Annotated in this window: 216 protein-coding genes, 2 tRNA genes, 1 other RNA gene and 3 pseudogenes (1 of these 222 running past the window's edge); 154 read left to right on the top strand and 68 right to left on the bottom strand. The window is 61.0% G+C overall.

Going from position 1 to position 224,993, the window contains the following annotated elements; translation table 11 throughout:
* The 9 genes from murA to AB6Q56_RS12705 form a co-directional block, all read left to right on the top strand.
* Positions 1-263, top strand: partial view of a UDP-N-acetylglucosamine 1-carboxyvinyltransferase gene (murA, locus tag AB6Q56_RS12745; protein ID WP_434513543.1) — the 3' portion only. Its footprint begins 991 nt before the window's first position; the window shows 263 of its 1,254 coding nt (coding positions 992-1,254); its start codon lies off the left edge, out of view; it ends in the stop codon at positions 261-263.
* A 219-nt stretch (positions 264-482) separates the two neighbouring features.
* Positions 483-689, top strand: coding sequence for a cold-shock protein (locus AB6Q56_RS12740; RefSeq protein WP_027457731.1), 207 nt, complete (start codon positions 483-485; stop codon positions 687-689).
* A 122-nt stretch (positions 690-811) separates the two neighbouring features.
* Entirely contained in the window at positions 812-1,834 is a 1,023-nt protein-coding gene (locus AB6Q56_RS12735) for a DctP family TRAP transporter solute-binding subunit (RefSeq protein WP_434513542.1), read from the top strand.
* 66 nt (positions 1,835-1,900) lie between these two features.
* Entirely contained in the window at positions 1,901-2,383 is a 483-nt protein-coding gene (locus tag AB6Q56_RS12730) for a TRAP transporter small permease (RefSeq protein ID WP_434513541.1), read from the top strand.
* Positions 2,383-3,663, top strand: coding sequence for a TRAP transporter large permease (locus AB6Q56_RS12725; protein ID WP_434513540.1), 1,281 nt, complete (start codon positions 2,383-2,385; stop codon positions 3,661-3,663). Before AB6Q56_RS12730 ends, AB6Q56_RS12725 begins: the two co-directional genes overlap by 1 nt.
* Positions 3,664-3,709: 46 nt before the next feature.
* Complete coding sequence (gene hisG, locus AB6Q56_RS12720) at positions 3,710-4,354, top strand: ATP phosphoribosyltransferase (RefSeq protein WP_434513539.1); 645 nt, start codon at positions 3,710-3,712, stop codon at positions 4,352-4,354.
* Positions 4,355-4,357: 3 nt separating this feature from the next.
* The gene (gene hisD / locus AB6Q56_RS12715) at positions 4,358-5,659 is read left to right on the top strand and encodes a histidinol dehydrogenase (RefSeq protein ID WP_434513538.1); all 1,302 of its coding nucleotides are present in this window, start codon (positions 4,358-4,360) and stop codon (positions 5,657-5,659) included.
* A gap of 65 nt (positions 5,660-5,724) precedes the next feature.
* Entirely contained in the window at positions 5,725-6,234 is a 510-nt protein-coding gene (locus AB6Q56_RS12710; protein ID WP_434513537.1) for a chromate transporter, read from the top strand.
* Complete coding sequence (locus AB6Q56_RS12705; protein ID WP_434513536.1) at positions 6,231-6,749, top strand: chromate transporter; 519 nt, start codon at positions 6,231-6,233, stop codon at positions 6,747-6,749. Before AB6Q56_RS12710 ends, AB6Q56_RS12705 begins: the two co-directional genes overlap by 4 nt.
* Here AB6Q56_RS12705 and AB6Q56_RS12700 read toward each other — a convergent pair.
* Entirely contained in the window at positions 6,732-7,238 is a 507-nt protein-coding gene (locus AB6Q56_RS12700) for an RrF2 family transcriptional regulator (RefSeq protein WP_434513535.1), read from the bottom strand. The genes AB6Q56_RS12705 and AB6Q56_RS12700 overlap by 18 nt on opposite strands.
* A 167-nt stretch (positions 7,239-7,405) precedes the next feature.
* Between AB6Q56_RS12700 and ccoG the strand changes: the two genes are divergently transcribed.
* Entirely contained in the window at positions 7,406-8,785 is a 1,380-nt protein-coding gene (gene ccoG, locus AB6Q56_RS12695; RefSeq protein ID WP_434513534.1) for a cytochrome c oxidase accessory protein CcoG, read from the top strand.
* A gap of 164 nt (positions 8,786-8,949) precedes the next feature.
* On the opposite strand, the gene AB6Q56_RS12690 is transcribed toward ccoG, so the two are convergent.
* The 3 genes from AB6Q56_RS12690 to hisC form a co-directional block, all read right to left on the bottom strand.
* Positions 8,950-10,079, bottom strand: a protein-coding gene (locus AB6Q56_RS12690; protein ID WP_434513533.1) for an IS3 family transposase whose coding sequence is annotated in 2 segments (ribosomal slippage) — positions 8,950-9,830 and positions 9,830-10,079 — 1,131 coding nt in all. Because the reading frame shifts where the segments join, the coding sequence is not laid out codon by codon here.
* 137 nt (positions 10,080-10,216) lie between these two features.
* Positions 10,217-10,426: a hypothetical protein gene (locus tag AB6Q56_RS12685; RefSeq protein WP_434513532.1), complete on the bottom strand. Its 210-nt coding sequence runs from the start codon at positions 10,424-10,426 to the stop codon at positions 10,217-10,219.
* 5 nt (positions 10,427-10,431) lie between these two features.
* Positions 10,432-11,529, bottom strand: a complete 1,098-nt coding sequence (gene hisC, locus AB6Q56_RS12680) for a histidinol-phosphate transaminase (RefSeq protein WP_434513531.1) — start codon at positions 11,527-11,529, stop codon at positions 10,432-10,434.
* Between the two features lie 78 nt (positions 11,530-11,607).
* On the opposite strand from hisC, the gene hisB reads away from it, so the two are divergent.
* The 10 genes from hisB to tatC are packed head-to-tail and all read left to right on the top strand — an operon-like array spanning position 11,608 to position 16,935.
* The gene (gene hisB / locus AB6Q56_RS12675; protein ID WP_434517159.1) at positions 11,608-12,195 is read left to right on the top strand and encodes an imidazoleglycerol-phosphate dehydratase HisB; all 588 of its coding nucleotides are present in this window, start codon (positions 11,608-11,610) and stop codon (positions 12,193-12,195) included.
* A 47-nt stretch (positions 12,196-12,242) separates the two neighbouring features.
* Positions 12,243-12,848, top strand: coding sequence for an imidazole glycerol phosphate synthase subunit HisH (gene hisH / locus AB6Q56_RS12670; RefSeq protein ID WP_434517158.1), 606 nt, complete (start codon positions 12,243-12,245; stop codon positions 12,846-12,848).
* Between the two features lie 34 nt (positions 12,849-12,882).
* Entirely contained in the window at positions 12,883-13,635 is a 753-nt protein-coding gene (hisA, locus tag AB6Q56_RS12665) for a 1-(5-phosphoribosyl)-5-[(5-phosphoribosylamino)methylideneamino]imidazole-4-carboxamide isomerase (protein ID WP_434513530.1), read from the top strand.
* On the top strand, positions 13,635-14,393 hold the full coding sequence (gene hisF, locus AB6Q56_RS12660) for an imidazole glycerol phosphate synthase subunit HisF (RefSeq protein ID WP_434513529.1): 759 nt from the start codon (positions 13,635-13,637) through the stop codon (positions 14,391-14,393). The genes hisA and hisF overlap by 1 nt, the downstream gene beginning before the upstream one ends.
* Before the next feature lie 56 nt (positions 14,394-14,449).
* Positions 14,450-14,788: a phosphoribosyl-AMP cyclohydrolase gene (hisI, locus tag AB6Q56_RS12655; protein ID WP_434513528.1), complete on the top strand. Its 339-nt coding sequence runs from the start codon at positions 14,450-14,452 to the stop codon at positions 14,786-14,788.
* Positions 14,785-15,111 carry a phosphoribosyl-ATP diphosphatase gene (locus tag AB6Q56_RS12650; protein WP_150427337.1) on the top strand — a complete coding sequence of 109 codons (327 nt, stop codon included), beginning with the start codon at positions 14,785-14,787 and terminating at the stop codon, positions 15,109-15,111. The genes hisI and AB6Q56_RS12650 overlap by 4 nt, the downstream gene beginning before the upstream one ends.
* Positions 15,108-15,458, top strand: a complete 351-nt coding sequence (locus AB6Q56_RS12645; protein WP_434513527.1) for a histidine triad nucleotide-binding protein — start codon at positions 15,108-15,110, stop codon at positions 15,456-15,458. Before AB6Q56_RS12650 ends, AB6Q56_RS12645 begins: the two co-directional genes overlap by 4 nt.
* A gap of 10 nt (positions 15,459-15,468) precedes the next feature.
* A complete protein-coding gene (tatA, locus tag AB6Q56_RS12640; protein ID WP_434513526.1) occupies positions 15,469-15,699 on the top strand; it encodes a Sec-independent protein translocase subunit TatA in 231 nt (76 codons plus the stop codon).
* A 58-nt stretch (positions 15,700-15,757) separates the two neighbouring features.
* Positions 15,758-16,123 (top strand): Sec-independent protein translocase protein TatB, encoded by a 366-nt coding sequence (gene tatB, locus AB6Q56_RS12635; protein ID WP_434513525.1) that lies wholly within the window; start codon positions 15,758-15,760, stop codon positions 16,121-16,123.
* Positions 16,120-16,935, top strand: coding sequence for a twin-arginine translocase subunit TatC (tatC, locus tag AB6Q56_RS12630; protein WP_434513524.1), 816 nt, complete (start codon positions 16,120-16,122; stop codon positions 16,933-16,935). Before tatB ends, tatC begins: the two co-directional genes overlap by 4 nt.
* 43 nt (positions 16,936-16,978) lie before the next feature.
* On the opposite strand, the gene AB6Q56_RS12625 is transcribed toward tatC, so the two are convergent.
* On the bottom strand, positions 16,979-17,785 hold the full coding sequence (locus AB6Q56_RS12625; protein ID WP_434513523.1) for a class II glutamine amidotransferase: 807 nt from the start codon (positions 17,783-17,785) through the stop codon (positions 16,979-16,981).
* A gap of 8 nt (positions 17,786-17,793) precedes the next feature.
* A complete protein-coding gene (locus AB6Q56_RS12620) occupies positions 17,794-18,948 on the bottom strand; it encodes a Do family serine endopeptidase (RefSeq protein WP_434513522.1) in 1,155 nt (384 codons plus the stop codon).
* Between the two features lie 13 nt (positions 18,949-18,961).
* Here AB6Q56_RS12620 and AB6Q56_RS12615 point away from each other — a divergent pair, with 13 nt between their 5' ends.
* Positions 18,962-19,708, top strand: coding sequence for a Nif3-like dinuclear metal center hexameric protein (locus AB6Q56_RS12615; protein WP_434513521.1), 747 nt, complete (start codon positions 18,962-18,964; stop codon positions 19,706-19,708).
* Between the two features lie 3 nt (positions 19,709-19,711).
* Here AB6Q56_RS12615 and AB6Q56_RS12610 read toward each other — a convergent pair whose 3' ends face one another.
* Positions 19,712-21,478, bottom strand: a complete 1,767-nt coding sequence (locus AB6Q56_RS12610; RefSeq protein WP_434513520.1) for a type IV pilus assembly protein FimV — start codon at positions 21,476-21,478, stop codon at positions 19,712-19,714.
* 106 nt (positions 21,479-21,584) lie between these two features.
* Here AB6Q56_RS12610 and AB6Q56_RS12605 point away from each other — a divergent pair, with 106 nt between their 5' ends.
* From AB6Q56_RS12605 to AB6Q56_RS12555, 11 genes are all read left to right on the top strand, one after another.
* The gene (locus AB6Q56_RS12605; RefSeq protein WP_434513519.1) at positions 21,585-22,286 is read left to right on the top strand and encodes a fumarylacetoacetate hydrolase family protein; all 702 of its coding nucleotides are present in this window, start codon (positions 21,585-21,587) and stop codon (positions 22,284-22,286) included.
* 156 nt (positions 22,287-22,442) lie between these two features.
* Complete coding sequence (locus AB6Q56_RS12600; protein WP_434513518.1) at positions 22,443-23,771, top strand: MATE family efflux transporter; 1,329 nt, start codon at positions 22,443-22,445, stop codon at positions 23,769-23,771.
* A 148-nt stretch (positions 23,772-23,919) separates the two neighbouring features.
* Complete coding sequence (sucC, locus tag AB6Q56_RS12595) at positions 23,920-25,080, top strand: ADP-forming succinate--CoA ligase subunit beta (protein WP_434513517.1); 1,161 nt, start codon at positions 23,920-23,922, stop codon at positions 25,078-25,080.
* Positions 25,081-25,093: 13 nt separating this feature from the next.
* Positions 25,094-25,987, top strand: coding sequence for a succinate--CoA ligase subunit alpha (sucD, locus tag AB6Q56_RS12590; protein WP_434513516.1), 894 nt, complete (start codon positions 25,094-25,096; stop codon positions 25,985-25,987).
* A 66-nt stretch (positions 25,988-26,053) separates the two neighbouring features.
* Positions 26,054-26,755 (top strand): TerC family protein, encoded by a 702-nt coding sequence (locus AB6Q56_RS12585; protein WP_434513515.1) that lies wholly within the window; start codon positions 26,054-26,056, stop codon positions 26,753-26,755.
* 12 nt (positions 26,756-26,767) lie between these two features.
* Positions 26,768-27,721, top strand: coding sequence for an ornithine cyclodeaminase family protein (locus tag AB6Q56_RS12580; protein ID WP_434513514.1), 954 nt, complete (start codon positions 26,768-26,770; stop codon positions 27,719-27,721).
* A gap of 177 nt (positions 27,722-27,898) precedes the next feature.
* Complete coding sequence (locus AB6Q56_RS12575; RefSeq protein ID WP_434513513.1) at positions 27,899-28,756, top strand: Stp1/IreP family PP2C-type Ser/Thr phosphatase; 858 nt, start codon at positions 27,899-27,901, stop codon at positions 28,754-28,756.
* 15 nt (positions 28,757-28,771) lie between these two features.
* Positions 28,772-29,476: an FHA domain-containing protein gene (locus AB6Q56_RS12570; RefSeq protein ID WP_434513512.1), complete on the top strand. Its 705-nt coding sequence runs from the start codon at positions 28,772-28,774 to the stop codon at positions 29,474-29,476.
* Positions 29,477-29,655: 179 nt separating this feature from the next.
* Positions 29,656-30,423 (top strand): 3',5'-cyclic-nucleotide phosphodiesterase, encoded by a 768-nt coding sequence (locus AB6Q56_RS12565; RefSeq protein WP_434513511.1) that lies wholly within the window; start codon positions 29,656-29,658, stop codon positions 30,421-30,423.
* A gap of 299 nt (positions 30,424-30,722) precedes the next feature.
* Complete coding sequence (locus tag AB6Q56_RS12560; RefSeq protein ID WP_434513510.1) at positions 30,723-31,187, top strand: pilin; 465 nt, start codon at positions 30,723-30,725, stop codon at positions 31,185-31,187.
* A 66-nt stretch (positions 31,188-31,253) separates the two neighbouring features.
* A complete protein-coding gene (locus tag AB6Q56_RS12555) occupies positions 31,254-32,942 on the top strand; it encodes a Wzy polymerase domain-containing protein (RefSeq protein ID WP_434513509.1) in 1,689 nt (562 codons plus the stop codon).
* Here the strand turns inward: AB6Q56_RS12555 and AB6Q56_RS12550 are convergent.
* From AB6Q56_RS12550 to AB6Q56_RS12535, 4 genes are all read right to left on the bottom strand, one after another.
* Positions 32,916-34,394, bottom strand: a complete 1,479-nt coding sequence (locus tag AB6Q56_RS12550; protein ID WP_434513508.1) for a CHAD domain-containing protein — start codon at positions 34,392-34,394, stop codon at positions 32,916-32,918. The genes AB6Q56_RS12555 and AB6Q56_RS12550 overlap by 27 nt on opposite strands.
* A 3-nt stretch (positions 34,395-34,397) precedes the next feature.
* On the bottom strand, positions 34,398-36,311 hold the full coding sequence (locus AB6Q56_RS12545) for a bifunctional diguanylate cyclase/phosphodiesterase (RefSeq protein WP_434513507.1): 1,914 nt from the start codon (positions 36,309-36,311) through the stop codon (positions 34,398-34,400).
* A gap of 11 nt (positions 36,312-36,322) precedes the next feature.
* Positions 36,323-36,997 (bottom strand): transglutaminase-like cysteine peptidase, encoded by a 675-nt coding sequence (locus tag AB6Q56_RS12540; protein WP_434513506.1) that lies wholly within the window; start codon positions 36,995-36,997, stop codon positions 36,323-36,325.
* Between the two features lie 151 nt (positions 36,998-37,148).
* Positions 37,149-37,856 carry a response regulator transcription factor gene (locus AB6Q56_RS12535; protein WP_434513505.1) on the bottom strand — a complete coding sequence of 236 codons (708 nt, stop codon included), beginning with the start codon at positions 37,854-37,856 and terminating at the stop codon, positions 37,149-37,151.
* A gap of 156 nt (positions 37,857-38,012) precedes the next feature.
* On the opposite strand from AB6Q56_RS12535, the gene AB6Q56_RS12530 reads away from it, so the two are divergent.
* From AB6Q56_RS12530 to AB6Q56_RS12465, 14 genes are all read left to right on the top strand, one after another.
* Positions 38,013-38,396 carry a hypothetical protein gene (locus AB6Q56_RS12530; protein ID WP_434513504.1) on the top strand — a complete coding sequence of 128 codons (384 nt, stop codon included), beginning with the start codon at positions 38,013-38,015 and terminating at the stop codon, positions 38,394-38,396.
* Positions 38,393-40,768, top strand: coding sequence for an ATP-binding protein (locus AB6Q56_RS12525; protein ID WP_434513503.1), 2,376 nt, complete (start codon positions 38,393-38,395; stop codon positions 40,766-40,768). The genes AB6Q56_RS12530 and AB6Q56_RS12525 overlap by 4 nt, the downstream gene beginning before the upstream one ends.
* Positions 40,765-41,145 (top strand): response regulator, encoded by a 381-nt coding sequence (locus AB6Q56_RS12520; protein ID WP_434513502.1) that lies wholly within the window; start codon positions 40,765-40,767, stop codon positions 41,143-41,145. The genes AB6Q56_RS12525 and AB6Q56_RS12520 overlap by 4 nt, the downstream gene beginning before the upstream one ends.
* Before the next feature lie 239 nt (positions 41,146-41,384).
* Complete coding sequence (locus tag AB6Q56_RS12515) at positions 41,385-41,882, top strand: DUF3124 domain-containing protein (protein WP_434513501.1); 498 nt, start codon at positions 41,385-41,387, stop codon at positions 41,880-41,882.
* Positions 41,879-42,937, top strand: coding sequence for a potassium channel family protein (locus AB6Q56_RS12510; protein ID WP_434513500.1), 1,059 nt, complete (start codon positions 41,879-41,881; stop codon positions 42,935-42,937). Before AB6Q56_RS12515 ends, AB6Q56_RS12510 begins: the two co-directional genes overlap by 4 nt.
* Positions 42,938-42,989: 52 nt before the next feature.
* Positions 42,990-43,292, top strand: a complete 303-nt coding sequence (locus AB6Q56_RS12505; protein WP_434513499.1) for a c-type cytochrome — start codon at positions 42,990-42,992, stop codon at positions 43,290-43,292.
* Between the two features lie 69 nt (positions 43,293-43,361).
* Positions 43,362-44,645, top strand: coding sequence for an MFS transporter (locus AB6Q56_RS12500; protein ID WP_434513498.1), 1,284 nt, complete (start codon positions 43,362-43,364; stop codon positions 44,643-44,645).
* Between the two features lie 87 nt (positions 44,646-44,732).
* A complete protein-coding gene (locus AB6Q56_RS12495) occupies positions 44,733-45,722 on the top strand; it encodes an efflux RND transporter periplasmic adaptor subunit (protein WP_434513497.1) in 990 nt (329 codons plus the stop codon).
* 69 nt (positions 45,723-45,791) lie between these two features.
* On the top strand, positions 45,792-48,941 hold the full coding sequence (locus AB6Q56_RS12490; RefSeq protein ID WP_434517157.1) for an efflux RND transporter permease subunit: 3,150 nt from the start codon (positions 45,792-45,794) through the stop codon (positions 48,939-48,941).
* Entirely contained in the window at positions 48,938-49,165 is a 228-nt protein-coding gene (locus AB6Q56_RS12485) for a YgaP family membrane protein (protein ID WP_434513496.1), read from the top strand. The genes AB6Q56_RS12490 and AB6Q56_RS12485 overlap by 4 nt, the downstream gene beginning before the upstream one ends.
* Positions 49,166-49,324: 159 nt before the next feature.
* Entirely contained in the window at positions 49,325-51,268 is a 1,944-nt protein-coding gene (locus tag AB6Q56_RS12480; RefSeq protein WP_434513495.1) for a putative bifunctional diguanylate cyclase/phosphodiesterase, read from the top strand.
* Between the two features lie 62 nt (positions 51,269-51,330).
* Entirely contained in the window at positions 51,331-52,200 is an 870-nt protein-coding gene (locus AB6Q56_RS12475; RefSeq protein ID WP_434513494.1) for an NAD(P)-dependent oxidoreductase, read from the top strand.
* Complete coding sequence (locus AB6Q56_RS12470; RefSeq protein ID WP_434513493.1) at positions 52,197-53,051, top strand: NAD(P)-dependent oxidoreductase; 855 nt, start codon at positions 52,197-52,199, stop codon at positions 53,049-53,051. Before AB6Q56_RS12475 ends, AB6Q56_RS12470 begins: the two co-directional genes overlap by 4 nt.
* Positions 53,048-53,791 carry a flagellar brake protein gene (locus tag AB6Q56_RS12465; protein ID WP_434513492.1) on the top strand — a complete coding sequence of 248 codons (744 nt, stop codon included), beginning with the start codon at positions 53,048-53,050 and terminating at the stop codon, positions 53,789-53,791. The genes AB6Q56_RS12470 and AB6Q56_RS12465 overlap by 4 nt, the downstream gene beginning before the upstream one ends.
* Before the next feature lie 4 nt (positions 53,792-53,795).
* On the opposite strand, the gene dmeF is transcribed toward AB6Q56_RS12465, so the two are convergent.
* The 3 genes from dmeF to mtnA are packed head-to-tail and all read right to left on the bottom strand — an operon-like array spanning position 53,796 to position 56,504.
* Positions 53,796-54,785, bottom strand: coding sequence for a CDF family Co(II)/Ni(II) efflux transporter DmeF (gene dmeF / locus AB6Q56_RS12460; protein ID WP_434513491.1), 990 nt, complete (start codon positions 54,783-54,785; stop codon positions 53,796-53,798).
* 5 nt (positions 54,786-54,790) lie between these two features.
* Positions 54,791-55,378, bottom strand: a complete 588-nt coding sequence (locus AB6Q56_RS12455) for a class II aldolase/adducin family protein (protein WP_434517156.1) — start codon at positions 55,376-55,378, stop codon at positions 54,791-54,793.
* A 37-nt stretch (positions 55,379-55,415) separates the two neighbouring features.
* Positions 55,416-56,504: an S-methyl-5-thioribose-1-phosphate isomerase gene (gene mtnA / locus AB6Q56_RS12450; RefSeq protein ID WP_434513490.1), complete on the bottom strand. Its 1,089-nt coding sequence runs from the start codon at positions 56,502-56,504 to the stop codon at positions 55,416-55,418.
* A gap of 200 nt (positions 56,505-56,704) precedes the next feature.
* Here mtnA and ybaL point away from each other — a divergent pair, with 200 nt between their 5' ends.
* The 4 genes from ybaL to mscL all read left to right on the top strand — a co-directional run bounded on the left by ybaL (position 56,705) and on the right by mscL (position 61,075).
* Positions 56,705-58,408: a YbaL family putative K(+) efflux transporter gene (gene ybaL / locus AB6Q56_RS12445; protein WP_434513489.1), complete on the top strand. Its 1,704-nt coding sequence runs from the start codon at positions 56,705-56,707 to the stop codon at positions 58,406-58,408.
* Between the two features lie 34 nt (positions 58,409-58,442).
* Complete coding sequence (locus AB6Q56_RS12440; RefSeq protein ID WP_434513488.1) at positions 58,443-59,327, top strand: universal stress protein; 885 nt, start codon at positions 58,443-58,445, stop codon at positions 59,325-59,327.
* 66 nt (positions 59,328-59,393) lie between these two features.
* The gene (locus AB6Q56_RS12435; protein ID WP_434513487.1) at positions 59,394-60,551 is read left to right on the top strand and encodes a pyridoxal phosphate-dependent aminotransferase; all 1,158 of its coding nucleotides are present in this window, start codon (positions 59,394-59,396) and stop codon (positions 60,549-60,551) included.
* Between the two features lie 98 nt (positions 60,552-60,649).
* Entirely contained in the window at positions 60,650-61,075 is a 426-nt protein-coding gene (gene mscL, locus AB6Q56_RS12430) for a large conductance mechanosensitive channel protein MscL (protein WP_434513486.1), read from the top strand.
* A 60-nt stretch (positions 61,076-61,135) separates the two neighbouring features.
* Here mscL and glnE read toward each other — a convergent pair whose 3' ends face one another.
* Entirely contained in the window at positions 61,136-63,832 is a 2,697-nt protein-coding gene (glnE, locus tag AB6Q56_RS12425) for a bifunctional [glutamate--ammonia ligase]-adenylyl-L-tyrosine phosphorylase/[glutamate--ammonia-ligase] adenylyltransferase (protein ID WP_434513485.1), read from the bottom strand.
* A 100-nt stretch (positions 63,833-63,932) separates the two neighbouring features.
* Here glnE and AB6Q56_RS12420 point away from each other — a divergent pair, with 100 nt between their 5' ends.
* The 17 genes from AB6Q56_RS12420 to ybiB all read left to right on the top strand — a co-directional run bounded on the left by AB6Q56_RS12420 (position 63,933) and on the right by ybiB (position 83,343).
* On the top strand, positions 63,933-67,823 hold the full coding sequence (locus AB6Q56_RS12420; protein ID WP_434513484.1) for a YhdP family protein: 3,891 nt from the start codon (positions 63,933-63,935) through the stop codon (positions 67,821-67,823).
* Complete coding sequence (locus tag AB6Q56_RS12415) at positions 67,820-68,629, top strand: carbon-nitrogen hydrolase family protein (protein WP_434513483.1); 810 nt, start codon at positions 67,820-67,822, stop codon at positions 68,627-68,629. Before AB6Q56_RS12420 ends, AB6Q56_RS12415 begins: the two co-directional genes overlap by 4 nt.
* A 9-nt stretch (positions 68,630-68,638) precedes the next feature.
* Positions 68,639-70,084, top strand: coding sequence for a metalloprotease TldD (gene tldD, locus AB6Q56_RS12410; protein ID WP_434513482.1), 1,446 nt, complete (start codon positions 68,639-68,641; stop codon positions 70,082-70,084).
* A 28-nt stretch (positions 70,085-70,112) separates the two neighbouring features.
* Positions 70,113-70,733: a c-type cytochrome gene (locus AB6Q56_RS12405; protein WP_434513481.1), complete on the top strand. Its 621-nt coding sequence runs from the start codon at positions 70,113-70,115 to the stop codon at positions 70,731-70,733.
* A 6-nt stretch (positions 70,734-70,739) separates the two neighbouring features.
* On the top strand, positions 70,740-71,618 hold the full coding sequence (locus AB6Q56_RS12400) for a type IV pili methyl-accepting chemotaxis transducer N-terminal domain-containing protein (protein ID WP_434513480.1): 879 nt from the start codon (positions 70,740-70,742) through the stop codon (positions 71,616-71,618).
* Positions 71,619-71,778: 160 nt separating this feature from the next.
* Positions 71,779-72,885: a 3-deoxy-7-phosphoheptulonate synthase AroG gene (gene aroG / locus AB6Q56_RS12395; protein WP_434513479.1), complete on the top strand. Its 1,107-nt coding sequence runs from the start codon at positions 71,779-71,781 to the stop codon at positions 72,883-72,885.
* A gap of 77 nt (positions 72,886-72,962) precedes the next feature.
* An RNA gene (ffs, locus tag AB6Q56_RS12390) (signal recognition particle sRNA small type) lies at positions 72,963-73,061 on the top strand.
* 27 nt (positions 73,062-73,088) lie between these two features.
* Positions 73,089-74,717, top strand: coding sequence for a DNA polymerase III subunit gamma/tau (gene dnaX, locus AB6Q56_RS12385; RefSeq protein ID WP_434513478.1), 1,629 nt, complete (start codon positions 73,089-73,091; stop codon positions 74,715-74,717).
* A gap of 13 nt (positions 74,718-74,730) precedes the next feature.
* The gene (locus tag AB6Q56_RS12380; protein WP_150427392.1) at positions 74,731-75,054 is read left to right on the top strand and encodes a YbaB/EbfC family nucleoid-associated protein; all 324 of its coding nucleotides are present in this window, start codon (positions 74,731-74,733) and stop codon (positions 75,052-75,054) included.
* Positions 75,055-75,058: 4 nt separating this feature from the next.
* Entirely contained in the window at positions 75,059-75,658 is a 600-nt protein-coding gene (gene recR / locus AB6Q56_RS12375) for a recombination mediator RecR (protein ID WP_434513477.1), read from the top strand.
* An 83-nt stretch (positions 75,659-75,741) separates the two neighbouring features.
* The gene (gene petA / locus AB6Q56_RS12370; RefSeq protein WP_434513476.1) at positions 75,742-76,338 is read left to right on the top strand and encodes a ubiquinol-cytochrome c reductase iron-sulfur subunit; all 597 of its coding nucleotides are present in this window, start codon (positions 75,742-75,744) and stop codon (positions 76,336-76,338) included.
* Positions 76,339-76,341: 3 nt separating this feature from the next.
* The gene (locus tag AB6Q56_RS12365) at positions 76,342-77,643 is read left to right on the top strand and encodes a cytochrome b (protein WP_434513475.1); all 1,302 of its coding nucleotides are present in this window, start codon (positions 76,342-76,344) and stop codon (positions 77,641-77,643) included.
* 13 nt (positions 77,644-77,656) lie between these two features.
* Positions 77,657-78,376, top strand: a complete 720-nt coding sequence (locus AB6Q56_RS12360; protein WP_434513474.1) for a cytochrome c1 — start codon at positions 77,657-77,659, stop codon at positions 78,374-78,376.
* Positions 78,377-78,459: 83 nt separating this feature from the next.
* Entirely contained in the window at positions 78,460-79,056 is a 597-nt protein-coding gene (locus tag AB6Q56_RS12355) for a glutathione S-transferase N-terminal domain-containing protein (protein WP_150427397.1), read from the top strand.
* 2 nt (positions 79,057-79,058) lie between these two features.
* The gene (locus tag AB6Q56_RS12350; RefSeq protein WP_434513473.1) at positions 79,059-79,487 is read left to right on the top strand and encodes a ClpXP protease specificity-enhancing factor; all 429 of its coding nucleotides are present in this window, start codon (positions 79,059-79,061) and stop codon (positions 79,485-79,487) included.
* Positions 79,488-79,614: 127 nt separating this feature from the next.
* Positions 79,615-82,335, top strand: coding sequence for a nitrate reductase (locus AB6Q56_RS12345; protein WP_434513472.1), 2,721 nt, complete (start codon positions 79,615-79,617; stop codon positions 82,333-82,335).
* Between the two features lie 18 nt (positions 82,336-82,353).
* Positions 82,354-83,343 (top strand): DNA-binding protein YbiB, encoded by a 990-nt coding sequence (gene ybiB / locus AB6Q56_RS12340; protein WP_434513471.1) that lies wholly within the window; start codon positions 82,354-82,356, stop codon positions 83,341-83,343.
* A 39-nt stretch (positions 83,344-83,382) separates the two neighbouring features.
* Here ybiB and maiA read toward each other — a convergent pair whose 3' ends face one another.
* From maiA to AB6Q56_RS12310, 6 genes are all read right to left on the bottom strand, one after another.
* A complete protein-coding gene (gene maiA, locus AB6Q56_RS12335) occupies positions 83,383-84,030 on the bottom strand; it encodes a maleylacetoacetate isomerase (protein WP_434513470.1) in 648 nt (215 codons plus the stop codon).
* Positions 84,031-84,136: 106 nt separating this feature from the next.
* Positions 84,137-85,153: a fumarylacetoacetate hydrolase family protein gene (locus AB6Q56_RS12330; protein WP_434513469.1), complete on the bottom strand. Its 1,017-nt coding sequence runs from the start codon at positions 85,151-85,153 to the stop codon at positions 84,137-84,139.
* Positions 85,154-85,206: 53 nt separating this feature from the next.
* Complete coding sequence (locus AB6Q56_RS12325; RefSeq protein WP_434513468.1) at positions 85,207-86,220, bottom strand: TRAP transporter substrate-binding protein; 1,014 nt, start codon at positions 86,218-86,220, stop codon at positions 85,207-85,209.
* A 31-nt stretch (positions 86,221-86,251) separates the two neighbouring features.
* Entirely contained in the window at positions 86,252-87,529 is a 1,278-nt protein-coding gene (locus tag AB6Q56_RS12320) for a TRAP transporter large permease subunit (RefSeq protein WP_434513467.1), read from the bottom strand.
* Positions 87,526-88,098: a TRAP transporter small permease gene (locus AB6Q56_RS12315; protein WP_434513466.1), complete on the bottom strand. Its 573-nt coding sequence runs from the start codon at positions 88,096-88,098 to the stop codon at positions 87,526-87,528. The genes AB6Q56_RS12320 and AB6Q56_RS12315 overlap by 4 nt, the downstream gene beginning before the upstream one ends.
* Before the next feature lie 76 nt (positions 88,099-88,174).
* Positions 88,175-88,711, bottom strand: coding sequence for a VOC family protein (locus tag AB6Q56_RS12310; protein WP_434513465.1), 537 nt, complete (start codon positions 88,709-88,711; stop codon positions 88,175-88,177).
* Positions 88,712-88,844: 133 nt separating this feature from the next.
* On the opposite strand from AB6Q56_RS12310, the gene AB6Q56_RS12305 reads away from it, so the two are divergent.
* The 3 genes from AB6Q56_RS12305 to nirD all read left to right on the top strand — a co-directional run bounded on the left by AB6Q56_RS12305 (position 88,845) and on the right by nirD (position 92,778).
* The gene (locus AB6Q56_RS12305) at positions 88,845-89,753 is read left to right on the top strand and encodes a LysR family transcriptional regulator (protein WP_434513464.1); all 909 of its coding nucleotides are present in this window, start codon (positions 88,845-88,847) and stop codon (positions 89,751-89,753) included.
* 236 nt (positions 89,754-89,989) lie between these two features.
* Positions 89,990-92,446 (top strand): nitrite reductase large subunit NirB, encoded by a 2,457-nt coding sequence (gene nirB, locus AB6Q56_RS12300; RefSeq protein WP_434513463.1) that lies wholly within the window; start codon positions 89,990-89,992, stop codon positions 92,444-92,446.
* Positions 92,447-92,466: 20 nt separating this feature from the next.
* Positions 92,467-92,778, top strand: a complete 312-nt coding sequence (gene nirD / locus AB6Q56_RS12295) for a nitrite reductase small subunit NirD (protein ID WP_434513462.1) — start codon at positions 92,467-92,469, stop codon at positions 92,776-92,778.
* Positions 92,779-92,864: 86 nt separating this feature from the next.
* Here nirD and AB6Q56_RS12290 read toward each other — a convergent pair whose 3' ends face one another.
* From AB6Q56_RS12290 to AB6Q56_RS12275, 4 genes are all read right to left on the bottom strand, one after another.
* The gene (locus tag AB6Q56_RS12290) at positions 92,865-93,350 is read right to left on the bottom strand and encodes a TlpA disulfide reductase family protein (RefSeq protein ID WP_434513461.1); all 486 of its coding nucleotides are present in this window, start codon (positions 93,348-93,350) and stop codon (positions 92,865-92,867) included.
* Positions 93,350-94,567, bottom strand: a complete 1,218-nt coding sequence (locus AB6Q56_RS12285) for a sialidase family protein (protein WP_434513460.1) — start codon at positions 94,565-94,567, stop codon at positions 93,350-93,352. Before AB6Q56_RS12285 ends, AB6Q56_RS12290 begins: the two co-directional genes overlap by 1 nt.
* Positions 94,561-96,702 (bottom strand): TonB-dependent receptor, encoded by a 2,142-nt coding sequence (locus tag AB6Q56_RS12280; protein ID WP_434513459.1) that lies wholly within the window; start codon positions 96,700-96,702, stop codon positions 94,561-94,563. The genes AB6Q56_RS12285 and AB6Q56_RS12280 overlap by 7 nt, the downstream gene beginning before the upstream one ends.
* Positions 96,703-96,903: 201 nt before the next feature.
* Positions 96,904-97,044 (bottom strand): hypothetical protein, encoded by a 141-nt coding sequence (locus tag AB6Q56_RS12275; RefSeq protein WP_434513458.1) that lies wholly within the window; start codon positions 97,042-97,044, stop codon positions 96,904-96,906.
* Between the two features lie 110 nt (positions 97,045-97,154).
* On the opposite strand from AB6Q56_RS12275, the gene AB6Q56_RS12270 reads away from it, so the two are divergent.
* Complete coding sequence (locus AB6Q56_RS12270) at positions 97,155-98,369, top strand: nitrate/nitrite transporter (protein ID WP_434513457.1); 1,215 nt, start codon at positions 97,155-97,157, stop codon at positions 98,367-98,369.
* 62 nt (positions 98,370-98,431) lie between these two features.
* The gene (locus AB6Q56_RS12265; RefSeq protein WP_434513456.1) at positions 98,432-100,120 is read left to right on the top strand and encodes a protein kinase domain-containing protein; all 1,689 of its coding nucleotides are present in this window, start codon (positions 98,432-98,434) and stop codon (positions 100,118-100,120) included.
* 61 nt (positions 100,121-100,181) lie between these two features.
* Here the strand turns inward: AB6Q56_RS12265 and phnX are convergent, their stop codons facing one another.
* From phnX to AB6Q56_RS12235, 6 genes are read right to left on the bottom strand one after another with little or no spacing between them, the layout of a single operon-like run.
* Positions 100,182-100,994, bottom strand: a complete 813-nt coding sequence (gene phnX, locus AB6Q56_RS12260) for a phosphonoacetaldehyde hydrolase (RefSeq protein WP_434513455.1) — start codon at positions 100,992-100,994, stop codon at positions 100,182-100,184.
* 24 nt (positions 100,995-101,018) lie between these two features.
* The gene (locus AB6Q56_RS12255) at positions 101,019-102,263 is read right to left on the bottom strand and encodes an NAD(P)/FAD-dependent oxidoreductase (RefSeq protein WP_434513454.1); all 1,245 of its coding nucleotides are present in this window, start codon (positions 102,261-102,263) and stop codon (positions 101,019-101,021) included.
* 16 nt (positions 102,264-102,279) lie between these two features.
* Positions 102,280-103,410 (bottom strand): 2-aminoethylphosphonate--pyruvate transaminase, encoded by a 1,131-nt coding sequence (locus AB6Q56_RS12250; protein ID WP_434513453.1) that lies wholly within the window; start codon positions 103,408-103,410, stop codon positions 102,280-102,282.
* 30 nt (positions 103,411-103,440) lie between these two features.
* Positions 103,441-105,138, bottom strand: coding sequence for a putative 2-aminoethylphosphonate ABC transporter permease subunit (locus AB6Q56_RS12245; RefSeq protein ID WP_434513452.1), 1,698 nt, complete (start codon positions 105,136-105,138; stop codon positions 103,441-103,443).
* A complete protein-coding gene (locus tag AB6Q56_RS12240; protein WP_434513451.1) occupies positions 105,138-106,202 on the bottom strand; it encodes a putative 2-aminoethylphosphonate ABC transporter ATP-binding protein in 1,065 nt (354 codons plus the stop codon). The genes AB6Q56_RS12245 and AB6Q56_RS12240 overlap by 1 nt, the downstream gene beginning before the upstream one ends.
* A 46-nt stretch (positions 106,203-106,248) precedes the next feature.
* A complete protein-coding gene (locus AB6Q56_RS12235) occupies positions 106,249-107,280 on the bottom strand; it encodes a putative 2-aminoethylphosphonate ABC transporter substrate-binding protein (RefSeq protein ID WP_434513450.1) in 1,032 nt (343 codons plus the stop codon).
* Between the two features lie 183 nt (positions 107,281-107,463).
* On the opposite strand from AB6Q56_RS12235, the gene AB6Q56_RS12230 reads away from it, so the two are divergent.
* The 10 genes from AB6Q56_RS12230 to AB6Q56_RS12185 all read left to right on the top strand — a co-directional run bounded on the left by AB6Q56_RS12230 (position 107,464) and on the right by AB6Q56_RS12185 (position 117,538).
* Entirely contained in the window at positions 107,464-108,186 is a 723-nt protein-coding gene (locus AB6Q56_RS12230; protein ID WP_434513449.1) for an FCD domain-containing protein, read from the top strand.
* The gene (gene pbfA, locus AB6Q56_RS12225) at positions 108,183-109,532 is read left to right on the top strand and encodes a (R)-1-hydroxy-2-aminoethylphosphonate ammonia-lyase (protein WP_434513448.1); all 1,350 of its coding nucleotides are present in this window, start codon (positions 108,183-108,185) and stop codon (positions 109,530-109,532) included. The genes AB6Q56_RS12230 and pbfA overlap by 4 nt, the downstream gene beginning before the upstream one ends.
* A gap of 7 nt (positions 109,533-109,539) precedes the next feature.
* Positions 109,540-110,385 carry a hypothetical protein gene (locus AB6Q56_RS12220; protein WP_434513447.1) on the top strand — a complete coding sequence of 282 codons (846 nt, stop codon included), beginning with the start codon at positions 109,540-109,542 and terminating at the stop codon, positions 110,383-110,385.
* A gap of 60 nt (positions 110,386-110,445) precedes the next feature.
* The gene (locus AB6Q56_RS12215; protein WP_434513446.1) at positions 110,446-110,817 is read left to right on the top strand and encodes a sirohydrochlorin chelatase; all 372 of its coding nucleotides are present in this window, start codon (positions 110,446-110,448) and stop codon (positions 110,815-110,817) included.
* 17 nt (positions 110,818-110,834) lie between these two features.
* Positions 110,835-111,410, top strand: a complete 576-nt coding sequence (locus AB6Q56_RS12210; RefSeq protein ID WP_434513445.1) for an ANTAR domain-containing response regulator — start codon at positions 110,835-110,837, stop codon at positions 111,408-111,410.
* 293 nt (positions 111,411-111,703) lie between these two features.
* Positions 111,704-112,981, top strand: a complete 1,278-nt coding sequence (locus tag AB6Q56_RS12205; protein ID WP_434513444.1) for a CmpA/NrtA family ABC transporter substrate-binding protein — start codon at positions 111,704-111,706, stop codon at positions 112,979-112,981.
* A 67-nt stretch (positions 112,982-113,048) separates the two neighbouring features.
* Positions 113,049-113,978, top strand: coding sequence for a nitrate ABC transporter permease (ntrB, locus tag AB6Q56_RS12200; RefSeq protein WP_434513443.1), 930 nt, complete (start codon positions 113,049-113,051; stop codon positions 113,976-113,978).
* Between the two features lie 12 nt (positions 113,979-113,990).
* The gene (locus AB6Q56_RS12195) at positions 113,991-114,791 is read left to right on the top strand and encodes an ABC transporter ATP-binding protein (RefSeq protein ID WP_434513442.1); all 801 of its coding nucleotides are present in this window, start codon (positions 113,991-113,993) and stop codon (positions 114,789-114,791) included.
* Between the two features lie 145 nt (positions 114,792-114,936).
* Complete coding sequence (locus AB6Q56_RS12190) at positions 114,937-116,877, top strand: type IV pili methyl-accepting chemotaxis transducer N-terminal domain-containing protein (RefSeq protein WP_434513441.1); 1,941 nt, start codon at positions 114,937-114,939, stop codon at positions 116,875-116,877.
* Between the two features lies 1 nt (position 116,878).
* Positions 116,879-117,538, top strand: coding sequence for a response regulator (locus AB6Q56_RS12185; RefSeq protein WP_434513440.1), 660 nt, complete (start codon positions 116,879-116,881; stop codon positions 117,536-117,538).
* 36 nt (positions 117,539-117,574) lie between these two features.
* Here the strand turns inward: AB6Q56_RS12185 and AB6Q56_RS12180 are convergent, their stop codons facing one another.
* The 3 genes from AB6Q56_RS12180 to AB6Q56_RS12170 all read right to left on the bottom strand — a co-directional run bounded on the left by AB6Q56_RS12180 (position 117,575) and on the right by AB6Q56_RS12170 (position 118,855).
* Entirely contained in the window at positions 117,575-117,844 is a 270-nt protein-coding gene (locus AB6Q56_RS12180) for a hypothetical protein (protein ID WP_434513439.1), read from the bottom strand.
* Positions 117,845-117,985: 141 nt separating this feature from the next.
* Positions 117,986-118,762: a spermidine synthase gene (locus AB6Q56_RS12175; RefSeq protein WP_434513438.1), complete on the bottom strand. Its 777-nt coding sequence runs from the start codon at positions 118,760-118,762 to the stop codon at positions 117,986-117,988.
* 18 nt (positions 118,763-118,780) lie between these two features.
* Positions 118,781-118,855: transfer RNA gene (locus AB6Q56_RS12170), tRNA-Arg, on the bottom strand.
* Between the two features lie 128 nt (positions 118,856-118,983).
* On the opposite strand from AB6Q56_RS12170, the gene AB6Q56_RS12165 reads away from it, so the two are divergent.
* From AB6Q56_RS12165 to AB6Q56_RS12130, 8 genes are all read left to right on the top strand, one after another.
* Complete coding sequence (locus AB6Q56_RS12165; RefSeq protein ID WP_434513437.1) at positions 118,984-120,981, top strand: methyl-accepting chemotaxis protein; 1,998 nt, start codon at positions 118,984-118,986, stop codon at positions 120,979-120,981.
* A 72-nt stretch (positions 120,982-121,053) separates the two neighbouring features.
* Positions 121,054-122,430, top strand: a complete 1,377-nt coding sequence (locus AB6Q56_RS12160) for an ABC-F family ATP-binding cassette domain-containing protein (protein ID WP_434513436.1) — start codon at positions 121,054-121,056, stop codon at positions 122,428-122,430.
* Positions 122,431-122,717: 287 nt separating this feature from the next.
* Complete coding sequence (locus AB6Q56_RS12155) at positions 122,718-123,818, top strand: hypothetical protein (RefSeq protein ID WP_434513435.1); 1,101 nt, start codon at positions 122,718-122,720, stop codon at positions 123,816-123,818.
* The gene (locus tag AB6Q56_RS12150) at positions 123,815-125,881 is read left to right on the top strand and encodes a hypothetical protein (protein ID WP_434513434.1); all 2,067 of its coding nucleotides are present in this window, start codon (positions 123,815-123,817) and stop codon (positions 125,879-125,881) included. Before AB6Q56_RS12155 ends, AB6Q56_RS12150 begins: the two co-directional genes overlap by 4 nt.
* Positions 125,878-128,022 (top strand): hypothetical protein, encoded by a 2,145-nt coding sequence (locus tag AB6Q56_RS12145; RefSeq protein ID WP_434513433.1) that lies wholly within the window; start codon positions 125,878-125,880, stop codon positions 128,020-128,022. Before AB6Q56_RS12150 ends, AB6Q56_RS12145 begins: the two co-directional genes overlap by 4 nt.
* Positions 128,019-128,528: a hypothetical protein gene (locus AB6Q56_RS12140; RefSeq protein ID WP_434513432.1), complete on the top strand. Its 510-nt coding sequence runs from the start codon at positions 128,019-128,021 to the stop codon at positions 128,526-128,528. Before AB6Q56_RS12145 ends, AB6Q56_RS12140 begins: the two co-directional genes overlap by 4 nt.
* Complete coding sequence (locus AB6Q56_RS12135) at positions 128,528-129,019, top strand: hypothetical protein (protein ID WP_434513431.1); 492 nt, start codon at positions 128,528-128,530, stop codon at positions 129,017-129,019. The genes AB6Q56_RS12140 and AB6Q56_RS12135 overlap by 1 nt, the downstream gene beginning before the upstream one ends.
* A complete protein-coding gene (locus tag AB6Q56_RS12130; protein WP_434513430.1) occupies positions 129,016-131,181 on the top strand; it encodes an ATP-dependent DNA helicase in 2,166 nt (721 codons plus the stop codon). The genes AB6Q56_RS12135 and AB6Q56_RS12130 overlap by 4 nt, the downstream gene beginning before the upstream one ends.
* Positions 131,182-131,276: 95 nt before the next feature.
* Here AB6Q56_RS12130 and AB6Q56_RS12125 read toward each other — a convergent pair whose 3' ends face one another.
* The 5 genes from AB6Q56_RS12125 to AB6Q56_RS12105 all read right to left on the bottom strand — a co-directional run bounded on the left by AB6Q56_RS12125 (position 131,277) and on the right by AB6Q56_RS12105 (position 136,197).
* Positions 131,277-133,178 carry an ATP-binding cassette domain-containing protein gene (locus AB6Q56_RS12125; protein ID WP_434513429.1) on the bottom strand — a complete coding sequence of 634 codons (1,902 nt, stop codon included), beginning with the start codon at positions 133,176-133,178 and terminating at the stop codon, positions 131,277-131,279.
* Between the two features lie 384 nt (positions 133,179-133,562).
* A complete protein-coding gene (locus AB6Q56_RS12120; protein ID WP_434513428.1) occupies positions 133,563-134,267 on the bottom strand; it encodes a cytochrome c biogenesis CcdA family protein in 705 nt (234 codons plus the stop codon).
* A 3-nt stretch (positions 134,268-134,270) separates the two neighbouring features.
* Positions 134,271-134,663 carry a thioredoxin family protein gene (locus AB6Q56_RS12115; RefSeq protein WP_434513427.1) on the bottom strand — a complete coding sequence of 131 codons (393 nt, stop codon included), beginning with the start codon at positions 134,661-134,663 and terminating at the stop codon, positions 134,271-134,273.
* 11 nt (positions 134,664-134,674) lie between these two features.
* Positions 134,675-135,817, bottom strand: a complete 1,143-nt coding sequence (locus AB6Q56_RS12110) for a tetrahydromethanopterin S-methyltransferase subunit A (RefSeq protein ID WP_434513426.1) — start codon at positions 135,815-135,817, stop codon at positions 134,675-134,677.
* Positions 135,814-136,197, bottom strand: a complete 384-nt coding sequence (locus AB6Q56_RS12105; RefSeq protein ID WP_434513425.1) for an ArsR/SmtB family transcription factor — start codon at positions 136,195-136,197, stop codon at positions 135,814-135,816. Before AB6Q56_RS12105 ends, AB6Q56_RS12110 begins: the two co-directional genes overlap by 4 nt.
* 207 nt (positions 136,198-136,404) lie before the next feature.
* Here AB6Q56_RS12105 and AB6Q56_RS12100 point away from each other — a divergent pair.
* A pseudogene (locus AB6Q56_RS12100) lies at positions 136,405-137,079 on the top strand (ATP-binding cassette domain-containing protein); the annotation flags it as partial.
* A 6-nt stretch (positions 137,080-137,085) separates the two neighbouring features.
* On the opposite strand, the gene AB6Q56_RS12095 reads toward AB6Q56_RS12100, so the two are convergent.
* On the bottom strand, positions 137,086-137,946 hold the full coding sequence (locus tag AB6Q56_RS12095) for an HDOD domain-containing protein (protein WP_434513424.1): 861 nt from the start codon (positions 137,944-137,946) through the stop codon (positions 137,086-137,088).
* A gap of 119 nt (positions 137,947-138,065) precedes the next feature.
* Between AB6Q56_RS12095 and AB6Q56_RS12090 the strand changes: the two genes are divergently transcribed.
* A complete protein-coding gene (locus AB6Q56_RS12090) occupies positions 138,066-138,710 on the top strand; it encodes an MBL fold metallo-hydrolase (RefSeq protein ID WP_434517155.1) in 645 nt (214 codons plus the stop codon).
* On the opposite strand, the gene AB6Q56_RS12085 is transcribed toward AB6Q56_RS12090, so the two are convergent.
* Entirely contained in the window at positions 138,711-139,889 is a 1,179-nt protein-coding gene (locus AB6Q56_RS12085; RefSeq protein ID WP_434513423.1) for an EAL and HDOD domain-containing protein, read from the bottom strand.
* 72 nt (positions 139,890-139,961) lie between these two features.
* Between AB6Q56_RS12085 and AB6Q56_RS12080 the strand changes: the two genes are divergently transcribed.
* The 6 genes from AB6Q56_RS12080 to AB6Q56_RS12055 all read left to right on the top strand — a co-directional run bounded on the left by AB6Q56_RS12080 (position 139,962) and on the right by AB6Q56_RS12055 (position 145,463).
* Positions 139,962-140,624, top strand: coding sequence for a DNA-3-methyladenine glycosylase family protein (locus tag AB6Q56_RS12080; protein ID WP_434513422.1), 663 nt, complete (start codon positions 139,962-139,964; stop codon positions 140,622-140,624).
* 59 nt (positions 140,625-140,683) lie between these two features.
* Positions 140,684-141,652 (top strand): acetyl-CoA carboxylase carboxyltransferase subunit alpha, encoded by a 969-nt coding sequence (locus tag AB6Q56_RS12075; RefSeq protein WP_150427427.1) that lies wholly within the window; start codon positions 140,684-140,686, stop codon positions 141,650-141,652.
* Positions 141,621-142,592: a tRNA lysidine(34) synthetase TilS gene (gene tilS / locus AB6Q56_RS12070; protein WP_434513421.1), complete on the top strand. Its 972-nt coding sequence runs from the start codon at positions 141,621-141,623 to the stop codon at positions 142,590-142,592. The genes AB6Q56_RS12075 and tilS overlap by 32 nt, the downstream gene beginning before the upstream one ends.
* A 78-nt stretch (positions 142,593-142,670) precedes the next feature.
* Positions 142,671-143,549: a 4-hydroxy-tetrahydrodipicolinate synthase gene (gene dapA, locus AB6Q56_RS12065; protein WP_434513420.1), complete on the top strand. Its 879-nt coding sequence runs from the start codon at positions 142,671-142,673 to the stop codon at positions 143,547-143,549.
* Between the two features lie 19 nt (positions 143,550-143,568).
* Positions 143,569-144,696 carry an outer membrane protein assembly factor BamC gene (gene bamC, locus AB6Q56_RS12060; RefSeq protein ID WP_434513419.1) on the top strand — a complete coding sequence of 376 codons (1,128 nt, stop codon included), beginning with the start codon at positions 143,569-143,571 and terminating at the stop codon, positions 144,694-144,696.
* Positions 144,693-145,463, top strand: coding sequence for an MBL fold metallo-hydrolase (locus AB6Q56_RS12055; RefSeq protein ID WP_434513418.1), 771 nt, complete (start codon positions 144,693-144,695; stop codon positions 145,461-145,463). The genes bamC and AB6Q56_RS12055 overlap by 4 nt, the downstream gene beginning before the upstream one ends.
* A 64-nt stretch (positions 145,464-145,527) precedes the next feature.
* On the opposite strand, the gene AB6Q56_RS12050 is transcribed toward AB6Q56_RS12055, so the two are convergent.
* On the bottom strand, positions 145,528-145,806 hold the full coding sequence (locus AB6Q56_RS12050; RefSeq protein ID WP_434513417.1) for a hypothetical protein: 279 nt from the start codon (positions 145,804-145,806) through the stop codon (positions 145,528-145,530).
* 136 nt (positions 145,807-145,942) lie between these two features.
* A complete protein-coding gene (locus AB6Q56_RS12045; protein WP_434513416.1) occupies positions 145,943-146,419 on the bottom strand; it encodes a hypothetical protein in 477 nt (158 codons plus the stop codon).
* A 50-nt stretch (positions 146,420-146,469) separates the two neighbouring features.
* Here AB6Q56_RS12045 and rlmD point away from each other — a divergent pair, with 50 nt between their 5' ends.
* A complete protein-coding gene (gene rlmD / locus AB6Q56_RS12040) occupies positions 146,470-147,768 on the top strand; it encodes a 23S rRNA (uracil(1939)-C(5))-methyltransferase RlmD (RefSeq protein ID WP_434513415.1) in 1,299 nt (432 codons plus the stop codon).
* Positions 147,769-147,832: 64 nt separating this feature from the next.
* Here the strand turns inward: rlmD and AB6Q56_RS12035 are convergent, their stop codons facing one another.
* Positions 147,833-148,525, bottom strand: a complete 693-nt coding sequence (locus AB6Q56_RS12035) for a Bax inhibitor-1/YccA family protein (RefSeq protein WP_434513414.1) — start codon at positions 148,523-148,525, stop codon at positions 147,833-147,835.
* 124 nt (positions 148,526-148,649) lie between these two features.
* Between AB6Q56_RS12035 and AB6Q56_RS12030 the strand changes: the two genes are divergently transcribed.
* A tRNA-Ser gene (locus AB6Q56_RS12030) sits at positions 148,650-148,737 on the top strand.
* A gap of 9 nt (positions 148,738-148,746) precedes the next feature.
* Here the strand turns inward: AB6Q56_RS12030 and AB6Q56_RS12025 are convergent.
* Together AB6Q56_RS12025 and queD are read right to left on the bottom strand one after the other, a co-directional pair.
* The gene (locus AB6Q56_RS12025; RefSeq protein ID WP_434513413.1) at positions 148,747-149,898 is read right to left on the bottom strand and encodes a patatin-like phospholipase family protein; all 1,152 of its coding nucleotides are present in this window, start codon (positions 149,896-149,898) and stop codon (positions 148,747-148,749) included.
* Between the two features lie 133 nt (positions 149,899-150,031).
* On the bottom strand, positions 150,032-150,484 hold the full coding sequence (gene queD, locus AB6Q56_RS12020) for a 6-carboxytetrahydropterin synthase QueD (RefSeq protein ID WP_434513412.1): 453 nt from the start codon (positions 150,482-150,484) through the stop codon (positions 150,032-150,034).
* Between the two features lie 43 nt (positions 150,485-150,527).
* Here queD and AB6Q56_RS12015 point away from each other — a divergent pair, with 43 nt between their 5' ends.
* Positions 150,528-151,364 carry a radical SAM protein gene (locus AB6Q56_RS12015; protein ID WP_434513411.1) on the top strand — a complete coding sequence of 279 codons (837 nt, stop codon included), beginning with the start codon at positions 150,528-150,530 and terminating at the stop codon, positions 151,362-151,364.
* Between the two features lie 39 nt (positions 151,365-151,403).
* Here the strand turns inward: AB6Q56_RS12015 and AB6Q56_RS12010 are convergent, their stop codons facing one another.
* Positions 151,404-151,709, bottom strand: a complete 306-nt coding sequence (locus AB6Q56_RS12010) for a helix-turn-helix domain-containing protein (protein WP_434513410.1) — start codon at positions 151,707-151,709, stop codon at positions 151,404-151,406.
* A 264-nt stretch (positions 151,710-151,973) separates the two neighbouring features.
* Here AB6Q56_RS12010 and AB6Q56_RS12005 point away from each other — a divergent pair, with 264 nt between their 5' ends.
* The 15 genes from AB6Q56_RS12005 to AB6Q56_RS11935 all read left to right on the top strand — a co-directional run bounded on the left by AB6Q56_RS12005 (position 151,974) and on the right by AB6Q56_RS11935 (position 169,489).
* Entirely contained in the window at positions 151,974-152,423 is a 450-nt protein-coding gene (locus AB6Q56_RS12005; RefSeq protein ID WP_434513409.1) for a CBS domain-containing protein, read from the top strand.
* A gap of 118 nt (positions 152,424-152,541) precedes the next feature.
* Positions 152,542-153,642, top strand: coding sequence for a chorismate synthase (aroC, locus tag AB6Q56_RS12000; RefSeq protein ID WP_434513408.1), 1,101 nt, complete (start codon positions 152,542-152,544; stop codon positions 153,640-153,642).
* A 53-nt stretch (positions 153,643-153,695) separates the two neighbouring features.
* Positions 153,696-153,962: a YdcH family protein gene (locus tag AB6Q56_RS11995; protein WP_434513407.1), complete on the top strand. Its 267-nt coding sequence runs from the start codon at positions 153,696-153,698 to the stop codon at positions 153,960-153,962.
* A 40-nt stretch (positions 153,963-154,002) separates the two neighbouring features.
* Entirely contained in the window at positions 154,003-155,190 is a 1,188-nt protein-coding gene (locus AB6Q56_RS11990) for an MFS transporter (RefSeq protein ID WP_434513406.1), read from the top strand.
* A gap of 30 nt (positions 155,191-155,220) precedes the next feature.
* Entirely contained in the window at positions 155,221-156,627 is a 1,407-nt protein-coding gene (gene leuC / locus AB6Q56_RS11985; RefSeq protein WP_434513405.1) for a 3-isopropylmalate dehydratase large subunit, read from the top strand.
* A 3-nt stretch (positions 156,628-156,630) separates the two neighbouring features.
* The gene (locus AB6Q56_RS11980) at positions 156,631-156,855 is read left to right on the top strand and encodes an entericidin EcnAB (RefSeq protein WP_434517154.1); all 225 of its coding nucleotides are present in this window, start codon (positions 156,631-156,633) and stop codon (positions 156,853-156,855) included.
* On the top strand, positions 156,855-157,493 hold the full coding sequence (leuD, locus tag AB6Q56_RS11975; protein ID WP_434513404.1) for a 3-isopropylmalate dehydratase small subunit: 639 nt from the start codon (positions 156,855-156,857) through the stop codon (positions 157,491-157,493). Before AB6Q56_RS11980 ends, leuD begins: the two co-directional genes overlap by 1 nt.
* Positions 157,494-157,505: 12 nt before the next feature.
* Complete coding sequence (gene leuB / locus AB6Q56_RS11970; RefSeq protein ID WP_434513403.1) at positions 157,506-158,561, top strand: 3-isopropylmalate dehydrogenase; 1,056 nt, start codon at positions 157,506-157,508, stop codon at positions 158,559-158,561.
* A gap of 52 nt (positions 158,562-158,613) precedes the next feature.
* Positions 158,614-159,747 (top strand): aspartate-semialdehyde dehydrogenase, encoded by a 1,134-nt coding sequence (asd, locus tag AB6Q56_RS11965; RefSeq protein ID WP_434513402.1) that lies wholly within the window; start codon positions 158,614-158,616, stop codon positions 159,745-159,747.
* A 194-nt stretch (positions 159,748-159,941) separates the two neighbouring features.
* Positions 159,942-163,055 (top strand): FimV/HubP family polar landmark protein, encoded by a 3,114-nt coding sequence (locus tag AB6Q56_RS11960; protein WP_434513401.1) that lies wholly within the window; start codon positions 159,942-159,944, stop codon positions 163,053-163,055.
* A 64-nt stretch (positions 163,056-163,119) separates the two neighbouring features.
* Complete coding sequence (locus AB6Q56_RS11955) at positions 163,120-163,713, top strand: hypothetical protein (protein ID WP_434513400.1); 594 nt, start codon at positions 163,120-163,122, stop codon at positions 163,711-163,713.
* Positions 163,710-164,498, top strand: coding sequence for a tRNA pseudouridine(38-40) synthase TruA (truA, locus tag AB6Q56_RS11950; RefSeq protein WP_434513399.1), 789 nt, complete (start codon positions 163,710-163,712; stop codon positions 164,496-164,498). The genes AB6Q56_RS11955 and truA overlap by 4 nt, the downstream gene beginning before the upstream one ends.
* A 54-nt stretch (positions 164,499-164,552) precedes the next feature.
* Positions 164,553-166,013, top strand: a complete 1,461-nt coding sequence (locus AB6Q56_RS11945) for a recombinase family protein (RefSeq protein ID WP_434513398.1) — start codon at positions 164,553-164,555, stop codon at positions 166,011-166,013.
* A gap of 50 nt (positions 166,014-166,063) precedes the next feature.
* Positions 166,064-167,190, top strand: a protein-coding gene (locus tag AB6Q56_RS11940; protein ID WP_374755713.1) for an IS3 family transposase whose coding sequence is annotated in 2 segments (ribosomal slippage) — positions 166,064-166,322 and positions 166,322-167,190 — 1,128 coding nt in all. Because the reading frame shifts where the segments join, the coding sequence is not laid out codon by codon here.
* A 64-nt stretch (positions 167,191-167,254) separates the two neighbouring features.
* Positions 167,255-169,489: a DEAD/DEAH box helicase gene (locus tag AB6Q56_RS11935; protein WP_434513397.1), complete on the top strand. Its 2,235-nt coding sequence runs from the start codon at positions 167,255-167,257 to the stop codon at positions 169,487-169,489.
* A gap of 83 nt (positions 169,490-169,572) precedes the next feature.
* On the opposite strand, the gene AB6Q56_RS11930 is transcribed toward AB6Q56_RS11935, so the two are convergent.
* The 4 genes from AB6Q56_RS11930 to AB6Q56_RS11915 form a co-directional block, all read right to left on the bottom strand.
* On the bottom strand, positions 169,573-169,740 hold the full coding sequence (locus AB6Q56_RS11930) for a ribbon-helix-helix domain-containing protein (RefSeq protein WP_434513396.1): 168 nt from the start codon (positions 169,738-169,740) through the stop codon (positions 169,573-169,575).
* Complete coding sequence (locus AB6Q56_RS11925; protein WP_434513395.1) at positions 169,737-169,904, bottom strand: hypothetical protein; 168 nt, start codon at positions 169,902-169,904, stop codon at positions 169,737-169,739. The genes AB6Q56_RS11930 and AB6Q56_RS11925 overlap by 4 nt, the downstream gene beginning before the upstream one ends.
* Positions 169,905-169,921: 17 nt before the next feature.
* The gene (locus tag AB6Q56_RS11920; protein ID WP_434513394.1) at positions 169,922-170,494 is read right to left on the bottom strand and encodes a hypothetical protein; all 573 of its coding nucleotides are present in this window, start codon (positions 170,492-170,494) and stop codon (positions 169,922-169,924) included.
* A 242-nt stretch (positions 170,495-170,736) separates the two neighbouring features.
* Positions 170,737-171,123 (bottom strand): hypothetical protein, encoded by a 387-nt coding sequence (locus AB6Q56_RS11915; protein ID WP_434513393.1) that lies wholly within the window; start codon positions 171,121-171,123, stop codon positions 170,737-170,739.
* Here AB6Q56_RS11915 and AB6Q56_RS11910 point away from each other — a divergent pair.
* Positions 171,122-171,745: a tyrosine-type recombinase/integrase gene (locus tag AB6Q56_RS11910; RefSeq protein WP_434513392.1), complete on the top strand. Its 624-nt coding sequence runs from the start codon at positions 171,122-171,124 to the stop codon at positions 171,743-171,745. The two genes, AB6Q56_RS11915 and AB6Q56_RS11910, sit on opposite strands and share 2 nt — an antisense overlap.
* A gap of 15 nt (positions 171,746-171,760) precedes the next feature.
* On the opposite strand, the gene AB6Q56_RS11905 is transcribed toward AB6Q56_RS11910, so the two are convergent.
* The 3 genes from AB6Q56_RS11905 to AB6Q56_RS11895 are packed head-to-tail and all read right to left on the bottom strand — an operon-like array spanning position 171,761 to position 172,886.
* Positions 171,761-172,159, bottom strand: a complete 399-nt coding sequence (locus tag AB6Q56_RS11905) for a hypothetical protein (RefSeq protein ID WP_434513391.1) — start codon at positions 172,157-172,159, stop codon at positions 171,761-171,763.
* Positions 172,159-172,662, bottom strand: coding sequence for a hypothetical protein (locus AB6Q56_RS11900; protein ID WP_434513390.1), 504 nt, complete (start codon positions 172,660-172,662; stop codon positions 172,159-172,161). The genes AB6Q56_RS11905 and AB6Q56_RS11900 overlap by 1 nt, the downstream gene beginning before the upstream one ends.
* A gap of 8 nt (positions 172,663-172,670) precedes the next feature.
* Positions 172,671-172,886, bottom strand: a complete 216-nt coding sequence (locus tag AB6Q56_RS11895; RefSeq protein WP_434513389.1) for a hypothetical protein — start codon at positions 172,884-172,886, stop codon at positions 172,671-172,673.
* Positions 172,887-173,157: 271 nt separating this feature from the next.
* On the opposite strand from AB6Q56_RS11895, the pseudogene AB6Q56_RS11890 reads away from it, so the two are divergent.
* Positions 173,158-174,125: pseudogene (locus AB6Q56_RS11890) on the top strand (IS1595 family transposase).
* 260 nt (positions 174,126-174,385) lie between these two features.
* Entirely contained in the window at positions 174,386-175,210 is an 825-nt protein-coding gene (locus AB6Q56_RS11885) for a class I SAM-dependent methyltransferase (RefSeq protein ID WP_434513388.1), read from the top strand.
* A gap of 16 nt (positions 175,211-175,226) precedes the next feature.
* Here AB6Q56_RS11885 and AB6Q56_RS11880 read toward each other — a convergent pair whose 3' ends face one another.
* Positions 175,227-175,847 carry an IS1595 family transposase gene (locus AB6Q56_RS11880; RefSeq protein WP_434513387.1) on the bottom strand — a complete coding sequence of 207 codons (621 nt, stop codon included), beginning with the start codon at positions 175,845-175,847 and terminating at the stop codon, positions 175,227-175,229.
* Positions 175,848-175,976: 129 nt separating this feature from the next.
* On the opposite strand from AB6Q56_RS11880, the gene istA reads away from it, so the two are divergent.
* The 3 genes and pseudogenes from istA to AB6Q56_RS11865 form a co-directional block, all read left to right on the top strand.
* Positions 175,977-177,473 (top strand): IS21 family transposase, encoded by a 1,497-nt coding sequence (gene istA / locus AB6Q56_RS11875; protein ID WP_434517118.1) that lies wholly within the window; start codon positions 175,977-175,979, stop codon positions 177,471-177,473.
* Complete coding sequence (istB, locus tag AB6Q56_RS11870; protein WP_434517117.1) at positions 177,463-178,263, top strand: IS21-like element helper ATPase IstB; 801 nt, start codon at positions 177,463-177,465, stop codon at positions 178,261-178,263. Before istA ends, istB begins: the two co-directional genes overlap by 11 nt.
* A gap of 185 nt (positions 178,264-178,448) precedes the next feature.
* Positions 178,449-179,288: pseudogene (locus AB6Q56_RS11865) on the top strand (IS3 family transposase); the annotation flags it as partial.
* Positions 179,289-179,422: 134 nt separating this feature from the next.
* On the opposite strand, the gene AB6Q56_RS11860 reads toward AB6Q56_RS11865, so the two are convergent.
* Positions 179,423-179,620 (bottom strand): hypothetical protein, encoded by a 198-nt coding sequence (locus tag AB6Q56_RS11860; RefSeq protein ID WP_434513386.1) that lies wholly within the window; start codon positions 179,618-179,620, stop codon positions 179,423-179,425.
* Entirely contained in the window at positions 179,617-181,758 is a 2,142-nt protein-coding gene (locus tag AB6Q56_RS11855; protein ID WP_434513385.1) for a site-specific DNA-methyltransferase, read from the bottom strand. Before AB6Q56_RS11855 ends, AB6Q56_RS11860 begins: the two co-directional genes overlap by 4 nt.
* Before the next feature lie 208 nt (positions 181,759-181,966).
* Between AB6Q56_RS11855 and AB6Q56_RS11850 the strand changes: the two genes are divergently transcribed.
* The 31 genes from AB6Q56_RS11850 to AB6Q56_RS11700 all read left to right on the top strand — a co-directional run bounded on the left by AB6Q56_RS11850 (position 181,967) and on the right by AB6Q56_RS11700 (position 210,826).
* Entirely contained in the window at positions 181,967-182,269 is a 303-nt protein-coding gene (locus AB6Q56_RS11850) for a hypothetical protein (protein ID WP_434513384.1), read from the top strand.
* Between the two features lie 9 nt (positions 182,270-182,278).
* On the top strand, positions 182,279-182,716 hold the full coding sequence (locus AB6Q56_RS11845) for a DUF1249 domain-containing protein (RefSeq protein WP_434513383.1): 438 nt from the start codon (positions 182,279-182,281) through the stop codon (positions 182,714-182,716).
* The gene (locus AB6Q56_RS11840) at positions 182,713-183,141 is read left to right on the top strand and encodes a DUF1249 domain-containing protein (protein WP_434513382.1); all 429 of its coding nucleotides are present in this window, start codon (positions 182,713-182,715) and stop codon (positions 183,139-183,141) included. The genes AB6Q56_RS11845 and AB6Q56_RS11840 overlap by 4 nt, the downstream gene beginning before the upstream one ends.
* Before the next feature lie 313 nt (positions 183,142-183,454).
* Positions 183,455-184,078 (top strand): phosphoribosylanthranilate isomerase, encoded by a 624-nt coding sequence (locus AB6Q56_RS11835; protein WP_434513381.1) that lies wholly within the window; start codon positions 183,455-183,457, stop codon positions 184,076-184,078.
* On the top strand, positions 184,065-185,264 hold the full coding sequence (trpB, locus tag AB6Q56_RS11830) for a tryptophan synthase subunit beta (RefSeq protein ID WP_434513380.1): 1,200 nt from the start codon (positions 184,065-184,067) through the stop codon (positions 185,262-185,264). The genes AB6Q56_RS11835 and trpB overlap by 14 nt, the downstream gene beginning before the upstream one ends.
* The gene (trpA, locus tag AB6Q56_RS11825) at positions 185,264-186,070 is read left to right on the top strand and encodes a tryptophan synthase subunit alpha (RefSeq protein ID WP_434513379.1); all 807 of its coding nucleotides are present in this window, start codon (positions 185,264-185,266) and stop codon (positions 186,068-186,070) included. The genes trpB and trpA overlap by 1 nt, the downstream gene beginning before the upstream one ends.
* A complete protein-coding gene (accD, locus tag AB6Q56_RS11820; RefSeq protein WP_434513378.1) occupies positions 186,067-186,936 on the top strand; it encodes an acetyl-CoA carboxylase, carboxyltransferase subunit beta in 870 nt (289 codons plus the stop codon). Before trpA ends, accD begins: the two co-directional genes overlap by 4 nt.
* Positions 186,933-188,243, top strand: a complete 1,311-nt coding sequence (gene folC / locus AB6Q56_RS11815; RefSeq protein WP_434513377.1) for a bifunctional tetrahydrofolate synthase/dihydrofolate synthase — start codon at positions 186,933-186,935, stop codon at positions 188,241-188,243. Before accD ends, folC begins: the two co-directional genes overlap by 4 nt.
* A gap of 2 nt (positions 188,244-188,245) precedes the next feature.
* Positions 188,246-189,019 carry an SPOR domain-containing protein gene (locus AB6Q56_RS11810; RefSeq protein ID WP_434513376.1) on the top strand — a complete coding sequence of 258 codons (774 nt, stop codon included), beginning with the start codon at positions 188,246-188,248 and terminating at the stop codon, positions 189,017-189,019.
* The gene (locus tag AB6Q56_RS11805; RefSeq protein WP_434513375.1) at positions 189,016-189,507 is read left to right on the top strand and encodes a CvpA family protein; all 492 of its coding nucleotides are present in this window, start codon (positions 189,016-189,018) and stop codon (positions 189,505-189,507) included. Before AB6Q56_RS11810 ends, AB6Q56_RS11805 begins: the two co-directional genes overlap by 4 nt.
* 12 nt (positions 189,508-189,519) lie before the next feature.
* Complete coding sequence (gene purF, locus AB6Q56_RS11800; protein WP_434513374.1) at positions 189,520-191,061, top strand: amidophosphoribosyltransferase; 1,542 nt, start codon at positions 189,520-189,522, stop codon at positions 191,059-191,061.
* Positions 191,061-192,251: an O-succinylhomoserine sulfhydrylase gene (locus AB6Q56_RS11795; protein ID WP_434513373.1), complete on the top strand. Its 1,191-nt coding sequence runs from the start codon at positions 191,061-191,063 to the stop codon at positions 192,249-192,251. The genes purF and AB6Q56_RS11795 overlap by 1 nt, the downstream gene beginning before the upstream one ends.
* 52 nt (positions 192,252-192,303) lie before the next feature.
* Positions 192,304-193,596 carry a DEAD/DEAH box helicase gene (locus tag AB6Q56_RS11790; protein ID WP_434513372.1) on the top strand — a complete coding sequence of 431 codons (1,293 nt, stop codon included), beginning with the start codon at positions 192,304-192,306 and terminating at the stop codon, positions 193,594-193,596.
* A gap of 128 nt (positions 193,597-193,724) precedes the next feature.
* On the top strand, positions 193,725-195,434 hold the full coding sequence (locus AB6Q56_RS11785) for a GspE/PulE family protein (protein WP_434513371.1): 1,710 nt from the start codon (positions 193,725-193,727) through the stop codon (positions 195,432-195,434).
* 5 nt (positions 195,435-195,439) lie between these two features.
* Positions 195,440-196,663 carry a type II secretion system F family protein gene (locus AB6Q56_RS11780; protein WP_434513370.1) on the top strand — a complete coding sequence of 408 codons (1,224 nt, stop codon included), beginning with the start codon at positions 195,440-195,442 and terminating at the stop codon, positions 196,661-196,663.
* A gap of 6 nt (positions 196,664-196,669) precedes the next feature.
* Entirely contained in the window at positions 196,670-197,092 is a 423-nt protein-coding gene (locus AB6Q56_RS11775; protein ID WP_434513369.1) for a hypothetical protein, read from the top strand.
* Between the two features lie 60 nt (positions 197,093-197,152).
* Entirely contained in the window at positions 197,153-197,719 is a 567-nt protein-coding gene (locus tag AB6Q56_RS11770; RefSeq protein ID WP_434513368.1) for a prepilin-type N-terminal cleavage/methylation domain-containing protein, read from the top strand.
* Positions 197,720-197,743: 24 nt separating this feature from the next.
* Positions 197,744-198,202, top strand: a complete 459-nt coding sequence (locus AB6Q56_RS11765) for a pilin (RefSeq protein WP_434513367.1) — start codon at positions 197,744-197,746, stop codon at positions 198,200-198,202.
* 50 nt (positions 198,203-198,252) lie between these two features.
* Entirely contained in the window at positions 198,253-198,777 is a 525-nt protein-coding gene (locus AB6Q56_RS11760; RefSeq protein WP_434513366.1) for a prepilin-type N-terminal cleavage/methylation domain-containing protein, read from the top strand.
* Positions 198,767-199,306: a type IV pilus modification PilV family protein gene (locus AB6Q56_RS11755; protein WP_434513365.1), complete on the top strand. Its 540-nt coding sequence runs from the start codon at positions 198,767-198,769 to the stop codon at positions 199,304-199,306. Before AB6Q56_RS11760 ends, AB6Q56_RS11755 begins: the two co-directional genes overlap by 11 nt.
* A 46-nt stretch (positions 199,307-199,352) precedes the next feature.
* Entirely contained in the window at positions 199,353-200,138 is a 786-nt protein-coding gene (locus tag AB6Q56_RS11750; RefSeq protein ID WP_434513364.1) for a hypothetical protein, read from the top strand.
* The gene (locus AB6Q56_RS11745) at positions 200,135-200,596 is read left to right on the top strand and encodes a hypothetical protein (RefSeq protein ID WP_434513363.1); all 462 of its coding nucleotides are present in this window, start codon (positions 200,135-200,137) and stop codon (positions 200,594-200,596) included. The genes AB6Q56_RS11750 and AB6Q56_RS11745 overlap by 4 nt, the downstream gene beginning before the upstream one ends.
* 28 nt (positions 200,597-200,624) lie before the next feature.
* The gene (locus AB6Q56_RS11740) at positions 200,625-203,612 is read left to right on the top strand and encodes a DUF6701 domain-containing protein (RefSeq protein ID WP_434513362.1); all 2,988 of its coding nucleotides are present in this window, start codon (positions 200,625-200,627) and stop codon (positions 203,610-203,612) included.
* Between the two features lie 107 nt (positions 203,613-203,719).
* Positions 203,720-204,607, top strand: a complete 888-nt coding sequence (pilM, locus tag AB6Q56_RS11735; RefSeq protein WP_434513361.1) for a type IV pilus biogenesis protein PilM — start codon at positions 203,720-203,722, stop codon at positions 204,605-204,607.
* Positions 204,604-205,272 carry a PilN domain-containing protein gene (locus AB6Q56_RS11730; RefSeq protein WP_434513360.1) on the top strand — a complete coding sequence of 223 codons (669 nt, stop codon included), beginning with the start codon at positions 204,604-204,606 and terminating at the stop codon, positions 205,270-205,272. The genes pilM and AB6Q56_RS11730 overlap by 4 nt, the downstream gene beginning before the upstream one ends.
* The gene (gene gspM, locus AB6Q56_RS11725; protein WP_434513359.1) at positions 205,269-205,949 is read left to right on the top strand and encodes a type II secretion system protein GspM; all 681 of its coding nucleotides are present in this window, start codon (positions 205,269-205,271) and stop codon (positions 205,947-205,949) included. The genes AB6Q56_RS11730 and gspM overlap by 4 nt, the downstream gene beginning before the upstream one ends.
* Positions 205,946-206,332 carry a hypothetical protein gene (locus AB6Q56_RS11720; protein WP_434513358.1) on the top strand — a complete coding sequence of 129 codons (387 nt, stop codon included), beginning with the start codon at positions 205,946-205,948 and terminating at the stop codon, positions 206,330-206,332. The genes gspM and AB6Q56_RS11720 overlap by 4 nt, the downstream gene beginning before the upstream one ends.
* A complete protein-coding gene (mshL, locus tag AB6Q56_RS11715; RefSeq protein WP_434513357.1) occupies positions 206,329-208,068 on the top strand; it encodes a pilus (MSHA type) biogenesis protein MshL in 1,740 nt (579 codons plus the stop codon). Before AB6Q56_RS11720 ends, mshL begins: the two co-directional genes overlap by 4 nt.
* 22 nt (positions 208,069-208,090) lie before the next feature.
* Positions 208,091-208,918, top strand: a complete 828-nt coding sequence (locus tag AB6Q56_RS11710) for an ExeA family protein (protein ID WP_434513356.1) — start codon at positions 208,091-208,093, stop codon at positions 208,916-208,918.
* A 1-nt stretch (position 208,919) separates the two neighbouring features.
* On the top strand, positions 208,920-209,978 hold the full coding sequence (locus tag AB6Q56_RS11705; protein ID WP_434513355.1) for a tetratricopeptide repeat protein: 1,059 nt from the start codon (positions 208,920-208,922) through the stop codon (positions 209,976-209,978).
* 218 nt (positions 209,979-210,196) lie between these two features.
* On the top strand, positions 210,197-210,826 hold the full coding sequence (locus tag AB6Q56_RS11700) for a CCXG family PEP-CTERM protein (protein WP_434513354.1): 630 nt from the start codon (positions 210,197-210,199) through the stop codon (positions 210,824-210,826).
* A gap of 102 nt (positions 210,827-210,928) precedes the next feature.
* Here the strand turns inward: AB6Q56_RS11700 and AB6Q56_RS11695 are convergent, their stop codons facing one another.
* Genes AB6Q56_RS11695 through AB6Q56_RS11665 form a run of 7 tightly spaced genes read right to left on the bottom strand, consistent with a single transcriptional unit; the run spans position 210,929 to position 217,567 of the window.
* On the bottom strand, positions 210,929-211,546 hold the full coding sequence (locus tag AB6Q56_RS11695) for a DUF2238 domain-containing protein (protein ID WP_434513353.1): 618 nt from the start codon (positions 211,544-211,546) through the stop codon (positions 210,929-210,931).
* A gap of 1 nt (position 211,547) precedes the next feature.
* Entirely contained in the window at positions 211,548-213,362 is a 1,815-nt protein-coding gene (gene recQ, locus AB6Q56_RS11690; RefSeq protein ID WP_434513352.1) for a DNA helicase RecQ, read from the bottom strand.
* A 2-nt stretch (positions 213,363-213,364) separates the two neighbouring features.
* On the bottom strand, positions 213,365-214,036 hold the full coding sequence (locus tag AB6Q56_RS11685; RefSeq protein ID WP_434513351.1) for a UDP-2,3-diacylglucosamine diphosphatase: 672 nt from the start codon (positions 214,034-214,036) through the stop codon (positions 213,365-213,367).
* A 53-nt stretch (positions 214,037-214,089) separates the two neighbouring features.
* Positions 214,090-214,587, bottom strand: coding sequence for a peptidylprolyl isomerase (locus AB6Q56_RS11680; RefSeq protein ID WP_434513350.1), 498 nt, complete (start codon positions 214,585-214,587; stop codon positions 214,090-214,092).
* 12 nt (positions 214,588-214,599) lie between these two features.
* Positions 214,600-215,172 (bottom strand): peptidylprolyl isomerase, encoded by a 573-nt coding sequence (locus AB6Q56_RS11675; RefSeq protein WP_434513349.1) that lies wholly within the window; start codon positions 215,170-215,172, stop codon positions 214,600-214,602.
* Complete coding sequence (locus AB6Q56_RS11670) at positions 215,172-216,470, bottom strand: L,D-transpeptidase family protein (RefSeq protein ID WP_434513348.1); 1,299 nt, start codon at positions 216,468-216,470, stop codon at positions 215,172-215,174. Before AB6Q56_RS11670 ends, AB6Q56_RS11675 begins: the two co-directional genes overlap by 1 nt.
* A complete protein-coding gene (locus tag AB6Q56_RS11665; RefSeq protein ID WP_434513347.1) occupies positions 216,467-217,567 on the bottom strand; it encodes a tetratricopeptide repeat protein in 1,101 nt (366 codons plus the stop codon). The genes AB6Q56_RS11670 and AB6Q56_RS11665 overlap by 4 nt, the downstream gene beginning before the upstream one ends.
* A 104-nt stretch (positions 217,568-217,671) precedes the next feature.
* Between AB6Q56_RS11665 and cysS the strand changes: the two genes are divergently transcribed.
* Positions 217,672-219,042, top strand: a complete 1,371-nt coding sequence (gene cysS, locus AB6Q56_RS11660; RefSeq protein ID WP_434513346.1) for a cysteine--tRNA ligase — start codon at positions 217,672-217,674, stop codon at positions 219,040-219,042.
* 47 nt (positions 219,043-219,089) lie between these two features.
* On the opposite strand, the gene AB6Q56_RS11655 is transcribed toward cysS, so the two are convergent.
* The 4 genes from AB6Q56_RS11655 to dnaK all read right to left on the bottom strand — a co-directional run bounded on the left by AB6Q56_RS11655 (position 219,090) and on the right by dnaK (position 224,937).
* On the bottom strand, positions 219,090-220,238 hold the full coding sequence (locus tag AB6Q56_RS11655) for an ABC transporter substrate-binding protein (protein ID WP_434513345.1): 1,149 nt from the start codon (positions 220,236-220,238) through the stop codon (positions 219,090-219,092).
* A gap of 169 nt (positions 220,239-220,407) precedes the next feature.
* On the bottom strand, positions 220,408-221,556 hold the full coding sequence (locus tag AB6Q56_RS11650; RefSeq protein WP_434513344.1) for an ABC transporter substrate-binding protein: 1,149 nt from the start codon (positions 221,554-221,556) through the stop codon (positions 220,408-220,410).
* A gap of 218 nt (positions 221,557-221,774) precedes the next feature.
* Positions 221,775-222,914, bottom strand: coding sequence for a molecular chaperone DnaJ (dnaJ, locus tag AB6Q56_RS11645; RefSeq protein WP_434513343.1), 1,140 nt, complete (start codon positions 222,912-222,914; stop codon positions 221,775-221,777).
* Between the two features lie 82 nt (positions 222,915-222,996).
* Entirely contained in the window at positions 222,997-224,937 is a 1,941-nt protein-coding gene (gene dnaK / locus AB6Q56_RS11640) for a molecular chaperone DnaK (RefSeq protein ID WP_434513342.1), read from the bottom strand.
* Positions 224,938-224,993 lie beyond the last annotated feature (56 nt).

Raw genomic sequence — 224,993 nt, 5'->3', positions numbered from 1 at the left:
GCTTCATGCACGTCAATGAATTGATGCGCCTGGGGGCCAATATCCAGATCGAAGGCAACAATGCCATCGTGCGTGGTGTCGAGCGGCTGGAAGGGGCGACCGTGATGGCGACCGATCTACGCGCCTCGGCATCGCTGGTGATTGCCGCTCTGGTGGCAGATGCCGAGACCTTGATCGACCGCATTTACCATCTGGATCGCGGCTATGAACGGATTGAGGAAAAGCTGGCCAAGCTGGGGGCATCGGTCAAGCGGGTACATTGATTCCCAGGCTGGGGAGGGCTTGTTTTGTCGCTGAAATTTCATCTTCCAGGCTGAGTGGCATTCGGAAATGAAAAAAATGCTTGGCGTATTCGAAATGCTGCTACATACTCCGAACTTCGGGATTTCCAGGCAGTGTGTTGTTCCTGCACCGTAATCGGTTTGTCAGCTCCTCGGTCTTGGCTCTCGTAATTTTTTCAATCTTTTCCAAGGAAGCTACAAATGGCAACTGGTACCGTCAAGTGGTTCAACGACGCTAAGGGTTTTGGTTTCATCTCTCCGGACGGCGGCGGTGAAGACCTCTTCGCCCACTTCTCCGCAATTCAAGGCAACGGTTTCAAGACCCTGGTCGAAAACCAGAAGGTTACCTTCGATATCGTTACCGGCCCGAAGGGCAAGCAAGCCGCGAACATCCAGAAGGCCGACTAAGTCGTCCTGCTGAATCGCGAAAAGCCCGGCTCGCCGGGCTTTTTTGCGTTTACGTTCGGTTGCGCATGGCATGAGCTGCCCCCATAATCGGTCCTTTTCCCCGCAAGAATGAGGAGAAACCGATGTTGCGCAGAACCTTTATCGCTGCTGCCGTGACCACGGCCATGCTGGGCGCCGCCACCGCTCAGGCACAAACCTATCGCGCCGAGTATCGCTTGTCGACTACGCTGGGCACAGCCTTTACCTGGGGGCAAGCAGGTGAGCGCTGGATCGAGCTGGTCAAGGAGAAGACGCAAGGTCGCATCAACATCAAGCTCTATTCCGGCAACTCGTTAGTCGGCGGCGAACAGACGCGTGAATTCACGGCCATTCGCCAGGGAGTGATCGATATGTCGATTGGCTCGACGATTAACTGGTCGCCGCAGATCAAGGAGTTGAACCTCTTCTCGCTGCCTTTCCTGATGCCGGACTACAAGGCGATTGACGCACTGACCCAGGGTGAGGTCGGCAAGGACCTGTTCGCCGTGCTGGAAAAACGCGGCGACGTGATTCCGCTAGCCTGGGGCGAAAATGGCTTCCGCGAAATGTCCAACTCCAAGCGTCCGATTGCGTCACCGGCCGACATGAAGGGTATGAAATTCCGCGTCGTGGGTTCGCCCCTGTACAACGAGACTTTCTCGGCGTTGGGCGCCAATCCGACCCAGATGAGCTGGGCCGATGCGCAACCGGCATTGGCTTCCGGCGCGGTCGACGGTCAGGAAAATCCGCTGTCGGTGTTTGTTGCGGCCAAATTGCCGACGGTTGGCCAGAAATACCTGACTCTATGGCATTACGTTGCCGACCCGTTGATTTTCGTGGTGAACAAACAGGTCTGGAACAGCTGGACGCCAGCCGACCGCGAGGCGGTGCGCCAAGCTGCGCTGCAGGCCGGTCGCGAGAACGTCGAGAAGGCGCGCAAGGGGATTGCCGGCAACGACAATGCCGTGCTGAAGCAGATCGAGGCTGCTGGCGTGACCGTCACCCAGCTGACTCCGGCCCAACGCGATGCCTTCGTTCAGACCACTCGCCCGGTGTACGACAAATGGTCGAAAACCATTGGTGCCGATCTGGTCAAGAAGGCCGAAGCGGCCATCGCCAAGCGCTGAGCCTGTCTTTTTCTCGCCGCGCTGACAGGGGTTGGTGCGGCGTTTTTGTATTTCTAGAAGTGATCCATGTCTGAATCCGACAAGGCCGCCTCGAGCGGCAAGCTGACGCTGGGCGCCGTCGAGCGTTTTTTGATGGCCGCCTCGATGGGGGTGTTGTGCCTACTGACCATGGCTAACGTACTGGTCCGCTATTTCACCGATATTTCCTTCGCCTTTACCGAGGAAATCTCCGTGGCGTTGTTGGTGGTGATGACACTCGTGGGGGCATCGCACGCCTTTGCCAGCAACCATCATATTGCCATCAGCTTTTTCGTCGATCGCAAGCCGGCCCTGTACGGCGCGGCTCGTCGTTTTTCTGCTTTCTGCTCGTTGCTTATGTTCGGGCTGCTCGCCTGGTATGGCGTGCTGATGGCCTGGGATGACTATAGTTTCGAGGTAACTTCGCCGTCGCTTGGGGTGCCGCAATGGTGGTATACCGTCTGGCTGCCGCTGCTCTCGATACTCATCGTCTTCCGTTTGCTGGCCGTGTTGTGGCGAGGGGGAAGGTGATGGACTGGATACTGTTCGGCATTTTCATCGTTCTGATGTTCTCCGGCGTGCCGCTAGCGGTGACCATGGGGCTGGCCGGGGTGGCGGTCGTGGCGATTGCCGACTTCGGCATGTTGTCACTGCCGACCAACGTCTATACCGGTATCGCCAAATATCCCCTGATGGCCATTCCGGTATTCGTCATCGCCGGCCTGATTTTCGAAAAGGCAGGCGTGGCGGCGACCATCGTTCGTTTCGCTTCGGCGCTGGTTGGCCAACGGCGCGGTAGTCTGGCCATTGTCGCCATTCTGGTGGCGATGATCCTGGGCGGCATTTCCGGTTCCGGGCCGGCCGATTCCGCGGCGGTCGGCGCAGTGATGCTGCCGTCCATGATCAAGGCCGGCTATCCGCGCTCCTTCACAGCGGGCGTCATTGCCGCCGCGGGTTCGACCGACATCCTGATTCCACCGTCCATCGCTTTCGTGATCTACAGCCTGCTCGTGCCGCAGGCCTCTGTGCCGGCGCTGTTCGCGGCCGGCATGATTCCCGGCATCCTGTCCGGCCTGACGTTGATCCTGGTCGCCTGGTGGCTGTCGGTCAAGCATGGCTTTGAGGCCGATGTGCAAGAAGAGCGCCCGCCATTCTGGCAGAGCCTGAGGGAGGCCGGCTGGGGCCTGGCGGCTCCGGTCATCATCCTTGGAGGCATGCGCAGCGGCTTCTTCACGCCAACCGAAGCGGCGGTGGTTGCCGTGTTCTACGGCGTGCTGGTCGGTACCGTCATCTATCGCACGCTCAGTTGGAAAGATATCTACAACGTGCTGGTCGAGTCGGCTGAAATTTCCTCGGTGATCCTGACAGTCGTTGCGCTGGCCAGTGTCTTCGCCTGGGCCAGCAACACCCTCGGCACCTTCGACCATCTGGCGGCGGCACTACTCGGTACCGGGCTTTCCGAAATCCCGATGCTGCTCAGCATCCAACTGCTGTTGCTGATCGCCGGCATGTTCCTCGACGCCATTTCGATCTATTTCATCTTCCTGCCGCTGCTGGTGCCGATCGCCATGCACTTCAACTGGGATCTGGTGTGGTTCGGCGTCATCATCACGATGAACATGGCGCTCGGCCAGTTCCACCCGCCGCTCGGTGTGAACCTGATGGTGACCTGCCGGATGGCCGGCGTGTCGATGGAGTCGACCGTGCCTTGGGTGTTGTGGATGGTGGCGGCGATGGCTGGAACGATGTTCCTGGTAACGTTTGTGCCCGATCTGGCCCTCTGGTTGCCGCGTCACCTCGGGTATCTGTAAGGGGCTCTGCTAAAATGGCGCTTTCGCCTTTTTAGCAAGCCTTCCCGTGACGACCATCACCATCGCCCTGTCCAAGGGCCGCATTTTCGACGAAACCCTGCCGCTGCTGGCCGCAGCAGGGATCGTGCCGACCGAGAACCCGGAAACCTCCCGCAAGCTGATCATCGAGACCAACCAGCCGAAGGTGCGGGTGGTCATCGTTCGCGCCACCGACGTGCCGACCTACGTCCAGTATGGGGCCGCCGACATCGGCGTCGCCGGCAAGGATGTGTTGATCGAGCACGGCGGCGAGGGCCTCTACGCGCCGCTCGATCTGAAGATCGCCAAGTGCCGGATGATGGTCGCCATCCCCGAAGGTTTCGACTACGAGAATGCCGTCCGCCAGGGCGCCCGCCTCAAGGTGGCTTCCAAGTACACCAAGACAGCACGGGAGCATTTCGCCGCCAAGGGTGTCCATATCGATCTGATCAAGCTTTACGGCTCGATGGAGCTGGCGCCGCTGGCTGGCTTGGCCGACGCCATTGTCGATCTGGTATCGACCGGCGGCACGCTGAAGGCCAACAAGCTGGTCGCCTGCGAGCACATCATGGACATTTCCTCGCGCCTCGTCGTCAATCAGGCCTCGCTGAAGGTCAAGCGCGAAACCCTGCAACCGATTATCGACGCCTTTGCCCAGGCGGTGGAGAAGTAAACCATGGTCGCCATCAAGCGCCTTTCTACGGTTGAGGCCGATTTCAAGGCCCAAATGGATGCGCTGCTCGCCTTCGAGGCGGCCGCCGATGAAGGCATCGAGCGCACCGTCGCCGGCATTCTGGCCGACGTCAAGGCGCGCGGCGACGCGGCCGTCGTCGAGTACACCAACAAGTTCGACCGGCTGAGCGCTACTTCGATGGCCGGACTGGAGCTGTCGCAAGGCGAATTGCAGAAGGCCCTCGACGGCCTGCCGGCTGAGCGCCGTGCTGCGCTGGAAGCCGCGGCCGGCCGCATCAAGGCCTACCACGAACGCCAGCGCATGGAAGGCTGGTCCTACACCGAGGCCGACGGCACCATGCTCGGCCAGATGATCACGCCGCTTGATCGCGTCGGCCTCTACGTGCCGGGCGGCAAGGCGGCCTATCCGTCGTCGGTGCTGATGAACGCCATTCCGGCCAAGGTCGCCGGCGTCAAGGAACTGATCATGGTCGTCCCGACCCCGGGCGGCGAGCATAACCAGCTGGTCTTGGCGGCAGCCTGCCTGGCTGGCGTCGACCGCGTGTTCACGATGGGCGGCGCCCAGGCCGTCGGCGCGCTGGCCTACGGCACCCAGACCGTGCCGCAGGTGGACAAGATCGTCGGCCCCGGCAACGCCTACGTCGCCACCGCCAAGCGCCGGGTATTCGGCATCGTCGGCATCGACATGGTCGCCGGCCCGTCCGAAATTTTGGTCGTGTCGGACGGTTCGGGCAACCCGGACTGGGTAGCAATGGATCTCTTCTCGCAGGCCGAGCACGACGAACTGGCGCAATCCATCCTGATCTGCACCGACGCCGCCTTCATCGACCGGGTGCAGGCCAGCATCGAAAAGCTGCTGCCGACCATGCCGCGCCGTGAAGTGATCGAAACCTCGCTGACCAACCGCGGCGCCTTCATTCTGGTGCGCGATGTCGAAGAGGCGGTCGCCATCGCCAACCGCGTCGCCCCTGAACACCTCGAACTGGCGCTGGCCGATCCCGATCCGTGGGTTGCCCAGATTCACCACGCCGGTGCCATTTTCATCGGCCACTACACGTCGGAATCGCTCGGCGATTACTGCGCCGGCCCGAACCACGTGTTGCCGACCTCCGGTTCTGCCCGCTTCTCTTCGCCGCTCGGTGTCTACGACTTCCAGAAGCGGACCAGCCTGATCAAGGTGTCGAAGGCGGGGGCGCAAACACTGGGCAGGATCGCCTCGACGCTGGCGCAGGGTGAAGGCCTTCCGGCGCATGCCAAGTCGGCCGAGTTCCGGCTGGAAAACTGAGAACCCCCTTGTCTGCCGCAGCAACGCACGAATCCCAAAATCGCCCGGACCTCCGGGCGCTTTTTTTGGCCTTTTCAGCGGTCGGTCTCTCGGGGTTCGGCGGTGTGCTGCCCTTTGCGCGACGCATGCTGGTCGAGGAGCGGCAATGGTTGAAGGCTGAGGAATTCAACGCGCTGCTCGGCCTGTGCCAGTTTCTGCCCGGGCCGAATGTGGTCAATCTGGCTGTCGTCGTCGGCAAGCGCTATCAAGGTGCCCTGGGTGCCATTGTCGCGCCGGTTGGCCTCCTTGCCGGGCCGATGCTTATCGTGTTCGTGCTGGCTATGCTCTATGAGCGCTACGGTAGTTTGCCCGTTATTCAAAACATGTTGCGCGGGATCGCCGCCGTCGGTTGCGGTTTGCTGTTCGCCATGGCGTGGCGTATGGGGCTTGCCATCAAGAGCAAGGCCGTCTTCCTGCCTTTCTCGGTTCTCGTTGTGACAGCGATTGCCTGGCTGCGCTGGCCCATGCCTTGGGTCATGCTGGCGGGGTTGGTACTGTCCGGCGGGTTGGCGTACGTCAGGCTGGGGCGCTCGTGATCGCCGTCATCCTGTTTTTCGAGTTCGCCCTGCTGTCATGCGTCGCCTTCGGTGGTGCGACGGCGCTGTTGCCGGAGATGCATCGCGTGGTGGTTGAAAACCATCACTGGATGGACGATGCCACCTTTACGCATCTTTACGCCATTGCTCAGGGGGCACCCGGGCCGAATGTTCTGGTCGTTACGCTGATCGGTTGGCATGTTGCCGGCTTGGCCGGGGCGCTGGCGGCAACCGTGGCGATGTGCCTGCCGATGAGCATGGCCATCTACCTCCTGATCGATCGTTGGGAGGGATTTTCGGGTGCCCGCTGGCAAAAGGCGATCAGCCTGGGGGTGGCACCGCTTGCCGTCGGGCTAATCTTTTCGGGAGCCACGCTGATCGCGCAGGCAGCCGCTTTTGGGTGGGCGGCTTGGCTTATTGTCGGAGCGACGGTTTTCGTCAATCTGAAGACAAAACTGCATCCGCTGTGGCTAATTGTCCTGGGCGGGGCGATTGGCCTATCGGGTTGGGTCTGAACAATCCGGGTGTGTTGCTTTTCCTGGTGATTCGTAGGGCGTACGACTAGGCGGCGTGCTCAGCCGCATCAGTGCGGCCAGTTCTTGATCGTTGCCTGTCAAGTCGGCCAGCGTGTAGGCATCCAGAGCTTGGAACAAGCCGTCAAAAGCCTGGTCAAGTATGCGATTCAGGCGGCAGGCCGGGGCGATGCGACACCCGTTCTTTTCCGCCGAGAAGCACTCGACGATGGGGGCGTCGCCTTCGCTGGCGCGAATGATGCTCCCCAGACGTATTTGATCAGGCTGACGCGCCAGCTTGATGCCGCCGCCCTTGCCGCGCACCGATTCGACGATTCCGTTCCTGGACAGTTGGTGCACAACTTTCATCAGGTGGTTTTGCGAAACGCCGTAAGCGTTGGCGAGTTCGGCGATCGTTGCCAGGCGGTCCTGGGCGATGGCCAGATACATCAATACGCGTAGCGTGTAGTCGGTGAAGGTGCTCAGGTGCATAGGTGCCATCCTGTTGATACGAAATGTGTTTGGGTGTTGCCACATTAAAGATGTAAAAAATATACATCTTATTTTGCTGCCCCGTGGTACGCTTTTGGCAGTCTATCCCGACTCGTTACGGCTGTGCCAACCCCCAAATGCTCCCAGAGAACAAGCTCAGTAAAAGAGTGATCGAGATAAAACCCGCGCTCGATGTCGATGCGAAGGTCTATCCGCGCTCAATCAAGGGATATTTCCAACGCTGGCGCTGGGTCATGGTCGGGTTCACCCAACTCGTTTTTTACGGCTTGTGCTGGTTGCCCTGGAACGGCAGGCAGGCGGTTCTTTTTGATCTCGAAGCCCGCCGTTTTTACCTGTTCGACTTCGTCTTGTGGCCGCAGGACACCATCTACCTTGCCATTCTGTTGGCGCTTTCAGCTCTGGCACTGTTTCTCTTCACGGCGGTCGCCGGACGCCTGTGGTGCGGATATACCTGCCCGCAGACGGTTTATACCGAGATATTTCTTTGGATAGAGCGCTTGGTGGAGGGGGATCGCCCCAAGCGGATCAAGCTCGATGCCGCGTCGTGGTCTCCTCGCAAAATGGCGGTCAAAACCACCAAGCATGCCCTGTGGTTAAGCCTGTCGCTATGGACTGGTTTGACTTTTGTCGGGTATTTCACGCCCATTCGCGATCTGCTGTCGAGCGTGAGCAGCTTTTCCCTCGGCCCCTGGGAAATTTTCTGGGTACTGTTCTATGGTGCCGCCACCTACGGAAATGCCGGATTTCTGCGGGAGCACATGTGCAAGTACATCTGCCCCTACGCCCAGTTCCAGTTCGTGATGTTCGACCGCGACACGTTGAACATCACCTACGACAAGGAGCGCGGTGACCCGCGTGGCGGGCGGGCGAAAGGCGCCGATCCGCGCTCGGTTGGACTGGGCGACTGCATCGATTGCAGCATTTGCGTCCAGGTATGCCCGACCGGCATCGATATCCGCGATGGTTTGCAACTCGAATGCATTGGCTGTGCTGCGTGTGTCGATGCCTGCGATCAGGTCATGGACAAGATGGGCTATCCCAGGGGGTTGATACGCTATTCAACCGAGAATGCGGTGCTCATGAAGGCATCGCGGGGCGAGATTATCCGGCGTGCCTTTCGTCCCCGGGTTCTCATCTATCTGGCCATCTTCCTGTCGGTATCCTTTGCCACCGCCTGGTCCCTGGCGACCAAGGTGCCGCTCAAGGTGTCGGTGATCCGCGATCGGGCTGCGATGTCGCGCGAGGCAGCAGACGGCAGCATCGAGAACAGCTATACCTTGTTGCTGACCAATGCCAGTGAACAGACTCGTCGCTACCGTATTTCCGTTGATGGACTGCCGGGTCTGCGCATTGCCGACGCGCAGGAGGTGTCGGTCCCTGCCGCGGCCATTGGTGAAGCTGCGCTGGTCCTGTCGCTTGAACAGGGCGCCGTCGGCGCTGGCGCTCACAACATTCGCGTCAGGGTAGAGGACGTGGCTGATCCTGCAGTGGCGGCTACCGAGTCAGCCCGATTCTGGATGCCATAGTCGCCTCTCGTAATCGTCGGCGTGCGCTGAGAGCAGGACCCGGCTGTTTGGACAGATTTTCGACGGTGATAAGTGGAGCCCTGCGGGTGTAGCGTTATCCACGGTGACGGTTGCCGAAGGTCCGTTCAGACCGTAGGCGGCCGGCGCGGTGGGTAACGCGGGTTTCATGCGGCGAGGGGTTCCTGCGGCAAGCCGGCGAAGTAAATCATGTCCGGTGTCTTGCCGGCAAATGCCTGATGAGGCCGCCGGCTGTTGTAGAACGTGATGAACTGCCCCAGGCTCGCCTTGGCGTGGGATACGGACTCATAGGCTTTGAGATACACCTCGTCGTACTTGATGGTCCGCCAGAGGCGCTCGACGAAGACGTTATCACGCCAGCAACCCTTGCCGTCCATGCTGATACGAATGCCGTTCGCTTTGAGCTGCCCGGTGAATTCGCTGCTGGTGAACTGGCTGCCCTGGTCGGTGTTGAAGATTTCCGGCGTGCCGTAACGCGTTATCGCTTCCTGCAATGCCTCGAGGCAGAAGTCGGTGGTCAGCGTGTTCGATAAACGCCAGGCCAGAACCCGGCGACTGTACCAATCAACGATGGCGACCAGATAGACGAAGCCTCGGCGCATCGGGATGTAGGTGATGTCGGTCGCCCACACGTGATTGGGCCGCTCGATGCTCAGGTTGCGCAGCAGGTAGGGATAAATCGGGTGGGCCGCATGCCGACGACTGGTGTTCGGCTTGCGATACAAGGCTTCGATGCCCATCTGCCGCATCAGCCGGCGGATCCGCTTGCGGCCGACGGGCTGCCCCTCATTTCTGAGCAGGTCGCGCAGCATCCGGCTTCCGGCGAATGGGAACTCCAGATGCAATTCGTCCATCCGGCGCATCAGCGCCAATTCCTCGGTTGAGGTCGGTTTCGGCGTGTAGTAGGCCGTCGACCGTGCCAACGCCAGAATCTGGCATTGCCGGACCACTGGCAGGTCGTGATTGCGGTCAATCATCTTCTTGCGCTCAGCATGCCCGCCTTGGTGAGCGCCTTTTCTAAAAAATCGTTCTCCAACGTCAGCTGACCAATCTTGGCCTGCATGGTCTGGATGTCCGGTCCTATTTCCTTCGCCGGCTTCTCGCCAAACACAACCGACGAACGTTCCAGCAGTTGCATCTTCCAGTCCGTAATCTGGTTCGGATGCACATCGAATTGCTGCGCCAGTTCAGCCAGCGTCTTGTCGCCCTTCAAGGCAGCGATCGCCACCTTGGCCTTGAATTCCGGCGAGTGATTCCGCCGCTTCCTTCTCGTCATGCTCTTGCTCCTCATTCAAGCCGCTACGCGGCCGTGGGTGAAGCAAGGCTATCACTTATCCTACTGTCCGATTTTCCGGGGCCGGCTCTCTGTTTCGGGCGCGGAAAATGGCTGCGGCGGCTCTCTTCCGGTAGACCCTAGCGATCCTGCTGGTAGGGATTTTCGAGACCGGTTATCAGATCCTGAAAAACAGCCCTAATCTGGTTTTCGTCGCACTCCATAAGCAGCGCGTCCTCAAAGGCGTCCTGCGCCATTTGGCGCAGTTCTTCAAGGTTCTCGCGCAAGACCTTGATCTTCTCGGTACAGGCGACGATGCTGCCGTCGGGGCGTTTCCAGATAGTTTCCATGGGCTTCAGGCGAGTATCGCGCGCAGCTCTGCGACCAGTGCCTGGCACTCGACATCGGTGCCAACGGTAATGCGCAGGAACTGCTCGATGCGCGGCAGTTTGAAGTGGCGGACGATGATGCTGCGCTCGCGCAGCGCCTTGGCCAGTTCGGCTGCGTCGCGTTGCGGGTGCCGGGCGAAGATGAAATTGGCCGCCGAGGGCAGAACTTCGAATCCGAGGCTGGCCAGATCGGCGGTCAGCGCGTCGCGTGTCGTAACCACCTTGCCGCAGCACGCGGCGAACCAGTCATCGTCCTCGATGGCAGCTACGGCGCCGACGATGGCCAAGCGGTCCAGTGGATAGGAGTTGAAGCTGTTCTTGACCCGCTCCAGTGCCTCGATCAGTGCCGGGTGCCCAATCGCGTAGCCAACGCGCAGCCCGGCCAGCGAGCGGGATTTGGATAGGGTGTGGACGACCAGCACGTTGTCGAAGCGGCGGGTTAGCGGAATGGCGGTCGTGCCGCCGAAATCGATGTAGGCCTCGTCAACGACGACCACTGAGTCCGGGTTGGCGCGGGCAATGTCGGCGATGGCGTCAAGCGCGAGCAGGCGGCCGGTCGGTGCATTCGGGTTGGGGAAGATGATGCCGCCGTTCGGCTGGCCGCGCCCCGAAGGAAGTCCCCCTGAGGGGCAGTAGTCGGCCGGATCGATCGAAAAATCGTCCGCCAGCGGCACGGTACGATAATCGACGCCATACAGCCCGCAATACACCGGGTAGAAGCTGTAAGAAATGTCCGGGAACAGGATGGGGGCATCGTGCTTGAGCAGTGCCTGGAAAGCATGGGCTAGCACCTCATCCGAGCCGTTGCCGACGAAGACCTGGTCAGGCGTGGCACCATAGCGGCGGGCTACGGCCTGCTTGAGCAGGTCGGCGTTGGGGTCCGGGTAGAGGCGCAGGCGCGCCGCATCATCACCGAGTTCCGCCTGGATCGCAGCCAGTGCCTTGGGCGAGGGTGGATAGGGGTTCTCGTTGGTGTTCAGCTTGATCAGGTTGGCGATCTTGGGCTGCTCGCCCGGGACGTAGGGGGTGAGGTCGCGGACGACCTGGCTCCAGAAGCGGCTCATGGGGAATTCACGGAAAGCGGAAAATCAGGACGAAATGGTATCATGCCCTTCCGATTCAACGTTTTGCAGCCAACCCTCATGCGGCAAGCCGAAGTTACCCGTAATACCCTGGAGACGCAGATCACCGTGCGTCTCAATCTCGATGGCACCGGCCAAGGCAAATTCGCCACCGGCGTGCCCTTTCTCGACCACATGCTCGACCAGATTGCCCGCCACGGCCTGATCGATCTCGATATCGATGCCAAGGGCGACCTGCACATCGACGCGCACCATACCGTCGAGGACATTGGTATCACCTTCGGCCAGGCGCTGGCCAAGGCGTGGGGCGACAAGAAGGGCCTGACCCGCTACGGCCACAGCTACGTGCCGCTCGATGAAGCGCTGTCGCGTGTCGTGATCGACCTTTCCGGCCGTCCCGGACTGGAACTTAACGTCGACTTCACGCGGGCGATGATCGGCCAGTTCGATGTCGATCTGGTTTCCGAATTCTTCCACGGCTTGGTCAACCACGCCGGCATGACGCTGCACATCGACAACCTGCGTGGCAAGAACGCCCACCACCAGGCCGAGACTATCTTCAAGGCTTTCGGTCGCGCCCTGCGCATGGCGGTGACGCCCGATCCGCGCATGGCCGGCGCCATGCCGTCGACGAAAGGCACGCTGTGAGCGCTGGTGGCAAGGTCGACGGTGCCATCGCCGTCATCGACTACGGCATGGGCAATCTGCGTTCCGTATCAAAGGCGCTGGAGCATGTTTCCAACGGCAAGCCGGTCGTCGTCACGGCCGATCCGGCCGTGGTGGCCGCGGCGGAGCGGGTTGTTTTTCCCGGTCAGGGGGCGATGCCCGATTGCATGGCAGAGCTCGACGGCCGCGGCCTGCGCGCCGCCGTGTTGCAAGCGGCCAGCGCAAAACCTTTCCTCGGCATCTGCGTCGGCGAACAGATGCTGTTCGAGCACAGCGATGAAGGAAACGTGCCGGCGCTCGGGGTCTTTCCCGGCAATGTCGTCCGCTTCCCCGATGAAAAAATGTTTCTACCCACCGGCGAACGCCTGAAGGTGCCGCATATGGGCTGGAACGAGGTGCGCCAGGTTCCGCATCCCCTGTGGCGCGGCATCACCGATGGCGCCCGCTTCTATTTCGTGCACAGCTATTTCGTGCAGCCTGCCGATGCGGCATTGGTGACCGGCACTTGCGAATATGGCGTCCCCTTTACCTGTGCGGTGGGGCGGGATAATATCTTCGCGGTCCAATTCCACCCCGAGAAAAGCGCCCGCGACGGTTTGCAATTGCTGAAAAACTTTGTCGAATGGCACCCTTGATTCGCTGTCGTCGAATTTATTCTCCTAGACTCCCATGCTGATTATTCCTGCGATTGACCTCAAGGACGGGCAGTGCGTCCGTTTGAAGCAGGGCCTGATGGAACAGGCCACCGTGTTTTCCGAAAGTCCCGCCGATCAGGCGCGACACTGGCTGGACAAAGGCGCACGTCGCCTGCATCTGGTTGATCTGAACGGCGCCTTCGCCGGCAAGCCGAAGAACGCGGCGGCGATCAAGGCCATCTTGGCCGAGGTGGGCGACGAAATCCCGGTCCAGCTCGGCGGTGGTATCCGCGACCTCGACACCATCGAGGCCTGCCTCGACGGCGGTCTTAGCTACGTCATCATCGGCACCGCAGCGGTCAAGAACCCCGGTTTCCTGCACGACGCCTGCGTCGCCTTCCCCGGACACATCATCGTTGGCCTCGATGCCAAGGACGGCAAGGTGGCGACCGACGGCTGGTCCAAGCTGACCGGCCACGACGTGGTTGACCTCGGCAAGAAGTACGAGGACTACGGCGTCGAGTCGATCATCTACACCGATATCGGCCGCGACGGCATGCTGTCGGGCATCAATATCGAAGCCACCGTACGCCTGGCGCAGGCGCTGACCATCCCGGTCATCGCGTCCGGCGGCCTGTCCAACCTGGATGACATCAAGGCGCTGTGCGCGGTCGAAGGCGAGGGCGTGGTCGGCACCATTGCCGGTCGGGCCATCTACGACGGCTCGCTCGACTTCGCGGCGGCCCAGAAGCTCGCTGACGAGTTGTTGCCCAAAGCGGGCGCCTGATGCTCGCCAAACGCATCATCCCCTGCCTTGATGTCACGGCCGGTCGGGTCGTCAAGGGCACCAATTTCGTCGGTCTGCGCGATGCCGGCGATCCGATCGAGATTGCCCGCCGCTACAACGAGCAGGGCGCGGACGAGGTGACTTTCCTCGACATCACGGCATCAAGCGACCAGCGCGACATCATCCTGCACATCGTCGAAGCCTGCGCCGAGCAGGTCTTCATTCCGCTGACCGTCGGCGGCGGCGTGCGCAAGGTCGAGGATGTGCGCCGTCTGCTCAATGCCGGGGCCGACAAGGTGTCGATGAACACGGCGGCCGTGCAGAATCCGGACCTAGTGTTCGACGCTTCGAGCAAGGTCGGTTCACAGTGCATTGTCGTCGCCATCGACGCCAAGCAAGTCGCGCCGGGCAAATGGCATGTGTTTACGCACGGCGGCCGCAACGATACCGGGCTCGATGCCATCGAATGGGCGAAAAAGGTCGAGTCGCTGGGCGCCGGCGAAATTCTGCTCACCAGTATGGACCGCGACGGCACCAAGAAGGGTTTCGATCTGCCGTTGACGCGTGGCGTTTCCGATGCGGTCCGGATTCCGGTCATCGCCTCCGGCGGGGTCGGCAACCTGCAGCATTTGGCCGATGGCGTTTCCGAGGGACGCGCTGACGCAGTGCTTGCCGCCTCGATTTTTCATTTTGGAGAATACACCGTGCGCCAGGCCAAGGAATATATGGCGGAGCGCGGTATCGAAGTCCGTCTGTGAGCGATCTCGATAATTCCCTCGATTGGCTGGCGGCCCTGAAGTGGGACGCCGACGGCATGATTCCTGCCATCGCGCAGGACCAAAATGGTCGTGTCGTGATGTTCGCCTACATGAACCGCGAGTCGCTGCAGGAAACGATTGCCTGCGGCAACGCGGTATACTGGTCGCGTTCAAGAAAGCGTCTTTGGCGCAAGGGCGAGGAATCCGGCCATTTCCAGAAAGTGAAGGCCATTCGCACCGATTGCGACGGCGACGTCCTGCTGCTTTCGATCGAACAAGTGGGCGGTATTGCCTGTCATACCGGTCGCGAAAGCTGCTTCTTCAATGAGTTGAACGGGGATCGCTGGGTTCCTGTTGATCCGGTTTTGAAAGACCCGAAGGAAATCTACCAATGAGCACGCATGACATCCTGCACCGTCTTTCCGAGACGCTGGCCTCCCGTCGCCATGCCGATCCGGAAAAGTCGTATACCGCCAAGCTGTTCGCCGACGGACCGGATTCGATCCTGAAGAAAATCGGCGAGGAGTGCGCCGAGTTGATCATGGCCGGCAAGGATGGCAAGCGTCTCAACATCGTTCGCGAATCGACCGATGTGATTTATCACATCCTGGTCCTGCTGGCGTTCTATGATATGGGTATCGAGGATGTGTCGCAGGAAATGCGCCGCCGTGAAGGGATTTCCGGTATCGATGAGAAGGCATCGCGGGGCCAAAAGTGAGCGATTGTCTCTTCTGCAAGATCGTTTCAGGGAAAATCCCCTCTAGCAAGGTTTACGAGGATGAGGATATCCTCGCCTTCAACGACATCAATCCCGCTCGTCCGGTGCATGTGCTGGTGATTCCGAAGAAACACATCACCTCGCTGGCGACGGCGACGGCGGAAGATACCCTCGTTCTCGGCAAAATTCTGGCCAAGGCCAATGAAATTGCGGTGGCTCAAGGCAGCCCGGATGGTTTCCGGGTCATCATTAACACAGGTCGTGTGGGGCAGCAGGAAGTGCCGCACCTGCACGCGCACATCGTGGGCGGTCCGGACCCGGTCGGCCCCATGCTGAAACGTATCTAGGAGACAAATCATGGGCAGTTTTTCCATTTGGCACTGGCTGATCGTTCTGGTCATCGTCATGCTTGTTTTCGGTACCAAGAAGCTGCGTAACGTTGGCCAGGATCTGGGTGGCGCGGTCAAGGGGTTCAAGGACGGCATGAAGGAAGCCAACGCCGACAAACCGGCCGAGGAAGCCAAGCCTACCCAGCAGGTCGGCGGTCAGACCATCGACGTCGAGGTCAAGGAAAAGACGAAAGGCTAGTCATTGGTCGCTAGTTGTTAGCCTTTAGCTAAAAACTAGTAACTAACTACTAACAACTATGTTTGATATCGGCTTTTCCGAATTGATGGTGATCGGCATCGTGGCGCTGATCGTCATCGGCCCCGAGCGGCTGCCCAAGGTGGCGCGCACGCTCGGTCATCTGCTTGGCCGCGCCCAACGCTATGTCAGCGACGTGAAGTCGGACATCAACCGTGAAATTCAGCTCGACGAACTGAAGAAACTGCAGACGCAGGTCACGGACTCTGCCCGTGCGATGGAGGAGTCGGTACGCAAGGAGTACGACTCCGCCCGTTCGGCCATCGAGGCGCCGGCTCAGGAGGCCGCAGCCGAGTTGCAGTCCGCCGTCAAACTGGCCGAAGGCCTGCCACCGGCTAACGATACGACGGGCAAACCAAGCGCATGAGCGATCACCAGGAAGATTCTTTCATCTCGCACCTTGTCGAGTTGCGCGACCGTTTACTGCGTAGCCTGATCGCCATTGCAGTAGTGCTGGGCATTCTGTGCATCTACCCAGGACCGGGCGAAATCTACGACATCCTGGCCGCTCCGTTGACCAAGGCCTTGCCTGAAGGAACGAAGATGGTCGCCATCGGCGTCATTACTCCTTTCATGGTGCCGCTCAAGGTTACGGCGATGGTTGCCTTCATATTGGCCTTGCCGTACATCCTTTTCCAGGCTTGGGGCTTCGTTGCGCCAGGCCTGTATGCCCACGAGAAGCGCCTTGGCATTCCGCTGATTATTTCCAGCACGCTGCTCTTCATTGCCGGCATGTCCTTCTGTTACTTCTTCGTCTTTGGGCAGGTCTTCAGTTTCATTGCCAGTTTCGCACCGAAGAGCATCACGCCGGCACCGGATATCGAAGCCTACCTGTCTTTCGTGATGACCATGTTCCTTGCCTTCGGCATCACCTTTGAGGTGCCGGTGGCGCTGGTCGTGCTGGTCAAGCTCGGCATGGTCTCCGTCGAAAAGCTCAAGGAGTGGCGTTCCTACTTCATTGTCGGCGCCTTTGTTGTCGCTGCAGTGGTGACGCCGCCGGACGTGGTGTCGCAACTGGCGCTGGCGATTCCGATGTGTCTGCTCTATGAACTGGGTATTCTGGCGTCACGTCTGGTTTCGCCTCGTCAAAAGGACGAAGCAGGCGTTGCCGGAGCCTCGGCGGGTGCAACGGATGCCGAGATGGACAAGGCAGAAGAGGAGTTTCGCAAGTTATCCTGAGCGATGATTGGCGGTCTCAGGTGCAACCCGTAACCGGCCTTGATCAGGCCGGTTTTTTCGTGGGGCCCGGGCGTGTCGTCAGGGTTTTGACCGGTGTGCCTTCCTCGAACCACCAGAGCGTTCCTGGTGGCATCTCGAACCAGGTTTCGTTGTCCGTTAATGGCTGGGTCGCGATAACGGCGACCCGGTCGTCTGGATTTGTCAGGTCGCTGAAGTCTACAGTGACGTCCTGGTCGTTGAGGTGTGCCTCGGCGAAAGGTGCCTGGCGAATGATATGGCTGAGCCTGGTCGAGGCGTGGGCAAACAGCCAATCCCCGTTCGAGAGCAGGAAATTGAATTCGCCGTGCCGGCTGATCTCCAGGGTCAGTTGATGGACCGCATCGAAGAGCGGGCTGCGTTCCGGCGCCTGGCTGCCGAAGCGGCGGCGCAGTTCCTGTAGCAGCCAGCAGAAGGCGCGTTCGCTGTCAGTCAGGCCAACCGGCATGAAGCTGCTGTCGAGTTCCGGTGAAAAATCGAGCAAGTTGCCATTGTGGGCGAATATCCAGTAACGCCCCCACAATTCACGGATGAAGGGGTGGGTGTTTTCCAGCCCTACCGAGCCTTGTGTTGCCTTGCGGATGTGGGCGATGACATTCTTCGAGTGGATGGGGTACTGACGTACCAATTCGGCCACCGGCGATGTGCTCGATGGCTGCGGATCCAGGAAGAGTCGCGTGCCCTTGCCTTCGAAGAAGGCGATGCCCCAGCCGTCGGAGTGGACATCGGTGCCACCGCCACGGACCTGGAACCCGCTAAAGGAAAAACAGATGTCCGTCGGGACATTGCAATTCATCCCAAGAAGCTGGCACATGCTCCGGCTTACTCTCGCTCGGAGCGCATGGTTGGCCGCTTGCCGATCCGGACCTGAAGCTCGACGATGCCCTTGTCGCGGCGCAGGCGGAACGTCGAACGCTCGTCCGGCGTGAGGGCGGCGATCAGGTCGAGCATGACCTGCGGATCCTTGACCGGCTTGCCGTTGACGGAGAGCAGGATGTCACCGGGGCGAATGCCGGCGGTGTCGGCGGGGCTGCCGCGAACGACGCCGGCGATCAGTGAGCCTTCGGTACCCGGCAGGCCGAATGACTCGGCCAGTTCCGGGGTGATTTCCTGTGCTTCGACGCCAATCCAGCCGCGCGTGACCGAGCCGGTGCGGATGATCTGTTCCATGATGCTGCGGGCGCTGGAGGCCGGGATGGCGAAGCCGATGCCGAGCGAGCCGCCGCTACGCGAGTAGATGGCGGTATTGATGCCGACCAGATGTCCCTCGCTGTCAACCAGAGCACCGCCAGAATTGCCCGGATTGATGGCAGCGTCGGTCTGGATGAAGTTCTCGAAGGTGTTGATGCCCAGATGCGAGCGGCCAAGCGCGGAGACGATGCCCATGGTTACCGTTTGCCCGACGCCGAACGGGTTGCCGATGGCCAGCACCACATCGCCGACGCGCAGGCTGTCGATCTGGCCGAAGGTGATGGCCGGCAGCTTGTCGGCCTTGATTTGCAGGATGGCGAGATCGGATTCCGGGTCGCTGCCGACCACCTTGGCCTTGTAGGTTTTGCCATCGTTGAGCGAGACCTGGATGTCGTCGGCGCCGTCGATGACGTGAAAATTGGTCAGGATGTAGCCGTTAGGGCTGACAATCACGCCGGAGCCGAGGCCGGAGTTGCGCCTTGGTTGGCCTTCGGGGCGGTCGCCGAAGAAATGGCGGAAAATCGGGTCGTCGAAAAGCGGATGCCGCTGCTGTTTGATCTCCTGCGTCGTGTAGATGTGCACGACCGAGGGCAGTGCAGCGCGTGCGGCGTCGCGGTAGGAGCCAGTGGGCGCGGCCTTGCCTTCATCGCCTCCCGCTGGAGCTTCCGTCAGGGCGACGACGCCGTGGCGGGCAGGCAGCCACTCGGGTTTGAGCGTGGAGACGACGAACAGAATGGCGAGCGCAACCGTAACCGTTTGTGCAAAAATCAGCCACAACCTCTGCATGGAATTGTCTCGAATGAAGCGTGATGAACTGGTGGACTATCTGGATGGGCTATTGGTGCCCGGAAAGTTCCGGGATTATTGCCCAAACGGCTTGCAAGTGGAAGGACGCGACGAGATCGTCCGCATCGTTGCCGGCGTTACGGCAAGTCAGGCACTGCTTGACGTCGCCATCGAGCGCAATGCCGATGCCATCCTGGTGCACCACGGCTATTTCTGGAAGGGCGAGGATGGCCGCGTGACCGGTATCCGGCGCAAGCGCTTGTCCAGTTTGCTGGCGAACGACATCAACCTTCTCGCCTACCATCTGCCGCTTGATGCGCATCCGGAGCTGGGCAACAACGCCCAGTTGGCGCAACGCCTCGGTTGGACTGTTGAGGGGCGCTTCGGCGAGCAGGATATTGCCTGGCTAGGCAGCCTGGCCGAATCGTGCGCGCTGGCGACGCTGACAGCGGACGTTACACGTGTGCTGGGCCGTGCCCCGCTGGTGGTCGGCGAGGGGAATAAGCCGATTCGCCGCATCGGTTGGTGTTCGGGCGGCGCCCAAGGCTATTTCGAGCAAGCAGTTGCCTTGGGGGTCGATGCCTATTTGTCAGGCGAGATTTCGGAACAGACCGTCCATCTGGCCCGTGAGAGCGGGGTTGCCTACTTGGCTGCCGGGCATCATGCCACGGAGCGCTATGGAGTCCACGCACTTGCCGAACATCTGGGGCGGCAATTCGGCATCGCTTGCGAGTTCGTCGATCTCGACAACCCGGTTTGAGGATTAGCTGCCACGGCGCTTGAGGCCGTAGCTTTCTTCCTGGATACCCAGCAGCAGGGCAATCTCCTCGACGACTTCAAGTGGAAAGCCATTGCGCAGCCCCGTCCTTGTGTCGTGCACCAGGCCGTGCAGGTAATCGACGCCATCCTGCGTGCCCCAGAGTCGTGTGGCTTTCTGCACGATGTGAGGATAGTCCTCCAGTGTTTTCAGCCCAGAGATCGGGGTGGTCGAATCGTTCCAGTCTGCAACCTCGACGTTGAAACGGTCATGGATTCGCCCTGCTAGCGTTTCGAATTCAGGGCGCATACCGCCGCGGCGGTAGAGGTCGAGCAGCATGCTCCACGGGGCGATGCTGGCCGGCATCGCTTGTTCGATGTGTTCGGCCAGCGTTTCCGTGGCGCCCTTCAGGCGACCGAAAGACAGCATGATCTCGGCCAGTGCGAGGACGGAGTGCTCGTCCTCGTCCCGGGCCTCAATGACCTCGGGTTCCGGCGCCAGGGGAATGTCGCATTCGGGCAACTGGGGAACGGGGAAGTCCTCTGCGACTGGCTCGGGAGATTGGCGTGGTTCCGGCGTGATGGATTGTGGCGCTTGGACCGCTTCTCGCTCAGCCATGCGCGGGGATGCTTCACGGCGGTAGCCGGAAAATGCCAATGGCACCTCTTCCTCGCCAGGGTAGCGCCGACGGCGGCCGAGAAACTGCGCCATGCCGACAGATATGAAGGCGCCGACCGCTGCGCTGATTGCCAGCTCGGACCAGTTGCTGCGAGGGGGCAGAGTTCCAGACGGTGCGGCGCCGAGCGTTGGCCCGGCGGCTGGCGGCGCCTTCAGCGATTGGGCCAGTTGCAACTGGTTCTGTGCTTCGATGGCCTTGCTGGCCAGGTCGAGTGCCTGATCCAGCTTGGCTACCTCCTGGGTGAGGAGGTGCAGGGTGGTTTCCAGCTTGAGCAGGCGTTCATCGGTTTCGGTGTGGCCAGCGAGCGCGTTGTTTCCCAGCTTGTTGGGGGTGTTTTCCTCGGGGGGGGCGCCAAGTAGCAGGCGATCCGCTCCTCCTGGCCTTGCTATGGGTGGAGCTGCCGGTGTCGGGCGGGGTTTGCGTGCTTGAGCTGCGGTGGCTGGGAGGGGGGTTTGCTCCGCGCTTGCCGCTGTCGGTCGCGACGGAGGCTGGCGTCCCGATAGCCGGACGCGGGTTCCTTCGCTCAGCGGCTGGTCGATGCTCAGATCGGGGTTGGCTTTTTGCAAACGCCCCAGCAGGCGCTGGCGTTCGGCCGGGGTTGCTGGTGCCTGGGCGTCGACAATGTCTTCCAGTGTGTCTCCTTCGCGGGCCCGCCAGGTCGTGCTACGGCCTGCTTTTCCGGCCGATGGTTGGACGTCGGGAGGTGGCACGGTTTGCGGTAGCGCCATCGGGGCTTCCGGCATGAGTACGTATTCGCGTTCGATGTCGTAGCCGCATCCGGCGCGCAGGCCGATAGCGAAAATGGGCTCGTTGACCGGCTTATTGCCAATCAGCTGAAGGATGTAGGCTTGCCCTCGCCGAATCAGGCGCGGCTTGGCTGCCGTGACGACCGGGAAGTCTGCGCCGCGCAAGGCAAGGATGGAGAAGCACGCTGCAACCGGCGCTTCCTCGCTGTTGTTGATGATCGGTACTTCCGCCATGAGGGCCTCACCGATGCGCGAGTGCAGGGTGATTTCCCCGAAACCGACGGCGTTCGCCATGCATGGGGCGAGCAAGGCGGAAAGTGCGACAATGCGGGTCAGTTGGCTTGTCATGATGCTTCTCGTGATTTGTTTTTTGTGCTTTTGAGAAAAATATCACTTTGCTCGTGGTGCGCGGTGAAATATTCCACGGAGCGTCCACATTTTGGAGAGTTTGCTCGTGAACTACGTTTTCAATCCCCATCCCGTGACCTCACTACCGATTGTCGGATCTGACGTCCGTTTTCCGGTGCGCCGCATTTTCTGCGTAGGCCGCAACTATGCCGAGCATGCCCGTGAAATGGGGGCGGCCGACCAGGCCGAGGGGCGCGAGCCGCCCTTTTTCTTCACCAAGCCGGCCGATGCGCTGGTCGGGGGCGATGGCGAACTGGCTGTGAAGTACCCGCCATTGACCCGGAATTTGCACCACGAGATCGAAATGGTGGTTGCCCTCGGTGCCGGCGGTGAGAATGTTTCGGCCGAGGCCGCGCCGGGTTTGATCTTCGGCTATGCCGTCGGGCTCGATCTGACGCGCCGGGACATCCAGGCGCGGGCCAAGGAGAAGAGTCATCCGTGGGACATGAGCAAGGGCTTCGACCAGTCGGCAGTGGCCGGTGCCATCAGCCCGGTTGCTGCTTCCGGACACCCGACAGGCGGCCGTGTCTGGTTGAAGGTCAATGGCCAGCTACGCCAGCAGGGCGATCTGGCGGACATGATGTGGAAGGTGCCGGAGATCATTGCCAATCTGTCGACTCTGGTGCGCCTTGAGCCTGGCGACTTGATCTACAGCGGCACACCGGCCGGCGTTGGGCCGCTGCTGGTGGGAGATGTGCTGGAGGCCGGTGTGGACGGTATTGGCGGTCTGCGCGCCCGGATCACCTGAGTTCGAAGCTTTGCAGTGGGGGCGATGTCGCGATAACGCGGTTTTGCCTCCATTTGATGTACTCCACGGCGCGCATGTCTTGCTGTATCCAGGGGGCATTCCGTGGGTTTTCCGGGCGGATCGTCGGGCTTCTACCGACGTGCGACAATGTGCGCCATGTTTCGTATCGCTGCCGGTGGGCTGATTGCCCATGCCTTTCCCATCCTGATCGCCCAGCTGGCCTCCATAGGCATGATGGTCGTGGATACAGCCGTTCTCGGTCATGTCAGCCCGGTCGACCTCGCCGCCGTTGCCATTGGTGGCGGCATCCATATTTCCGTAGTGTTTGGATTGGTCGGTGTCCTGCAGGCGGTGGCCCCTGTCGTCGCCCATCTGCATGGCGCGGGACGCGATGACGAGGTCGCTAACGTGTTGCAGCAGGGCTTCTGGCTGGCCGTGCTGCTGGCCATTCCCGGTATCCTGTTCCTGACCCACCCAGGCGTCGTTCTCGGGGTTTCGAGCATGGATTCCGTGGTTGAGGCCAAGGTCCGGCAATATCTCGGTCTGCTCGCCTGGAGCTTGCCGGCAGCCTTGTTCTATCGAACGTTCTATGCCTTCTGCAATGCGCTCGGCAAGCCGCGTGTGCTGATGGGGATCGGCCTGCTCAGTCTCGGGCTGCATGCGCTTCTTGCCTGGGGTTTCGCCGCCCAAGGCTGGCTGGGTGAGCCCCTCGGCGTGGTCGGATGCGCGCTGTCGAACGTGCTGGTCGGTTGGCTGGCTTGTGGCAGTGGCGCGCTGTATCTGCAATTCGGGCCTCTGGGCGGGCGCTATCGGCCGTTTGCCAACTGGTCGCGGCCGCGCTGGTCGACCTGGCGGGAGTTGTTGCGCCTCGGCGTGCCGATGGGTTTTTCCAACCTGGTCGAAATCACCGCATTCACGCTGATCAGCCTGTTTGTCGCTTCGCTCGGCGCCACCGTGGTGGCGGGGCATCGCATTGTTGCCAATCTGTCGGCCTTGACGTATATGCTGCCGCTGTCGCTCGCCATCGCGACTATGGCGGCGCTCGGGCAGGCGTTGGGGGCACGGGACCAGGCGCGGGTTCGCGCAACGGTCAGGGCAGGTCTGGCCTTGTCGGCGATTTCCTCGTCGTTGGTCGGTCTGCTGCTGTGGCTGTTGGCCGAGCCGGTGGTGGCCGCCTATACCGATGATCCGAATGTGCGCTTGATCGCCGTAGGTCTGGTCGGCTACGTCGCCATCTATCAGTTCTTCGATGCGTTGCAGACCGTGGCCGGGCATTGCTTGCGCGCCTATCGGGTGACTTTCGTACCGATGCTGGTTCAGACCTTTTGCTTCTGGGGGATCGGTTTGCTCGGTGGCGCCTGGCTTTGCTACCGCTGGTTGCCACCCTTTGGCGTCGCCGGATTCTGGCTGGCTTCGGTGCTCAGTCTGATCTGTGCGGCCGCCTTGCTTTTGCCACTCCTGCGCAAGGCCATGAGCGCCTCGTAACTCGTCCTGTAATTATGAATTTTGGCCTGATCAAGTTTTTGATCTCTGTGATAAGATTTCGGGTTACAAACGGTATAACCGGGTGGGGTCGGGGGATTGTTCGGCACCTGCTCATTGCTCGCAACTCAACTAAACGCAAGGAAAGCGCATGAAAATTCACGAATATCAGGGCAAGCAAATCCTGAAGAAATTCGGCGTTACGGTTCCGCGCGGGATTCACTGCACGACCGTCGACGACGCAGTCAAGGCAGCTGAAACCCTGGGCGGCAAGGTCTGGGTGGTCAAGGCCCAGATTCACGCTGGTGGCCGTGGCAAGGGCGGTGGCGTCAAGGTCGCAACCTCGCTGGAAAAAGTGCGCGAATACGCCGGCCAGATCCTCGGCATGCAATTGATCACGCACCAGACCGGTCCGGAAGGCCAGAAGGTCCGTCACCTGCTGATCGAAGAAGGCGCTGACATCAAGCACGAATACTACGTTGCTGCGCTGACCGATCGCGCTACCCAGTCCGTTGCCATGATGGCTTCGTACGAAGGCGGTATGGATATCGAGGAAGTTGCCCACAAGACCCCGGAAAAGATCGTCAAGGTTTTCGTCAATCCGCTGGTCGGCCTGACCGACGAGCAGGCCCTGACCCTGGCCAAGGGCATGGGCATGAACGAAGCCTCCATCCCGCAGTGCGTCGACACGCTGAAGAAGCTGTACACCTGCTACATGGAAACCGATGCTTCGCTGGCTGAAATCAACCCGCTGATCCACGAAGGCGACGGCACCGTCAAGGCGCTCGACGCCAAGTTCAACTTCGACTCCAACGCCCTGTACCGTCAGGAAGAGATCGTCGCCATGCGCGACCTGGACGAAGAAGACGCCGACGAAATCGAAGCTTCCAAGTTCGACCTGGCCTACATCTCGCTCGATGGCAACATCGGCTGCCTGGTGAACGGTGCCGGTCTGGCCATGGCCACCATGGACACCATCAAGCTGTTCGGCGCCGAGCCGGCCAACTTCCTGGACGTCGGCGGCGGTGCCACCACCGAGAAGGTTACCGAAGCCTTCAAGATCATGCTCAAGAACCCGAAGGTCAAGGGCATTCTGGTCAACATCTTCGGCGGCATCATGCGCTGCGACACCATCGCCACCGGTGTTGTCGCCGCAGCCAAGGAAACCCACCTGTCCGTGCCGCTGGTCGTCCGCATGAAGGGCACCAACGAAGACCTGGGCAAGCAGATCCTGAAGGATTCCGGTCTGCCCATCATCTCTGCCGATTCCATGGCCGAGGCCGCCACCAAGATCGTCGAAGCGGTCAAGTAAGGAGCTACCGAGAATGTCTATCCTGATCAACAAAGACACCAAGATCATCACCCAGGGCATTACCGGCAAGACCGGTCAGTTCCATACCGAAAAGTGTATCGAATACGCGAACGGCAAGAACTGCTTCGTGGCCGGCGTGAACCCGAAGAAGGCCGGCGAGAAGATTTTCGACGTGCCCATCTACGCCTCCGTCAAGGAGGCCGCTGCTGAAACCGGCGCGACCGTTTCCGTCATCTACGTGCCGCCAGCCGGTGCCGCTGCCGCGATCTGGGAAGCCGTCGAAGCCGACCTCGACCTGGCCATCTGCATCACCGAAGGCATCCCCGTCCGCGACATGCTGATGGTGCGCAACAAGATGAAGGAAAAGGAAGCCAAGGGCGGCAAGAAGACCCTGCTGCTCGGCCCCAACTGCCCTGGCCTGATTACCCCGGACGAAGTGAAGATCGGCATCATGCCGGGTCACATTCACAAGAAGGGCCGTATCGGCGTCGTTTCCCGTTCCGGCACGCTGACCTACGAAGCCGTCGGTCAGCTGACCGAACTGGGCCTCGGCCAGTCTTCCGCCGTCGGTATCGGTGGTGACCCGATCAACGGTCTGAAGCACATCGACGTCATGAAGATGTTCAATGACGATCCGGATACGGACGCCGTCATCATGATCGGTGAAATCGGTGGTCCGGACGAAGCCGAAGCCGCCCAGTGGTGCAAGGCCAACATGAAGAAGCCGATCGTCGGCTTCATCGCCGGCGTGACTGCTCCGGCTGGCAAGCGCATGGGCCACGCTGGCGCCCTGATCTCTGGTGGTGCCGACACTGCCGATGCCAAGCTCGCCATCATGGAAGAGTGCGGCTTCAAGGTCACGCGCAACCCGTCCGAAATGGCCAAGCTGCTCAAGGCCATGCTGTAAAATTCGAGCTTTGCTCAACCCAGAAAGGCGGGCCGGGTGCCCGCCTTTTTATTTGCCTGGCGTTTCATGGAAATTGACTTCACTTCTGCTGCCTTTTGGATTGCCGTCGGCCAGATCATCCTGATTGACATCGTTCTTTCGGGCGATAACGCCGTGGTGATCGCACTGGCTTGCCGCAATCTTTCTCCGGAACAGCGCAAAAAAGGCATCTTCTGGGGTGTGGCGGGAGCCGTTGGTTTGCGTGTCGTGCTCACCGTCTTTGCCGCACTGGTCATGAATTTGCCGTGGTTGAAGTTTACCGGCGGCCTGTTGTTGCTGTGGATCGCCGTGAAGCTGATGCTGCCGGAAGACGAGGATGGTCACGATATCGAACCATCGGCCCACCTCTGGGGGGCAGTCAAGACCATCGTGGTTGCCGATTTCGTGATGAGCCTGGATAACGTCATCGGCGTTGCCGGCGCCGCGCATGGAAACCTGGCGCTGCTGCTGTTCGGGTTGGCCGTGAGCATTCCGCTGATCGTTTGGTCCAGCCAACTGATCTTGCATTGGATGGAGCGCTTTCCGGTCATCGTTCTGTTCGGTGCAGGCTTGTTGGGGTACGTGGCCGGCCAGATGGTTTTCAGTGATCCCGGCGTTCGCGCGGTTCTGCCACCCTTGCCGACGTGGTCTGCCACTCTGGCCGGCGGCATGGGAGCCTTGCTGGTCGTCAGTCTGGGGCGCTGGCTCGAACGCCGGATTCTCGCCCGACAGGATGTCACCATCATTTAGGAGTTTGTGGTCATGGCCCTCTACCTCTCGGAAGACGACGTCAAGCAACTACTGACCATGGAATTGGCGATTGAGGGCGTGGCGTCGGCCCATCGCGATCTCTCACTTGGTGTGGCGATCGATACGCCGCGTGCGCGTAGCCGCTTGCCGCAGACGGCACTGCACATCCTGCAGGGCGCATTGCCGGCTCAGGGCGTGCTCGGCTACAAGGCATACACCAGCAACCGTTCCGGCAATCGCTTCCAGGTGCATCTGTTCGATGCCGCCACGGGCATGCCGAAGGCGGTCGTTGCGGCAGACTATCTCGGCATGATGCGCACCGGTGCGGCGAGCGGCCTCGCTGCCCGCTGCTTGGCGCGAAAGGATGTTTCGGAGGCCGGCGTCTTCGGCGCTGGATGGCAGGCGGAAGGGCATGTCCGCGCACTCTGCACCGTCATGCCCTTGCGGCGAGTGAAGGTGTTCAGCCGCAACACCGAAAAGCTCGACGCATTTTGCCGTAGCATGAGCGAGCAGACCGGCGTTGCTGTTGTCCCGGCCCGGAATCCCGAGGAAGCGGTTCGCGGTAGCGGGCTTGTCGGAACGGTCACCACGGCCTCTGCTCCGCTGTTCGATGCCGACTGGCTGGAGGCTGGCGTACATATCAATGCAGCCGGTTCCAACGCGCTGATCCGGCAGGAGCTTTCCGAGTCCACGGTGCGCCGTTGCGACCTGATCGCCGTCGATTCCGTACCGACCGCGCTGGCGGAGGCGGGAGATCTGTTTCCGCTCCTTGAAAAAGGGCGATTGCACGAACGGCAACTGCTGGAGTTGGGGGATGTCATCACCGGCCGTCGTGCCGGGCGGGAGTCGGCTGCGCAGGTTAGCCTGTTCGAGTCGCAAGGCATGGCTATTCAGGATCTCGCGGTTGCCCTGCGCGTGGTAAGGCTTGCCGAGGAGAAGGGGCTTGGCATGCAATTACCGTATTGATTCGTTTGACCCGCCGGGTGAGAGCATTGAAAATACCTGAAATGGCGGGTTTCGCGAATTTCATCAAGGCGCTGGAGTCAGGGGCACGAATATGATCGGCACATCGACTGGAGTGGCGTGTGGCGGAAGGCCTTTTTGCAGGCAGTGGGTCATAGGCGTTGACCTGCTTCGTGGTTCGTGGTTGATTCGTTTTTCCGAAAGTTTGTCCGGGTGATTGCAGAGAATAGTCTCGAAATTGCTGTCAGCACCGATCCGGGCGTCATCCGGTCGCATAACGAAGACTCTGTTTTCGCAGACGCGCGCCTTGGCTTGGCCATCCTTGCCGATGGCATGGGCGGGTATAACGCCGGCGAAGTGGCCAGCGGCATGGCGACAACCCGCCTGGCGGCCGACCTGGAGCGTGTCATCATCTCTTCCACCTTGCAGTCAGCCTGTCAGGCGGGCGATACGGCAACGATAGAGCGCCATCTCGTCAATGAAATCGGTGCGGCGAATTTTGCCGTTTTCCATGCGGCAGCCAGCTCCTCGCATTATACCGGCATGGGGACGACGCTGGTTCTCGCCTGGTTTCACAATAACTGGATGACGGTGGCGCATGTCGGGGACTCCCGCCTATATCGCTTGCGTGGCGAGGAATTTGCGCTGTTGACGCACGATCACTCGCTTTTACAGGAACAGCTGGATAGTGGCATGATTACCCTCGAAGAGGCTCGTCACTCCGGCAACAAAAATCTGGTGACCAGGGCGCTCGGGGTTGATCCCGTCGTCGATGTCGAGATCGGTGGCTTTGATGTCAGAAAGGGCGACATCGTCTTGCTGTGTTCCGACGGCCTGAATGATATGGTTGAAGACGATGACATCGCTCTCGCCCTGCGAACGTTAGGTGGAAATTTGCAGCTGGCGGCCGATCATCTGGTGCAGTTGGCAAACGATAACGGTGGCCGGGATAATGTTTCGGTTATCCTGATCAAGGTGCGGGACGACTTCGCGGCGCCCCGAAACTGGTGGCAGCGCGTGCGCGACCTATTGAAGTGAGATGAGGAAAGAGAGATGGCAAAACTGATCCTGTCGATGGATGGATTGGTACTCAAGGAAATCCAGCTCAACAAGGAGCGGTTGAGTATCGGGCGCAAGCCGCATAACGATATCCAGATCGACAATCTTGCCATTTCCGGCGATCACGCTGTGGTTGTGACCATCCTGGCGGACTCCTTCCTTGAAGATCTCAACAGCACCAATGGAACCCTGGTGAACGGCCAGCCGATCAAGAAGCATTTCCTGCGCAACAACGACATCATCGAACTGGGCAAATACAAGCTCAAATACCTGGCCGACTTGCAGGCCGGTGCGGCGGCGAGCGATTTCGAGCGGAATGCCGCGATCCGTTCCGGGCAACTGAAGATGCCCTCTGAGCTGCAACTGGAGCCCGGCGATACGATCACGCGCTCGAGCGTCGGCCTCGCCTCCGTGCCCAAGCCGCCGGCTCCCGCGCCTGGCGCAGCGATCCAGTTACTCAACGGCCCCAACGCCGGCAAGGAGTTGGAACTGACCAAAACCCTGACCACGCTCGGCAAGCCGGGCTTGCAAGTCGCCGTCATCGCCAAGCGGCCGCACGGCTTCTTCATTACCCATGTCGAGGGACGGCAATTCCCCGTCGTCAACGGCAGGAGCCTCGATGCGCAGGCCTACCCGTTGGGCGACCATGACGTGATTGAAATCGCCGGTATCAAAATGGAATTTTTCCTGAAGGGATGACCCCACCCAGGCTCAAAATGACAAATTTTCATTTGTCGCTAGTGTGAGTTATTTCACACCGCTGGCTGGGCTGTCCGGTAGTCGAAGACTAGAATCCGGTTTTGACACTGGGTGTTGGCGTGAGGCTGGCACCGCTTGGACTGATCGGAACATGGCAGAAAAACTCAGGTATCCCGGGCATGAAGCTGCGCGTACTCGGCTGTAGCGGCGGTATCGGCGGCCGGCATTTGCGGACCACCTCGTTTCTGGTCGACCACGATATCCTGATCGATGCCGGAACTGGCGTCGCCGAACTGTCTCTCGCCGAGCTGGCGGCAATCGACCATGTTTTTCTGACGCATGCCCATCTTGATCATATGCTGGCTCTGCCGCTGCTGATCGATGCAGTTGCCGCACGGCGAGAGCGGCCACTCCTTGTCTATGCCTTGGCGGAAGTCATCGAGGTCTTGCAGCAGCATATCTTCAACTGGGCGATCTGGCCAGATTTCACCTGCCTGCCCAACGCCGAGCAACCTTTTGTGCGCTTCGTGCCTATCGAAGTAGGTTCCACCATATGCCTTGGTGATCGGAAAGTGGCTGCACTTCCAGTTAACCATACCGTTTCGGCTGTCGGTTACCATCTTGATTCCGGTAAGGGTAGTCTGGTTTTTTCAGGAGATATGGGACCTTCCGAGGCCTTTTGGCAGGTTGTGACCGATATATCTAATCTACGCTACCTGCTTGTTGAGTGCGCTTTCTCCAACCAAGAGTGCGGACTGGCTAAACTCTCCAAGCACATGTGCCCAAGGTTTTTGGCGGAAGAATTGCGTCGCCTTGACCGACCTTGTGATCTGTTCATCACGCATCTGAAGCCCGGCGACATAGAGCGGACGATGCTGGAAATAAAGAATAGTCTAGTCGATTTCAGTCCAGAGATGCTGCAGAACAATCAGGTGTTCGAATTCTGATTGCTTGCCGGAGATGCTTTGGGCCGTGTGATATTGGGGCGCATCGTTTTGGTATTGTTGGCCAAAAGCGAGATGTTTGTGCCGTATTTGGTCTGGTTTATGTGCCAAAAATTGTCATTTCGGGCGGTCTTTGTTCGTGTGATAATGCCGATTCTTGTACGAATTTTGTTTTAAGTTGTTGAATGTAATTTGATTTTTTGTTTTTGTCGCTGTTGTATCTGTTCTTTTGCAGGTTGGCACGGAATCTGTATTACATGCCTAAAGCGGTTTTTCCCGCCTTCAACCTAAAGGAGAATCACATGAAAAGCGTTCAGCAGGGTTTCACTCTTATCGAACTGATGATCGTGGTGGCCATCATCGGTATTCTGGCGGCTGTTGCACTGCCCGCCTATCAGGATTACACCGTCAAGGCCAAGTTAGCCGAGGTGATTCTGGCGACCAGCCAGTGCCGTACCACGGTGGCCGAAGTGTATCAGTCGTCTACATCGGCTTCTACTCCCGGTGCTGGCAACTGGGGGTGTGAAACAGCCTCGCAAAGCTCCAAGTACGTCGGTTCTGTGGCAACAAATGACAATGGTGTGATTACCGTGACGGTTTCCAACGCTACCGATTTGCCGACGACCGTTCGAGGCACTACTGTAAAGCTGACACCATTGGATGTTAACAATGCCGCGCTGTCTTGGACGCCTGGTATTCAGGTTGCTGGCTTCAGATGTGCATCTGGCAATATGCCGGCAAAGTACCTACCTGGTTCCTGTAAATAAGCTTCTCTGAAGTGTTTCAAGAAAAGGCTGCCATGGCAGCCTTTTCCTTTTTGGGTGCTCGCTGCTATGCATTATTCGGGATTACTACTTTCTTTCTTGTTGCTGGCAGCGTGGCTGGAACCAAATCACTATCTGCCATGGGTCGTTTTCAGAAACGAATGGCTGGCTTGGCTTTGCTTGCCGGTTCTTGCTCTTTATCTAGCCCGGATGCAGGAACGTACTGTCGTTCATGTTCCGGCTACGGCACAACTGTTGGTGATGCTGGCGGTTGTACCCTTGGCCCAATTTTATGGGGGGATTGTCTTTTTTGGGGGGGATGCCGTACTGACGTCGTTGTACCTGCTGGGGTTGGCCTTTGTGATCACTATTAGTTCTGCCCTGCCACGTAGACACTTGGTAATAATCATCGCAGCGACCATACTTGCTGGGGCTGTTCTGTCAGCCTTCCTAGCCTTGGGGCAGTGGTTGTCGGTAGAGATGATCGGCTGGTTGGCGGTGAGCTTTCCATCAGAGGCGAGGCCTTATGCCAACTTGGCCCAGCCCAACCTTCTGGCTTCGTTGTTGTTGATGGGGGTAGGAGGTACTGTTTACTTTCGACAGCAGCGCTTGTATTCGCTGCCAACTGCCATCCTGATTGGCTTTGTGCTGTTTTCCGGGGTTGCGGCAACCCGCTCCCGGATGGGGCTACTTGTCGGTGGCGTTTTCTTGTTGTTTCTCTGGTTTCGCGGGCGAAGGGTGCTGCCGATAAGTGACAGGTTTGTGCTCCTTCCCCTATTTGTGATGATGCTGTTTGGAACGTGGTTGTTCTGGCCATCGCTATCAGATTTGTTGCAGGTCAGAACAGTAGGGTCATTGGAGAGAATCTCTCAGATTTCTTCAGATGCTCGTTTAGACATATGGCGTCTCCTGCTATCAGCAGTATTAGAGAAACCCCTTTTGGGCTGGGGGTGGGGGCAGGTGAGCGTTGCTCAGCATGCCGTGGCGGCGTCATTTCCATATACGCCGCTGACCGAATACGCCCACAATATTGTGCTTGACTTGCTTGTTTGGAATGGGGTCATTGTTGGCGGCGCAGTAGTTGCATTTGCGTTTTGGTGGTGCATTCGGCAGTACGCAAATTTGCACTCGGCTGAGGCGCTGTTTGCGGGGGGCGTGATTTTGTTGCTGTTGATGCATGCTCATCTAGAGTTCCCGCTGTCCTATGCGTTTTTTTTGGTTCCGTTTGGTATTTGTGTTGGCGTTCTAGAGTCGTACTCATCAGGAGGGAAACTTGGGTACACAAAGCCTCGGGTGATTGGTATTGGCGTGGCTCTAGTGTCGACGAGCATCTTGCTGTTTGTTGGCTATGAGTATCTTCAGATCGAGGAAGATCATCGGACATTGCGCTATGAAGCGGCTGGTTATGCCCGTCCTGTTCCCGGGCACAAAGCGCCGAATGTGGCGTTGCTTACCCAACAGAGCGCATTTTTGCGCTTTGCGAGAACGGAAGCGAAACCCAACATGACAGCTGAAGAGTTGGAGGCCATGCGCTTGGTTGCTGGGCGCTATGGATATCCTCCTGTACTTTTCCGATATGCCTTGGCATTGGGTCTCAACGGGCGAGTGTTGGATGCCGAGGCAGAGTTGGCTCGACTTCGTGCGTTACATCCTCCTGAGCGATACCAAGAGGCGTTGGAGGGATGGACAGAGGCTCGAAGGCGGTTTCCCTACTTGAATGATGGAGGGCTGCTACCTGAAATTGAGAGCCTTAGGTAATTTTTGCAATGACCAGATTTGCAGGTTTTCTTGCAGATGGAAAACGAGAAGTTGATGGCGACCACTTATCCAACTGACAATACTTGAAGGGCGGCCATTGGTCTTGCTGGTAACAAGCAAAAGGGCGTTACTGTGATCGTTGATCCGTCCAAGGTCATCCTGTATCCGGGTAAGCGTATATAGATATGTGCAGGATTGCCTGGGTTCGAGCAACGGCAAAAAAAACTCCAGAGAATAACGAAGCTTTTTGAAGGATATTCGCATTTTATGTCGCTCACTTGGTGTCAGGGTGGCTCCTCGCCGAGCAAGCCTGCATGCATTTCTGCTATAGCGAGCGATTTGTTGATTGCCAAATTCGGATAGAGGGATTACTCGTGTTTCGCCTACGGTATAGACCGCAGCAGTGAACTCAAGGAGCAGGCAGGGGTACTCTTTTAATGCTAGTAGTTTGGTAACTGTTTTGCGAGCACTGCTCGATTTACGTATGGCAGTTTTATGTAGGTGCTTCCCATCCTTGTCATCGGGGAAGGCTGTCATGAAGGGGGGCAGGGTTTCTTCGAGGAAGACATCCCAGTTGCGTGCTTCGCCAAGGGCGCTGCCGAGGGTTTTCCAGGTCTGTCCGTAGGTGGCGACGAATTCCGGGGGCAGGATTGGTGAAAACAGTTTGATCGCCGAGCGCAGGCGGCGCAGGGCGACGCGGGCTTGGTGGACGAATTCCGGATCCTTACTGTGCAGTAGCCCTTGTTCGTTGCGCTGGAAGTGTTCAAGGCAGTTCAGTGAGATGCAGCGGAAGGCCTCGACCGGGGTTTGCCCGGCATGGATGGCTGGTGGCCGGGCCTTGAATGGGCGCAGCGGGGTGTCGAGAAAGAGGTTGTAGCCGCGTTCGGCCTTGCTGGCGATGGCCGGGTGCAGGTGGTGGTCGCCTTGCAGTTGGCGGGTCAGCCAGAAAATGTCCTCGACCTTGCCGGAGAGCAGTTCGAGTTCGATTTCGCAGATAGGGCTCTTGCGGCCCCGGCTTTCGATGTGGCCGCGGTCGATGGCGAGCTCGATCAGCGATTCGCCGAAGGGGACATGCCAGATCTGGCGCTTGAAGTCGGTGGTGAATACGGGTTCCAGCTGGGCTATGCGTTGTTCGAGGAAATCGCGGAATTCGGCGTTGTCGACGTGGCTGAAGTCGAAGGTGCCCGGCGTGGCCTGGGTTTCCCATTCGCTGCGCATGGCCAGCCCGCCGCTGGCCGGCTCGGCGGACTTGACGGTGCATAGCCATTGCCAGCCTTTTTTGCGGAAACGCACGGCGATGCGACGTTCATGCAGTTCCAGCTTGGGTGTGTCGAAATAGGTGTTGAGCAGATGCTGGCGTTGCGACGCGATATTGGCGAGCAGCGGATGTTTGGCCAGTTTGCTGGCCGCTTTCAGGCTCAACTGCAATTTAAGTTCGATTTCGGTGCTCATCGTTCAATTCCTCGGGATGGCCGGGCCGGTGGCGCCATCGAAGCCGAGTTCGGGCAGGGTGGCGAGTTCTGCGGCGGTCTGGACGCCTTCGGCAATGACCGTCAGGCCGATATTGTGGGCGATGCTGCACAGGCCCTTGAGGAATGCCTGGTTGCCGCTCTGGCTATCGACGGCGCGGATGAAACTGCCGTCGACCTTGAGGTAATCGAGTCCCATGCCATGCAGTCGGCCGATTTCGCTGAACTGGCGGCCGAAGTGTTCGATGCCGAGGCGGCAGCCGAGCGGTCGCAGGACGTCGCAGAAGGTCTGGAAGGCTGCGAAATGCTGGAAGGCGCCAACTTCGGAGACTTCCAGCCACAGGCGCGGAGCCAGCTCCTTGCGGCTGCCGATCAGGGCCAGCAGGCGGGCGCGGAAGGGGGTGTCGACGATCGACTCACCGGAAAGGTTGACCGCCACTGCCGAGGCGCCGGCGGCGATACGTTCGAGGGCGAGGCGGGCGGCGGCGAGGTCGAGCTCGGCGGTCATGGCCAGGCGTGAGGCCATGGGCATGAAGCTGCCGGCGGCCAGCCACTCGCCGTCTTCGCTGGCCTTCAGGCGCAGCGGGCATTCGAGGTGCAGGAGCTGGCCCTTGTTGCCGGCGACCGGGAATTCGATCAGGCGCAGGCGCTGGGCATGGATGGCGCCATCGAGCAGCTTCTTCCAGTCGGCATTCGAGGTGGCTTGCTGTTCGCTTTGGCTGTCGGCCTGCTGCCAGGCCAGCCCGCTCCGGTTTTCGGCGGCGGCAAGGGCGGTATCGACACGGGAGAGCAGGTTGCCGACCGATTGGCCATGCAGGTAGCTGCCGCTGGCGATATGGCCGATGCGTTCGCTATCGATCAGGCCGGCGGCGACGAGATCGTTGAGCAGGCGCAGCAGTTTTTCGGCGATAGGGGCGGCATCCCGGGTGCCGGGAGCGACCAGCGCGAAGTCGGCCCCGTTGAGGCGGGCGGCGGCGGCATTGGGGTGCGTCTCAACGATGCCGGCAAATGCCTGGCCGATACGGCGCAGCAGTTCGTCGGCGGTTTCGCGTCCGGCGCGACGGTTGATGCCGGCCAGGTCGGCCAGGCGCAGCATGAGCAGGGTGCCGTGCGGCGCCGCGTCATCGTCGCTCAGGGCGGAGGCGAGCTGGTTCATGAAATAGGCACGGTTGGCGAGGCCGGTCAGCGCGTCGAGGTTGGCTTCGCGGCGTACGTGTTCCAGTCGGGCTGCCTCCTCGGCGAACATCGCTTTCAGGCGATCGACCATGGTGTTCATGGCGCCGGCGACGCTCTTCAGTTCGGGGGTCGCCGGTTCTGGCATGGTGACGAAGCGGCGTTCGCTGATCGCCTGCGCCTGGCCGACGACGGCATCGAGCGGGCGCTTGATCCGGCGCAGCAGCTGCATGCCGAGCAGGCCCATCAGGGCGCCGGCGACAGTGAACCAGCCGAGCAGCTTGAAGGCGCCCCGCCACAACTCCTGGTAGGCGAAGTGGCTGTGGCTGACCAGTTCAATGGTGGCGAACTGGTTCCAGCCATTGCTGATCTGGGCCTGGCCCGGCACCGAGGCGACGGGGAAGATGCGGACGAACCAATCGGGGACGTTACCGGCGAGCGGCGGGCTGGTCTTTTCGATCATCATCTTGCCGTTCGGATCGGTCAGGCGGACGAGGGCGTATTGGCCGCTGTCAAAGAGCGCGGCGACCTGCAACTCGATGGTGACCGGGTCCTTGTCGAGTTGCGAGATCGACAGGGCGAGCGATGCGGCGTTGTCGTTGTTCTTGATCGCCAGTTGCTGTTCCAGGTAGTGACGCGCCGTCAGCATGCTGGCCAGGAAGCTGCCGGCAAAGGCGATGACGGTGCTGGCGATGACCGCGAGCCAGATTTGTCGGAATAGGGACATCTTCGGTTACCTCACTGGAAGCCTTCGGCGCGCGCCCGGGCCAGCAGGTCCTGCCAGCGGGACAGGTTGCTCTTGCTGGACGTGTTGCCGGTACCCATCCACAGGCCGGCGCCGTTGAAACTGAAAATCGGGAGAAGGTCGGCCCGCTTGGAGGCCGGGACGAGATTGGGGTTCAGGTTGTCGAGAATGATCGGATCGGCCGTTGGCGTCGGGTAGTAGGCGAGCACCATGTGGGCGATCTGGACGGTCGTTCCCTGGCTGCTCTGCGTGGCCTTGACGTAGACCAGGCGCAGCTTGTTGATCGGGATGCCCAGTTCGAGCAGCGAATAGTATTTTGCAATCGAATAGTCTTCGCAGTCGCCGCGTCCCTGGCCGATGACTTCAATGGGCGTCGCCCAATAATCGCTCTGGCCCCAGACCGACATGTCGTCGTCGAAGGCGATATGGCGGTTGAAGAAGTCGTTGACCCGCTTCAGCTTGTCCTGCTCCGGCTGCTTGTGCCCTTCGCTGACGATTTTTTGCCATTCGCGCAGCAGCCCGACCTGGTTTTGTCCGAAGCGGCTGGTCAGGAGTTGCTGCAGGCGCTCGAAGTCCCAACCCAAAGCGGTCGGCAGACCGCTCAACCACAGGCAGAGGAGCGTCGCGGCAGCGATCAGCAGGCGGGAAACAGCGGTTCGGTCAGGCAATGGCGGGCGTCAGGTCGTTGCGGGAAAGGGCGGGAAACGAAAGCGCGACAGCGGTAGGGCGAACAGCAGGCCGATTATCGCCCATGGCGGCGAGAACGGGGAGGGTGGATCATGTTTGCGGCGGGCGATGGCCCGAATGCCGGAGCAGCGCTTAGTTGCAGGCCTCGACGTCGGCGATGAAGACGTAGCCCTGCGAGCGCAGGGTCTTGATGAAGCTGCTGCCGTCGGCCTGCTTGCCGAGTGCGCGACGGATCTGGCTGACGTGAACGTCGATGATCCGGTCGTAAGGCATGTATTCGCGCTTCAGAACGCGTGATAGGTGCTCGCGCGAAAGCGTTTCGAAGGGGTGTTCGAGAAACGCCAGCAGCAGGGCATATCCGGAGACACCCAGCGCTGCCGCCGCTTCGCCGGGTCGAGTCAACTCCCGCGAGGCGGTATCCAATGTCCAGTCGCCAAAGCGCAGCCGACGCAGATCGTTGCGCGACACCGGGGTAGCGCGCTGGGTCCGGCGCAGCAGGCTGCGTACGCGGGCAAGTAGTTCGCGCATGTTGCACGGCTTGGGAAGGAAGTCATCGGCGCCGATTTCGATACCGATGATGCGCTCGATTTCGTCCGAGCGCGTCGAATGGATAAGGACCGGGATGTCCGAGGTCTGGCGCAACTGGCGCAATAGTTCGAGGCCATCGCAATCCGGCAGGCTGAGATCAAGGATGATGACGTCCGGCGCCTGATCCAGCAGCGGCCACATGGCGGCGCCGTTGGCCGCATGGATGCTTTCGATCCCCGCTGTCGCGAGCGTCGCATCCAAAACGTGGCGTGTGCCGGGATCATCTTCGACGATAAGCGCAGTCTGGCGCATGATTGCTCGTGTTTCCATCCGGAAAGTAGGGATTGTAATCGAATGTAAACGAAGGATGGCGTTTGCGATTCTTTTACACGGATCCGAAATACGGAGAGAGAATACGGGCCAGTCTGGTATTGAAAATGAAATTGGAATTTTTTCCGGAGTCCGACGTTGGTTCCCGATTCTCTTGATGGTTTCGATGTCTCCGCGGCGGTCGGCCGCATGCTGGATCAACCCGTGCTGTGGTGGCAGGCCGTCGGCCTGTTCGTGGCACATTTTGCCGATTGGGAGGCTGCGTGGCGAGGCAGTGTCGGCGACGATGCGCAGGAGCGAAAACGGGTTCATGCCTTGCGCAGCGCGGCAGCCAATATTGGAGCGCAGCAGGTTGCCGCCAGCGCAGGGGCGCTTGAAAGCTATCTGCTGGAGCGGCTGGCGGGTGGGGCGGAGGAGGGGGGCGAGGCGCTACGCGCGCGCTTGCAGGGAGATTTTCGTCATGCCTGGCAGGTGGCTGCGGAAGCTTGGCAAGCCGCTAATCAGGAGGCGGCGGCGCGATGAACGGGCCGGCCTCGGTGTCGCTGCGCGCCCGGTTGGCGCGGATCAACTTTACGGTGCTCGCGCTTGCCGTTCTACTGCTCACGGTTTTTGTCGCCTTCACCTCGACCTGGATGAGCATCAAGGATCGGGTGGACGAGGTGTATCAACGCATCGAACTGCTGCGCGAAGGCACGCCTCCCGTTCTGCGTATCGCCGACGAATCGGCTGCATCCGGAATGTGGACGGCATGGCGAACCATGCCCTATCTGAAGCAGGTCGGCGTGTTTCGCGAGGATGGCTCGCTGTTTGCCCGATATGGCCGGGGTGACGAGTATCCGCCGGATTTCCTCAGCGACCCTGTCGCCGGTCATCGCTATTCCTGGCAACGTATCGATTTCCTGACGCCAGCCGAGGTCGACGGCCATGCCAAGGGCTGGTTGCGGGTGTCGGTTGATCTGGGGCAGCTTTATCGCCAATTACTCGGCTATCTCGGTTTGATACTGATCGAAATGCTCGCGGCGCTTGCGCTTGCCCAGCATCTGCAGTCCCGGCTGGTTGGCCGGCTTGTCGAGCCCTTGCAGGAGCTGACCGGGCATATGGCCGACGTGTCGGTTGGCCGGCTCGATGCGCGTGCCGCCGATAGCCCGGTAACCGAAATCGGGCAGTTGGCGAACGGCTTCAACCAGATGCTGGAGCAGATTCGTGAACGGGATCATTGGCTGTCGGCGCATTTGGGCAATCTCGAGCAGATCGTCGAGCAGCGCACGCGCGAGTTGCGCCTGGCCAAGGAGGCCGCCGAGGCCGGTAGCCGGGCCAAGAGCGAATTCCTGGCGACGATGAGTCACGAGATTCGCACCCCGATGAACGGCGTTCTGGGCATGACCGAGTTGCTGCTCAATACCGAGTTAACGCCCAGCCAGCGTCAATTCGTCGAGGCCGTGGCGCACTCGGGCCAGCATTTGCTGGGGATCATCAACGACATCCTGGATTTTTCCAAAATCGAAGCCGGCAAGCTGGAGCTCGATTGCGCCGATTTCGATCTGCGGGCCATGTTGGTGGAGTTACACGACATCTTCGCGCAATCGGCCGGGCGCAAGGGGCTGGAGTTGCTCTCCGACTTTCCGTCGGAAGGAAACCTGGTGGTGCGTGGTGATGCGCTCCGCCTGCGTCAGGTGGTGACCAACCTGCTGGGCAACGCCATCAAGTTCACCGAGCGCGGCGAGGTTCTGTTGCGCCTCGAGGTCAGCGAGCGTGAGGCTGGACAGTTGGCGGTGGTGCTGACGGTCAGGGATACCGGGGTCGGGATACCGGCGAATGCACAGAAGCGGATATTCGAGCATTTTCAGCAGGCCGATGGCTCGACGACCCGCAAGTATGGCGGCACAGGGCTGGGCCTGGCGATCTGCCGGCGCCTGGTGGAGATGATGGGCGGCGTGATCGAGGTCGAGAGCGTGCCCGGTAGCGGAGCGACGTTCATTGTCCGCCTCGCCTTGCCCAAAGGCAGCTTGCCGATATCGGCCGAACAGCCGGGGCGGCGCGATGGGGAGCCTGTGGCGGGAGGCGCGCGTGTCGAGGCCACCGGAAAATTGCGCGGACGAGTCCTGATCGCCGAGGACAACGAGAGCAACCTGATTGTGGCGCGCGCCCAGCTCCTCCGCATGGGGCTCGAGGTGATCATCGCCGAAGATGGCCAGCAGGCGCTCGATATCCTGGCGATGGAGACGGTAGATGCGGTGCTCATGGATTGCCAGATGCCGGTGCTCGACGGCTATGCGGCAACGGAAATCCTGCGCCAGCGCGAGGCCGGAACCGGCAAGCATATCCCGGTCATCGCCCTGACGGCCAATGCCATGCGCGGCGACCGCGAGCGCTGCCAGGCGGCGGGGATGGACGAATATCTGGCCAAGCCCTACAGCGGTGAGGCGCTGCAGGCTATCCTGGCCCGTTGGCTGCCCAGTGAACGGCGGCGCGCGACCAAGGCGGCTCTGGTGCTGCCGTTTGAAAATGGATACCGGGAACGGCGCTTGCCGGAGGTGGCGGCCATCGACCGGACGGCGTTCGAGAAAATCAGGGCGCTGTCGCCCGGCGGCGGTGATGAACTGGTGGCCCAGGTCGTGCAGGCATATCTTAAAGCTGCCGAAAGGGAGCTGGCCAGGTTGGAGCAGGGGCTTGCCGATGTCGATGCCGGTGTGGTGGCCAAGGCGGCGCATGCGCTGAAATCGAGCAGCTTCAACGTTGGGGCGGAAGGCTTCGCCGGGTGTTGCAAGACCCTCGAAGAGGCTGCGCGGGCAGCGCGTTGGGACGAGATTCCCGGGGGCGTCGATGCCATGCGAGCGGCCTGGTTGCGCGTGGAGGTCGCGCTCAAATCCTTGCTGGTCGAGTTGGCGAAATGAGCCGCCCGCCTTGGCGCATCCTCGTTGCCGACGATGACCCGACGGCCGCGCTGTTGTTTCGGGCCGCGCTCTCCGGCGATGACTTTGTGCTTGATATGGTGGATAACGGCGACGATGCGCTGGCCCTGTTTCGCCAGATGGCCTTTGACGCGGTCCTGCTCGATGTCGAGATGCCTGGACTGGACGGCCTCGAGGTCTGCGCGGCCATCCGGCAGGCCCATGGCCCGGTGTTTCCGGTTTTCCTGGTTACCGGGCGGGGGGATGAGGCGTTCCTGGCGCGCGCGCGCGCCTTGTCGGCAGGCTACGTGGCGAAGCCGGTCGATTGGGCGTCGCTGCCCGCGATGTTGCGCGTGGCACTGGGCAGCCAGCACGGCTGATTTCGCCTGCTGGCCCGGCGTCGCATCGGCTTCGGGTTTGGCCTCCCGTCCGTTCCGGGCTTGGAAGCGCTAACAAAATGATCCTGGTGTTGTTTGCCTCCTTGCCGTACGCGTTGCACTGTCTGCGTCGGCACGCCTGACCAGGACCGCTGCGCTTCATTTTGTTACCGCTTCTTATGGCAGAATCGGGGAAAAATGGCCGAGAGGCTGCGTACGGTCGGTACGACAAGGGGGAGAGAATGAATTTTCGGATTGCGATGCGAAGCCTGTTCTGCGGCCTGACGATGGCTGTGCTGGGGGCGATTCCCGGGGCGAGCGCCCAGGAGATCCGTGCCTTGAGCAAGGGGCAGCTCCTGTATCTGCCTGTTTATTCGCACATGCTGTACGGCAATCTGGGAAAGAGTGGCAAGGCTTCGACGGTGTTGCTGTCGACCCTGGTCAGCATTCGCAATACCGATCCACGCAAGCCGTTGCGCGTCCTGTCTGCGAAGTATTTCGATACCCAGGGCAAACTGCTCGGGGAGCGCGTGCCGAACGGGGCCGTGATACCGCCGCTCGGTACGCTGGAGTTGTTCGTCGAGCTGAATGACGCCTCGGGTGGCTCGGGGGCGAATTTCATCATCAAATGGGATGCCGAGCAGCCGGTCAATCCGCCGCTGGTAGAGGCGCTGCATGTCAACATGGATGGCGGCAAGGCGGTCATCTTCATGACGCAATCGGTACCCATCGCGGAATGAGCAATAACGGTGGCGTGACCACGATCGGCACCATGCAGGCTGGCTATATCCTGCGGCTGCTTTATATCGCCATCGGTGCGCTGGTGTTCGTTCACCTGTTCGGCACCATTGGCTACATGGTGCTGACCGAGCACAAGTATTCGTGGTTTGACTGCTTCTACATGACCTTCATCACCGTTGCCACCATCGGCTTCGGCGAGATCATCGACATGTCGAGCAACGAGCCGGCGCGCATGCTGACCGTGGTGATCGGCATCCTCGGCGCCGGCAATCTGTCGCTGCTCTTTTCGGTCGTTACCGTCGCCCTGCTCGAAACCGACCTCAATGGAACCCTGCGGAGAAAACGCATGGAAAAAGCAATCAAGAAACTCAAAGGCCATTACATCCTGTGCGGCTACGGTCGTGTCGGGCGCAACATCGCACATGAACTGGAGGCGACCAACCGGCATTTCGTCGGGATCGATGAGGATTTGCAGCGCCTGGAGGACTACAAGGAAAGAAACCCCGGCTTCCTTTACCTGCATGGTGATGCCAGCGACGACGATGTCCTGCTGGCGGCCGATCTCGACGATGCAAGGGGGCTGTTCGCGGTCACCGGCGACGATTCGCGCAACCTGATGATCGTCATCACCGCCAAGCAATTGAAGCCGGAACTGCGTGTCGTGGCCCGCTGCACCGAGCAGCGCAATATCGAAAAGATGCGCAAGGCCGGGGCCGATGCCATTGTCTCGCCCGACTTTACCGGCGGCATGCGCATCGCGTCGGCGATGATTCGTCCGCATGTGGTCTCCTTCCTCGACGAAATGCTGAAGTCGGAGAAGAATCTGCGCGTCGAGGAGGTGGCCGTGCCGGCCGGCTTCATACCCAAGCCCCTGGGGGCGCTGAAGCTGCGTAGTGCCCATTATGTGCTGCTCGCCGTGCGAGAGCGCAACGGCGGGTGGCAGTTCAATCCGGACAAGGATTTTCTGCTCAAGCCCGGGTTTACCTTGATTGCCATGGCCAGTCCGGTCGGGCGTACCGAAATCGAGCGATTGTTGATCGAAATGGCTTCGTAGACGTTTTCTGTTCGTTGCTGCGCGTGCAGCTTTTTATCTGGAGAGAGTGAGTATGACCAAAACAATAATGCTGATCCTGGCCGGAATCGCCGTTGGCGGCGTGGCACAGGCCTCCGAGGACCTGGCCAAGGCCAAGAATTGCCTGACTTGCCATGCTGCCGACAAGAAGATCGTCGGGCCGTCCTACAAGGACATCGTGGCCAAGCGGGCCGGCGAAAAAGGGGCCGAGGCCGCACTGGCCCAGAAGATCAAGGCGGGCAGCAAGAACGAGTGGGGAACCGTTCCCATGCCGCCCAACAATGTGAGCGATGCCGAGGCCGCAACGCTGGCCAAATGGGTTCTGGCACACAAGTAGACGGTGCCTGGCGGACGGGTGCCCGCCATCGATAGCACCCGTATATAACAACAATCCCCGAGAGAGAACATGCTGAACCTGACTCCCGCGCAAATGCGCCGCCGCTGGCTGGCCTTGGGCATCGTGGCCCTGGCCTACGTGTTGTCCTTCTTCCAGCGCTTTGCGCCGGCCGGCATCGCCAACGACCTGGCGGCTGCTTTCCAGACTTCGGCAGCCTCGCTCGGGGTGCTGGCGGCCACTTATTTTTATGTCTATACGGTCATGCAGGTGCCGACCGGCATGCTGGCCGATACCCTGGGGCCGCGCCGTATCCTGGTGCTGGGCGGGGTGGTTGGCGGGGTCGGCAGTTTCCTGTTCGGATTTGCCCCGTCGCTCGACGTTGCCCTCTTTGGCCGAACCCTGATCGGCCTCGGCGTGTCGGTCACCTTCATCGCCATGCTCAAGCTGATCGCCGTCTGGTTCGAGGAGAACCGGTTCGCCACCATGGTCGGCATCTGCATGCTGATCGGCAACCTGGGCTCGGTGCTGGCGGGCGCGCCGCTCTCCGCCGTCGCGCAGGCCACCGGCTGGCGTGGTGTGTTCATCGGTGTCGGGGCGCTTTCTCTGGTGCTGGCCGCGCTGTGCTGGTTGATCGTGCGCGACCGGCCGGAGCAGTCGGAGGGCGTGGTGGGCGTTGCTCCCCGCTTCGACCGTACCGTCTTGCTCAACAGCCTGTTGTCGGTCGTGCGCAACCGTGCGACATGGCCGGCCATCCTGGTCAATACCGGGACCTGTGGCGCCTTCTTCACCTTCGCCGGCTTGTGGACCGTACCCTACCTGATGCAGGTGCACGACATGGCGCGCCCGGTGGCGGCCTCGCATCTGTCGTTGTGGTTCGGTGGGTTCGCAGTCGGCTGCCTGTTGCTGGGCACGCTGTCGGATCGTCTGGGGCGACGCAAGCCGGTCATCATCGCCGCCAGTCATATCTACGCGCTGGTCTGGTTGTGGCTGCTTTCCGGCGTGCGTCTGCCGATCGAGTTCTCCTACGCGATGTTTGGCTTGCTGGGCGTGGCGACGGCCGGTTTTTCCCTGACCTGGGCGTGTGCCAAGGAGGTCAACCCGCCCATGTTGTCGGGCATGTCGACCAGCGTAACGAACATGGGCAGTTTCCTGGCGGCAGCCTTGTGCCAGCCGTTGGTCGGCTGGGTCATGGATCTCGGTTGGCGCGGTGAAATGCTGGCCGGGGCCAGGGTGTACGATCTCGCGGCATGGCGTGGCGGGCTGGGCGTTGCCGTTGCGTTGGCCGTGGCTGGTGCGGCATGCAGTTGGTGGATTGTCGAAACGCGCTGCCGCAATATCTGGAAGCCGGCCTGATTCTCCGAGCCGAAAACCCAAGATAAATCAACGTGCTCGGACGTGTCGGCTTGCATTGCGCTCATAAATTAGAGTATTCTTATATTCATGAACGCAAATGCCTTTCGTCCTTTCGCGTGGGGCTTGTCCCTGTTTGCCGTGGCTGCGCTGGCGGCCGAGCCGCTGCCGGTCGTTACCGTGCGGCCGCACGCCGTTGATCTCAGCTTTCCGGCTGATGCGGTCGTCGAGGCCGTGCAGCAGACGACGGTCGGCGCCCAACTGGCTGGGCGCATCCTGGAAGTCAGGGCCGATGCCGGTCAGGTGGTGAACAAAGGGGACGTGCTGATGCGCCTGGATGCGCGCGAGGCCGGCGAAGCGCTACGCGCCGCCGATGCCGTGCATGCCAATGCCAAGGCGCATTTCGAGCGCCAGCAGCAGCTCAAGGCACAGAAGTTCGTGAGCCAGGCTGCCGTCGACAAGGCCAAGGCCGACCTGGATGCCGCTGCGGCCAATCGTGCCGCCGCCCTTGCCGGCCAGAGCCACGCTACCATCGTGGCACCGATGGCCGGCGTGATTGCCCGTCGCCATGCCGAGGCGGGCGACATGGCCATGCCCGGAGCGCAGCTGTTCTCGCTCTATCAGCCGGGCAGCTTGCGGGTGACGGCCAGCATTCCGCAGTATCGCCTGAAGGAGATGCGCGCCGTCAGGACGGCGCGGGTCGAGTTTCCGGAACTGGGCAAGTGGGTGACGGCGACGTCGGTCCAGGTGCTGCCAACTGCCGATGCAGCGACGCATGTTTCTCCGGTACGCATTGGCTTGCCGGCGATGCCGGAAGCGATTCCGGGCATGTTCGCCCGCGTGCATTTCGTGATCGGGCAGGCCGAGAAACTGACCGTGCCAACGGCTGCCGTATTGCGCCGCGGCGAAGTTTCCGCCGTCTACGTGCAGGCCGCCGACGGCCGGTTTTCCTTGCGTCAGCTGCGTCTCGGCGATACGGTCGGACACGCTGAAATCGAGGTGCTGGCCGGGCTGGCAAGCGGCGACAAGGTCGCGACCGATCCCCTCCGGGTCGGTATCCAGCTCAAATCGGGCAAATAAGCCGTGTCCGCCGACAAGCATTCGCTGGGGATTTCCGGGCGCATCGCCGCCGTTTTCCTGGCCTCGCGGATGACCCCCTTGCTGGCGCTGGTTGCCTTCCTGATGGGGCTCTTCGCCACGCTGGTCACGCCGCGCGAGGAGGAGCCGCAGATCGACGTCACCATGGCCGATGTGCTGATCCCGTTTCCCGGCGCGTCGGCCAAGGATGTCGAAAACCTGGTTGCCCGGCCCGGCGAGCAGGTCCTGTCGCGGCTGCACGGTGTCGAGCATGTCTATTCGATGTCGCGCCCGGGCATGGCGGTGATCACGGTGCAGTTCGATGTCGGGGTGAAATACAACGATGCGGTGCTGCGCCTGTACGACACCGTGCATTCCCATCGCGACTGGCTGGCGCCGAATCTGGGGGTGCAGGAGCCGGTGATCAAGCCGCGCGGTATCGACGATGTCCCCATCCTGTCGCTGACTTTCTGGACTACCGATGCCACGCGCTCGGCCTTCGAGCTGCAGCAGGTGGCGCGCGCCGTCGAAACCGAGCTCAAGCGCATCAAGGGGACGCGTGATGTGTCGACGCTGGGTGGCCCGGATCACGCCATCCGCGTATTGATGGATGCTGAGCGGATGAGCGCCTACGGGGTGACGCCGCAGGACCTGGCCGGGGCGCTGAAGGTATCGAATGCCCTGCAGCCGTCGGGCAGCCTGATCTCGGGCAATCGCGAGGTGCTGGTGCAGACCGGGACCTACCTGGAGTCGGCCGGGGATGTGAAGCAACTGGTGGTGGCGGTGCGTGGCGACGAAAAATCGCGCAAGCCGGTATTCATGAGCGATGTGGCGACGGTCGAAGATGGCCCCGACCAGCCGCGACGCTATGCCTGGTTCGGCAATCGCGACGGCGAGTTCCCGGCCGTCACCGTACAGTTGTCCAAGCAGCCCGGCGTCAATGCGGCCGATGTGGCCGAGGCGGCGGTGGCGAGGATAGCCGCCTTGCGTGATGCTGTGATTCCGGAGGGTGTCGAGGTCACGATCACCCGCAATTACGGCGAGACGGCGACCGAAAAGGCACAAAAGCTGATCGGCAAGCTCATTTTTGCGACGGCTTTCGTGGTGGCGCTGGTCTTCTTCGCGCTGGGGCGCCGTGAAGCGGCGATTGTCGGCATTGCCGTGACCCTGACCCTGGCGGCAACGCTGTTCGCGTCGTGGGCCTGGGGCTTCACGCTGAACCGGGTGTCGCTGTTTGCGCTGATTTTTTCGATCGGGATACTGGTCGATGACGCAATCGTCGTCGTCGAGAATATTCACCGCTGGCAAGGCTTGTATCCGGAAAAGAGCCTGCCGGAAATCATTCCGGGGGCCGTCGACGAGGTGGGCGGCCCGACCATCCTGGCGACCTTGACGGTTATCGCCGCGCTACTGCCGATGGCGTTCGTGACGGGGCTGATGGGGCCGTACATGAGCCCGATTCCGATCAATTCGTCGATGGGCATGGCCATTTCGCTGGCCGTGGCCTTCGTCGTCACGCCCTGGCTGGCGGCCCGCTTCATGAAGGCGCAAGGCCATGCCGCCGAGGGACAGCGGGTTTCCCGCCTCGATGCCCGGCTGGATACGCTCTTCCGCCGGCTGCTGACGCCCTTCCTCGATCCGCTCACCGGAGGCGCGGCACGGCTCAAGCTGGCGCTGGCGGTTGTTTTGCTGATTCTCGGTTCGGTATCGCTTGCCTGGGTGCAGCTGGTCGTCCTGAAAATGCTGCCCTTCGACAACAAGAGCGAGTTCCAGGTCGTGCTCGACATGCCGGTCGGTACGCCCGTCGAGGAAACGGCGCGCGTGCTGCACGAGATTGGCGGGGAGTTGGCCAAGGAAGCCGATGTCGTGAATTACCAGGCCTATGCCGGCACGGCCAGCCCGATCAACTTCAATGGCCTGGTGCGCCAGTACTACCTACGCGCCGCGCCGGAAAAAGGCGATATCCAGGTCAATCTGGCCGACAAGCACCATCGCTCGCGGCAGAGCCACGACATCGCGGTGGCGGTGCGCGGGCGCATCGAGGCCATTGGCAAGGCCAACGGCGGCGTCGCCAAGGTGGTTGAAGTGCCGCCGGGGCCACCGGTCATGTCGCCCATCGTCGCCGAAATCTACGGCCCCGATTACGCCGGCCAGATGGCTGTCGGCAAGCGGGTGCGGGGGGCTTTCGAGGAGAGTGCCGATGTCGTCGCCGTGGACGATAGTGTCGAGGCGGATAGCCGCAAGGTGGTGCTGCATGTGCTGCAGAGCAAGGCGGCGCAACTGGGCGTGGCGCAGAGCGATATCGTCGCGGTGGTCGGCATGGGGCTGGCCGGAGTGGATGTGACACCGGCCAGAAATGCCGATTCGAAGTATGAGGTGCCGGTACGCATCGTTCTGCCGGCCGAGCGGCAATCGTCGCTCGATGCCTTGTTGAAGCTCCGCGTGCGCTCGCGCGACGGTCGCCTGGTCGCGGTGTCCGAGTTGGTCGAAGTGCGCGAGGCGCCGCGCGAGAAGGTCGTTTTCCACAAGGATCTGCTGCCAGTGGTCTATGTCGTCGGCGACATGGGCGGCAAGCTCGATTCCCCGCTCTACGGGATGTTCGATATCCGCTCCCGGATCAACGGCATGGCGCTCGATGAGGGGGGCGTGCTGGGCGAATGGTTCATCCGCCAGCCGCCGGACCCGTATGCCGGGTACAGCGTGAAATGGGACGGGGAGTGGAAGGTGACCTATGAAACCTTCCGCGACATGGGGATCGCCTATGGGGTCGGCCTGATCCTGATCTACCTGCTGGTCGTCGCCCATTTTGGGTCGTACTCGGTGCCGCTGATCATCATGGCGCCGATCCCGCTGACCATCATCGGTGTCATGCCGGGGCATGCGCTGTTCGGTTCGCAATTCACCGCGACTTCGATGATCGGCATGATCGCGCTCGCCGGCATCATCGTCCGCAATTCGATCCTGCTGGTCGATTTCATCAGGCAGCAGGTGGCTGGCGGCGTGCCTCTCCGCGACGCGGTAATCCAGTCCGCTGCCGTGCGTGCCAAGCCGATTGCGCTTACGGCACTGGCTGCCATGCTCGGCGCCTTGTTCATTCTCGACGATCCGATTTTCAACGGCCTGGCGCTGGCGCTCATCTTCGGGATTCTGGTCTCCACGCTGCTCACCCTCGTGGTGATTCCCGTGCTCTATTTTTCAGTCTTCGGAAAGGATCATTCATGACCATCGAACGCATTATCCGGATCATGGCCGGCAGCTTCATTCTGTTGTCGTTGGCGCTGGGCGTCGATGAGAGCCCCTTGTTCGTCTCCCGGTGGTTCCTTGCATTCACCGCCTTCGTCGGGTTCAACCTGCTGCAAAGCGGCTTTACGGGGTTCTGTCCGCCGGAAAAACTGCTGCGCCGGATGGGCTTCCGGAAGGGCGATGGCGACGCTTGCTGCGGATAGACAAGGACTCGGTCATATTTTGATGTCGAGGATTAATAATCGCTCCTAAGCGATTGTTGTATAGGCGCAAAATATTTTTGTTGGCCGATAGATTTAGGCTGAAAGTAATACCTTTCTCGGCTACACTGCCAGCCATGTTCATGTTCTGGTAGCTTCATCTTGCGTGTCAGCCCGACCGCTTCCGGTCGCCACTATGGTCTCGTCGCCTTCGGGGCGCTTCTTCTGGTGTGGAGCCTGATCGGCCACGACCTGTGGATGCTCGCTTACCCGTTCAAATCGAATCTCACCCTGGCGACTGACAGGAGTTTTCGCGCCGATCTGCCCTGGATCGGCTTTGTCCTGATACTGGGGGGGGCGCTCACCCTGCTGGTCTGGCAGGCATGGCGGCACACGCGGCGTGCGGCGGTCGAGGCATCGGCCCGGCTGGCCTTGCAACGCCTGATCGTCGATCACGCTTCGGAAGCGATGATGCTGACCGACAGTGCGCAGCGCATTCTCTCGGTGAACGCCGCGTTCACGGCAATCACCGGCTACGCAGCGGAAGAGGTCATCGGTCTGACGCCCACCCGTCTCAGCGCCGGGCACCAGGGATTGACCGGTCATCGCAATGTCTGGGATTTCGTCGCCGAAAACGCCTACTGGGAGGGCGAGCTGTGGGATCGGCGCAAGGACGGCACCCTCTACCCCAAGCAACTGCGCATCACGGCCATTTGCGAGGACGGTGCGAATATCTCGCACTATGTCGCGGTCTTCTCCGATGTTAGCGAGAGCAAGGCGCAGGCCCAGCGCCTCGAGTATCTCGCCCGCCACGATCCGCTGACCAACCTGCCCAATCGCCTGGCGCTCGATGCCCATTTGCTCATGGCGATCGACGGGGCGGTGCCGGGCATCGACCGCATGGCCTTGCTGGTCATCGATCTCGACAATTTCAAGACAGTTAACGATTCGCTCGGCCATCCCGCCGGCGACCGGCTGCTGGCCGAACTGGCGCGCCGGATCGGTGCCCACATGGATCCGGCCAGGCGGCTGTTTCGCCTGGGGGGCGACGAATTCGTCATCTTCATCGAGCAGATGGATAGCGAAGAAGCGGTCGCCGCACTGGCGGACGGCTTGATCAAGCTGATCAGCGAGTCTTGCGATATCGACGGCCATATCCTGCACATGACGCCTTCGATCGGCATCAGCCTCTATCCCGAGGATGGCCGGGACGGGCAAGCGCTGATCCGCAATGCGGATACGGCCATGTATTACGCCAAGGCCCACGGCAGGGCCAACTACCAGTTCTTCACCGAGCCGATGAACGCAGCGGCGACCAAGCGCCTGCATCTGGAAAGCGAGTTGTGGCGCGCGTTGGCCGAGAACCAGCTGGTCCTGCACTACCAGCCACAGGTCGACCTCCTCAGTGGCAAGGTGGTCGGGGTCGAGGCGCTGGTGCGTTGGCGGCACCCGCAGCGCGGGCTGATCGGGCCTTCTGAATTCATCCCGGTTGCCGAAGAGTGCGGCCTGATCCTGCCCCTCGGTCACTGGGTACTGCTGACGGCCTGCCGCCAGGTCCGCTCCTGGCTGGATCAGGGGGTCGACATGGGCGAGATGGCGGTCAACATCTCGGCGCACCAGTTCCGCCAACCGGAGTTTGCCCGCTCGGTGCGTGCCATCCTGGCTGAAACGGGGGTCTGCGCCCATCGCCTGGAGCTGGAGATCACCGAGAGCACCGTCATGCATGGTGTCGACGAGGCGATCCGGACACTGACCGAACTCAAGGACATGGGCGTCAAGCTGGCGATCGACGATTTCGGAACTGGCTACTCGTCTTTGGCCTACCTGCGTCGCTTCCCGCTCGACCGCCTGAAAATCGACCGTTCCTTCCTGGCTGATGTCGATAGCGATCCCGACGCCGCCTCGCTGTTGACCTCCATCGTGCTGCTCGGTCGTTCGCTCGGTTTGCAACTCGTTGCCGAGGGGGTCGAAAACTTCGCCCAGGCCGAGTTCCTGCGCACCCTGGAGTGCGAGCGGGTGCAGGGCTTCCACTTCTATCAGCCGGCATCGGCCGAAGAGGTCGTCGGTTTCGGCGGGTTTGGCCTGTTTGCGGCACTCCCGGCCTGATCGGCCTTGACCGCGCCTGGCGGTTATCTAAAAATTCGCAGCTTGTGGACACGGAGTTGGTTATGAAAATTGGATTCATCGGCCTGGGTATCATGGGGCGCCCGATGGCGCTCAATCTCATCAAGGGCGGACATGAGGTGACCGTCTGGGCGCGCCGTGCCGAGTCCATGCAGCCGTTGCTGGCCGCCGGTGCGCGGGCAGCCGCCAGTCCGGCCGATGCCGCACGCGGCAACGAGCTGGTGATTTCCATGGTGGCCGATGCGCCCGATGTCGCCGAGGTCATGCGTGGCGTGGCGAGCGGTGCCGAGCCGGGACTGGTGGCGGTGGACATGAGCACGATCGCCCCGGGGGCGGCGCGCCGGATCGGCGAAGAGCTGGCTGCCGTCGGCGTGGACTTCATCGATGCGCCGGTGTCAGGCGGCGAAGTCGGCGCCATCGCCGGCACCCTGTCGATCATGGCCGGCGGTTCGCAGGCCGGCTTTGCCAAGGCCAGTCCGGCCTTCGCCTGCATGGGCAAGAACATCATCCATGTCGGCGAGTCAGGCGCCGGACAGGTCGCCAAGGCGGCCAATCAGATCGTGACCGGCATGGGCGTGCTGGCGGTTGCCGAAGCGCTTGCCTTTGCCAGCAAGAACGGTGTCGACGGCGCCAAGGTACGCGAGGCGCTGCTCGGCGGCTTCGCCTATTCGCGTATCCTCGAGAATCATGGGCAGCGCATGCTCGACCGTAATTTCAAGCCGGGATTCAAGAGCTGGATGCACGAGAAGGATCTCAACATCGTGATGCAGACGGCGCATGAACTGGGCCTTTGCCTGCCCGGCTCGGCGGCGACCGCGCAGATGTTCAATGCCATGGTCGGCAGCGGCCACGGCGAGGAAGACTCGATCGCCGTGCTGAAGCTGCTGGAAAAGCTGTCGGGCCAAGCATCGTGAAAGTCGGCTTCATCGGCCTCGGTGTCATGGGGCGTCCGATGGCATTGCACTTGCAGCGGGCGGGCCATGAACTCTTCGTCTGGGCACGCCGCCCGGAAAGCGCGGCCGGATTGCCGGCAACGATTTGTGCCACGCCGGCCGAGCTCGGCCGACAGTGCGAGGTGGTGTTCACGGTCATCACGTCGAGCGCCGATGTCGAAGGTGTCGCGCTCGGTGAAAACGGCCTGATCGCCGGTATGGAGAAGGGTTCGGTCCTGGTCGATTGCTCGACCATCGCGCCCGATGTCGCCCGCCGCATCGCGGCGTCGCTGGGTGAACGAGGCATTCACATGCTCGACGCACCTGTTTCAGGGGGGGCGCAGGGCGCTATCGATGCCACGCTCGCCATCATGGCCGGCGGCGAGGCTGTCGTGCTGGATCGGGTTCGTCCGCTGCTCGAATGTCTCGGCAAGCGCATTGTCCATGTCGGGCCGAACGGCGCCGGGCAGGTCGCCAAGGCCTGCAACCAGATGATCATGGTCGCCGCCATCCAGGCTGCGGCCGAGGCCATGCGGCTGGCGGCGGCCTCCGGCGTCGACTGCGGCAAGGTGCGCGAGGCGCTGGCGGGAGGCTCCGCGGCGTCGCGCGTGCTCGATGTGATGGGCGAGCGCATGGTGCGCCGCGATTTCGCGGCCGGCATCGAAGCCCGCCTGCATCACAAGGATTTCGGGCTGGTGCTTGAAGCCGCTCGGCAAAGCGGGGTGCCGATGCCGCTCGCGGCGGTCGTCGGCCAGCAGCTCAATGCGCTGATGGCGCAGGGCTGGGGACGTGACGATACGGCGTCGTTGCTGCGCGTGCTGGAGTTGTCGTGAGCCAGATCGACCCGTTGTCGGATACGGAAATCGAGGAGCGCTACAGCATCCGTGGTGAGAAGCCGGTTGCCTTCATGCTGGGTGGTTTTGCCAAGGCACGCGAATCGTTTTCCGTGCATTTCCATGCCGGCGACGAGATGTTCCTGACCACCTTGCTCGCCGTGCAGGCAGACAAGGGGCGCCTTGTTTTCGATTGCAGCGGTAGTGCCGACACCAACAGGCGTTTCTTGCTCAGCGAGAAGAATGTCTTTCGCGGGCATCCGGGGGGCGTGCCCGTGCATTTTTCCACCGGCAGGGCGAGCGAGTTGAACTATGAAGGCGACAAGGCATTCAGCGTCACCTTGCCCGATCATGTCGTTCGTTTGCAGCGGCGCGAACATTTTCGCATCGAGACGCCTCGGGTCAATCCCCTGCTCCTGTTTGCCCGGCTGGCCGACGGTCGCTTGCTCAAGCTGCCCGTGCACGACATCTCGGTCGGCGGGGCTGGGGTCGATGCAGCAGAACTGCCCGAGGGCGTCGATCTGGGGACAGTCTTGCAAAACTGTCATTTTGCGCTGCCCGGTGACAGCAAGCAGCTGTATTTCAGCGCCATGGTGCGGAACTACCGCGATTACGAGACGCGCACCGGGCAGCGTGGCTGGCGCATCGGGGTCCAGTTCGACGATCTATCCATGGCCGACCAGAGCCGCATCCAGCGTTACATTGCCAAGGTCGAACGCGAGCGGCACGAATTGATCTGACGCCTCAGCGACATTCGTCGCAGAGGTGGATTTCGCTGGTCACGTGAACAATCTCGCCGTGGATGGCGAGCGCCCGACGGATATCCAGAGAGGTCAGCGTGGCATCGTGTGTCAGCAGGCTGATCGCGCAGGCATAGGCGCCGTTGCCGACGCGCCAGACATGCAGGTCGGTGAGTGCGGTATGGCCAGCGGTGGGCAGAGCTGCGATCACCTCACGGATTTCCTCGACCACGGGGTGATCCATTTCCCGGTCGAGCAGCACGCGGCCGCTTTGCACGATCAGGTTTTTCGCCCACAACGCAACCAGCACGGCACCAACCAGGCCGGTTGCCGGGTCCAGCCAGCTCCAGCCCCACAACCAGCCGCCGGCGAGGGCGGCGATGGCCAGCACCGAAGTCAGCGCATCAGTGACGACATGGATATAGGCGGCCTTCAGGTTGAGGTCGTGGTGATGGTCGTGATGGGCATGGCCGTGATCGTGGCCGTGCGCATGATCGTGTCCGTGGTTGTGACCATGATCATGCCCGTGGTCGTGCGCCCCGCCCAGGATCAGCGCGCAGACCAGGTTGATGACCAGGCCGAAAATGGCGACGCCCATCGCTTCCAGATAGTGAATGGGCTGTGGCGACCATAGCCGTTCCAGCGATCCGAAGACCATGGCTCCGGCCACGGCGAGCAGGAATAGCGCGCTGGTGTAGCTGGCCAGTACCTCGATCTTCCAGGTGCCGAAAGCGAAACTGGGGTCGTCGGCATACTTGCGCGATGCCGAGTAGGCGAAGGCCGACAGGCCGATGGCCAGCGCATGCGAACTCATGTGCCAGCCGTCGGCGAGCACGGCCATCGAGTTGAACCACCAGCCGGCGACGATTTCGACCAGCATGGTGGCGACGGTAATCCACATCACCAGGCGGGTGCTGCGTTCGGCGGCCGTGTTGCCGTTGCCGTACTGGTGCTGGTGTGCCCAGCGCGACAGATCGTGGCGCTTGTCGTCCATGCTGCTCATTGCTGGCCGTAACCGGAAAACTTGACGAGGACGTCGGCCATTTCACCGTCCGAGAGCAGCACCGGTTCGCCGAGTTGGCAGGCGCGCCAGTACTGTTCGCACAGTTCTTCCAGTTCGGCAGCCAGCGCCAGGGCTTCGTCGAGATCGCGGCCGGCGACGAGCAGGCCGTGGTTGGCCAGCAGACAGCCCTTGCGGTCGGCCATGGCCGCCATGGCCGACACCGACAGCGCTTCCGAACCGAAAATGGCGTAATCGGCACAGCGTATGGTGTCGCCGCCAAAGCGGGCGATCATGTAATGGAAGGGGGGGATGTCGCGACGCAGGCAGGCCAGGCTGACGGCGAAGGGCGAATGGGCGTGCAGCACGGCGCCGACTTCGGGGCGGGCGGCATAGAGGTCGCGGTGGAAGCGCCATTCGGACGATGGTTTGCGGCTGCCGACATGCGAACCATCGAGGGCCATCAGCGGGATGTCGTCGGCGGCCAGGCGGTCGTAGGGCATGCCGGTCGGCGTGATGTAGAAGCCGTCGTCGCGGCGCACGCTGACATTACCCGAGGTGCCCTTGTTCAGCCCGGCTGGCTGCATGGCGCGGGCGGTGGCGATCAACTGGTCGCGCAGATCGTCAGCCACGGGTTTCTTCCGGGTAGAGGGCGAGCAGGCCTTCGCGGCTGGCCGGGCAGACGCCGCGTTCGGTGATGATGGCCTTGACCAGCCAGTTCGGCGTCACGTCGAAGGCCGGATTGGCGACATCCTCGCCGGCCGGCAATTGGCGCAGGGCGGCCGGTTGGGCGTGCTGGTCGAGGCCATGCACCAGGCGGAATTCGTCGCCGTCGCGCTCCTCGATCGGGATGTCGGCACCTTCCGGGCAGGCGAAGTCGAGGGTCGAGCGCGGCGCGGCGACGTAGAAGGGAATGCCGTTGTCGGCGCAGGCCAGCGCCTTGAGGTAGGTGCCGACCTTGTTGGCGACATCGCCGTTGGCGGCGATGCGGTCGGCGCCGACGATCACCGCATCGACCTTGCCGGTGCGCATGAGCAGCCCGGCCGCGTTGTCGGCGATCAGGGTGTGCGGCACGCCGTGCTGCTCCAGTTCCCAGGCGGTGAGCAGGCCCTGGTTGCGCGGCCGGGTCTCCGAAACCCAGACATGCACTGGCACACCGGCATCGTGGGCGGCGTAGACCGGCGACAGGGCGGTGCCCCAGTCGACGGTGGCCAGCCAGCCGGCGTTGCAGTGGGTCATGATGTTCAAGGTCTGGCCGTCGGCGACGATCAGCTCGTTCCACAGTTTCAGGCCGTGCTGGCCGATGGCGGCGTTCTGCGCCACGTCTTCCTCGGCGATGGCGGCGGCTTCGGCCCAGGCTGCGTCGCAACGTGCTTCCGGAGATAACGGGCGCAGATGCTTTTCCATGCGCGCCAGCGCCCAGTGCAGGTTGACCGCCGTCGGACGCGTGGCGCCGAGCACGCTCACCGCTTCGTTCAGCCGGGTGTCGGAAGCCTCGAAGTCGAGCGCGATGGCCACTCCGTAGGCCGCCGTGGCGCCGATCAGCGGGGCGCCGCGCACCTGCATGGCGCGAATGGCATGGGCCGCCTCTTCCAGCGTGGCGACGCGAACCCAGTGCAGCGCATGTGGCAGGCGGGTCTGGTCAATGATGTCGATGACGCGCCGTTCGGGGTGGGCGCGCAGGGTGCGAGTGGGAATGCCGTCGATGTTCATGGGGCGAATTTTGGCATAGGCGCGGGATTCCGGGCGGCTTGTTTGCCGGCCGATGAACTGCCGGGAGGCTCGGCGGTCAATCAGTGCGCGCGACGGCGGAGAACTGCCTCGCCTGCCCGATTTTTGGCCGATATTTCGTCACGACTGTCAGTAATGGGCCGGATTGATGATAAAACACATGTGACAACCGGAAAGGATGCATGGAACACAATATTTCCCTGATTACAACACTGGCCGCCGGTTTTGGCGTGGCCCTGATTCTTGGTTTCGTTGCCGAGCGCATCAAATTGCCTGCGCTGGTCGGCTATCTGGTTGCGGGTATCCTGATCGGGCCGGCAACACCGGGCTTTGTCGCCGACATGCATCTGGCCGCCCAATTGTCCGAAATCGGCGTGATGTTGCTGATGTTCGGCGTCGGCCTGCATTTTTCGTTAGGCGACTTGCTGGCCGTCAAGCGCATCGCCGTTCCCGGTGCCGTGGTGCAGATGACGTGCGCCACCTTGCTCGGACTCGGCGTGGCGATGGCCTGGGGTTGGGAATGGGGGCATGGCCTGTTGTTCGGGCTGTCGTTGTCCTGCGCCAGCACGGTCGTCCTGCTCAAGGCGCTCGAAGCACGCGGTGTGCTCGACAGCATGAACGGGCGGATCGCGGTCGGCTGGCTGGTCGTGGAGGATCTGGCCACCGTGCTCGTCCTGGTCCTGTTGCCGCCGCTCGCCGGCGTGCTGGGCGGCGAGGCACCATCGGCTTCTGCAGGCGAGTCGGTCGGCATGACGGTAGCAAAGACCCTGCTGCAAGTCGGCGCCTTTATCGGGTTGATGCTGGCGGTCGGCCGCAAGGTGATTCCCTGGCTGCTTTGGCAGGTGGCCGGCACCGGCTCGCGCGAGTTGTTCACGCTGGCCGTGGTGGCCGCCGCCATCGGTATCGCCTATGGCGCGGCCCACTTGTTCAACGTTTCCTTTGCGCTTGGTGCTTTTTTCGCCGGCATGGTGATGCGCGAATCGAAATTCAGCCATCGGGCGGCGGAGGAATCGTTGCCGTTGCGCGATGCCTTTTCAGTACTCTTCTTTGTTTCGGTCGGCATGCTCTTTCAGCCAGCCATCCTGATCGAGGAGCCGATGCGCGTCCTGGTCGTCGTCGCCATCATCATGCTTGGCAAGACCTTGGCCGCGCTGGCCATCGTGCTGGCCTTCCGCTATCCCCTGAATACCGCGTTGACCGTGGCCGCCAGCCTGGCCCAGATTGGTGAGTTCTCCTTCATTCTGGCCGGTCTTGGCCAGGCGCTGGGATTGATGTCGGCGGAGGGCATGAGCCTGGTGCTGGCGGGGGCCCTGATATCGATTGGCCTCAATCCGCTGATGTTTTCGGTCATCGAGCCCTTGCGTCGCAGGGTATTGGGCATGTCGTCGGTCGCGCGCCAACTCGAGCAACGCGACGATCCCTATGCTGAACTGCCGACGAATACCGAGCGCAAGTATCTAGAGCGTCAGGTCGTGCTGGTCGGTTATGGGCGCGTCGGGCAGCGCATCGCCGAAAACTTGCTGCAGCGGGGCATCCCGTTCGTCGTTGCCGAACAGAACCGGGAGTTGGTGGAGACTCTGCGCGAACGAGGCGTTCCTGCCGTGTCGGGCGACGCGGCGGAGCCTTCCGTTCTGATTCAGGCGCATATCGCCGCCGCCTCCATGCTCGTTGTTGCCACGCCAGACCCGATCGACGTGCGAAAAATAGTGGCGACCGCGCGGGCGCTGAATCCGGATATCGACATCGTCTTGCGCACGCACAGCGAGGTGGAGTCCGAGTTGCTGCGCCGGGAGAAGCTGGGTACCGTCTTTCTCGGCGAGGAGGAGCTGGCACGCAGCATGGCCGGTCACGTTTTGCGGCGCAGCGAGGAAAAGCTGGGCCGCTGATTGTATGGGTGTCTTCATCTAAGGGAGAGCGCGTATGTCGAACCTGAACAGCATCGTTGCCGCCACCGACCTGTCGGCACCGGCACGTCATGCCATCGAGCGGGCAGGCATGATTGCTGCCGACAAGGATCTCCGCCTGACCTTGGTCCATGTGGCGAGCCAGGCTCCGCTGGAGCAACTGCGGCAGTTGCTGGGCACGGCCGACGAGCGCGTGGCGGAGACCTTGCAGGCGCAACTGCGCGAAGCAATGCGCGATCTTGGGGAGGCGCTTCATCAGCGCTTCGCTGTCGCGCCGGCTCTCGACCTGACCACCGGCGATCTGCTGCCCAGCCTGCTGGCCCGCGTCGATGCCGCCAAGGCGGACCTGCTGGTTGTCGGGGCGCGAGGTGCCAGCTTCCTGCGCCACATCCTGTTGGGTTCAACCGCCGAGCGGATGCTCAGTTCGGCGCGCACCCCGGTGTTGGTGGTCAGGCAGCCCCCTCACGAGCGCTACCGCAGCATCCTGGTTCCTGTCGATTTTTCGCCGGTTTCCCTGCGTTCGCTGCGGCTTGCGGCGGAGATAGCCCCCGCTGCGGCCGTGGTGGCAATGCATGTGTTCGAAGTGCCCTTCGAGGGGCAGCTGCGCTATGCCGGTGTCGATGAGGCGAAAATCGCGTGTTATCGCACGCAGGCGGCTGCCCGGGCGGAGGCGAATTTGGCCGGTTTGCTCGAGGAAAGCGGCATCGCCTCCGGCAGGTTGCGCAAGGTGGTCGTCCATGGCGATGTATCGCAGCGCATCCTCGAGTACGAGCAAGAGCTGGATTGCGACCTGATCGCGGTCGGCAAACATGGCGCGGGCGTTTTCGAGGAGTTGCTGCTCGGCAGTACCACCAAGCACCTGCTGGCGGAGTCGCAGAGCGACGTGCTGGTCGTCGCCTGAGCACGGCGCAGCGCCCGCCGGGCTTGCTGTGGCATAGTGCTGGTCTCGTCTTTTCCTGTCCCGACCATGGAAACCAAGGTTCGCATCGATTCCCGCTTCCCGGCCATGGGAACGACCATCTTCACCGTCATGTCCCGCTTGGCCGCCGAATGCGGCGCCGTCAACCTGTCGCAGGGGTTTCCCGACTTTCAGGCCGAGCCGGCCTTGTTCGACGCAGTGCATCGCCATATGCTGGCCGGACGCAACCAGTACGCGCCGATGGCCGGTCTGCCGGAGCTGCGCCAGGCCATCGTCGACAAGGTGGCCGCCCTGTACGGCACGCGTTTCGACGTCGAATCGGAGGTCACAGTCACGGCGGGGGCGACGCAGGCCATCTTTACCGCCGTCGCTGCCTTCGTCAGGCCCGGTGATGAGGTCATCGTCTTCGAACCGGTTTACGACAGCTATGTACCGGCCATCGAAACGGTGGGTGGCAAGGCGATTCCCGCGCAACTGAAATTTCCCGACTATGCGCCCGATTGGACGCAGGTGGCGGCCCTGATCACGCCGAGAACGCGGATGATCATGGTTAATTCGCCGCACAATCCGACCGGTAGCCTGCTCGGCAAGGCTGATCTCGAGCGGTTGGCCGAACTGGTCCGCGGCACCGATATCGTGATCGTCTCGGACGAGGTGTACGAGCACATCCTGTTCGACGGCGAGCGGCATGCCAGCCTGTGCGGACATCCGGAACTGGCGGCGCGCAGCATTGTCGTCTCCAGCTTCGGCAAGACTTATCACATCACGGGCTGGAAGATCGGCTATGTGGTCGGTCCATCGGCGCTGATGGACGAGTTCCGCAAGGTGCATCAATTCAATGTCTTCACCGTGCACGCGCCGTCGCAACTGGCCATTGCCGAGTACATGCAGGATGCCTCCCGCCATCTCGGGCTGGCCGCGTTCTACCAGGAAAAGCGGGACAGTTTCCGCCGGCTGATGGCGGACACGCCCTTTGAATTGCTGCCTTGCTGCGGTACTTATTTCCAACTGGCCCGTTACGACCGGATCTCGGACCTGCCGGACCGCGCTTTCGCCGAGTGGCTGACGCGCGAAGTCGGGGTGGCGGTGATCCCGGTATCGGCGTTCTATGCCGACGGGCGCGACGACAGGGTGGTCCGCTTCTGTTTCGCGAAACGGGAGGAAACGCTGGAGGCCGCCGCAGAGCGGCTTTGTAAAGCTTTGTAGGGAAAACTGAAATTATGAAAAACGCTTGACCGGATTTTGCCCCGAAGAGAATAATCGGCGCACCTACAACCTACCTAATATTCAACGGAGAAAAAGCTATGGGTATGATTCAGGAATTCAAAGAGTTCGCGGTCAAGGGCAATGCGATGGATCTCGCGGTCGGTGTGATCATCGGTGGTGCTTTCGGCAAGATCGTCGACTCCATCGTCGGTGACCTGATCATGCCGATCGTCAGCCGCGTTGTCGGCAAGCTGGATTTTTCCAATCTTTTCGTCGTGCTCGGTGATAACCCGAACAATCTGGCAACCCTGGCCGATCTCAAGAAGGCGGGTATTGCCGTTTTCGCCTACGGTTCTTTCCTGACCATCCTGGTCAACTTCATCATACTGGCCTTCATCATCTTCATGATGGTCAAGCAGATGAACCGCCTGCGCAAGGCGGAACCGGTCCCGGAGCCGGTTGCCCCGGTGACGCCGGAAGACATCGTCCTGCTGCGCGAAATCCGCGATTCGCTGAAAAAGTAAGCGCCAGGCATTCCAAAAAAAGCCGCCCGAGGGCGGCTTTTTCATGGGCAGATGATCGGCTTAGCCGAAAACGGCATGCCACAGCCCGGTCACTTCCGTGATGTGGCTTTCCACTTCCTCGCGAGGAATCGGCGCCTTCGGGTTGGCCGATAGCCGTTTGGCGTGCTGCAGGCGGCGGAACTCGCGATAGGCGTTGCCGGCCGTCTTGGCCTGGGCCGGATCGATCAGGCCCAGTTCGCCGGCAATGCGCAGCAGGGCGATATTGCCCAGGTTGCCGGTCAGTTCCGCGTGTTGGTGCGCGTGGCCGAGAATCAGGTACTGCACGATGAATTCGACGTCGATGATGCCGCCGGGGTCGTGCTTGAGGCCGAATCCGGTTTCGCTTTTCGTGGCGTGGGCATCGATCATCTTGCGGCGCATGGCGACGACTTCTTCACGAAGCTTGGCCAACTCGCGGGGCTGGCGCAGGATTTCGACGCGGATTGCCTCGAAGCGCTGGCCGACCGCCGGGTCGCCGGCGCAGAAGCGGGCGCGGGTCAGCGCCTGGTGTTCCCAGGTCCAGGCATTCTTGAGTTGATAGTCGCGGAAGGCATCTACGGATACGGCGAGCAGTCCGGAGTCGCCATTCGGGCGCAGGCGGAGGTCGGTTTCGAACAGAATGCCGGCCGGCGTCTGGCTCGACAACCAGGTATTCAGGCGCTGGCTGAGCCGCGTGTAGTGCTCGGCGGCTTCCTGGTCGTCATCGTCGTAGAGATAGACGAGGTCGAGGTCGGAGGCGTAGCCAAGCTCCTTGCCGCCCATCTTGCCGTAGCCGATGACGGCGAATTGCGGCGTGTCGCGGTGGCGTTTCTTGATCGTGCTCCATACCAGCGGCAGGGTTTCCTGGACCAATGTGTCGGCCAGTTCGGTCAAGTGGTCGGACAGGCGCTCGATGGTCTGCAGTCCGGCCAGGTCCTGGGCCAGCAGCCGGAAGACTTGGCCGTGGTGCATTTCGCGCAGGATGTCCATCTCGCGCTCGGTATCGCCGGCATGCTGGGACAGGTTGGCGCGCAGATTGTCGCGGAAACCGCTCCAGTCGGTGGCGATTTCGTACAGGCGCGGATCGAGCAGTTCGTCGAGCAGCAGCGGATAACGGTTCAGGTAGTCGGCGGCCCAGTGCGATGCGCACATCATGTCGGCCACGCGGCGCAGCGCCATCGGGTATTGCTGGAGCAGGGCCAGGTAGGCGCCGCGCCGGGCAATGCCCTCGAGGAAGGCCAGTCCGCGCACCAGCGTGGTGTCGGGGGCCGGTGTCGCGCCAGCGGCTTCGATCAGGCGCGGTCCGACGGCGTCGAGGCGCGAGCGGTTGGCCGCAGGCAACTGCTGGTAGCGGCTGGAGGCGCGCAGGTCGGCCAGGCGGGCGATGGCGTCGCGCGGCTGCCGGAAGCCAAGATTTCCGAGCGCCTCGATCGCGCCCTCTTCATCGAGTTGCCCTTGCCACAGGCCGGTCAGCGGGTGTTCGCCGGCCTCCGGGTCGGAGAACACCGCTTCGAAATGCCGGCTGACGATGTCGCGGTGCCTGCCCAGCACCTCGGCCATCGCGTCCCAGCCGGCAAAGCCCATGCTGCGGCCGATCTTTTCGCGTTCGGCCGGGTCTGTCGGGAGCATGTGCGTCTGCTTGTCCTCGACGTACTGCAGGCGGTGTTCGAGACGGCGCAGGAAGACGTAGGCGGTGTTCAGTTCCCGCTCGGTCTCGGTGGAAATCAGCTTGCGTTCGGCGAGCAGGGAGAGGACTTGCAGCGTCGGGCGTATCTGCAGCGCGGGGTCGCGGCCGCCGCGAATCAACTGGAAGACCTGGGCCATGAATTCGATTTCGCGTATGCCGCCGGGGCCGAGCTTGACGTGATCGGCCATATCCTTGCGGGCAACTTCGCGGCGAATCTGCGCATGCAGGTCGCGCATGGCGTTGATTGCGCCGAAATCCAGGTATTTGCGGAACACGAAGGGGCGGGCGATTTTCTGCATGGCGACGACCCAGTCCGGCTGCAGGTTGTCGCCGGCATTCATGGTACGTGCCTTGATCCAGGCGTAGCGCTCCCATTCGCGGCCCTGGGTGACGAAGTAGTTTTCCAGCGCGTCGATCGAGCAGACCAGCGGGCCGGAGTCGCCGTTCGGGCGCAGCCGCATGTCGACGCGGAAAACCTGGCCGTCCGCCGTGATGTCGCCCAGTGCCTGGATGACCTTCTTGCCCAGGCGATTGAAGAAATCGAAGTTCTCGATGCACTTCGCGGCGCCGGCTGTATCGCCTTCCTCCGGGTAGATGAAGATGTAGTCGACGTCGGACGAGACATTGAGTTCGCGACCGCCGAGCTTGCCCATGCCGATGACCATCAGGCGCAGCGGCCGGCCCTGGCTGTCGAGCGGCTCGCCGTAGGTTTCCGCAAGTTGCCGGTGGTAATGGTCGAGGGCGAAGTTGGTGGTGACGTCGGCGAGCAGGGTCATGCATTCGACGATTTCTTCCAGCGGCGCCAGGCCACACAGGTCGCGCAGGATGAGGTGGGCCATGGTCCGCTGGCGCAGGCGACGCAGGGTGGAGCGTACCGCCTCGTCGTCGGCCAGGGGCTGGCGCAGCGGTGCCATCAGCAGCGCCTCGTCAAGCGGCCGCTCCCAAGTGGCGGCCAGTTCGGGAATCAGCTCGGGGCGGGCGTTGAGCAGGGTGGTGAGGTAGCGGCTGTGTTCGAGGGCCGGCTGCCAGCGGGGGGCGAGCGTGGTGTCCATGATGGTGGGGCGGCTACTGGGCCGAAAAGGTAGAATGTCATCTTTTGCGATTTCCTGATTGTAGTGACCTATTACCCCCAATGGCAAAGCGGTTTCGCCGGTGACTGAGGCGTCGGCCCCGAATGACGGTGTGATTTCGCCGGATGTGCGTGCTGCGGCCTATCACCGCTTGCACTGGCTGTGGCCTATTCTGGCCAAGCCGGCGGTCGCTCGCGGCTTGCGCTGGGCCGGCTGGCTGGCTTTTGCCGCCTGGCTGGCGTTCACGGTGCTGGTCCTGGCCCTGCGTTTCGTGGTGCTGCCCAAGGTGGCGGACTATCGCGACGAGATCGAGCGCGCCGCCAGCAAGGCGGTCGGGCAGCCTGTCAGCATCGGCCGCATCGAGGCACGCTGGCAGGGCCTGAATCCGGACCTCGTTCTTGATGATGTGGTTGTCGCCGATCGACAGGGAGGGGCGGCTTTTTCGTTGGCCCGTGTCGAAGGCGTGATGTCGTGGCAGAGCTTGTTGCGTTTACGTCCGATACTGTCCCTCCTGGCTTTCGACGGGCCGGTATTGCACGTTCGTCGGGAGGTTAACGGCAAGCTGACCGTCGCCGGAATGGACACCGAGAGCGAGGGTGATCCGGCGTTTGCCGAATGGGTGCTCGATCAGAAGCGCATCCGCATCCACGACGCCACCATCGTCTGGGAGGATCGTTTGCGCAAGGCGCCGCCGCTGGTGCTGGAGGATTTGCAGTTCGCTCTGGACAACAGCGGCCGGCGACACCGCTTCGGCCTTTCGGCGGCACCGCCGGCCCATCTGGCGGCACGGGTTGATATTCGTGGTGAGGTCCGGGGTAATCTCGGTGATGCGCTCGACAAGTTGACCGGCAAGCTCTTTGTCGAGCTGGATTATGCCGATCTGGCGGGTTGGCGGGCGTGGGTCGACTATCCGGTGCTGCTGCCCCAGGGGCGCGGGGCCTTGCGGGTGTGGGGCGATCTTGGCGACGGCGCCGGCAAGGTGACGGCAGACGTTGCGCTTGAGGAGTTGCGTATCCGGCTGGGTCGCAAGTTGCCGGAACTCGATCTGGCCAATATGCGCGGCCGGCTGGAAGGGCGTTACGAAGGTAGCGAGTGGGCTCTTGCCGGGCACAAGGTTGAGTTGCTGACTCGGGATGGTGTACGCGTCGCCCCTACCGACTTCAATCTGGAATGGCGCCAGAATCCGCAGACGATGGTCATCAATGGCAATGCCAGCGCCAGTTTCCTCGATCTGGGCATACTGGCCGGCCTTGCTGCCTATATGCCGCTCGATGCCAAGAGCCGTGAGTTGCTTGAGCGGCACAGGCCGCAGGGGCGGGTTGCCGAATTGCGGGCGAGCTGGATGCTGGATGACGAAACGCTCCGGAAATACAGCCTGAAAACGACGTTCCGCGACATGGGCCTGGTGGCGGGTGGGTATTTTCCCGGCGCCGAGGGCGTTTCCGGCAGCGTCGAACTGACCGAGAAGGGCGGGGAACTGCTCCTCGATTCTGGCAGGTCAGGCCTCTCGCTGCCGGCTATTTTTCCGGTCCCCGATATCGCGCTCACCCAGCTGAAGGCCAAGGCCAGCTGGAAGAATTCGGCGGAAGCTATCGATATCCGGCTCGACAAGCTGGAATTCGCCGGCCCCGACGCCGCCGGTTCCGCACAGGGCATTTATCGCTATACCGGAGACGGCCCGGGCGAGATCGACCTGACGGCAAAGGTCGATCGAGCGGAGGCCACCGCCGTCTGGCGCTACATGCCGCACGTCGTCAATGCCGAGGCGCGTGCCTGGATAAGGCATGGCATCGTTGCCGGTCGTGGCTACGACGGTAAGCTGGTGCTCAAGGGCAATTTGCAGGATTTTCCCTTCCGCGATGGTAAGGGCGGCAAGTTCCTGGTCACCGCCAAGGCCGCCGATGCCAAGGTCGACTACGTGCCCGGCTGGCCGGCCATCGAGGCTATCGAAGCGGATATGAGCTTCGATGTGGGCATGAAGATTGCAGCCAGCAAGGGGCGGATACTGGGCGCCAGCCTCTCGGGTGTCGATGTGCGGATTCCGGATTTCGAATCGCATGAGGAAGTGCTGCACGTGCGCGGCCTGGCCCAAGGGCCGACCACGGAATTCCTGCGCTTCATCGAGAAAAGCCCTCTGGCGGAAACGCTCGATCATTTCACCGATGGCATGACGGCGCTGGGCAACGGCAGTCTGAATCTGGAACTCGACATTCCCTTGCGTCACGCGCAGGACACGAAGATGCGCGGTGATTACCGTTTCCAGAATAACCAGTTGCAGCCGCTGGCCGGACTGCCACCGTTGACCCAGGTCAACGGTCGTCTGCAACTTACCGAAAACAGTGCGACGGCTCAGGATATCGTCGGTCGGGTGTTCGGCGGTCCGCTCCGGGTGCAGGTCCGCAGCGTGGGCGACAAGGTGGGTATCCAGGCCAGTGGGGCGGCGCAGATCAAGGAGGTGAGCAATCACTTTGGATGGCCGTTGATCAATCACCTGGTCGGCGGTGCGGGCTGGAAGGCCGACATCAATATTCGCAAGAAAAATGCCGAAGTGGTCGTCGAGTCCGATCTGGTTGGCGTTAGCTCTCCGTTGCCGGAGCCGTTGAACAAGACTGCGTCAGCAGCGCTGCCGTTGCGCATCGAGCAGACGCATCCGGACGCCCAGCGCGAGCAGTACCGCATTACCCTGGGCAAGATCGGTCAGGGCGTGATCGTTCGTCGCGGGGAGGCGTGGGAACGCGGTGTTTTTGCCGTCGGCGATGCAGAGCCACGCTTGCCGGAAAAGGGGCTGGCCGTTCGGGTGGCGACGCCGAGGATCGATGCCGATACCTGGAAAAACTATCTGCCGGACAACGCAAGTGGCGCCGCGGCCGACCCTGGCGGGATGGTGCTCAGTGTATTGTCGCTGAAGACTCCGCTGCTCCGTGTGTTCGAACGGGATTTCAGCAACGTCGAGACGACCCTGCGTCCCCGCGATGGCGGTTGGCAGATCGGGCTCAACACGCGCGAGGCAGTGGGCGACCTGTTCTGGAAACAGTCTGGTGAAGGCTGGGTCGAAGGAAACTTCAAGCGGCTGGTACTCAAGTCCTCGACCGAGATCGGCGAGGGGGGGGCGACCTTGATCAATAACCTGCCTGGTATGAGCCTGGTGGTGGACGATTTGCAGATCAGCGACCGGGCGCTGGGTCGGCTGGATTTGAAGGCGCGCAACGATAAGGGAGCCTGGAATCTCGATGCCCTGAGCCTGCAGAACCCCGATGGCACGCTTAAGGGCAAGGGCGTGTGGGTCAATTCCGGACGCCATCAGACGCGGCTGGATTTTGAACTCGTGGCCAAGGATGTCGGGCGACTCCTTGATCGACTGGGTTATGCCGATGCGGTGCGTCGCGGCAGTGGAACGTTGAGCGGCAACGTGCAATGGAACGGGCCGCTGACCGGGATTCACTACCCCAGCCTGGGTGGCCAGCTGTCGGTCAATATCGAGAAGGGGCAGTTCAACAAGCTGGAGCCAGGGGTTGGAAAGTTGCTCGGCCTGATTTCGCTGCAGTCCCTGCCGCGACGGCTGACCCTTGATTTTCGCGACATCTTCAGCGAAGGGCTCGCCTTTGACAGCATCGATGGCAAGCTGGCCGTACGCAAGGGCGTGATGCGGACGATCGATCCCCTGCGCATCAATGGCCCCGCAGCCCAGATCGAAATGCTTGGAGAAACCGACCTGAAAGCGGAAACCCAGGATATGCAGGTTGTCGTGCGCCCCGAAGTGGGTGGTCTGGCGGCGGTGGGAACGGCCGCGCTGGTCAATCCGGTGATCGGCGCGGCGGCTCTGGTGGCCAATACTGTGCTGCAGAGACCGCTCAATCGCCTGTTCAGCTATCGTTATCATGTGACCGGAAGCTGGGCGGACCCCAAGGTCGACAAGGCCGGGGAGTCGTCGCAGGAGGCTAGGCCGAAGGCGGAAGAGGAAGAGAAGCAATGAGCAAGCTGAATTGCCGGATCGCTGCGTTGCAGATGGTTTCCGGTCCGCGCGTTGCGGAAAATCTCGCGGTTGCAGGGCATCTGGTCGACGAGGCTGTGGCGCAAGGCGCCCAGTTGGTCGTCTTGCCGGAGTATTTTCCGATCATTGGCGCAGTGGATGCAGATCGGGTTCGCGCCCGCGAAACCTTTGGTTTCGGCCCGATCCAGGCATGGCTGGCCGAGACGGCGCAACGCCACGGGATCTGGCTCTTTGCTGGCTCGCTCCCGCTGGCTGCCGAGTCGCTCGATAAGATGCGCAATGCCAGCCTGGTCTACAACCCGGCCGGCGAGTGCGTCGAACGCTATGATAAGGTGCATCTGTTCGGTTTCAGGAAAGGTGATGAAGCCTACGACGAAGCGAGTTTCATCGAGGCTGGCAACCGCCCGGTGACGGTCGATACCCCTTTTGGTCGCATCGCCCTGTCGATTTGCTATGACCTGCGCTTTCCGGAGTTGTATCGGACTCTGGCGCCGGTAGATCTGATTTTGGTGCCGGCAGCCTTTACCGAAACGACCGGCCGGGCGCACTGGGAAATACTGTTGCGCGCCCGGGCCATCGAGAACCAATGCTATTTACTTGCTGTCGGACAGGGCGGGACGCATGAAAGCGGCCGCCAGACGCACGGGAACAGCATGATTGTCGATCCTTGGGGCGAAATCCTCGATCGCAAGGCCAAGGGGCCGGGCGTGGTCATCGCCGATCTGGATCATCAACGCATTGCCGACATCCGCGAGAGCCTGCCGGCGCTCGCCCACCGCAAACTCTAAGGAAGTTTCATGACTCAACCGAGCGCCCTGGCGCAAGCCGAATCCCTGCTGCTCACCCCGTTCTCGCTGACCGAGGGCGACCTTTCGCGCACCTTTGGCCAGATCCTGAAAAACCAGGTCGACTATGCCGATCTCTACTTCCAGTATTCCCGTTCCGAGGCATGGAGCCTGGACGAGGGTATCGTCAAGTCGGGCAGCTTCAACATCGATCAGGGTGTCGGCGTGCGTGCCATTTCCGGCGAGAAGACAGCCTTCGCCTATTCGGATGACATCAGCGCCCGGGCACTCGGCGACGCAGCCAATGCGGTGCGCGCCATCGCGGCGGTGGGGCAGTCGGGCAGCCTGCCTACCTTGCAGGCCGCCAAGGCGGCGCGCGCGCTCTACGTGCCGCATGACCCGATCGCTTCGCTGCCGGCCGATGCCAAGGTCAAGCTGCTCGAGCGTTTGGAAGGCTATGCCCGGGCCATCGACCCGCGCGTCGTACAGGTCATGGCCTCGCTGGCTGGCGAATATGAAGTGATCCTCGTCGCCGGCTCGGACGGCCGCCTGGCGGCCGACATCCGGCCGTTGGTCCGCTGCTCTGTCTCGGTCATTGTCGAGGAAAACGGCAAGCGGGAGCAGGGGGGCGCCGGCGGCGGTGGCCGTTTCGACTTCGGTTATTTCGACGATGAAATCCTGCAGCGCTATGCCAAGGAAGCCGTGCACCAGGCGGTGGTCAATCTGCACGCCGAGCCGGCACCGGCCGGCCAGATGACGGTTGTCCTCGGCTCTGGCTGGCCCGGCATACTGCTTCACGAGGCGGTCGGCCACGGACTCGAGGGCGATTTCAACCGCAAGGGCAGTTCGGCCTTCAGCGGTCGCATCGGCCAGCGCGTTGCGGCCAAGGGCGTTACCGTGATCGACGATGGCACGATTGCCGACCGTCGCGGCTCGCTGAATTTCGATGATGAGGGCAATCCGACCCAGCGTAACGTATTGATCGAGGATGGCATCCTCAAGGGCTACATGCAGGACAGCCTGAATGCGCGCCTGATGGGCGTCGCCCCGACCGGTAATGGCCGCCGCGAGTCCTTTGCCCATCTCCCGCTACCGCGCATGACCAATACCATGATGCTGGCCGGGAAGCATGACCCGCAGGAGATTATCCAGTCGGTCAAGAAGGGTATCTACGCCGCGAATTTCGGCGGCGGTCAGGTTGATATCACCAGCGGCAAGTTCGTTTTCTCGATGAGCGAGGCCTATCTGATCGAGGACGGCAAGGTGACGCGGCCGATCAAAGGGGCGACCCTGATCGGTAACGGCCCGGATGCGCTAACTCGCGTGTCGATGATCGGCAATGATCTGCAACTCGATCCAGGCGTAGGCACCTGCGGCAAGGAGGGGCAGAGCGTTCCGGTCGGTGTCGGGCAGCCAACCTTGCGAATCGATGGACTGACCGTGGGGGGTACTGCATAATACCCATTTGCAATGTAAGGGAATTGTTATGCGCTTGTTACTCGCAGCGGCGGGGTTTCTTTTTGCCTGTTTTTCCGTGTTGGCTCAGCCAGCGACCCAGGAGCGCCTGAAGATCGTGCAGGGTGACCCGGTCGCACTGAAAGCCGCGGTTGAGGCGGGCCGGAAGGCATCTTTCTTCTGCGCCAACTGCCATGGCGAAACTGGCGTCAGCAAATCGCAGGAAATTCCCAACCTGGCGGGGCAGAATGCCGCTTATTTGCTTGAGCAAATACGAAAATTCGGTAGTGGCGAGCGCAAAGACCCCTTCATGCAGGGGCTGATCAAGGTGCTGAAAGATGACGAGCGGGTGCAGATTGCCTTGTTCTTCGCCAGCCAGGCTTCTGCTCGCTCAAAGGCTGATGCCGGGCTGGTAGCGCGCGGGAAGGAGCTGTTCGGTAAATTGTGCACTCGTTGCCATGGGGATGACGCACATGGCAACGAGCAGTATCCGCGTCTGGCCGGCCAGAATCTTGTTTATCTGCAGAGTTCCATCACGCGCTATCGTGACGGAACGGGTGTCCGTAACAATCAGCTGATGTCGATTGCGACGGCGCCGCTGAAGAACGATGACATTGTGGCAATCGTGAATTATCTTACCCAGCTACCATGAGCCAAGTTGTCACGCATTTGTTACGGTGTTGATACAAATCATTGCGGCACTCCGATAGTAGCGGATAAGCTCCCATCTCATCGAAAATCTGCGGGGGTCTTCTTGAAGACTTTGCTGAGTATCTTTATCGCTGTTTTCCTCAGCTTGGGTATTGACTCGGCTCAGGCACAAATTAACGACATCAACTCGGCCATCAACAAGGCGGGTCGTCAGCGCATGTTGTCGCAGCGCATGGCCAAGGTTTATTTTCAGATCGGCCAGGGCGTTGAGGTCGAGCGCAGCAAAAAAGTGCTCGATACATCCGTTGCCACCTTTGACCGTCAGCTGGTCGAATTGAAAAATTACGCACCGACGCCCGATATCAAGGCAACCTATGTCAGTCTTGAACAGTCTTGGTTGGCCTACAAGGATCTTCTTATCGGCAAAAATCCGTCGCAGGATGGCGGACGCAAGGTTCTGGCGCTTTCCGAGGAGGTGCTGACCTTGGCGCATCAAGGGACTGTCCAGCTCGAAAAGCAGTCCGCTTCGACGGCTGGGCGGCTGGTCAATATTTCGGGGCGGCAGCGCATGCTGTCGCAGCGCATGGCCAAGTTCTACCAGGCAAACGCCTGGGGTGTGAACGACGCGAATAGTGCCGCCAATCTGGAAAAGGCCCGCAAAGACTTTGCCGAAGCACTGGCCGAACTCGGTGCAGCGCCGGCTAATACGCCGCAGATCAAGGACGGCCTCGAACTCGTCAAGCAGCAATGGTTCTTCTTTGAAAATGCCCTGGGGCAGAAAGTTGGTGCGGACAAGCGGCCGCAAACGGCTGTCGCTACTACTAGCGAGCGTATTCTGGAAGAAATGGAAGGCGTTGTTGGTCTTTACGAAAAGCTGCCCAAGTAGTTGGGTCGGACCGATCGGGGTGGCTGAAGCGAGGCTTTGATGCGTTGTCCGTGTGGGTCGTAACAGATCGGCATTGGGTGCCCCCCACGCCTTGGGCGACAGTGCAGGATCATATTCGGCTGCCGACATCCGGTAGAATGGTGGGTTTCCAGCATTTTGAATGGGGCAGGCCATGACGACGCCGCACAGTACACAATCAAGCAAACCCAATACCGACGACGTTCGCATCAGGGAAATCAAGGAACTGGTGCCGCCCGCTCATGTTTTTCGCGAGTACCCTGTTTCCAGTCGGGCTGCCCAGGCGACCTATGATGCCCGTCAGGCCATTCATCGTGTCCTGCATGGTGCCGACGACCGTCTGTTGGTCGTTATCGGCCCGTGTTCGATCCACGACTACGAGCTGGCAATGGATTACGCGAAGAAGCTGGCCAAGGAGGCCGAGCGCTTTGCCGATGACCTCATCGTCGTCATGCGTGTCTACTTCGAGAAGCCGCGCACGACGGTCGGCTGGAAGGGCTTGATCAACGACCCGCGTCTCGATAATACCTTCCGTATTAATGAGGGTCTGCGCCTGGCGCGTCGCATCCTGCTTGAAGTCAATGAACTGGGTTTGCCGTGCGCTACCGAGTTCCTCGATACCATCACACCGCAATACACCGCCGACCTGATCGCCTGGGGGGCAATCGGGGCTCGTACCACCGAGTCGCAGGTACATCGCGAACTGGCTTCCGGCTTGTCCTGCCCGGTCGGTTTCAAGAACGGCACCGACGGCAACATGCGCATCGCCGTCGACGCCATTCGCTCGGCTAACTCACCGCACCATTTTCTGTCGGTTACCAAGTCCGGCCACACCGCCATCGTGTCCACGATGGGCAACGAGGATTGTCACGTCATCCTGCGCGGCGGCAAGGAGCCGAACTACGACGCCGCGAGTGTTGATGCGGCCTGTCAGGAAATCGCCAAGGCCGGCCTCGCTGCCCGCTTGATGGTTGATTTCTCGCACGGCAACAGCCGCAAGCAATTCAAGCTGCAGATGGAAGTCTGCGATAGCGTTGCCGAACAGATCGCTGGCGGCGAAGAGCGCATCGTCGGTGTCATGGTCGAATCGCATCTTGTCGAAGGTCGTCAGGACCTGTCGCCGGACAAACCGCTGACCTACGGCCAGAGTATCACCGACGCTTGCATCAACTGGGATGATAGCGTCGTGGTGATGGAAAGGCTGGCGGCGGCAGTGCGTTCCCGTCGTGTCGCCGAAGCGGCCGAGTAATCCGGTTTCAGGGGCGATGAACTAAAAATACGGCTTTCGCCCTTTGGGTGGCGAAGTGCTGTGTTAGAATTCGCCCCGGCGGGTCTCCCCGCATTGCAGGGTGGTGAACCTGGTCAGGTCCGGAAGGAAGCAGCCACAGCCATTGACTGCAAGTGCCGGGGGTTAGGCTCGCCATTTTCATTTTTCTGCATGGTGTGGGGCGCATGAGTTATCAGGTTCTTGCGCGCAAGTGGCGGCCGCGCAATTTTTCGACGCTGGTTGGGCAGGAGCATGTGGTGCGCGCTTTGTCGCACGCCCTGGCTGAACAGCGCTTGCATCACGCCTATCTGTTCACAGGTACTCGTGGTGTCGGCAAGACGACTATTGCACGGATTCTCGCCAAGTCGCTGAATTGCGAAACCGGGATTACGGCAACGCCCTGTGGTCAGTGTTCCGCCTGCCAGGAAATTGACAGCGGTCGTTTCGTCGATCTGCTTGAAGTCGACGCCGCGACCAATACCCGCGTCGATGAAATGCGCCAGTTGCTTGAAAATGCGGTTTACGCACCGACGCGCGGTCGCTTCAAGGTCTATGTGATCGACGAAGTGCACATGCTGTCCAATTCAGCGTTCAATGCTATGTTGAAGACGCTGGAGGAGCCGCCGGAGCACGTCAAGTTCATCCTGGCGACTACAGACCCGCAAAAGATTCCTGTCACCGTCCTGTCGCGCTGCCTGCAGTTCAATCTGAAGCAGATGCCGGCGGTCGCCATCACCGGACACCTGTCCCATATCCTGCAAGCCGAAGGCGTCCCCTATGACATGCCAGCGCTGGCGCTAGTCGCCCGCTCGGCGGCTGGCAGTATGCGCGACGCGCTGTCGCTGCTCGACCAGGCTATCGCCCATGGGGCTGGCAGGGTCGAGGAGGCGCAGGTGCGCGGTATGCTCGGCACGGTCGATCAGGATTTTTTGCTTGCCATTCTCGAGGCCTTGCAGGCCGGCGAGGCTGGGGTGTTGCTGCAGGTGGCGGCCGACATGGGGGTGCGTAGCCTGTCGTTTACGGCAGCTTTGCAGGAATTGGGCGCCTTGCTAACGCGGATACAGATCGCACAGTGCGTGCCTTCGGCCATCGACGACGATGAACCGGAAAGGGAACGCATCGTGGCGCTGGCCAACACATTTTCGCCGGAATTCGTCCAGTTGGCCTACCAGATCGTCAATGTCGGGCGCGTCGAGTTGCCGTCGGCACCGGATGAGTACTCCGGCTTCGTTATGACCCTGCTTCGCCTGCATGCTTTCCGTCCGAGCAGTGTGGCCGATGTGGTCGGTTCGGTAATGCCGCGCAGTCGGGCGCAGTCACCGGTCAGCAGGGGGCAATCGGTGACGCCGGTTCAGCAAGCGGTGCCTCAACCAGTTGTGCAGCCCGTGCGTGCAGAGGCGCTGGCGGTTTCCCGGGTGCCTGCCGCAAATGCCGGCGCCGGAGACTGGCATCAGATCGTCGCGGCGCTATCACTCACCGGCCTAGCCAGGGAGCTGGCGCAGAACTGCGAACTTCGGCGGCTGGCCGAGGGGCAGTGTCTGCTTCGTCTGTCGCCCAAGCAGACGCACCTGCAGATGAAGCCGAATCCGGATCGTCTGCAGCAGGCGCTTGCCGACTACCTTGGGCATACGGTGCAACTGCGCATCGAGCTGGCCGAGAACGAGGTCGATACGCCGGCCGCCACGGCGGGCAAGCAGCGCCAGGAACTGCAGGAGAGGGCGGAGAATGCGATCGCCCAGGATGTTTTCGTTCGCGACGTGATCGACTCGTTTGGGGCGTCCGTCATCGAATCGTCGATTAAACCAATCGTCTAACGGAGAGAAGCATATGATGAAGGGTGGCTTGGGTGGCCTGATGAAGCAGGCGCAGGCAATGCAGGAAAACATGAAGAAGGCCCAGGATCAACTGGCTCAGCTCGAAGTCGAGGGGCAGTCCGGTGCCGGGATGGTCAAGGTTGTGATGACCTGCGCCCATGAGGTGCGTCGTGTCAGCATCGACCAGTCCGTCATGGACGACCGCGAAATGCTCGAGGATCTCGTGGCGGCTGCCCTGAACGATGCCGTTCGGCGCGGGGAGGCGCTGAGCAAGGAAAAGATGGCTGGCTTCACGGCCGGCCTCAATCTGCCGCCCGGATTCAAACTGCCGTTCTGATTACGTGAATCCGTCCGGGCTTGAGTCGCTGATCGAGGCCTTGCGCTGCCTGCCCGGAGTCGGGCCGAAATCGGCGCAGCGCATGGCCTACCATCTGCTGCAGCGCGACCGGGCGGGGGCGCAGCGCCTGGGCGATGCGGTGCTGTACGCCTTGCAGGCCATTCGGCATTGCCAGCGTTGCAATACCTTTTCCGAAGCCGATGTTTGCGAGCGCTGCCTGTCGCCGCGGCGCGACCAGAGCGTGCTGTGCGTGGTCGAAACCCCGGTTGACATGAATATGATGGAGCAGACCCTGAGCTACCAGGGGCTCTACTACGTCCTGATGGGGCGCCTTTCTCCGCTCGACGGCGTCGGTCCGCGCGAACTCGGCCTCGAGCGCTTGATGGCACGGGCGCTTGACGGGGTGGTCAAAGAAGTCATCCTAGCCACCAACTACACCAACGAGGGTGAGGCGACGGCGCATTACATCACCGCGATGCTCAGGCCCAAGGGCGTCGGCGTCACCCGGATCGCCCGCGGCGTGCCGGTCGGCGGTGAGCTGGAGTACGTCGATAGCGGGACGCTGGCGCAAGCCTTGCGCGAACGAAAGAGCTGCGCAGGGTGACAGCGTCTTTTAACGACGGTTCCGTTGTCGTATAATTTAGTGTTTATTTTTTATCCCATCCAATTCCTTTAGGGGTCAGCGTAATGAGCAATCAAGGAAAAGTGGACTGCGGACGGCGGCGCTTGGTCGTCGCGACCGCAGCCGTGGGCGGGGCAGGTGCGGTTGCCGCGCTTGTGCCGTTCGTCTCCAGCTTGCTTCCTTCCGAACGCGCCAAGGCAGCAGGCGCTCCGGTTGAAGTCGATATCAGCAAGCTCGAGCCGGGTCAGATGATGACCGTCGAGTGGCGCGGCAAGCCGGTGTGGATCATCAATCGCACCAAGGACATGCTGGATACCTTGCCCAAGCTGGCCGATGCCGTTGCTGACCCGAAGTCCGAAAAGAACCAGCAACCGGCCTATGCCCAGAACGATACCCGCTCCATCAAGCCGGAAATCATGGTTGTCGTCGGTATCTGCACCCACCTCGGCTGCTCGCCGTCGCAGAAATTCAAGAAGGGTGCCGAAGAAGGCATGCCCGGCGAATGGCTGGGTGGTTTCCTGTGCCCCTGCCACGGCTCCACCTTCGACTTCGCCGGTCGCGTTTACAAGTCGAAGCCTGCTCCGACCAACCTTGAGGTGCCGCCGCACTACTACATGGCCGATAGCCGTATCTTGATCGGCGAAGACAAGAAGGGAGCGTAAGAAATGGCTGCTGGCAATTTCGAAAAATACAAGTCCGACGGTTCGATCGGCGGCAATCTGCTGGAGTGGGTCGACGCCCGCTTCCCGGCAACCTCCCTGTGGAAGGGTCACCTGTCCGAGTACTACGCGCCGAAGAACTTCAACTTCTGGTATTTCTTTGGTTCCCTGGCCCTGCTGGTTCTGGTCATCCAGATCGTCACCGGCATCTTCCTGGTCATGCACTACAAGCCGGATGCGGCTGTGAACGCCAACGGCGTGCCGGTCGCCTTCGCTTCCGTCGAGTACATCATGCGCGACGTGCCGGGTGGCTGGCTGATCCGCTACATGCACTCTACCGGTGCCTCGGCTTTCTTCATCGTGGTTTACCTGCACATGTTCCGTGGCCTGCTCTACGGTTCCTATCGCAAGCCGCGTGAACTGACCTGGTTGTTCGGCGTCGGCATTTTCCTGTGCCTGATGGGCGAAGCCTTCTTCGGCTATCTGCTGCCGTGGGGTCAGATGTCTTTCTGGGGGGCCCAGGTCATCGTGAACCTGTTCTCGGCCATCCCGGTCATCGGGCCGGACCTGTCCATCCTCATCCGCGGCGACTTCGTCGTGGGCGATGCCACCCTGAACCGCTTCTTCTCCTTCCACGTGATCGCCTTCCCGCTCGTTCTGATCGGCCTGGTTGCCGCTCACGTGCTGGCGCTGCACGAAACCGGCTCGAACAACCCGGACGGCGTTGAAATCAAGGCCAACAAGGACGAAAACGGCATTCCGCGTGACGGCATCCCGTTCCACCCGTACTACACGGTCAAGGACATCGTCGGTGTGATCGTCTTCCTGATGGTCTTCTCCGCCGTGATGTTCTGGGCGCCGGAAGGTGGTGGCTACTTCCTCGAAACGCCGAACTTCTACCCGGCCGACCCGCTGAAGACCCCGCCGCACATCGCGCCGGTCTGGTACTTCACGCCGTTCTACTCGATCCTGCGTGCCGTGACCTATCCGCTGTTCGGTCTCGATGCCAAGTTCTGGGGCGTGGTCGCCATGGGCGCTTCGGTCGTGATCTTCGCTTTCCTGCCCTGGCTCGATCGCAGTCCGGTCAAGTCGATCCGCTACCGCGGTCCGATCTACAAGACCCTGCTGACCATCTTCGTCATCTGCTTCTTCATCCTGGGCTACCTGGGCACCCTGTCCCCGTCGCCGATGGGTGAGCTGGTTTCGCAGATTTGCTCGGTGTTCTACTTCGGCTTCTTCCTCGGCATGCCGTGGTGGTCCCGCATGGACAAGTTCAGCCCGGTCCCGGACCGTGTGACGATGAAGTGAGAGGATGCCTAACATGAAAAAATATCTGATCGCATTGCTCTTCGCCCCGCTGATGGCTTTCGCCAGCGGCGGCAACGTCCACCTCGACAAGTGGCCGGGCTCGGTGAGCGACAAGGCGGCACTGCAAAACGGCGCCAAGCTGTTCGTCAATTACTGTCTGAACTGCCATGGCGCATCCTACATGCGCTACAAGAACCTGATGGATCTCGGCCTGACCGAGACGCAGGTCAAGGACAACCTGATGTTCACCTCCGACAAGATCGGTGGCCTGATGGCTGTCGCGGCGCGTGCCGATGAACAGAAGCTGTGGTTCGGCGCTACCCCGCCGGATTTGACCATCGTCGCCCGTGCCCGTGGCGAAGCCGGTAATGCAGGTGCTGGGGCCGACTGGCTCTACACCTATCTGCGTTCCTTCTACCGCGATGCCAACCGGCCGACCGGCTGGAACAACGTGATTTTCGAAAACGTTGGCATGCCGCACATCCTGTACGGACTGCAAGGCCAGCAAGTGCTGAATCACGAAACGCACAAGCTGGAACTGGCTGTTCCGGGCACCATGGCGCCGGCCGAATTCGATAAGGCTGTTTCCGACCTGGTCGGCTTCATGGTCTGGATGGGCGAACCGCAGCAGGAGTTCCGTCGCACCCTGGGTTTCTTCGTTCTGGCCTTCCTGGCGGTCCTCTTCGTCGTGGCCTACGCGTTGAAGAAGGAATACTGGAAAGACATTCACTAATCCTGCGCGGATTAGCTAACGGCATCGCGGGTTTGGCTTCGGCCAGCCCCCGATGCCGAATCTCATTTTGAGGGTTACCACAAATGATGAATCTTTATTCGGGTACTACCTGCCCTTTCAGCCATCGTTGCCGCATTGTCCTGTTCGAAAAAGGCATGGATTTCCAGGTCATCGATGTCGACATGTTCAACAAGCCGGAAGAAATGGCTGCGATCAACCCGCACAACCGCGTCCCGGTCCTGGTCGAGCGTGACCTCGTCCTGTTCGAGCCGAACATCATCAACGAATACATCGACGAGCGCTTCCCGCATCCGCAACTGATGCCGGCCGATCCGATCATGCGCGCCCGCGCCCGCCAGCTGCTGGTCGGCATGGAACGCGAAATCTTCTCGTTCATGGAAGTGATCGAAAAGAACGGCAAGACCGCCGACAAGGCGCGCCAGGAAATTCGTGCCCGCCTGACCGAGATCGTGCCGATCTTCAACAAGCAGAAGTTCATGCTCGGTGACGAATTCTCCATGCTCGACGTGGCCATCGCCCCGTTGCTGTGGCGTCTCGACCACTACGGCATCGACCTCGGCAAGGCCGCTGCGCCGCTGATGAAGTACGCCGAGCGTATCTTCAGCCGCCAGGGCTTCATCGACGCGCTGACGCCGTCGGAAAAGGCGATGCGCAAGTAAGCATGGAACTGCCTTCCACCAAGCCTTACTTGCTGCGCGCCATCTGGGAATGGTGTTGCGACAACGGATTTACGCCGCACATTGCTGTCGAGGTCGATGGCAGGACGCGCGTACCGCGTGAGTTCGTGCGCGATGGACAGATCGTTCTCAATCTCGGCCCGACCGCGACCAACAAATTGCAGATCGGCAACGAGTATATCGAGTTCCAAGCGCGGTTTGGCGGTGTGGCCCGGGAGCTGTCCATTCCGGTCGATCGCGTTTCGGCGGTCTATGCACGCGAAAACGGCGCGGGAATGGCCTTTGAGGTGGATGGTGACAGCGAGATGGCGGACGAGGTTCCGGCCACCAGCGTCGAGGCGGCGGACGACGAGCCGCCGCCCGAGCCACCGCGCCCCGATGAAGGGCGCCCCAAGTTGCAGCGCATCAAATAGGGACAAGCACCCCGCGCGATGCACCAAAAAAGGGAGATCCCCACGGGGAATCTCCCTTTTTTTATCCCAAGTCCATGATTTTTATAGATGGCATGCCTGTTGCTGAAAGCATGTCGGAAGGAAAATCATGAAAACTGAAGTCAAATCCACCTGTTGTTACTGCGGCGTCGGCTGCGGCGTCCTGATCGAAACCGAAGCTGGCAAAATTACGGGGGTCCGGGGCGATCCGGAGCATCCGGCGAACCGCGGGCGTTTATGCACCAAGGGCGCGACCCTGGCGTTGACGGTCGATTCCAGTTATCGCCTGCTGTATCCGGAGCATCGCCCCTGTCGTGGACAGCCGGGCCAGCGCATCGGCTGGGACCGGGCGCTCGACGACGCAGCCGAGCGATTCGCGGCGACGATACGCGAACACGGCCCGGATTCGGTGGCCTTCTACATCTCGGGGCAGCTGATGACCGAGGACTATTACGTTTTCAACAAGCTGGCCAAGGGCCTGATCGGCACCAACAACGTCGATACCAATTCGCGTCTGTGCATGTCGTCGGCGGTTGCCGGCTACAAGCAGACGCTGGGCGCCGATGCGCCACCGTGCAGCTACGCGGATATCCTGGCGGCGAAGGTGATCTTCATTGCCGGCGCGAACCCGGCGGTCGCCCATCCCATCCTCTTCCGCAGCATTGAGGATGCCAAGGCGGCCAATCCCGATCTCAAAATCATCGTTGCTGATCCGCGTCGCTCCGAAACCGCCGAGGTCGCCGATCTTCACCTGGCGATCAAGCCCGGCAGCGACATCGCGCTGTTCAACGGCATGCTGCATCTGATGATCGCGGAAGGCTTGATCGACCCGGATTACATCGAGCGCCACACGACGGGATTCGACGAACTGAAGGATATCGTCAAGCCCTATACCCCGGCCGCGGTCGCCGAGGTCTGTGGCGTGGCGGCTGCGGACATCGTGCAGGCGGCGCGCTGGTTCGGGCAAAGCGGCGCCGCGCTGTCGCTGTATTGCCAGGGACTGAACCAGTCGGTGCATGGCACGCACAACAACGCTGGCGTCATCCATCTGCACCTGGCAACTGGCCTGATCGGCAAACCGGGCGCCGGTCCCTTCTCGTTGACCGGACAGCCGAATGCGATGGGTGGGCGTGAGGTAGGCGGTTTGTCCAACCTGCTGTCGGCCCATCGCGACTTGGCCAATCCGCAACACCGGGCCGAGGTTGCCGCCCTGTGGGGCGTGCCCAGCGTGCCTGAGAAGCCGGGAAAGTCGGCCATCGAGCTATTCGCTGCGCTGAAAACCGGCGAAATCAAGGCGGTATGGATCGCCTGCACCAATCCCGCGCAGTCGTTGCCCAACCAGGCGGCTGTTCGCGTGGCCCTGCAGACCGCGGAATATGTGGTACTCCAGGAAACCTACGCCAACACCAATACGGCGGCCTATGCCGACTTGCTGCTGCCGGCCAGCGGCTGGGGCGAGAAGCATGGCACCGTGACCAACTCCGAACGGCGCATTACCCATGTGAATTCCGCCGTGCCGCCGCCGGGCGAAGCGCGCCATGACTGGGAAATCGTCGTCGATTTCGCGCGTCGCCTGGGCAACAAGCTGGGGATCGATGGCGAGCGCCTCTTCCCCTATGCCGACGCCGAGGCGATCTTTGCCGAGCACTGCGCAAGCACCCGTGGGCGAGACCTAGATATCACCGGGCTGGACTATGCCCTGCTCGACGCCGCTGGCCCGCAGCAGTGGCCCTATCCGGCCGGAGCGAGTGCGGGCAAGCGCCGTCTCTACGAGGATGGCGTCTTTCCGACGACGGATGGCAAGGCGCGTTTCGTGCCGGTCAAGCACTTGCCTACGGCGGAATCGCCGGATGCCGACTATCCGATCAGCCTGCTGTCGGGACGCATGCGCGACCACTGGCACGGCATGAGCCGTACCGGCACAGTGCCGCGCTTGTTCAATCTCGAGGACGAGCCTTTGCTCGCCATGCACCCTTGCGACATGCGCCATCGCGGACTGGAGAGCGGGAATCTCGTCCGCGTAAGCAACCGCCGTGGCGAAGCCATCGTCCGGGTGGACGAGCGGCCGGGGCTTAAGAAAGGGCGGGCCTGGATGCCGATGCACTGGGGCAGCCAGTTCATGAACACGCCTGGCGTCAATGCGGTGGTTTGCGATGCCACCGACCCCTATTCCCGGCAACCCGAGTTGAAGCATGCCGCGGTGCAGATCGAAAAGCTCGATCTGCCCTATCCCCTGGCCATTGTGCGGCGCTGCGCCAGCCAGTCGGAAGCGCTGGCGTTGTTGCAGGCGGTGCGGCCGGTGTTGCAGCAATATCCGTATGCCAGCCTTGGCCTCTATGGCCGCAGCACGCCCCTCGTCGTGTTGCGTGCCGCCATGGCCGAGGCACCCGGCGATGCGGAGATCGAAGCGCTGGATCGCCTGTTCGGGATCGACGGCAGTGACGGAGCGATCATGTACGCTGATGCCACGAAGCGCGTGGCCAAGAAGGCCATTGCCGCCGACGGGCGTCTGCAGGCGGTTCGCCTGTGTGGCGAAACGCAGGCGGTCGCCTGGCTGAAACAGGCAATGGCCGAGGATGAGCTGGATGCCAGCCTGATTCGCTTCGCGCTGGCGCCGCTGGGCAAGCCGCCGGTCAGCGTGGCGCCGCGCAACATCGTCTGCAAGTGCGCCGACGTGACCGATGTGCAGATACGCCAGGCGCTGGCGGCTGGCGCCGACCTGCCGGAACTGCAGGAAAAATTGCGTTGCGGCACATTTTGCGGCTCCTGTGTGCCGGACATCCGGCGCATGGTGGCCGAGTTCGAGACCTCGGAAACGGCGGCAGCCTGAGATGGGTGAGGAGAACAAGTGAGCTACGGACAATACATCAAGGAGATCGGTCGCGGCGCGGAAGGTGCCCGGGATCTGTCGCATGACGACGCCCGGCAACTCTATGCGGCGATGCTCGACGGCGGCGTGCCCGATCTCGAACTGGGCGCCATCATTCTCGGTCTGCGCGTCAAGGGCGAGGCGCTCGACGAGATGCTGGGCTTCATGGCGGCAACGGACGAGCGAACCCACCCGCTGGAGTTGCCGCATGGTCGCGGCCGTCCCGTCGTCCTGCCGACCTACAACGGAGCGCGCAAGGAGGCCAACCTGACGCCGCTGCTGGCCCTGCTGCTGCAGCGCTTCGGCGTGCCGGTCCTGATGCATGGCCTGATCGAAGGCTACGGGCGCGTCAGCAGCGCGCATATTCTGCGCGAACTCGGCATCATGCCGGTGTCGTCCACCCACCAGGCGCAGAAAGCGCTCGACGACAACGGCCTGGCCTTCGTGCCGCTCAGCGCGCTCTGCCCCGGCATCCACAACCTGCTCTCGCTGCGCGCCCGCATGGGCGTGCGCAGCAGCGCTCACAGCCTGGTCAAGCTGATCGATCCTTTCCACGGCGAGGCGGTCTTGGTCGCCGCCGCGACGCATCCCGACTTTATCGAGCTGATGCGCAACATGATGATGGCGCGCGGCCAGTGCGGCCTGCTGCTGCGCGGCACCGAAGGCGAGCCCTACGCCAATGCCAAGCGCCGGCCGCGCCTTGAGTATGTGCACGATGGGGTGGCCGACATCCTGTTCGAAGCCGAGCACGAAAGCCTGCGCACCCTGCCCAATCTGCCGGAAGCCGCCGACGCCGCGGCGACCGCGCGCTGGATTCGCCGCGTGCTCGACAAACAGGTGCCGCTGCCCAAGCCCATCGCCAACCAGCTGGCCAGCCTGCTTTATGCCAGCGGCTATGCGGATGACCTCAACCAGGCCAAGGCCATTGTCGCCGTCGAGGCGACGGGGTTGCTGGTCGGCGGCAACTGAACCGTTGCTGATGCAACTTCGCCAAGCGGCGGCGAGAGCCTATTCGGCGTCCGGCTGCCTGTCCGGTGCCGCCTCCTGAAAGGCGGGCAGCACTTCACAAGCGGCGACAATGCGGCGGATCGTCGGCATGTTTTCGAGCGGGCAAGCGAAGCGCCGGGCGTTGAAGACCTGGGGCACCAAGCAGCAGTCGGCCAGGCCTGGCGTCTCGCCGTGACAGAAGGTTCCTGTGGCGGGGCTAGCGGCCAGCAGCGCTTCGACAGCCTGAAGGCCCTCGCTGATCCAGTGCCGGTACCAGTTTCCCTTCTGCGCCGTGCCGACACCGAATTCGCACGTCAGATAGTTGAGGACGCGCAAATTGTTGATCGGGTGTATGTCGCAGGCGATGGTCAGGGCCAGCTCACGGACGCGCGCCCTGTCGGCCGGCGAATCGGGGAGCAGCGGCGCTTGCCGGTGGGTCTCGTCGAGATACTCGATGATCGCCAGCGACTGCGTGATCGCTTCGTTGCCGGTCTCCAGCGTCGGTACCGTCCCCAGCGGGCTGAGCGTACGGTAGGCGTCATGGTTCTGCTGGCCACCCTCGCGGATCAGGTGCACCGGAATGGCTTCGTACGACAGGCCTTTCAGGTTGAGCGCAATGCGCACCCGGTAGGCCGCTGAACTACGAAAGTAAGTATAGAGCTTGAGCATATCGACTCCGGCCTTCAGGCCTTGTGGCGCCCCATCGATACCGGCGCATCGTGGCGGCGGGCCGACATCGGTTCGGCTGCGCGGGGTAACGGGGCTTGCCGGGCGGTCATGCGGGGTATCGTTCGACGCGTTGCTCGATGGCCCCGAACAGCGAGGCGCCGTGGCGGTCGAACATTTCGATGCGCACGGTGTCGCCGAACCTCAGGAACCCGGTCTCCGGCTTGCCCGCGGCGATGGTTTCGTACATGCGCACCTCGGCCAGGCAGCAATAACCGACCCCGCCGTTGGCGATGGACGAGCCGTGCAGGCCGCCCTGCTTGTTCGAGACCGTACCCGAGCCGACAATCGACCCGGCTTCCATTTCCCGTGTCTTGCACACGTGGGCCACCAGCTGCGGGAAATTGAAGACCATGTCCGTTCCCGCGTCGGGGCGGCCAAACAGCCGGTTGTTGATATGCACGCTCAGCGGGCGATGGACGCGGCCGTCGCGCCAGTCGTCGCCCAGTTCGTCGGGCGTGATGGCGACCGGCGAAAAGGCAGTGGCGGGCTTGGACTGGAAGAAGCCGAAGCCCTTGGCCAGTTCGGCGGGAATGAGGTTGCGCAGCGAGACATCGTTGACCAGCATCAGCAGGCGTATGGCCTTGCCGGCATCGGCTGGCGTTGTTCCCATCCTCACGTCGCCGGTGATGACGGCGACCTCGGCTTCAAGGTCTATCCCCCAGTCCTCGGACAGCGCCCAGATCGGGTCGCGCGGGCCGACAAACGAATCCGATCCGCCCTGATACATCAAGGGATCGGTCCAGAACTCCTGCGGCAGCTCTGCACCGCGGGCGCGGCGCACGAGCTCGACATGGTTCACGTAGGCCGAGCCGTCGGCCCACTGGTAGGCGCGGGGCAGGGGGGAGTGGCATCGTGCCGGGTCGAAGCGCGTGGCCTGTTGCACCGCGCCGTCGTTCAGCGAGGCGTAAACCTCGGCCAGTCGGGGCGCGATCGTTTCCCAGTCGTCGAGGGCCGCCTGCAGTGTGGCGGCAATGCCGGGGACGGTTTGACAGTACGCAAGGTCGCGGCTGACGACGACCAGGGTGCCATCGCGACCGCCGGCTTTGAGGCTGGCGAGTTTCATTTTCTGTTCTTTCTCGAAATGACCGGGGCACCGACCGAGGGCGCCCCGAAGGATTATTTGGCGCGCCTGACCTTGTCCACCTCGGCGATGACCTCCTTGACCAGTTCCGGGCCGGCCTCGCTGGCAAAGCGGTCCCATACGGGCTTGACGCGTTCGCGCATGCGGGCGATCTCGGCCGAGCTCACTTCGTTGACCTGCATGCCCTTCTTCGCCAGATCGGCTTGCGCGTTGCGTGCCGCATCGCGCGCTACTTGGCGCTGCCAGGCACGCGTCTCGATGGCGGCTTCCTGGATTGCCTTCTGGTCCTCGGCGCGCAGCTTGTCCCAGAACTTCTTGCTGACCAGCGGCAGGAAGGCGCCATAGGACAGCTTGACCACCGACAGGTATTTCTGCACCTCGTTGAACTTGAGGGCCGCCGTGACGGCGGTCGGTGTCGCTTGCCCGTCGATGGTGCGCATTTCGAGCGCGGCATAGACCTCAGGCACCGGCAGCGGCACCGGGTTGGCGCCCAGCGCCTTGATCGATTCCAGCGAGAGCGGCGCCTGAATGGCGCGGAACTTCAAGCCAGAGAAGTCCTCGACACGGGTGATGGGCAGTTTGCTCGTGGTGGCATTGAAGAAGCCGTTTTCCCAATAGGCCAGGCCGATCAGCCCCTTGGCCGGCAGCTTTTCGAGCAGGCGCTTGCCGATAGGGCCGTCGAGAACGGCCTCGGCCTCCTTTTCCGATTCGAACAGGAAGGGGTAATCGATGACCTCGAAGTCCTTGATCATGCCGGTCAGCGTCGACGTTTGCGGCACGACGAATTCGATGGTTCCTCCCTGCAGAGCGGAGGTGACCTGCACGTCGTTGCCCAGTGCGGCATTGAAAAAGACCTTGATCTGGACGTTACCACGGGTCTTCTGGCCGACCAGCTCGGCGAAGCGGGCGGCCCCTTGTCCCTGGTGGGATTTCTCGGGCAGGGTGACGCTGAATTTCGCCGTTACCGCCTGGGCATGTGCGGCGATGGGTAGCGTTGCGGTAGCGACGAGGCCGAGGGCCAGGGCGATGAAACGGCGCTTATTGATCATGTTTGTCTCCTTTTGGGTTGTTTTTGGGCAATCAGCGGAACCACTGCATCGGAACCAGGACCAGTTCCGGGAAAAGCACGAGCAGGAAAAGCACCGCCGTTTCGGCCAGCATGAAGGGCCAGACGCCGCGGATCACCTCTTCCATGCTGACCTTGCCGACGCCGGCCGCGACGTTGAGCACGACACCGACCGGCGGCGTGATCATGCCGATGGCGTTGTTCATGATGAACAGCACACCGAAGTAAACCGGATCGATACCGGCTTCCTTGCAAATCGGCAGCATCACCGGGGTCAGGATGAGAACGCTCGGGATGAAGTCGAGCGCCGTGCCGACCAGGACGACGACCAGCATCATCACAGCCATGAGCAGCTTGGGACTGTCCATGAACGGCGCAAAGATGACCTTCAGCTGGCCCGGGATGTCGGCAACGGTGATCAGGTAGGCCGAGACGAAGGCAGCCGCGACCAGGAACATCACCACGGCCGTCGTTTTTGCGGTGCTCAGCAGGGCGTGGTAGATCTTGGCCGGGGTCAGTTCGCGATAGACGAAGGCGCCCACCACCAGGGCGTAGAAGGCGGCTACGACGCCGGCTTCGGTGGGGGTGAAGATGCCGCCCTTGAGGCCGCCGACGATGATCACCGGCAGCACCAGCGCCCATACACCGGCCCCCATGCGCGTCAGGCGCTGCACCACGCTCATGCGGGGGCGAATCTGGGCTGCATCGCGCCGCGATACCCACCACCAGGTCAGGACCAGCGACAGCGCCATCAGCATGCCGGGAAAGATGCCGGCGATGAACAGCTTGGTGATCGACACGCTGCCGGCGACGCCGAAGATGATGAAGCCGATGGACGGCGGGATGACCGGCGCGATGATGCCGGCCGAGGCGACCAGCCCCGCCGAACGGGCCGTGTTGTAACCGGCGTCGCGCATCATCGGGATGAGCAGGGCGGCCAGGGCCGCCGTGTCGGCCACCGCCGAACCGGACAGGCTGGCCAGGATCAGCGCCGAGACGATGGTCACATAGCCCAGCCCGCCGCGAATATGGCCGACCCAGGCATTGGCCATGTCGACGATGCGCTTCGACAGGCCGCCTGCATTCATGAACTCGCCAGCCAGGATGAAGAAGGGCACGGCCATCAGGACATAGTTGTCGGCGCCGGAGATGACGTTTTGCGCCAGTATCTGGGCGTCGAACTGGTCCATGAAGAACATCAGCGCGGCGCCGCAGACGAGCAGGGCGAAGGCGATGGGCATGCCCAGCGCCATGGCGGCGAGCAGCGAGCCGAGGAAGACGGTGAGCGTCATGCGGTTTTTCCTTCGCGGCGGCTCGTATCCGTTTCCACGTCGGCCACGGCGCCCTCGATCATGTCGTCCGTATGGCGGACCATGACGATGTTGGCTTCCTGTTCGCCATGCACCAGCGCCTGGAAGATGTTGTAGAAGATGCTGACGATCAGCCCCAGCGCAGCGGCAATGCCTGCGGCGTAGAGCACCGCGTAGGGAATCCCCGAGACCGGCATGGTGTTGTCGAGGTTGATCCCGGCCTGTTTCAGGCTGCCCCAGAAGAGCAGGATGCACATCAGGATCATCAATACCCCGGAAATCAGGATGCAGGCCTGCCGACCGCCGTGGGGCAGGCGCCTGACCAGCGAGTCCACACCGAGGTGGGCGTGCTCGCGAGAGGCCAGGATGGTGCCGAGGAAAGTCAGCCAGACGAAGAGCAGGCGGGATATCTCTTCGGAAAACACCAGTCCGGAGTTGAAGCCGTAGCGCAACACCACATTGCCCAGGACGAGTATGCCCATCGCCGCCAGGCACAGGGCGATACAGACTTCCAGGGTGCGGGTGACCCACAGGGTCAGTCGGTCGAACACGGTTTCTCCTCCTTCATGCCAGCGTGGTTGCCAGGCGTGCCCGGCAGCCGCGCGTCGTCTGGCTGGCGGGCGACGCTCATTCGGCGTAGCTGCCGTCGTGCATCCAGCGGGCGTGCTGGGGCGCCTTTCTGGTCTTGTCCCACTCGTTGAGCATGTCCCACTTCACGTCGTCGAGCATCTTTGCCATCTTCGGCGTGCCTGTATTGGCGGCCAGCTCCAGGCGGTGACCCGAAGGGTCGAAGAAGTAGATGGATTTGAAGATGGTGTGGTCGGTCGGGCCGACGACCTCGATACCGTCGGCTTCGAGCCTGGCCTTGGTTTCGAGCAGATCGTCGACGCTGCCGACTTCGAAAGCCAGGTGCTGGGTCCACGCCGGGGTGTTCATGTCGCGGCCCATGGGCGGCTTGGTCGGCAGCTCAAAGAAGGCGAGCACGTTGCCGTTGCCGGCGTCGAGGAAGATATGCATGTAGGGGTCCGGTTCCTTGGTGGAAGGGACCTCGTTTTCGGCGATGGCGAGGATGAAGTTCATGTTCAGGTACTTGCCGTACCACTCCACGGTTTGCTTGGCATCCTTGCAGCGGTAGGCCACATGATGGATTTTCCGGATTTGCATGTTCGTCTCCAATCGATTCGGTGAGGCGCCGGATCGCGGCCGGCACGCTTTCCCCATGGGGAATGAGTTCATTAAAAGTGAATCTGATCTATCATACAAACGGTTTTTTCATATGTATTTATGAGGTTTTCCGATGAGTGTCACCCTTCGCCAATTGCGCGCCTTTGTCGCGGTGGCACGTACCGGCAGTTTCACCGTCGCCGCCGAAAGCCTGTTCGTGACGCAGTCGGCACTGTCCGGGCTGATCAAGGAACTGGAGCAGGTGCTCGGGCTGCGCCTGGTGGACCGCAGCACGCGCCGCACCCATCTGTCCGATGTGGGGCGCGACCTCTACCCGCTGGTGGACAAGATCCTCCACGATCTGGACGGAATCCTCGCCGAGGTGGCCGAGCGGAAGGCGCTGAAGACGGGGTTGGTGCGCATCGCGACGCCGCAGTTGATGGCCTCGACCCTGCTGCCCGAGGTGATCGTCGCCTACGGCGCCGAGCATCCGGACATCCGCATCAAGCTGGTCGATTGCGCGGTGGAGAGCGTCATTCCCCGGGTCTTTTCCGGTGAGGTCGATTTCGGCATCGGCCCGGAGCGCGACCCCAATTCCGATATCGCTGCCACGACACTGCTCGAAGGCGCGTTCATGGCCGTCTATCCGCCGGGCCATCCCTTGGGCGAATTACCGGCGATCCGCTGGTCCGACCTGGCGGACCATCCCTTCATTTCCCTGCAGGGGCAATTCACCGAACGCCTGTCGGTGGACCTGCGGGCAGCCGTGCGCGGCCCCAACCTGACGCCGACCAACGAGGTGGCCTTCATGTCCACTGCGCTGGCCATGGTCAGCGCCGGTCTCGGGGTGACCGCCTGCGTGCCCTATGCCGCGCCGTTGGTCGAACTGTACCGCCTGGAGATGCGGCCGCTCGTCGATCCCGTGGTCAGCCGCCGGTTTTTCGTCTTTACCCGCAACGGGCGCACCTTGTCGCCGGCCGCCGAGAATTTTCGCGACTTTCTTTTCGATTACGTGGCGGCGCACCCCTCGCTCTCGCAATGATGGCGGCACGCGGTAATGCACCCTGCTGGCCCCAGCATGCACTTGCTTGGTGCAGCCGTATTGTGGGCTCGGGTCGATTCTGTCGATAAAACAAGGATTTAAAATGCTGGCACGCTGATTGCGAATAGTGCCCCGAAGCAGCGAATCCACCGCCAACGAAGGCGGTCCGATGGCAACGACGTCATGCGCTGAAAAATATTTGCACCGCAAGGTGCGCGCAACGTTGGAGCCCAAACATGAGCAACCCCCCCGTCAAGCCCCGTCTGGTCCTGATCGGTAACGGCATGGCCGGTGTCCGCACCGTCGAAGAACTGCTGAAGATCAAGCCGGATCATTACGACATCACCATTTTTGGTGCCGAACCCCACCCCAACTACAACCGCATCCTGCTCTCGCCGGTGCTGGCCGGTGAAATGGGGATCAAGGACATCATCCTCAACGAGCTCGACTGGTATGCCGAGAACAACATCAAGCTGCACACCGGCAAGCAGATCAAGACCATCGACCGTATCAAGCGCAAGGTCATCGCCGACGACGGCACCGAGGAAGAATACGACCGCCTGCTCATCGCCACCGGCTCGACGCCCTTCATGCTGCCGGTTCCCGGCAACGACCTGCCGGGCGTCATCGGCTATCGCGACATCAAGGACACCGACGAGATGATAGCGGCGGCAACCAAGCACAAGCACGCGGTCGTCATCGGCGGCGGCCTGCTTGGCCTGGAAGCGGCCAACGGCCTCAAGCTGCGCGGCATGGACGTCACCGTTGTCCACCTCGGCCCGTGGTTGCTCGAGCGCCAGCTCGACGAAGTCGCCGGCAAGATGCTGCAGAAGTCGCTCGAGGACAAGGGCCTCAAGTTCCTGCTCGAAACCCAGACCGAAGCGCTGATCCAGGGCGAGTCCGGCCGTGTCGCGGCGATTCGCTTCAAGGGCGGCATGCAGATTCCGGCCGACCTCGTCGTCATGGCCGCCGGCATCCGCCCCAACTACGCGCTGGCCGAATCCTCCGGCATCTACTGCAACCGCGGCATCGTCGTTAACGACACGATGCAGACCTACGATCCGAAGGTTTACGCCGTTGGCGAATGCGTCAGCCACCGCGGCATCGCCTATGGTCTGGTAGCCCCGCTGTTCGAGCAGGCCAAGGTCGCCGCCAATCACCTGGCCGGCTACGGCATCGGTCGCTATACCGGCTCCGTCACCTCGACCAAGCTCAAGGTGACCGGCATCGACCTCTTCTCGGCCGGCGACTACATGGGTGGCGAGGGCACCGAGGAAATCGTCCTCAACGACCCCTACGGCGGCGTGTACAAGAAGCTGGTCATCAAGGACAACAAGCTGGTCGGCGGCGTGATGTACGGCGACACGGCCGACGGCCCGTGGTATTTCCAGCTGCTCAAGGACAAGCGCGACATCCACGAAATCCGCGATTCGCTGATTTTCGGCCAGTCGCTGGTCGGCGACGTCGGCCATGCCGGCAACAGCAAGGCGGCCGAAATGGCCGATTCGGCCGAGGTCTGCGGCTGCAACGGCGTGACCAAGGGCAGCATCGTCCAGGCGATCAAGGCCAAGGGGCTGTTCACGTTGGACGAGGTCAAGAAGCACACCAAGGCAGCGTCTTCCTGCGGCTCCTGCGCCGGCCTGGTCGAGCAGATCCTGGCGTCGACCATCGGCGGCGCCTACACCCCGGCGGCGCTGGATACCAAGCCGGTGTGCGGCTGTACCGACCATTCGCACAAGGTTGTCCGCGAAGCCATCTTCAGCCAGCACCTGACCAGCAAGGAAGCCGTGTTCAAGGCGCTGGAGTGGAAAACCCCCAACGGCTGCGACAAGTGCCGCCCGGCGGTGAACTACTACCTGATCTCCAGCTGGCCGCACGAAGCCAAGGATGATCCGCAGTCGCGCTTCATCAACGAACGCGCTCACGCCAATATCCAGAAGGACGGCACCTATTCCGTTGTGCCGCGCATGTGGGGCGGCCTGACGACGCCGGCCGAACTGCGCGCCATCGCCGACGCGGCCGAGAAATACAAGGTGCCGACCGTCAAGGTGACCGGCGGACAGCGTATCGACCTGCTCGGCGTCAAGAAGGAAGACCTGCCCGGCATCTGGGCCGACCTCAACGCTGCCGGCATGGTCTCCGGCCACGCCTACGGCAAGTCGATCCGAACCGTGAAGACCTGCGTCGGCGCCGAGCATTGCCGCTTCGGCACCCAGCTGGCCATGGACATGGGCGTCAAGCTGGAAAAGATGCTGTTCGACATGTACGCCCCGCACAAGGTCAAGCTGGCCGTTTCCGGCTGCCCGCGCAACTGCGCCGAAGCCGGTATCAAGGACGTCGGCGTGATCGGTGTCGATTCCGGCTACGAGCTGTACATCGGCGGCAACGGCGGCATCAAGACCGAGGTCGCCCAGTTCCTGTGCAAGGTGAAAAGCGATGAGGAGGTCATGGAGTACTCAGGCGCCTTCCTGCAGCTCTACCGCGAGGAAGGCTGGTATCTGGAGCGCACTTGCCACTACATGGAGCGCGTCGGCCTCGACACCATCAAGAGCAAGATCCTCGAGGACGAGGAAGGCCGCAAGGCGCTCTACGCCCGCCTGCTCGATTCGCTGAAGGATGCCAAGGACCCGTGGGACACCTCACGCGAAGCGCAACCGATCAAGCAATTCATCCCGATCAGGCTCGAAGCCTGATCAACGGAAAAGGAAAGAACATGAGCAACTGGAAACTGATCTGCAAGCTGGACGACATCCCCCAACTCGGCTCGCGCGTCGTGCAGCGCCAAACCGGCGGCGACATCGCCATCTTCCGTACCTCCGACGACGGGGTGTTCGCCCTGCACGACAAGTGCCCGCACAAGAACGGCCCGCTGTCGCAAGGCATCGTGCACGGCAAGCGCGTCACTTGCCCGCTGCACGGCTGGAACATCGGCCTGGACGACGGGCATGCCGTGGCACCGGATGTCGGGTCGTGCAGCACCTTCCAAGTCAAGGTCGAGGACGGTGCCGTTTACCTGGCGGTATGACGCAGCCTCGTTTGGGCGGGCCATATCGGCGGTCCCGCCGGGAACAGCCATCCGGCTGAGGTGGGGAGCGCCGGCTGCCGGGTCGGTCAGCGCAGGTTGGTTGCCACCCACTGGCGCAGACGCGCTTCCGGCACCATGCCGGACACTGCCTCCAGGCGGTGTTCGGCATCGTAAAAATGCGTGCGCGGCAGCTCGCCATACCAGCGGCGGTCGATATCCATGCGCAGCCGTTCCGGAATCGGGTCGGCAAATACCCACTGTGGCGCCTTGTCCAGGCCGTATTGCGCAGCGAGGCGCCGGGTTTCCGGCCCATCCTCCGGCGTGTCAGCCGCCACCAGGACGATATTCAGGCCGGGATGGCGCCGTTTCAGGGCGCCCAGGGTCTTCAGCTCGACCGGGCAGTGCGTGCAGCCGACGGACCAGAAGGCAACGATCAGCGGCTTGCCGGCATGCGCAGCCTGTATTTCCTTGAGGCTGCCGACGACAAACGGGCGCGGTCCTTCCGCGGCCTGCACGGCCCAGGCGAGACTGCCGACAAGCAGGCAGGCCAGCAAGCGAGCGACATGTCCCATCACGGCACCTCGCGCAGATCGATGATGCGTACGCCGGCCGCCGTTCCCCAGGCGACCAGCGGCTGGGTGGCGCCTTGCACGAAGAGCGGCAGGTCGGTCGCGCCTTCCGCTTCGGCCACCGTAGCCGGTGCCGACCAGGTTTCGCCGCGATCGGATGATTGCATGCGGCGCAGACGATAGTGTTGGCCGTCAAATTCGCGCCACGCCACGGCCACCTGCTTGTCGTCGGCAAATACCGTCGGATGGCCGGCCTGCGCATCGAGATCGCCAAACGGCAGGGCGGGGCCGAACTGCCCGCCGTCCGCGTAGCGGTAGAACAGGCCGGGTTTCCTGGCGCTGCCGGTGAACCAGACGTAATGACGGCGTCCGCCGGCATCGATCGCCAGATCGCCGCCGTGGTGCGGGCAGGCGCTGATTTCCCAGCCATCCTCGCTGGCCCGCAATACCGGCGCCCCGGGTTTCAGGACGGCAGTCGCAAAGTCGCGCACGCCACCGGCAAACAGATGCCGCCATTGCGCCACGGTGCTGCCGTCCGGCCCGATGGCGAGACCGATGCGGCAGCACTCGCAGGTGTTGTCGGCGAGCTTGGCGTTGGCCGTCCAGGTCTTGCCGAAGTCGCTCGATGTCGCGTAGTACACGCTCGAACCCGCATATTTGCCACCCTTGCGGGTTGCCGCACTACGTTCCCGACCGTCGAGCCAGGCTATTGCCAGATTGCCCTGGCGATCCATCTTCATGGCGTTGAAGCCGTGGCCGATTTCCTCGCGGTTGTCGTTGACGATCACCGGCGGCGCGAAGCTGATCCCGCCGTCTTCGGAGCGGGCCATGCGGACATGACCGGTATGCAGCTTGGGCTGCGCTTGCGACCAGGAAACGACGACCACCTCGCCATGCACGGCGATCAGCGGCCGGCTCTGGCCATCCGCCAGAATGGCTTCCGGCTGCGCATTCACCTTGCCGATTTCGGTGAAACGCTTGCCGCCATCGGTCGAGCGCGAAAGCCAGAGCTGGCCTTGGCGCATGTCGACCGACCACAGCCGTCCCTGCTCGTCCGCTGCCACGGAAACCGCGCTCCCCTTGGCTGCCGCCAGGCGTTCTTGCCAGTGGCGGGCCATCGGTGTGGCAGCCGGGTGTTCATGGGCGGATGCGGGCAGGGCGCTTGCCCCCAGCATGCAGGCGAGCGCCAGGCTTGGCAGGCGAAAGATCAGTTTTACCATTTACCTTGAATCCCGACGGTGAAGATGCGCGGCAGGCCGGCCGTATAGCTGGCGATGGTGCCATCGACCCCGGCCGTCTCGGCATAACGCTTGTCGAGCAGGTTGTTGATGCCACCCCAGATTTCAAACTGGCGCGTCACAGGGTAGTTGGCCCGCAGGTGGAACAAGTCGTGACCGGCGTATTTGAGCGTATTCGCCTGATCCTGCCAATAGCTGCCCAGCTTCACCCATTCCAGCTGGACGCGGCCGCCGTTCAGGCTGGCCGGCCGGTAAGTCAGGCGCGTGTTGGCCATGATCCTGGGGGCGGCCTCCATCTCCTTGCCGCTGTAGTCGGTGGTGCCACTAACGATCCACTTCTCGTAGCGGTGCCGGGCATGGGAGAGGCTGACATCGGCACGCCAGGCCTCGGCCAGCTGGGCGCCCAGGCCCAGTTCGACGCCGCGGTGCTCGGTCTGGCCGGCGTTGACCACGCGCCGCTGGTTGGTCGCCGGGTCGGTGTAGCTGACGATGTCGTCCTTCTTGGTCATGTAATACGCTGCGACTTCGTAGTTGAAACGCCCCTGTTTGCCGCGCAGGCCGATTTCATAGCTGTCGACAATGACCGGCTTCAACTGCAGCAGCGATTCGGCGGCGGTCTGCGCCTTGAGCGCCGTGCTCTCGCGGCTGCCGCGGAAGACCTGGCTTTCGGACGGGGTCCGGAATGAATTGCTGTACGACGCGTAGACGTTCAGGTTCTTGTCGAAGGCGTAGTTGACTGCCAGCTTCGGACTGAGATGCGAGTAGCCGATTTTGGCGCTTGCCGCGTGCCCGTAATAGCCGCCGGCCGGGAAGGGGCCGCCGACCCCTTGTGTCGCCGAGGCAGTGCCGCCGTTGAAGGTGTTGGTGTAGTTGTACTGCATATCGTCGTAACGCAGGCCGGCGGTGATGCGGAGTTTCTCGAGCGGGCTGATCTCGCCGTGCAGGTAGGGCGAGATGCTGCGATAGACGACATCGTATTTGTAGATCTTGACCGGTGCCGCGCTGTTGAGCGCATAGGTCTTGCCGCCGAGGGCATTGGTGGTCTGGGTGAGGCGGATCGAATCCTCGTCGCGTGAACCGGGACTGAGATCGTAGTCAAGGCCGATGATGATCCGGGTCTGGAGTGCTTCGAAGTCGCGGCGATATTTGCTCAGGAAGCCGAACGACTGGCTTTCCGAGACGTAGCGGCTGGGGTCGTAGCTGACCGACCAGTTGGGAATGATTTCCATCCGGTTATCCCGGACGTATGGGGTAATCGACAGCAGCGAGTTTTCGCCTTCCTTTTCGTAGGTCGTGGACAGCCGGAAAGCATCCACCTTGCGATACGAGAAGGGCGTGTTGTTGCTGCGCGGCGCTTCGTTGTATTCGCGCGTCGTCAGATTGCCGACGTGTTGCTGGTTGATCGAGGACACGGCGACGATGGTCTTGAGTAGCGCATCGTCGCCCAGGGCGCGGTCCCAGCGGAAATTGCCGGATTGGCGTTCATAGCCTGCGTCTTTCTGCCAGCCGTCGTTCTGGGTCAGGTTCAGGCTGGCGCGCCAGGCATTGTCGCCCACCGCATCGCCGCCGCTGATCAGCGAACGCTTCCAGCCGTAGGAACCGACTTCCGCGCTGGCCTCGAACTCCGCCTGGCGCGGCGGCGTACGGGTCAGCACGTTGATCGAGCCGCCGATCGCGTCCGAACCGTAGAGGGCAGTACCCGGTCCCTTGCTCACCTCGATTCCGCCGGACTGGGGTACGTTGATCTCGTACAAGGCGTTGTGATTGAAGAAGCCGGTTGGGCGGGTCGGGATGCCGTCTTCCAGGTAAAGATACAGCGCGCCCGTGGTCAGCGGCTGGCGAATGGCCGTCGAGTGTCCTTCGCCGGAAAGATTGCTGACCCATACGCCGGGCATCTGGTTCATGACCTGGCTGGGGTGGCTCGGACGCTGGTCGCGGATGGTTTCGGCTTTGACCGCATGGATGGTCTGCGGCGTTTCCGACAGCAGGCGCGCTTCGCGCGTGCCGGTGACCGTGACCTCGCCCAGTGCCGTCGTTTCCTCGGCAGCCATGACGGCGGCGTTCAATGAAAACAGGGCGGTGAGCAGCGCGGCAATCGGCGTCGGACGAAGAGGCATGGTTCGGTACTCGGAGAAAAATGGTCGCCGCCGATCTTAATCAAAGCAGTCTCTCGCACCGTGCGACATATCGTCGCACTTCTTCGGCAAATGATTGGTTTTCTTGAGGTATCTCAATTTCAGTGAAAAAAATCATCTTTTGTGCCGATTTCCCGGTCCTGGAGCGGTGCCGGAAAGGTATTTGAACAGCTTTCCGGTCAGTCACCTTTTCTCGGCAGCTGCCCGCACCGAAATGGCGATGCGCGCCTTGTTTTGGTGCGCCCCGCTTGAATCGTTGTCTTGATTGTCGATATGAATCAGTTGCTTGCGCTTGTGGCATGCGACTTGCGACGGATGCAGCATCGCAGCGATCGGACCGCCAACGGGGGCGGGGTCATGGCAACGATGTCATGCGCTGACACCAGTTATCTCCTTTAACAGCCGCTCCCGCGGTCCATCCAGGAAACTGCCCCATGGACAAGAAATCATTCCTGCAAGCCGGCCACACGCCCACGTTGCTGGCCGCCTTTCTCTATTTCGATCTCGCCTTCATGGTGTGGGTGTTGCTCGGCCCGCTCGGTGTCGGTATCGCCAAGGATCTCGGCCTGTCGCATGCCGAAAAAGGCTTGATGGTCGCCACCCCGGTGCTGGCCGGCGCCTTGCTGCGCATCGTCATGGGCATCCTGGTCGACCGCCTGTCGCCCAAGAAGGCAGCCATCATCGGCCAGATCATCGTCATCGGTGCCATGCTCTATGCCTGGCTGGTCGGCGTCCATAGCTACGCCGAAGTGCTGGTTCTCGGTATTTTCCTCGGCGTTGCCGGTTCCTCCTTTGCTGCCGCGCTACCGCTCGCTTCGCGCTGGTATCCGGCCGAACACCAGGGCACGGCGATGGGCATCGCCGGCGCCGGCAACTCGGGTACGGCGCTGGCTGCCCTGTTCGCGCCCGGCCTGGCCGCCGCTTTCGGGTGGACCAATGTTTTCGGCATCGTGCTGATTCCGCTGGTCATCGTGCTGATCGCCTTTGTCTTCATGGCCAAGGATGCACCGGATGCGCCACCGCCCAAGACCCTGGCCGAGTACCTGAAGGTGCTCAAGGACAAGGATGCCTGGTGGTTCATGTTCTTCTACTCGGTGACCTTCGGCGGTTTCGTCGGCCTGGCTTCCTCGCTGGTCATCTACTTCAACACGCAATACGGTCTCGACCCCAAGATGGCGGGCTTCTTTACCGCCGGTTGCGTCTTTGCCGGTTCGCTGGTCCGCCCGATCGGCGGCAACGTGGCCGACCGCATCGGGGGCGTCAAGTCGCTGTCGGTGATGTACGTGTTCGCCGCCATCTTCCTGGCCATCGTCAGCTTCGGCCTGCCGGAAGCCTGGATGGCGCTGGTCGTCTTCGTCTGCGCCATGCTGTCGCTGGGCATGGGTAACGGCGCGGTGTTCCAGCTGGTGCCGCAGCGCTTCAAGAAGGAAATCGGCGTGATGACCGGCCTGGTCGGCATGGCCGGCGGTGTCGGCGGCTTCTACCTGGCTTCCAGCCTGGGCTATGCCCGCCAGATGACCGGCAGCTATCAGGCCGGGTTCCTGATCTTCGCCGCGCTGGCGGTGCTGGCGCTGGTTGGCCTGACCGGCGTGAAGACCCGCTGGCGCACCACCTGGGGTGCCAGCCACCTGACGACGGCAAAGATCTGACATAGAGTAGCCATACAGACCGAATCGGGGAGCCTGTGCTCCCCGTTTTCTTGGGGAAGAACATGCCACTACAGGTTGCCGTCGGCCATGCTTCGCTGACCGGACCGCGCGAACGCAACGAGGATTATTGCGGGATCGCCACGCCGACCGGGCTGGAGCTGGACAATAAGGGCATGATCGCCGCCGTGGCCGATGGTATCGGCGGCCACAGGGGCGGGCGCGAGGCGGCGGAATACACCGTGCGCGGCCTGCTCGCCGACTACTACGCGACGCCGGATACCTGGTCGATTCCGCGTGCGGTCGAAACGGTGTGCACGGCGCTCAACCGCTGGGTCATCGCCGAGGGCAGCCGCAACACCGAACTGACCGGCATGGCGACGACGCTGTCGGCGTTGGTGCTGCGCGGCACGCGCTACTACACGGCGCATATCGGCGACAGCCGCATCTACCGGCTGCAGGGCGGGCAGTTCCAGCAGCTGACGGTCGACCACACCTGGGAGCACCCGGAGCTGAACAACGTGCTGTCGCGCGCCATTGGCCTCGACCCGCGCGTGCTGCTCGATTTCGCCGACGGCGATCTTGCGGTGCACGACCGTTTCTTGCTGATTTCCGACGGCGTTTATGGCGTGCTGCCGGATGCCCTGATGGCCGAAGTGCTGCTCGATCACCCCGAGCCGCAGGCCGCGGCCGCCGCGCTGACCAGCCTGGCGGTGGCGCAGGGCGGGCACGACAATGCGACGGCCGTGGTCGTCGATGTGCTGGCGCTGCCCACGGCCAACCTGCGCGATTGCCTGGAGAGCGAAGCGCACCTGTCGGTGCCGCGCAAATTCAAGGTCGGCGAGGAAGTCGACGGGCTGGTGGTCGAGGACATCCTGCACGATGCGCGCGAAACCCTGCTCTACCGCGTGCGCAACCCGCGCAACGGCCAGCAGCTCGTGCTCAAAACCCTGCAACCGACGCTGGAAGGCGACGCGCCGGCCATCGCCGGCCTGCTGATGGAAGCCTGGCGCGCCCGGCGGGCGATTTCGCCGTGCTTCCCGCAGATCGTGCCGCACGAGCAACGCAGCTGCCTGTATTACCTGATGACCTGGCATGCGGGGGCGACCCTGCAGGCCCGGCTCGATGCCGACCAGCATTTCCCGGTGGGCGATGTCGTGCGCCTCGGCGTCGCGCTGCTCAAGGGCATCGCCACGCTGCACCGGCTCGACATCCTGCACCGCGACATCAAGACCGATAACCTGCACCTCGGCCAGGATGGCGTGCTGCGCATCCTCGACCTCGGTGTCGCCCTGAGCCTGGCCGAATTGAAACCGGGCGAAGTGCCCGGCCCGGCTGGCACGCCATCCTACATGGCGCCCGATCTGTTCGAAGGCGCCGCGCCGGAGAAAGGCTTCGACCTCTACAGCGCCGGCGTCGTGCTCTACCACCTGCTGACGCGCAAATATCCCTACGGTGAGATCGAGCCCTTCCAGAAGCCGAAATTCGGCGAACCGGAACGCCCGACCCGCTGGCGCACCGAAATCCCCGGCTGGCTGGAAAATATCCTGCTCAAGGCCGTGGCGCGCGAGGCCAAGGATCGCTTCGAAACGGCTGAGGAATTCCTGCTCGCGCTGGAACGCGGCGCCTCGCGCCCGATCTCAGCCCCGCGCCGCCAACCGCTGGCCGAACGGAATCCGCTGAAGTTCTGGAAGTTGGTTGCAGCCGGGTCGCTGGCGCTGAATTTGATCCTGTTGCTGCTGTTATTGCATTAAGTGGCACTGCTGCGGTGCACCGGCCAAAATGGGCAAAAACCGGCCGGTGCTCCTGAGACGCTTACGGCCGTTCGCCGGCTGCCAGACGCCGCTCAATGTCATCCAGCACCGGCAGCAAATCAGCCACGCTGTCGATCACGTAATGTGCGCCGGCGGCCAGGTGTTCGCCTCGGACGCGTTGGCGGATGGCGTCGAGTTCGGTCGGCGAGGCGGCGGTGAAGGCGGCGGGCGTCAATCCGGCCGGGGCGCCGGAGAGCGCCAGGCCGACGGTCCACATGCCGGCGTTGCGGCCTTCCTCGATGCCGGGGCGGGTGTCGTCCACCTTGACGCAGCGGCGCACGTCGGGAATGGCCAGGGCGAGCAGGTTGGCCAGCGCCATGTAGGCGCCGGGGCGGCCGCCGGCCGGCAGTTCGTCGCCGGCCACGGCATGGTCGACGACGATGCCGGCGGCTTTGGCCAGCGGTAGCACGACTTCCATGACTTGGCGCGGGTAGCCCGAGCAGGAGCCGATTTTCAGCCCGCGCTGGCGCAGCGCGGCGAGGGTGTCGATGGCACCCGGAATGGGGGCGGAGTATTCGCCGACCTTGGCGATCTGCATCGGCATGAAGCGTTCGTAGATTTGGTCGATGTCGGCTTCGCTCGACGAGCGGCCGAATTTGGCCTGCCATTGCTGCTGGATTTCCGGCAGGGCGAGCAGCGACTGGATGTGGTGGCGCTTGGACAGCCCCATCGGGCCGCTGGCCTGGGCCAGGCTGACGGTAATGCCGAAGGTGGCGAAGGCGTCGACGAAAATCTGGGTCGGGGCGAGGGAGCCGAAATCGACCAGGGTGCCGGCCCAATCGAAGATCACTGCGGCGAGTTGCTTGTCGGACATGTTGTCTCCGGAAAAATAGTGGGGTCAGCCCGAGCGCTTTTTCGCCCGGGTGGCGGCGCAGGCGTTAAGGAATTCGGGCGAGAAGGGATCGAATTGGCCGGCCCGCGCCGGGGCGAAGCCGGCGGCGAGATCGGCCGGCAGGAAGCCGGGGCGGTCGCACACCAGGTCGGCGATGAAACGTCCGACGCCGCCGGAAAAGGCGATGCCGTTGCCGTTGCAACCGGTGGCGACGAACAGCCCGCCAATGTCGGGATGGCGGCCGAGAATCAGGCGGCCGTCCGGCGTGTAGTTGCTTGGGCCGGTGATGTAGTGGGCGATGCCCAGGCTTTCCAGCTTGGGGAAATAGGGCAGCAGATAGTCGGCGCCTTCGGCCAGGTTGTTCCAGCCTTCGGCATCGTACGGGTCGAAGACGAAGCCGGCGAGGTCGGCCGGCAGCGTGCGCGGGTCGGCGGCGACCGGCGTTTTCTCGCGCACGCCGAAAAGCAGGGCGCCGACTTCCGGTCGGGCGTAGGCGCGGATTTCCGGCAGCAGCACGATGGCTCCGTCGCGCGGGAAACAGTCGGCCGGCTCGCTGATCCAGTACTGGCTGCGCACCGGAGCCATCGGCAGCGGCAGGCCGAGCGGCACTGAGAGCAGGTTGGCCCAGGCGCCGGCGGCGTTGATGACGATGCTGGCCGGCAACAGCGTGCCGTCGGCCAACTCGACGCCCTGCGTCTGTCCGTCGGCGTGGCGGATGGCGCGCACGTCGGAGTCCTGCCGCAGCTTGACGCCGAGCTGGCCGGCGGCGCGCTGGTAGGCGGTGGACAACAGGTAGGGCTCGACGAAGCATTCGTCCGGGAAGAAGACGGCGCAGGCCGCCTGCTCGGGCGCCAGCCAGGGGGCGCGGCGGGACACGGCGGTGCGGGCGGCGTCGCCTTCCAGCCATTCGCCGGCGATGCCGAAGCGGGCGGCGTGGGTGGCGATGGCACGCAAGGCGTCGGCCTGCGTGGCCGGGCCGGCGTGCAGGGCACCGACCGTGCGGCGGCCGACGTCTTCGGCGAATTCATCTTCCAGCGTGGCGATGGCGCGGAAGGTTTCCTGGACCAGGGCGATCAGCGCCGGGTCGTCGCGCACCTGGGTGACCAGGGCGGCGGCGCGGCTGGTCGCACCGCCGGCCGGCTGGCCGCGTTCGAGCAGCAGCACGCGCTCGCCGAGGCCGGCGCGGGCGAGGTGGAAGGCAATGCTGGCGCCGAAGATGCCGGCGCCAACGATCAGGATGTCGCGTTGCATTGGTTTTTTGCCTTTTTCAGCCGTGCACCGCAGCAGTGACCGAAACGCCCATTTCACGCAGCGTGGCGCCGACGGCGTGCACCACCTTGGCGACGTCGTGGGTGTCGAGGGCGCCGATGCAGCCAACGCGGAAGGTCTCGACCTGGGTCAGCTTGCCCGGATAGAGGATGAAGCCCTTGTCGCGCACCTTGGCATAGAAGGTCTTGAAGTCGTAGGCCGGGCTGGCCGGGGCGTGGAAGGTGACGATGATCGGCGCCTGCACGGCCGGGTCGAGGAAGGGTTCGAGGCCGAGGCTGCGCATGCCGTCGACCAGGGCGCGGCAGTTGGCAGCGTAGCGTCCGCCGCGGGCAGCCAGGCCGCCTTCCTCGGCGTATTGGGCGAGGGCCTCGTGCAGCGCGACGACGACGTGGGTCGGCGGCGTGAAGCGCCATTGCGTCGTCTTCTGCATGTATTGCCACTGGTCGTGCAGATCCATGGCCAGCGAGTGGCAATTGCCGGCGGCGGCTTCCAGCGCGCTGCGGCGGACGATGACGAAGCCCATGCCGGGCACGCCTTCCAGGCATTTGCCGGAAGCGGCGACCAGTGCGGTGATCGGCGTGCTGCGCAGGTCGATGTCGAGGGCGGCGAAGGAGCTCATCGCATCGACGATCAGCTCCCGCCCCTGGCGGGCCACGGCGGCGGCGATGTCGGCCAGCGGGTTGAGGATGCCGGTGCCTGTTTCGCAATGTACCTGCGCTACGTGGGTGATCGCCGGGTCGGCGGCCAGCGCGGCTTCGATGGCGGCCGGGTCGGCCGGGCAGTCCTCGGCAAAAGGCAGTTCGACCGCCTGGCGACCGAGGTAGCCGAGAATCTTCAGGATGCGCGCGCAGTAGGCGCCGTTGTTCGGCACCAGCACCTTGCCGCCCTTGGGCACCAGCGTGCCGAGCGCCGCCTCGACCGAGAAGGTGCCCGAGCCTTGCAGCGGCACGCAGACGTGGCTGGCCTCGCCGTGGGCGATGGCCACCAGTTGTTGGCAGACCTCGCCGGTGATGCGGTTGAAGGCGGCATCCCAGGAACCCCAGTCGTGCAGCATGGCCTGTTTGGTGCGCAGCGAGGTGGTCAGTGGGCCAGGGGTGAGGAGCAAGGGGTCGCGGTCGATGAGGTTCATATTCTCTCCGTGAGTGTTGTTATTGCGTGTTCAGCAGCGCAGGCCGCGCCAGGCCTGGCGGCGCTTGAACAGCAGGTGGGTGATCAGGGAATAGGCGAGGCTGGCGCCGGCCGTGGTCAGCACGATCAGCGTCGCCATGGCGGCGGCCGCGCCCAGTTCGCCGGCTTCGTCCAGGTTCAGGATGGAAACCGAGGCCGGCAGGGTCTGCGGCGAATAGATGAAGACCAGCGCCGACACCGTGGTCATGGCGTTGATGAACAGGTAGCGGGCGATTTCCAGCACCGCCGGCAGGCAGACCGGCAGCGTCACCCGCCACAGGGTGACGAAGGGCGAGACCTTGAGCGAGGCGGACACTGCCTCGAACTCGCGGTCCAGGCTCTTCAGCGCGGTCAGCGCTGTCAGGTGGCAGGCGGTGTAGTAATGCACCACGTTGGCCGCGACCATGATGGTCAGCGTGTGATACAGCCCGTTCAGCGGGTTGTCCGGGTGGTTGAAGAAGAGGATGTAGCCGATGCCCAGCACCAGGCCCGGCACGCCCATCGGCAACGCGGCCAAGGCGCGGATGCCGGCGCCGACCGGGCCACTGCCGGCCGGCGTCTTGTCGAGCAGCCAGGCGGCGAAGAAGATCAGCGGCGTGCCGCAGAGGGCGGTGAGCAGCGCCATCTTCAGGCTGTTGGTGTAGGCCTCCAGCACGCCGGCTTCGCCCAGGCCGAAGACGTAGTGGTCGAAACTCATCTCCAGGTTGTAGGGCCAGAAACGGACCAGCGAGGTGTAGGCCGCCATGCCGAGCACGGCCAGCATGGCCAGCCCCATGGCCAGGCAGAAAACGAACAGCGGCCAGTCGCGGCGGCGGTCCGGGCGCGGCGTGTAGGGCACCGAGCGGGCGCTCAGGCCGGCCTGCTGGCGGCGTTGCAGTTGCCAGTCGACGATGAAGGCGAGCAGCACCGGCAGCAGCAAAACCAGCGCGACGACGGCGCCGCGTCCGAAATTCTGCAGGCCGACGGCCTGGATGTAGATTTCGACGGCGAGCACCTGATAGTTGCCGCCGATCACCTTGGGAATGCCGAAGTCGCTGATGGCGTAAGCGAAGACCACCATGGCCGCGCTGATCAGGCCGTATTTGGCGCTGGGCAGCGTGATGGTGACGAACTTCCGCCAGCGCGAGGCGCCCATCGAGTCGGCCGCTTCGTAGAGCCGGGCGTCGGCTGTGCCGAGGGCTACGGTGAGGATCATGAAGGCGTGCGGAAAGGCGGCGAACACCGTGGCCAGCACGATGCCGATCGGGCCGTAAACGCTGTGGCCGAGCAGCCAGGACTTGAGCGGCCCCTGGTTGCCGAACCACTGGATGAAGGCGAGGGCGCCGACCAGCGACGGCCCGAGCAGCGGGGCGAGGCCCAAGGTGCGCCAGACGGCGCGACCGGGCAGGCACGCACGCTGCAGGGCGTAGGCGTAGAGGAAGGCAAGCGGCACGGTGATGGCGGTTACCGCCAGCCCGATATGCAAGGTGTTGGCGATGGCAGTGCCGATGCCGGGCGTGTCGGCGAATTCGATAAAACGGGCGAGGCCCCATTGCCCTGCGTTGTCGCGCACGCTACCGATGAGCAGGGCGCCGAGCGGCAGCAGCAGGAAGAGCGCGAGCAGCGCGGCGGCCAGCCAAAGCAGCAGGGTCGGCAGCTTGCCGGCGAAGCGGTCGATCAAGGAGTCGCCGGTCAGGGTGGCGGCACGCATCAGGCGGTTTCCGGGAAAGGCAGCAGGGCCTCGGGCGGGATGGACAGGCGGAGCAGGGCGCCGGGTTGGATTTCGCGGCCGCGCAGGTAATTGGTGGCGAATTGCACCTGTAGCGCGAGGGCCGGTGCGGCGTCGGGCACCACCGTGACCAGCGAATACGAGCCGAGGAATTCCGCCTTGCGTACCTCGGCGTAGAAGGAGTTGCGTGCGTGATCGAGGATTTCGCACAGGCGGATATCCTCGGGACGAACGTAGAACCGCGTCGGGCCGCTGCCCGCCCGGCCGTTGTAACGCAGATGCAGGCCGTCGAAATCGGCCGTGCCGTCAGCGCCGACGGTACCGGCCAGGACGTTGGCGCGGCCGATGAAGTCGGCGACGAAGGCATTGGCCGGCTGGCTGTAGATGGATTTCGGGTCGCCCACCTGTTCGATGTGGCCGCGCTGCATGACGATGACGCGGTCGGCCATGGCCAGCGCTTCTTCCTGGTCGTGGGTGACCATCAGCGTGGTGACGCCGAGGCGTTTCTGCAGGTTGCGGATCTCGCCACGCAGGCGGACGCGCTCGATGGCGTCGAGCGCCGACAGCGGTTCGTCGAGGAGCAAAAGATCGGGCGAAGTGGCCAGCGCGCGAGCCAGGGCGATGCGCTGTTGCTGGCCGCCGGAAAGCTGGGCCGGATATTTTTCCTGCGTTCCCGGCAGGCCGACCAGAGTGAGCATTTCCTCGACGCGCCGGCCGATCAGGTGCTTGTTGTGGCGATTGACGCGCAAGCCGTAAGCCACGTTGTCGGCCACGCTGAGATTGGGAAACAGCGCGTAGGACTGGAAGACGATGCCGTAATCGCGTTTCGCCGCGGGCAGCCGGGAAATATCCTGGCCGGCGTGGACGATGCGGCCGCCATCCTGGTATTCCAGGCCGGCGATGGTGCGCAGCAGCGTGGTCTTGCCGCACCCCGAGGGGCCGAGCAGGACGACGAATTCGCCTTTTTCGACATCGAGTTCGATGGCGTCGAGGGCGGTGAATTGACCGAAGCGCTTGTGCAGCGCGCGAATTTCCAGATGAGCCATGCGGATTGCCCGGTTGACGCCCCGGCCGGAGCCGGGGCAGGGATGATTACTTCTTGGCTTCGGACTTGGCGGAATAGCGTTTCTGCCATTCGCCGAGGATGGCGTCGCGGTTCTTGCCCATCCAGACGAAGTCGTTCTTGACCAGGCGCTGCTCGTAGTCGGTCGGCACGTGCTGCAGGCGGGTGGCGATGCCGGGGATCGCGGTAATGGCGAAGTTCTTCGCATACAGCTCGTTGGCTTCGCGGGTGCTCGCCCAGTCGGCCAGCTTCCTGGCAGCATCCAGTTTCCCGGTTCCCTTGACGATGGCGATGGATTCGACGTCCCAGCCCAGCCCTTCCTTCGGGTAGATGATGTCAATCGGCGCGCCCTTGCTGCGCACGGCGTTGGCGCGGTATTCGAAGGCGATGCCGACCGGGAATTCGCCGTTGCCGGCCATCACGCAGGGCTTGGAGCCGGAATGGGTATACACGGCGATGTTCTCGTGCAACTTGTCCATGTAGTCCCAGCCGCCCTTCTCGCCGAAGGTCTGCAGCCAGGCGGTGACGTCGAGGAAGCCGGTGCCCGAAGAGTTCGGGTTGGGCATGACGATCTTGCCCTTGAATTCCGGCTTCAGCAGGTCCTTCCAGCTTTCGATGCGGGGCAGGCCCTGCTTCTGCATCTCGGCGACGTTGTAGCAGATGGCGGCGCCCCAGACATCCATGCCGACCCAGCTGGGCACGGCGGCGGCATCACGGTAGCGCGGGTTGATCGCCTTCAGGTTGGCCGGTGCGTAGGGCTGCAGCATCTGCTCGCGGTCGAAGACGACCATGCTGGAGGCGGCCACGCCCATGATTACGTCGGCGACCGGCTTGGCCTTCTCGGCCAGCAGCTTGGCGGTGATGATGCCGGTGGAATCGCGCGTCCACTTGATTTCGATGTCCGGGTAAGACTTGTTGAAGGCTGCCTGATAGGCCTTCAGTTGATCGGTTTCAAGCGCCGTGTAGACATTGAGTACGGTCTTGTCGGCATGGGCCGGAAGGCAGAATGCCGCCGAGATGCCGGCAGCGGCCAGGGCGCGGGCGATGAGCTTCAGGGACATCGGAAATTCCTCCAGAGTGAGTTCGGGTAGCTGGATCGGCGGCCGTCTTGTCATCGAATTGACATGAGCGGCTACTAGACTGTCGAACATCCTAGCTTTTGTATATTGCAGATTGTTTACAATCTAATGTCTTCAAAAATGATTAGAATAGGTTTGGAATCTCATTCGGAACCATCGCCCACCATGTCTACCGATCTACAAAATCCCGCCAACGAGCCCGACAAGATGCTGGCGCTCGTCCAATCCGCCTCGCTGACCCGCCTGCTGGCCGAGGCCGTCGAAAAGATGATCCTTTCCGGCGAAATCAAGCCGGGCGGCAAGCTGAACGAAATGGCCGTCGCCGAGCGCTTCGGCGTATCGCGCGGGCCGCTGCGCGAAGCCTTCCGCATGCTTGAAGAGTCGGGCCTGGTGCGGCAGGAGAAGAACCGTGGGGCTTTCGTGCGCGAAGTCGATATCGGTGAGGCGGCTGAAATCTACGAGGTGCGGGCCGGGCTGGATGCCACCGCCGGACGCCTGCTCGCCGGCAAGATCACGGCGGCGCAGATCGAGCGGCTGCGGCAATACGGCGACGACATGCAGCGCGCCGCCCAGGACAACGATGTCGATGCCTTCCACCATCTGAACCTGGGCTTCCACGACCAGATCGTCGGGATGACGGAAAACGCCTGCCTGATCGATGTCTATCGCCGCCTCGTCAAGCAACTGGCCCTGTTCCGTCGACGCAATCTGTTGGCGCCGCGCGCCATTCCCAATTTCGCCGACGAGCACAGCGCCATCGTCGATAGCCTGGCGCGGGGCGATGGGGCGCTTGCCGCCGAGCTGCTTTATCGCCATGCCAAAGGCGGCCGCCAGCGCATGCTGCAAATCCACGCCGAGGATCAGGCCGGCCACGAGGATGCCGCATGAGACCGAACGCCGATGCCAGCGAGGGCGATGTCAATCTCGGAGAGCGCCGGGCCCTTTGGCAGCGGGCCAATATCGACCCGGCCACGCAGGCGCTGTTGGCGGAAGATGCCCGTTGGTTTCTGCATCAGTCGATGTCCACGCCCTGCCTCAATGCGCTGCGCGGGGCCGAGGGTAGCTGGCTGATCGACGCGGCAGGCCGGCGCATTCTCGATTTCCACGGCAACAGCCTGCATCAAGTGGGCTACGGCCATCCGCGCGTCGTGGCGGCCATCCAGCAAACCCTGGCCACGCTGCCGTTCAGCCCGCGCCGCTATACCAATGAACCGGCTATCGAGTTGGCGCGTCGCCTGTGCCAGGCGGTGCCCATGCCGAATGCCAAGCTCCTGTTCGCGCCCGGCGGCACATCGGCCATCGGCATGGCGCTCAAGTTGGCACGCCTGGTCACCGGGCGGCACAAGACGATCTCGATGTGGGACAGCTTCCACGGCGCTTCGCTCGATGCCATTTCGCTCGGCGGCGAGGCCGTTTTCCGGCGCGGCATCGGGCCGCTCATGGCGGGGGCCGAGCATGTGCCGCCGCACGATCCCGGCCATTGCGTGTTCGGCTGCGGCGGCACTTGCGCGCTGCGCTGCGCCGACTACATCGACTATTGCCTGAGCAAGGAAGGCGATGTGGCGGCCGTGGTGGTCGAAACCATCCGCTGCACCGACGTGCAGATGCCGCCGCCGGATTACTTTCATCGCCTGCGGGCAGCCTGCGACCGCCATGGGGCGCTGCTCATTCTGGACGAAATTCCGATTGCGCTCGGCCGCACCGGCTACCTCTACGCTGTCGAACGCTACGGCATCGAGCCGGACATGGTCGTCCTCGGCAAGGGGCTGGGCGGCGGCAGTTTGCCGTTGGCTGCGCTGGTGGCGCGAGGCGAGTTCGATGTCGGGCAGGACATCTCGCTCGGTCACTACACCCATGAAAAGAACCCGATCACCTGTGCCGCCGGCCTGGCGACGCTTGAGGTCATCGCGGAGGAAGGCTTGCTGGAGCGCAGTCGCCGCCTCGGCGAACAGGTGGTCGCCCGGCTGGAAGCGGCGCAGGCGATGCTGCCGGCCATTGCGCAGGTGCGCGGTGCCGGGTTGTTGATCGGCGTCGAATTGCGCGCGGTCGGCAAGCGCGATGCCGCCGATCTGGCCGAGGCGGTGCTCTATTGCTGCCTGAGCGCTGGGTTGTCGTTCAAGGTCGGCCAAGGGAATGTGCTGGTATTGGCCCCGCCTTTGAATATTGCCGAGAGCGATCTCGACTGGGCACTGAACACGCTGATCGACGCCATCGCCGCCGAGAGCGATGCCTGAAAGCAGCATGAGCAACGCTGTCGTCGTCGCCGTGCTGGGGGCGGCCTTGCTGCACGCCGGCTGGAATGCGCTGATCCGCGGTGCCGGCGACAAGGGCTTGTACACCCTGCTGCTGCATGCTTGCAGCGGCCTGCTGGCGATCCCGGCGGTCTTGGTATTGGGCTTGCCGGCCCCGGCAAGCTGGCCCTATGTGCTTGCTTCGGCCGTCATCCATACCGTCTATATCGTCTGGCTGATGCGCGCCTACGAGGGCGGGCAACTGGCCTTGAGCTACACGCTGATGCGCGGCGTGCCGCCCTTGCTGGTCGCCATGCTTGCGGTGCCGATGCTCGGCGAAATGCCCAAGGCGCAGGGCTGGCTCGGCATCCTGTGCTTGTCGGCCGGGGTGCTTGGCATCGGCTTTGCCGGCGGCCAAACGCCGCGCCATTTGATTACGCATCCGGCCAGCCGGGCGGCGCTGCAGAACGCCATGGCCATCGCAGCCTATACGCTGGTCGATGGCATCGGCGCCCGCCAGTCGGGTAACCCGCTGGCCTACGCCTGCTGCCTGTTTGCGCTCGAACCGTGGATTGCGCTGGCCTTGGGCTACCGCCGTCATGGCGGCGAGATGCTGGCTTACTTCCGCCGGCGCTGGCCTATCGGCCTGCTCGGTGCCCTGTGTTCGACTGTGGCCTACGCCATCGTGCTGTGGGCGATGACGCAGGCGCCGGTCGGCATGGTTGCCGCCTTGCGCGAGAGTTCGGTGGTGTTGGCGGTGTTGATCGGCTATCTGGTCTTTCGCGAGGGGCGCTTGCGGACCGGTGTCGTGGCCGGCTGCACCGTTTTGCTCGGGATATTCCTGATCAAGGCTTGAGTCGTCGGCGTCAATCGGCAGTATCATCAAGCGCTCCGCAACCGAACTGGCCTGCTTCTCGTGACTACCGCTCTCGTTCTCTTTGCCCATGGTGCCCGCGATCCCGAGTGGGCCAATCCGATGCGCCGCGTGCAGGCGGAGATTCGTCAGCGCCTGCCGGGCATGACGGTAGAACTCGCCTTTCTCGAATTCATGGCACCGACCCTGCTTGATTGCGTCAATGGCCTGATCGAACAAGGTGTGCGAAAGATCGTCGTGCTACCGATGTTCATCGCGCAGGGCGGGCACTTGAAACGTGACGTGCCGGAATTGCTCGTGCAATTGCGCGGGCAACATCCCGGCGTCGAATTTTTGCTGAGCGGCCCCATCGGCGAGAACGAAATCGTCGTCCAGGCGATGGCCAACGCAGCCCTGGAGTTCGCTGGCCTGTAATTTGCTGGTAGGCAGACATGCTTACCGTACTCGTCATCGATGAATCCAGAGCTCGGGCCGGCGAAATCTGCGCCGGGCTTGCGCTTGCTGGCTACCAGGTCGCCGCCATCCTGGCCGGCGCCCACAACCTCACGGCAGAAGTGGAAAAGCTTCAGCCCGACGTGATCCTGATCGACACCGACTCGCCCAGCCGCGACACGCTGGAAAACCTGGCCGCCATGAACAAGGACATGCCGCGCCCGGTGGTCATCTTTACCCAGGAAGATGGCCGGGAAACCATCCGCGATGCCGTCAAGGCGGGCGTTTCGGCGTATATCGTCGATGGCCTCGATCCGAAGCGCATCAAACCCATCGTCGAGGTAGCGCGGGCGCGTTTCGAGGATACCCAGGCGCTGCGCAACGAACTGGATGAAATCTCCCGCAAGCTTTCCGACCGCAAGCTGGTCGACAAGGCCAAGGGCGTGCTGATGAAGGCGCGCGGCCTCGACGAGGATGCGGCCTATCACGCCATGCGCAAGCTGGCGATGGAGCGCGGCCAGACCATGGCCAAGGTAGCGCGCGACGTCATCGACATGGCGCGGGTGCTGCTCTAAGGCGGTGCGGTATTCTGGTTTGTTGCACTGCAATAGTGCGTCGCGTCGCGAAGGCTACGATCCAGAATCTGCCAGCCAAGTCACTGAAAACAAACTAGATATTTGTAACTAGTACTAAGTAACTAGGACTGGCACAGCCATTGCAATAGTCCTTTTAAAAGCTCGGTCAATGGCGACTGGGCGAGAGCCGGAAGATCCGGTTCAAGGACAAGGGCGTCCATCCATGCTGCCGACAGGCGGTACGGATGTGACGCCCGTTTTGTTTTTCGATTCGAGTCATCAAGGAGCAAGCAATGGAAGACAAGAAACTGGCACCGCTGGATGCCGTCGCTGGCAAACCGTCCCTGTCACGTCGTGATTTTGTTTCAACTGCCTTGGGAGCCTCTCTGATGGCCATGGTCCCCCCCGGCGTTCGCAGCGGTGCCTGGGCCGCTGGTTCGGATGCCCCGGAAAAGAAGGAAGTCCGTATCGGCTTCATCCCGCTGACCGATTGCGCCTCCGTCGTGATGGCGGCGGTCAACAAGTTCGACGAAAAGTACGGGATCAAGATCATCCCGTCCAAGGAGGCCTCCTGGGCTTCCGTTCGCGACAAGCTGGTCAACGGCGAACTGGATGCGGCCCACGTGTTGTACGGCCTGATCTACGGCGTGCAGCTGGGGGTTGGCGGTCCGAAGAAGGACATGAACGTGCTGATGAGCCTGAACAACAACGGCCAGGCCATCACGCTCTCGAATCAGTTGAAGGACAAGGGGGCCATCGACGGCCCGAGTCTTGCCAAGCTGGTCGCCAGGAAGGAGCGTGAATACACCTTTGCCCAGACCTTCCCGACCGGCACGCACGCGATGTGGCTGTACTACTGGTTGGCAGCACAAGGCGTCAACCCGCTGAAGGACGTCAAGACCATCACCGTGCCGCCCCCGCAGATGGTCGCCAACATGCGCGTCGGCAACATGGATGGCTTCTGTGTCGGCGAGCCGTGGAACAACCGCGCCATCATGGACAACATCGGCTTCACCGCTGTGACGACGCAGGACATCTGGACCGACCACCCGGAAAAGGTGCTCGGTACCACCGCCGAGTGGGTGCAGAAGAACCCGAACACGGCGCGTGCCGTGGTCGCCGCCATCCTCGACGCCGGCAAGTGGATCGATGCCTCGCTGGCCAACAAGCAGAAGACGGCCGAAACCATCGCCAGCAAGGCCTACGTCAATACCGATACCGAGGTCATCGTCGCCCGCATGCTGGGGCGTTACCAGAACGGCCTGGGCAAGAGCTGGGACGACAAGAACCACATGAAGTTCTTCAACGACGGCGCGGTGAACTTCCCCTACCTCTCCGACGGCATGTGGTTCATGACACAGCACAAGCGTTGGGGTTTGCTGAAGAGCCATCCGGATTACCTGGCCGTCGCCAGGCAGGTCAACCGCATCGACATCTACAAGCAGGGCGCGGCTGCGGCCGGCGTCGCACTGCCCAGGAGCGACATGCGCTCGAGCAAGCTGATCGATGGCGTGGTCTGGGACGGCAAGGATCCAGCGAAGTACGCCGATGGCTTCAAGGTGAAGGCTTGAGGCGCCGGCCCGTCATTCCCGGTGCTGCCGGGAATGACGCCATTGCTAAATGCTTGAGGAGAAAGCCATGAACGCATTGACGATGACAGGCGAATTCGGCGTGGATAAAAGCGCCGATTCCACAACAACCAGCAAGCCGGTCGCGACGCTTGTCGCAGAGCCTGCCAAGGAAAAGAAAATGGAAAAGACTGCAACCCTGCCGACCGGCGTGCCGCTCGGCGAAAAACTGACGGCCTTCTTTCGCGCCGCCCTGCCGCCGGTGCTCGGTCTGCTCGTGCTGATCGGCATCTGGCACGTCGCCACCCACAAGGGCGGCAGCATTCCGGGGCCGGCCCAGGTCTGGGATGCCGCCGTGGCGCTGTTCTCCGATCCGTTCTACCGCAACGGCCCGAACGACCAAGGCATTGGGTGGAATGTGCTGTCCTCGCTGCAGCGCGTCGCCATCGGCTTCGGCTTCGCCGCGCTGGTCGGCATTCCGCTCGGCTTCATCCTCGGCCGCTCGGCCTTCCTGTCGGCCATGGTTAATCCGATCATCAGCCTGCTGCGTCCGGTGTCGCCGCTGGCCTGGCTGCCCATCGGCCTCCTGGTCTTCAAGAAGGCCGATCCCGCTGCGACCTATACCATCTTCATCTGCTCGATCTGGCCGATGATCATGAACACCGCCCAGGGTGTGCAGCGCGTGCCGCAGGACTACTTGAACGTCGCCCGCGTGCTGGCACTCTCGGAGTGGAAGGTCGTCACCAAGATCCTGTTTCCGGCCGTGCTGCCCTACATGCTGACCGGCATCCGCCTGTCCATCGGCACCGCCTGGCTGGTCATCGTCGCCGCCGAAATGCTCACCGGCGGCGTCGGCATCGGCTTCTGGGTGTGGGACGAATGGAACAACCTGAAGGTCGAGCACATCATCATCGCCATCTTCGTCATCGGTATCGTCGGCCTGATCCTCGAACAGGCACTGATCCTGCTGGCCAAGAAACTGACCAAAGAAGCCTCGTAAGGAGCTCTCATCATGGAAAAATTCGTCCAAATCGAGCGTGTCGGCCAGACCTTCGACACCAAGAAAGGCAAGTTCGTCGCTCTGCGCGACATCGACCTCACGATTGCCCAGGGGGAATTCGTGGCGCTGATCGGCCATTCAGGCTGCGGTAAATCGACGTTGCTCAACCTCATTGCCGGACTGACCAAGCCGACGACTGGTGTGCTGCTCTGCGACGGGCGGGAGATCGCCGGTCCCGGCCCAGAACGCGCCGTGGTCTTCCAGAACCACAGCCTGCTGCCCTGGCTGACCTGCTTCGAAAACATCTACCTTGCTGTCGAGCGCGTGTTCGGCAGCAAGGAAGGCAAGCCGAAGCTCAAGGCGCGCACGCAAGCGGCCATCGAACTGGTCAGCCTGGCGCATGCGGCGCACAAGTACCCGCATGAAATATCGGGTGGCATGAAGCAGCGTGTCGGCATCGCCCGCGCCCTGTCCATGGAGCCGAAGGTGCTGCTCATGGACGAGCCCTTCGGCGCGCTCGACGCGCTGACCCGCGCCAAGCTGCAGGACGAACTGATGAAGATCTGCGAGAAGACCAAGGCCACGGTGGTCATGGTCACCCACGATGTTGACGAGGCCGTGCTGCTCTCCGACAAGATCGTCATGATGACCAACGGCCCGGCAGCGAGCATCGGCGAAGTGTTGGAGGTCAAGCTGCCGCGTCCGCGCGAGCGCCTGACACTGGCGCACGACCCGGCCTATATCGACTGCCGTGCTGCCGTGCTGGAGTTCCTCTACGAAAAGCAGGCGCATGTTGAAAAAGAAGCGGCCTGATCGGCATTTCTTCCGTCGTCGCTAGGCGCTCTCCCCAGCGACTTTCGCCCGCCCGTAAAACGGTGGGCTTTTTTCTTGATCCATCCCTTTGCGTTTATCCCAACGCAGCGCTATGGTTCGCAGGTTTGAATACGGACTTTGATTGATGCTGGCCAATTCGGGCAAGCTTTCGCGCAAGATCGTCGGCATGCTGGTGGTGTTCTTCGCCGTCGCCACCGTCGCCATCGGCCTCACCCTGCTCATTTCCTGGCAACTGGAAGGTGTCGCCGCGGCCATCAACGACGCCGGTAGCCAGCGTATGCGCAGCTATCGCATCGGCCACCTGATGGCGCGTGGACTGGAGGTCAGGGCGCAGGAGGCTCAAATCGCCAGCGCCTTGAGCGAAGAACTGGAGCGCTTCGAGAAAGTGCTGCGCGACCTGCAGCAGGGCGACCCGGCACGTCCCTTGGCGCAACCGAGGAATCGCGAGGTTCAGGCGCGGCTGTCGGAGGTCGGTCAGGTCTGGCAGGCAAGCATTCGCCCCCTGGTGGACAACTATTTGACGAGCGGGCGTGCGGAGCGGGAGCGGATTACCGATCGCTTCGACAAGGAACTTGAAGCCTTCGTCAGCGGTATCAATGAACTCGTGCTGGCCATGGAGCGGAGCTACGCCTCCGACACCAATTTCCTGCGCAGCGTCCAGGCAGTACTGGTGTTGTTCTCCATCCTCGGGACTTTCCTGCTGATCCGCTATTTCGACCGTCTGGTCATTCGGCCGGTGGGAATCCTGCATGCCGGCATGCAACGCATGACCGGCAATGACCTGACTGTTCGCGTGCCGGTCGCCAGCGACGACGAACTGGGTGCGCTTGCCGGCGGCTTCAACCAGATGGCGGAGCATCTGGAAACTGTCCATGATTCGCTGGAGCATCGTGTCGAGGCCGAAACCAGCCGTCTGGCGCAGCGCAATCGCGAGTTGGGCATCCTCTACGGCATGACTACCTTCCTGACCGAGCCGGCACCGTTGGAGGCCTTGTGCGAGGGCTTTCTCTATCGCATCAAGACGACGCTGGGCGCCGATGCCGGCGCGGTGCGGCTGTACCTGCCGCAAACCGAAAAGCTCTATCTGATGACTCACGACGGCCTCTCGGAGGAATTCATCGCCAACGAGGGGCAAATTAATTGCGGTGACTGCCTGTGCGGCGACGTTTTTCAAACCAGTCAGCCGGCTGCCTTTGCGACGGCCAATCCACCGGAGGGCATGCGCCTGCGTACCTGCATCCGGGAAGGGTTCGCGACGGCCACCGCGTTCAGCATCCTGTGCGACAAGCAGCGCATCGGTGTCTACAACCTTTATTTCCGCCGGCCGCAGGCCTTGTCGGAGCAGGAAGTTCACCTGCTCGAAACGCTCGGCCATCATCTCGGCGTGGCGATCGAGAACCAGCGCCTGAAGTCGCGTGAAAAGGAACTCGCGGTATCCGAAGAGCGCAATTTGCTGGCGCAGGAACTGCATGACTCCATCGCCCAGGGTCTCGCCTTCCTGAACATCCAGGTACAGTTGCTACAGGACTCCCTACGCAAGGGGCGCACCGACGAGGCGATGCAGACCGCCGGGCAGTTGCGCGAAGGTGTGCAGGAAAGTTACGACGATGTACGGGAGTTGCTGGTCCATTTCCGGACCCGCGTGCATCAATCCGACCTGGATTCGGCGATCAACGCCGCGCTTGAAAAATTCGAGGGACAGACAGGGATCAAGACCCGTTTCGAGCGACGGGGGGCGATGGTTCCGATGGCGCCGACGGACGAAATCCAGATCATGCATATCGTGCAGGAATCATTGTCCAACATTCGCAAGCACGCCAAGGCCAGCCAGGTTCGCGTCGTGGTCGACCAGGACATGGCGCGCAGCCGGATCACGATTAAGGACGACGGTGTGGGCTTCGATCCGCAAACCGATCCGAATTGCCTGTCGGATCGCCATGTCGGTTTGAAAATCATGCGCGAGCGCGCACACCGCATCGGTGCCGAATGTCAGGTAGCATCACAACCGGGGGCGGGGGCGTGCGTAACTCTCAGCCTGCCGAAAGAAAACAGGGAGACCGTTTGAAATGAGCGAAAAGATCCGGGTGTTGCTGGTCGATGACCACACCTTGTTCCGTAGTGGCATCAAGTCGCTGTTGCAGCGCAACGATGCCTTCGAGGTTGTGGGCGAGGCCGGCGACGGGCTGGAAGGCATCAAGCGGGTCCGCTCACTGAAGCCGGATGTGGCGCTGCTCGACCTGCACATGCCCGGCGTCTCCGGGCTCGAAGCGGTCAAGGTCATCAGCGAGGAAATGCCCGACGTCCATGTGCTGATGCTGACCGTCTCCGAGGATGCGCAGGACCTGATGGATGCGCTGCGCGCCGGTGCCAGCGGTTACCTTCTCAAGAATATCGAGACCGATACCCTGATCGACGCCATTCGCAAGGCGGCGCAAGGCGAGTCGGTCGTTTCGCAGCAGATGACGGCCAAGCTGATCCAGGGGGTACGCAATCCTCCCAAGGCCGACGCGTCACAGGTCGAACGCGACCGCTTTTCACCGCGCGAGCGCGATATTCTGGCCGCGCTGGCCCAAGGCGAAAGCAACAAGGAAATCGCCCGCAAGCTCGACCTGGCCGAAAGCACGGTCAAGATTCATGTCCAGAACATCTTCAAGAAACTGAACATGAGCAGCCGCGTCCAGGTGGCGCTCTATGCTGTAGAAAACGGCTACGGACAAGGCCGCTGACCGGCCTGTTTGCCTGTGTCCCGGGGAGGGTACGCCTCAGTGGCAGGACGGTAGCGGATGCGAGCGCTGCAGGTGCTGGTAGGCCTCGGCCAGTTCCTGAAGATGAAGCATGTCGCCACGGTCGTAGGCGTTGCGCATGTTTTCCAGGAACATCACGTGCAGCTGGCAGACGCCTTCGGGTGTGCATAGCAGCACTTCGCTGATCTCGGCGGCAATGGTCATGGGAACATGCTCATGCTCGGCGATAGCTTCGATCTCGCCACGGTCGAGATCACAATAGTCCAGCACATCCTGAATAGACAGCATGGGCACCTCCTTCAATGCGGAATAAGAAGTCAGGGTTATTGCCTGCTTGTTATTGGTGTCAGCCGCCTTGTCGTTGTTATGGGTGGAGTGCCTATCCTCTTTATAGCCCAGAAAATCTTCAAAATAAAGAAATAGGGGAAATCAAAAGCGCAAACGCCCTTCTGGCAATGGATTTGATAGTTGCAGGCGGGTCAGCGTTGGCAGCAGGTCGAGGCGCGTATCCTTCTTCAGTTGCGTCGCGGTGGCGCGCATCTCGTCCAGCGACACGTCGACCGGGTCGCCGCCGGTGGCGAAGGCGATGGTGTTGCCGCTGTCGCACGACGGAAAAACGGCGAGACGGCCATCGAATGCCTGTTTCAGTCTTTCGATGCTGGTCGGGAAGGCTTTGTCGCGGCCAAGAAGGTTGACGGCCAAGATCCCTTTGGGACCGAGGCGAGCCCTGCAGGCCTGATAGAACGGCAAGGTGTCGAGGGGGCCGGTACGCGCCTCGGGGTCGAAACCGTCGACGAGGATGTAGTCAAAGCTGCTTGCGCCGCCGAGCATATAGTCGGCGCCGCAGCCAATGACAACATCGAGCCGCTGCGGATCGGTCGGCAGCCGGAAGTACTGGCTGGCAATGAATTCGACTTGTGGGTTGATCTCGACGGCAGTGATCCGGCAGTCCGGCAGGTTGCGATAGATGAACTTGGCCAGCGATCCGGCGCCCAGGCCGACCAGCAGGGCCGTTTTCGGCCAATTAGGGGCAGGGCGGAGCAGCAGGCCAGCCATCATCTCTCGGGTGTAGGCCAGTTCCAGCGACCATGGCCGGGCGATGCGCATGGCACCTTGCACCCAGTCCGAGCCGAAGTGCAGGTAGCGCACGCCGTCTTCTTCGCTGATGTCTACGGGGTGGCGGGGTGTTTTTCCGGATTTCCGCATGGCGTCGCGCTTTTGAAGTGGCGTCCCCACCCGGAATCGAACCAGGAACTGCTCCTTAGGAGGGAGCCGTTATATCCATTTAACTATGGAGACACGCCGAAGGTGGGCATTGTACCGATGCCCGAGGCAATGTGATAGATTGGTCCGCAACAATACAAGAGGGAAGGCAGGGAGACATGATTGCCGCTTTCGCAAGGCGCCCGATAGCACAGCAGCTGATCATGGCGACAATCGCTGCGCTGGTCGTTGTCTTTTTCGTATTGACGCTGATCGTCCAGAACAGGGCGGATAGTGCCGCTATCGCAGTGACCCAGCGTAATCTGGAAAACGAGGCCAGGCTGATGGCGGGCACGCTGGATGCGCTCTACGACGCGGTCAAGGTTCGCGGCGATGCAGAGGCGCAGTTTTTCCTCAAGTATGCCGGAGTGCAGCCAGAGGCTGGTGTCGGGGTGGTCAGGACCGGCGATGTCGATTTGCCAGCGATTCGGCTCGGCAATGAGGTGCTTAACGGAAACGATAGGCTACTCAAGGCTTTTCGCGATCTGACGGGGAGCGAGGCTGCTTTCCTGGTAATCCGCGACAACAAGGTCTATCGGCTGGCGACCCTGCTGAAGGACAAGGATGGCAAGACCATGAGCGGGGTGCCGATTGCCGATGGCGACCCGGTTGCCAAGGCTTTACTGGCAGGCGAAAACTATCAGGGCCTGGCCATTCGCGGCGGCAAGTACAATTTCAGTACCGTCCGGCAGATCAAGAGCGCAGACGGCAAACCCTGGCTGGCTTATTCGGTGCGTATTTCCCTCGACCGTGAACTCAAGCGCATTCGCGACCAATTCGGGACTATCGTCGCTGGCAAGACTGGCTACGTTTATATCGCCAGGCCCACCGACGAAAAGGGGATCGGCGAGTTTGTGATGCATCCCAAGTTCCAGGAAAAACAGATCGGCGAACTCGATGTTCCGGAAGCGACCAAGAATGTGTTGCGGCAGGTTCTGGCGAACAAGAATGGTGTATTTCGCTATCCATTCGCCGATAGCGCCGGCGTGATGCGTGACAAGATCGTTGTCGCAGCGACCTCGGCGCCATGGGGATGGACCGTGGCGACTGGCAGCTGGCTGGACGAATACCTCGAGGAAAGCCGTGCCTTGCGAAATACGCTGGTTATCGCCAGTGTCATGGCCGCCGTCTTGCTGGCGGTCATGGTCTTTGTGCTGGTCAGCACTCGCCTGCGCCTGTTGAAACAGATGGTCCAGGAAGTCGAGCGCATGGCCGGCGGCGACCTGCGCACCGTCGTCCAAGACGCCGAGCCGGACAGCCGCAACGAGGTTCATGTCATCGGCCAGGCCTTCAACCACATGGCGAACAGCATGCGGGCGCTGGTTCAGGGCGTGTCCGCGACTTCCGCGCAGGTCGGTTCGGCGGCCAACGAACTGCAACAGGCGGCGAGCGCCGGCCGGGAGTCATCGGCGCAAGCCTCCGCATCAGCCTCGGGCATTGCCGCATCGGTCGAGGAGCTGTCGGTCAGTGTCACGCAGGTCGCCGACAACGCCAACCATGCGGCCCAAATATCGGAGGATGCCAAGGTGGTCACGGCGTCCGGACGCGATGTCGTTTATCGCACCATGAGCGAACTGGAGCGGGTGGCATCCGATATTACCGAGTCGGCGGCGTTGATTGAGTCGCTGGGCGAGCGTTCGAAACAGATTTCCAGCGTCGTTGGTGTCATCCGGGAAATTGCGGACCAGACCAATCTGCTGGCACTCAATGCGGCGATCGAGGCTGCGCGAGCCGGTGAGCAAGGTCGGGGTTTTGCCGTGGTGGCCGACGAAGTGCGCAAGCTCGCCGAACGTACCTCGCTCTCCACACAGGAGATTGCGACTACCGTGTCCGCCATTCTCGACGAAACCGGACGCGCCGTCGGTCGCATGCAGGAGTTGAGCGCCAACATGAGCGGCAGTGTCGAGATGGCCCGCGAGGCCGGGGATTCCCTTGAAGCCATCGACCAGCGCGCCCAGGAGACAGTCGATGTCGTGCACGGCATTGCCGACAGCGCACGGGAGCAAAGCGCGGCCAGCCAGGAGATTGCGCGCCTGGTCGAGACAATCGCTCAGGCAGCGGCAGGGAGCAGCAACCGTGCCGTGCTCAACAGCGAGCGGGCGCAGAACCTCTTGCGCTTGGCAGCCGAGCTGCAGGCACAGTTGTCGCGCTTCAACACCTGATTGTCCCGCAGGCTGTAAAATTGCCTCCTTCCCAACGCGGCGCCCTGCGGGGCGCCGTTTTTATTGCGACTCATGCCCTACCTCAAACTCTCCGACGCCTGCCTTGCCTACGGCCACGTGCCGCTTCTCGACCATGCCGATTTCCAGCTTGATCCCGGCGAACGGGTGGCCCTGATCGGGCGCAATGGCACCGGCAAATCCTCCTTGCTGGCTGCGATGGCTGCCGGCTCGGGCAAGGGGCGGCTGGATGATGGCGAGGTCTGGGTGCAGCCGGGAATCCGGGTCGGCTACGTGCCTCAGGAGCCGCCATTCGATCCGCAGATGAACGTTTTTCAGGCGGTTGTGTCCGGCATGGGCGAGACTTCGACATTGCTTGCCGAGTACCACGCCGTGTCGCATCAGCTGGCCGACGGGCAGGGCGATCACGATGCCTTGCTGACCCGCATGGATACCCTGCAGCATGAACTGGAAGCGCGCGGCGCCTGGGCTTACGAGGCGCAGGCCGAGCGCGTGATCGACCGCTTCGGTCTCGATCCCGAGGCGAGCGTCGGTTCGCTGTCGGGTGGCCAGAAGAAGCGCCTGGCGCTGGCCCAGGCCCTGGCCGTGGCGGCCGAGGTGCTGCTCCTCGACGAGCCGACCAACCATCTCGACATCGCCGCCATCGAATGGCTGGAAAACCTGTTGATCGAAAGCGGCGTCAGTCTGTTTTTCATCACCCACGACCGTTCCTTCCTCGATCGCGTCTGTACGCGCATCGTCGAACTCGATCGCGGCAAGCTGGCCAGCTTTCCCGGCAGCTTCACGCAGTACCAGCAGCGCAAGGACGCCATGCTGCATGAGGAGTCGCTGGCAAACGCCCGCGCCGACAAGCTGCTCAAGGAAGAGGAGGTGTGGATACGCAAGGGCGTCGAAGCGCGGCGGACGCGCGCCGTCTTCCGTGTCCAGCGTCTGGACAAGTTGCGCGCCGAACGTCAGGCGCGGCGCGAGCGCATGGGCAAGGTCAACTTGCAACTCGATGCCGGCGACAAGAGTGGCAAGCTGGTTGCTGAGCTGGAGCACGTCAATAAGGCCTTTGGGGCCCGGCAGATCGTCCGCGACTTCTCGTCGCGGATTCAGCGCGGCGACAAGATCGGCCTGATCGGCCCCAACGGTGCCGGCAAGACGACGCTGCTGCGCCTGATCCTCGGCGAGTTACAGCCGGATTCGGGTATCGTCCGCCAAGGCACGAAAATGGAAATCGCCTATTTCGACCAGTTCCGGACGCAGCTCAACCCGGATTCGACGCTGGCCGACGTGATTTCGCCGGGTTCCGACTACGTCGAGATCGGCGGCGCCCGCAAGCACGTCATCGGCTACCTGGAGGTTTTACGGCAAATTGTATTTCGCTTGACGAGCGTTTTTTTTGCGGGACATAATAAGGTCTACAGCATAACGTATTGCATACTATGAATGTTGAGGAGAAGCGCTACAGCTACCAGGTGTACTACCCGAACGAAGACTCTCTCGTGAGGGCTGGGTTTGCACGGGTGGCTCACTTGCCCTGCATTCTTGACTCTCGTCTGCGTTACCACCGACTGGCATCTCGCTTCATTCAGGATCGCGCACTTGGCCTATGGGAACCGGTTAATCATGGTGAGGTGCCCCGCGCCCGTCCCCTTGCAGATAAGTCAGTTCGAGGTATTGCATTCGCACTTGCCAATTGCTTGGAATGGGGGGAGATCCGAGGAGTGGACTTCTTGACTGCCGAGTACGTCCAGGACCTCCTCGGACGCTACCAGCACGAAATGCTGAAGGGGAGTTGGTCTGCCACTGGGAAGGGCTTGGAGGCCTCTACGATCAACTTCAGGGTTGGCATCGGGACCCAATACTGTACTTGGCTCGCCGACAAAAAGTTGCGAGGTCCATTTGTAATTCCTACCGAAATCCGCAAGCTTCCTCCAAATGGTGGGCGCTTTGGCGCTCCCCCAAAACGTGACCAATACGAGACGCGCCAAGGTAAGGTGCAGGTGAAGAAGACTCGTCTCGCATTTCCTTCAGAGCAGGACATCGGCAGATGGCTCCATTCAGCCTATTCCAAACCAGAAGTTGGCTCGACCGTGGGCTTGATGGCCGAGACGGTACTGGATACGGCCCTGCGCGAGGCGGAGATATGCGGCCTGAGAATCGACACGCTTCCCTGGGAGCCTTCGGAGTGGAGGGTCGCCAGCCGTGATGTTCCTCTGGAACAACAGATGGTGCTTCTTGACGTCCGGTTCGGCGCCAAGGGTCCCCAGTACGGAACGGACCACGGCGACAAGATCGGGCCAGAGAAGCCCTTCAGGATACCAATGCCGCTCGCATTGAAGCTGCACGAGTACCGCGAAAAAATCCGCCCGAAGGTACTCGCCAAGGCGATCAAGAAGGGGAGAACCCTTGCTGCGCAGCAGCAGATTCGTGACGAGGCTGTCCAGCTCTTTCTCAACCCCAAGACCGGCCGTAAGTACACAACAAGCCAGTTTTACGATGAGTGGCGGCGTACCCCTGGCTGCCCGAAAGGCTGGTCGCCCCACAAGGGACGGCACTGGTGGGCGTGCCAGACCTTGTGGAAGAGGATGGAACAGCAGCGGGAAGCCTGGCTCGCCGCTGTCGGCAGGGGGCTGGAGGATACGGTCCGGCAGTCTGTTCATGCCAGTGTGATGTCTGTCATTCAGATAGAAATCAAGTCGCAGCTGCGCCATGTCAGCTGGGAAACCTCAATGATTTACCTTCAGTGGGTGTTTGATCGACTTGGAATTGCTCACAACGTACATGACAAGTATCTGCAGAGCATCGCTGACGATGAGGATGACTCGGATTGAGCCTGAGAGACGTCAACAAGGACCATCTTGCCGAACATATGGAGGAGCCCGGTCGGCTGACGCTTGTCTCGTCCGGGGCTGAATTACCCGATCATCAAGACCCGCTCAAATTCTGGACGCTTCATCCGAAGGAGAACACCTTCGTTGATCTGGCCATTTTCGCGCTGGGTCAGAATGAGCCAAGAGGAAATGGAGGCGGAACCTGGCATGGCGCTTTCTCGGGTCGCCCACAGTTGATCCATCAACTCGCTCCCGCCATACGTACGAACCTTCAAGGCAAGGCGAGCCGTACCGCCAAGGAGGCATTGATCAGCTTGCGCGAATGGTGGCGTGTGCTCGACACCGTCGAAAGGGACGCTGCACTGGCCGGGCAGCCGATGGATCGGGTGGAGGATGTACGTCAGCTTACGCGGGTACATTTCTTGTACGCCTCTGGCGAAAAACATGGGGCACGCGCGCTACAGCCAAACAAGCTTACTGCTTTTAGGTATTGGGTGAACCTGACCCTGAAGTCTATCAATGAGCGGCAGATCCATAACTGGGTAGTGCGCAAGAAAGCCGCCCCCCAACTGCCTCTACCGCCTGAGGATCAGTGTACCGACCTGCGCATTGCCCTGAAGCAGGAGTGGTACGCCGTCCTCAAGCAATGGGCGGTCATGGACCGAGTCATGGCTGACAGTCTCTGCCCGACCACCACCGAGGAGGAAGATTTCCTGAAGCATTGGCGTTGGTTACAGGACGCACAGCGACGCACTGGCAAGGTACTTCCCACACCTGTCGAATTGCGGAACGGGCTCGACGACAAATACTTCACTGCCCAGACTGGGCTCAGCCTCGTCACGATGCGCGCTGTTCAGTTTCCGAGCCGCTGGGAAGTTGACGCGGCCTTCCACCAATGCCTGGTGAATACCGGATGGAACCTAGCCACGCTATTCTCCCTGGACGCGCTTACGGATTTCCTCCGCGACAACGAATGGGACCCCGCTCGCTACTTGCTGATCGGGTCGAAGGCCCGTGCCGGTGGAAAGGAGCAAGTAGTAGATGGCCTCTGGAAAACTCGCTACGGTCCCGGCTACATCATTAAGACGCTACTGGACCGCAACGCACCTCTGCGCGCTCAACTTCAGAATAGGTTAGCAGCAGAGCGTGCCACGTACGAGCGGATGCTGCAGGAAGGGGCTGGTGCCGAAGTTCTGACGCAACAACTGATTGCTATTCAGACCCTTGAGGAAGGCTGTCGCAGCGTCTGGCTCTACGTTGATCATTACGGGGAGATCAATTGGCTGATTCATGGGCAGTCAAGTTACACAATAGATGGTACGCAACGACCGTTCCTCACTGCCTTCCTGAATCGCCTTAACCGAATCCGCGATGCCAATGGGAAGGTGGCGATTCCCCATGTCAGGCCGAAGGACTTCCGCAACATGTTCGCCCTCTACGTTTGGCGGATCAGTGGGGGCAACATCCTTGACGTCATGGCAGCTCTCAACCACGCTTGGCTGAAGACAACTGACGACTATCTCAATCAGAACATACTGAACGAGGAACGCGATGCCGCGATCCTGATGTTCCTCAATCTCCTCTTCGCCCAATTAGGCGATGGCCGCCTTGACCTGACGATCCTCGCCCACCAACTCCGCTATGGCACTGTAACGCCAGAAATGGATCGGCGTCTGGCTGAGTACCGCTCGCTGCCGCGTGCATGGCCAGGTATTGGCTGCAAGGATCCTCGCCACCCACCCGCAGAGATTCAAGGCACCTCCCTCGTGCCGGTTTGCCCAGGTGAGCGCTGCCTGCTGTGCAAGCCCAACGCCGTGATTCTTCCGGAGGCGCTGGACTTCGTGTCCCGGCGTGTCGAGGAACTGCTCGCATACCAGTCTGCCGTTCCGATCACGGCCTTCCAAGGCGTGCCTGCCGACGAGTTGGCCAACGCTCTCCTCGTTTTGCGGCTGTTCCCGCCAGAGGCGGTAGAGAAGGCGCGCACACGTTGGGCGACAGCTATCGAAAACGGACAACATCGCGTGCCCGGTCTACGGCCGCACGCAGAAAAGAGGATTGTATGAGCGAAGAAACCCTTCCCGTCATGCCTCCAGCCCCAGCAGCTTCCGGATTTGACAGTGGACGGATGCAAGTATCCTTGCTGTTTCCCGAAGAGTCACTGCAACACCTGTCCCGCGAAGATGCCGCACGCTGCCAAGCCCTTCTGGGGCACGGCGAGGTTTGTGGTGTTTGGGAAACATCCGAGGCAATGATTGGAGATCGCCGTCTGGCGGATCACGCAAAGCGAGTCCGTCTACGCGACCGGATCAACGCCTTTATTCCAGAGGACATCGAGTCGTCGGCAGAGCTCGATATTCTCCTTGATGAGGGCACCCTTCAGCTTACTCGCTATGCGCTGCTTTTGAGGCTCGCACCTTGTGGGATGCGCCATGGCAAGGGTCGCCCGCTCGACGCCACGGTTGTGTTGAACAGGGTGTACGCCGATGTTCCCCCTATTCTCGCCAGGGCTATCATCCGCAAGCTCGCAGCGGCCAATCCTGCCGCCACGGGACTTCTCGTCCACCTGGCTGCGGAGGACGTGATCGAGTTTCAAAAGGTCAGAAGCCGCCGGAATGAATTCGACCGGATGCGGATGATGATGGAAATGGGGCTTTGGCATGACGTCCCACCGAAGAATGATATTACCCGCACCACAAACCCCAAGGGGGAGCGCGAGACCCCCGTGCCCCTCGAAGATTCCTCTGAGTACCAGCCAATCCCCGACGATTACCTCGAAAAAATGGGGCCGCGGGTCCTCTGGGTCGTGGAGGAACTTGGTCCCAACCTGATTCACTTGCTAGAAGCCATCCCGGAACTCTTGGCAGGCAGCGCTCGCCATGGAAAACAGGTGCCCGGGAGAAATGTCGTAAGTAGTACGACGGGAGCAATGATCCGCCTCGCCAACTACTTCGAGCAAAACGTATGGCGCGACAGTAACGGCGATCCGCTCGCGGCCCCGTGTTTCCCGCTAAAGATTGGCGATGCCTACGGATTTGCGAAAAATTGCAATGTCTACGAATGGCCGCCTCGTACCTTGGCGCATGTGCATAACCTGTCCGTTACCCTCCAGGCGGCACACCTCTGGATCGCCCTGCTGGCCATGGCCGGCCGAGACAGCGAGGTCCAAACGCTAACACGTGACTGCGTTTCTTGGAACCGCAACTGCAAGCAGTACGTGAAAGGCAAAACCTACAAGTTAAGCCCGCTCCTGGCCGGCGAAGAGCGCGACTGGCCAGCGCCGGAGGCCCTGGTGCTCGCCTTGGGCCAGCAGCGGCGCCTAGTCGAAGCGTGGGAGCGAATTGCTCCCGTCTGGCCAAAGAAGACGAAAAAACGGGATTTCACAGTCATCGAGGGCGACCACCTCTGGGCGTCACTGGGGCGAAGCGGCAACGGCGTGGACGAGCCTCTCGTTGTTTCAACAGCGGCGCTTATGCAGTTAGCCAGGCGTGTCGGCCTGACGGACAGGCCGGGTGACATTAACCTTCACGCACATCGGTTTCGCAAGACTACCGCCCGGCTCGTAGCCATCGCCGCAGTCGATTCTCCTCGCATCCTCAAGAAGCTACTGGGCCATAAGGACATTGCGATGACGCTACATTACATCCTGGCCGACAAGGCCATCCAGGCGGAAATACTCAAGGTGGAGAACGAGCTACGCATCATGCGGGCCAAGGGTCTCATTGAGGACATCCATGCTTCCTTGCACAATCCTGGATCCACACCCTACGGTGGCCACGGCGGTGGCGCCATGCCTCGTCTCACGAAGATGGTCGCCGAGTATGAGCAGGAGTTGCACCGCCAGGGTAAGGAGTGGGATGCCGAAGACGCCTACGAACTGGCGCGCGTCATGACCGTCAATGGCCGCTACTGGCGCATCACGGCACCCGGCGTGATCTGCCTCAAACCCGCCGCTCGCAAATCTGGCCCCTGCACCTGCGATTCCAGCTGTGAGAACCGTGTGGAGGACGAAACCGCCCGGCGGGATGTCCTCGAAGTCATCGAGGTGCTGATCGACCATGGTCGGCGCGCTCTCGCAGAGAACGATCTGATCTTGCTGTCCCGCACAGTTACCGACCTGGACAGGGATCTGCAGCGTTTCGGGGACATCGCTGCCCAGTACAGCAACCATCACGACATTCGTAGCTTCCGGGAGGCGCTTGTATGACCAACCGATACGTGGAGGCGGCGCGCAAGCGCGGCGAGGCACGAACCGCCGAGGTGGAACGCAAGGTCAGGACGGCTATGGAAACCATCGTGGCCGAAATCCAAGACAACGATGGCATCTACCCCCATGCCAAAGGCAGACTAAGCAAGAACGAGTTTGCGCGCCGGGCCGGCATTAGCCTGACAACCTTGTTCACCCCGAAGCAGAAAGAACTCGCTGAAGAGGTTGACCTATGGCTCGAAAAGCTTCGGAAAACCGAGACGATAGGGACGAAACGTGTGCGCCGCGAGTACAAGGAGCGGGCGGCGGACTGGGAGGAGCGCTACAACCTGATTGCAGACAACCTCTGCAAGGCTGAGCTGGAAACCCAGGCGGCCGAGGCCGAGCGTGACAAGGCACTCGCCAAGGTGCAGGAACTCGAACAGCAGATTGCCGCCCTCCTCGAACAGTTGCGCCTCGCCGGTGCGTCGAATGTGAAGCCTTTCCCCAAGGGAGGAAAATCCTGATGCCACGCCCTTCCGTGATACCGGGCATCAAGGCTCGCCTTGAGGAATATCTCGACCAAAGAGAGGCCGAATTCCTCGCGCAAGGAGATGATGCCATGCCGACCCTGCCGGTGACGCCGGACGGCAAGGTCAATGTGCGGGCCTTGGCCGAAGCGATTGGCCTCAAGCAAACCCAGGAGAAATATCTCTACGAGCGCAAGGAACTGACCGATCTCATCAACTGCATCGCCGAGGGGCAGGGGGTGCTGACCATCGGGTCGCGGGTCAACCAGACGGATGCGGACAAGGCGATCAAGGAGCGCTTGATTCGGCAAGCGAAGAGTGTTCAAGAGTCATCCCAGGCGGCGGTGGAAGCCGTGGCTGCCCAGGAGGAGCTACTGGAGCGCATCCGCACACTTTCGGCCGAACTGGAGGCATCCAAGGCCGAAATCGGTCGGCTGCGTGCTCGATTGCAAGCCGTCGAAAACGGTATCTGGGTAGCCGTGCAATGACCGGCGGCTTTGCCTTCGACTCCGAAGTGACAGTCACGCGCGTGGTCTCCACGCTGGAGTACGGCACGATCTTCGTCGGAGAAACCCCTGTCGGCGAGAAGGTGCGCGTGCGTTACCTTGGGCGGCGTGAGATGCCCGTCGTGGGTGATACCTTCACCATTAAGGGGCAATGGGCAACCTTCACCGACAAGTATCGTCGTGTCCACCACCAGGTCGAAACCAAGGTGATGAAGCGCAGGGCGGTACTTGGAGACCTGCTCGCGCCTTTCCTCCAGCGTATCCCCAACGTTGGCCCACAGAGGGCGGAACGCTTGATGCGACGCTACGGTCATGATCTCATCGAGGTCCTGGACGACCCTGCGCGCATGGCCGAGGTCGCCGAGGTCCTGGAGCCGGGCAAGCCGGCGCTCGCAGCACGTATTGCCGCGCAACTGTTCTCCTCTATGGCCGAGAAGTCGGCGGCCGACCAGATCAAGCTCGCCGAGGCCGACTTCCTTGTCATGCTGGAGAAGGTCGGGCTGCGCGAACCACGTGTCGCCAACCAGCTCTGGCGCTTCTGTGCAGGCATCGACGCCATCGAGCGACTACTGCGCAACCCCTATCTTGCCGCTCATCTTACCTCCTGGAAGGTGGCGGATCGCGTGGGCAAGCTGCTGTTGCGCAAAGATCACCCGGATGCCGATCTCGACAATCATCCCGCACGCTTCATGGGTGCGCTGGCAAGCGTCTGGCGCGAATTGCTGGCCAATGGCGATAGCGCCGTCACCGAAGCAGCCTTGCGCGAGATGCTAGCCAAGCGCGGCGTAGATGCCGACTTGGCCCTTCGCCATGCCGAAGGGATCGGCAATCTCAGGCGTAGCGGCAAACTTGTCCGCGCGCCAGGTGCCGCTTGGATTGAGGACGAGGTCGCAAGGATGCTCCGGATCATCGAGGCGACCCCGGCCAGCCTGGCCATCCCTGACGAACAGCGGCTCGACCAATTGATCCGCGATGCCGAGATGGCATGCGAACTGCGCCTGACCGTCGAGCAGGCCGGCGCGTTGCGCCGGCTCATCTGCTTGCCGCTTGGAGTGCTGCAAGGCGGTGCCGGCGTCGGCAAGACCACGGTGATGAAGGTGCTGGCCTACATTTGGGAGCGGCAACGTGGCAACGTGGTGTTTGGCGCCTTGGCAGGCAAAGCAGCGCTGCAGCTTTCGCGCGGGGCTTCGACCCACGACGCCCCTCGTCTGGCGCATACGCTGGCGCGGCTGATCGGCATGCTGGAGCAGCAGGCCGCCTACGAGGAGAACCCGCAGAACGGGCGCCGACCCGACGTGGAGTTCAACAGCAGAACCCTGCTGGTTATCGATGAGGCGGGCATGATGGATACCCCCACCTTCTACCAGCTGCTAAAGCTCCTGCCCAAGGGCGTACGCATCCTGCTTGCCGGCGACGACGGTCAGTTGTTCCCTGTGGCATTTGGAAAGATATTCCACGACCTTGTCGCAGAGGGGTCGCGTGTTGCAACGCTGACCAAGGTGCTGCGCCAGGCGGAAGACAGCGCGATTCCTCTGGTTGCCTGGCAGGTCAGGAGCGGCCATGCCCCGGTCCTGCCGGCCTGGAATGGGGAAGCCAAGGGGGTATTCCTGATCGACTCCCAACGCCTGGCCAGGCTGGCGCGCACGGACGACTTCATGCTGATTGCAGCTCGCCGGCAGACCGTTGACGAATGGAACCACAGCGAGGCCATGAAGCGGCGGAATGATGCCACGCCAACCCGCCGGCTCGGGCCTCTGGCCACTGTGGCGGTGGGTGACCCAATCATCATCACGCAGAACAGGTACAGGCATGGTCTCTTCAATGGCCTGCTCGGCACGGTAATCGACATCGCCGGCGAGCGGGTCCAGATCCACTTTGACGGCGAAAACAGTCCGCGTGACTTGCCGGAGGAAGCGGAGGCAGATGTCGATCTGGCCTACGCTATTACCTGCCACAAGGCCCAGGGAAGCGCCGCTGCCACGGTTGTTCTGATGGCAGACGATGGTGCGCTGGTGACCCGGGAATGGCTGTACACGGGCATCACACGGGGCCGCGAGTTGATCCTGCTCAATGTCGAGGATCAGGGGAGGCTTGTCGAGGCGGTGGCACGGCGAACCGAGAGGACGACCGGGTTTGCTTTCTAAGAAGCGGAGGCGGGGTCAAGCGGCGTGGAATAAATGGGAGGGTATTGGGTCCGCTCCTGAATTATTGTTCTGAGTTCGCCAGACTTGGATCGTTCTTACGCAGAACGCATCCTCTCCAGCACTTCCCAGCGCTCCAGCAATTCCAGAAGTTCGAGCTCAATTGCATCGAGCCGAGCCTTCAACTCTGACACAATTTGCGGCGTCTCGCGGTAGAGGGCGGGGTCGGCGAGGCGCTCGTTTAGCCTGGCCTGCTCCAGCTCCAAGGTTTCGATGCGCTCCGGGATCGCCTCAAGTTCACGGCCTTCCTTGTAGGAGAGCTTGGTCTTCGGCTTATCCGCTTTCACGGCCGACACTGATGCTTCTTTTGGTTTCTCGGCCTTAGCTTTTGCAGGCGTGGCATGTCGGGCGCGATACCCCTGCCAGTCGGCGTAACCGCCGGCAATCCCGATCCATCGACCTTCGCCCTCGTAGCACAAGGACTGCGTGGCCACATTGTCCAGAAAGGCACGGTCGTGCGATACGAGGATCACCGTGCCAGTGTAGTCTTGTAGCAACTGTTCCAACAGTTCGAGCGTATCGATGTCGAGGTCGTTGGTGGGTTCGTCCAGCACCAGTAGATTCGCAGGCCGTGCGAAAAGCCGGGCCAGGAGCAAACGGTTGCGCTCGCCTCCAGACAGGGCGGAAACCTTAGCCCTTGCACGCTCGCTCGGGAACAGGAATCCCTCCAGATAGCTAATAACGTGTTGGCGGTGACCGGCAATTTCTACGTAATCTGAGCCCGGTGAAATGGTGTCGATCAGGCTCTTCTCGTCGTCGAGCTGGTTACGAAACTGGTCGAAGTAGGCCACCTCCAGTTGGGTGCCTTGGTGAATACGGCCGGAGTCGGCCTTGAGGTCACCGAGAATAAGGCGGATAAGCGTGGTCTTGCCGCAGCCGTTCGGGCCGATAAGGCCAAGCTTGTCGCCGCGCATGACGGTAAGCGAGAGGTCCTTGATGAGGTGGCGCCCGCCGAAACCGTGGCTCACCCCTTCCAACTCGGCAACCAGTTTGCCAGAGCGCTCACCGGCATCGAGGGCAAAGCCTACCTGGCCCACGCGCTCCAGACGCGCGGCGCGTTGCCGCCGCAGATCCTCAAGACGCCGCACGCGCCCCTCGTTGCGGGTGCGGCGCGCCTCGATGCCCTTGCGGATCCAGACTTCTTCCTGTTTCCAAAACTTGTCGAACTTGCGATTGTGAATGGCCTCAACCTCAAGCTGCTCCGCCTTCTTCTGCTGGTAGGCGCTGAAGTTGCCTTGGTACTCGCGTAACTGACCGCGATCCAACTCAATGATGCGGTTGGCGACGTTGTCGAGGAAGCGGCGGTCATGGGTGATGAAGAAGAGTGCACCGGTGAAGGCGACGAGCAGTTCTTCTAGCCAGGAGATTGCCTCGAAATCGAGGTGGTTGGTAGGTTCGTCGAGCAGCAGGAGTTCCGGCTCGCCAACCAAGGCCCGGGCCAGCGCCACGCGTTTCTTCTGACCACCGGAGAGGGCATCGACCTGTGCGTCGGCGGGCAAATCGAGGCGGCCCAGGGTCTCCTCCACCCGGCTGTTGAGACGCCAGGCGTCGGCGGTTTCCAGTTCGTGGCTGAGTCGATCCAGTTGTGCGAGATCGGCCGCCTCGGCTGCGTGGCCGACACGGTGGGCCACGGCGTGGTATTCGGTGAGCAATCGGTGAGCATCGCCGACGCCCTCGGCCACTGCCTCGAACACCGTGTGGCCGGGCTTGAATACGGGCTCCTGCGGCACGTAGGCCAGCCGTAGACCGGGCTGGCGCCAAACATCTCCCGCATCTGCATGAATCTCGCCTGCAACAATCCGCAGCATGCTAGATTTTCCCGTGCCATTACGGCCAATTAACCCGATTCGTTCCCCCTTCTCCAGGACCAGAGACGCACCATCCAGCAGGGGCCAGTGACCAAAAGCCAACTCTAGTTTGCTCAAAGTAATAAGAGGCATAAATGTCTATCCCTGCTACGCTGCCAAAACCATCGAAGGGCTGGATTTTACAGGCCATCTTGTGCCTCATCCCAATAACTGCCGACTCAGCCAGCCCTAACGCCGTATCGGTCGAGGTCACATCACCCTACCCACCTTGCTGAACGAAATCCGGCACTGAGCGGAGGGCTGTCAAGGGGACCGTGGAATAAATGGAGGGGACCCGCCCTGCGGGGAGGGGCCGTTTATGCCGCGAAAGCCCCTTTACAGGCCGTAGCGACCCCATGCTCTGTGGCAAGGGGTGGGGTTCGTTTCAATAACCCCACCCCCTGCCACGCGGCGAGCGCGGGGTATGGGGCGGAGCCCCATGGTTCTATGACCGCTCGTTTCCGGGCAGGGTGTCGGCTAGGCTTGCCAAACGAGGAAGAGGCCCAGGGCAACCAGCATGCCACCCAGGATCGCATTCATGACGCGACGGGCCCGGGATGAGATCAGCCGTTGCCCCAGAAGATGGGCGCCCCGCGCAATGGCGAGTAAGGGCAAACCGGCGCCAAGGCCGTACAGGAACATCAGCGCCGCCCCAAAACTGGGGCTGCCGTTCATGGCGACGGCACTTAGTATGCCGATGAGAATGGGCGTCGCACAGGGTGCGATTGCCAAGGTGAAGAGGAAGCCGACCATGAAAGCGCGACCCATCCGAGGGACGAATTGCTTCAGGGTCGAAGCGCGGGACAGCCAGGGGATGTACAAGGTAGGGTGCAGCCGGACCACACCGAGAAGGTCCAGTCCCATGATGAGCGGCACCGACGCGAGGAGCAGCCGCAGCGTCACCGGCATCTGCCCGAAGACCCAACCGAGCGAGGCTGTCACCGCTCCCATGGCCGTCGTGGCACTTGCCATGCCAGCGATGAAAGCGAAGGCGATCCGGCCGGAGCGGGAACCCCCTTCCGGGTGCAAGCCCGCCTGCCCCAGGTAGCCGAGGGCGGCTGGGTACATGGGCAGGCAACATGGATTGAGGGCAGTGGCCAAGCCCCCGAGTAGCACGAGGGGAATCAATAGCGGGGAACCGCTCTGGAGCCAAGGCGTCAGCCACTCGGCAATGCTATCCATCGCCTACTGGCGCAGCAGTGTTTCGGCTTGGGCCAGCGCTTGCCGAAGCTCGGCCTGCACGGCGTCGCTCTCGCCCACAATGCGCTTGCGCTCCCGGCCGGTACTATCCACGAACACCACGGTAGGCAGGAAGCGCACCTGGTACGCCTGGATCAGGGGATTCTCGGGGGACCAATCAACCTTGGTGACGCCAATACGTTCTCCGTAACGCGCCTCTGCCTCTTCCACAATCCGTAGGATCGCCCGGCAGCTTGCACTGTCGTCACCCTTGAAGAGGACGACCTGGGGGCCGCTAACGGCTGCGGTAGCGACCGCGGCGGGGTGGCTTTGAGGCCATTTTGCCCAGATGAGCGCGGCAACGGCGGTGAGAGCGATGATGAGGAGTGCACGGCGCATTCTTGTTCCTTTCAGTGGCAGGCGCCCGAGCAGCCACACTTGGCCTCGGGTGCGGGGGATTCTATTTCTCCAGGAGCCCGGTCCTGCACGTAGTCGTGCCCTTCCCGAAGCGCGGTCTCGGCCCGTGCCAGCTCCCTACCCAGGTAGGCAGCATGATCCAGGCGGCTGATGAGTCCTTCCGCAATGAACGTGCTGTAGAGCGCGGTTGGGGTGGCTCCCTCGACCACCCGGTCCAAAGTGCCATTATTGGCATAGTGTTCGAGCACGAGGCATTTCCGACGCCTGTCCGGATAGAGCACCAGGTAGCCGGCGGGGTCCGACACCAGGCGCGAAGGTTCCTGGGCCTGCTGGACCGGGATTGTGTTCCCATGGGCGAAGGTTGCTGTCGCCGGCCCTGGATCGTTGGCAGCCGCCTTGGCAATTTCACCGGCAATGGCCTCCAGGTCTGTCATGCCGATGCAGTCCATCACCTGTACTTGCCGGCGGAACGCTTCGACCTGCTCAAGGGAGACATTCTTGATGACGGGGCGTTTCCCCTCGGCGCCGCTTATCCGACCCCTGTCTTCCAGACCGTTCATCATGAGGGCAACGAGGGACTGCCCTGGCAGGTGGCCTATAGCCTTCTGGGTGTCTTCGCCGCAGACGATGAGGAAGCGGATGTGGGGATTGGGCAACAGGTTGCGGATCAGGTGCTCGATGCCCAGGTTCTCGGTGTGCAGGCTTCCGACGATGGCCAAGCCAGGCGCTTGGGTTCCGGCCAGGCGGGGCATCAGATCGTCGGAGTTGAGGGTGCAGACGGCGACCGGCGCCTGATAGCGCACCACGCGATAGTCACCGGGCAGCGGCGGCCAGCCCTCGCGCTCCTCCGGGTCGGCAGTCGCGCAGTGGGCCATTTCCGCTATGGCCGGGTCGATCTCGGCGGTAGCGTTGGTAGCGACCGCCGGCCAGCACACCTCGCAGCCCAGGCATTCGTAGCGCTTCGGCTCGAAGAGAGCCAGGGCCTCCTTGATGAGTTCCGGCAATAGCTCTCGAATAGGATGCGATTGCTCCAGCGCCTGCACGGTATCCTGGAAGCAGCCACAGCGGTGGCACTTGGTGGCGGCCATGGCGAGGCGTATCTGTTCCTCTGCTGCTTCAAGTCCCCGGGCGCTCATGCGATACGCTCCTCAAGTAGGCAAAGATCGCCCCTCAGGGCTTCAAGCAGCCCCGGGCTGTTCAGACGGTAGTAGACCATCTTGCCGTCGTTGCGCATGGCAAGCCAGCGCTGGTCGCGCAACAGCTTCAATTGATGCGACGTGGCGGCGACGGTAAGGCCCAGCACATGGGCTACGTCGCAGACGCACAATTCGCCCTGGGCCAGCGCCAGGAGGATCTTGAGGCGGGTGGCGTTGCCGAGCAACTTGTAGAGTTCGGCAAGTTGGGGCAGCGCCCCTTCATCCTTGGCCAGTTCCGCCTTGATGCGGGCAACCTTCTCCTGCTCGAAGCAGGTGACGTTGCATATCGGACTCTGGATGATATTGGAAGCCGCTTTCAAGGTCGCCCCTCATTTCGATGATTTCGAAAATGATAATGTGAGGCAGACAGGTTGGAAAGCGTCGCGTTCCTGAGAAGCCGCAGGAGGATTCTTCCTTCACTGTAAATCAAAGTGGCATGCAGTCATCCGTCCTGGCGCTCTACGGAAGTTGCGCATTTTATTTTCCGTAGAATGTATTGACGCTATATTAGCGACAGTCCCATGTGCAAAGCTGTTTTGGGATACTCATCGAGTGTTCCGCTCCGTATACTTGAGGACTTTCTGTTCGCTCCGGAGCGCGCCCGTTCGCCGGTCAGCTCGCTGTCCGGCGGCGAACGCAATCGCCTGCTGCTGGCTCGTCTGTTTGCCAAGCCGGCCAACGTGCTGGTTCTCGACGAACCAACCAACGACCTCGATATCGAAACTCTGGAATTGCTCGAGGAACTGCTGCAGAACTACGAAGGGACGCTGTTCCTGGTCAGCCACGACCGGACTTTCCTCGACAATGTGGTGACGCAGACCATCGCCGCCGAGGGGGAGGGGCGGTGGCACGAGTATGCCGGCGGTTACAGTGACTGGGCGTCGTACAAGGCCGGTGTGGCGAAGGATGCCGCCAAGGCCCGGTCCGAAACGAAACCGGTGGTCAAAGCTGTCGAGCCGGTCAAGGCAAAGGGCGACAAGCTTTCCTGGAAGGAACAGCGGGAGCTCGAGGCATTGCCGGGGAAAATCTCTGCGTTGGAAGGCGAGCAGGCCGATTTGACGAAGCGCCTCGAGGATCCGTCGATCTACCAGATCGACCCGCAAGCCGCCAAGCAGGCCGCAGAACGGCTTGCAGCAATCGATGACGAACTGATGATTCTGCTGGAGCGCTGGGAGGCGCTGGAGTCGCGTGCCGGTGGTTGAGTCCGGCTACCGCTCCTCGTTCTGCCCGTCGGCTTCCCTTGCCGGCAACGGATCCAGGCCAAGGCGCTGACGCACGACTTCCGGTTTGATGTTGAGCAATTGCCCGATATCCTTGTAATCGTCGGGCAAGGCCGGATCGTCCCAGCCATGGGATGAGTGGCGAGCCAGGCGTACCGCCAGGGTCGCATTGCGAACGCGCGCCTGCTCTGCGTTGTCGTCGTCGATCAAGGTCTGGAGCAGCGGCGGCAGATGCCAGACGCGGCAAAGCTCCCGCTGGATTTCCTGAAAAGTGAAGCCGAGCACTTGTGCTTGCGCATCGGCGCTGCGCATCCCCGGATGCGCTTTCAGCAGTTCCTGGATGCGCAGGCCGAGTTTCGGCGCGGTACACCACACCAGCATTTCGGCCAGGTCATGGAGCAGCGCTGCTACACGGACTTCCTCCATGTTGATGTCCTGTCGCCAGACCGCCCATTCCTGGGCGTAGTCGGCGGCGCGCTGGGCGCGGCGGATGATCTGGAGGACGCCGAGAAGCGCTTGCGGGCCGGCTTCCTTGACCTGTTCCTCGATGGTGAACAGCTCGTTGAAGCGGTTGAAGAAAGGTTCGATGCCGGCCATCATCACCGCGCTGGCGATGGTCGTGATATCCCGTTGCAGGGAGCGCCCGCGCATCGGCTGGATGTAGGCCAGCACACGTACCGTCATGATCGGGTCTTGCAGGATCAGGTGGGCGAGTTCGCGGACATCGACGCGGTCAAGATCGGCACGCATCTCCTCCAGGCGGCGTTTGGTGACGCGCAGGATGGGCAGCCCGTTATTGCTGAACAACAGTGTCCAAGAGTCAATGTCGGGTAGCGCGTGGTCAAGCATTGTCGGTGGGCTTTCGAAGGGCGTGTCCTTGAGGGCAGGGAGGAGTGTAAGGTGGCTGGCTATGCCGGGCAAGGGCGGCAGCGTGCGATAATGCCCCTTCGCTCAAACATTCACGAACCATCATGCGCTACCAAGTCGTTCCGGTTACTCCCTTCGAGCAGAACTGCACTCTCTTCTGGTGCGAGAAAACCCGCCAGGCCGTCGTGATCGATCCGGGTGGCGACATTGAACGCATTCTGCGCGCGCTGGAGGGCGAGCAGCTGACGTTGGCCAAGGTGCTGGTCACTCACGGCCACATCGATCATGCCGGCGGCGTTGCCGCACTGGCGGAGCAGACTGGCGTACCGATCGAGGGACCGCACGAGGAGGATCGCTTCTGGATCGAAGGCATGCCGCAGCAGAGCAAGATGTTCGGCTTCCCCAATGTACGCAGCTTCGAACCGACGCGCTGGTTGAAAGGCGGCGACAAGGTTCATTTTGGCGAGGTCGAGTTGGACGTGCTGCACTGCCCCGGGCATACGCCGGGTCACGTCGTTTTCTTCCATGCACCGAGCCGTCTGGCCCAGGTCGGTGATGTGCTCTTTCAAGGCTCCATCGGCCGAACCGATTTTCCGCGAGGTGATTACGATACGTTGATCAGCTCGATCAAGGGGCAACTTTTTCCGCTGGGCGATGACGTCGCATTCATCCCCGGCCACGGCCCGATGTCTACCTTTGGCGAGGAGCGCCAGTTCAACCCCTTCCTGTCCGGGCGCTTCGGTTGATTAGTTTGCCGGGCGGATTTTTGCTGCCCAACTGATGGCGGTCAATTGGGTATCCAGATAGATTTCCGGCGATATGCCCAATGCGTCGAGCTTTTCCGACGCCACAGTCAGTTCGCGTTTCTCGACGGCGCAAACGGCGCTCAGGAGTTTGCCGAACGGTCCCTCGAGCTCGCCCAGCGCCTGCTGCGCTAGCTCAGGCAAGGGGAGCTGGTTGAGAATCTCGGACATTGGCATGTTGAGCAGCACGTCCAATAGCGAAAAGGTACCGATCATGAACGCCATGTCTTCCGGGTGTTCGAGTGCCGGGTCCAGCGGGAGTCGCGAACACAGCAGTTCGATGAGGCGGCCGCGAGCTGCTGCTTTCGGGAGCAGTGGGGTCGGGTGCTGGCCGTTATTGGGGTCGGAATAGACCAGGAGTTGCAACCAACGCTGCAGTTGCCGGCGCCCCAGCAGGTTGATGGCTTGGCCGAAGCTGGTGATCGGGCTACGCGGGGACATGGCGGCCGAGTTGACCAGCCGGAGCAGGCTGTAGGAGAGCTTGGATTCCTCGCGGAAAATGTCTTCAAGGTCGCTCGTGCTGGCATCGCCCTCGATCAGACTGAGCAGTTTGAGCAACTTGAGCTTGGTCATGTCGGCCTTGCCCGGCATGGCCGAACGAGCCAGTAGATACTCACCTGTCGAGAAGCTGCTGGCATTGGCCAGGGTCCACTCGCGGTCGTTCTGGGTGTGCAGCCCAGTGATGCCGATAACGGTCCGGCTGGCCATGCCCAACAGATTGTACGGCGGCAGGCTGCGAGCGTGGCTGGCGTCGATGAGCAGGTAGTCCCAAGTGCCGCTAGCGGGCAGCTTGATACTAGAGCTTGCGGCCAAGGCCAGCTTGCGGCTTGCCTGACGCAATTGGCTTTCCAGTGCTGTCAGTGCTTCATGGTTGTCCGGCGAAATGTCGGCCGAAAACACGATCACCGCGCGTTCTCCCTTGTTCTGCAAGGAACCGCAATTGCTTTCTGCCGGGAAAAACCATGGCAGACGCTGGTCGAATTCATCAAATTGCGGTGAATTGGCCAGTTGCGAAAGCAGTTCCGGATTGCGTGTGCCATTGGGAAGTTCGGCAAGGAAGGCAGCCCAGGCGTCGTCCGAACCCAACATCGGGTGGATGAAGACGTAAGGCAATTTGGTCATGGCGTTTCTCGTCATTATTTTTAACAATAATAACAAACCGACGCCTCCCCGTGTTCGCACTCCGCCACAAATATGCAAGCGGAAAAGCCGGGCGTTGCTTCAACGTATAATCCCTACATGACTCCGCTTTATTGGACGCAGGCCTCCGAAGAATTGGCCGCCAACGATCCGCTCATGGCCGAACTGGTGGCGCGTTACCGAGGCGCTTCGCTGGTTTCTCGCGGCGATCCGTTCTCTACATTGGCGCGCTCCATTGTCGGGCAGCAGATATCGGTCAAGGCAGCCGATTCGGTGTGGGCGCGCTTCGTCGCGCGTGTGGGTGAGGTTACGCCGAGCCAGGTCGGTTTGGTCGGCGAAGAGGGTTTGGCGGGCTGCGGCCTGTCTCAGCGCAAGATCGAGTACGTGAACGATCTGGCCAGGCACTTTCTTAGTGGAAAAATGAATCCTGCGCTCTGGGTGGATCTGGATGACGAAGCAGTCATTGCAGAGCTGGTTGGTGTACGCGGCATCGGTCGGTGGACAGCCGAGATGTTCCTGATCTTCAACCTGATGCGGCCGGATGTTTTTCCATTGGACGACATCGGCTTGCAACGTGCTGTCTTCGAGCGCTATTTCGACGGTGAAAAACAGCCGCGGCGCGTCCTGTTGGCACATGGGGAGCGTTGGCGCCCATGGCGTTCGGTGGCGACCTGGTATTTATGGCGCAGCCTCGATCCGCTCCCGGTGGCGTACTGAAACGGTAGCGACGGTGCCTTTGGGGTAAAATGCGCCGCAATTTAGCAAACGAGCAGTCCATGAAAACAAGTTTCCTCGACTTCGAGCAATCCATTGCTGACCTTGAAGCCAAGATCGAAGAGCTGCGCTTTGTGCAGGATGATTCCGCCGTCGATATTTCCGAAGAAATCGACCGTCTGCAAAGCAAAAGCGCTCAATTGACCAAGGATATCTACGCCAAGCTGACGCCGTGGCAGATTTCTCAGGTGGCCCGTCACCCGCAGCGTCCGTATACGCTGGATTACCTGTCGTTGATCTTTACCGACTTCGAAGAGTTGCACGGTGATCGCGCGTTTGCCGACGATCATGCCATTGTCGGCGGCTTGGCGCGTTTTAACGGCCAGCCGGTCATGGTCATCGGCCATCAGAAAGGCCGCGATACCAAGGAAAAGATCTACCGCAATTTTGGCATGCCGCGTCCGGAGGGCTATCGCAAGGCATTGCGCCTGATGAAGCTCGCCGAGAAATTCGGCATCCCGGTCATGACCTTCGTCGATACGCCGGGCGCCTATCCCGGGATCGATGCCGAAGAGCGCGGCCAGTCCGAGGCCATCGGCCGCAACCTCTACGTGATGGCCGAACTCAAGGTGCCGGTCATCGTTACCATCATCGGTGAAGGTGGTTCCGGCGGAGCGCTGGCGATTGCTGTCGGCGATACTGTGCAGATGCTGCAGTACTCGACCTACTCGGTCATCTCCCCGGAAGGCTGCGCTTCCATTCTCTGGAAGAGTGCCGAAAAGGCGCCCGAAGCGGCCGAAACCATGGGTATTACCGCTCAGCGCCTGAAAACGCTGGGCTTGGTCGACAAGGTGGTCAATGAGCCGCTCGGCGGTGCGCATCGTGATCATGCCGCCATGGCGCAGAACCTCAAGAAGGCCCTGCAGGATGCACTCAAGCAACTTTCCGGGCTGTCCACAGGTGAGTTGCTTGAGGCGCGCTATGAGCGGCTGATGAGCTATGGCCGCTTCAAGGAACAGCCGGTCAACTGACCTGCCACAGCGGGTCGGCAGTTTTCTCGCTGCCCGCCTTGCATCGGACGCTCCTCTTTCGGTAGGGCTGTCCGGCGGTTGTGACTCTGTCGTTCTGCTTCATCTCGTCGCCCGATCAGGATGGGTGGGGGAGGTTCAGGCCATTCATGTGCACCATGGATTGTCCCCCAATGCCGATGCTTGGGCTGCTTTTTGCGGCGATTATTGCGGCAGCTTGGGCATACCGCTCATCATTCGCCGCGTGACGGTCGCTGGCGCTTCCGGCCTCGGTGTCGAGGCCGCTGCCCGTCAGGCGCGCTATGCTGCCTTCGCAACAGCTGCTCAAGGCTGCCTGTTGCTTGCCCACCACCGTGGCGACCAAGCGGAAACCGTATTGTTCAATGTCCTGCGCGGGGCTGGCGTGAATGGCGCGGCCGGTATTCCCGTTGAGCGAAAACAGGGTGAGCTCAGGTTGCTCAGGCCCCTGCTCGATGTTTCCAGGGGCGAAATCGAAGCCTATGCCGACGCCTCCGGTTTGTCCTGGGTGACCGACGAAAGCAATACCGATACGGCATTGACCCGCAATTATTTGCGCCATGACGCCCTGGTTGGCTTGAGTCGGAGATTTCCCACGGCCGAAAACTCGCTGGCACGGGCGGCGGCCAACTTTGCTGAAGCTGCCGAATTGCTGGACGAACTGGCTGAATTGGACTGGCGGCAGGTGAGTGACGGTGATGCCGCAACAATGGCTGGATTGCGCCAACTGAGTTTCTCACGCTTGAAGAACCTGCTGCGCCACCGTCTGCGCCGCCTGGGCTGGCAAGCTCCCGTGGCAAGCCGTCTCGATGAATTCGCCAGGCAACTCCTTTTGGCTGCACCCGATCGTCATCCTGAGCTCGTGCTCGGCGAGGGCGTGATGCGTGTGGCGAACAGGCGACTTCACTGGTCGCTAAGAAAATAACAAACTGTTACCAAGCGCCTTTCCGCGGCCAATGGCCTTCAGTTACAATCAAAGAATTACTTTATTCATATACAGGCCATGATTACCGGATCCCTTGTCGCCATCGTTACGCCCATGCATGAAGATGGCAGCCTCGATTTGAACGCCTTCCGCAAGCTGCTCGATTTCCATGTGCAGGAAGGTACCGACGCCGTGGTCGTCGTCGGCACGACCGGCGAGTCGCCGACCGTCAACGTCGAGGAGCATTGTGAACTGATCAAGGTGGCGGTAGAGCACATTGCTGGTCGCATTCCAGTTATCGCTGGTACCGGCGGTAACTCGACGGCCGAAGCGATCGAGCTCACCGAGTTCGCCAAGAAGGCCGGCGCTGACATGTCGTTGTCCGTGGTGCCTTACTACAATCGCCCGACCCAGGAAGGTATGTATCGACATTTCAAGGCGATTGCCGAGGCGGTCGAGTTGCCGATCCTGCTCTATAACGTGCCGGGTCGCACCGTTGCCGACATGTCCAACGACACCATCCTGCGCCTGGCGCAGGTGCCGGGTATCGTTGGTGTCAAGGATGCCACCGGCAACCTGGATCGCGCCTGTGACCTGATCGCTCGTGCACCGAAGGAGTTCGGCCTGTACACTGGCGACGACATGACCGCCGTGGCAACCATCGCCCTCGGCTTTCATGGCGATATCTCGGTGACCGCCAACGTTGCGCCGCGCCTGATGCACGAAATGTGCGTTGCCGCCCGCAACGGTGACATGACCAAGGCTCGCGAAATCCATTTCAAGCTGCTTGGCCTGCATCGTGACCTGTTCTGCGAAGCCAACCCGATTCCAGTCAAGTGGGCAGTTCACCAACTCGGCCTGATGCCCAACGGTATCCGCCTGCCTCTGACCACCCTGTCGGAGGCCGCGCAGCCTCGCGTTCTGGCTGCTCTACGCCAGGCCGGCCTGATTGCCTGATCCCCGGAGTACAAGAAACATGAATCGTCGGCTTTCCGGCCTCGCTCTTTCCCTGCTTGCTGTTGCGCTGGCGGGCTGCAGTATTCTTCCCGATTCCCGCAAGATCGAATACAAATCGGCCGGCAAGGTTCCGTCGCTGGATATCCCGCCTGATCTGTCGCAGATCGCCCGTGATGACAAGTACCTGGTACCCGATGCGGCCGGCAAGGGAAGCGCTACTTTCTCGGCCTACAACGCAGATCGTACGCCGCAGGCACAGGCGCAAAACACGGCTGTCCTGCCCGAGGTTGACAAGGTGCGCGTCGAGCGCTCAGGCAACCAGCGTTGGCTGGTTGTTTCTGTGCCGGCCGACAAACTGTGGGATACCGTCAAGGATTTCTGGCAGGAAACCGGGTTTATTATCAATGTCGAGCGTCCCGAAGCCGGTGTGATGGAAACGGACTGGGCAGAAAACCGCGCAAAGATCGGTCAGGATTTCATTCGCAACACGCTGGGCCGTCTGCTCGATTCGCTATACTCGACGGGCGAGCGCGACAAGTTCCGTACGCGCTTCGAGCCGGGTGCCACGCCGGGCACCACTGACGTGTTCATCAGCCACCGTGGAATGGAAGAGGTCTATACCTCATCGGCCAAGGATCAGACCCGCTGGCAGCCGCGAGCGGCCGATCCCGAGCTGGAGGTCGAAATGCTGCGTCGCCTGATGGTTCGCCTTGGCTCTGAGGAAAAGCGCGCCGAGGCTTCGTTGGCCTCGGTCAAGGCTGAACCGCGTGCCAAACTGGCCAAGTCGGACGATGGCGCCGGTACGCTCGAGGTTCTTGAGCGCTTTGACCGTGCTTGGCGTCGTATCGGTCTGGCGCTGGATCGTGTCGGCTTCACCGTCGAGGATCGTGATCGCTCGCGTGGCCTCTATTTCGTCCGCTACGTTGATCCGGATGCCGACAATCGCAGCAAGAAGGATACTGGTCTGCTGTCCAAGCTGGCATTCTGGAAGAGCGATGCCCCTGTCAATGCGAATGCCCAGTACCGCATCCATGTTAGTGAGGATGGGCAGCAAAGTGTCGTGAAGGTGCTGTCGGCCGAAGGTGGTACGGACAAGTCGGAAACCGCCAAGAAGATTCTCGGCCTGCTTCTTCAGCAATTGCAGTGATCCGTTTTGCCTCGCTCGGCAGCGGCAGCGCCGGTAACGCGCTGCTTGTCGAGTCGGGGGCAACGTGCGTAATGCTCGATTGTGGCTTTGGGTTGCGGGAGACCGCTACCCGTATGCTGCGCCTGGGCAAACTGCCTGCCGATCTTGCCGGAATATTGGTGACACACGAACATGGTGATCACGTCGGCGGCGTTTTTCGTCTGGCGAGAAAGCATGCCTTGCCGGTCTGGATGACTTACGGAACGTGGATGGCCTGCCGGGTAGTAGATAGTGACGGTCTCGATCTTCGTATCATCGATAGCCATCAGCCTTTTGGTGTTGGGGATTTCGAAATTCAGCCCTTTCCGGTTCCGCACGATGCGCGTGAGCCGGTTCAATATGTATTCTCTGCTAGCGGAAAGCACCTTGCCGTTCTGACGGATATTGGCGAAGCGACCCCGCATGTGCGCGCCAATCTCTCAGGCTGCGACGGCCTTGTCCTCGAGTTTAATCACGATGCTGAAATGCTGGCTCGCTCGGACTATCCGGCTTCGGTGAAGCGCCGGATTGCCGGTCGCTACGGTCATCTTGAAAATCGTGCAGCAGCAGCCCTGCTGGGGCAAATCGACTGTTCGCGACTGCAACATTTGGTGGCCGCGCATCTGAGCGAGCGGAATAATTGTGCTAGTCTGGTTCGGGCGCTTCTTGATGATTGCCCGGCGCTTGGTCACGGGGAGGTTTCCGTTGCAAGCCAGAAGGATGGTTTCGATTGGCGAAGCCTGAGTTAGATTCTTAAGTTTCAGGCAATAAAAAAACGGGGCCGTGGCCCCGTTTTTCTTGAAATCAAGAAGATTACTTCTTGGCTTCCATGCCGGCCATGCCAGCTTGCTCAGCCGGCTTGGCGGCTTCCATGCCGGCCATGCCAGCTTGTTCTGCCGGCTTGGCGGCTTCCATGCCGGCCATGCCAGCTTGTTCTGCCGGCTTGGCGGCTTCCATGCCAGCTTGCGGAGCGGCGGCCGGAGCCGGGGCAGCAGCCGGAGCCGGAGCGGCGGCCGGAGCAGCTTCTTCCTTCTTACCGCAAGCGGTCAGGGCAACAGCCAGCAGGGCGGCAACGAGAATAGACTTATTCATGGGATTTCCTTATCGACAAGAACCAACAAAATCTTAATTTATCGGAGATCAGGAGCTACCTGATCAGCACATTATTATAACAATAATTTATTTGCGGAGGGCTGTGTTTGTTGCGTTGCGGAATGGCATCCGGATACTAGAGGCCAACGGTTGAATTGGTGATGCGCTCACCGCCTTCCGCCCATATTTCGCGAAATTTTGCCAAGTAGGGCCTCAGTTCGTCGCTTTCGTCAATCAGGAGCTTGCTGCGCGGCATGTCGCGTTCAAAGCGTATCAGGCCGTGCTTGTCATCGGCGATGATCATGCTATCGCGCAGATGGGCGAGCTGAGCTGGTGTTTCTTGCGCAAAAGCAACGTGTCCGTAGGTGGTCAGCAGGCTTTGCAACAGAGGGTGTTGGTTGCGGAGCGGGGATCCGTTGCGTACCGCAATGTGCAGCGCGTCGGAGCGCGTGCCGGAGACGAGTCGCTTGATATGCGCCAGGCGGGGGGGCGAATCAAGCTTCAGCGTTGTCAAGTCCTCGTCGTAAATGCAGATTTGCTTTGTGGCAATGCCCAGCAAACGGTCGATTGCCGTCTGGTAGTCTGCCCAGGATGTGATCAGTTCGCGAGCCATGGCGCTTAGTGTAACCGATTGATAGAATTCGCGCTTTTTTGGAGTCGACCGTGCCGATCGGGATTGTTGAGTCGCTGGATCACGAGGCGAGAGGGATCACGCGCCAGGAAGGAAAGGCTATCTTCGTCGACGGCGCTTTGCCTGGCGAAACGGTCGAATATGCAAGTTTTCGGCGTAAGCCGAACTATGAGCTTGCACACCTGGTTAGTGTAGTGAAGCCGTCAAACGCGCGGGTTGAGCCGCGTTGCCCGCATTTCGGCATATGCGGCGGCTGTGCCATGCAGCACATGGACCCCATGGCCCAGGTGGCCGCCAAGCAGCGCGTGCTTGAAGATGGGCTGTGGCATATAGGCCGGGTGCGTCCGGAACGCATATTGCCGCCTATCTTTGGCGAACCCTGGGGGTATCGTCATCGCGCGCGCCTGGCTGTGCGCAAGATTGAGCGCAAGGGTGGGGTGCTGATTGGCTTTCACGAAAAGCGTAGCAGCTACATTGCTGACATGGAAACTTGCGCGATCCTGCCGCCGCATGTGTCGGCCATGCTCATGCCGTTGAGGGACCTGATCGGGGCATTGTCGGTTGCCGAACGCATGCCCCAGCTGGAACTGGCAGTCGGTGAGCACTGCACGACGCTGGTCCTGCGCATTCTGCAGCCGCTGACCGGTGCTGACGAAAAGATGCTTCGTGCGTTTGCCGACCGTCATCAGGTTGTTTTCTACCTTCAGCCCAAGGGGCCGGACACTGTCTATCGGCTCTATCCCGAAGATGCCCCTCGCCTCTCGTATACCCTGCCGGAGTTCGTGCTGGAACTGGATTTCAAGCCGACGGACTTTACCCAGGTGAATCATGCCGTGAACCGTATCCTGGTTCGCCGAGCCTTAGGTTTGCTCGATCCGCAACCCGGCGAACGGATCGCCGACATTTTCTGCGGGCTGGGCAACTTCACGTTGCCTATCGCCCGTTCCGGCGCGCGCGTGGTGGGGGTCGAGGGTAGTCCTGCGCTGGTTAAACGAGGACGGGAGAGCGCCATCGCGAATGCGCTCGGAGAGCGCGTGGAGTTCGGTGTTGCGAATCTGTTTGAGTGCACCGAAGCGTCGTTGGCAAAACTGGGGCGTTTTGACAAGATGTTGATCGATCCGCCGCGCGAGGGGGCGGTCGAACTGGTCAAGGCGCTGGGCGAGGATGCTCCGCGGCGTATCGTCTACGTTTCCTGCAACCCTTCGACCTTGGCGCGCGACGCTGCGATCCTGGTTTCGGTCAAGGGGTATCGTTTTTCAGCGGCAGGCGTCGTCAACATGTTTCCTCACACCGCTCACGTCGAGTCGATAGCGGTCTTTGAGCGCGATTGAGCGGCACGTTCAGGCATGAAAAAGGGCGGCCGAAGCCGCCCTTGTTGCTTTCGATAAGACTTGCTCAGTCGCGTTCGCCCGTAAAGGCCATGATCAACTGCAGCAGGCTGACGAAAACATTGTAAATGTCCAGGTAGACCGCCAGCGTTGCGCTGACGTAATTCGTCTCGCCGCCTTGGACGATGCGGCTGATGTCGTAGAGGATGTAGGCCGAGAAAATGCCCACGGCCGCAACGGCAATGGTAAGAGACAGCGCCGGAATCTGGAAGAAGATGTTGGCGACAGCCGCGAGCAGGATCAGGATCATGCCGGCGAACAGGAACTTGCCCATGCCCGTGAAGTCGCGCTTGCTGACGGCGGCGATGGACGATAGCGTGAAGAAAATGGCACCAGTGCCGCCTGCAGCCAGTGCAATCATCGATCCACCGTTGGAGAAGCCCAATGCAACCTGCAGGATGCGCGACAGCATCAATCCCATGAAGAAGGTGAAGCCCAGCAGCAAAGCAACACCGAGGCCGCTGTTCTTGTTGCGCTCGATGCCCCACATGAAGCCGAAGGCGATGCCGAGAAAGAGCATGAATGAAATCAGCGGGCTGCCGGCAAAAAAGCTGAACCCCATCTGAATGCCGACCATCGCGCCGAGGACGGTCGGGATCATCGAGAGCCCGAGCAGCATGTACGTGTTGCGCAGGACGCGATTCTGTCCGAGCGCGATTTCGGGCGAGCTTTGGCGGGCGATATCGAAATTGGTGTTCATGCAGGACATCTCCTTGATATGGTTTCGTCAAAGGCTAAGACTAACGGAGTGGGCGATAAGTTTCAACGCCGTACCTTCACAGGAAACGTACCCCGCCGTGACTGTGCTATCATGCGCGCCGCCAGGGTCTGTGGCAGAGCGGTTGAATGCACCGGTCTTGAAAACCGGCGTGGGGAAACCCATCGTGAGTTCGAATCTCACCGGACCCGCCAGGCACCCACTCAGAGATTCAGGAAATCGCCTACTTCTGCCGAGCGTGCCATCGTGTCGGCGTAACCTAGGTCGATCAGAGCCTGGGTGTAAGGTTTCTCGAAAAGCAAATAGCTGGTGAGCGTTCCGTTACGCCGGCTCATCCCGCCTATTCCGCCAAGCATCATCTTCATTGCCCAAGGCAGGGCATGGGCGTGCTCGGATGCAAAGCGTTCCAGGCGCTCGGATGGTGAGATGATCAGCGAATGAATGGGGCGGAGAGGGATGTCGCTCTCTGCTCTTGTTTCGGGGGGGATGGCGTTCAGGGTTCGATTGATGCGCTGCATGCGCTCGATATCCACGGCCAAACTGTCGAGAAAAATCGTGGATAAAGCATGGCCGGCTATTTGCGCCAGCGTGGGGTGGCTGTCGACACGTCGCCTGTCCTGGTGTTCGTTCTTGCGACCGGCGCCGACAATCAGAATGCGTTCGGCACCTAGGTGAATAGCTGGAGAGATCGGCGCCAGTTGGCGCATCGACCCGTCGCCGAAGTATTCGCGATGAATTTTGGTCGCTGGGAAGATGAACGGAATAGCGCTCGATGCCAGCAGGTGGTCTACCGTGATTTGCGACCGAATCCCGATGCGTTGCACTCGGCGCCAGGGTTCCGCGCTTGGATGGCCTTGGAAGAAATTGATGTTGTCGCCCGATTCGTAGCCGGAGGCTGATACGCTGACCGCGTGCAAGGCGCCTTTGGCTATGGCGTGCTCGATGCCGCGGAAATCGAGGTGCTGGCTCAATAGTCGGCGCAGCGGCGCATTGTCGAGCAGCGAGCGCGGCGGATTGCGAAATAGCCACCCCATGGTCAGCGTCGAGAGCCAGTGTGCCGCAGAGCGCCCAATGCCTATCGGGTCGGCGCAATAGATATGATCCGCGTGCATGCTCCGCCAGAAGGTGGCAAGGACCGAGACGGCCTTGCTGAAATTGTCGGCCAGGCAGGCGATGCTGGCGGCGTTGATGGCGCCGGCCGAGGTGCCGCAGAGTATGGGGAAGGGGTTGTGTCGTCTATTGCTGGATAGTTTGGCAATGGCGAGCAGGACGCCAACCTGATAGGCGGCACGAGCACCGCCTCCGGTCAGGACAAGGGCTGTTTTGCCGCCGGTCGCTTCCGGTTGCGAAATCATGTCGCCACCCCAGGTCTGGGCTGGTCTTCCGTCATTCTGCGGTTGTTTCTGGTCTTTTGCCGCATGTCCCCTCCGGAGGCACCTGTCCTGCAGGTGCTGTTTTCACGCAGTATAGAGGGGGTGTGGTGTTGACTCAATCGGCCGCTGAGCGCAGCGCATCGGCCCAGCAGTTGGGGGTTTCGTAAAGTCTGACTTGCTCAAGGCGCAAGTGATTGCCATAGGTGTCGCGATAGACCTTATCGAGTCGGTCGAATGCCAGTCGCGCCAGATTCTCCGCGGTCGGGACGCGGTCGAGGATGACGGTTTTGTGTCCGGGTAGCGTGGCCAGGAAGTCAACAATGGCCTTGTCGCCGGCAAAGGCCAGGAATGCGTGGTCCCATTCATCGACCAGGCGCTGCTTGGCCAGATCCTTGACCTGCGAAAAGTCCATCACCATTCCGTTCGCAGCATCGCCCGCCTTGTTAATGATGTCACCGGAAAGCGTTATTTCAATGACGTAGCGATGCCCGTGCAAATGGCGGCACTGGCTTTTGTGGTCGGGGATGCGGTGCCCGGCATCGAATTCGAGGCGGCGGGTAATCAACATGGTCTATTGCTCGACAAGGCGGTCGCGGATTATACAATGCGCCATGCTTACTACCGATGATCACCGCCGCGACAGTGCCGGCCTGCTCTATGTCTATCCCGTCGTGTCGCGCCGCGCAGGAGGGGTGTCAATCGGCATCAATCTCAATCCCAATAATGCCTGCAACTGGGCTTGCCTCTATTGCCAGGTCGAGAACTTGACGCGTGGCGGGCCGCCGGCGATCGATTTGGAGTGCTTGGAGCGGGAATTGGTTGCGCTGCTCGACGACGTATTGCATGGCGATTTCATGGCCCGGAGTGTGCCGCAGGAAGCGAGGCGCTTGATGGATGTGGCGTTTTCGGGCAACGGAGAGCCAACGAGCGCCGCCGAATTTGCCGATGCTATTGGCTGCGTCGGGAGTGTTTTGGAGCGCTTCGGACTGAACGGAAAATTGCCAGTTCGGCTCATCACCAACGGGAGTCTGCTACATCGTCCAGTTGTTCGGTCCGGTATTCGCCGGCTTGGCGAGTATGGCGGCGAGGTTTGGTTCAAGGTCGATCGCGCCTTGGATGAAGAGGTCGAGGAGATCAACGGTGTGCCGGGCGGAGCGGAGCGGGTTTTGAAAAATCTACAGCTTTGCGCTGATTTAGCACCGACCTGGGTGCAGACCTGCTGGTTCGCGCTGGATGGCCAAGCGCCGTCTTCCGAGTCGCAGCGGGCTTATTGCGATTTGCTGCACAAGCTCTCAGGAAAACTGCAAGGGGTGCATCTCTACGGCCTGGCCAGGCCATCGATGCAGCCTGCGGCACCGCGCCTCAAGGCATTACCTGCAGAGGTGTTGGTTGAGTTCGCTCGTCAGGTAGAAAAGGAAACGGGCATCCGGGTCGTTGTTTCCCCGTGATGCCCGCTGGTTCCGGGCTTGCCCTAAGTGGGGGCAATGTCAGGCAGCTTTCTTGGCGTGGCTGCGTGCCGACTTCTTCAGCGACTTGAACAGTTCCGGCTCTTGGGACTTCAGGTACTCGACGACTTCCCAGTCTTCGCGCTTGATGCTCTTGATGTCGACTTGTTCGACGTGAACCAGGCGCAGCAGTTCGCGAACCGGCTTCGGCATGTTGCGGCCGCTTTCGTAGCGGGAACCGCCACTCTGCGTCACGCCCAGAGTGGACCAGAATTGCTGCTGGTTCATGCCGAGCTTGCGGCGGATTTCACGGGCGTCGATTTTCTCGATGGTCTTTACGGTGCTCATATTCATTCTCCATACGCTGGTGTAATTGGGTTACCCAAGCATCGTAGCGATGTATGACTTAGGTAATATGGCGAAGTATATATATGCCTATGACGTTATGCAACCTCAAAATTAATTAAATTTACTAAATACGATGTAATTTTTTTGATGTTTGGCATGGCACGAGATTCGGATGTGGTGAAGGAGTTTGGCGTTCTTCCGGATTTCCCGGGGATGCTCTAAGATCGGTCACGTCAATCATTCTTCTCATTCATGGAGAGCGCCATGCAAGTTCGGGAAATTCTTCGCGTCAAGGGTGGGACGTTGTACACGGTGACACCGCAGCAGTCGCTGGCTTTTGCCATCGATTCAATGGCCGATCTCGACGTCGGTTCGCTGGTTGTCATGGATGGGGGGCGCATGGTCGGGATGCTGACTTTTCGCGAGGTCTTGTCGGCGCTTCGCAAGAATGGCTCGGCGCCAGGGGGGCTGACGGTTGGTGATGTCATGGTCAAGGACCCGGTTACCGCTTATCCCGCAATGGAGGTCAACGAGCTGCGCGGCCTGATGATTGAAAAGCGCTCACGTTACCTGCCGGTGGTTGATGGTGGAACGCTGATGGGGGTCATTTCTTTTCTCGATGTGGCCAAGGCCGTGCTCGAGGAGCAGAGCTTCGAGAACAAGATGCTGAAGAGCTACATCAAGAACTGGCCGGGTGAGGCACCGGCTTCCTGATGTGTTGGTGCTGCCGGGTGAAGGCGGCTGAGGCCGCCTTTGTCGTTTGTGTGGACTGAAAACAGGGGCGGGGTCGGCGTGGTAGACTGCACGGATTCCAACGCACCGATCTTTTTCCATGTCTGGCAATACATTTGGCACCTTGTTTACCGTGACCTCGTTTGGCGAGTCGCATGGCCCGGCCATCGGCTGCGTCGTCGATGGTTGCCCTCCCGGTCTTGCTTTGTGCGAGGCGGATATTCAGGCAGAACTGGATAGGCGTAAGCCCGGGACCTCGCGCCATGTTACGCAGCGTCGCGAGCCGGATACTGTGGAGATTCTCTCCGGTGTATTCGAAGGCAAAACGACAGGGACGCCGATCGGGCTGTTGATCCGCAATCAGGATCAACGCAGCAAGGATTACGGGAACATTGCCGAGACCTTTCGTCCGGGGCATGCCGATTACACCTATACCCAGAAATATGGCTTCCGCGACTATCGCGGCGGCGGTCGCTCGTCGGCGCGTGAGACGGCAGTGCGCGTGGCGGCCGGAGCGATTGCCCGCAAGTGGTTGAACGAGCGTCATGGTGTGACGATACGCGGCTGGATGTCCGCTCTCGGGCCGATCAATATTCCCTTCGTGTCGGCCGACGACATTGATGGCAATACTTTCTTTGCACCCAATGCGGCCATCGTACCGGAGCTCGAAGGCTACATGGATAGTCTGCGCAAGTCGCTCGATTCCGTTGGGGCCAGAATAACGGTGACTGCCACGGGGGTGCCTCCCGGTTGGGGTGAGCCGGTGTATGACCGCCTGGATGCCGAGATCGCCTACGCGATGATGGGTATCAACGCGGTCAAGGGCGTTGAAATTGGTGCTGGGTTTGCCTCGGTTGCGCAAAAAGGCAGTGAGCATGGAGACGAAATGACACCGCAGGGTTTCGCCAGCAATCATGCGGGTGGCGTGCTGGGCGGGATTTCCACGGGGCAACAGATTGTCGTCAATATGGCGATCAAGCCGACATCGTCGATTGCGCAGGCACGCCGTTCGGTCGATGTTCACGGGCAACCCATCGAGGTGGCAACCCAGGGGCGTCACGACCCTTGCGTGGGTATTCGCGCGACGCCGATTGCCGAGGCAATGCTTGCGCTGGTGCTGATCGATCACGCCTTGCGGCATCGAGCCCAGTGTGCCGACGTCATCTGTCCGACGCCTCGCATCCCGGGTGAAATCGCGTAGAATCTTCAGTCATTTGCCGCTCTTGAGGCGGGTTTATCGTTACAGGGGGAAACATGCAAGTCGATCAACACGATCTCCATCACGATTTTCCGGAGTTTCACGACGCAATCCATGCGCTGAAAGCCGGAAACGCCCATTTTGCCAAGCTGTTTGCCAGCTACAACCGCCTGACCGGCAAGGTCGAGGATCTGGAAGCGCACGACATGCCGGTTGCCGACTTCACCATGGAAGACATGAAGAAGCAGCGCGTCAAGCTGAAGGATGAGCTTTACCACATGCTGCTGGCCTTCCGTGCCGGCCAGCAATCCGTCAAGGCCTGATTCGGCCATTGCCCGATCATGCATCCGGTAGAATCGCCGGATGCATTCCTTGCCTTACTGGCGCCTCTCGGGCTACTACTTTTTTTATTTCGCCTTCATTGGCGCCTTCTCGCCCTACTTTGGGCTCTACCTCCAGTCGCTGAAATTCTCTGCTTGGGACATTGGCCTGCTGATGTCACAAATGCAGTTGATGCGCCTGTTCGGCCCAAATTTATGGGGGTGGCTGGCGGATCGTTTCGGGCGTCGCCTGGTGATCATTCGGTTGGCGGGGGCAATCGGGCTGGCTGGATTTTCCGCTTTCTTCTGGCTGGATCGTTTGCCTGGGATGTTACTGGCGATGGCTGTTCTCGCCTTTTTCTGGAGCGCTGCGCTTCCGCTGGTTGAGACCCTGACTTTCGACCATTTGCGTGACGATTGCGCACGCTACAGTCGCATCCGGTTGTGGGGATCGGTAGGTTTCATTGTTGCCGTCATGGTGACCGGGACACTGCTCGATTTCGCACCACCAGTTGGTGTGTTGTGGGTGTGTTGGAGCATTCTGCTGGGTATTCTGGGTTACGCCCTGACCCTTCCAGAGTCTCCTCCCGTGGTGCATGCGCGTGAAGATGTTCCGATTGGCAACATCCTGCGTCAGTCCAGGGTCAAGGCACTGATGGCTGCTTGCTTTGCGATGTCCGCGGCGCACGGGGCGTTCTATGTTTTTTTCTCCATTCATCTCGATGCGCACGGCTATGCCAAGACCGAGGTGGGTTTGTTGTGGTCGCTCGGCGTTGTCGCCGAAATCGTTGTCTTCATGTTCATGGCGCGCTTGGCGAGGCGCTTTTCGCTGAGACGCATACTGCTGGCCTGCTTTGCTGCTGCCGTCATGCGTTTTTTGTTGATGGGCTGGGGCGTCGAGTCGCTGTTGATCATGGCATTCGTGCAACTGCTGCATGGGCTGACTTTTGGGGCTTACCATGCGTCGGCAATTGCTGCGGTCAACTTGTGGTTTCCCGGCAAGACACAGGGGCGTGGTCAGGCACTTTATTCCAGCCTGTCCTTTGGCGCAGGCGGCTTGCTGGGCGCGCTGATCAGCGGGAGCACTTGGGAAATGCTGGGGGCGGGCTGGACATTTACCCTGAGTGCCGGCTTTGCTGCCCTGGGCTTTTTGCTTATCTGGAGAGGTGTTCCGGATGACGTTGGCACGCTTGCCGCGGGCCGGGAAAAAAATACCGATCCTGTGCAATAATTCAAGGTTTTACGGCCAACTTTTCCTTCCATGCCGAAGACACTTTACGACAAGCTCTGGGAAAACCATGTTGTCCATCAGGAAGCGGATGGCACTGCTCTTCTCTATATTGATCGCCATCTCGTTCACGAGGTGACCAGCCCGCAGGCTTTCGAAGGCCTGAAGCTGGCCGGTCGCAAACCGTGGCGGGTCTCATCTATCGTTTCGACTCCGGACCACAATACGCCGACCGATCACTGGGATGAAGGCATCAAGGATCCGATCTCCCGTCAGCAGGTCGAAACGCTGGATGCCAATATTCGCGAAGTCGGCGCACTGGCCTACTTCCCGTTCAAGGACCCGCGCATGGGCATTCTCCATGTTGTCGGTCCGGAAAATGGCGCGACGCTGCCCGGCATGACCGTGGTTTGTGGCGATTCGCATACCTCGACGCATGGCGCCTTCGCCTGCATGGCGCACGGCATCGGTACCTCGGAAGTCGAGCACGTGCTGGCGACCCAGTGCTTGCTGCAGAAGCGCTCCAAGACCATGTTGATTGCCGTCGAGGGCACCCTGGGCAAGGGGGTGACTGCCAAAGACGTGGCGCTGGCCATTATTGGCTCCATCGGTACGGCCGGTGGCACGGGTTACGCCATCGAGTTCGGCGGCAGTGCTATTCGCGGCCTGACCATGGAAGGGCGTATGACCCTGTGCAACATGGCCATTGAAGGCGGTGCTCGCCTGGGCTTCGTAGCGGTCGATGATACGACCATCGATTACCTTAAGGGCCGTCCCTTCTCGCCGACCGGCGAAACATGGGAGCGCGCCGTGGCCCACTGGCGCACACTGCACTCCGATACCGGCGCCCAGTTCGACCGTGTGGTTACCCTGAGGGCGGAGGATATCCGCCCGCAGGTAACCTGGGGTACTTCTCCAGAAATGGTCGTGCCAGTGGATGCCGTCGTGCCGGATCCGGCCAAGGAAGCCGATCCGGTCAAGCGCGAAGGGATGGAGCGTGCCTTGCAGTACATGGGCTTGAATCCGAACACCCCGATCAATCAGATCGCCATCGACAAGGTCTTCATCGGGTCGTGCACCAATTCACGGATCGAGGATTTGCGTGAAGCTGCCTCGGTACTCAAGGGGCGCCACGTAGCGGCCAACGTCAAGCTGGCCTTGGCCGTGCCAGGGTCTGGCCTGGTCAAGCGCCAAGCCGAGGCCGAAGGGCTGGATAAGGTCTTTGTGGCGGCTGGTTTCGAATGGCGCGAGCCTGGATGCTCGATGTGCCTTGCGATGAATGCCGATCGGCTGGAGCCAGGCGAGCGCTGCGCTTCTACCTCGAACCGCAACTTCGAAGGTCGTCAGGGGCCGGGCGGACGTACGCATCTGGTCAGTCCGGCGATGGCGGCGGCGGCGGCGATTGCCGGCCGCTTCGCCGATGTTCGGGAGGTTCTGTAAGTGATGAGCAGGCAGCACTTTTTCCTGGTTGCATTGCTGGCGGTGTTTTCATCCGCCTGCAATACGGCACAGGGCGTCAAGAAGGATGTCGCAATCGGTGCCGAAAAAACGGGCGAGGCCCTGCAAAAAGGGGGCGAAGCGGTTGGCAGCGCGTTGAACAAGACGGGTGAAGTGGTCGGTGGTGCCATCAAGAAAAGTGGCGAAGCCGTACAGAAGGTGGTGGATTAATGGATAAGTTCGTTCGTCTGGATGGCTTGGTGGCACCGCTCGATCGTAGCAACGTCGATACCGATGCGATCATCCCGAAGCAGTTTCTGAAGTCGATCAAGCGTTCCGGTTTTGGCCCGAATGCTTTCGATGAGTGGCGTTACATGGATGTCGGTCAGCCGGGGCAGGACAATTCGCAGCGGCCGAAGAATCCGAATTTCGTCCTCAATCAGCCGCGTTATCAAGGTGCCGAGATATTGCTCACCCGCGCCAATTTCGGCTGCGGCAGTTCGCGTGAACATGCGCCTTGGGCCTTGCTCGACTATGGTTTCAAGGCCATCGTCGCCGAGTCGTTCGCCGATATCTTTTTCAATAACTGTTTCAAGAACGGCATCCTGCCCATCGTGCTGCCGTCAGCAGAAATCGAGGCCCTGTTCCAGCAAGTCGAGACGGCGCCGGGGTACAAGCTGGTGGTCGATTTGCCGGCGCAAGCGGTGATTCGTCCGGATGGCCACGGCATTCCCTTCCAGATCGACGCATTCCGCAAGGAATGCCTGTTGAACGGTTGGGATGATATCGGCCTGACCCTGCGTCATGCCGAAAAGATTCGTGAATTCGAGGCCAAGCGCCGTGTCGAACAGCCGTGGCTGTTCTCCTGATAAGGAATAGAAATGAAGATTTGTGTTTTGCCGGGTGACGGCATCGGTCCGGAAATCATGGCGGAAGCCGTCCGTGTGCTGCAGGCGCTGGATCTCAAGTTCGAGCTCGAAGAAGGCCTGATCGGCGGCGGCGCCGTGGATGCGACCGGCACGCCCTACCCGGAAGCCACCAAGAAGCTGACTGCCGAAGCCGATGCTGTCCTGCTTGGTGCCGTCGGCGGCCCGAAATGGGATGTGTTGGCCCGCGAACTTCGTCCGGAGCGCGGTCTGCTCGGTATTCGCAAGGACTTGGCCCTGTTCGCCAATCTGCGTCCGGCCATTCTGTATCCGGAGCTGGCGAATGCCTCAACCCTGAAACCGGAAGTCGTTGCCGGCCTGGATATCCTGATTGTCCGCGAACTGACCGGTGATATCTATTTTGGTCAGCCGCGCGGTATTCGTGAGGAGAACGGCGAGCGCGTCGGTTTCAACACCATGGTGTACAGCGAATCCGAAGTCCGCCGCATTGGCCATGTCGCCTTCCAGGCTGCCCAGAAGCGTAACAAGAAGCTGTGTTCGGTGGACAAGATGAACGTGCTGGAAACCACCCAGCTCTGGCGCGACGTGATGGTCGAAGTGAGCAAGGACTACCCGGATGTCGAGCTCAGCCACATGCTGGTCGATAACGCCGCCATGCAACTGGTGCGTGCGCCGAAGCAGTTCGACGTGATGGTCACCGGCAACATGTTCGGTGACATCCTGTCCGATGAAGCCTCTATGCTGACCGGCTCGATCGGTATGCTGCCGTCCGCCTCGCTCGATGCCAACAACAAGGGCATGTACGAGCCGTCGCACGGTTCGGCACCAGACATTGCCGGCAAGGGGCTGGCCAATCCGCTGGCCACCATCCTGTCGGTCGCCATGATGCTGCGCTATACCTTCAATCTGGAAGAGCATGCCGTGCGCATTGAAAACGCCGTCAAGAAGGTGCTCGCCCAGGGCTATCGCACCGGCGACATCTACGAGCGCGGTACCAACAAGGTCGGCACCAAGGAAATGGGTGATGCCGTGCTGGCGGCGCTGGCGTAAACCGAACAGCGGGTTCGTGCGTTAAACAAAGGTTTTATTCGGAGAGTAAGTCATGAAGAAGGTTGGTCTGGTCGGTTGGCGTGGCATGGTTGGGTCCGTGCTGATGCAGCGTATGGTCGAAGAGGGCGATTTCGCCCATATCGATCCGGTGTATTTCTCCACTTCGGCTGCCGGTGGCAAGGCCCCGGTGTTCGGCGGCAAGGAAGCCTCGCTGCCGCTGCAGGATGCATCCAATATCGATGCGCTGAAGGCGTGCGAAATCATCATTACTTGCCAGGGCGGCGACTACACCAAGGAAGTCTTCCCCAAGTTGCGCGCCACCGGCTGGAACGGTCACTGGATCGATGCCGCCTCGGCGCTGCGTATGGCCGATGACGCCGTGATCATCCTCGATCCGGTCAACATGAACGTGATCAAGGACTCCCTCGCCAAGGGCGGCAAGAACTGGATCGGCGGCAACTGTACGGTTTCCCTGATGCTGATGGGCCTCGGCGGGCTGTTCCAGAACGATCTGATCGAATGGGCCACCTCGATGACCTATCAGGCCGCCTCTGGTGCCGGTGCGCAGAACATGCGCGAACTGATCGCCCAGATGGGGACCATTCATGCCTCCGTGGCCGACCTGCTGGCCGACCCGGCTTCCGCCATCCTCGACATCGACCGCAAGGTTGCCGAAACCATCCGTTCCGACGCCTTCCCGAAGAAGAACTTCCGCAATACCCCGCTCGCCGGTTCGCTGATTCCGTGGATCGACGTGCCGGTCGAAGGCGGTCAGTCGAAGGAAGAGTGGAAGGGCGGCGCCGAATGCAACAAGATTCTCGGCAAGCCGGCTTTCCGTTCCCCGGGCTCGATCCCGATCGATGGCCTGTGCGTCCGCATTGGCGCCATGCGTTGCCACAGCCAGGCGCTGACCATCAAGCTGAAGAAGGACGTACCGCTCGACGAGATCAGCGACATGTTGGCCAAGGCCAACCCATGGGCCAAGGTTGTGCCGAATGATCGCGAAATCTCCGAGCGCGAACTAACCCCGGCCGCCGTGACTGGTACGCTGACCGTGCCGGTCGGCCGTCTGCACAAGATGGCGATGGGCCCGGAATACCTCGCTGCCTTCACCTGCGGTGACCAGCTACTGTGGGGGGCTGCTGAGCCGCTGCGTCGTATGCTGCGTATTCTGCTCGACGCTTGAGTCTTTCATTTTTGCGATAAAAGCCGGGGTTTTTCCCCGGCTTTTTTATTTGTTGGGAATATGCAAAAGTCGGTAGATTAGAAGCGGGATTAGCTTGCATTGCTAAGTCCATGATGTTAATTTGAAAGTCCCAAATTCCACCTCAGGGTTTCGCTGTGACCGAAACTAAACACACCCAATTCAAAAAGCGCGCCGTGGCTCTTGCCGTCGCGTCGTGTTTGTCGTTCGCGCCATTGATTGCCCAGGCTGCCGGGCTAGGGAAATTGACCGTTCTGTCGGGGCTAGGCCAGCCTTTGCGTGCCGAGCTGGATATCGGCGCGACGAAGGATGAATTGGCCGGGATGAGTGCGCGTCTGGCGCCTCAGGATGCCTTCAGGCAAGCCGGTGTCGACTTCGCCAGTGTGTTGCTCGATCTGCGGTTTGCAGTCGAAAAGCGTCCCAATGGACAGGCCGTGGTCAAGGTCTCGTCGTTAAAGCCCATCAATGAGCCTTTCCTGGATTTTCTCGTCGAGCTGAATTGGCCTGCCGGTCGTCTGGTTCGCGAGTACACCTTCCTGCTTGATCCGCCCGAAATAGCAGCCAAGCAGACCTCGCGTCCAGTAGCCGAGGCGCGCATTGTTGAAACGGTACGCGGCGGCGGGGTTGCAGAGGAGCGTCCGGCACCGGTCAGGGCGGCGCCGCGTCCGGCTTCGACGCCGAAGGTCGCGGCCGAGCCAAAGCCGAGGGAGGAGAGTGGCAATACCCGTGTCGTCCAAACAGGCGATACGCTGCGCAAGATCGCGGACGAGACCAGACACGACGGTGTGACGCTTGAGCAGATGCTCGTTGGCTTGTTCCAGAGTAACCCGGATGCGTTTATCGCCCAGAATGTGAACCGGCTCAAGGCGGGCGCCATTCTGAACATACCCGAGAAATCCTCGGTGGAATCGGTCTCTCCGGCTGAGGCGCGCAAGATTTATGTCACCCAGACCAGCGATTGGAATAACTATCGTCAGAAACTGGCTGCCAGCACCGCCAAGACGCCCGCCAAGGCCGATGAAAGCGGCGCCCAGTCCAGTTCGGGCAAGATTACCGCCAAGGTCGAAGAAAAGGCGGTGCCCGCGGAGCAGGCGAAGGATCAGCTGAAGGTCGCCCGCACCGATGCGGCCGCCAAAGGGGCAGCTGCCACCAAGGCTGCCGATGCGGCCGAGCAGGTCGCCCGCGACAAAGCGCTCAAGGATGCGCAGGAGCGCATGGCCCTCCTTGAAAAGAATGTGGGTGAATTGCAGAAGCTGCTGGAAATGAAAAACCAGAAGCTTGCCGAATTGCAGCAGCCGCCGAAGAAGGAAGAGCCGAAGCCGGTTGAGCAACCGAAGCCGGCTCCGAAGCTCGAAGAGTCGCCCAAGCCTGTCGAAGCGCTGAAACCGCTTGAGCAACCGAAAGTCGCCGAAGAGACAAAGCCTGTTGAGCCCCCCAAGCCTGCGGAGACAAAACCGGAGGTCAAGCCGGCTGAACCGGCAAAACCGGTTGAGCCGCCGAAGGCTGTGACGCCGCCCCCAGTTCCTGTCCCCGTTGAGGAGCCGGGCATTATGGACTCCCTGATGGAAGACCCGCTGCCGCTGGTCGGCGGTGGTGGCGTGCTGGCTTTGCTGGCGGCTTATTTCGTGGCGCGGCGCCGTCGCACCCAAGGCGCATCGGTTGAAACGACCGCTGCGCCAATGCCGTCGAGCCTTGGTCCGAACTCCGTCTTCCGCATGACCGGTGGGCAAAGCGTCGATACCGGCAATACGCCACCGCAGACCGGCGATTTCAGCCAGACGGGACCAGGAACGATTGATACCGACGAGGTCGATCCTGTTGCCGAGGCCGACGTCTACATGGCTTATGGGCGTGATACCCAGGCCGAGGAAATCCTGCTTGAGGCATTGCAGAAGGATCCGCAGCGCACGGCAATTCATGCCAAACTTCTGGAGATTTACGCCAACCGGCGTAGCCTGAAGCAATTCGAGACGTTGGCCAGCGAGCTTTATGCTCAGACCGCCGGTGTCGGCGCGGACTGGGAAAAGGTGGCCTTGCTGGGTGCGGCTCTTGATCCCGGCAATCCGCTTTATGGCGCCTCTCAGGCCCAGGCGCTTGCCGACAATCAGCTTCCCGAGCCGAGTGCTGCTCCGGAGATTCCCTCTTTGCCGGAGAGCTTCGAGGCGGCGTCGGTTGTCGAAGCGGTGGCACAGTCTGAGATTTCGGCGGATGTGCCGCTCGAAGAGGTGCCCGCTCCGCTTCCGGGGATCGGGTTTGCCGACGGTGTCGAGCGGGACACCATGGTCATTCCTAACGAGCCAAACGACTCTCAGCAAGCGAGCGAGCCGAACCCAGCCGGTGAAGCGATGGCCGACAATGTTGATGGAATGACCCTCGATTTCGATCTGGGCGAGGCCACTGTTGCTCCGGATCTCAGTGAATCCGAGGAGAGCGCGGCAGATGAGATTGCGCTCCAAGGGGGGGATGCACTTGATTTCGATCTGGCTACCGAGCTTGGCGAGCCGGAGCCGCAGGTGCGACAACCAGCGACGCAAGAGCCAGTTGCGGTCGTCCGGGATGAGTCGCCGGCAGATTCGGGGGCCATCGATTTCGAACTGAATGTTCCAGCAGAGCCTTTGCTGGAGCAATCGGCTGCCGATGTGCAGGCACCTGATTTCTCGCCAGAGGGGACCCTGGTGATGCCTTCGGCTTCCATTTCCGAGGACTTCGATGTCGGTTTGGGAACGTGGGTTGGCGTCGAGGGGCAGGGAGTTTCCGTCGATACCAGCGAGGGTGCCAATGCCTCAACCGATCCATCGCTGACGCGTACGGTGGTCAATTCGCTCGCTGGCACGGATACTTTCGTCGGTGGGGAGGATCTGCTGAACTTTGGTCGGGAAAGTTCGCCCGAGAATCTGAGCAGCACGGTCGTGAATCCGGGCGTGGTCGATACCGATGCGCTGGAATTCGATGTCAAACTGAGTGAGTCCGTTTTCCTTGGCGAACCGATGGCGCCGTCGGAATTCGATATCGGTTCGATCAATCTCGACCTCTCTGCCCAGCCAGAGCCCGCTCCGGCACACGAGGCCCCGGTCGCACCGGTTGCGGAGCCGGCGGTTCAGCCGGCGGCTGCGGCGCCAGTGCAGGATGCGCAGTGGGAGGAGGTCAATACCAAGCTCGATCTGGCCAAGGCCTACGAGGAAATGGGTGATCTCGAGGGCGCTCGCGAGCTTTTGCAGGAAGTGGTCAGCGAAGGTCCGGTGGATCTGGTTGAGCAGGCGAAGACCATTCTCGCGCGCATAGCCGGGTAGAATTTGGGTTTGCGAATAGGCACATGGCCCCGCGAGGGGCCATGTGCATTTTGGGAGCCTGGATTTGCATCCAACCTGTGCGTTGATCGTCTGGCTGGCCGCCGTTGTCGGGGCGCAGTTTGTCGGCTATGTCGGCTTGGTTTTGTTGGCCATGGTTGCGCTGGCATGGGCGCCACGTAGCGCGTATCGATGGCTGGCCTATGTGCGTCGGGCCAGATGGCTGCTGCTGGCGCTATGGTTGATCCTTGCCTACGGGGCACCGGGCGAGGCATGGCTGGACAGAGCCTGGGCGCCGACCTACGAAGGCATGGCCGAAGCCGGTTTGCAGGCTGTTCGCCTGCTGGTCATGCTGCTCTGGCTGGCTTGGCTTTTTACAAAGCAGGGGTTGGAGGGGATGGTCAGCGGTTTGTGGGGGCTGCTTCGCCCTTGGAGCAGCTTAGGCTTCAAGGCCGAGCGCTTGGTTGTACGCTTGTCGCTGGTTCTCGATAATTTGCAGACTCCTCAGGAAAAAGGGGGCTGGCGACGCATGTTGCTGACCGGGGGGCACGATCCCGAGGGACCGGTCAGCCTTGGTTTGCTTGTCGTTCCATGGGCGCCCCGGGATACCGTGGCGGTGCTGGGTTGTATTGCGGGATTAGCTGGAGTGTGGGTGCTGTGAGAATTGCGCTTGGGATTGAATATTGCGGCACGAATTTTCGCGGTTGGCAGAGCCAGGCTGGCGGAGGGACGGTGCAGGATGCGCTGGAGCACGCCTTGCGTCAGATCGCCGGAGCGCCGGTCGGCGTGCTTTGTGCCGGGCGAACCGATGCCGGGGTGCACGCCACGCAGCAGGTTGTCCATTTCGACAGCGATGCCGAGCGTCCCTTGACTGCTTGGGTGCGCGGCGTCAATTCCAATCTGCCGGACGGCGTGGCGGTACGCTGGGCCAAGCCGGTGAGCGATGAATTTCATGCCCGCTTCAGCGCCCGAGGCCGGCGTTACCGCTATCTGCTGCTCAATCGGGCGCAGCGCCCGGGCTTGTGGCAGGGGCGGCTGGGCTGGTTCCATTTGCCACTCGATGTCGTTGTCATGCAGCAGGCCGCGGCCCGTCTGCTCGGCGAGCACGATTTTTCGGCTTTTCGGGCGGCTGAATGCCAGGCCAAATCGCCGGTCAAGACGATGATTCAGGCATCAGTGCGCCAGTTCGGCAGCATGATCGTCTTCGATTTCGAGGCCAGCGCCTTCCTGCATCATATGGTGCGCAACCTGGTCGGGACGCTGGTCCATATTGGTAAAGGAGCCCAGTCGGCAGGCTGGGTCGACGAATTGCTGGGCATGAAGGACCGCAAGTTGGCGGCCCCGACCTTTTCTCCGGATGGGTTGTATTTCCGCGGCCCGGTCTATGAGGCGCATTGGGCGCTACCGGATCCGGCCGACGATTTCCTCGATGGGATACTGGCATGAAAACCCGAATCAAGATTTGGGGACTAGTAAAACATAATTTGCTAGTATCCAAACATGATCGCGTACTCGTACATTCGCTTCTCCAGCGTTGAGCAGAGAAAAGGCGACTCCTACAGACGCCAACTTGAGGCATCAGAAAAGTATGCCCAAGAACACGGCCTGACACTTGATACATCCTTCAAGCTCCATGACTTGGGGCGATCTGCCTTCGACAAAGCCAATGTCACCAAGGGAAAGCTAGGTGCATTCCTTCGTGCTATTGAAGACGGTAGGGTGCCCAAAGGGGCATACCTGCTAGTTGAATCGCTGGACCGTTTGTCTCGAGCTCAAGTGTTGGATGCACTGACCCAATTCACCGCGATTCTCACTGCTGGCGTCAGCATAGTTACGCTGTCGGATAGGCAGGTGTATTCGCATGAATCCGTCAGCGATAACCCGATGCAGTTGATGGTCTCGATCCTCATCATGGTCCGAGCGCATGAGGAATCGCTCACAAAATCTGATCGAGTTGGTAAAGCGTGGCAGCGAAAGCTTGATGAGGGGCTTAAAAATCACAAGCTGGTAACTAAAGCCGTGCCCAAATGGATGCGCGTTGTTGATGGGAAGATTGAATTGATTCCTGAGCGCGCTGACGTTATAAGGCGAATTTTCACGATGGTTAAGAATGGTTTGAGCCAAGACACCATCGTTCGAACGCTGAATGCGGAGATGTCCGGTTGGAATAAGGCAGGTGAATGGCATCCTTCCTATATCCAAAAGCTGACGATGAACCATGCAACGTACGGTGCATTTGAAACTGGCGGGAAGATTTCTGAGGGCTATTTCCCTGCGGTTATTTCCAAAGAAGAGTTCGACTACGTTAGGTCGTTGCGCAGTAAGCGTAGAACTCGCGGCGATGTTGGAGCGCCTGGAATCAAGCGAGGGCATGGTGTAACGAATCTATTTTCTGGTTTGGTTTACTGCGGTTACTGTGGTGCCAGAATGCAGATTGCTACCAATTTTTCAAAGAAGCACAACCGCACCGACAGATACCTGATCTGCTATGGAGCAAGGATCGGTAAAACGGATTGCGAAATTATCCGCTGGAATTATCGGGACATAGAGGGAGCCTTTTTGCTACAAGTTCCTTATGTCGATTTGGGGACTGTATTCGGTGGGAGGAAAAGCGAGAAGCTTGAGCACTTGGAGTCTGAGCGAGCGAAACTGCTCGGCGTGCTTGAAGGCGCCGAAAAGAAAATTGAAAACCTTTACGCTGCGATTGAAGAAGAGCCATTGCCCGGCCTGGTTAAGCGCCTCAAGGATGCAGAGGCAGCGAAAATTGAGCTTGAAAAAAATTTGGCCTTGATCAGTGCTGAGCTGACGATTGAACGCGTATCTGGTGATACAGGCCGTTCAAGGATGAAGATGTTGCTGATGCTTTTCAAGGCAATGAAGCAAGAGACAGATGAACTCCAGCTACGCACAATTCGCGAAGGGCAGAGGTGGTTCCGCGAATCCGGACATCGAGTTAAGTGAAATCTCTGCTTCAATGGGCGATGGAAATCGCCTGCCTAGGAGCAGAAGCAATGAGAAGACCCCGCCGTAACCACACAGCCGCCTTCAAGGCCAAAGTGGCGATTGCCGCCCTCAAGGGCGATGAGACGCTGGCTGCGTTAGCAGAGAAGTTTGACGTTCATCCGAATCAGATTACGCAATGGAAGACACAATTGCTCGAGAACGCCTCGGGTGTCTTTGCGACGGCTGCCGAGAAGCAGGCGGCCACGCCGGACCTGAAGGATTTGCATGCAAAGATAGGCCAGCAGGCGTTGGAGATTGATTTTTTGGCCGTCGCGCTCGGTCGCATCGGCGATGCGAGCGCAAAACGATGATCGACAAGGCCCACGATCTGCCTGTCGTCAGGCAAGTCCAGTTACTTGAGCTTTCGCGTTCTTCTGTCTATTACCAGCCGCAGCCCACATCCGAAATCGATTTGATGCTGATGCGGCGGATTGATGAACTGCACCTGGAGCATCCCTTTGCCGGTGCGCGGATGTTGCGCGATATGCTCAAGCTCGAAGGCCATGAAATCGGTCGCAAACATGTCGGTACGCTGATGAAGAAGCTCGATATCCAGGCCATCTACCGCAAGGCCAACACCAGTCGGCGCAACCAGGCACACCGCATCTATCCCTACCTGCTGCGCGGCCTTGCCATCGAGCGTCCGAATCAGGTCTGGGCCATGGATACGACCTACATCCCGATGCGCCGGGGCTTCGTCTATCTGAGCGCGGTGCTTGATTGGGCAACCCGTCGGGTGCTGAGTTGGCGCCTGTCGAACAGCCTGACGGCTGATCCCTGCGTCGATGCTCTGGAAGAGGCCATCATGAAGTATGGCCGACCGGAAATCATGAACACAGACCAGGGCAGCCAATTCACCAGTTCGGCCTTCATTGGCTTGCTTCAGGAGCACAGCATTCAGGTCAGCATGGATGGCAAGGGCTGCTGGCGCGATAACGTATTCGTCGAACGCCTCTGGAAATCGGTCAAGTACGAGGAGATTTACCTGCACGGCTACGACACCGTTTCCGAGGTCCGACAGGCGCTGGCCCGCTACTTCGATTTTTACAATCGTCGTCGCCCGCACTCAACGCTTGACGGGCAAACCCCGGATACGGCTTACTTCAACCAGCCGCTGCTCGCCGCAGCGGCTTAACCCGCAGAGAACTCACTTAAGAAAACCAAATTTCTGTCCAACTGCGCGGGGCCACCTCTGCTTTGTGCTTTATGGCATTGCCGCCATTCTGTTGGCCGAAGGTATAGTGGACCGGGTGCTGGTGCTCTGCCCTTCCAACACCATCGAAGCGGGCCTGCTTGGCAAGTTCAAGGAACTGGCAACGAATGCCGACTTGCGCGACGCCCTGCCACCGGGCGCGCGCATCACAACCCCGCGCGTAATTAACGCCTCCGAAACCATCGTGGATGGCGCCTTGTGTGTGGAGAACTATCACGCGATTCTTGAGCATGTGAATTCTTCCATTCGCGACAGCCTGAAAGGGAAAGGTGAGCGTGTCGCCGTCCTGAACGATGAAGCACACCATGTCGCCAACGAGACCGGCCAAACAGTCGGCAAGTGGAAAGAATTTCTGCGTTCGCCTGACTACGGCTTTCGTCATGTACTCGGTGTGTCCGGCACTTGCTACGTTGGCGACGAGTATTTTTCTGACGTACTGTTTCGTTATTCGCTGCGGCAGGCGATTGAAGAGCGTTTCGTCAAGAAGGTGGAATACGTGGCAGAAATGCCCGTCACACATGGGCAGGAAGATCGCTGGCAACTGATTTGGCAAAGGCACGCGGATTGGAAAAAGAAACTGAAGAGCCGAGGAATTCGTCCGCTAACCATCGTAGTGACTCAAAAGATTGCCGCCTGCAAACAAGTTGCCGAGGAACTGACCGACTGGCTGGCAGCATGGGAAAAAATCAAACCCGAAGAGGCACGCGCCAAGGTATTGGTGGTGACGTCAGCGAAAGAGCATCAGGTAAACGTCGCCTTGTTGCGCGGAGTGGATAGCCCGGCCAGCAAGGTGGAATGGATTGTTTCGGTGTCGATGCTTTCGGAAGGCTGGGACGTGAAGAACGTATTCCAGATCGTTCCGCATGAGGAACGCGCCTTCAATAGCAAGCTGCTGATTGCGCAAGTGCTGGGGCGCGGCCTGAGGAAGCCCGACGCCTGGACTGGTGATGACCCGGTGGTGACGGTGTTCAACCATGATTCGTGGTCCGGCCGCATCAAGCATCTGGTCAATGAAATTCTGGAAATTGAGCGTCGGCTGACCTCATCTCCACTGGCGGCGTCGCCCTATCATTTCGAGCTGCAAAATCTGGATTACACCCGGGAGGAAGAAGTCACCGACTACGCGCAAAGCGGCGAGTATCAGATATTTGAGAAGGGTTACGTGGTGTTACCGTCGCAGGTTATAGACCAGGCCGTGACGGTGGAATTCGAGGACGCACTGACCGGTAAGCACTCCAAGTTCGCCGGAACATTGCAGCAGAAGACCTTTTCTAGCGATGAGGTTGCCGAACAGCTCTACCAGCGATTAAAAAGCATTGATCAGGAATCCGCTGATTCCAGCGATCCGGCAGACCGCACCAACTACGCCAAGCGTTTCCCGCGCGAGAAATGTGCCGCCATCGTCGCCGAGTCGCTGCAACAGGCGGGTATTACCGACGAGCGCATTACCGACGACAACCGACAGAAGTTCTTGCAGGCCATTGGGCCGCTGCACCGCAAAGGCTCGAAGCGAGTAGTTTATGTGCTCTCGCCTCAAGCATTGAAGTCGTTCAACACCGCAACGCGGCAATCGGATAGCTGTAGTGCAGCAGAATTGCGCCGGGGTTCCAAGTCGATTTTCTACACTGACGGCTGCAAGGCGACGCTGCCCGACGAGCAGCAAGAATTTTTCGCAGAAGTTGCCGATCCTGATGGGGAGTTTATCAGTGGCCGGGTAGAGGTAGACAACCCGGCGGATTTCAAAACCCCGATGAATCTGACGATTGCCGACGCGACGCCGGAACGAAAATTCATCCGCGAACTAACAAAGCGGATGAATTCGCAGCACATCGACGCTTGGCTGAAAAACGCTGCCATGAATTTCTACACGCTGGAATACGCCTGGAAGAAGGGCGAGCACCCGAAGCGAGGCGAATTCAGCCCGGACTTTCTCATCAAGTGCGGCGGGCAGGTTTTCGTTACGGAAATCAAGGACGACGGCGAGATAACCGACCCCTCGCCTGAAAACGTGAAAAAGCACGAATACGCCAGCGCGCACTTTGACCGACTGAACGCCTGGCTGGCAAAGGGAGGACTTGCCGAGCGCTACCAGTTCAACATGGTAGCGCCGCGCGATTTCAATGCATTTTTTCAGAAATTGCGCGAGGGGACGCTTGTCGCGTTCCGATCTGAATTAGATGTGGCAATGATTAACGCGGGAACGAAAGCTTCGCCCAGCTAAGCGTCCAGACTAAAGCAGCACAAAACCAGTCTCCGCAACGATGCTCGCACACGTTGCCTAAGTAATATCATGCCCCAGATGATTCAATCCGCATCATCATTCGCCTCCGTTTCATGAATCCGAAGGTATTCCACGTACGCTCGAAGCATCTGCCTGATCAATTGGCTGCGTGGAAATCCCTCCTGATGTGCAATCTCGCTCAGGTCTTCGATGAGGTCGGTGGGCATTCGACAGCTTACGATCTGCATCATTGCTCGCCCTCCCCATCATTGGTCACATATCCCTTGAAGTAGGTATAGCTGGTTCGAGGGGTATCCTGTAGCTGACGAGCAGCAGCCCATGTCGATAGCCAGGCATCGAAAAACTCCTCGAAGGCGCTGTGCGCCATCTCTGGGGTTAAATCGGCAATTTTCATTTTTATCTCCTTTGTTGTTATTGATTGTTCGAGATCAGCGGGGCAAATTCGGTCGAAAAAAACCAGTTCGCGTAGTTTTCGCCTCGCCCTACTTCCTTCAGGTCGTAACTAACCACTCGCTGCTGATCACCTTCGGAAGCAACAATTTCCTGCACATGCAAACTTCCATATTTCACCAGCGATAGCCAATTCGCCTCTGCCACCTGCCGGAACCCGATCATCGACTCGTCAGGCACCTTGGCCAACAGGTGAAAATGCAGGTTGTCAGCACATACGCCAAACTCAGGGAGGGCAACGAAAAACAAGCGCTGCTCTATCGGCTTCCGGTAGTAAAGGCGCCCATGCAGTTTGCGATCAACGAAGGAGGCCCAAGTTTTGATCTTGTCCCTGCCTGCCGCATAGGTCGTAGGGCGATTGAAATTGGCGGTGATGTGCAGAGTGAACTGCTGATCCCGAAGGAACTGGTTGAGATGGGGTAGTAGGATATGGCTGGGCATTGTTCGCTCCTGTTCTTCTTGTTCTTGTTCCGCTTCGCTCTTTCTCCCTGATCCTGAACAGAACAATGCAATATGGCTCTTGCTCAAGGCCATCAGGAACTGCAGCGAAGCGACGGGCAATACCATCCCAGCGGCGAGTCACGCTCACCGGAAATTCTGTATTACCTTTTATTTATTGCATTCCGCTTAGCACAGTTGCAAGACAGCCCATCTCGGCTTACGATTTTGTCATTGGAGGGCAGGAAGCGACAGGAAACGGAAAACGAGCCGACTGCGTCATTCGCAAGCACACCTTGCGGCCTCTGGAACGAATAACTAAATCAAACGGCTTAAAATCAAGCCACAACCTCAGGAAAGATGATGGAAAACTCTGGTGTCATGATGCGAAAATTTGTCGTTTTAGCTGGTTTTACTGTTGCAGGCGCTGTCGGCGGGTTATTGTTCGCTCTGCTGATGAATTTCGCCTTTGGTATAGAGAATACATACTCCTCTTTTGCCAAGTTCTTTGGCGTCATGGGGTTACTTTTCGGACTGTACATGGTGTTTGGCCCCAAAGCCGCGCAAGAGGAATAGGCATCACAGGCAAACCCGTTCGAAATGTTTACAAATGGCAATAGGTAAACATTGCCAATCCCCGTAACCAAACTGGTTTGAGCGTCGTTTCCACGGTCACGGCCATGTTTTAAAATTGCACTTGTCATGCATTTTTGAAATTTTGCCATGAATCATCCGCTTGAACGCCGCGCCGCAGTCCTCGATGAAGCCCTCATCAAACGCCTGATCGCTGTCGCCAGGAATGGCAAAAACGGCCTACGCAATGAGGCCATGATCTACCTCTCGTTCGGCCTTGGGCTTCGGGCCAAGGAGATGGCCGCCTTGAAAGTTCGCGATGTGATGCTGCCCAATGGCGATCTGCGCGACGAATTGCTACTGGGCCGCAAGGCAACCAAGGGCGGCAAGGTTCGTCTGGTCTATTTGACCCAGCCAGCAGTCAGGAAATCGCTGGCCCGATACTTGGCAGAGCGGAAGGAAGTCGAGGGTATTCTGTTCAATCCCGATTCTGCCCTGCTCAAATCGCAAAAAGGCGGCGCTTTCAGCCCCAACACCCTGCAACAGCTATTTGCCCGGTTGTACGAGGCAGCAGGGATAAACGGGGCCTCCAGCCATTCAGGCCGACGGACATTTGCCACCGGCCTGATCGAGCGAGGCGTGGATATCAAGGCAGTCTCCACGCTCATGGGTCATGCTTCAGTCGCCATGACCGCACGATACGTGGAGAACAACCCTGTACGCCTCAAGCGGATTTGCGGCGAAGTAGCGATTGGCCTTTCACCAACCCACTAACTCTCTGCTTGATGCTTAGCCCGACGAGAGGTGGTCATACACCTTGAAATTTCCGAGGATGCGACGCTTGAGGGCGCACACCTCATTCTGTGTTAACTGATGCGAGGACAGGCTATCGAAGAGCAGATTGATTCCGACCATGACGTAATCGAGCAAATATTCGAGTTCATGAGGTGCGTAATGCATCACGCCATTTCGCATACGAATAGCTGGCTCCGCTTCAATATAGCCTTGCAGGGTAGAGAGATCGACAACCATCCAAAGCGTGGTAGGGATTTCCCCTGTTTCAGCCCGACGCGCCATTAGCTGTTCCCACAGGTCATTGCCCGGGGTAAGCCAAGGTCCAGAATGAGGCGCAATCATCTCCTGCAACAGACGATGAATTTCCTTGTCGTTCTGTTCAGCGATAGCCATTATGCGACCTCCGCTTGGTTGAAGGAGAGAAATACGACCTCCTTCGCGATGCAGTTATGTTTATCGGACGGTGGCAGATACATCAGGTTAATGACATCCCACAGCGGCGAATTTGGGCTGGTATCAATGCCGTATAAAACCGACAATTGCCCCTCGACCGCCAACACTTGATCCATCACAACCATCAGATATTCTTCGCCGGAGGCTTCCTGATATAAAACGGCCAACCGCCATAGCAGCCAATCACAATAAGCATAGCCTTGGCCTTCTGGTCGAAAATTTCGGAAGGCCATATATTCCCCGTACAGATCTGTAGAAACCACCGAAAACCGAGACGACTGATTGTCTTGAATAGTCGCCGGATATTGATGATGCAATGCGGCGCGATTTAATTTTTCGACCAGATCGATTTGAGCGGTCGGCAAAAATTCATGCGTGAAAACATTCCCATCGGTCTGCATGCCTACCAGTGCATTGGCTAGCGAATTCAGTTTATCGTTCATCGCACACCTCATTGCAACGTGACCGGTTCTGCAATACTACAAACCGTTTCCAGCACTATTTCGAACAGATCAGAGAGCGCATTGGCATCAAAGTCGTGGTCGTGGCAGTTCACGTTGACATTCAGCACCCCCGAGGCGTCTTGAGTCACTTTGAGAGATAGCATATCGATTGCCAATGAATCCAAATCAATTTGGGTCTGTGCGCTTTGACTTTTATTACTCATGATATTGCCTTTCGTATCGAATTATCCGCATTGGCGGACGACCCTCGATTAAGGGTCGGGTCGCCCATACCGTTTTCAGGCGGATATGGACGAGAAAGGCGCACAAACCCTCACGGGCTTTCCTACAATCACCAAATTTTTAAAGATCGAACTGTATTCAGACCATTCAGCAAATGGCAAAACCGGTTGGGTTAGCTGAACAGAAGCGGCGCTGTTCTGATTAGAGGTTGATAGTGTTACTATCCTCCGGACTGAGTGGGGGAGGATGGAGATGCGCAAAGCCCAATTCGCCAAGCTGGTGGAGTCCCTGAAGGGCCTCACGGCTGACCAGATGGAGCAGCTTCGAGCGGCCTATCGACCACTCAAGCGGAACGCAGCAGCATCCGCGCAATCGAGTCCTCCGGCCCCTTGGCTTGCCGCCACTGCGGTAGCCTGCACGTCGTCCGCAATGGCACCCGCAACGGCTTGCAGCGGGTCATGTGCCGGGACTGCAAGAAGACCTCCAACGCAGCAACTGGAACGCCGCTCTCCCGCCTCAAGCACAAGGAGAAGTTCATCCAGTACGCCGAGTGCATGCGGCAAGGGATGACGGTCCGCCAGGCCGCTTACGAGGTGGAGGTGTGCCGCGATACGGCCTTCAGGTGGCGCCATCGCTTTCTCACCAACGTCCAAGCCCACCAGCCGGCGGGTGTGACCGGGATACTGGAGGTTGATGAGACCTATTTCCGTGAGTCCCAGAAGGGCTCAAGGACGCTCACGCGGCCGGCGCGTAAGCGGGGTGGTAAAGCCAAGGGCAAAGGCCGATTCAGCAAGGATTGGGTTCCTGTACTGGTTGGTAGGGCGCGAGGGCAGCCACAGACTGTGGATAGGGTGTTGGCGAAGGTTAACGGCGCCGAAGTGACTGACGCGTTGAAGGCGGCTGTTCTACCCGGCGAGACGGTAGTTTGCACCGACGGGCACTCGGCCTTCCTCCACCTTCAACGAACGCTCGGGGTGCAGACCAAGAGCTTTACGGCCAGCTACGCCTGTCCGGGTCTCGACAAGGTCTATCACGTCCAGTCGGCTAACAACTACCACGAGCGCTTGAAGACGTGGATACAGCGCCGACTGCGCGGAGTGGCTACGAAGTATCTACCGAACTACCTGGCTTGGATGCGTTTGATGGCTTGGAACAAGGACGGCGTGAACTCTGATGAAATCGTGGCTTCCGCCCTGGGGAGGCAGGTTATCAACCTCTAATCAGGACAGAGCCTAATCAGGACAGAGCCAATCATTCAGCTGTCCAATATGCAGCATTGCAGGCTATTTGATTGCCGGGTTAATAACTTTGCGTGGAGCGCGGGGTTTTTTTGTGCCAGTAGTAGTTTTCTTTTCCGTGACCATAATTCTAATCCCAGTAGTTGTTGATCACGTTGCACTATATCTGCTATAGTTGAGTTGTGCAAGTTCGCCTAGTAGTTTCCGGAATATTTTGTTAGCGCATTATGGGGGGGTAATTTATGGCTCAGGTAGTACATCGAGCATGTCCAGCTTGTGGTAGAGATAATAATTCTATTCCGTCCATGATATTTCAGGATACAGACTGGCCGATTAAGAAATGCAGTAACTGTGAATTTGTATATCTTGAAGACGCGCCAAACTACGAGCGACTAGTTGATGAGTTTGCTTGGGAAAAGACATCAGCTACTGAGAAGATTAGGCGCTTTACTGAAGAGCCTGTTAAGCAATCAATAAGTAAGAGGCTAAAGCAATTTCGCAGGCGCTGGTTGAAACGAGACAAGCTTTCTAAGCTTATCAAAGCTTATTTTACTGAGGGTAACGTGGTGGATATAGGTTGTGCGGGGGGGGGGGTGCTTGTTGGCCTTGACAAGTTATATACGCCTCACGGAATCGAAATATCACGTGTTTTAGCGTCAAGTGCTAATGAAAAAGTTATGCCACGTGGTGGCTTCGTTGTTCATGATTCTGCACTGAGTGGCCTAGGTAAGTTTTCAGATAACTATTTTACTGGCGTCATACTTAGTGCTTTTTTAGAGCATGAGATTGAGCCAAAGCTGTTACTAACAGAAGTTAGTCGTACTTTAAAGCCTGATGGTCATTGCATAATTAAAGTTCCAAATTATTCATCACTTAACAGGGTTATTCGTGGTGAACAGTGGTGCGGATATAGATTGCCAGACCATGTAAATTATTTCACGCCTTCCAGCTTATTAAGAATGTGCAAAGACGCGGGGCTTAGTATTAAAAAGTTTTCATTTGCTGACCATTTGCCTACAAGTGACAATATGTGGATTGTAGTAAGCAAAGCTGGTGCTATGCGATAAATGGGCTCTGTCCTGATTAGAGGTTGATAACCTGCCTCCCCAGGGCGGAAGCCACGATTTCATCAGAGTTCACGCCGTCCTTGTTCCAAGCCATCAAACGCATCCAAGCCAGGTAGTTCGGTAGATACTTCGTAGCCACTCCGCGCAGTCGGCGCTGTATCCACGTCTTCAAGCGCTCGTGGTAGTTGTTAGCCGACTGGACGTGATAGACCTTGTCGAGACCCGGACAGGCGTAGCTGGCCGTAAAGCTCTTGGTCTGCACCCCGAGCGTTCGTTGAAGGTGGAGGAAGGCCGAGTGCCCGTCGGTGCAAACTACCGTCTCGCCGGGTACAACAGCCGCCTTCAACGCGTCAGTCACTTCGGCGCCGTTAACCTTCGCCAACACCCTATCCACAGTCTGTGGCTGCCCTCGCGCCCTACCAACCAGTACAGGAACCCAATCCTTGCTGAATCGGCCTTTGCCCTTGGCTTTACCACCCCGCTTACGCGCCGGCCGCGTGAGCGTCCTTGAGCCCTTCTGGGACTCACGGAAATAGGTCTCATCAACCTCCAGTATCCCGGTCACACCCGCCGGCTGGTGGGCTTGGACGTTGGTGAGAAAGCGATGGCGCCACCTGAAGGCCGTATCGCGGCACACCTCCACCTCGTAAGCTGTTGACGCTCGTTGAAAACTGACCAGAAAAGTGGGGGTGTGCGCGCTGAAAATTGACCAGGGTGATTAACTCGTCCGCTCATTTTTTGAGCAGGATTTTAGGAGATGATCACCATGAAGGATCTGGGAAGGATTCGGCGGTTGTTTTATCGGGATGGCCTATCGCTGTCCGAGATTTCGCGGAAGACGGGGTATAGCCGGAACACCGTCAAACGTTGGTTACGGACACCGGAAGGGGCGGAGCCGAAGTACGAACGGCAGAACCCGAACATCAAGATTGCCCCGTATGCGGCGCGCCTGATCAAGGCACTGGAGGCGGATGCCCGCCGTCCGAAACGGGATCGGCGCACAGCACTGAAACTGTTTGGCGAATTGCAGGCCGCCGGATTCACCGGTACCTACTGCCGGGTCACCGAATTCATCCGGCGCTGGCGGGCCGATGGCGGTGCAGCCGTCAGTAAAGCCTTCGTTCCGCTCCACTTCGAGTTGGGCGAAGCCTTCCAGTTCGACTGGAGCGAAGAGCATCTGGTCATTGGCGGGGTCTGGCGCAAGATTCTCGCCTCACATCTGAAACTCTGCGCCAGTCGGGCCTTTGTCGTTCAAGCCTATCCGACGCAAGGTCACGAGATGCTGTTCGATGCCCATACCCGCTCGTTTGCGGCGCTGGGTGGCATTCCCCGGCGCGGCATCTACGACAATATGAAGACGGCCGTGGATAAGGTGCAGAAAGGCAAATCCCGCATCGTCAATTCGCGCTTCTCGGCGATGGCCTCCCACTACCTGTTTGATCCGGATTTCTGCAATGTCGCCAGCGGCTGGGAGAAAGGCGTCGTCGAGAAGAACGTCCAGGATAGTCGGCTCCGTCTCTGGCAGGATGCCGGCAAGGAGCGATTCAGTTCATTCACCGAACTGAACGTCTGGCTGCTCGAGCGCTGCCGGGGGCTGTGGCAGGAATTGCGTCATCCCGAGTACGCTGACCTGACAGTGGCCGAGATGCTCGAACACGAACAACCGAGCCTGATGCCGATGGTCGCATCCTTCGATGGCTACGTCGAAACCTTGGGCAAGGTATCGAGCACCTGCCTGGTGACGCTGGATCGCAACCGCTACTCGGTACCGTGCGAACTGGTGGGCCAAGCCGTCAGCCTGCGTCTTTATCCGGAACGGATCGACATTGTGGCGCACGATACTCGGGTGGCCAGTCATCCCCGCAACTTCAGTCGGCAGCAAACCCTCTACGACTGGCAGCACTACATCCCGCTGATCGAACGCAAGCCAGGGGCCTTGAGAAATGGCGCGCCGTTTGCCGACATGCCGGAGCCATTGCAACGATTACGCAGCTTGCTCCTGCGCCGGGAAGGTGGTGATCGGGTGATGGCCAAAGTGCTATCGGCAATTTCGCAGTTTGATCTGGAAGCGGTGCTGGTTGCCGTCGATCTGGTGCTGGAGTCCGGCCTACCCAGTGCCGAGCACATCGAGAACATGCTCAACCGCCTGAAGTCGGGTCCCATGCCGCCACCGGTGGAAACGCCACTCACCCTCAGCGAAGTACCGATTGCCGATACCGGCCGCTATGACCGCTTGCGTACCGAGGTGACTGATCATGCGTGAGCTGATGAGCGAGTTCAAGGAACTGCGTTTGCACGGCATGGCCGGTGCCTGGGAGGAGCTGACAGCCAACGGTAGCAGCCGTGTCGAAGCCTCACGTTGGCTGATCGAACATCTACTGCAAGCCGAGCATACTGATCGAGTGATGCGTTCGATTGGCTATCAGATGCATGCGGCCCGCTTCCCGGTACATCGTGATCTGGCCGGATTCGACTTCGAACAATCGAAGGTGGATCAGAAGCTGATCCGGCAACTGGCCGACCTCTCCTTTGCCGAGGAAGCCCAGAACGTCGTGTTCATTGGTGGCACGGGCACTGGCAAGACCCACCTCGCGACGGCGCTGGGTGTCTCGGGCATTACCCATCACAGCAAGCGGGTGCGTTTCTTCTCGACGGTTGATCTGGTCAATGCGCTGGAACAGGAGAAGGCTGCTGGCAAAGCCGGGCGGATTGCCTTGGGGCTGCTGCGCATGGATCTGGTCATCCTCGATGAGTTGGGCTATTTGCCGTTCAGTCAGGCCGGTGGCGCCTTGCTGTTCCACTTGCTGTCGAAACTCTACGAGCACACCAGTGTGATGATCACGACCAATCTGACCTTCGCCGAATGGCCGAGCGTCTTTGGCGATGCCAAGATGACCACTGCCTTGCTCGACCGGCTGACGCATCACTGCCATATCGTCGAGACCGGGAATGAGTCGTTTCGCTTCCGGCACAGCACGGCAACGGCCAAGTCGAGGATCAAGGCGCGGGAGCAGAGCAAGCGGGGAAATCCACCCGAAGCAGATCCGTTCTGATCGAGGCCGCGTTGGGAAATCCGTTCCGGACTCCGTCCTCCACGGCTTTCCCAACGCATTCGTCGTGGCTCGGAAATCAGTTGTTCTGAGCTACACTTATCCACAAGCCCACCTATGTCAGGTGGCTATCACACCTGGTCAAAATTCAACGCGCACAGGTGGTCAAATTTAAACGCGCGCCGACACGCAAGAAGATGATTGACCGCAATCACGACCTGCCAGTGGTCCGGCAATGCCAGATTCTGGCGTTGGCACGGTCGACGGCCTACTACACGCCGAAACCGACCTCAACCGAGGAATTGGCGCTGATGCGCCGGATGGACGAATTGCATCTGGAGTTCCCATTCGCCGGAAGCCGGATGCTGCGCGACCTGCTCAGAAATGAGGGGCAGCCCGTCGGCCGCAAGCGGATCCGCCGGCTGATGCGGCAGATGGGCATCGAAGCCTTGTATCGCAAGCCGAACACCAGTCGTCGGCATGCGGCCCACCCGATTTATCCCTACCTGCTGCGCAACCTGAGCATCGAGCGGCCCAATCACGTGTGGGCGACCGACATCACCTACATCCCGATGCGCCGAGGCTTCGTCTATCTGGTCGCCATCGTTGATTGGTACAGTCGCCGGGTTCTGGCCTGGCGTTTATCGAACACGCTGACCACCGACTTCTGCCTCGAGGCATTGCAGGAAGCGATAACGCGTTACGGCACGCCGGAAATCTTCAACACCGACCAGGGCAGCCAGTTCACCAGCAGCGAATTCACCGGGCAGCTCAAAGCGAACGGCATTCGTATCAGCATGGACGGCAAGGGTTGCTGGCGTGATAACGTCTTCGTCGAGCGCCTCTGGCGGACCATCAAGTACGACGAGGTGTATCTCAAAGCCTATGAGTCCGTATCCCACGCCAAGGCGAGCCTGGGGCAGTTCATCACGTTCTACAACAGCCGGCGGCCTCATCAGGCATTTGCCGGCAAGACACCGGACATGATTTACTTCGCCGGCTTGCCGCAGGAACCCCTCGCCGCATGAAACCCGCGTTACCCACCGCGCCGGCCGCCTACGGTCTGAACGGACCTTCGGCAACCGTCACCGTGGATAACGCTACACCCGCAGGGCTCCACTTATCACCGTCGAAAATCTGTCCAAACAGCCGGGTCCTGCTCTTAGCGGCCACCCAGCCAGTAGCTCAAAACAGTGCGAATTGCTTCTTTCTGGTAGTTTCGATGCCCACACAGCGCATCAAGAAATGCCTCATAACGGGATTCATCCCACTTTGCTGGGTCGTGTGGCTTGACCGTCAGGACAAGATCCTCGTTGCGGAAAGTACGGCTATCGTTGGTGCGGCGTGCGGCGGCGTTCATGCTTTCTTGCTCTTCGGTTTAGCTGCAGTGGCCTTGGTCGTGGCTTTCTTTGTGGCGGCTTTGGCGCGTGTCGCCTTGGTTGGGCTGGCCGGGCCGAAGTCAGCGGACGGAATCACCACCCGCGCCTCGTTGCCGTAGATGTCGAGAAAGACCGCCATCACCTGCGCCCCCAGCCGGTTGGCGGGAAAGCGGACTTCCCAGCCGGCGGCTTCAATCGTTCCTGCGTAAAACACCTCGTCGAGGTCGAATACATCGGCCTCGGCGTCGTAGTCGTAGTCCAGCATCACCATCGACAGCGTTTCGCGGTTACCGCGCTTCTGCATCGGCTCACGCACAGCGGCATCACTGTAGAAAGTATCGATGCGGATAAACGCCTCTTCCAGCAATTCGCCTTCCGGATTGCCCCGTCCGACCGCATAATCGAGTTCCGGCGTTTTGATGAAATCAAAACCGACGGCATCCACAGTGTCGTTAACCGCCATCTCGTCGGTGGGCTGTTTTAGCGCGAGGAAATCGCGCTGGTGCAGTTCGTGAATGATCGAGTACGGTACGCGCAGCGCGTAATAACGCACCTCGCCAATCTGCACGTAGTCCTGCTGAAAGTCGAAGGCCATTGCTGGGGCAATGATGAACATGCGCGTGCCGATCTTCGATCCTGCCGCTTCATGAATTGAGCGCAACGTGTCTTCGCCGACCGTCTTGCCCGCCTGCGTACGATGGTCGAACACCTGAACGGGGCATGATTTCAGCGTGCCGTCGAATGGGATGCCGCCGATGCGATGTGGTTCATCCTGACAGCCGAACAAGGTTAGCGCGAAGCGTCGCCAGTCGTCCCATGACAAATCCTTTAGGCGAGCAAAGTCGTACAAGCCGGCGTTGTAGAGTGTGAAGGGCTTGGCCTTGTGTGGTGCCCCCTTGTTGCCAATGTCGGCCTTGAGATTGAGTAGGCGCTTTTGAATCGTGTAGATGGACAGCTTGCCGCAGTCGATACCGATCCAACGGCGGCCGAGTTTTTCGGCGACGGCGCAGGTTGTTCCTGATCCTCCGAAAGCATCAAGAACAATGTCTCCAGGATTGGACGATGCCTGAATGACACGAGCAAGAAGCTCTTCCGGTTTCTGCGTTGGGTAGCCAGTCCTTTCAACTGAAAGGTTGTGCATCAGCTTTATGTCGAGCCAAATGTCTTGAAGTTGAACGCCTTGAAGCTCGTCAGCAAACCTCTTTAGGCGTGGCATCCCTCCTTCCTTTGCCGGCCAATGAATTTTTCCGGCGGCATCGAGTTTGTCCAACTCTGATGGTCTCACCTTCCAATGGTTTCCCTTTTCGTTGGGGTCGATGCCTCGCCACGGCTGCACAGTTTCACCGCGTCGCGTTCCCCGTGCAGTCAAGTCGCCGCGCGCATATCGGCGACCAGTTTTCGCGTCGACAGAGTCGAAAAATTGGTCGATGTATTCCTGAGACGCTTCCCCGTATTGTTCATTCCAGACGTATTCACTGCTGCGCGAATAGAAGAATATCGAGTCATGGATAGGCCCATATTTCTGCGCATCATTGTGGGCGCTGAGTCGTTTCCAGACGATTTCGTTGATGAAGTTTTGTTCGCCAAAAATTTCGTCCAACAATACTTTCGCATAGTGGGCTTTGCGTTGATCGAGGTGCACATAGATCGCCCCGTCGTCGGCTAAGAGTTCACGCAACAGAACCAAACGCCGGCGCAAAAATTCGATGAACTGCGCACCGGCAATTTTGTCTTGGTAAGCCTTCTCGTCTTTGCTTCCACGAAACTCTTGCCGTGAGGAAAACGGTGGATCGATGTACACCAGACGCACGCCTGATGTGCCATCGGCATTGCATAGCTCCCCAGCGCGCTTCATTTCTAGCAGGCGTTTCATTGCTTGCAGGTTGTCACCGAAAATCAGTTTGTTGTGCCACGCCACACCGTTTTTGTTGAAGGTGCGCACCGGCTGCAAGGGTACCGCTAACGTGTTGGCGATGATGTCTTCTTCGCGATCCTTGCCGTGATAGACCAGCTCGTATTCCCGTTTCTCGGGCGGGAACAGGATGCGCGACCACTCCGGCGAAAGCTCTTCGCCGGAAGCCAGAATCTCGATGAGGCGATTTCGTTGTTCAGGGCTCATTACGTCTCTCCGCCAGTATTTGCTGTTGTTTCCCGATGCCAGGCTGACGGGCTAAAAAACCGAAGACTTATGTCGTCGGCGAACATTCAATGTTAACCCAGCTGGTTGAAAATCGCATCGACGTGTACACCGTAAAACCGGCGATTTACTATCTATTTACCGATTTGGCATATTGCTGCGTCGGTTCAACCGATAGGAGATCGTCGAAATGTCTGACAAGCAAGATACCAAGCAGCAGGAGCAACAACCGATTGGCAAGATGAGCATCGCGGAAGTCGATGCTGAATTCGCCAATGCTGAAGCAACCATCAAGCGCCTCAACGAATCCGTCAAAGCGGCCTTCGAGACCAATCATCCGGTCAATGTGGATGACCTTCGCCAACTGCAACGCATGGGCCAGCGTCGTACCAAGCTGATGCTTCGCCGTATCGCACTGCTTGTTGCCAACCCGTCGAGCCAAGCCAATGATCTGCTCGATAAGCTCATGAAGGTGAAGGTCGCACAGGCATAGGTGGCCACTATGGCACCCAAACTGCACCCACTGGCAACAGCGGAAAACATGGAATGGGCAACGCGCATCTACTTCAAGCTGATGCGCCTCGCTCCCGATCTGCTGACCTTCGAGCAGCCCATTCACTTCAAGGCTGAGGGTTATTTCGCGCCCATCTGCCTTGAGGTCATGCAATCCACGGAAGGTTGCCGTTACGTCCAGTTGTATCACAGCTGGACTGATTCAGATGGCGAGCCGATTTCCGATCCGCGCATCGTCATCGCTCTGTACCCCGATTGGGAAATGGCCGAGGCAGTGATGTACTCCGACATGTTCAGCTTCAATGAGGCCTATCCGGTTAAAGATGGGCCAGTCGATGCCAACGTCCATCGCACCATAAACGCCTTCCTTGAGCGCTGGTTGGATTCGCTGCTCAACGAGGAACGATTGCAGCGGGTGGCTGCATGAAGCCCGGCGATAAGGTCTTGTCGCTGGAGGCCAATCGGGCTTGGGCCAAGCGAATTTATCAAAAGCTGCTGATCGTTGTCCCTGATCTTTGGGAAATCAGTGAGTACGCTAAGTCGCGGGTTGATGGGTATATGGATCTCAACCTCGATGTACTGATTGCGGCCAAGGGCTACCGACGTATCGCCTTGAGCCACTACTGGAAGCACGACTCAGGCGACATGATTGCCGATCCTGACATGGAGATTGGCGTCTATCGCGACTGGGAAATGGCCGAGGCGCTGACCTATCAGGACATGTGGTCCTACGACGACGTGTATTCAGGCCCGGACGGTCAGGCTGACCGTCGCCACTACCTGCACTGCAATGCCTTTCTCGAAAAGTGGCTTGAGGCGTTGGCTGAGCAGGGACACTTGCTACGGAAATGAGGAGAAAACTATGGGCTATCGCTGTGCGTGTGGCCTAACTGCGTATCGCTGCAAGGAATGTGGCTGGCAATGGTGTTCAAGCCGGAATTGCCGCAAAGGGAACGGTAAGGACGACAACCAGCCGATCAACAAGTGTCCGCGTTGCAGGGGGTATGGTTCGACCTCGTAGGCAAGGAGGGCTGCCCGATAGTATCTGCTCTGCGGGATATAATGCTGACCGACAAAACAAAATCAGTAGGTTAAGTATGGCTCGGATTCAATTGGCAGTGTGCTTGGGTGACAAGCCCTTAACTTTACGGATTGATGTTTTACTGTGACACGAATCAAGATTTGCGGCCTGACCCGTGAAGCCGATGTCGATGCGGCCGTGGCGGCGGGGGCCGATGCCATCGGTTTTGTTCTCTACCCGCCCAGTCCGCGCTATGTGACGCCGCAACGGGCAGCCGAACTGGCCAGGCGGATTCCGCCCTTCGTCGATGTCGTCGGTCTCTTCGTCAACGAGGCGCCGGCGGTCGTGCAGGCGGCCTGCGAGAGTTTGCCGATCAACCTGCTGCAGTTCCATGGCGATGAGGACGCGGCTTATTGCCGCCAGTTTTCAAGACCTTGGCTGCGGGCGGCACGAGTGAGGCCGGGCCTCGATCTGGTAGAATTCGCCCGCTCGTTTCCCGAAGCCCGGGGTTTGCTGCTCGATGCCTTCGTCGAAGGCTATGGTGGCGGTGGCCACGTCTTCGATTGGAAGCTGATTCCGCCCGGCTTGCCAGGTTATCTGGTGCTCTCCGGCGGGTTGAACGCGGACAACGTCGGTGATGCTATCCGGCGCGTGCGGCCGGTGGCCGTTGATGTGTCGTCGGGGGTGGAAATGAGCAAGGGCATCAAGGATCACGCAAAAATCGCTGCCTTCGTGGCGGCTGTACGGAAAGCCGATGAGTCAATATAACTTCCCCGACGCCAAGGGCCATTTCGGTCCCTACGGTGGTGTCTTCGTCGCCGAGACGCTGTTCGGTGCGCTCGATGAGCTGAAGGCAGCCTATGCTGCTGCGCAGGCCGATCCGGCCTTCCGCGCCGAATACGAATACGAGCTGAAGCATTTCGTCGGCCGTCCGTCGCCGATCTATCACGCCAAACGCTGGTCCGACCTGCTCGGCGGTGCGCAGATCTATCTGAAGCGTGAAGACCTGAACCATACCGGTGCCCACAAGGTGAACAACTGCATCGGCCAGGCCATCCTGGCTAGGCGTATGGGCAAGCCGCGCGTCATCGCCGAAACGGGTGCCGGCCAGCACGGCGTCGCAACGGCTACGGTCGCCGCCCGCTACGGTATGGAATGTGTTGTCTATATGGGCAGCGAGGACGTCAAGCGTCAGGCCGCCAACGTCTATCGCATGAAGCTGCTCGGCGCCACCGTGGTGCCGGTCGAATCCGGCTCGAAGACCCTGAAGGATGCGCTGAATGAAGCGATGCGCGACTGGGTCACCAACATCCACAACACCTTCTACATCATCGGCACGGTCGCTGGACCGCACCCATACCCCATGCTGGTCCGCGATTTCCAGAAGATCATTGGCGAGGAGTGCCTGACGCAGATGCCGGAAATGGCCGGACGCCAGCCGGATGCGGTGATCGCCGCCGTCGGTGGTGGCTCCAACGCAATGGGCATTTTCTATCCCTACATCGATGTCGAGGGCGTGCGCCTGATCGGCGTCGAGGCGGCCGGCTCCGGCATCGAGACCGGCCTGCATGCCGCCTCGCTGACTGCCGGCGTGCCGGGAGTGTTGCATGGCAACCGCACCTACCTGTTGCAGGACGAGGACGGCCAGATCATCGAGACGCACTCGGTGTCCGCCGGCCTCGATTACCCGGGCGTCGGCCCTGAACACGCCTGGTTGAAGGACATCGGTCGCGCCGAATATCAGCCGATCACCGATGCCGAGGCACTGGAAGCATTCCACAACCTGTGCCGCCTGGAAGGCATCATTCCGGCGCTCGAGTCGAGCCATGCGCTGGCCTACGCCGCCAAGCTTGCGCCGACGATGGGCAAGGACAAGATTCTGCTGGTCAACCTCTCCGGCCGGGGTGACAAGGACATGCATACCGTGGCCGAGAAATCCGGGATCGTATTCTGATGTCGCGCATCCAAAAAGCTTTCGAACGCCTGAATGGCGAGGGCCGCAAGGCGCTGATCCCGTTCATCACGGCGGGCGACCCCAATGCCGACCTGACCGTGCCACTGATGCATGCCCTGGTAGAAGCCGGCGCCGATGTCATCGAGCTGGGCGTTCCGTTCTCCGACCCGATGGCCGATGGCCCGACCATCCAACGCGCTTCCGAACGCGCCCTGGCGCGTGGCATGACACTGCGGAAGGTGCTGCAACTGGTCACCACCTTCCGCACGGTCGACGACAAGACGCCGGTGGTGCTGATGGGCTACGCGAACCCGATCGAAGCCATGGGCCTTGAGCGTTTTGCCGAGAAGGCCGCGCAATCGGGCGTCGATGGTGTGTTGGTGGTCGATTACCCGCCCGAGGAAGCCGAAACCTTTGGCGCAGCGATGAAGGCGCACGGCCTTGATCCGATCTTCCTAATTGCGCCGACCTCCAGCCCGGAGCGCATTGCCCAGGTGGCGACGATTGCCAGCGGCTATGTCTATTACGTGTCCTTGGCCGGGGTGACCGGTTCTGGCGCGCTGAATGTCGATGCAGTGGCCGAGCGCCTGCCGGCTATTCGCGAAAAGACCGGCCTGCCGGTCGGTGTCGGTTTCGGCATCCGCGATGCCGCGACGGCGTCGCGCATTGCCCGCTTTGCCGACGCTGTCGTGGTCGGCAGCCGGATTATCGAAGAAATTGAAAAATCGACGGCGGAGTCAGCCTGTGCCAATGTGAAGGCACTGGTCTCGGATATTCGTCGTGGTGTGGATGAGGTGAAACAATGAGCTGGCTAACCAAACTGCTGCCCCCGAAGATCAAGCGTGAACAGGGTGCACAGCGCCGCGGCAACCTGCCGGAAGGCCTGTGGAGCAAGTGCCCGTCCTGCGAGGCTGTGCTTTATGCGACCGACCTCGAAAACAACATGCAGGTTTGTCCCAAGTGCGGCCATCACAATCGTGTGAATTCCCGTCAGCGTCTCGACTTGCTGCTCGATGCGGAAGGCCGTTTCGAGATCGGTGCCGAAGTCGTGCCGGTGGACAGCCTGAAGTTCAAGGACTCCAAGAAATACCCGGATCGCCTGATGGAAGCCAATGAGGCGACCGGCGAGAGCGACTCCCTGGTGGTGATCCAGGGCGCCATCAAGACCATGCCGGTCGTTGCTGCCGCTTTCGAATTCGACTTCATGGGCGGTTCGATGGGCTCGGTACTCGGCGAGCGCTTCGTGCGCGGCGTGCAGAATGCCGTCGAGCAAAAAATGCCCTTCATCTGCATCACCGCGTCCGGCGGTGCCCGCATGCAGGAAGGCCTGTTCTCGCTGATGCAGATGGCCAAGACGACCGCAGCATTGACCAAATTGTCGGAAGCGGGCCTGCCCTTCATCTCCATCCTGACCGACCCGACCATGGGTGGCGTCTCGGCTTCCTTCGCCTTCGTCGGTGACGTGGTGATTGCCGAGCCCAAGGCCCTGATCGGCTTTGCCGGCCCGCGCGTCATCGAGCAGACCGTACGCGAGAAGCTGCCGGAAGGATTCCAGCGTTCCGAGTTCATCCTCGAAAAGGGTGCCATCGACATGATCGTCGACCGCCGTGACATGCGCGACCAGGTCGCCCGCGTGCTCGCGCTTTTGCAAAAACTGCCGGCCGCCGCTTGAAAACTCTAGAAGGCTGGTTGCAGCATCTCGAAGGCCTGCACCCCCGGGGGCAGGCCGGCATCGAACTGGGGCTGGATCGTATCCGCCTCGTCAAGGAAGCGCTCGGGCAGGTTCAGCACTGCCCGGTGATCATCGTCGGTGGCACCAACGGCAAGGGGTCGACCTGCGCCTATCTCGCCAACATCATCGACCGTGCCGGCTATCGTGTGGGCTGCTATACCTCCCCCCACCTGATGGCCTACAACGAACGCGTTCGTCTCAACGGCCAACCGGCCAGCGATGCCGCCCTCTGTGCGGCCTTTGAGCGGGTCGAGGCGGCACGCCAGAAGGCCGGCGGGGTTGCCCTGACCTATTTCGAATTCGGTACGCTGGCGGCCTGGGAGGTGTTTGCCGAAGCCAAGGTCGAGGCGGCTATTCTCGAGGTCGGGCTCGGTGGGCGGCTGGATGCCGTGAACGCCTATGAGCCGGACGTCTCCATCGTCACCTCCATTGCGCTCGACCATACCGACTGGCTGGGGCCGGATCGCGAGTCGATCGGATTCGAAAAGGCCGGTATTTTCCGCGCCGCTAAGCCCGCCCTGTGTGCCGATCCGAATCCGCCGCAGCGCCTGCTTGATCATGCGGCGGCGGTCGGTGCCGATCTGCGGCTGATCGGACGCGATTTCGGTTTCGAGCGCCCGGCGGCGGATAGCAACGAGAATCGCCTGCAGTGGCGCTGGTGGTGCCGCTCCAACGGGCAACTGATCAAGCGGGCCCTAGCCTATCCAGGATTACGCGGGCCGACGCAGCTATTCAATGCCGCCGTCGTGCTGGCGGCACTGGAGGTCATTTCCGACAAGTTGCCGGTGACCATGCAGGCTATCCGTCCGGGCCTGATCGAGACCGAGTTGTCCGGCCGTTTCCAGGTTGTTCCGGGCAAACCGGCGATCGTGCTCGACGTGGGCCATAACCCGCAGGCCGTCAAGGTGTTGGCCGATAACCTGTCGGGCATGGGTTTCTTCGATCGCACGCTGGCCGTGGTCGGCATGTTGAGCGACAAGGATATCGCCGGGGCGTTGGCGCCGCTCAAGGGCAAGATCGATGTTTGGCATGTCGCGACCCTTGGCGGAGTGCGCGGCACACCAGCTGACAAATTAGCCGACATCATTGTTTCCTCGGGCCTGGGAGGCGAGATTTGCTGTCATCCGTCAGCGCAGGAAGCAATGCAGGCAGCCAAGGGGCAAGCCTCTGAAAGTGATAGAATTCTGGCCTTTGGTTCCTTCCACACGGTAGCCGGTGCGCTTGAGGCGCTCGGGAAAAAAGCCTGATCATGGACGACAACGACGCACAGCTGCACCTCAAGAAACGCGCCCGCCGACGTCTGGTCGGTGCGATTTTCTTCGTTTCGGTCGTGGCCATGGTCTTGCCCATGGTCATGGATCATGAGCCGCGTCAGGCGGTGCAGGATGTGGAGATTCGCATCCCGGGGCAGGATGAAAAGCCCTTCGCGCCCAAGTTTGCCGTCGCACCGGTTGAAAAGGCACCGGAAAAGGCACCCGAGCCCCCCGTTGTCATGCCCTCCAACAAGGCCCCCGTGGTTGTGCCGGCCGCACCCGAGGCCAAGCAGCCCGTTGAGCCCGCTACCAAGCCGACCGTACGCGTGCTGGAGGTGGTCAAGGATGTGAAGGGGCCGGAGAAGCCGGCCGACAAGCCGACTCCGAAACCGGAGAAAACCCCAGAAAAGCCGGTGGCCAAGCCAACCGACAAGCCGCTCGACAAGCCCAAGGCGGATGATGCCAAGCGCGCCGCCGCCATCCTGGCCGGCCAGTCGGCCGATGCCAAGGCTGCCGACAGCAAGCCGGCGGTGAAAGGCGGAGAATATCTGGTGCTGATTGGGGCATTTTCCAACGAAGCCAATGTCAAAAACCTGAAGGACAAGCTGTCGGAGCAAGGGATCAAGACCTTCAGCGAGCCGCTGGACACGCCGCAGGGCAGGAAAACCCGCGTTCGCGCCGGGCCCTTCCCGAATCGTGAAGCGGCCGAGAAGGCCTTGGAGAAGATGCATCGCATCGGTGTTTCCGGAGTCGTTTCGGCCAAGCCATGACCGGATTCGACTACGTTGCCATCGGCATCGTCGGCATCTCCTTGATCTTTGGTCTATGGCGGGGCGTGGTTGGCGAAATCATCGCGCTGCTTGCCTGGATCCTGGCGATTGTCGCGGCGGTGGAATTCGGCGCGACGCTCGGCATCGCGGTATTTGGCGGCTTGTCTGATCCGGCGCTACGGACGCTGGCCGGGTGTGTGGTGATTTTTGTTGGGGTGCTGGTTGTCATGGCGCTCTTCAGAATGTTGGTCGGCAGCATGGTCAAGGCTTTGGGGCTGTCCGTGTCGGATCGCATTCTGGGCATGCTCTTCGGTCTGGCGCGGGGTGTGCTGGTGTGCATGGTGTTGGTGGGTCTTGGCGGGATGACCTCGGCGCCGACCCAATCATGGTGGCGGCAGGCAAGCTTGTCGGCGCCTCTGGAAACAGCCGTACTGGCAACCAGGTCCTGGTTGCCGGACGATTTGGCAAAACGAATTCGATTTAGCTAGGCAGGAAAAGATATGTGCGGGATTCTCGGTGTAATGGCGACAACGCCGGTCAACCAGTTGCTTTACGATGGCCTGATGGTGCTCCAGCACCGCGGCCAGGATGCGGCGGGGATTGCAACGGCGGAAGGCAATACTTTCCACCTGCACAAGGGGCCGGGGTTGGTGCGCGACGTCTTCCGCACCCGCAACATGCGCGCCTTGCCGGGCAACTGGGGTATCGGCCATGTCCGCTACCCGACCGCAGGTTCGGCTTATAACTTCGCCGAAGCGCAACCGTTCTACGTCAATTCGCCGTTCGGTCTCGTCCTGGGCCATAACGGTAACCTGACCAACGCCGAGCAGTTGAAGGAAGAAATGTTCCGGATGGATCGCCGGCACATCAACACCAACTCCGACTCCGAAGTCCTGCTCAACGTGCTGGCCCACGAACTGCAATCGGCGGCGCATGGCTACGAGCTGGACGTCGACAGCATCTTCCAGGCCGTGGCCGGCGTGCATCGCCGCTGCCGCGGCGCCTACGCGGTGGTCGTGCTGATCGCCGGCTACGGATTGCTCGCCTTCCGCGACCCGCATGGTATTCGCCCACTGATCTATGGCCAGAACGAAACGCCGCAAGGCATGGAATACCTGGTTTCATCCGAGTCGGTCGCCCTCGATACCCTGGGCTTCCAGATGGTGCGTGACATCGAGCCGGGCGAGGCCGTCTTCATCGACCTGAACCACCAACTGCATGCCCGCCAATGCGCACAGCAGCCGATGTACGCCCCGTGCATCTTCGAATACGTCTATCTGGCCCGTCCGGATACCGTGATCGACGGTGTTTCGGTTTACGAGGCGCGCTTGGCCATGGGCGAACTGCTGGCCGAGAAGGTCAAGAAGCAGATTCCGGTCGAGGAAATCGACGTCGTCATCCCGATTCCCGATTCCAGCCGTCCGTCCGCCATGCAATTGGCGCAGGTGCTGGGTATCCCGTTCCGCGAAGGCTTCGTCAAGAATCGCTACGTCGGTCGCACCTTCATCATGCCGGGCCAGGCCATGCGCAAGAAGTCGGTACGCCAGAAACTGAATACCGTCGGCCAGGAGTTCAAGGGCAAGCGCGTGTTGCTGGTTGATGACTCCATCGTGCGTGGCACGACCAGCCACGAGATCGTCGAAATGGCGCGTGCCGCTGGCGCGGTCAAGGTCTATTTCGCCTCGGCGGCGCCGCCTGTGCGTTTCCCGAACGTGTACGGCATCGACATGCCAACGCGTGCCGAGCTGATTGCCACCGGCCGCACCGATGCCCAGATCGCTGCCGAGATCGGTGCCGATGCGCTGGTCTATCAGGATATCGAAGCGCTGAAGCAATCGATTACCAGCCTGCGTTCCGATCTGACGGTATTCGATGCCTCCTGCTTCGACGGTTGCTATATCACCGGCGACATCGACAGCTACTACCTTGATGCCGTCGAAGGCAAGCGCGGCGGCAAGCCGGCCAAGAGTGGCGACGATGACGGCGATAGCCGCTCGTCCGAGCAGATGGTGCTTGGTCTGACCAACGGCGGGCAGGAATAATGGCCAAGTTCGACGCCGCGTCGGGCTATCGTCCGGAAACACTCTCGGTGCGTGCCGGTCAGGAGCGCAGCCAGTTCGGCGAGCATGCCGAGGCGCTGTACCTGACTTCCAGCTTCGTCTTCGAGAGCGCGGCCCAGGCTGCCAGGCGCTTCTCCGGTGAGGAGGAGGGCAATGTCTACGCCCGTTTCTCCAACCCGACCGTCACCATGTTCGAGGAGCGTCTTGCTGCCCTCGAAGGCGCCGAAGATTGCGTGGCCACGGCCAGCGGCATGTCGGCCATCATGGCTACCGTGCTGGCGCACCTCAAGCAGGGCGACCATATCGTGGCCTCGAACAGCCTGTTCGGCGCCACGGTGCAGCTGTTCAACAACATCCTGTCGCGTACCGGCATCACGACCACCTTCGTGTCGCATACCGATCCAGCGGCCTGGGAAGCGGCGATTCGCCCGGAAACCAAGCTGTTTTTCCTGGAAACGCCGTCCAACCCACTGACTGAAATCGCCGACATCCGCACCCTGGCTGCCATCGCCCACGCCAAGGGCATCCTGGTTGCCGTCGACAACTGCTTCTGCACGCCCATCCTGCAAAAGCCACTGGAAATGGGCGCCGACCTGGTCATCCATTCCGCGACCAAGTACATCGATGGCCAGGGCCGCGTGCTGGGCGGCGCCGTGTGCGGCCCGAAGAGGCTGACCGAGGAAGTCTTCAAGTACCTGCGCACCGCCGGCCCGACCCTGTCGGCCTTCAATGCCTGGGTGCTGCTCAAGGGGCTGGAAACCCTCAAGCTGCGCGTCGAGGCGCAGGCCGCCAACGCCGCCCGGCTGGCCGCCTGGCTGGAAGCACACCCGAAAGTGGCGCGCGTTTTCTATCCCGGCCTGCCGTCGCATCCGCAACACGAACTGGCAAAGGCGCAGCAGAAGAACGGCGGCGGCATCGTCTCCTTCGAGGTCAAAGGCGGACGCGAACAGGCGTGGGCCGTCGTCGACCATTGCCGCTTGTTGTCCATCACCGCCAATCTCGGCGATACCAAGACCACCATCACCCATCCCGCCTCCACTACGCACGGTCGCATCTCCCCGGAAGCACGGGCTGCGGCCGGCATCAACGAAGGCCTGCTGCGCATCGCGGTCGGTCTCGAAGCGGTGGAAGACCTGCAAGCCGACCTCGAGCGCGGCTTCTCACTGATCTGATTCTTGCGCGGCGCCCGGCTTCGGCCGGGCGCTTCGCTTTGGAGTACTCCCCATGCATTTTTCCGACCTCGGCCTGAAGGCCGAAATCCAGCGTGCCGTTGCCGAGCAGGGCTACGACACGCCAACTCCCATCCAGCAGCAGGCAATCCCTGCCGTTCTCGCCGGCCATGACCTGATGGCTACCGCGCAGACCGGGACCGGCAAGACCGCCGGCTTCACGCTACCCATCCTGCACCGCCTGGCCTCCGGCCCGAACGACCGCCTGAGCCGCGTCGCCCGCACGCCGCGCGTACTGGTCCTGACGCCGACCCGCGAACTGGCCATCCAGGTCGAGGAAAGCGTGCGCACCTACGGCAAGCACCTGCCGATCAACTCGCTGGCCGTCTTCGGCGGCGTCGGCATCAACCCGCAGATTGCCAACTTGCGCCGCGGCGTCGATATCCTGGTCGCCACGCCGGGCCGGCTGCTCGATCATGTGCAGCAGAAAACCGTCGATCTCGGCGGCATCGAAATCTTCGTTCTCGACGAAGCCGATCGCATGCTCGACATGGGCTTCATCCGCGACATCCGCAAGGTCATTGCGCTGTTGCCCAAGGAACGGCAGAACCTGATGTTCTCGGCCACCTTCTCGCCGGAAATCCGCGAGCTGGCGGCCGGCCTGCTGCACAACCCGGTGTCGGTCGATGTCGCGCCGCGCAACACGGCGGCCGAAACCGTCACCCAGAAGGTCATCGAGACGGATCGTGAACGCAAGAAGGAACTGCTTTGCCATCTGTTCGCTACCCGTGGCTGGCACCAGGTGCTGGTTTTCGCCCGTACCAAGCACGGCGCCGACGCGCTGGCGCGGACACTGGAAAAAGCCGGCATCAAGTCGGCGGCGATCCACGGTGACAAGTCGCAGGGAGCCCGCACCCGCGCCCTGAGCGAATTCAAGGACGGCAAGCTGGTGGCGCTGGTCGCCACCGACATCGCGGCGCGCGGCATCGACATCGACGCGCTGCCCTACGTCATCAACTACGAATTGCCCAATGTGCCGGAAGACTACGTGCATCGCATCGGCCGCACCGGCCGTGCCGGTATGGAAGGCGAGGCGATTTCGCTGGTCTGCCACGACGAACGCGGCCAGTTGAAGGACATCGAGAAGCTGATCAAGCGCAGCCTAGAGCGCGTGGTGATCGAGGGTTTCGAACAGTCGGCAGTCGCCAAGCCGCGCCCGGAGCTGCCGCCGCGCGGCGCGCGCAAGCCGCAAGGGCAGGGCAAACCGCAGCCGAAAACGCAAACGCATAAGTCCGGGAAAAGTGCCGGTCGTCCGCAACAGCATCACAATGGCAACCGCCATCGCTGATTGACAACAATTTGCCGGCCGCTGGCCGGCGGTAGGCTTGTCGGGGGCTGTAAAAACGTCTACTGTGGAAACTATTTCATTAACTTCATATTGTTAGTGAGTTTTCTTAAGGCGTTTTGGAGGTCGGGATGCCCCCCCCGCAAAAAATCCGGCTTGGCGACCTGCTGATTCAGCAAGGCTTGCTGACCGACGAACAACTGAAAATTGCGCTCGACGAGCAAAAGCGTACCGGCCGCAAGCTCGGGCGCGTCTTCGTCGAGAGCGGCTATGTTACCGAGGCCGGCATCTCGCAGGCGCTGGCCCGTCAGTTGCAGATTCCTTTCGTCGACCTCAAAAGTTTTACCCCCAAGCCCGACCTGATCAAGCTGCTCCCGGAGGCGCCGGCCCGCCGCTTCCGGGCTCTGGTTCTCGCGCAATTGGCGGATGGCCGCCTGCAGATCGGCATGTCCGACCCCACCGACCTCCAGGCCTACGACGAAATCACCCGCCTGGTGCGCCGCGAGATCGACCTCGCGGTCGTCACCGAGAGCGAACTGCTGGCGATGGTCGACCGCGTCTACCATCGCGGCGAGCAGATCACCGGCCTGGCCAAGGAACTGACCGCCGAACTGGGCGACGTGCCGATCGAATTCGGCGACCTGCTCGGCCTAAACCCGGGCGCCGAGGATGCGCCGGTCGTCAAGCTGCTGCAGACGGTGTTCGAGGAAGCCATGCGCCTGCGCGCCTCCGACATCCACTTCGAACCGCAGGAAAAGTCGCTGCGTATCCGCTTTCGCATCGATGGCGTGCTGCACATCCAGACCGAGGCCGATGCCAAGATTTCGTCGGCCGTGGCGCTGCGCCTGAAGCTGATGTCCGGCCTCGACATCTCCGAGAAACGCCTGCCGCAGGACGGCCGTTTCAACATCAAGGTGCGCGGCAATCCGGTCGATGTGCGTATCTCCACCTTGCCGACACAGTTTGGCGAATCGGTGGTCATGCGTCTGCTCAACCAGAACACCGGCCTGCTGGAACTCGACAAGATCGGCATGCCGCCGCACGTGCTCGATCGTTTCCGCTATGCCTTGAAACGCCCGAGCGGCATGGTGCTGGTCACCGGCCCGACAGGTTCCGGCAAGACGACATCCCTGTACGCCGCGTTGAATGAGCTGAACAGCCCGGAAAAGAAGGTCATCACCGTCGAAGATCCGGTCGAATACCGGCTCGGCGGCCTCAACCAGGTGCAGGTACACGAAAAGATCGATCTTTCCTTTTCACGCGTGCTGCGTACCGTGTTGCGTCAGGATCCGGACATCGTCCTGATCGGCGAAATGCGCGACCAGGAAACCGCCGAAATCGGCATGCGGGCAGCGATGACCGGGCATTTGGTGTTATCCACGCTGCACACCAACGACGCCATCTCGACGCCGATCCGCCTGCTCGACATGGGCGTGCCGCGTTACATGGTGGCGCTCTCGGTGCATATGGTGGTGGCGCAACGACTGGTGCGGGTGATTTGTGGCAACTGCCGCGAGCCTTATTCACCGACTCCCAATGAACATGAGTGGCTGCGTTTCGAACTAGGCGATCAGGTCGATAGTCAGGCCTACCACCACGGCCGCGGCTGCGCCCACTGTGCCAATACCGGCTACCAAGGGCGTAGCGGGGTTTATGAGTTCCTGGAAATGAGCGATGCCGTGGTGGAGGCCATCAACCATGAAGACCCGGGTGAGTTCATGCGCGTGGCGCGCCAGCAGATGGCCGGCGAAACCCTGCGTCGTGATGCGGTGCGCCTGGTGCTGGCTGGCAAGACCACGGTTGCCGAGGCCATGCGCATCAGCAACCAGTTCGAGGAATAAGCCGCGTGGCCAACTTTGCCTACAAGGGACGGGATGCCGGCGGCAAACTGATTGAGGGCGTGCTCGAAGCCGCTTCGTCGGGTGGGGTCGCCGACATCCTCCTGGGGCGCGGCATCACGCCGGTTTCCATTCTTGAGGCAAAGTCAGCGAAAGCAGCGCTGGCGGTCGATTGGTCGCTCTTCAAGCCCAAGGTCGAGCATATCGACATCCTGCTTTTCTCGCGGCAACTCCACACCCTGCTGAAATCCGGCGTACCGATCATGCGTGCGCTTGGCGGCTTGCAGGAGTCGGCCACCAACCCGTCAATGAAGGAGGTCATTCGCGACGTACGCGAAAGCCTCGAGGCCGGGCGCGAGCTATCGGTATCGCTGGCCCGCCATCCGAAGGTATTCAATCCCTTTTACATTTCCATGGTGCGTGTCGGTGAGGCGACCGGCATGCTCGATGAAATCTTCCTCCGCCTGTTCGAGCACCTGGAATTCGAGCGCTTCATGCGTGAGCAGGTAAGGTCGGCGTTGCGCTACCCGATGTTCGTCGTGCTCGCCATGGCGGTTGCCATCGTGGTTGTGAACCTCTTTGTCATACCGGCGTTCGCCAAGGTGTTCGAGGGTTTTGGCGCCGAGCTTCCGTTCATGACGCGACTTTTGCTTGGTTTTTCCAATTTCATGGTCGCCTGGTGGCCCGTGCTGCTGGGAGGGCTGGTTGCAGCCGTCGTCGCCTTCCGTTCCTGGGTTGGCACTGCAGCCGGGCGGATGCGGTGGGAGGCGATTACCCTGCGCTTCCCCATTGCCGGGAAAATCGTGCGCAAGGCGGCGATGGCCCGTTTTGCCCGCAGCTTTTCACTCGGCTTGCGGAGTGGTGTGCCGGTCATGCAGGCGCTGACCAATTCGGCGCAGACTGTTGACAACAGCTATATCGCCACCCGGATCGAGGGCATGCGCGACACCGTCGAGCGCGGCGAGAGTGTCTTGCGGGCAGCCATCGCGTCCGGCTTCTTCACGCCGGTTGTGTTGCAGATGGTCGCTGTCGGAGAGGAATCAGGTGCCCTCGACGACATGCTCGAAGAGGTCGGCCAAATGTACCAGCGCGAGGTTGAATACGAGTTGAAGACCCTGGGCCAGCAGATCGAGCCGATCCTGATCATTTCGCTTGGCGTGCTGGTCATGATCCTCGCGCTCGGCATCTTCCTGCCGATGTGGGACCTCGGCAAAGTGGCCATCAAGCGATGAGCGGCGATGCGACGCTATTACGAATTCGCCATCGCCATCACCCTGATCGGAGCGGTGTCGCTGTTCCTGCTCGCATCGCTGGACTCGGTGCGCAGCGACATGGAGGAGGCCTTGGTGCAGTCCGAGGCAGCGAGCATGCGCCTGGAGCTCGCAGAGGCCGTTGTGCATCGCGTAGCATCCAGCGGCAGCTTGCCGCAAAGCAACAACCCGGTGGACTGGGTGGCGAGCAAGCCGGCCAGTTACCGCGGGGCATTCGACACGGCGCCCGACGAGTGCTCGATATGGTTTTTCGACCGACAGGCTGGTGAGCTGATCTATCGATTTCACGATGGTTCGCGCGCACGCTTTCGCCTGGGGCGCGGCGGTGGCGATGGCAGGCTTGTCATTTCAGGTGTTTCCTTGCAGCGTCTGGATCAAGGGCGCGAATAAATGTTGAGGTGGAGGGGTAATATGGCTAAAGTAATAAAATTTCCAGCCGATAATGGACGCATGGATATGGAACCGAAACCCAAGCCGGTAGCGGAGCGTGGTTTTACCCTGATCGAACTGATCGTGGTCATCATCATTCTCGGCCTGCTGGCGTCGATTGCCTTGCCGCGCTTCGTTAATCTGCAGCGCGATGCACGCGTTGCCAAGCTGCAGGCGGCGCGCGGCAGCGTCGGGGCGGCATCCGCGCTGGCACACGCCACGGTGCTGGCACGCAGCGGGGTGGCCGATGTCGCGCCCTGCACCGGCGGCGCCACGGCCTCCAACGCCACGGGAGCCAACGGCACCTTATGTACCGAGAACGGCCTGGTCAACCTGGTATTCGGCTACCCCGAGGCAACCGCCATCGGTACGCCGGGAATCCTCTCGATGGCCGGCCTGACCGGGGTATTCAATCCTTCAGCCGCCAACCTGCAAGACGAAGGCTATACCTACACCGTTGCCGGCGGCGTGGCGACTTTCGGTATCAGCGGCGCAACCACCCCGGCCGCTTGCACCTTTACCTATACCCAACCCACAGCGGCCAACCAGGCAGCCTTGATTGGTCCAGTGACGACCACCGGATGCTGATTTTTATACTTTGAGGAGCATGTAATGAAAGCAATGCAAAAAGGTTTCACCCTGATCGAGCTGATTGTCGTGATCGTTATTCTCGGTATCCTTGCCGCGACGGCGTTGCCTCGCTTCATTAACGTAGCAACGGATGCTCGCATGGCTGCCATGAATGGTGTCGCGGGTGGGCTGCGTTCGGCGGTGGCATTGGCACAGTCACGCTATATCGCTACTGGCAATGCTGCCGCAACAACCGTGAACATGGGGCTGGCCGGCGCTGTTCAGGCAGTGGACGTGGCGGCCGGGACAGGAATTCCCGCTGGAACTGCAACAGGTATTCAGGCAGCCATGCAAGCTACCGATGGATTTACATTTGCCTGTGCGGCCGGCGTCTGTACCGTGACGCAGACTGGCGGTCCTGCTGCGTGTGCAGTTACGTATACCGGAGCGACTGGCGTGGTGAACGTGGGGGCAGTTACGGTTGCAAATTGCGGCGGGTAAGTTTTTCAGGCTAGGCTGATGCTCACGCCACCAACTGCTTAGCTGCCACGATGCAGCGTCTGGCAGATTCCTGCAACAGTAAAAACCCGTCCTGTGGCGGGTTTTTGTCTTGTTGGTTCGGTATGCGGGGTTTTACGCAGGTGGAGTTGATTGTTGTCATTGTGATCGTGGGCGTTCTGGCGCTGGCTGTTATACCTCGATTTTCCGGTGATTCGGGATTTGAGGCGCGGGCATTTAGAGACAGCGTGGTGGCAGGTTTGAGGTACGCACAAAAATCTGCTGTGGCGGCTCGGCGGACGACTTGCGCAACGTTTTCTGCGGCCCCCGCTAGAGTGGACTTTCGGATATCGAATGGCAATGGCGCCGTCGATTGTGTGCAAGGGCTTCCCTTGATCGGTCCTGATAACAGGCAATTACAAGTTACCGCAGCAAATATGGTCGCCTTTGTTGCGTTACCAGCGGATGTGGTCTTCGATGGTGCCGGGCGTCCTCTGAGCGCATCGGTGTTCAGCGTTTCAGGGCTGGATGCCAGTCTTATGGTCACCGTGGAAGCAGAAACCGGCTATGTCCACTAAGATTGCTGCTGCCCAGCGCGGCATCACATTGATTGAGCAGATTGTTTTCATCGTCATTGTCACCGTGGGCGTTATTGCCCTAGTGTCGACGCTGAATCCGATGATTCTCGCCAGTGCCGATCCGATGCGGACCAAGCAGATGGTGGCGCTTGCAGAGGGGCTGCTCAACGAAATCCTGCACCAACCCTTTACCTGGTGCGATCCAGACGATGCGAACGCCGCGACTGCGCAATCCTATGCCGATTGCACCATGCCTCAGAATACGGGAACGCATGGTGCGGGTGAGGTGCGCGGCACCTACGACAATGTTGATGACTATGGCGGCAACCCGGCAATGCAGAATGTTGCCGATGTAACGGGCAATTACATCATGCCCGGCTATACGGCTACGGTTGCTATTGCCCGCGTCGGAGCGACGCTCGGCCTGGCGGACAATAGTGCGGCGCTGAGCGTGACGGTGACTGTCGCATTCGGCACTGAGAACTTTGCTTTGACGGGTTACCGTTTCCGTTATGCGCCGCGTTACTGATCCGCCTCGGGTGTCCAACTGCCAGCAAGGATTTACGCTGGTCGAGATGATCATTTCGATTGTCATTACCGGCATTGTTGTGTCGATGATTGCGCTCTTCGGGCGGAATCAGATTGGCGCTTACCTCGATGCCGGAAATCGTGCCGAATTGGCCGATGCGGCTGATACGGCCGTGCGTCGTATTGCCCGGGATTTGCAGGGTGCCTTGCCGAACAGTGTTCGTGTGTCCGCTGCCGGCGATTTTCTCGAATTCGTGCCTATCCGCGATGCCGGGCGATATCGTGCAGAACTCACCGGGGCAGGGGGTGGGGATCCGCTCGATTTCAACAACGGCGCCGACAACACCTTTGATGTGCTGGGGCCGGGTGTGACGGTGAACGCAGGCGATCAACTGGTTATCTATAACTTGGGCTTGCTGGGTTCGGATGTCTACGCGGGAAGCAACCGGAAGGCCTTGTCTGTGGTGGGGAGTGGATTGACCACCCTGTCATTTACAATGGGGGGGGCTCAGTTTCAGTTTGCGTCGCCACAAAATCGCTTTCAGATTGTTGGTGCACCGGTTACCTACGAATGTGCGGCGAACGCTGCAACACCGCAATCCGGTACGGTTATTCGGCATGGTGGATACGGCTTTCAGCCGGCGGTCGCCTCAACTCCGTGGGCACTAGGTGGCGCCGCGTCGGTGCTGATCACCGATGTCTCGGCCTGTCGATTTGACTATACCCCTGCGGTGTTGCAGCGAAATGGTCTGGCTGTCCTGCGTCTGACCTTGGAGCGGAATGGCGAGTCGGTCGAAATCCTTCATCAGGTCGATGTGCTGAATACGCCATGAGCCGCCATCTATCCGAGATTCCAGGAAGGAGGCGGCAGCGCGGTGTCTCGGTCCTCATGGCCGTTTTTCTATTGTTGTTGATGGCCACGCTGGCGGCTGGCTTGGTCAATATCGTGTCGACGTCGAATGTGAACATGGCCGCCGATATCGGCGGCGCCCGCGCCTACCAGGCGGCGCGGGCCGGCGCAGAGTGGGGGATGTTCCAGCTCGACCCGAATGCGCAGGCCGCCGCGTTGCCGCCCTGCGTGAATGGCTCACCACCCATTCCGGGGCACGCGGTGAATGTGGTTTGCCAGAGCTGGGATACTACCGAAGGAGGGCGGCAGATACGCATCTACCGGATCAGTTCGCGGGCGACGGCCAATGGCGCCAAGGCGCCGGGGATCGAGCGGCTGGTCGAGGTGACGGTCGAGAAATGCCGTGACGCGACGATTGTCGCCGCCCCTTTTGATTGCTGACGATGACATGATGGCGGGAGCAGCAGAAATGGTCGTGAAGAAAATCGCCTGTTTCATCAGGCAGCTGGTGCGCCTCGCTCTTGCCGCGATGGCCATGGGTTGCGGCCTGGCCCTGGCGCAGGTGGTTCAGCTCAACTCGTCGGGAGGGACCAGTGCCTCCGACGGCTTGCGTATCTATATTGATGCCAGTTCGAAGATGCAGGTCACCCGCTGGAACGGGGCTTCATCGGGGCAGCAATTGTTCGACCCGGCCTATACCCCGCTGACCAGCCTGGTGCGCCTCGATAACGGCATCTATCTGCGGGCGAACGGTACGACTTATGGCGCACAGCACAATGTCGGTACGCCTGATTTTCTGATCGCCAACAATTACAGTACCCGGACAATTTCCGGCCCGACGCCAGCCAACCCTGTAGCCAATGGTGTCGTGCAGACTGCCAATGCGAGTTACGGCATTACCAATGGACCACAAATCAGCGTGGAATACCGCTACACGCGTCCATACGATTTCGTTACCCTGAATGTGACGCTGACGATTCCCAATGGCTATGCAGTGAGCGCCGGTAATCCGGTTCGCTACTATCACGCCATCGACACCTATCTGGGCGGTAGCGACAATGGTTGCGGTGTGAGTTATCTGGACGCCAACGGCAATCGAGTGGTGGGTACCTATCCGCCTCCATCCGGAACGAGCTGCCCCTCAACCACGAGTATTCCGTCCGGGGTGACGATCGTCGAATCCTTCCGCGAGCGCAGCGGCCAGCAATTCAGCAAGTACTGCGTGGCCGGGTTTCAGGATTTCTGGGACATGAGCTCACCGTGGACCAACTGCGCGATTCTCAATCCCAATGGTTTGACGACCGGGGTGACCAGTACCTATCAGGATACGGGGGTCGCCATCCAGTACGATTTCACGGCAGCCGGAACCTATACGTTTTCGTACGACCTGGTGATCGGCTCGCCGGCGGTGCCACCTTACGACCATCTTGAACTGCGCTATACGGCCGGGGGTAATCTTTGCCCCATGAACGTTACGGTGTTGGGGTGTAGCTCATCCACGGTTCCCTGTCCGGCGGGCAGTGAGTTGAATGCCAACCTGTCGGGAACGTTGACGAGTAGTGGTGGCGGTGGGGTCACCTGGACACCGTCGACGGGTAATTTCTCGATTGCCTCGGGTAGCCCGGCGACGTCGGTAACAGCACAACCCTTGGCGCCGGGTGGAACCATTACGCTGGGGGCGACAAACCTCAGTTCGGTGCCGCTCAATGGCGTCAAATGCTGGAATGGCAGCAGCGCGACCTGTACCTTGACCTTGCCCAATATCGGCTGCTTCGCCTCGGACCTCGATGCTTGCAGCAACTTGACGGGCAGTCCGGGGCGTTGTGCGGCAACCGGAAATCGTCTCTACACCAAGGTTGTCGGCCAAGCGATGAGCTTCGATCTGGTCGCTTTGGCGGGCTCGCCAAAAGCAGTCGATACCAGCTTCAACAGCGGAGCGGGAAATCCGGTCAGCGTCGATCTGGTCAGCAGTAGCGGAACAACGATCAATGCCACAACCCGCTGCCCGACGACAGCGCCGACGACGGTGAGTGGGGTGTCGGCGCAGACCATCGCCTTTACATCGGGGCGGCCGGCAACGGCGACGACCTACACGGTACCGGCCGGGCAGAACACCCGGGCCTTGCGTAATGTCTGGGTCCGCTTCAGTCAGGGAGCCGGCGGCACATTCTGCTCCAACGATCGTTTCGCTATCCGGCCGGCCGGCTTTGCATCGATCACATCGTCCGATGCCAATACCGATGTCACCGGTGTCAGCGCGACAGCAACGCCCATCATCAAGGCGGGCGCCGCTTTCTCGCTTACTGCGAACACAGGCGCTCCCGGCTACGACGGTACGCCGGGGGTCTCGCCAAGCCTGATCGAATGGATCGGCATGCCGGTGCGGGTCGGTACGCTGGCCGGCTCCTTCACGACCGCAGCCAGTGTTTCCACGGGCGACGGGGCGTCCGGCCCAGCCTTTACCTACGACGAGGTGGGCTATTTCCGCTTCCAGCCCTACGGCGTGTACGATGCGACCTTCACCAGCGCCTACCAGGATGTGTCGGATACGGTGTGCATCAACACGGCGCCCAACGACTTTTCCAATACGCACAATGCCGCCGGCAAGGTCGGGTGCAAGTTTGGCAACACGGCGGCAAGCAATTATTTTGGCCGCTTCTATCCGGATCATTTCGACACGACGGTTACCCAAGCTTGTGTGGCGGGAGCCTTCACCTATTCCGGGCAACCATTCACCCTGCAGGTGGCGGCACGAAATGCGGCGGGAGCGACCACCATGAACTATCACGGCACGTCGGCAACGCCCTTCTCCAAGGTCACAACCCTGTCGGCCCGGGATTCGGGCGATACGGTAGCCAACCCGGGGCCGGGCAGCTTTACGGCGGGAAGCAGCATTGCGCTCGCCGCCTTTGCCAATGGCGTGGCCACGACGAGTTTGCCAAGCTACCAGTTAACTGCTGCAAACACCGTTCCGACGGTTGTTCGGGTGCGCGCTACGGATAGCGAGGGGGTGACCTCGCTGCGGGCGGCTCCGGCCACGTCCGTAGAGGGCACGACAACCGTGCGTAGCGGCCGCCTGTTGCTGCGTAATGCCTACGGCAGCGAACTGCTGCCGCTCGCCGTACCGGCAAATCTTCAGTTTTGGTCAACCAACGGCTGGATGAACAATGCAGCCGATACGTGTACGACCTTGACCGTGCCGACATCGGCCAACAATGGCTTGACCAACGCCTTGCGCAACAAGACCACGGCCACCCTTTCTTCTCCGTTGGTGGCCGGCGACTCACGGCTGCGCCTGTCGGCACCAGGTGCCGGAAACGCAGGGCTGGTCGATGTTTCCGGCGCCATCCTGCGCGGCGCCAATACCTGGCTCACCTTGCCGGCACCGACGGCGCGTGCCTGTTTTGGCTCCTGTGGTCCGCGTTCCTCTGTGATCTATTTTTGGGAGCGCTATTGAGGAAAAAAACCATTGAAAAATAATGCGTTGCTGGCTATCCTTCTGAAAAAACTTAAGGTATTTGGGGCATGTGGCCGAATTTTGGGGTAAAGCGTGTGGAAGGATGGATGTCGGTTGTCCGCTCGGGCGATCGCGTCGATCTTGCGCATGTCATTTCCTCAGTCGGCAAGCGTCCCGAAATCCGTTTGTGCGAATCCTTCAGGATTGAAGGAAGAGAGGGCGATGCGCTGGCCCGTCTGGCACAGAGCAGGGGCTTGAAGCGCTACCGCTGCGCTTCGTTGCTCGGCGAAAGCCAGTACCGCATGGCGCAACTGGAATCCCCCGCCGTGCCGCTCGATGAGCGGGTTCAGGCCCTGCGCTGGCGTTTGAAGGATATGGTCGACTTCCCCGTCGAGGGCGCTGCTGTTGCGGTCGCCGATATTCCGACCGAGGGAGGGCGGCAGGCCAATGTCTTCGCCGTCATCGCACCTCAATCTGTGGTAGCGGAAAGAATGGCCGCTTTTCATGCAGCCCGCGTGCCGCTGGAGGCGATCGACATTCCGGAAATGGCGGTGCGCAACGTGGCGGCGCTGTTCGAGGAGTCCAACCGGGGGTTGGCGTTTCTGGTCATGCAGGCTGGCGAGAGCTTGTTGACCATCAGCTTTGGCGGCGAGCTTTATCTCGCCAGGCGTATCGAGGTTTCGGCTCAGGGTTTGGCCGATGCAGACGTCGAGCGTCGGCAGCAGATGCTGGAGCGACTGGCGCTCGAACTGCAGCGCACGCTCGACAATTTCGACCGCCAGTACGGTTTCATTTCAGTGTCGCGCCTGCTGGTCTGTTCGGAGTTCGATACCGATGGCACCGTGGCCGCGCTGGGGCAGAATCTTTACCTGCCGGTCCAGGCCGCAAATTTGTCCGCGGTGGCTGGCTTCGACGGCATTCCCGAGCTGCGTTCGAGCGAGCGGCAGGCGCAAAGCCTGCTGGCCATCGGCGCCGCGCTGAGGAGCGACGCGTGAGCCAGCAGATCAACCTGCTGCTCCCGGAGCTGAGGCCGCGCTTCGACTGGCTCGCCTTACCGGTTGTGGCTGGCGCCGGATTGGTGGGGCTGTTGGCAGTGGTGGTGCTGGCCAGCGTGGCGGCGTGGCGACTCGATGGCTTGAGGGCGCGCGAGGGTGCTGTGCGCGGCGAGTTGGCCGCCTTGCAGCAACAGGTTCAATCGCTCGGCCAGCGTATGGGTGAGCGCAAGGGCGATGCGCTACTCGACCAATTGCTTGAGGCGGCCAGAACGGGCGTGGCCCAGCGCCAGCAGGTGCTGAATATCGTGGCGCAGGGCGATCTGCCGACCAGCCAGGCGTATTCGGGCTTGTTCCAGGGGTTTTCGCGTCAAGTGGTCGAGGGTGTATGGCTGACCGGCTTCGGCTTTGCCGAAAAGAATGTTGAAATTCGCGGGCGTTTGACCGACCCGGCGCTCTTGCCTACCTATATCGGTCGCCTGAATGCAGAACCGGCCTTTGCCGGACGGCGCTTCGCAACGCTCGACATGAAAGCAGTCGATCCGGCCGCCGAAAGGCGCGAGGCCGCATCCTCTGTCGCGCCGGTGGCGGCAAAGCCTGCTGCCCAACCGCCGCTGCCGCGCTACACGGAGTTTGTGCTGCGCACCGAGCCGGAGAAGGCGCGATGAACGTGCGTCAGTCCTGGTCTCGCCTGAATAAGCGTTATGTCGCCATGACGCAGCGCGAGCGCTTGCTGATTGCTTTGGCGGTTGCTTTCGGCCCCTTGCTGATCGGATACACGTTGTTCGTCGATCCCCAGAGTGCGCGCGCCAAGGGTATGGAAGCGACGCTGGCCGGCGAAAGCGCCAACGTGGCCCGCCTGCAGGTCGAAGTGGCGGGTATGCAGCAGCAGTTGGCTGTTGATCCTGATGCCGGTCGCAAGGCCGACCTGGCTGCGCTGACGGCCGAGCGCGGCAAGCTGGACGAGCAACTGCGCCAGTTCAGTTCGGTTCTCGTGCGCCCCGAGCAAATGAATGGCTTGCTCGAAAGCCTGTTGTCTCGCCATGCCGGCTTGCGACTGGTCAGCCTGAAGACCCTGGCACCGCAAAGCGTTCTGCCGGAGGCGACGATCAAGGAAGGCGACGCCAAGCCGGCCGAGCGCAGTTTCGATCTGTTTCGGCACGGTGTCGAGATTCGCTTGGAAGGAAACTACGGGCAGTTGCAGGCTTATCTCACCCAGCTCGAGAAACTGCAGCAGAAACTGCTTTGGGGCCAACTCAGCTATCGCGTGATCGACTATCCACGTGCCGAAATGAGCTTGGTCGTCTATACCTTGAGCCCGGACAAGACATGGTTGGCGCTATGAGACTGTTCGTACTCGTTGGTATTGCCTTCTGCCCGGCAGTAATGGCGCAGTCCGCCGACCCGACCCGCCCGCCGGCCAATTGGATGGCGCAGGCCGAGGGTGCCGTGGATGGTGGAGATGGCGCGGCTGGAGCCCTTCGTCTGCAATCGGTGCTGATGCCACAGGGTGGTAGGCCGGTGGCCGTGATTGGCGGCAAGACGGTGGTGCTGGGGGGCAAGCTGGGCGGCGCGACCCTGGTCCGCCTCAACGAACGCGAGGCGGTGCTGCAGGGAGCAGATGGCGTGACGCATCTGTATCTGACTCCCGACGTCCAAAAACAGATGATCGTGACGCCAGCTGCCGGCAAGGCGGCCAAGTCAGGGCAAGTAAAGGGGCTCCCATGAGCAAGATATTGATTGTGGCCATGTCGGCACTGTTGCTGGCTGCGTGCAGTAACCAGCATGCGCGGCGCGGTGATGTTTTCGACCGGGCTGGTCAGGATATGGGAGCGGCAGCCAACAGCAAGCCGGCGCGTTCGCAGAGCGATGTGGTGGGGCAGGCCATGGTGCCGCCCTTGCAGCTCGATCAGCCGGCCCCTGCCAAGCCGGAACCGCGTTTCAACCTGGCGGTCAACAATGCGCCGGTCGCCCAGGTGCTGAATGCCCTGGTGTCGGGAACGCAGTACAGCATGCTCTTTCCGCCCGATCTGTCGGGTACCGTCAGCCTCAACCTGAAGAACACGACGGTCCGCGAAGCGCTCGATACGTTGCATGATGTCTACGGTTATGCCTACCGCGTCCAGGGCAATCGAATCTTCGTACAGCCGAATACGGTCCAGACGCGGATGTTCAAGATCAATTACCTGGCCAATCGCCGGGTAGGCTCCAGCGACATGCGTGTCACCGGTAGTTCGCCGACAACGTCGAATCCGATGCAGAACATGACCGGAACCAGTACCCAGCCCGTGGTTCCGGGGGGAACGACGGGGGGTGTGCCGCAACGCGCCATTGATAGCGCTCGCGTGCAGACGACCTCGGACTATGATTTCTGGAAGGAGCTCGGCCTGGCGCTGAATACCATCGTCGGCAATCAGGATGGCCGCAACGTGATCATCAACCCGACATCCGGCGTCGTTCTCGTCAAGGCCTCGCCAGCGGAACTGAAAGGGGTCGAGGATTATCTGAAAGCCACACAGCTGATGGTCGAGCGGCAGGTCATGCTGGAAGCCAAGATCATCGAGGTGTCGCTCAACGATACGTATCAGACGGGTATCAACTGGAGCCAGTTCGGCGGCGTGGCCAATCGCTTCTCATTGGGTGTCTCGGCGCCAAACGCCGTGCTGGCCGGGTCGGGAACCATTGGCGCTTCGGCGACCGGCATCACCGCCGGTACCTCGGTAGCCGCGCGTCCGGGCAGCAACGGCGGGTTGGCGACTGGCACTACGGGCAACGGCTTCTTCGGCCTGACCTTCCAGTCGAACAATTTCGCCGCGCTGCTTTCCTTCCTGGAGGGGCAGGGTGACGTGCAGGTGCTGTCCAGCCCGCGCATCGCGACGACAAACAACCAGAAGGCCGTCCTCAAGGTAGGGACCGACGACTACTTCGTCACCGGCATCAGCACCAACGTGACGACCGGAACGGCCGGCGGCAGCAATGTGGTGACGCCGAACATCACGCTGCAACCCTTCTTCTCGGGCATCGCCCTCGACGTAACGCCGCAGATCGACGACGACGGCAACATCATTCTGCACGTGCATCCACAGGTCAGCGTGGTGGCGGAAAAGACCAAGAACGTGAACCTCGGCGATCTGGGAACCTATACCTTGCCCCTGGCTTCAAGCACGATCAACGAGACCGACAGCATCGTCCGCGTCCAGGATGGCAGCATTGTCGCCATCGGCGGCCTGATGAGCCAGGAGCAGACCACCAGCCGTAACGGCTTGCCGGGCATCAGCGGTGTACCCGGGGTGGGCGCGCTGTTCGGTCAGAAAAGCGTGCTGAACCGCAAGCGCGAACTGGTCATCCTGATGCGCTCGACCGTCATCAAGGGGGAGGAATCCTGGCGAACGGCCGCAGGGGATGCACAGGAACGCATGCAGGCGCTCGATCCGCGCCAGCAGCGGAATTTCGAATGGCAGTAAGCGTCAGCGGGAGCGCTTAGCGTTGTATCTCGATCATTTCGGCTTGACCGAACTGCCCTTCAGCATCACGCCGGATACCAGCTTCACGGTCATCACGCGCAGCCATCAGGAGGCGCTCAATACGCTCCTCGTCGCGCTGAACAGCGGTGAGGGCTTCATCAAGATCACCGGCGAGGTCGGCACCGGCAAATCGCTGCTGTGCCGGCGTTTACTACAAGCCCTGCCGGAAGGCAGCGTTTCCGCCTACCTGCCCAACCCCTATCTGGCGCCGCGCACGCTCTTGCTGGCGCTGGCCGAGGAATTGGCGGTCGAGGTCGATGCCCAGGCCGACGATTATCATCTGCTGAAGAGCGTCAACCTGGCCTTGTTGAGCCATGCGGCGGCCGAGCGGCAGGTGGTTGTCTGCATCGACGAGGCGCAGGCCATGCCGCTGGAGACACTGGAGTCGTTGCGCCTGCTTTCCAATTTGGAAACGGAGAAGCGCAAGCTGCTGCAGATCATTCTCTTCGGCCAGCCCGAGCTGGATCGCAAGCTGGCCGAGCCGTCGGTACGCCAGTTGCTCCAGCGCATCGCCTTTCATTATCGGCTGGGCGGACTGGCACGCGAGGAAGTGGCGAATTATCTGGCGCACCGGATGCGGGTGGCGGGCTATCGCGGCGAAAGCCTGTTCGGGCCGCGCGCGGTCCGTTGTCTGCACCGGGCCAGTCGCGGCACGCCGCGCCTGCTCAACATTCTGGCGCACAAGGCGCTGCTGGCGGTCTATGGCGAAGGGAAGCACACTGTTGGCGCCCGGCACGTGCGTCAGGCAGCCGGCGATACCGAAGGTGCCGCGTCGACCGGATGGTGGTGACATGAGTCTGATCAACGACATGCTGCGCAATCTCGAGGCCAAGCGCCCCGACGACTTGGCGCGCCAGAGCCTGCAGCGGGAAATTCGCGCCTTGCCCCCGGGGAAAAGCGGTCGAGGCAAAGGGCTGCTGTTGCTGTCAGGGCTGGGGCTGGCAGTCGCCGGGGCGGTGGCCGTTCATCAAGCCGGCTTGCTCGACGCGCCGTTGCTGGCCGTTGCACCCCCTTCGCCGCCACCGGCCGTATTGGTCGCTCCCCCCGAACTACCCGCCCCGCCGGCGATGTCGCCACCGGCTGCAGCGCCCGATGCCGCGATGTCGGGCGACGAGACTCTTCGGCTGTCGTCGAATCTGGCCGTCGTTCCCCTTCCTGCCGCGCCGGTGCTGGGGGTTCCCGATCCCGTCGTGCCGCCAGTTCCTGCCGCGCCCGCCAAGGCCGAGCCGGTTTCGGCCGCGGCGCCGGCAGGCCCGGTCAAGATCGAGAAGAGTCCGGTTCCTGCCACGCCGCGCGATCGCGCCGATGCCGAATACCGCAAGGCCGAAACGGCGCTCGCTTCCGGGCGTAGCGGCGAGGCGCTCGATGGCATGCGGGCCGCGCTGAAGATCGATCCGGCTTATGTCCAGGTGCGCCAGACCTTGCTCCGCCAGTTGCTGGACATGCGACGCATCGACGAGGCGATGGCCGTTCTGCAGGAAGGCGTCGAATTGATGCCGGCACAGACTGGCTGGGCGATGTCGCTGGCCCGCCTGCAGCTGGAACACGGCGATCTGGCTGCTGCCGACCGCAGTCTTGCCCGCTCGCAGGCCTATGCCGAGGCCAATGCGGATTACGCCGGCTTCCAGGGGCATGTGAAATCGCGGCTCGGCGCGCATCGTCAGGCCGTGGCGCACTATCAGCGCGCCGCCCGCCTGGTACCGAGCGAAGGGCGTTGGTGGTTGGGGCTGGGCCTGGCGCTGGAGGCCGATGGCCGGGTACCCGAGGCACGGGAGGCTCTGCGTCGGGCGCTGTCAGCCGGTACGCTGAATGCCGAACTGTCGGCCGTCGCGGAACAGCACTTGCGCTAGCCCGCAGGGGGCTGTGATCGGGCGGGAGCGGCTGCCTGTCGGAAAAGGCCGAGATTTTGCCTGGCGTGTGAATTTACTCACATGCCGCCGTCGTCGGTTTTGCTATAACGACAAGTGTTCGGGATCGACGCAACGCCATCGGGCGCCGTGCCGCTTCGCGATCTATCTTTTGTAAACCAGGCTGCCGGATGCGGTAGCCCAAACCCACACATGACACTATGACCCAACTCCCTTTCAAGTTGCGCGCTAGCCTGCTCGGCCTCGCACTGGCCACGGCATCCATCGCCGCGCACGCCTCGCTGATCACCTACGAGGTGCGCACCCTGACCAACGCTTCGTTCGGCGACTATCGCGCCGGATGGTCGGCGCAGGGTTCGAGCATCGCCAGCACCACTCCGGGTAATTTCTCGGGGCTGACTGGCGCCAACAACAGCTACGACCATCTGCGCGTCAATTTCAATCTCGGCAGCGCCTTTGCCGGCAGCACGATGGCCTTCCAGCTGGCGCCGGATGCCGGTTATGGCGGCGCCTTGTACTTCGATGGCGTCTTGCTCAATACCAACGCGACCGATTTGTGGTGGGGCGGCAACTGGAATGCCCTGTCCGAGCTTCTTCAGGGGAGCGTGAGCAATCTGTCGGCGGGCAACCACACGCTGGATGCTTATTGGGCCGAGGGCTGCTGCAATGGCGGGCAGGCCGGGCGTTTCAGTGTGAACGGCGGTGCCTGGCAGAACCTGTCAGTCGCCAATCTCGACCGTCTTGCCGTGCCCGAGCCGGGGTCGCTGGCATTGTTAGGCCTTGGTATGATCGGGTTGATGGCCGGACGCCGTAGCCGCCGGGCTGGATAGGGAGCTATCGCAAGGCGGCCGAAGGGGCGCCTTGCTCGGGTGAAAACTATCTCGATGCCTGCAGGCAGTCGCTTGCAGGCATTTTTATTTCCAGAGCCGGGGTTAGCGGCTGGGAAGCTGCGCCAATTGCCGATCGTGCCACTTGCTCAGCACGGCAATGGCGCTCATCGAGCCGATCAGGGCCATGAACATGTCGGACTGGGTATCCCACGGGTCGCCTTGCGTACCGAGAAATTCGTCGGCGCCCTGGCCCATGATCAGGGCTGCTGCCCATTCGATCAATTCGTAGCTGGCGCTGATCGCCATGGCGATGCAGACGCACAGGAACGCCGTCATCCGACGGCCGGCCACGTGGTGTCCACGGATCAGTATTTCGCGGGCGATCAATGCCGGTACGAAGCCTTGCATGAAGTGGCCGATCTTGTCGTACGGATTGCGCGCCGTTCCCAGGACGTCTTGCAGCCAGAAGCCGAACGGCACGTTGGCATAAGTGTAGGCACCGCCGAGAATCAGGACCAGCGCATGGAGTGCAATCAGGATGGTCAGCAACGCGGTCAGCGGGTAGCTGCGCCGGGTCGCGGCCAGCACCGGCAGGGCAATGATGACCGGGGCCACCTCCATGAGCCAGGTTGCGCGGTCATGGGGAGCGATTCCCGAAGCGATCAGCGCGGCGACGACGAGGCTGGCGAGAAAGGCGTCGAAGGTGTCGCGCTGCATCATCTCAGCCCTCGTTGCGGATCAGGTCGAGCAATTCCGCCCCGTAATGCTCGATCTTGGCGCTGCCCATGCCGGTAATGCTGGCCAGCAGGCCATGGCTGGTCGGGCGTACCTCGGCCAATTCGCGCAGGGTCTTGTCGTGCAGGATGACGTAGGCGGGAACGCTTTGTTCCCGCGCAGTATCGGCCCGCCAGCGGCGCAGCAACTGGAACAGCGCATCGTCGGCCGCCGACAGGTCGCTGACGGCCGTGCGGCTGGTCTTCGCGGATGTCGTCTTGCGCCGCAGCGGCCGCCGCAACGGTACGCTGCGTCCCCCCTTGAGGACTTCGCGCGCGGCCTCGGTCAGTTGCAGGGCGCCATGCTCGGCCATGTCGACATGGATCAGGCCGGCGGCGGCCAGTTGGCGGAAGGTGCTTTTCCAGGCGTGCTCATCGAGGTCGCTGCCGACGCCGAAGGTCGGTAGCTGGTCATGATTCCATTGCTTGACCTTGTCGGTCGCCTTGCCGCGCAGGATGTCGGTGAGGTGGGCAACGCCGAAACGCATGCCGGTGCGGAAGATGGCCGACAGTGCTTTCTGCGCGGCTTGCGTGCCGTCCCAGAGCTCTGGCGGGTTGTCGCAGACGTCGCAATTGCCGCAGGGCTGGCGTTCTTCGCCGAAATAGTTGAGCAGCACCTGGCGGCGGCAACGCGGCGCTTCGCAGTAGGCGAGCAGGGCGGTCAGGCGTTGCGATTCGAGGATTTTCTGGCCTTCGGCGGCGCCGGATTCGGCGATGCGCGCATGCTGCAGGGCGACATCCTGCATGCCGTAGGCCATCCAGGCTTCGGAGGGCTCACCGTCGCGGCCGGCACGACCGGTTTCCTGATAGTAGGCCTCGATGCTCTTGGGCAGGTCGAGGTGGGCGACGAAGCGCACGTCCGGCTTGTCGATGCCCATGCCGAAAGCGATGGTGGCGCACATGATCAGCCCTTCCTCGCGCAGGAAGCGGCGCTGGTTGGCGGTGCGTTCGGGCGCCGGCAGTCCGGCGTGGTAGGGCAGGGCCGGGTAGCCTTGGGCGGAAAGCCATTCGGCGGTTTCCTCGACCTTCTTGCGCGACAGGCAATAGACGATGCCGGCCTGGCCTTGGCGGCCGGACAGGAAGCCCAGCAACTGTTTTTTGGCGTTGTCCTTCTCGACGACGGTGTAGCGGATGTTCGGGCGGTCGAAGCTGGACAGGAAGACGCGGGCTTCGCCCAGCCCGAGACGAGCGAGAATTTCGTTGCGTGTCGCCTGGTCGGCGGTGGCGGTGAGCGCGATGCGCGGCACGGCCGGGTAGCGTTCGTGCAGGGCGGAGAGCTGCAGGTATTCCGGACGGAAATCGTGGCCCCACTGCGAGACGCAGTGCGCCTCGTCGATGGCGAACAGGGCCAGCTTGCCGGCCTCGTACAGGGCGTCGAGCATCGACAGGGTGCGTTCGAGCAGCAGGCGTTCCGGTGCGATGTAAACCAGATCCAGGCTGCCCGAGAACATCGCTTGTTCGATGGCCTGCGCTTCACGCCAGTCGAGGGTCGAGTTGAGGCAGGCCGCCTTGACGCCAAGCTGGGTCAGGGCATCGACCTGATCCTGCATCAGCGCGATCAGCGGCGAGACGACGACGGCACAGCCGGGGCGGAGCAGGGCGGGAATCTGGTAGCACAGGCTCTTGCCGCCACCGGTCGGCATGAGGACGAGCGCATCGCCGCCGGTAGCGACATGGGCGATGATCTCGGCCTGCTCGCCGCGGAAGGCCGGGTAGCCGAAGACATCGCGCAGGATGTCGAGGGCACGGGAGGAGGGGGGCATGCTCAGCTTTCCGGCAGGATGGCTTCGCGGTTCAGCGTCTCGCCGTCCCAGACCAGCGCTTCGCCACGATCCTCGTGCCAGTCGGCGAGCACCCAGCGTTCGACGTGGATGCCGTCGACGATATGGTCGTGGGTCGCCGCCCGGTGCGTATGGCCGTGGATGAAGGTGGTGTAGCCGTGATCGCGCAGGAAGTCGTCGGTGGCCGCCGGCTGCAGGTCGGCGTAGATGTAGCTGTCGTCGCGTTTGCGGCGTCCACTGCGCCAGCGGATGTAGCGGCCGAGCAGGCTGCGCAGGAAGCGCGGCTTGGCACGCATTTTCCGCTGCCATTCGGGATCGCGCACCTTGGCGCGATAGGCCTGGTAGGCCAGGTCGTCGAGGCACAGGGCATCGCCATGGGAGAGCACGAACGACCATTCGGGGAGCGTCAGGTCGTAAGGGTCAGGCAGCAACTTGGCGCCGGCAGCCTGGGCAAACTGGTCGCCCAGCGCGAAATCGCGGTTGCCGTGCATGATGAAAATCTTCAAGCCGGCCTCGCTGGCGGCGCGCAGCGCGGCGGTGATCTGGTTGTGGTAGGGGTCGTCGATGTCGTCGCCGACCCAGACTTCGAACAGATCGCCAAGGATGTACAGGGCCTCGGCCTGGCGGGCGCGGCCCGACAAAAAGCGGAGGAACAAAGCAGTCGCCCCGGGTGACCGGGGCGACAGGTGCAGATCGGAGACGAAGAGGATCAAACGATCTCGGCCTTCTCGATGATCACGTCTTCCTTCGGTACGTCCTGGTGGAAGCCCTTGTTGCCGGTGGCAACGGCACGAATCTTGTCGACCACGTCCATGCCTTCGGTCACTTCGCCGAACACGCAGTAGCCCCAGCCCTGGCCGGACGGCGACTTGAAGTCGAGGAAGTCGTTATCGACGACGTTGATGAAGAACTGGGCGGTGGCCGAGTGCGGATCGTTGGTGCGGGCCATGGCGATGCTGCCGCGCTTGTTCTTGAGGCCGTTGGCGGCTTCGTTCTCGATCGGGGCCTGGGTTTCCTTCTGGTTCATGCCCGGCTCCATGCCGCCGCCCTGGATCATGAAATTCTTGATCACGCGATGGAAGACGGTGTTGTCGTAATGGCCGGCTTCGACGTAGGAAACGAAGTTGGCGACCGTCTTCGGTGCCTTTTCGGCGTCCAGCTTGAGGGTGATCGAACCGTGGTTGGTGGTCAGTTTGACTTGAGACATGGTGGGTGAGCCTTACTTTTCAGAGATGATCTTGACGTTCTGGATGACGACCGGGGTGGTCGGCACGTTTTCGTAATAGCCGGCGTTGCCGGTCGGTACCTTGGCGATCTTGTCGACGACGTCCATGCCCTGCGTTACCTTGCCGAAGACGGCATAGCCCCAGGTGCGTCCGTCAGCAGGCGAACGGTGGTTCAGGAAATCGTTGTTCTTGAGGTTGACGAAGAATTGCACCCGCGCCGAGTGCGGGTCTTGCGTGCGCGCCATGGCGACGGTGCCGCGGTCGTTGCTCAGGCCGTTATTGGCTTCGTTGGGCAGGGCAGGCGTACGGGTCTTCTTTTCTTCCATCGAGGAGTTGAAGCCGCCGCCCTGGATCATGAAGCCGTCGATGACGCGGTGGAATACGGTGGCCTCGTAGAAGCCGTGCTTGGCGTTATAGAGGAACATTTCCACGGTCTTCGGCGCTTTCTCGGGAAACAGCTCCAGCGTGAACTTGCCCAGATTGGTGGTCATTTCGACGGTCGGGTTGGCCCAGGCGAGTGCCGAGGCCAGCAGGCCGGCGGCGAGCAGAGAGACTTTCTTCAACATCAGGCGCTTCCTTCGTAAATGATTTTCCACTTGCCGTCTTCGCGCAACCAGTACTGGCGCTTCTTCATCTGGTTGTCGAGGTTGTTGCTGCGATAGTCCTGGTCGAAGGTGACGACGGCGACTTCTTCCTTGCCCGGGTTGCGGAACACGGAGAGATTGCTGACCTTGACCTTGATCCATTCCTTGCCGGCGTTGACCTGCTTCTTCTGGTTCGAGAATTCGTCGAAATTCTGGTCGCCCGACTTGAAACGCTTCGAGTAATGGCTCAGATAGCGGCCGGTGTCGCGGCTTTCCCAGTCGGCACGCCAGGCGTCGATGGTCTTGTTCAGTTCGCTGCGTTCGCGATTCCAGTCATCTACCGATAGCCACTCGACGGAATCGCTGATGATCACCGGCGTCAGGCCGACCTGCAGATTGGGCGCGACGAGGTTGAGATCCTGATTGGTCAGGACGACGCAGCCGTCGGAGGCGCGCGGCGGGCGGGCGAAGGTGTCGGACGGCGTGCCGTGCAGCCAGATGCCGCTGCCGCTGCGCCCCTGCCGCTTGTCCCATTCATTCGGGTAATTGATCGGATAGGCGCCGCTACCGTAGAGGTCGGCCAGTTTCTGCTTGGGCAGGTTAGCGGTGACGTGATAGACGCCGATGGGTGTTTTTTTATCGCCTTCGGCTTGCTTCTCGGCGCCCAGCTTGCCCTGAGTGACGTAGTAGTCGGCGACCAGGCGTGGGCGACCGCCGTTCTTGCGGTCGTTTTCGTACAGGTAGAGGCGCGAGCGCTTGGTGTCCACGACGATGGCGTGGCGCTGGCTTTGCTCCATCTGCAGCAGGTAGCGCGGTACGAAGTCAGCCGGCGGCTTTTCGCGGTAGGCCTTGAGGCGGACCAGTGCCTCGGCGCGCAGGTCGGCGATCTTGTCGGCCGGCGCATCGCTGAGCGCGCCGAAGGTCTGGATCGGTTGCGCCTTGGCCAGCAGCAGGTCGCCCTTGATCAGGTTGGCGAGGCGGTAGTTCGGGTGCTGGCGCAGCAGCGCTTCGGTGAGCTGCAGGGCATTGCCGAGGCGGTTGGCTTCGATTTCGGCAAAGATGCGGGCCAGCGTTTCCTCGGGGCCAGCATCGGAAACGACCGAGGCGAACGGCGAGGTGGTGTTCAGTACATCGGTCGCATTGCGCGCCAGCGAGTTTGTGGCAGCTGGCGTGTTGCCGGTCAGCCTGGCGTCTCCCGGCTTGTCGGACAGCTTGGCCACGGCTCCCGCTGTGACGGTTGCTGCCAGGGTCAGCAGGACATAGCGAAGCTTGATTCTCACCGGGCGATTTCTTCCTTGATCAGCCACTTGCTACCGGCGCGGACGAACACCAGGGTCTTGGTCGTCGAGCTCGACAGGCCGGTGGCTTTGTAGTGCTGGCGGAACTTGGCAGTAGCCTTGTCGCCGTTGATGGTGATCTGCGGTGTGTCGACGGAGACGGAAATCTTGCCGCCCTTGCCGGCGATGCGCTGCTCGCGTTCCTGCTCCCATGCCTTGCGGCTCATGCCCTTGGGGGTGTCGAAGTCGTTGGCATAGGCGCCAAGGTAGGCCTTCATGTCCTTGCGCGACCAGGCGTCGGCCCAGGCATTGACGGCTTTCGCCACGTCTTCGCTGCCGTTGGGGGCTGCTGCAGCCGGCTTGCTGGGAGCCGGGGCTACTGCGACCGGCGTGGGAGCGGGGGCTGGAGCGGCGGTCGAGGCGGCGGCGCCCGCAGTGGAGGCAACCACCGTTGCCGTGGTCGAGGGCGTCGGTTTTGCAGCGACAGGTGCTGCTGCCGGCTGCGGAGCCGGTGCAGCGGCGGCGACGGGGGCCGGTTGCGGCTTGACGTTGCCCTTGCCCGAGGTGGAAATCAGGTCGCGGATCAGGGCCAGCTTGTTCTGGGTGGCCGAGTTGGAGTTGTCCAGCTGGAGGGCCTTGTCGTAGGCCTGGCTGGCCAGCTTGGCATAGACGTCGCCGAGGTTCTCGTAGGCGATGGCGTAGGACGGGTGAGTCCTTATGGCCATTTCCAGCGCCGTGCGGGCTTTGTCGTACTGCTTCTGCTGGGCGTAGAGCACGGCCAGGTTGTTGTAGGGCTCCGGTAGCTCCGGGTAGTCCTCGGAGAGCTTGGTGAACACGGCGATGGCGTCGGCCGGCTTGTTCATCTCGGTATAGATCAGACCCTTCAGGAAGCGGCCTTGGGCATCCTTGGGGCGGCTGCTCAGGTAGGCATCGACCTTTTCCATGGCCTGCGGATACTGGCCCTGCTTGATCAAGCGCTGGACTTCCGGCAGGTTGTCGGCGAAGACCGGGTCGGCAAAGCCGATGGCCAGTCCGATGGCCAGTGCGCGCAAGGTCTTGAGTTGCCTGAAACGGGGCTGGAGCAGGGAGATCGAGGTCATCGCTATGCTATACTTTTCGAGGTTATACAATCCTTTGATTCTACCAAAAACGCCGGTGAATCCATAGTTTTGAGCATCCCGGCGTACCCCGGAAACGTCCCTGCATGCTAAAGATCTACAATTCGCTGAAGCGCGAAAAACAAGTATTTACCCCCATCGAAGCGAACAAGGTCCGCATGTACGTTTGCGGCATGACGGTGTATGACTATTGCCACCTCGGCCACGCCCGCGTGATGGTGGTTTTCGACATGGTTTACCGCTGGCTGAAGGCTTCCGGTTACGACGTGACCTATGTGCGCAATATCACCGATATTGACGACAAGATCATCAAGCGCGCCATCGAAAATGGCGAAACGATCCAGCAACTGACCGATCGCTTCATCGCCTACATGCACGAGGATGCGGATGCGCTGGGTGTGTTGCGACCGGACCACGAGCCACGGGCGACCGAATACGTGCCGGAAATGCAGGAAATCATCCGCAAACTGGAAGGCAATGGCCTGGCCTACCAGGCGACGGATGGCGACGTGAACTACGCGGTCCGCAAGTTCCCGGGCTACGGCAAGCTCTCGGGCAAGTCGCTCGACGATCTGCGCGCCGGCGAGCGTGTCGAGGTCGATTCGGCCAAGCAGGATCCGCTCGATTTCGTTCTGTGGAAGCACGCCAAGCCGGGTGAGCCGGCCTGGGCGTCGCCGTGGGGCGATGGGCGTCCCGGCTGGCATATCGAATGCTCGGCGATGAGTTCCTCGTTGCTCGGCAATCATTTCGACATCCACGGCGGCGGGCAGGATCTGCAGTTCCCGCACCACGAAAACGAGATTGCCCAGTCAGAGGGCGCCAACTGCTGCAGCTACGTCAACTACTGGATGCACAACGGCTTCGTGCGCGTCGACAACGAGAAGATGTCGAAGTCGCTGGGCAACTTCTTCACGATTCGTACGGTGCTCGAGCAGTTCGACGCCGAGGTGGTTCGTTTCTTCATCCTGCGCGCCCACTATCGTAGCCCGCTGAATTATTCCGATGCCCATCTGGAAGATGCCAAGCGCAGTCTCGACAGCTTGTATTTCACGTTGCGCGACGTGCCGGCTGCCCCCGTTGTCATTGACTGGAAGAACGATTTTGCAGCCCGTTTTGCCGCAGCGCTGAACGAAGATTTCGATTCGCACGGTGCGATTTCGGTATTGTTCGAGCTGGCGGCTGAAGCCAATCGCCAGAAGAGCACCGAATTGTCCGGCTTGCTCAAGGCACTGGGCGGCGTGATCGGCCTGCTCGAACGCGAGCCGATGGCCTATCTGCAAGGCGGAGCCGGGGCCGGTGGGCTGGATGAGACGGCCATTGGCCAGTTGATCGAAGCCCGCGCGGCAGCCAAGAAGGGCCGTGATTTCGCCGAAGCCGACCGCATTCGCGATGAGTTGAAGGCGGCTGGTATCGTGCTCGACGACAGCCCGCAGGGAACCACCTGGCGGCGAGCCTGAACGAAAAAGCCCGTCGAAAGACGGGCTTTTTGTTTGAGTAGGGCGGCTTACTTGATGACCTTGCCGCCCGAGCCGACCACGGTCAGTTCGACGAATCGCGACCCCAGGCGGCTGTTGGGGCCGTAGCTCACCTTGAAGCCGCCGAGGTCGAAGTTCTGCAGGCCTTCCAGCGCGGTGACCAGCTTTTCGCGGCTGACATCCTTGCCCATCTTCCTGATTCCCTCGGCGACCAGCCGGGCGGTGATATAGCCTTCCAGGCCGTAATACGAGAACTTGTCTTTTTGTTTGCCCAGCAGCTTCTGGTACTCGCGGACGACGCCGATGGTGTCGTTCCACGGGTAGGGAACGACCTGCGAGATGCCGATGCCACGTGCTTCGTTGCCGAGTTCCTGAGCCAGTACTTCGCCGCCGACCGGCGACAGGGTCAGGAACATCGGGAATTGGCCCTGCTGTTTCATGGCCTTGACGAAGGCTGCGGTCGGTTTGTAGAGCGTCACCATGACCACTGCCTGCGGATTGGATTTGCTGATGGCCTCGGTCGCCTTGGATACGTCGAGCGAATTGCGTTCGACGGTGCCGACAGCGACCGGCGTGAGATTGGCGCGCTTCAAGGCGTTGCTGACGCCCTCCAGGCCGGATTTGCCGAAACCGTCGTTCTGGTAGAACACGGCGATGTTTTTCAGGCCCAGGGAGAGGATCTGGTCGACGATTGCCTCGGCTTCATCGGCATAGCTGGCCCGGATGTTGAACATGTAGCGGCTGTTCGGGTTGGTCGATACCGGTTCGCGCAGACTTCCTGCGCCGGAAATTGTCCCGATCAGCGGCACCTTGGCGGGACCGAAGACCTTGTTCATGGCTTCGGTGGTTGGCGTGGAGCCGTAGTAGCCCATCAGCGCAAAGACACGTTTGTCCTGGATCAGCGTCTTGGTATTGGCGAGCGTGCGCTCGGTTTCATAGCCGTCGTCGATGGTGATCAGTTCGATCTTGCGGCCATTGATTCCGCCGGTTTTGTTGAGCTGGTCGAAATAGGCGGTGATCGCCTCGCGCATCTGCATACCGTAGACCCCATTGGGGCCGGTGAAAGGGGAGGACATGCCGAGCGTGATGCTGGAGTCGGTCACGCCGTCTTCTGCGTGGGTCTGGGTCATGCCCAGTGCCAGCAGGCAGGCGAGCAGTGTATTGCGTAGTGCTTTCATGGTCTCCGTGGCTTTCCGAAAAGAGTGGATTTTGGCTAGCTTGGAGGATGGTCCCGATAACTGACATTTTGCTTACAGTGTGACGAGCTGCGAGTTGCCGGGCACCGATCATCAAGGCAAACGGGCCGACATCTCGCGATGTCGGCCCGTCGGTGTGTGTAGGCAGGATTTATTTAATCAGCTTGCCGCCAGCGCCAATGACGGTTAGTTGAACGAACTGGGAGCCGGCCCTGTTGTTCGGGCCAAAGGCGACCCGATAGCCGCCGAAATCCTGATTCATGCTTTCGAGCGCGGATACCAGCTTCTCGCGCGAAAGATCTTTTCCGCCGGCTTTACGCAGGGCGTCGACGGCCACTTTCGCGATGATGAAGCCTTCCATGCTGGTATATGAGTAAGGTCCCTGCTTGCCGATGAATTGCTGGTATTCCTTGACGATGGCAACCGTATCGTTCCAGGGGTAGGGCATGACTTGCGAGATGCCGATGCCGCGCGCTTGGTTGCCCAGTTCTTGCGTCAGTTGTTCGGCGCTGACCGGCGACAGGGTCATGATCATCGGGCTCTGGTTGGCCTTGCGGAGGGCCTTGATCATGGCAGCGGTCGGCTTGTGCAGGGTGACCATGACCACGGCTTGCGGATTGACCTTGGCAATGGCCTCCAGCGCCTTGCCGATGTCTTCCGAATTGCGCTCCACGCTTCCGGTGGCGGAAGGGGTGAGCTTGTGTTTCTTCAGCGCGTTGCTCAGCCCTTCGAGGCCGGCCTTGCCAAAACCGTCGTTCTGGTAGAACACGGCAATGTTCTTGAGGCCCAGCGTGGCGAGTTGGGTGCCGATGGCTTCCGCTTCGTCGGCATAACTGGCCCGCTGGCTGAACATGTAACGATTGTTCGGGTTGCTTGCGGGCGCTTGGCGCAGCGACATGGCACCGGAGATGCCCCCGATCATCGGGACTTTGGCCGGACCGAAAACCTTGTCCATGGCTTCGGTCATAGCCGTCGAGCCGTAATAGCCAAGCAGGGCGAAGACCTTGTTGGTCTCTATAAGAGTACGGGTATTGGCGACGGTTTTTTCCGGAACGTACGCGTCATCCATGACAGTCAGTTGAAGCTTTCGACCGTTTATTCCGCCATTTTTGTTTACTTGGTCGAAATATGCGGAGATGACTTTCTTGAGTTCCTGGCCCTGTGAGCTGGCGGGGCCGCTCAGCGGCACCGACATGCCCTGGGCGATTGTATTGTCTGTAATGCCTGTTTCGGCAAAGGATATCTGGAAAGCGCCGGCGAAAATCAGGCAGGCTGACAGGATATGGCGAATCGCTTTCATGGATTTCTCGCTATCGGGTGCCGTAATAATCTTTTCATTATATGGCCCGAACGGGCGGTAGCCTCGGGAATTGCTGACAAAACCAAGCTTTACGGGGTTCAGCGTTGCATTTTCGGAACTGTCTCGGTCCTCGCGAGAGTATTGGCGTAGTGGAAATAAAAAGCGACCCGGGATTGCTCACGGATCGCTTTCTTGTCGTTCTGACACGAGGACGGGCGTTATTCTCCGAAGAACTCCCGGACCTTATCCATCCAGGACTTTGAGCGCGGGTTGTGCTTGGCGCTGTCGTCCTTGCTACTGTCCTCCAGTTCGCGCAGCAGTTCCTTCTGGCGATCAGTCAGGTTGACCGGGGTTTCGACCACGACGTGGCACATCAGGTCGCCGTGCGTATGGCTGCGCACGCCCTTGATGCCCTTGCCGCGCAGACGGAAGACGCGGCCGGACTGGGTTTCCGGCGGAATCTTGATGGCTGCTGCGCCATCCAGGGTCGGGATTTCGATTTCGCCACCCAGTGCTGCGGTGGTGAAGGAAATCGGCATCTCGCAATGCAGGTCGTTGTGGTCGCGCTGGAAGACTGGGTGCTGTTTCAGGTGAATCTGCACGTAGAGGTCGCCCGGTGGGCCACCATTCACGCCGTGTTCGCCTTCGCCGGCCAGCCGGATACGATCGCCTTCGTCCACCCCGGCCGGGATCTTCACCGCCAGCGTCTTGTGCTGCTTGATGCGCCCAGCGCCGCCGCAGGGCTTGCATGGGTCGGAAATAAAACGACCGGTGCCGTGACATTTGTGGCATGTCTGCTGGATCGAGAAGAAGCCCTGCTGCAGGCGGACTTGGCCGGAGCCGTTACAGGTCGGGCAGGTCTTGGGCTGGGTGCCAGCCTTGGCACCGGAGCCGTGGCAGACCTCACATTCTTCCATGGTCGGAATGCGAATCTTCGTTTCCGTGCCGTGGGCAGCCTGTTCCAGTGTGATTTCCAGGTTGTAGCGCAGGTCGGCCCCGCGGTAGATGTTGGAGCGGCCACCACCGCCGCCGCCACCGCCGCGTCCGCCAAAGATTTCATCGAAGATGCCGCCGAAGGCGTCGGCAAAACCACCGCCACCCCCGCCGAAGCCGCCACCCATCCCGGCTTGCGGATCGACGCCGGCATGGCCGTACTGGTCATAGGCTGCGCGCTTCTGGCCGTCCGACAGGATTTCGTAGGCTTCCTTGGCTTCCTTGAATTTCTCCTCGGCAGCCGGGTTGTCCGGATTGCGGTCCGGGTGGTACTTCATGGCCAGCTTGCGGTAGGCCTTCTTGATCTCGTCGTCCGACGCATCGCGGTTGACGCCGAGGATCTCGTAAAAATCGCGTTTAGACATTTCTTCTACCCGTCATGTGACAAAGGCGCCGAGCGCCGCCGGAGGGTTCCGGAAGGCTCGGCGCCGGGGCGTTGCGTCAGGCTTACTTCTTGTCCTTATTCACTTCCGTGAATTCGGCATCGACAACATCGCCTTCAACGGTCTTTTCCTTCGGCTGTTCGCCACCGGTCGCACCGGCACCAGCGGCACCAGCTTCTGCCTGTTGCTGGGCGTACATCTTTTCACCCAGCTTCTGGGCAGCAGCCGACAGGGCTTCGGTCTTGGCGGTGATGACTTCTTTGTCGCCGTCGCGCAGGACTTCCTCGACATCCTTGATGGCCTTCTCGATGGCTTCCTTCTCGGCTGCGTCGAGCTTGTCGCCGTATTCGGTCAGCGACTTCTTGACCATGTGCACCATGCCGTCGGCCTGGTTACGGGCATCGGCCAGCTCGTGCGCCTTCTTGTCTTCCTCGGCGTGCAGCTCGGCGTCCTTCACCATGCGTTGAATTTCTTCTTCGCTCAGTCCGGAGTTAGCCTTGATGGTGATCTTGTTTTCCTTGCCGGTGGCCTTGTCCTTGGCGGTGACGTGCATGATGCCGTTGGCGTCGATGTCGAAGATGACCTCGATCTGCGGGGCGCCGCGCGGGGCCGGCGGAATGCCTTCCAGGTTGAACTGGCCGAGGCTCTTGTTGCCGGAAGCAACTTCGCGCTCGCCCTGCAGGACATGGATGGTCACAGCGGACTGGTTGTCGTCGGCGGTCGAGAAGACTTGCGACGCCTTGGTCGGGATCGTGGTGTTTTTCTGGATCAGCTTGGTCATGATGCCGCCCAGGGTTTCGATACCGAGCGACAGCGGGGTGACGTCGAGCAGCAGCACGTCCTTGACTTCGCCCTGCAGCACGCCGCCCTGGATGGCAGCGCCGACAGCGACGGCTTCATCCGGGTTCACGTCCTTGCGCGGCTCCTTGCCGAAGACTTCCTTGACCTTCTCCTGCACCTTTGGCATGCGCGACTGGCCGCCGACCAGGATGACGTCGTCGATGTCGCCGATCTTGCAGCCGGCATCCTTCAGCGCGGTCAGGCAGGGGGCGACGGTACGCTCGATCAGCTCGTCGACCAGCGACTCGAACTTGGCGCGGGTGATCTTGAGGGCCAGGTGCTTCGGGCCGGAGGCGTCGGCGGTGATGTAGGGCAGGTTGACTTCGGTCTGCTGGCTGGAGGACAGCTCGATCTTGGCCTTTTCGGCGGCTTCCTTCAGGCGTTGCAGGGCCAGCACGTCCTTCTTCAGGTCGACGCCGGATTCCTTCTTGAATTCGTCGATGATGTAGTCGATCAGGCGCTGGTCGAAGTCTTCACCGCCGAGGAAGGTGTCGCCGTTGGTGGCCAGCACTTCGAACTGCTTTTCGCCATCGACGTCGGCAATTTCGATGATGGAGATGTCGAAGGTGCCGCCGCCGAGGTCATAGACGGCGATCTTCTTGTCCTTGCCGGCAACCTTGTCCATGCCGAAGGCGAGGGCAGCAGCGGTCGGTTCGTTGATGATGCGCTTGACTTCCAGACCGGCGATGCGGCCGGCATCCTTGGTGGCCTGGCGCTGGCTGTCGTTGAAGTAGGCCGGCACGGTGATGACGGCTTCGGTCACTTCTTCGCCGAGGTAGTCTTCGGCGGTCTTCTTCATCTTGCGCAGCACTTCGGCGGACACCTGCGGCGGGGCGATTTTCTTGTCGCGCGCTTCAACCCATGCGTCGCCGTTGTCGGCCTTGACGATCTTGAAGGGCATCAGGGCGATGTCCTTCTGCACTTCCTTCTCTTCGAAGCGGCGGCCGATCAGGCGCTTGACGGCGTACAGGGTGTTCTTCGGGTTGGTGACGGCCTGGCGCTTGGCCGGGGCTCCGCACAGGATTTCGCCGTCTTCGGTGTAGCCGATGACAGACGGGGTGGTGCGTGCGCCTTCCGCGTTCTCGATAACCTTCGGCTGGCCGCCTTCCATGATGGCGACGCAGCTGTTGGTGGTGCCGAGGTCGATGCCGATGATCTTGCCCATGATTCGTTCCTTGATAGGTAAATTACTGATGTTCGTGAGTTGGGGGCAATGCCCCC

The sequence above is a fragment of the Dechloromonas sp. ARDL1 genome (genome assembly GCF_051122455.1).
In the GTDB taxonomy this organism is placed as follows: domain Bacteria; phylum Pseudomonadota; class Gammaproteobacteria; order Burkholderiales; family Rhodocyclaceae; genus Azonexus.
The sequence above is the reverse complement of the archived record's forward strand: the minus strand, read 5'-3'. Positions and strand labels throughout refer to the sequence as shown.

Excerpts from the sequence above, each read along its gene's own strand:
- dmeF (WP_434513491.1), bottom strand. The coding sequence starts at position 54,785 with ATGGACGACAAGCGCCACGATCTGTCGCGCTGGGCACACCAGCACCAG.
- AB6Q56_RS12285 (WP_434513460.1), bottom strand. The coding sequence starts at position 94,567 with ATGGTAAAACTGATCTTTCGCCTGCCAAGCCTGGCGCTCGCCTGCATG.
- tatA (WP_434513526.1), top strand. The coding sequence starts at position 15,469 with ATGGGCAGTTTTTCCATTTGGCACTGGCTGATCGTTCTGGTCATCGTC.
- AB6Q56_RS11680 (WP_434513350.1), bottom strand. The coding sequence starts at position 214,587 with ATGTCTCAAGTCAAACTGACCACCAACCACGGTTCGATCACCCTCAAG.
- maiA (WP_434513470.1), bottom strand. The coding sequence starts at position 84,030 with ATGCTCAAGCTCTATACTTACTTTCGTAGTTCAGCGGCCTACCGGGTG.
- AB6Q56_RS12145 (WP_434513433.1), top strand. The coding sequence starts at position 125,878 with ATGAGCGAAGAAACCCTTCCCGTCATGCCTCCAGCCCCAGCAGCTTCC.
- AB6Q56_RS12740 (WP_027457731.1), top strand. The coding sequence starts at position 483 with ATGGCAACTGGTACCGTCAAGTGGTTCAACGACGCTAAGGGTTTTGGT.
- AB6Q56_RS12650 (WP_150427337.1), top strand. The coding sequence starts at position 14,785 with ATGAGCACGCATGACATCCTGCACCGTCTTTCCGAGACGCTGGCCTCC.
- AB6Q56_RS12510 (WP_434513500.1), top strand. The coding sequence starts at position 41,879 with ATGAGCAATAACGGTGGCGTGACCACGATCGGCACCATGCAGGCTGGC.
- AB6Q56_RS12620 (WP_434513522.1), bottom strand. The coding sequence starts at position 18,948 with ATGCAGAGGTTGTGGCTGATTTTTGCACAAACGGTTACGGTTGCGCTC.
- dapA (WP_434513420.1), top strand. The coding sequence starts at position 142,671 with ATGATTACCGGATCCCTTGTCGCCATCGTTACGCCCATGCATGAAGAT.
- dnaJ (WP_434513343.1), bottom strand. The coding sequence starts at position 222,914 with ATGTCTAAACGCGATTTTTACGAGATCCTCGGCGTCAACCGCGATGCG.
- AB6Q56_RS11700 (WP_434513354.1), top strand. The coding sequence starts at position 210,197 with ATGACCCAACTCCCTTTCAAGTTGCGCGCTAGCCTGCTCGGCCTCGCA.
- AB6Q56_RS12435 (WP_434513487.1), top strand. The coding sequence starts at position 59,394 with ATGGAAACCAAGGTTCGCATCGATTCCCGCTTCCCGGCCATGGGAACG.
- AB6Q56_RS12120 (WP_434513428.1), bottom strand. The coding sequence starts at position 134,267 with ATGGATAGCATTGCCGAGTGGCTGACGCCTTGGCTCCAGAGCGGTTCC.
- gspM (WP_434513359.1), top strand. The coding sequence starts at position 205,269 with ATGAACGTGCGTCAGTCCTGGTCTCGCCTGAATAAGCGTTATGTCGCC.
- leuB (WP_434513403.1), top strand. The coding sequence starts at position 157,506 with ATGAAGATTTGTGTTTTGCCGGGTGACGGCATCGGTCCGGAAATCATG.
- petA (WP_434513476.1), top strand. The coding sequence starts at position 75,742 with ATGAGCAATCAAGGAAAAGTGGACTGCGGACGGCGGCGCTTGGTCGTC.
- mtnA (WP_434513490.1), bottom strand. The coding sequence starts at position 56,504 with ATGAACATCGACGGCATTCCCACTCGCACCCTGCGCGCCCACCCCGAA.
- AB6Q56_RS12505 (WP_434513499.1), top strand. The coding sequence starts at position 42,990 with ATGACCAAAACAATAATGCTGATCCTGGCCGGAATCGCCGTTGGCGGC.
- AB6Q56_RS11995 (WP_434513407.1), top strand. The coding sequence starts at position 153,696 with ATGCAAGTCGATCAACACGATCTCCATCACGATTTTCCGGAGTTTCAC.
- AB6Q56_RS12085 (WP_434513423.1), bottom strand. The coding sequence starts at position 139,889 with ATGACCAAATTGCCTTACGTCTTCATCCACCCGATGTTGGGTTCGGAC.
- AB6Q56_RS12355 (WP_150427397.1), top strand. The coding sequence starts at position 78,460 with ATGATGAATCTTTATTCGGGTACTACCTGCCCTTTCAGCCATCGTTGC.
- AB6Q56_RS12585 (WP_434513515.1), top strand. The coding sequence starts at position 26,054 with ATGGAAATTGACTTCACTTCTGCTGCCTTTTGGATTGCCGTCGGCCAG.
- AB6Q56_RS12565 (WP_434513511.1), top strand. The coding sequence starts at position 29,656 with ATGAAGCTGCGCGTACTCGGCTGTAGCGGCGGTATCGGCGGCCGGCAT.
- AB6Q56_RS12700 (WP_434513535.1), bottom strand. The coding sequence starts at position 7,238 with ATGCACCTGAGCACCTTCACCGACTACACGCTACGCGTATTGATGTAT.
- dnaK (WP_434513342.1), bottom strand. The coding sequence starts at position 224,937 with ATGGGCAAGATCATCGGCATCGACCTCGGCACCACCAACAGCTGCGTC.
- pilM (WP_434513361.1), top strand. The coding sequence starts at position 203,720 with ATGTCGGTTGTCCGCTCGGGCGATCGCGTCGATCTTGCGCATGTCATT.
- hisH (WP_434517158.1), top strand. The coding sequence starts at position 12,243 with ATGGGCAATCTGCGTTCCGTATCAAAGGCGCTGGAGCATGTTTCCAAC.
- AB6Q56_RS11650 (WP_434513344.1), bottom strand. The coding sequence starts at position 221,556 with ATGAAAGCGATTCGCCATATCCTGTCAGCCTGCCTGATTTTCGCCGGC.
- nirD (WP_434513462.1), top strand. The coding sequence starts at position 92,467 with ATGAGCAACTGGAAACTGATCTGCAAGCTGGACGACATCCCCCAACTC.
- glnE (WP_434513485.1), bottom strand. The coding sequence starts at position 63,832 with ATGGACACCACGCTCGCCCCCCGCTGGCAGCCGGCCCTCGAACACAGC.
- AB6Q56_RS11795 (WP_434513373.1), top strand. The coding sequence starts at position 191,061 with ATGGCCAAGTTCGACGCCGCGTCGGGCTATCGTCCGGAAACACTCTCG.
- AB6Q56_RS12005 (WP_434513409.1), top strand. The coding sequence starts at position 151,974 with ATGCAAGTTCGGGAAATTCTTCGCGTCAAGGGTGGGACGTTGTACACG.
- AB6Q56_RS12140 (WP_434513432.1), top strand. The coding sequence starts at position 128,019 with ATGACCAACCGATACGTGGAGGCGGCGCGCAAGCGCGGCGAGGCACGA.
- AB6Q56_RS12050 (WP_434513417.1), bottom strand. The coding sequence starts at position 145,806 with ATGAATAAGTCTATTCTCGTTGCCGCCCTGCTGGCTGTTGCCCTGACC.
- hisD (WP_434513538.1), top strand. The coding sequence starts at position 4,358 with ATGGTCGCCATCAAGCGCCTTTCTACGGTTGAGGCCGATTTCAAGGCC.
- trpA (WP_434513379.1), top strand. The coding sequence starts at position 185,264 with ATGTCGCGCATCCAAAAAGCTTTCGAACGCCTGAATGGCGAGGGCCGC.
- AB6Q56_RS11805 (WP_434513375.1), top strand. The coding sequence starts at position 189,016 with ATGACCGGATTCGACTACGTTGCCATCGGCATCGTCGGCATCTCCTTG.
- AB6Q56_RS12270 (WP_434513457.1), top strand. The coding sequence starts at position 97,155 with ATGGACAAGAAATCATTCCTGCAAGCCGGCCACACGCCCACGTTGCTG.
- AB6Q56_RS12075 (WP_150427427.1), top strand. The coding sequence starts at position 140,684 with ATGAAAACAAGTTTCCTCGACTTCGAGCAATCCATTGCTGACCTTGAA.
- AB6Q56_RS11810 (WP_434513376.1), top strand. The coding sequence starts at position 188,246 with ATGGACGACAACGACGCACAGCTGCACCTCAAGAAACGCGCCCGCCGA.
- mscL (WP_434513486.1), top strand. The coding sequence starts at position 60,650 with ATGGGTATGATTCAGGAATTCAAAGAGTTCGCGGTCAAGGGCAATGCG.
- hisB (WP_434517159.1), top strand. The coding sequence starts at position 11,608 with ATGCGGCAAGCCGAAGTTACCCGTAATACCCTGGAGACGCAGATCACC.
- AB6Q56_RS12515 (WP_434513501.1), top strand. The coding sequence starts at position 41,385 with ATGAATTTTCGGATTGCGATGCGAAGCCTGTTCTGCGGCCTGACGATG.
- AB6Q56_RS12405 (WP_434513481.1), top strand. The coding sequence starts at position 70,113 with ATGCGCTTGTTACTCGCAGCGGCGGGGTTTCTTTTTGCCTGTTTTTCC.
- recQ (WP_434513352.1), bottom strand. The coding sequence starts at position 213,362 with ATGCCCCCCTCCTCCCGTGCCCTCGACATCCTGCGCGATGTCTTCGGC.
- AB6Q56_RS12520 (WP_434513502.1), top strand. The coding sequence starts at position 40,765 with ATGAGCCGCCCGCCTTGGCGCATCCTCGTTGCCGACGATGACCCGACG.
- AB6Q56_RS11765 (WP_434513367.1), top strand. The coding sequence starts at position 197,744 with ATGAAAGCAATGCAAAAAGGTTTCACCCTGATCGAGCTGATTGTCGTG.
- AB6Q56_RS12240 (WP_434513451.1), bottom strand. The coding sequence starts at position 106,202 with ATGGCTCATCTGGAAATTCGCGCGCTGCACAAGCGCTTCGGTCAATTC.
- AB6Q56_RS12610 (WP_434513520.1), bottom strand. The coding sequence starts at position 21,478 with ATGACAAGCCAACTGACCCGCATTGTCGCACTTTCCGCCTTGCTCGCC.
- AB6Q56_RS12255 (WP_434513454.1), bottom strand. The coding sequence starts at position 102,263 with ATGCAACGCGACATCCTGATCGTTGGCGCCGGCATCTTCGGCGCCAGC.
- AB6Q56_RS12730 (WP_434513541.1), top strand. The coding sequence starts at position 1,901 with ATGTCTGAATCCGACAAGGCCGCCTCGAGCGGCAAGCTGACGCTGGGC.
- AB6Q56_RS12415 (WP_434513483.1), top strand. The coding sequence starts at position 67,820 with ATGAGCAAGCTGAATTGCCGGATCGCTGCGTTGCAGATGGTTTCCGGT.
- AB6Q56_RS12080 (WP_434513422.1), top strand. The coding sequence starts at position 139,962 with ATGCAAGCGGAAAAGCCGGGCGTTGCTTCAACGTATAATCCCTACATG.
- AB6Q56_RS12570 (WP_434513512.1), top strand. The coding sequence starts at position 28,772 with ATGGCAAAACTGATCCTGTCGATGGATGGATTGGTACTCAAGGAAATC.
- AB6Q56_RS12035 (WP_434513414.1), bottom strand. The coding sequence starts at position 148,525 with ATGAACACCAATTTCGATATCGCCCGCCAAAGCTCGCCCGAAATCGCG.
- AB6Q56_RS12560 (WP_434513510.1), top strand. The coding sequence starts at position 30,723 with ATGAAAAGCGTTCAGCAGGGTTTCACTCTTATCGAACTGATGATCGTG.
- AB6Q56_RS11900 (WP_434513390.1), bottom strand. The coding sequence starts at position 172,662 with ATGAACGATAAACTGAATTCGCTAGCCAATGCACTGGTAGGCATGCAG.
- AB6Q56_RS12190 (WP_434513441.1), top strand. The coding sequence starts at position 114,937 with ATGCTGGCCAATTCGGGCAAGCTTTCGCGCAAGATCGTCGGCATGCTG.
- AB6Q56_RS11850 (WP_434513384.1), top strand. The coding sequence starts at position 181,967 with ATGTCTGACAAGCAAGATACCAAGCAGCAGGAGCAACAACCGATTGGC.
- AB6Q56_RS12110 (WP_434513426.1), bottom strand. The coding sequence starts at position 135,817 with ATGAGCGCCCGGGGACTTGAAGCAGCAGAGGAACAGATACGCCTCGCC.
- AB6Q56_RS11915 (WP_434513393.1), bottom strand. The coding sequence starts at position 171,123 with ATGGCAAAATTTCAAAAATGCATGACAAGTGCAATTTTAAAACATGGC.
- AB6Q56_RS11755 (WP_434513365.1), top strand. The coding sequence starts at position 198,767 with ATGTCCACTAAGATTGCTGCTGCCCAGCGCGGCATCACATTGATTGAG.
- sucC (WP_434513517.1), top strand. The coding sequence starts at position 23,920 with ATGAAAATTCACGAATATCAGGGCAAGCAAATCCTGAAGAAATTCGGC.
- AB6Q56_RS11930 (WP_434513396.1), bottom strand. The coding sequence starts at position 169,740 with ATGATGCAGATCGTAAGCTGTCGAATGCCCACCGACCTCATCGAAGAC.
- AB6Q56_RS12305 (WP_434513464.1), top strand. The coding sequence starts at position 88,845 with ATGAGTGTCACCCTTCGCCAATTGCGCGCCTTTGTCGCGGTGGCACGT.
- AB6Q56_RS12350 (WP_434513473.1), top strand. The coding sequence starts at position 79,059 with ATGGAACTGCCTTCCACCAAGCCTTACTTGCTGCGCGCCATCTGGGAA.
- accD (WP_434513378.1), top strand. The coding sequence starts at position 186,067 with ATGAGCTGGCTAACCAAACTGCTGCCCCCGAAGATCAAGCGTGAACAG.
- AB6Q56_RS12380 (WP_150427392.1), top strand. The coding sequence starts at position 74,731 with ATGATGAAGGGTGGCTTGGGTGGCCTGATGAAGCAGGCGCAGGCAATG.
- AB6Q56_RS11790 (WP_434513372.1), top strand. The coding sequence starts at position 192,304 with ATGCATTTTTCCGACCTCGGCCTGAAGGCCGAAATCCAGCGTGCCGTT.
- AB6Q56_RS12685 (WP_434513532.1), bottom strand. The coding sequence starts at position 10,426 with ATGGAAACTATCTGGAAACGCCCCGACGGCAGCATCGTCGCCTGTACC.
- AB6Q56_RS11905 (WP_434513391.1), bottom strand. The coding sequence starts at position 172,159 with ATGGCTATCGCTGAACAGAACGACAAGGAAATTCATCGTCTGTTGCAG.
- AB6Q56_RS12735 (WP_434513542.1), top strand. The coding sequence starts at position 812 with ATGTTGCGCAGAACCTTTATCGCTGCTGCCGTGACCACGGCCATGCTG.
- AB6Q56_RS12490 (WP_434517157.1), top strand. The coding sequence starts at position 45,792 with ATGACCCCCTTGCTGGCGCTGGTTGCCTTCCTGATGGGGCTCTTCGCC.
- asd (WP_434513402.1), top strand. The coding sequence starts at position 158,614 with ATGAAGAAGGTTGGTCTGGTCGGTTGGCGTGGCATGGTTGGGTCCGTG.
- AB6Q56_RS12455 (WP_434517156.1), bottom strand. The coding sequence starts at position 55,378 with ATGCAGCCAGCCGGGCTGAACAAGGGCACCTCGGGTAATGTCAGCGTG.
- istA (WP_434517118.1), top strand. The coding sequence starts at position 175,977 with ATGAAGGATCTGGGAAGGATTCGGCGGTTGTTTTATCGGGATGGCCTA.
- AB6Q56_RS11885 (WP_434513388.1), top strand. The coding sequence starts at position 174,386 with ATGGCTCAGGTAGTACATCGAGCATGTCCAGCTTGTGGTAGAGATAAT.
- AB6Q56_RS12320 (WP_434513467.1), bottom strand. The coding sequence starts at position 87,529 with ATGACGCTCACCGTCTTCCTCGGCTCGCTGCTCGCCGCCATGGCGCTG.
- AB6Q56_RS12230 (WP_434513449.1), top strand. The coding sequence starts at position 107,464 with ATGTCTACCGATCTACAAAATCCCGCCAACGAGCCCGACAAGATGCTG.
- leuD (WP_434513404.1), top strand. The coding sequence starts at position 156,855 with ATGGATAAGTTCGTTCGTCTGGATGGCTTGGTGGCACCGCTCGATCGT.
- leuC (WP_434513405.1), top strand. The coding sequence starts at position 155,221 with ATGCCGAAGACACTTTACGACAAGCTCTGGGAAAACCATGTTGTCCAT.
- AB6Q56_RS11785 (WP_434513371.1), top strand. The coding sequence starts at position 193,725 with ATGCCCCCCCCGCAAAAAATCCGGCTTGGCGACCTGCTGATTCAGCAA.
- AB6Q56_RS12495 (WP_434513497.1), top strand. The coding sequence starts at position 44,733 with ATGAACGCAAATGCCTTTCGTCCTTTCGCGTGGGGCTTGTCCCTGTTT.
- AB6Q56_RS12210 (WP_434513445.1), top strand. The coding sequence starts at position 110,835 with ATGCTTACCGTACTCGTCATCGATGAATCCAGAGCTCGGGCCGGCGAA.
- dnaX (WP_434513478.1), top strand. The coding sequence starts at position 73,089 with ATGAGTTATCAGGTTCTTGCGCGCAAGTGGCGGCCGCGCAATTTTTCG.
- AB6Q56_RS12125 (WP_434513429.1), bottom strand. The coding sequence starts at position 133,178 with ATGCCTCTTATTACTTTGAGCAAACTAGAGTTGGCTTTTGGTCACTGG.
- hisA (WP_434513530.1), top strand. The coding sequence starts at position 12,883 with ATGCTGATTATTCCTGCGATTGACCTCAAGGACGGGCAGTGCGTCCGT.
- aroG (WP_434513479.1), top strand. The coding sequence starts at position 71,779 with ATGGGGCAGGCCATGACGACGCCGCACAGTACACAATCAAGCAAACCC.
- AB6Q56_RS11745 (WP_434513363.1), top strand. The coding sequence starts at position 200,135 with ATGAGCCGCCATCTATCCGAGATTCCAGGAAGGAGGCGGCAGCGCGGT.
- AB6Q56_RS12235 (WP_434513450.1), bottom strand. The coding sequence starts at position 107,280 with ATGTCCCTGAAGCTCATCGCCCGCGCCCTGGCCGCTGCCGGCATCTCG.
- hisC (WP_434513531.1), bottom strand. The coding sequence starts at position 11,529 with ATGAGCCGCTTCTGGAGCCAGGTCGTCCGCGACCTCACCCCCTACGTC.
- ntrB (WP_434513443.1), top strand. The coding sequence starts at position 113,049 with ATGAACGCATTGACGATGACAGGCGAATTCGGCGTGGATAAAAGCGCC.
- purF (WP_434513374.1), top strand. The coding sequence starts at position 189,520 with ATGTGCGGGATTCTCGGTGTAATGGCGACAACGCCGGTCAACCAGTTG.
- AB6Q56_RS12365 (WP_434513475.1), top strand. The coding sequence starts at position 76,342 with ATGGCTGCTGGCAATTTCGAAAAATACAAGTCCGACGGTTCGATCGGC.
- cysS (WP_434513346.1), top strand. The coding sequence starts at position 217,672 with ATGCTAAAGATCTACAATTCGCTGAAGCGCGAAAAACAAGTATTTACC.
- AB6Q56_RS12725 (WP_434513540.1), top strand. The coding sequence starts at position 2,383 with ATGGACTGGATACTGTTCGGCATTTTCATCGTTCTGATGTTCTCCGGC.
- AB6Q56_RS12275 (WP_434513458.1), bottom strand. The coding sequence starts at position 97,044 with ATGCTGCATCCGTCGCAAGTCGCATGCCACAAGCGCAAGCAACTGATT.
- AB6Q56_RS12290 (WP_434513461.1), bottom strand. The coding sequence starts at position 93,350 with ATGGGACATGTCGCTCGCTTGCTGGCCTGCCTGCTTGTCGGCAGTCTC.
- AB6Q56_RS11705 (WP_434513355.1), top strand. The coding sequence starts at position 208,920 with ATGAGTCTGATCAACGACATGCTGCGCAATCTCGAGGCCAAGCGCCCC.
- AB6Q56_RS12360 (WP_434513474.1), top strand. The coding sequence starts at position 77,657 with ATGAAAAAATATCTGATCGCATTGCTCTTCGCCCCGCTGATGGCTTTC.
- AB6Q56_RS12115 (WP_434513427.1), bottom strand. The coding sequence starts at position 134,663 with ATGCGCCGTGCACTCCTCATCATCGCTCTCACCGCCGTTGCCGCGCTC.
- hisI (WP_434513528.1), top strand. The coding sequence starts at position 14,450 with ATGATTCCTGCCATCGCGCAGGACCAAAATGGTCGTGTCGTGATGTTC.
- AB6Q56_RS12535 (WP_434513505.1), bottom strand. The coding sequence starts at position 37,856 with ATGCGCCAGACTGCGCTTATCGTCGAAGATGATCCCGGCACACGCCAC.
- ybaL (WP_434513489.1), top strand. The coding sequence starts at position 56,705 with ATGGAACACAATATTTCCCTGATTACAACACTGGCCGCCGGTTTTGGC.
- AB6Q56_RS12025 (WP_434513413.1), bottom strand. The coding sequence starts at position 149,898 with ATGATTTCGCAACCGGAAGCGACCGGCGGCAAAACAGCCCTTGTCCTG.
- tatC (WP_434513524.1), top strand. The coding sequence starts at position 16,120 with ATGAGCGATCACCAGGAAGATTCTTTCATCTCGCACCTTGTCGAGTTG.
- tatB (WP_434513525.1), top strand. The coding sequence starts at position 15,758 with ATGTTTGATATCGGCTTTTCCGAATTGATGGTGATCGGCATCGTGGCG.
- AB6Q56_RS12250 (WP_434513453.1), bottom strand. The coding sequence starts at position 103,410 with ATGAACCTCATCGACCGCGACCCCTTGCTCCTCACCCCTGGCCCACTG.
- AB6Q56_RS11695 (WP_434513353.1), bottom strand. The coding sequence starts at position 211,546 with ATGATGCAGCGCGACACCTTCGACGCCTTTCTCGCCAGCCTCGTCGTC.
- AB6Q56_RS12580 (WP_434513514.1), top strand. The coding sequence starts at position 26,768 with ATGGCCCTCTACCTCTCGGAAGACGACGTCAAGCAACTACTGACCATG.
- AB6Q56_RS11840 (WP_434513382.1), top strand. The coding sequence starts at position 182,713 with ATGAAGCCCGGCGATAAGGTCTTGTCGCTGGAGGCCAATCGGGCTTGG.
- AB6Q56_RS12195 (WP_434513442.1), top strand. The coding sequence starts at position 113,991 with ATGGAAAAATTCGTCCAAATCGAGCGTGTCGGCCAGACCTTCGACACC.
- AB6Q56_RS11845 (WP_434513383.1), top strand. The coding sequence starts at position 182,279 with ATGGCACCCAAACTGCACCCACTGGCAACAGCGGAAAACATGGAATGG.
- AB6Q56_RS12015 (WP_434513411.1), top strand. The coding sequence starts at position 150,528 with ATGCTTACTACCGATGATCACCGCCGCGACAGTGCCGGCCTGCTCTAT.
- AB6Q56_RS11675 (WP_434513349.1), bottom strand. The coding sequence starts at position 215,172 with ATGTTGAAGAAAGTCTCTCTGCTCGCCGCCGGCCTGCTGGCCTCGGCA.
- AB6Q56_RS11760 (WP_434513366.1), top strand. The coding sequence starts at position 198,253 with ATGCAGCGTCTGGCAGATTCCTGCAACAGTAAAAACCCGTCCTGTGGC.
- AB6Q56_RS12045 (WP_434513416.1), bottom strand. The coding sequence starts at position 146,419 with ATGGCTCGCGAACTGATCACATCCTGGGCAGACTACCAGACGGCAATC.
- AB6Q56_RS11770 (WP_434513368.1), top strand. The coding sequence starts at position 197,153 with ATGGATATGGAACCGAAACCCAAGCCGGTAGCGGAGCGTGGTTTTACC.
- nirB (WP_434513463.1), top strand. The coding sequence starts at position 89,990 with ATGAGCAACCCCCCCGTCAAGCCCCGTCTGGTCCTGATCGGTAACGGC.
- AB6Q56_RS12615 (WP_434513521.1), top strand. The coding sequence starts at position 18,962 with ATGAAGCGTGATGAACTGGTGGACTATCTGGATGGGCTATTGGTGCCC.
- aroC (WP_434513408.1), top strand. The coding sequence starts at position 152,542 with ATGTCTGGCAATACATTTGGCACCTTGTTTACCGTGACCTCGTTTGGC.
- tilS (WP_434513421.1), top strand. The coding sequence starts at position 141,621 with ATGGCCGCTTCAAGGAACAGCCGGTCAACTGACCTGCCACAGCGGGTC.
- AB6Q56_RS11740 (WP_434513362.1), top strand. The coding sequence starts at position 200,625 with ATGGTCGTGAAGAAAATCGCCTGTTTCATCAGGCAGCTGGTGCGCCTC.
- AB6Q56_RS12555 (WP_434513509.1), top strand. The coding sequence starts at position 31,254 with ATGCATTATTCGGGATTACTACTTTCTTTCTTGTTGCTGGCAGCGTGG.
- hisF (WP_434513529.1), top strand. The coding sequence starts at position 13,635 with ATGCTCGCCAAACGCATCATCCCCTGCCTTGATGTCACGGCCGGTCGG.
- trpB (WP_434513380.1), top strand. The coding sequence starts at position 184,065 with ATGAGTCAATATAACTTCCCCGACGCCAAGGGCCATTTCGGTCCCTAC.
- sucD (WP_434513516.1), top strand. The coding sequence starts at position 25,094 with ATGTCTATCCTGATCAACAAAGACACCAAGATCATCACCCAGGGCATT.
- AB6Q56_RS12310 (WP_434513465.1), bottom strand. The coding sequence starts at position 88,711 with ATGCAAATCCGGAAAATCCATCATGTGGCCTACCGCTGCAAGGATGCC.
- AB6Q56_RS11925 (WP_434513395.1), bottom strand. The coding sequence starts at position 169,904 with ATGAAAATTGCCGATTTAACCCCAGAGATGGCGCACAGCGCCTTCGAG.
- AB6Q56_RS12525 (WP_434513503.1), top strand. The coding sequence starts at position 38,393 with ATGAACGGGCCGGCCTCGGTGTCGCTGCGCGCCCGGTTGGCGCGGATC.
- AB6Q56_RS11720 (WP_434513358.1), top strand. The coding sequence starts at position 205,946 with ATGAGACTGTTCGTACTCGTTGGTATTGCCTTCTGCCCGGCAGTAATG.
- AB6Q56_RS12345 (WP_434513472.1), top strand. The coding sequence starts at position 79,615 with ATGAAAACTGAAGTCAAATCCACCTGTTGTTACTGCGGCGTCGGCTGC.
- AB6Q56_RS11980 (WP_434517154.1), top strand. The coding sequence starts at position 156,631 with ATGAGCAGGCAGCACTTTTTCCTGGTTGCATTGCTGGCGGTGTTTTCA.
- AB6Q56_RS12440 (WP_434513488.1), top strand. The coding sequence starts at position 58,443 with ATGTCGAACCTGAACAGCATCGTTGCCGCCACCGACCTGTCGGCACCG.
- pbfA (WP_434513448.1), top strand. The coding sequence starts at position 108,183 with ATGAGACCGAACGCCGATGCCAGCGAGGGCGATGTCAATCTCGGAGAG.
- AB6Q56_RS12265 (WP_434513456.1), top strand. The coding sequence starts at position 98,432 with ATGCCACTACAGGTTGCCGTCGGCCATGCTTCGCTGACCGGACCGCGC.
- mshL (WP_434513357.1), top strand. The coding sequence starts at position 206,329 with ATGAGCAAGATATTGATTGTGGCCATGTCGGCACTGTTGCTGGCTGCG.
- tldD (WP_434513482.1), top strand. The coding sequence starts at position 68,639 with ATGACTCAACCGAGCGCCCTGGCGCAAGCCGAATCCCTGCTGCTCACC.
- AB6Q56_RS12160 (WP_434513436.1), top strand. The coding sequence starts at position 121,054 with ATGCCCTACCTCAAACTCTCCGACGCCTGCCTTGCCTACGGCCACGTG.
- AB6Q56_RS11665 (WP_434513347.1), bottom strand. The coding sequence starts at position 217,567 with ATGACCTCGATCTCCCTGCTCCAGCCCCGTTTCAGGCAACTCAAGACC.
- AB6Q56_RS12475 (WP_434513494.1), top strand. The coding sequence starts at position 51,331 with ATGAAAATTGGATTCATCGGCCTGGGTATCATGGGGCGCCCGATGGCG.
- AB6Q56_RS12245 (WP_434513452.1), bottom strand. The coding sequence starts at position 105,138 with ATGCGTGCCGCCACCCTGACCGGCGACTCCTTGATCGACCGCTTCGCC.
- AB6Q56_RS12280 (WP_434513459.1), bottom strand. The coding sequence starts at position 96,702 with ATGCCTCTTCGTCCGACGCCGATTGCCGCGCTGCTCACCGCCCTGTTT.
- AB6Q56_RS11910 (WP_434513392.1), top strand. The coding sequence starts at position 171,122 with ATGAATCATCCGCTTGAACGCCGCGCCGCAGTCCTCGATGAAGCCCTC.
- AB6Q56_RS12600 (WP_434513518.1), top strand. The coding sequence starts at position 22,443 with ATGTTTCGTATCGCTGCCGGTGGGCTGATTGCCCATGCCTTTCCCATC.
- AB6Q56_RS11855 (WP_434513385.1), bottom strand. The coding sequence starts at position 181,758 with ATGAGCCCTGAACAACGAAATCGCCTCATCGAGATTCTGGCTTCCGGC.
- AB6Q56_RS12500 (WP_434513498.1), top strand. The coding sequence starts at position 43,362 with ATGCTGAACCTGACTCCCGCGCAAATGCGCCGCCGCTGGCTGGCCTTG.
- AB6Q56_RS12220 (WP_434513447.1), top strand. The coding sequence starts at position 109,540 with ATGAGCAACGCTGTCGTCGTCGCCGTGCTGGGGGCGGCCTTGCTGCAC.
- AB6Q56_RS12095 (WP_434513424.1), bottom strand. The coding sequence starts at position 137,946 with ATGCTTGACCACGCGCTACCCGACATTGACTCTTGGACACTGTTGTTC.
- AB6Q56_RS12485 (WP_434513496.1), top strand. The coding sequence starts at position 48,938 with ATGACCATCGAACGCATTATCCGGATCATGGCCGGCAGCTTCATTCTG.
- AB6Q56_RS11945 (WP_434513398.1), top strand. The coding sequence starts at position 164,553 with ATGATCGCGTACTCGTACATTCGCTTCTCCAGCGTTGAGCAGAGAAAA.
- AB6Q56_RS12330 (WP_434513469.1), bottom strand. The coding sequence starts at position 85,153 with ATGAAACTCGCCAGCCTCAAAGCCGGCGGTCGCGATGGCACCCTGGTC.
- AB6Q56_RS11895 (WP_434513389.1), bottom strand. The coding sequence starts at position 172,886 with ATGAGTAATAAAAGTCAAAGCGCACAGACCCAAATTGATTTGGATTCA.
- AB6Q56_RS12550 (WP_434513508.1), bottom strand. The coding sequence starts at position 34,394 with ATGAGCACCGAAATCGAACTTAAATTGCAGTTGAGCCTGAAAGCGGCC.
- AB6Q56_RS12205 (WP_434513444.1), top strand. The coding sequence starts at position 111,704 with ATGGAAGACAAGAAACTGGCACCGCTGGATGCCGTCGCTGGCAAACCG.
- AB6Q56_RS12165 (WP_434513437.1), top strand. The coding sequence starts at position 118,984 with ATGGCGACAATCGCTGCGCTGGTCGTTGTCTTTTTCGTATTGACGCTG.
- AB6Q56_RS12625 (WP_434513523.1), bottom strand. The coding sequence starts at position 17,785 with ATGTGCCAGCTTCTTGGGATGAATTGCAATGTCCCGACGGACATCTGT.
- AB6Q56_RS12010 (WP_434513410.1), bottom strand. The coding sequence starts at position 151,709 with ATGAGCACCGTAAAGACCATCGAGAAAATCGACGCCCGTGAAATCCGC.
- AB6Q56_RS11775 (WP_434513369.1), top strand. The coding sequence starts at position 196,670 with ATGCGACGCTATTACGAATTCGCCATCGCCATCACCCTGATCGGAGCG.
- bamC (WP_434513419.1), top strand. The coding sequence starts at position 143,569 with ATGAATCGTCGGCTTTCCGGCCTCGCTCTTTCCCTGCTTGCTGTTGCG.
- AB6Q56_RS11655 (WP_434513345.1), bottom strand. The coding sequence starts at position 220,238 with ATGAAAGCACTACGCAATACACTGCTCGCCTGCCTGCTGGCACTGGGC.
- AB6Q56_RS12130 (WP_434513430.1), top strand. The coding sequence starts at position 129,016 with ATGACCGGCGGCTTTGCCTTCGACTCCGAAGTGACAGTCACGCGCGTG.
- phnX (WP_434513455.1), bottom strand. The coding sequence starts at position 100,994 with ATGTCCGACAAGCAACTCGCCGCAGTGATCTTCGATTGGGCCGGCACC.
- AB6Q56_RS11750 (WP_434513364.1), top strand. The coding sequence starts at position 199,353 with ATGATCATTTCGATTGTCATTACCGGCATTGTTGTGTCGATGATTGCG.
- queD (WP_434513412.1), bottom strand. The coding sequence starts at position 150,484 with ATGTTGATTACCCGCCGCCTCGAATTCGATGCCGGGCACCGCATCCCC.
- AB6Q56_RS12135 (WP_434513431.1), top strand. The coding sequence starts at position 128,528 with ATGCCACGCCCTTCCGTGATACCGGGCATCAAGGCTCGCCTTGAGGAA.
- AB6Q56_RS12175 (WP_434513438.1), bottom strand. The coding sequence starts at position 118,762 with ATGCGGAAATCCGGAAAAACACCCCGCCACCCCGTAGACATCAGCGAA.
- AB6Q56_RS11920 (WP_434513394.1), bottom strand. The coding sequence starts at position 170,494 with ATGGCCTTGAGCAAGAGCCATATTGCATTGTTCTGTTCAGGATCAGGG.
- AB6Q56_RS12325 (WP_434513468.1), bottom strand. The coding sequence starts at position 86,220 with ATGATCAATAAGCGCCGTTTCATCGCCCTGGCCCTCGGCCTCGTCGCT.
- AB6Q56_RS12180 (WP_434513439.1), bottom strand. The coding sequence starts at position 117,844 with ATGCTGTCTATTCAGGATGTGCTGGACTATTGTGATCTCGACCGTGGC.
- AB6Q56_RS11990 (WP_434513406.1), top strand. The coding sequence starts at position 154,003 with ATGCATTCCTTGCCTTACTGGCGCCTCTCGGGCTACTACTTTTTTTAT.
- AB6Q56_RS12545 (WP_434513507.1), bottom strand. The coding sequence starts at position 36,311 with ATGTCCCTATTCCGACAAATCTGGCTCGCGGTCATCGCCAGCACCGTC.
- AB6Q56_RS12185 (WP_434513440.1), top strand. The coding sequence starts at position 116,879 with ATGAGCGAAAAGATCCGGGTGTTGCTGGTCGATGACCACACCTTGTTC.
- AB6Q56_RS11860 (WP_434513386.1), bottom strand. The coding sequence starts at position 179,620 with ATGAACGCCGCCGCACGCCGCACCAACGATAGCCGTACTTTCCGCAAC.